This is a genomic window from Nocardia nepalensis (assembly GCF_048910785.1).
GTDB lineage: Bacteria > Actinomycetota > Actinomycetes > Mycobacteriales > Mycobacteriaceae > Nocardia > Nocardia nepalensis.
The window spans coordinates 1-200,762 of the sequence record NZ_JBKBET010000017.1; the positions used below are offsets into that span (position 1 = coordinate 1).

A 200,762-nucleotide genomic window follows, 5' to 3' on the forward strand; every position below is an offset into this window, starting at 1 on the left:
ACCCACACCCACCCCAGGGGGTTTGTGTGGTGCATCTGTATCTGTGTGTTGTTTCAGATACCGCACAGTGGACGCGTAGCTTCTTTGTTGGTAAGTCCTCGGCCGATTAGTACCAGTCACCTACACCCGTTACCGGGCTTCCAGTTCTGGCCTATCAACCCCATGGTCTGTGGGGGGCCTTAACCACTCGAAGGTGGTGAGAAACCTCATCTTGGAACAGGCTTCCCGCTTAGATGCTTTCAGCGGTTATCCCTTCCGAACGTAGCTAACCAGCAGTGCCCTTGGCAGGACAACTGGCACACCAGAGGTTCGTCCGTCCCGGTCCTCTCGTACTAGGGACAGCCTTCCTCAAGTTTCTGACGCGCGCGGCGGATAGAGACCGAACTGTCTCACGACGTTCTAAACCCAGCTCGCGTGCCGCTTTAATGGGCGAACAGCCCAACCCTTGGGACCTACTCCAGCCCCAGGATGCGACGAGCCGACATCGAGGTGCCAAACCATCCCGTCGATATGGACTCTTGGGGAAGATCAGCCTGTTATCCCCGGGGTACCTTTTATCCGTTGAGCGACACCGCTTCCACTTGCCGGTGCCGGATCACTAGTCCCGACTTTCGTCCCTGCTCGAGCTGTCACTCTCACAGTCAAGCTCCCTTGTGCACTTGCACTCGACACCTGATTGCCAACCAGGCTGAGGGAACCTTTGGGCGCCTCCGTTACATTTTAGGAGGCAACCGCCCCAGTTAAACTACCCACCAGGCACTGTCCCTGAACCAGATCATGGTCCGAGGTTAGAAGTCCAATACGATCAGAGTGGTATTTCAACGATGACTCCACCAACACTGGCGTGCCAGCTTCACAGTCTCCCACCTATCCTACACAAACCGTACCGAACACCAATACCAAGCTATAGTGAAGGTCCCGGGGTCTTTTCGTCCTGCCGCGCGTAACGAGCATCTTTACTCGTAATGCAATTTCGCCGAGTCTGTGGTTGAGACAGCAGAGAAGTCGTTACGCCATTCGTGCAGGTCGGAACTTACCCGACAAGGAATTTCGCTACCTTAGGATGGTTATAGTTACCACCGCCGTTTACCGGGGCTTAAATTCTCAGCTTCGCACCCCGAAGGGCGCTAACCGGTCCTCTTAACCTTCCGGCACCGGGCAGGCGTCAGTCCGTATACATCGTCTTACGACTTCGCACGGACCTGTGTTTTTAGTAAACAGTCGCTTCTCTCTGGTCTCTGCGACCACACCCAGCTCAGACCGCAAGGGCCATCACCAGACGTGGTCCCCCTTCTCCCGAAGTTACGGGGGCATTTTGCCGAGTTCCTTAACCACAGTTCTCTCGATCGCCTCAGTATTCTCTACCTGACCACCTGTGTCGGTTTGGGGTACGGGCCGTGTACCAACTCACTAGAGGCTTTTCTCGGCAGCATAGGATCACTGAATTCACCTCAATCGGCTACGCATCACCTCTCAGGCTCAATGTTGTGCGGATTTGCCTACACAACGCCCTACAGGCTTACACCAGTACAACCACTGACTGGCCCAGCTACCTTCCTGCGTCACCCCATCGCTTGACTACTACAGCAGGGGTCGTGCGCAGCCCCATCCAGCTTCCCGAAGGAAGTCTTTCAGGTTTTGGGCACTTAGCACCACTGATTCGCCATTGGGCGCGGATACACGGGTACGGGAATATCAACCCGTTGTCCATCGACTACGCCTGTCGGCCTCGCCTTAGGTCCCGACTCACCCTGGGCGGATTAACCTGGCCCAGGAACCCTTGGTCATTCGGCGGACGAGTTTCTCACTCGTCTTTCGCTACTCATGCCTGCATTCTCACTCGCATAGCCTCCACGGCTGGATCACTCCGCCGCTTCCATGGCTACACGACGCTCCCCTACCCATCCACACCACTGGAAGAAGATCCGTAGACCAACCTCGGTGTTATGTGTGAATGCCGCGGCTTCGGCGGTGTACTTGAGCCCCGCTACATTGTCGGCGCAGAATCACTTGACCAGTGAGCTATTACGCACTCTTTCAAGGGTGGCTGCTTCTAAGCCAACCTCCTGGTTGTCTTCGCGACTCCACATCCTTTTCCACTTAGTACACGCTTAGGGGCCTTAGCCGGCGATCTGGGCTGTTTCCCTCTCGACTACGAAGCTTATCCCCCGCAGTCTCACTGCCACGCTCTCACACACCGGCATTCGGAGTTTGGCTGATTTCGGTAAGCTTGTAGGCCCCCTAGACCATCCAGTAGCTCTACCTCCGGTGTGAAACACGTGACGCTGCACCTAAATGCATTTCGGGGAGAACCAGCTATCACGGAGTTTGATTGGCCTTTCACCCCTACCCACAGCTCATCCCCTCAGTTTTCAACCTAAGTGGGTTCGGGCCTCCACGACGTCTTACCGTCGCTTCACCCTGGCCATGGGTAGATCACTCCGCTTCGGGTCTAGAACATGCGACTGGAAACGCCCTATTCGGACTCGCTTTCGCTACGGCTACCCCACACGGGTTAACCTCGCCACATGCCACTAACTCGCAGGCTCATTCTTCAAAAGGCACGCCATCACCCACCCACCCGAAGGTGGCGCAGGCCCTGACGGATTGTAAGCGCACGGTTTCAGGTACTATTTCACTCCCCTCCCGGGGTACTTTTCACCTTTCCCTCACGGTACTAGTCCGCTATCGGTCACCAGGGAGTATTCAGGCTTACCGGGTGGTCCCGGCAGATTCACAGCAGATTTCACGGGCCCGCTGCTACTCGGGCACTTTTCACGAGAGCCAAGAAGTTTTCGTTTACCGGACTATCACCGTCTATGGCAGGCCGTTCCAGACCACTTCAACTAACAACTTGGTTTCTAACTCTCGCTCATCACGGCAGTGATGAGAAGAAAAGCCCCACTACCCCACACGGACAACGACTGCCGTCTATCACATCCGCATGGTTTAGCCTCATCCGCTTTCGCTCGCCACTACTCACGGAATCACTATTGTTTTCTCTTCCTGTGGGTACTGAGATGTTTCACTTCCCCACGTTCCCTCCACACACCCTATATATTCAGATGCGGGTAACACGACATCACTCGTGCTGGGTTTCCCCATTCGGAAATCCTCGGATCTCAGCTCGGTTGACAGCTCCCCGAGGCTTATCGCAGCCTCCTACGTCCTTCATCGGCTCCTGGTGCCAAGGCATCCACCGTACGCTCTTAAACACTTACTAACAAAGATGCTCGCGTCCACTGTGCAGTTCTCAAACAACACACCCACTCAAACCCCAACCCCGCACCAGCAGAAGACCTTTCAGCCTTCCCGGTATGACAGGAGATCCGAGCGGATCGTTATCTTGCCTGGAAAGAACGCCTGTTCTTTCAGGACCCAACAGTGTGTCGATATATTCACCGCGACCAACCACACAGGATTGATCGAATGCGATAAAGCTTGTCAGCGTTCCACCCATGAGCGTCCGCAGTTCTACATGTGAGAACTAAACGGTCTCTGACGCGGTCGAGGACGACTGTTCGAACCGACCAGCGTAGAAGTGCTCCTTAGAAAGGAGGTGATCCAGCCGCACCTTCCGGTACGGCTACCTTGTTACGACTTCGTCCCAATCGCCAATCCCACCTTCGACGGCTCCCTCCACAAGGGTTAGGCCACCGGCTTCGGGTGTTACCGACTTTCATGACGTGACGGGCGGTGTGTACAAGGCCCGGGAACGTATTCACCGCAGCGTTGCTGATCTGCGATTACTAGCGACTCCAACTTCACGGGGTCGAGTTGCAGACCCCGATCCGAACTGAGACCGGCTTTAAGGGATTCGCTCCACCTCACGGTATCGCAGCCCTCTGTACCGGCCATTGTAGCATGTGTGAAGCCCTGGACATAAGGGGCATGATGACTTGACGTCGTCCCCACCTTCCTCCGAGTTGACCCCGGCAGTCTCTCACGAGTCCCCGCCATTACGCGCTGGCAACATAAGATAAGGGTTGCGCTCGTTGCGGGACTTAACCCAACATCTCACGACACGAGCTGACGACAGCCATGCACCACCTGTACACCGACCACAAGGGGGCCTACATCTCTGCAGGTTTCCGGTGTATGTCAAACCCAGGTAAGGTTCTTCGCGTTGCATCGAATTAATCCACATGCTCCGCCGCTTGTGCGGGCCCCCGTCAATTCCTTTGAGTTTTAGCCTTGCGGCCGTACTCCCCAGGCGGGGTACTTAATGCGTTAGCTACGGCACGGATCCCGTGGAAGGAAACCCACACCTAGTACCCACCGTTTACGGCGTGGACTACCAGGGTATCTAATCCTGTTCGCTACCCACGCTTTCGCTTCTCAGCGTCAGTTACTTCCCAGAGACCCGCCTTCGCCACCGGTGTTCCTCCTGATATCTGCGCATTTCACCGCTACACCAGGAATTCCAGTCTCCCCTGAAGTACTCTAGTCCGCCCGTATCGACCGCAAGCCCACCGTTGAGCGGTAGGTTTTCACGATCGACGCGACGAACCGCCTACAAGCTCTTTACGCCCAGTAATTCCGGACAACGCTCGCACCCTACGTATTACCGCGGCTGCTGGCACGTAGTTGGCCGGTGCTTCTTCTACAGGTACCGTCACTTACGCTTCGTCCCTGTCGAAAGAGGTTTACAACCCGAAGGCCGTCATCCCTCACGCGGCGTCGCTGCATCAGGCTTCCGCCCATTGTGCAATATTCCCCACTGCTGCCTCCCGTAGGAGTCTGGGCCGTGTCTCAGTCCCAGTGTGGCCGGTCACCCTCTCAGGTCGGCTACCCGTCGTCGCCTTGGTAGGCCATTACCCCACCAACAAGCTGATAGGCCGCGGGCCCATCCTGCACCGATAAATCTTTCCACCACAAAACATGCATCCCGTGGTCATATCCGGTATTAGACCCAGTTTCCCAGGCTTATCCCGAAGTGCAGGGCAGATCACCCACGTGTTACTCACCCGTTCGCCGCTCGTGTACCCCGAAGGGCCTTACCGCTCGACTTGCATGTGTTAAGCACGCCGCCAGCGTTCGTCCTGAGCCAGGATCAAACTCTCCGTTGAAGACTCTCAATCACACCCCAAAGGATGCAATCAGAAGAATTAACCAGAGTCCGAAAACCTTGGCAAAATCAAACGCCAGCAAAAGTATTTGCTGACTAAAATGTCCAGCCCCACCACACGGGGGTATGAGGAGCCGGAACCAATAAATAATTGGCACTGACATTCATCGACACACTATTGAGTTCTCAAAGAACACGCGCACGCAGTTGGACCCCAGATTCTCTCTGGGGGCTTCCTGAGGCAACTTTCCCAGCCTAGCCAATCGACCGCGCAGAGTCAAGTCTGCTCGTTCGATCCAGCTTGCTGATCGTCAGGCGCTCCTCGTCCTACCTCGTTTCCCAGGCCGTTTGGCTCCGGGTCGGTGTCCGTGTCGCTCTGACTTGGACTAAGTTACGCGGCGGGGAACGCCGAGTCAAATCCGCACTACACGCATGTAATTTCGCAGGTCAGGCATCATGCGACCGCCCCAAATGCGGGCTCGGGCCACCCGAATGTGACCCGAGCCACGTGATCTTTATGCGCCCGCCCGCAGTACGCCGGCGAAGTTGCGCTTGCCGCGGCGCAGCACCAGCCATCGACCGTGCAGGTAGTCGGCATCGGCGGGGGTCCAATCGAGGTCGGAGATCCGCTCGTTGTTCACCGACGCCCCGCCCTCGTTCACAGCGCGACGTGCCGCGCCACGACTTTCCGACAGACCGGCCGCCACCAGCAGATCGACGATTGTGCTCGGCGCTCCCGCCTCCACCTCGGCGACCGTGCCCTCGACCGCGGCTTCCCGCAGGGCCGCCGCCAGCGTCGCCTCATCCAGTTCACGCAGATCCGCGCGACCGAACAAGGCCTGGCTCGCCAACTGCACGGCGCGGGTATTCGCCTCCCCGTGCACCAGATTGGTCATCTCCTCGGCCAGCTTGCGCTGCGCCTCCCGCGCGTGCGGGCGCTCGGCGGTGGCCAGCTCCAGTTCGGCAAGCTCCTCGCGGGACAGGAAGGTGAACCAGCGCAGGTAGCGCACCACATCGGCGTCGGCCGTATTCACGAAGTACTGGTACCAGGCGTAGGGGCTGGTCATCTCCGGGTCGAGCCACAGACTGCCGCCGCCGGTCGACTTCCCGAACTTCTTGCCGTCGGCCGAGGTAACCAGCGGAACGGTCAGCGCATGGACCGACGCACTGTCGACGCGGCGGTTCAGCTCGACGCCCGCGATGATGTTGCCCCACTGATCCGAGCCGCCGACCTGCAGCGTGCAGCCGTAGTTGCGGTGTAGCTGCAGGTAGTCGTTGGCCTGCAACAGCATGTAGCTGAACTCGGTGTAGGAGATGCCCTCGCCGTCGAGGCGGCGCTTGATCGTGTCGCGGGCCAGCATGACATTGACCGAGAAGTGCTTGCCGACATCGCGCAGGAAATCGACGGTCGACAGCTGTCCGGTCCAGTCCATGTTGTTGACGATGATCGCGCCGGTGGGGGAATCGTCGAGGTCGACGAAGCGCTCCAGCTGGGAGCGGATCCGGCCCGCCCATTCCGCCACGGTGTCGGTCGAGTTCATGGTGCGTTCGCCGACATCGCGTGGGTCACCGATCAGGCCGGTGGCGCCACCGGCCAGCACGATCGGGCGATGGCCCGCGCGCTGGAAACGCCGCAGTGCGAGCAGCGGGACCAGGTGTCCGGCGTGCAAACTCGCCGCGGTGGGGTCGAAACCGGCATAGAGGGTCAGCGGGCCCGCGGCCGCCGCCGCGCGCAGGGCGTCCAGGTCGGTGGACTGTGCGATCAGTCCGCGCCAGGTCAGTTCATCGATGATGTCGCCGCTCACGCCCGCGCCTCGCTGACGCTCGGCTCCGGCGTGCGCGATGCGCGCTGGCACATGGTTCGCTCACTTCGTTCGCTCACGCTGTCCCATCTTTCCGCACCGGTCCCCGCGACCGGCATGGCCCTCAGTGTCGCCGCACGCCGCAGTGCAGGTCGAACGATTTTCCGGGGGTGGCGCCCGCCTCCGCGAGGGCCCCGCCTACTCCGGGAATGGGAACACGGCAACGATCGACAGACCGAAGGTCTGCCGATCGTGTGCGCTATTCGGATATTCAGCGAGCCAGCAGGTCGCGCACCGCGATGATGCTGTCGCGACGCTGCCACGCGATCCAGACGAAGGCCACGGCCAGCACCAGCGGGAAGGGCGCCAGGGCGGGCGCGCCGAGCAGGAACACCTGAGTCAGGGCGGCGCACACCATGGTGATGGTCAGGCCGACGGCCGCCGGGCCGGTCAGGCGGGGCACCAGCAGGCCGATGCCGCCGGAGAGTTCGACCACGCCGGTGAAGTAGCGGAACCACTGGCCCCAACCGATGGTGTCGAAGGCTTCCACCGCCGCGTGCGCGCCGAACAGCTTCGGGGCGGCGGAGGCGGCGACGAGGAACAGCGCGAGCAGGATCTGCACGGTCCAGAGCGCGATATTCATCTTCTTGCCGGGGCGGTGGGCGACGGTGGCGGTGATCGGGGCGGCGGAGGCGATGGCGGTCATGGTGTCTTTCCTTCGGGTCGGTCGCGCCGGGTGAAGCGCGTTCAACAGATAGGACGGACACCGCCGCGAAAACTCATCGCACGCGCCGAAATCGCTGCCACCAGGCGCTACATCGCCTCTATCGGTGCGCGCGGGCTGCGGCGGTAGACCGAGACGGCGGGCGATGCGAGCCAGAATCGCCACGGTAGGTCCGCCGCACTGCTGACCCCGACACGCGGCCCGCTGGCGATCTCGGCGGCGTCGATCGCGCCGTTCAATTCCAACCGGATCGGTGACGCCGGATCGAACAGCGGAGTTCCGTAGTCGCTCAGCGTGATTCCCAGGGCGCTGCCGAGATTGCCTGGCCCCCTTGCCAAATCGGCGTCGGTGCGGGCCGCGGGCCGTCGCGCCCGCGCCGTCTCCAACCCCGCGACGACCTCGCCCGACCGGATGAGCACCGCACTCGCCGTGCCGTCTGGCCCACTGGTCACGTTCACGCACATGTGCATGCCATAGCTGAGATAGACGTACAGCACCCCGGCCGGCCCGAACATCACCGCATTGCGCTTGGTCCGCCCGCGACCGGAATGCGATGCCGGATCCGGCCACGGTCCGGCCGGATCGCCGCCGTACGCCTCGGCCTCGACGATCCGCACGCCTACCGGTCCGGCCCACAGCGTCGAGCCGAGCAGTCGCTGGGCCGCGGCGGGGGGTTCGACCGCGAGTTCCTCACTACGCACGACTCACCATTGTTCCCGACCTCAAACGTAGCGGCTGTGCTGGCCGGAGCGCAGCGTGATGAGGTCGTCGATGATCACCGCGGCGTAACCGACCGTGACCAGCACCGCGAGCTGCGCCCAGGCCACCCACGCGATGCCGATCGGGATGGTCGCGGCCACCGCGGCGGCGGCGAGCAGTCGCGACCACGGGCGCGGCAAGCCGAGGGCGAGCCGGAAGCAGAATTGGCCGAAGAAATACAGGGCGACGCCACCGGAGAGCGCGGACGCGGCGGCGACGGAGGCGGGTTCGTTGCCGTGCGCGATGGTCATATTGATGCCCGCCGCGGCGACGGTGACGCCGATCAACAGCGGGTAGAGCGAATAGCCATAGGCGAGCACCGCCGGACGTGAGCGTTCCCGGTCCGGGACCGCGGCCAGCACGTGCTCGCCGCGTTCGTCATCGATCCCGAAGTAGGCCCACCACAGCACATAGACCAGGCCGAGTCCGAGCGCGACGGTGGCGGTCAGTGCCACGGTCAGCTTCTCCCCCGCCAGACCCAGGCCGATCGCCACCACCGATTCGCCGATGGCGACGATGATCACCAGCCCGTGCCGCTCGCAGAAGTGGCTGGCCCGCACCACGAAATCGCGAGTGTCGACAAGGTAGGGACTGAGCACCTGCACCGCGAGCGCCGCGCCCCAGCACAGGTATTGCCCCCATCCGTGCACGAAACCGCCCGCGAGCACGAGCGCCGCCGCGAGCGCGTTCAGCGGCGCGATGCGTTTGATCGCCTGTGTCGCCGAGGAACCGCCGCTGACCCAGAACAGCGCCGTGTGCACGGTATTGACCAGGACGTAGCCGAGACCGAATGCGAGCCCGGTGCCGTGGAAGGCGTCCGGGATGGCCAGCGCCAGCACGAAGAATCCGAACATGCCGATCAGCAGCAGGGTGCGGCGCTGCGAATTGTTCGGCGCCACTTCGTTGGTGAGCCAGACGTAGCCGCTGTACATCCACCAGATGACCCCGAACAACACCACCACCTGCATCAGCGCCTCCCAGCCCGGATGGTGGGTGAAGACGTGGGTCAACTGGGTGATGGTAAAGACGAAGACGAGGTCGAAGAACAGTTCCAGGGTGGAGACCCGGACCTGTCCGCCGTCCACGTTGGTTTGCATGGTCTGGCTGGTCACGGCACGAGCGTAGAACGGTGTGCGGATCAGCCGAGCACGTCGGTCCCCATGTACAGCCCTTTGAGCTTGGTCGGATTCACCTGGAAACGCAGGTTGTGGATGTGGCCGTCGAGGATGTCATAGGTGAACGTCGCCACCGGGTTTCCGTCGATGAGCGCCAGCGCACCGAGTTCGCCGTTGATGTGCGCGGGTTCGAGCACGATGCCCGCGACCGATGGTTTGGCGAGGACGCCGAGGACCCAGCGGGCCACATGGTCCGGGCCGTACAGCGGACGCCGAGCCGCGGTGACCACACCGCCGCCGTCGGACCACGAGGTGACATCGGGGGCGAGCAGATCCATCAGCGCATTGAGATCGCCACCGGCGCAGGCGGCCATGAACTGTTCGGTGATGTGCGTGCGCTCGGCCTTATCGGTGTCGAAGCGCGGGCGGCGGGACTGCACATGTGAGCGGGCCCGGTGCGCGATCTGCCGGACGGTGGCCTCGGGCTTGTCGAGGGCGTCGGCGATTTCGGCGTGGCTGTATCCGAAGACCTCGCGCAGCAGGAAGACCGCGCGCTCCACCGGATTCAGGGTTTCCAGCACCACGAGCATCGCGGTGGAGACCGTGTCGGCCAACTCGGTCTCCTCGGCGATATTCGGTGAGGTCAGCAAGGGCTCGGGAAGCCAAGGGCCGACATAGGTTTCGCGCTTGGCCTTGGCGGAGGTGAGCCGGTTCAGTGAGAGGTTGGTGACCGTGCGGACCAGATAGGACTTGGGATGCTGGACGGTTGACTGATCGGTTTCATTCCACTTCAGCCAGGCGTCCTGGAGGATGTCCTCGGCATCGGTGACGGTGCCCAGCATCCGGTAGGCGGTGGAGAACAGCAGCCGCCGATGTTCGATGAACGGATCGTGCGCAGGCGTTGCGTCATCCATGCAGCTCATGCTCCTAGTCCAGGTCCGGATCAGGGAATCGGGATATCCGGACGAGCGCGGAACAGACGGTACCGGGGGCAGCCGTCAGCCGGTGTAGCCCGCGCCGAGTACGACGATCCGACGCGTCGTGGGCGCACCGGTCACCCGGCCGCTACCAGCTGAGATCCGAACGGATCAGTGCTTTCCGAGCGCCTCCGTTCGGATCAGCTGGAACAGACTCGGATTATCGGTCGTGGTGACCACACTGACGATCTTGCGCGCGAACCGGTCCTCCTCGGCCAGTCGCAACAGCGCCGCCGCCAGGTCGACGCGCGCGGTGTACCGATGATCGGCATGCCCCTCGACCATCGTGTAATCGGTCACGGTGGGCAGCTCGTACAACCCGCCCGGACGCACCACCGTCCAGTCCAGATCGCTTGCCACCAGCAGTGCTTCCATCCGCCGCATATCGTCGTAGAGCGTCTTTCCCATGACGCGCACGATGTAGGGCTGCAGCACCCGATTGAACAGGAACCCGGCCTCCGAGTAGTGCTTCGGATCGACCGCACTCGACGAGACGGCCGCGATCCGGCGCACGCCGTGCCGCCGCATCGCGGCGATGATGTGGCGAATTCCCTCGGAGTAGGTGGTGATCGGTTCCTTGCTGTACGGAACCCCCAACGCGGACAACACCGCGTCGGCACCGGCGACGGCCGTATCGACCGAATCCGGTTGGTGGACATCGCCACCGAAGACCGTGAGCCGATCGTGTCCGATCGGGAATTCGTCCGGACGCCGGGTGACCGCGACGACGTCGTGTCCCGCGGCGAGCGCCTGCCCGGTCAGCAGCCGACCGGTGGGTCCATTGGCTCCGAAAACGATGATGCGCATGGCTTGCTCCTGATGTTCGGTATGCCTTCGACGCCGATTCATCCGAGCGTCGTATCATATGGAAACCATAACAACTAATATGAGAGTCATACAATATGACAGACGTAACAAAGGCGGAGGCCCGGCGACATCGACAATCAGCCAATGCGGTCAAGGAGTCGCTGCGCGATCTGAACATCCAGTTGTCGCTGCTCAACCGGCAGTTCGGCACGAAGATGGCACTCAAGGACGCCGACTGGAACTGCCTGGACCTGATCAACCGGCACGGGCCGCTCAGCCCGGGCGCCCTGGCCCGGCTGGCCGGAATGCATCCGGCGACCATGACCGGAGTCCTCGATCGGCTGCAGCGCGGCGGCTTCATCACCCGGGAACGCGATCCGGAGGCCACCGACCGCCGCGCCGTCACCGTGCGCGCCACCCGGGACCGCAACCCGGAGCTCTACCGCATGCTCGCGGGCATGAACAACCGCATGGACGATCTGTGCGATCGCTATTCCGAGGCCGAACTGGATCTGATCGCGGATTTCCTGCGCCGCACGGCCGCCGCCGGACAGGACGCGACCGCCGAACTCGCCGACGACTGACCCGCCGGAATCAGGGGCGAAATGGGGACGCTCCCGGATGTGGCCGGGTACCGGCGGTCCATACCGTCGTCGCATGTCTTCGGTTTCCCGGCCGCGCTGGTTGCGGCGGTTGCTCCTGATTGTCGCGGCGTTCGCGACGGTATTGCTGCTCTCTGTCGGCGGCTGCGTCACCTGGGTGTATCGCGGCGCGGCCGTATCCACTGTCGGCAGTGTCGATTTCAGCAATGAGCTCGCGATTCCGCCGCTGGCCCAGTCCCGCGTACGCGCGGATGGCACCCGCGTTTTCGAACTCGATATGCGCTCGGGGCAAAGGGAATTCCGGCCGGGCCAGGCCACGCAGACCTGGGGGTTCAACGGCGACTATCTCGGGCCGACGCTGCGGGCCCGGCGTGGTGAACGAGTGGAAGTCGAAGTCCGGAACAATCTTTCGGAACCATCGACCGTGCACTGGCACGGGATGCATCTCCCGGCGGCGATGGATGGCGGACCGCATCAGATGGTGCCGGCCGCAGGCACGTGGACACCGCGGTGGACCGTGGACCAGCCTGCCGCGACGCTCTGGTACCACCCGCATCCGCACGGTGCGACCGAACAGCACGTCCGGCGTGGGCTTGCCGGGATGTTCCTGCTCGATGACGAAGTGTCCGAAGGACTTTCACTGCCGAAGAACTACGGCGTCGACGATCTCCCCGTCATCGTCCAGGACGTGAAATTCCGCGGGAACCAACTCGATTCGTCCCGTGGCATCTTCCGCGACGTCGGCTTCCTCGGTGACCAGACCATGGTGAACGGCACCCTGACGCCGTATCGGAATGTCGGCGACGAGTTGGTGCGGTTGCGGCTGCTGAATGCGTCGACCGCGCGGGTCTACACCTTCGGCTTCGCCGACGATCGCCGGTTCTCCCTGGTCGCCACCGACGGCGGCCTGCTGGAACGCCCGGTCGCACTGGACCGGATACAGCTGTCTCCTGGCGAGCGCGCCGAGATCGTGGTCCGGGTGCGCCCCGGCGAGCGGACGGTGCTGCGCAGCACGAAACTCGATGCGGGGCTGAACTTCTGGACGCAGCGATTCGCTGGCGGTGACGACAGCTTCGACATTCTCGAGTTGCGCGCGGCATCGACGCTGCGGCCATCACCCGAACTGCCTGCCGCACTGGCACATCCGTCGACCCCGGACGGATCCGATTCGGTGACCGAACGCGACTTCGAGCTGCAACTGAGCGGAATCAACGGCACTCCGATGGCAATGGATCGCATCGATCTCACAGTCACCCGGGGCACCGCCGAAACCTGGGTGGTACACAACAGCGACGGGATGCCGCACAACTTCCACATCCACGACGTGCAGTTCCGCGTCCTCGAGCTGAACGGCGCGCCGCCGCCGGATGCGCTGCGCGGACCGAAGGACACCCTCTTCCTGCCGCCCGATGCCAGGGCGAAGATCGCCATGCGGTTCGACGGACCCGCCGATCCGAACTCGCCGTACATGTATCACTGCCATCTGCTGTGGCATGAGGACCAGGGCATGATGGGCCAGTTTGTCGTGGTCGAGCCGGGACAGTCGGCGGGAACTCCGGCTCACCACGGGCACTGACCAGGCCGCCACCGAATTCCAGCCGTCGACTCTTGCCGTTCCGGACGTATCGCGCTAAATTCATCACACAGTGAATTCAACAGTCGATGAATTGAGGCGTCCCATGACGGATCAGCACTCATCTCCCGCCGTCGAGGTCCGCAACCTCTGCGTACGCCGCGGCGGCCGCGAAGTTCTGCACGATATTTCGCTGACCATCCCGCGCGGCTCCATCACCGGACTGCTCGGACCGTCGGGGTGCGGCAAGACCACGCTCATGCGCAGCATTGTCGGCACCCAGATCGTGGCGTCCGGCGAGATCTCCGCGCTCGGACTGCCGGCAGGTTCGGCGGAACTGCGGCACCGGATCGGTTACGTAACCCAGGCGCCGAGCATCTACCGCGATATCAGCGTGCGCGAGAACGTCGCCTACTACGCCGCGCTCTACGGCCGCGATCGCGACGACGTCGACACCGCCATCACCGCGGTCGGACTGCTCGCCCACGCCCGCCAGCGCGGCGACGAACTCTCCGGCGGCCAGGAGACCCGGGCGTCGCTGGCCTGCGCACTGGTCGCGCGACCCGAGGTGCTGATCCTGGACGAGCCGACGGTCGGCCTGGATCCGGTACTGCGCGTGGATCTGTGGAAGCAGTTCCACGAGTTGGCCGCGAATGGGACGACGCTGCTGGTCTCCAGCCATGTGATGGACGAGGCCGAGCACTGCGACAAACTCCTGCTCTTGCGCGAGGGCGACCTACTCGCACAGCTGAGCCCCGATGAACTGCGCACCGAAACCGGTGAGCAGAACCTCGAACAAGCCTTCCTGACCCTGATCACGATGGGACGTGCGGCATGACTACCACCCTCGTACCCCGCCGCCGGACGCCGAGCCTGCGCCCGTACGCCGCGACGACCGGACGTATCCTGCGCCAGCTGCGCAACGACCACCGCACTGTCGCAATGATTCTCGTGGTCCCCGCGGTGCTGATGGCGCTGCTGTACTTCATCTACAAGGACACCCCGGCCAACCCGCTCAATCCCGTGCCCATTTTCGACCGCGTCGGCATGAGCATGCTCGGCATCCTGCCGTTCATCGTCATGTTCCTGATCACCGCGATCGCCATGCAGCGCGAACGCACCTCGGGCACGCTGGAGCGGCTGCTGACCACGCCGCTGTCGAAGCTCGACCTGCTCGCCGGGTACGGCACCGCCTTCTCGGTGGCCGCGGCGGCGCAGGCGGCGGTGGCCTGCCTGATCTCCTTCGGTCTGCTCGGCCTGAATTCGGCGGGCAGTCCGGCCTGGGTGGTGGTGATCGCGATGGTCGACGCGATCTGCGGTGTGGCGCTCGGGCTATTGGCAAGTGCCTTCGCGCGCACCGAATTCCAGGCCGTGCAGTTCATGCCGGTGGTGGTCGCACCGCAGATCTTCCTGTGCGGCTTGCTCGTTCCGCGTGGGCAGCTGCCGGGCTGGCTGGAGGCGATCAGCAATGTGATGCCGCTGAGTTATGCGGTCGATGCGCTGCAACAGGTTTCGACGCATTCGGATGTCACCGGGCAGATGCTCCGGGACCTGGTGGTCGTCGCCGGATTCGCCATCGTCGCCCTGTGCCTCGGCGCGGCCACGCTACGGCGGCGGACCGCGTGACGGCCGAAGCGACGAACGGCGATCGCGGTACCCGCTCCGGGCGTCGGCCGGGTCGATCCGGCGCCCGCGAGGCGATCCTGTCCGCCGCCCGCGCCCGCTTCGCCGAGGGTGGTTTCGACAAGACCTCGATCCGCGCCGTCGCCGCCGACGCCGGGGTCGATCCGGCATTGGTCCACCACTACTTCGGGACCAAACAGCAGTTGTTCGCCGCGGTGGTGGATCTGCCGATCGATCCCGAGGCCACACTGCGCCGGATCGAGGCCGCGCCGCTGGATCGGCTCGGTGAGACCATCCTCGGCGCGGTGGTCGGGGTGTGGGATTCGCCGGCGGGCCCCGGCGTCGTCGCGGCGGTGCGCAGCATCCTCGCGGGAGGCGATATGGCGCTGGCGCGGACGTTCGTGCTGGATGTCGTGCTCGAACGGGTTCGGCTGCGGATCGCGACACCGGAGGACGACGGCCGAGCCCGCGTCGCTTTGGTCGCCACGCAGATGATCGGCGTGCTGGTCGCACGCAAGATCCTCGAGGTCGAGCCGTTGGCGTCCATGCCGGTGCCCGATCTGGTCGCCGCGGTCGGCCCCACCCTCCAGCGCTATCTCACCGGTGAAATCGACACCGCCGCAACGTAGTTGGCGACTCGACGCAGGACAGCCGGGCGCGGATCGGATGGAGTTCGACGCCGATCCCGCTCGGCAGGTTCATCGCATCGACAAATGGCACATTGGCGCGCCAACGCCTGGTGGCACCCACTGGTGTGCCACCGGGCGAATGCCTACTCAGGCGTCGGCGTGCTGACTGGTGAACGCGGCGTGCTCCGCGTCGGTGACATCGCGGGCCTCATCGATCAACAGCACCGGGATGCCGTTCTCGATCGGGTAGGCGCGGCGCAGGCGCGGGTTGTAGAGCGCGGTGGCGCCCTTGTCATCGCGGACCAACAGCAGCGGACCCTTGTCCTGCGGGCACGCGAGCAGGCTCAACAGGGTGGCGTCCAAGGCGGTTTCCTCCGGCATGATCGATAACTTACCCGGCGACTAGAACTGCTCCGCACCGGAACCGGCGGATGGCGGCGGCACCGGCTCCCGCCGGAACGAGATGTAGCGATGGCCGAAGTAGCTGGCGACCGCGACCACCCCCATCACCACGACCGCCGAGGGCTTACTCGGCAGGTGCAGCACCGATACGGCCAGCGACAGCAGCGCCATATTCATCAGCAGGCCACCGGAATTCACGCCGACGAACCGGAGGAAATCGCGCAGCACGTGGCCCCGCACCCGAAAGACCAAGGTCCGATGCAATACGAACGCGATCACGATGCTGATGGCATACGCCAGCACCACCGCGACGGCGGGCGGAACGCTCGCGCCGAGGATGGCCAACCACATGACGGTCAGCCCCATCCCCAGCGCGGTATTCACGGCGCCGACGGCCGCGAATGCGATCTCCTGCCGCTTGACGATGCGCAGCAGCGGTCCCGGGTTCTCGGACTCGGCAACCGATTCTTCCGCGCCCGCATTCACCCGACCCGCCGCACCCGTGTTCACCGGATCGCGTCTGCCAGATCGGGTTCGGGCGTGGCCGATTCCTGTGTCGCCGCATCCCCGGTCGCGACCTCGGCGGGCTCGTCATCACGCCGCCGATTCCGCAGATACAGCCACTGCAACACACCCAGCCCGGCCAGACCGAGCACCGCGGTCGCGCCGCCGATCTTCCAGCCCGGCGGACGCCAGCTCAACACCAGGTCGCCGTTCTTCGTCCCGGCCGGAACATCCACGGTCACAAAGATTTTTGCGACCACCTTGATCGGAAGGTCCTTGCCGTCCAGCGTCACCCGGTAGCCCGGCCAGCCGAGCCGCGCGAAGACGATCTGCCCGCCGTTCTCCGAGTTCACCCGCACCCGGCTGGTCATATCGGATTCCGAGACCGAGGTGGCGGTCACCGACTTCGCGTCGGCGACCCGACCGTTCTGCGTGGAGAGCAGCCCGTTCTCGCGCTCGAGCACCCAGATGTAGCGCTCGTGGCCCGGATAGTCGACCCACTTCCAGCCGGGCGGCGCGGGTTGGTTGCCCGCGTCCGGATACAGCGCGCGCTGCAGCACAACCCGGTCGACCTTCATCAGATCGACAATGGTCCGGCCGGTGGTCGGCTCGGTCGCGAACGCCCGGCGATAGGCGTCCGGGCAGACACTGGTATCCCAGCGCATGCAGAGCATGTCGCCGAACCAGTAGTGCCCGTTCGGGGTGTAGCCGCTGACGTAGGTCAGCTCGAGATCCTTGGCGTAGTTACCGAATACGAGCGATCCGTACGCGCCCTGCAGGGTGCGCTCGTTGGGCTGGATCAACCCGCGATCGGCGAGTTGCAGTGTGGTGCCGGGGAATTTGGGGAAGGCAGCCTTCATCTCCGGGCGGTTCTCCGGCAGGTTCCAGCTCATCGGCGTCGGCTGCACCATATTCACCTGGAGGAACGCGATCGGGAACACCGCGACGATGGCCAGCGCACAGGCCGCGGCGGTACCTCTGTTGCGGCCGAGCCACACCACGGCGGCACCGAGCGCCGCGACGGCGGCCGCCGAGACCAGATGCCAGCCGATCCGGTGCGGATCCGCGGAGAAGGTCCGCGCGAGCAGCAGTCCGATCAGCAGCGCACCGGCGATGCCGCGCCGACGCCAGTCCGCGAACGTGGCATAGCGCCCGAGCAGCACACACACCAGCACCAGCAGTCCCAGCGCCACCATCGGCAGCACCCGGGCCGGCCAGCGCAATGGGCCGATCGTCCCTGGTCCGGCCGTCCACATCAGCGCCATGATCGCGAAGAGCGCGGGCGTGGTCAGCTCGCGGACACCATCGCGTGCCTTACCCCAGTCGACGAACGCCAGCGCCGGAATCAGGAACCAGGCGATGTACACCACCGGCAGCGGCTGGATGTAGCCCCACCAGGAACTGTAGGCGGGCATGGTGGTCGGCAGGCTGGCGTTCAGCGACTCAGACCACGGCACGGTCAGGAACTGGTCGTTATTGATCTGGGAGGTGCCGCGCCAGGTCACCTTCGCCGAGAGCATGCTCGGCAGGTAGGTCGCGAGTCCGGCGAGCGCGGCGAAACCGGCCACCGTCAGCAGCCGCACCGCGGGCTGCCACTTCTTCTGGTAGACGAGCTCGCCGACGACCACCGCGCCGATCATCAGCCCCGCCTCGACGGCCGGGAAGATGTACTGCACCGAAATGGCCAGGTACAGAAAGATAAACGTCGGAATCGGACCGCTGCGGCCACGCGCGTACCGAACACCGGAGGCCCAGGCATGCACCATCCACGCGGTACCGGTGAACGCGGTGAACCAACTGGCCTCATCGAAGAACAGCAGCCACCCGGTGAACGGAATCGAGACGCCCGCGACCGCCGCCCAGGCCGGTCTCGCGCCGTACACCACGCAGATCCGGTACACACCGAGGCCGAGGATGATCGCGAAGATCACCTTGACCACGGTGGCGTACAACGCGAGGTTATCGACCGAAGGCGCGATCAGATCGATCAGCAGCTGCGGCGGATTGAGCAGACCCGCCTCTTCGATCGTGTAATTGCCCGCCATCCAATGCTCGGGGACCAGCGCGGGGAACCGCCCGTCGCGCAGCTGCCGCCCGAGCATCACCCACAGCGGTGCGTACTGCGATTCCGTGTCGTCGGTGTAGAAATGCCGGACGTTGGCCAGCAGTACCGCAACATATCCCGCGATCACCCCGAGCGCGGTAATGATGCCCCATTTGTACACGTCCCGCGGGGCAGGGACGCTGCTTTCCACCACGAGTTCCAGACCCTACAGGGCAACACCGTTCGCTCGCATCGCCCGTTGCCAGGTGGCCCGAATCCGGTCGCCCCCGAACATGATCAACGGGCCCGACGGCGGGTCCCGGACACCGTGTTAGAGTTCACGACGGCTCGGGCTCAGCCACCAGCGACGAGTACCGGCACGCACCGTCATCGAAAGTCGATCTCGCCAATGCCGTTGTCTTCATCGTCTCCCGCACGGATGCCCCGACCGATTCCGGGGACATCCGGTGAGCGTCCGTATGCCCGGTCCCAGCGCGGCCAGCGGCATTCGGTCTCCGTCGTCGTGCCCGTCTACCGGGGTGCGGACACCATCTCCGCGCTCGTGGCCGAACTCGACAAGTTCGCCGAGCCGACCACGACACCGGGCGGGACCACCTTCATCGTCGACGAGATCATCCTGGTCCACGACAATGGCCCGGACCTCTCCGATGTCGTGATGCAGCAGCTCGAAGATGCGTACGGCCAGGTCAGGGCGGTGTGGCTGAGTCGGAACTTCGGCCAGGACGCCGCGACCATCGCCGGGATGGCGGCCGCGCGCGGCGAGTGGATCGTCACGATGGACGAGGACGGTCAGCACGATCCCGCGTTCATCGCGGCCTTCCTGGACGCGGCGCTGGCCGAACGCGCCGATCTGGTCTACTCCAAGCCGACCAATACCCGCCCGCACGGCTTCCTGCGCAATCTCACCTCGCGCGGCGCGAAGATCGTGCTCGCCACCGTCTTCGCCTTCCCGGATTCGACGCGTTTCGAGAGCTTCCGCCTGATCCGCGGCGATATCGGCCGTCAGCTCGCCGAGGTCGCGGCCAATGGCGCCTATCTCGATGTGGCCCTGACCTGGGTGGTCGGCAATGCCATCTCGGTGCCGGTGGTGCTGCGCGCCGAGGGGCGCGAGGAGTCCGGTTACAACTACCGGCGGCTGTTCTCGCTGTTCTGGAAAATGGTGCTGTGCAGCGGAACTCGCGGCCTGCGGCTGGTGAGCCTGCTCGGCGGCACGCTGGCGCTGGCGGGCGGGATCATGGCGGCGGTGATCATCTTCCAGAAGCTGGCGGGCCATAACAACGATCCCGAGGGCTGGACCTCGATGATCGTCGTGATGCTGCTGTGCTCGGGCGCGATCCTGTTCTCGCTCGGCCTCATCGCCGAGTATCTCGGTGTGGCGCTGCATATTCTCGTCGGTAAGCCGCTCTATCTGACCGTGGACTCCCCCACTCCGCGCCCGGATACCATCGAGGCGCCGGACACGACCCATCGAGTCAGCGCCGCGGTACCGGCAGCCGCGGGTGAGAAGGGCATCGGGGAGTGACAAGAGAGCGGATCATTTTCAGCAGACCGTTTCGCGCGAGTCGCGAGCTGGCGAACGTCGAGGCCGTCCTCGGCTCCGACCACAGCCACGGCGACGGCGACTTCACCGCGTCCGCGACCGCCAAGCTCAAGGACATCACCGGGGCGCCGCACGCCCTGCTGACCACCTCGTGCACCCACGCCCTGGAATTGGCCGCACTGCTGCTCGAACTCGGACCCGACGACGAAGTGATCGTGCCGAGCTTCGCGTTCACCTCGGCGGCGACCTCGATGGCGCTGCGCGGTGCGACGTGCGTCTTCGTCGATATCGATGAGGCGAGCGGCAATATCGACCCGGATTCGGTCGCCGCGGCGATCACCGACCGAACCAAGGCAGTCGTCGTCATGCACTACGGCGGCGTCGCCGCCGATATGGACCGGCTGCTGGCGCTCACCGAGCGGCACGGCATCGCGCTCATCGAAGACAATGCGCACGGCCTCGGCGGCACCTGGCGCGGTCGCAAACTCGGCACCATCGGCACCCTCGGCACGCAGAGCTTCCACGACACCAAGAATGTGCACTGCGGTGAGGGCGGCGCGCTGCTGCTATCCGACGAAATCCTGATGGGCCGCGCGGAGATCGTGCGGGAGAAGGGCACCAACCGGGCCCGCTTCCTGCGCGGTCAGGTCGACAAGTACTCCTGGCAGGACATCGGCTCCAGCTACCTGCCCAGCGAGCTGAACGCGGCCGTGCTCGACGCGCAGCTCGACGAATTCGACGCGATCCAGGCACAGCGCCACCGGGTGTGGGACACCTATGCCGCGCAGCTGCCGGACTGGGCCGAACGCACCGGCGCGCGGCTGATGACGGTGCCAGAGGATCGGGAACACACCGCGCATATGTTCTTCCTGCAGATGCCGAGCGAGGAGTCTCGCGACGGGCTCATCCGGCATCTCGCGGCGCAGGGCATCGTGGCCCCGTTCCACTACATTCCGCTGGATTCCAGCCCGGCCGGGTTGAAGTACGGGCGCACGCCGGTGCCGTGCACGCGCAGCGCGCGGTTCTCCTCGACGATTCTGCGGCTGCCGCTGTGGCCGATGCTGACCGAGGCTCAGCTCGGTCGCGTGGTCGAGGCCGTTACCGCGTACTCGTAACCCGTCTACTGTTGCTGGCTCTGTTGGCGGGCGGCTTCCTCGCGGATCTCGCGGAGCCTGGTCGCCGCATCCTTCGTCGGCCGGGTCGCAATCGCGGGTGGCGTGCTGGTCGGCAGCTGCGGGGCCTCGGCGGATCTACCCTCGACGGCCTTGCCTCGGCTGCCGACATAGAGCCGGTACACGCCGTAACCGGCCAACAGCAGGATCGCCAGGGGCACCAGCGACAGCACGAGACTCTTCACGAACCCGATCACCATCAGCGCGCCCAAGAGCGCCAGGATGCCGACGCCGAGCTTGACCTTCCACGACATCTCGAAACCTCCGTTGTCGCCGCGGACTTGGCATCCACGCTACCCCGCCGTTCCGGCGGAGACCGGAACGACGGGGCGCGGGCTCAAACGGTGCCGAAGATGGTTGCGGCCTCGGCTTCGGTGAGGATCTCGTACGCGTCGGATTCCCGGTTGTACCACCAGGTATCGGGTCCCGGCTGCGGACGGCCCGCCGCCTGCACGGCCCGCGTGGACGGACGGTAGGAGGAGCTGCGCGGGATCTCGGCCACCACGTACACGATGTCGGGCCGCTGCGCCGGATCGAGTGCGCGCGCCGCCTCGGTCACGTCCTTGGGTTCGAGCCGGAAGCCCTTGCGGACGCTGACCGCCGCCACCGCCAGCGCGTGCTCGCCGACGGGCAGACCGTAGGCGACCTCCATATCGACCGCGGTGATGTCGTTGAGGGTATCGACGATGGGCTGGGTGAAGACCGGTCCGCGTTCGGTGTGGATCACCGTGTCCATGCGATCGACCAGCCAGTAGTCGCCGTCGCTATCGCGGCGGAACAGGTTCTCCGTCGGCATCCAGGCGTCCCCCGCCGTGAACACCCCGCGCAGGCCGCCGTCGGAGAGGTCGATGCCCTCGGTCGCCTTGCCGATCAACAGACCGACCTCGTTATCCGCGCAGCGGCGCACGAAGCCGGATCCGTCGGTCAGGATCTGCTCGGTGACCGGGTCGTAGGCGACGAGTTCCACCTTGGCTGTGCCCGGTACCGGACGGCCCTTGCAGCCCGCCTTCACACCGGTCACATTGGCCAGCACCACATCGCCCTCGATGGAGGCGTAGAACTCCAGCACCCGGGCTGGCGCGAACTGTTCGGTGGTACGCCGCCACAGTCCCGCGGGCATACCGGAACCGATGAACAGCCGGATCGGATGCTGGTGTCCGGCCGGGAAGACCTCGGCGTCGAGGATGTCGCGCAGCATGGTCCAGGTGTAGGTGACCACCGTGACGCCGTAGCGGTGCACCTCCTCGCCGAACCGCGTCGGATCCAGCGACCGCGCCAGTGCGATCCGGCTGCCGCCCGCGACCGCGCCGCCCAGACTCACCAGCAGACCGGACGAATGGTGCAGCGGCGCAAGGCAGTAGACGGTGTCCTTGCGGTCCAGATCGGCCGAGGTGGCGGTGCCGAATGCGGACAGGGCCCAGCGGTGGTTGGTGATGTACTTGGTCTCCAGCCGGTCGCCGGTGCCGGTGACCAGCACGAAGGCCAATTCGCGGGCCAGACCCGGATCCGGGCGGTACCACGCGGGCAACCGCACCTGCGTCGGATCGATCTGCTCGAGGTCGATGACGTTCTCGCCCAAGGGAATATCGAGGCTGCGCGTATCGCCGCCGCCGAGGACCAGCACCCGAGTGCCGGTGGCCGCCGCGGTCCGCAGATTCTCCGGATCGGAGACCAGGGATTTGATGCCGGTAAGCTCGATGGCCCGGTCCAGCTCGCTGCCGGGTGCGAGCAGGACGGCCACCGCGCCCAGGCGCGAGAGCGCGGCGACGGTGGCCAGCGCGCTCGGCCGGGTTTCCATCACCACGCCGACGCGCATGGCCGGGCGGATGCCGACGGAGATGAGCCCGCGCACGACATTATCGATGCGTGCGTTGACGGCCGCGTTGGTGTGCACGCGATCGTCGAAGAGGAATAGGTCGCGCAGCGGAGCGCGGCGCGTCTGCTCGGCGAGCAAGCGGCCCAGCGAGATTCGGGTGTGCGGCTGGATCATGCCGAGCCGGGTCAGCCGCGGCAGCGCCCGTGCGGCCTCACCGGCCAGTTCGATCGAACCGCGCACGGTATTGCTGGCGATCCCCTCGAGTGCCTTGCCGACACCGGCGCCCGCCTCGGCCAGGGTGGCCGCGGTGTGCACGACGCGGGTGGCCGCCGAATTCGGCCGGTTGGTCGCGACATGTTCGGCCATCGGCGCGATCTCCGGCGGCAGCGGCTGATCGCCGTCCATCCAATCGATCCACTGACGCACCAGCGGCCAGGTGTGCTTGGTCGCCATGCTGCCCGCGACGAGACCGAAATGCCCTGCGACCAAACTGGCTTCGTAGACCTCGGCGTTGGGTGCGGCCCGGACGATGCCGCGCACCGCGGCGGGCTGGCCGATATCGTCGACCTCGCCGACGAAGGCGAGGATCGGGCACTTCAGTTCGGCCAGCGAAATCGGCTGGTCCCGGATGACGAAGCCACCCAGCATCATTCGGTTGTGCGCCACGAACTGCTTGAGCAGATCGGCGGCCGCGGGACCGGCGTAGCCGACCCAACCGTCGCTGTTGAGGAATCGGCGCTGACGTTCCTTGGGCAGCAACGCTTCCCGGTCGTGCAGCTGGCGCAGGAAGTCGATGCGCGATTTGGCTGTCTTCACCGGATCGAGCATCTGGAAGCCGAGCCGGACCATGGAATCGGTGATCGGCAGCCGGGTCACCACATGGTCTGCCAGGAACTCCGCGACATCGGAGACCATGCCGTATGGCAGTCCGAACGGCATCCCCGCGACGACGTCCACCGGACTGCCGAAGGTGACGATGCTCTCCACGCCCTTACCGAACCGGTAGGCGGTGGTCTGATAGGCGAACATGCCGCCCTGCGAATACCCCATCAGGTGCACACTGCTGCCGGTCGCTTCGCAGACCGTATCGATGGCACTGTTGACCGCGAGGACGTGATCGGCCAGATCCCGCTCCCAGCCGCCCTCCTCACTGGCGGGCGAGCCGAAATCCACCACCCAGCAGTCGATTCCGCCGCGATGCAAGATACCGACCGCGCCGTCCTCGGCATTCACATCCCAGATGTCGGCGTTCACCATCAGCGGCGGCACCAAAACCGCGACCGGACGCCCCGGCGTCGTATCGTCGGGGAAGTAATGGCGCAGCCGATACATTCTGCGTCGTTCCACAATCTCGAACGGCGACGACTCGACATCGTGGGTCAACCCGCCGAAGCGGATGACCTCGAGGCCGTTCTGGGCCGTTGCCATCAACCGCTGCACCGACCCGATCACACTCTTCCCATTGAACTTCACGATCGCTCCTGGCCCTACCCTGCAAAGTGACCCGCATCACACACCCCGATGTGCTCAGACGAGCTTCCCACACCGTGTGTCCATTATGTGTCGGCTGTGACCGGTTCCATGTCAGGTGGGGCCGATCTGGAGGATGCTCGTCCGTGCGACCCGGCGGCGGCGCGCGGAAAAATACCGACCGTTCAGCGGCGCCGCCGCACAGCCCGATTCATCCCATGACGTTATCCGCAGTTATCCGCATCGAGTTCATGTCGTAACCATCCAGAAAACATACCGCGATTCTCATGGACTATTCTCCGGAATTCCTGTGCGCACAGCGTCTTTAGCGGCTTAGGATCGATCCCGTTCGGAACGCAATGTCGCGTAAGCCAATTCGCACTGAGGGCGTCGGTTCCCGTTGCCATGTCTCGGTCCGCCCTACCTCTCGGCAACCAAGTCGTCTCAGCCCAGCAGGCATGCCGCCTGTCGAATTGTCGTGACCGCCACCGAATCTGAAGAGCCGTCGACTACCAGTACAGCACATTCGACCGTATCGATGACCAACTCAGGTGAGGACCACGCATGACCATTGAAATGCCAGTCCAAACAGAAAACAACGTCCGCAAGAGCCTCAGCACCGGTGCCGCCCACCAGCTCGCGCACACCACCAAGTCCGAGCCGCAGATGCAGGGCATCACCTCGCGCTGGCTCACCCGCATGCTGCCGTGGACGCAGGTCAACGGCGGTGTCTACCGAGTGAACCGGCGCCTGACCCACACCGTCGGCAACGGTGAGGTCGAGTTCGTCATCGACGGATCGCAGGCCAAGGTGATTCCGATGGAACTCACCGAACTGCCGCAATTGCGAGACTTCGACGACGAGGAGACATTGCGCGCGCTCGCCCAGCGATTCGAACAGCGCGACCTCGCACCCGGAACCGTGGTTGCCGAATTCGGCAATCCGATGAATCAGGTCATGCTGATCGTGCACGGCAAACTCAGCAAGATCGGCACCGGGGAATACGGCGAGCAAACCAAGTTGGGCATGTTGTCCGGAGGTGATTTCTTCGGCGACGAAACACTCGTCGACCCGTCCGGTATTTGGCCGGTGACCGTCAAAACCGTTACCCAGACCACCATGCTGGTGCTGCCCCGGCAAACGCTCGACGAAGTACTCGAATCCAACCCGGCACTTCGCGAGCAATTATCCCGTGTCGCCTCCGCACCCGCGCGACCGCAAAATCACAAGGGCGAGGCGAATATCGAGATCTCCTCGGGCCACTCGGGCGAGCCGCTGCTCGAAGGCACCTTCGTCGACCTCGACGGCGCTCCGCGCGAGTACGAACTCAGCCTGGCCCAGAGCGTGCTGCGCGTGCACACCCGGGTCGCCGACCTGTTCAACGACCCGATGAACCAGGTCGAGCAGCAATTGCGGCTCACCATCGAGGCGCTCTACGAGCGTCGCGAGAACGACCTGGTCAACAATGCCGACTTCGGGCTGCTGCACAACTGCGACCTGAAGCAACGCATCTACAGCGAATCCGGCGCGCCGACACCCGACGATATGGATGAGCTGCTCAGCATGCGGCGCAGCACGAAACTGTTTCTGGCACATCCGAAGGCGATCGCCGCCTTCGGTCGCGAATGCAGCAAGCGCGGCCTGTATCCGGATCCGGTCGAGGTGGACGGACACCGGGTCTTCGCCTGGCGCGGCGTCCCGATCTACCCATGTAGCAAGATTCCGGTCAGCGAGAACCAGACCACCTCGATCCTGGCCATGCGCACCGGCGAAAAGGATCAGGGCGTCATCGGGCTGCACCAGACCGGCATTCCCGACGAATACGAGCCCAGCCTGAACGTCCGTTTCAAGGGCATCGACGACCAGTCGATCATCTCCTACCTGGTCAGCTGCTACTACTCGGCGGCCGTGCTGGTGCCGGACGCGCTGGGCGTGCTCGACAACGTCCTGGTCGCCCGGCAGGCGGACTGACCGGGGTGATGACCGATGTCGGTGCTCTCGCGCGCCTCGGCACCGGCGGCCGCCAACGATCTGGCCGCCGCGGTCGCCGCGCTGTTGTCGAACCTCGATGCCACCGCCCCGCCGACGCTGTCGCTGGCGGCTCCGGAACCACCGGACGCCTCGAGTACACCCGAAGACACGGAAACATCTGAATGCACACCAACCAGCGAATCATCCGAAACCCAGGTGGTGGCAGCTGATTCAACCGAACTGGACCGGCCCACCGAACCTACGACGCCTGCTCCGCGCAGCCTCCTCGGACCCAGCGGACTCGGCGCGGCTGCGCTCCTACTGCCGCCGTCCGCGTCTGCCGAAACGGGACTACCTGCTACTGAGGTACCCGACTCCGCACGCACACCTACTACCCGGGCGGCTGGTTTCCAGCCGCTACCAGTGGCGTTCGATGCCGGATCGATCACTGTCGGCGCGGCGCAGGGGGTCGCGCCGACGGGATCGGCCCCGACCGAACAGAGCCTCGGCAAGGGTCGGATTCCCTTCGGCCCCACCGGATTAGGTACCGCGTCGGCCTACCTGCACGGCACGGCGGCACCGATTCCACCGCTGTACTGTCCACCGCCACTGCGCGATGACCCGGCGCTGGCCCAACTGGTCAACGACGGACTCATCGACTGGGCGCGGGATATCGGCCTCTACGCCGGGCGACTCGATGAACTGCGCGATGCCGATTTCGGCCGCCTGATCATGCTCGCCCATCCGGACAGCAACGATCCCGACCGGCTGCTCGCCGCCGCCAAATGCGCGGTCTCCGAATGGTCGGTCGACGATTACTACTGCGAGGAAGGAGCCGATGACACCGCACCCGACGGCACGCCGTCCAGCGCCGAGACCGAACTCGGTCCCCGGCTCGAATTGGCCGCCGCAGCAATGGATCCCGTCCATCTGCCAGCTCGCTACGCGCCACAGCTGGAACGTGCCCTGCAGGCCGATCCGATCCTGCGGGCGTTCCGTACGTCCTTCGAGCATCTGTCCCGGTATGCGACCCCGGCTCAGCTCGCTCGATTGCGCACGGAGATCGCCGGATGGTTCATCGCGCTGGGCGCGGAGGCCGGTTGGCGGGCCTCGCACCGGATGCCACCGGTGTGGGAGTACCTGACCAACCGGCAACCGCACAGTTTCCTGCCGTGTATGGCGCCGATCGATGTGGTCGGCGACTATGAGCTCCAAGCCGCCGAGTACACCGATCCGCGGGTGCGCCGGGTGGTCACCACGGCCGCGCTCGCGAGTCAGATGGTGAACGACCTTTATTCGATGGCGCGCGAAGACCTTTCCGACGGTAGGGAATTCAACCTGCCGACGGTCTTGGCAGCGGAGGAGCGGTGTTCACGGCGCGAGGCGGTGATACGCACGGCCGCCGTCCACGACGAGCTGGTGCACCGTTTCGAGCAGGAGGCGGGGCCGTTGGCCGCCGTGGGGTCGGCCGAACTGCGTCGATTCCTCGGCGGGCTGTGGGCCTGGATGGGCGGCAACCGCGCCTGGCATGCCCGGAGTAAGCGCTACAACGACGCGAATTAGCCAGTACCGCAACGAAATCAGTAGTAACGCAACACGAGAGGATGATCAGGCATGACCATACTCAATTCGGACACCGGGTCCGTCCTGCGCACCAACTACCAGAAGGCCGTTGCCGAGTACTGGAATAACAACCCCAACGACGACCGCGTCAACACCAGACTCGGTGAGGTCGACGGACTCTTCCACCACCACTACGGCATCGGCGAACCCGATCAGGCGGCACTGTCCGGGCCGGAGGACTCCCGCGAGGAGCGGATTGTCGAGGAACTGCACCGGCTCGAGACCGCGCAGGCCACACTGCTGCTGGACCACCTCGGCGATATCCGGCCGGGCGATCGGCTGCTGGACGGCGGATCGGGCCGCGGCGGCACCAGCTTCATGGCCAATCAGCGATTCGGCTGCCAGGTCGACGGCGTCACCATCTCCGAATATCAGGTCGGCTTCGCCAATGACCAGGCCGCGAACCGCGGAGTCGCGGACCGGGTGCGCTTCCACTTCCGGAATATGCTCGATACCGGCTTCGACACCGGATCCATGCGCGGCATCTGGACCAACGAAACCACCATGTACGTCGACCTCGGCGACCTGTTCGGCGAGTTCTCCCGGCTGCTCGAACCGGGTGGTCGCTACGTATGCATCACCGGCTGCTCCAACGATGTCACCGGCGGGCGCTCGTCCTCGGTCAGCTGGATCGACGCCCACTACGGCTGCATGATCCATCCGCGCAGCGAGTACTTCCGGGCCATGGCCGACCACAATCTGGTGCCGATCGATGTCATCGATCTGACCGCCGCGACGATCCCCTACTGGGAGCTGCGCACCGAATCCGAACTGGCGACCGGTGTGGAGAAACCGTTCCTGACCGCCTACAAGGAGGGCAGCTTCCAATACCTGCTGATCGCCGCCGATAAGGTGGGCCGGTGAGCGAAACCCTGGCCGAGCCGATCACCGACCGCGAGACCCTGCCCGTCGAACTCGTCGACGAGGCCGGGCACGCGGTCGGCGCGTGCCCCGTGGCGCAGGCTCATACCGCGCCGGGGTTGTTGCACCGCGCGTTCTCGGTGTTGCTGTACGACGAGGCGGGGCGGGTGCTGTTGCAGCAGCGTGCCGCGGTGAAGACGCGGTTCCCGCTGCTGTGGGCCAATACCTGCTGTGGTCATCCGGCGCCGAATGAGCCGGTTGCGGCGGCCGCGGCGGTCCGGCTGGCCGAGGAGTTGGGGTTGGCCACCGCGCTGACCGAGGTCGGGATCTTCCGGTATCACGCCCAGGATCGCGCGACCGGTCGCGTGGAGCACGAATGGGATCACGTGCTGGTCGGGCGGTTGGATGCGGCGTTCTTGCGCACCGCGGGGCCGCGGCCCGATCCGGCCGAGGTCGCCGACTATGCGTGGATCCAGCCGGATGCGCTACGCGATGCGATCGCCGATGATCCCGGGAGCTACACGCCGTGGTTGCTGGGTGTGCTCGACATCGCGGACGAGGCGGTCCGGGTTATTTAAGGGCCGTGGGCCGAGGCAGTCACGGAGCATCTCCGGCGTCATCACCGGTGATCCGCGTGTGGCGGCCTCGGCCGAGTTTCCGTCGATGGCCTCCTTGCTGCTTTTCGGTTCGGACCTACCTACGTGAGCGATCTCATGCTTTGATGCGCATATCTACGTTTCGGCAAGTATTCGCGTCGGCCGAACCGCGTCGCCGTGGTGCGGTGTTTGTCACACCGCACAAACCCTTCGGGAAATCACAGGAATGGCACAGGGTGTGAACAGGAGCGACTCGGATTCTGGATCGAGAACGAGTTCTTGAAATCAGCGAGGTGCACGATGGTCGAGGTCGAAGTCACGGACGACAAGGTGACGATTCACGTACTCGGCGGGCACCGTCTGCTGGCCCTGCGCGAGCACGTGACCTTCGATCTGGCCGATATCAAAGAGGTCACCACCGCACCGGTCGACCTGCGCCCGCCGTGGGTCCGCGCTCCCGGCACCTTCTTTCCCGGCGTGATCGCGGCGGGCACCTACCGGGGCAAGGGCCGCAAAGAGTTCTGGGACACCAGATTCCACGGCCAGGCCATCCTCATCGACCTCGCCGGCCCCGGCTTCACCCGCCTCGTCGTCGATGTCGACGATCCCGACGCCGCCATGGCAGCCATTACCACGGCCGCAGCCTGACCGAAATCCGCTCCCCCGCTCAGGGATTCGAGCCGAAGGCCCGCAGTAGCCCGGTGTACGGCTTGGGCGGTGGGGCGGCGAACTCTCCCCTACCCGATTTGCGCAGGCCGAGGGTGATCAGCGACTGGACGGTGAGCGTGGCGGCGGCGACGCCGTCGATCACCGGAACGCCGATCTCGTCGCGAATGTGTTCGCACAGGTCGGCCATGCCCGCGCAGCCGAGGACGATCGCGTCGGAGCCGTCGGCGTCCACGGCATCACGGCAGGCCTCGGTGACGACTTTGCGGGCGTCCGGGTCGGATTCCAGTGCGAGCACCGGGATTTCGCAGGCGTGGATGCCCCGGCAGAACCGTTGCATGCCATAGCGCTGCACCAGCTCATCGGCGCGGCCCATGGTGCGGCTCAATGTGGTGACGACGCTGAAGCCACCGCCGAGATGGCTGGCCGTACGCATCGCCGCCTCCGCGATGCCGAGTACCGGGCCGCAGGCCAGTTCCCGAGCCGCGTCCAGGCCCGGATCACCGAAGCAGGCGATGACGTAGCCGTCGACACCCTCCCGCTCACCGCGCGCAATGGCGGCGAGAATGCCCGGGACGCTGAGGGCCTCGTCGTAGTGGCTCTCGATCGAGGCGGGGCCCATCTCGGCGGTGACCGCATCGAGCAGTGTGCCCTGACCCGTTACGGCCTTGGCACACTGCTCGATCGTGTCGGTCATCGACCGCGTGGTGTTCGGGTTGACGACCCGGATGCGCATCAGGCGGCAACCCCCTTGACGGCCAGCCGAGTGCGCGTGGCCAGCAGGTAGTAGGTGACGAAGCCGAGGCCGCAGCCGATGAACCAGCTGTACTGCGCGGCGGTGTACATGCCGGTGACATCCTTGGCGAGCACCGGGATCACCGCGACGATCGCGCCGACGGCGGTGGCGATGATCGCCGCCGGGTTGTAACCCTTTCTGTACCAATAGGTTCCGGCGTCCGACAGGGTGAACAGATCGTCGACGAGCACTTGCTGCTTGCGCACCAGATAGAAGTCGGCGATGAGCACGCCGAACAGCGGACCGATGAACGCGCCGAGCACCTCGAGGGTGTAGTGGATGACCTCCGGATTGTTGTAGAGGTTCCACGGCGTGATCAGGATCGAGCCGACCGCGGCGATCATGCCGCCCGCGCGCCAGCTGATCTTCTGCGGGCTGACATGGGAGAAATCGAAGGCCGGGGCGATGAAGTTGGCGACGATATTGATGCCGATGGTGGCGATGGTGAAGGTCAACGCGCCCAAGACGATCGCGAAGGTGTTGTCGATGCGTGCCACCGTCGCAACGGGATCGGTGATCAGCTCGCCGTAGACCGGGACGGTCAGCGATGCGGTGATCACGACCAGCAGCGAGAACAGCAGGAAATTCACCGGCAGCCCGAGCAGATTGCCGCGCCGCACCGCGGCGAAACTCCTTCCGTAGCGGGAGAAGTCGCCGAAGTTCAGCATCGGGCCGGAGAAGTAGGAGACCACCAGCGCGATGGCGCCGAGCATGACCGGCACCGAGGCCCAACCGGTGTACTTCACCGCACCAAGTTTCAGATCGATGGCACTCCAGCCCGCCTTGGCGATCAGATAGCCGCAGAGCAGGAACATCACGACATACACAGCGGGACCGCAGAAGTCGATGAACTTGCGAATTGATTCCATACCGCGCCAGAACACACCGGCCTGCACCACCCACAGCAGCAGATAGCTACCCCACCCGAGCAGCGAAAGTCCGAGGAATCCATAGTCATCCACGACCGCATATGGGGCCAAGCTCGGAAACAGCTTCACCAGTACGACATCCAGCGCCGCCGAGGCGAGGAAGGTCTGAATCCCGTACCAGGCCACGGCGATCGAACCGCGGATGATGGCCGGGATATTCGCGCCGAGCACCCCGAACGCGCTGCGGCACATGACCGGATACGGCACACCGGTGACCTGGCTCGGTTTGGCGACCAGATTGCAGAAGAAATAGACGATCGTGATCCCGATCAGCAGCGCCGCGAGCACCTGCCAGCTGGCCAGTCCGAGCGCGAACAGGCTGCCCGCGGTGACGTAGCCGCCGACGCTATGCACATCCGACATCCAGAACGCGAAGATGTTGTAGGAACCCCAGGTCTGCTTGCGCAGCGGCGCCAGGTCCGCGTTCGTCAATCGTGGGTCGTACGCGGGCGCGGCGGGTGGCGCGGTCACGGGCTGGGCCGCGGTGGTGAGCGTTTCGGTCATGGTGTTTCCCATCCGAGGGCGAAACTGTGATCGAAACGACGGTAGGAACCACGCATTGCCCAGCCATTGCGCAGTTATTGCCCGGCTATTGCGCGACAGATATATCTTCCGGCGCGAGCAGTCCGGTATCGGTGGGCAGCGTCGCGATTACCGACTCCAACCTGCGGTGATGCCGTTCGGCCACCAGCAGCAGGCGATCCACGTCCCGCGCCATGAACGCATCGAGCATCAGCGCGTGATCGGTGTGCAGGCGCACCCGGTCGGCACGGCCGATATGCACCATGGACTGCACCGGCTCGGTGACATTCCACGCCGATTCGAGCATGTGCAGCAACCGGAACATGCGTGACGGCTTGGTCAACGCCACGTGGAAATGGCGCGACTGACGATGATAGGCGACCGGGTCGTCGTCGCGAATCGCCTGTTCCAGTAGCGAATTCACCTCTAACAGCTGCGCGCGGTCGGCATCGGTGGCATTCAGGGCGGCCGCCACCAGTGAGGCGGTTTCCAGGGTTTCCCGCACGATGTACATCTCGCGCAGCTCATTGGAGGTCAGCTGGGCGACCGCGTACCCGCCGTGCGGCCGATGCGTGACCAGCCCCTCCCCGATCAGCGTCTTGAGCGCCTCGCGCACCGGGATATGGCTGACGCCGAATAGTTCGGCGACTTCGCGCAGCGGGATGACGGTGCACGGCGGCACGGCACCGTCCAGAATCACCCGGCGCAGTTCGCCGAGGATCACTTGCGGTCGGCCTGGTTCGTCGACAACCAGCCTCGCGAGCAGCGCCGAACGTCGTCTCGGGGGCATGCGGATACGCTATGCGACCCGTATTGCGATCTCGGTTACGGATGTGACGGTCAGGAAACGTTCACCGAACCGACCGGTCGCAAGGTTGGTAGTTTCGGCACCGTGGAGGGCCGGGGCGCCGCCGTGCCATGCTGTTGGTTGGTCGAACGACAGAGGTATTCCGATGACACTTACGGCAACGCAGTCAGTGGATCGTCGCTATGTGCGCCTGGTCGCCGAATTCGACAGGCTGTTCCGGCGTCCGAGCGACGGCGGCGGCGCGCTCGTGGTCTACCAGCACGGCGAACCGGTGGTGGATGTCTGGGCCGGATTCGCCCATCCGGGCGTGCCGTGGGCCGCCGATACCGTGGCCATGGCCTACTCCACCGGCAAGGGTGTGGTCTCGACGCTGGCGCACCGACTGGCCGAGCGCGGACTGTTCGATTACGACGAGCCGGTCGCCACCTACTGGCCCGAATTCGCGGCGGCGGGCAAGGAGCGCATAACCGTGCGGGAAATGCTCACCCACCGTGCGGGTCTGCATCGGCTGCGCGAACTGCTGCCCGGCCCGGTGGAGCGTTTCTTCGACGATGTCGAGGTCACCGCCGCCCTCGCGGCCTGCTCCCCCGATCCGCGCCACGCGTACACCAGCGGCTATCACGGAATCTCCTTCGGGCACTTGGTCGCCGAGCTGATCCGCCGGGTCACCGGTGCGGATTTCACCGAAGTCCTGCGTACCGAAATCGCGGAACCGCTTGCCGCGGAGGAACTCTGGTTCCGTGTACCGAAATCCGAGCGCGGTCGCATCGCCACCAACTTTCCCCGGCTCACCGTCGCAGGAATGAGTTGGGAGAACAGCGCCCGGCTCATGGGCCGGACCCGTTTCGCGGCCGCCGCCGAAACCACGCCGCGCGGGTTCGCCGATATGGTTTCCGATCCGCGCCTGCACGATTCGGTCATGCCGGGCGTCAACGGCGTCTTCTCCGCGCGTGCACTGGCCAGGATGTACAGCGCGCTCGCCACCGATGGTCGACTCGGCGACTTCCAGCTGCTGCGTCCGGAAACCATCGAGCAGATCACCCGACGTCAGGTCTTCACGCCCGATTACGTTCTTGCCTTCCGCATTCCGTGGGCGCTGGGCTATCACGGCGTGCCGATGAAACCGTCGAGGGACGAACCCGTCTCCGCCTTCGGTCATTTCGGCCTCGGCGGCTCGGGTGCGTTCGCCGATCCGGCCACGGGTATGTCGCTGGCGTTCGTCACCAACCGACTCGGCGGGAAGCTCACGCCATTGGGCGATGCACGCCTGGCGCGTCTCGGCGCCATTGCACACAACCTCGCGAAGGCTGGATAAGCGGGATCGTTGGCATTCCCGCATCGAATCAGGAGGCTCGGCGCAGATTCGACTCGGGTATCCGCGCGGAGCCCAACCGACTCCGGCGAATCATCGGACGAATTCCGAGATGTTGCCCCGAGTTCGGGGCGGAGGCTGGCAGCATGGGCGCATGGAGTTGCTTGGACTCGAGCGGATCGAGGCGGCCGCGGCGGCATTGGCGCCGGTGATTCGGCGGACGCCGGTGGTGGCGTCGCGGGTATTGTCCGAGCGGGCCGGGACGGAAGTGCGGCTGAAGTGCGAGAACTTGCAGCGGACCGGGTCGTTCAAGCCGCGCGGGGCGTATTTCCGGATCGCGAATCTGCCGGCGGAGGATCGGGCGCGGGGTGTGGTGGCCGCCAGTGCCGGAAATCATGCGCAGGGGGTGGCGTGGGCCGCGGCTTCGCTGGGGATTCGGTCGACGGTGTTCATGCCGGTCGGTGCGTCGCTGCCGAAGTTGGTGGCCACCAGGGCCTATGGGGCCCAGGTGCGCCAGGTCGGCGAGACCGTCGACGACTCGCTCGACGCCGCAATGGATTTCGCCGAGCGGACCGGTGCGACGCTGATCCATCCGTTCGATCACCCCGATATCGTGGCCGGACAGACGACGGTGGCATTGGAGATCATCGAGCAGATGCCGGAGGTCGGGACGGTGATCGTGCCGACCGGCGGTGGCGGGCTGTTGGCCGGGGTCGCCATCGCACTGCATCATGTGGCGCCGCAGGTTCGGGTGGTGGGAGTACAGGCGGCGGAGGCCGCCGCGTGGCCGGATTCGCTGGCGGCCGGTAAGCCGCTGCGGTTGACGCGGATGTCCACCATGGCCGACGGTATCGCGGTCGGACTGCCGGGTGAGGTGCCGTTCGCGCATGTCGCCGCGCATGTGCCCGCGGTGGTGACGGTGGAGGAGGACGCGCTGTCCAAGGCGCTGCTGCTGTGTCTGGAACGCGCGAAGCTGATCGTCGAGCCCGCTGGCGCCGCGGCGGTGGCGGCGCTGATGAGTTATGAGCCCGAGGAACTCGGGCTTCGGGGGCCGGTGTGCGCGATCCTGTCGGGCGGCAATATCGATCCGATGATGCTGACTCGGATCATCGGTCACGGTCTGGGTGCCGCTGGTCGCTACCTTGCTGTGCGCGTGACGATTTCGGATCGGCCGGGTGCGTTGAGCGGGCTGCTCGCAGTGGTGGGGAAGACCGGTGCGAGCGTTGTCGATGTGGTGCATTCGCGGACCGGTGGGTGGCTCGCCGTTGACGAGGTCGAGGTTTCGCTGACGTTGGAGACGCGTGGTCCGGCGCATCGCGACGATGTGCTCGCCGCGCTGGAGAATTCGGGATACACCGTGCGGGTGGAGGACTAGCTCGCCAGCTGAGCCGGCCGCAATACGCCGAGCGTGCACTTTTCGCGCGAACCCGGCGCGATTGCCTGATCCGATGGAAAAGCGCACGCTGAGCGCAGTTTCGACCGGGTTACTGCGTCAGCACTTCCGCTTGTAGAAGTACTTCGAATTCGCATCCATATCGGCCTGGGTGATCGCCACCATATCGGTCTGGATATTCCGGGTGACCGGCTTGCCCTCCAGTGCGGCCGCGGCCTGGTCGACGCCCTTCGCACCGATCCCGCCCGGATCCTGGGCGATAAGCGCCTGCACCGTACCGGCTTTCAGATCCTCTACCTGTTTCGGACTCGCGTCGAAGCCGACCAGCTTGACCTGGCCGAGCTTATTCGCATTGCGCAGTCCGGTGGCCGCGCCCTCGGCCGAGCTCAAGTTGGTGGCGAAGATGCCCGCGAGGTCGGGATGGGCGGCCAGGGTCGCGGTGACGATCGAAGCCGCCTGTGCCGCTTCGTTATTGTTGTACTGCACCCCGAGCGAGGTAATGCCCGGATAGGCCTTCACCGCATCCTCGAAACCCTGCGCACGCGCGTCGGTGGTGGAGGTTCCGGCCTTGGTGTTGATCACCAGCACCGGTCCTTTGTCGCCGATCAGCTTCGCAAGCGTCTGCGCCGCGAGTTCGCCGCCCTTCTTGTTATCGGATGCGATCGACGACAATGCGATCGAGGTGTCATCCAGTGCGGTATCGACCTCGATGATTTTGATCCCGGCATCCTTGGCCTGTTTGATCGGATTCGCCATCGCCTGCGCGTGCGTCGGGGCGATCAGGATGCCACCCGGCTTGTTGGCCAACACACCGGTCAGCACCGGAGTCTGTGCGCCCGCGTCGAATTTCGTCGGCGCCTGCGTCTCCAGCTTGTAGCCGAGTTTGCTCGCCTCGTCCTGCGCGCCGCACTGCATGGAGATGTAGAACGGTTCGTCGGCGACGCCGGGAATCAGCACCAATTTCTTGGCATCCGTTCCGCCGGAATTGTTCACCGAGCCACCACATCCCACCACCAGCGCGCCGGCCGCCGCCAGCGCGCCGATCACCACCGCGGTCCGCTTCGCCACCCTCATCTGGCTACCTCCGCCTTATTTTCTTATCGCGCAGCGTTGTAACTGCTTACCTCTCTACTTGCGGTCCCGCGCCCGGCGGCGCAGTTGGTCGAACCACACCGCCCCGACCAGAACCGCGCTCACCGCGATCGGCTGCCAGAACACCGGCACTCCCGCGATGACGAAACCCTTGCGCAGCACCGACGGAATGAAGACGCCGATGACCGTGCCGACGATCGTGCCGATACCACCGAAAAGACTTGTGCCGCCGATGACTACACCGGCGATGGCATCCAGATTGTCGGTGCCGTGTCCACCGATGGTGGTGGTACCGAAGTAGGCCAGATTCATGAATCCGGCCAGCCCGGCGAGCAATCCGGTCATCAGGTAGACCATTACGAGATGGCGGGTGACCGCGATGCCAGAGCGCCGCGCGGCCTCTTCATTGGAACCGATCGCGTAGGTGTAGCGGCCGAATCGCGTGGTGTGCAGCACCCACGCGGCGAGCAGCGTCACCGCGGTGGCCACCAGCACCAGATTGGGCACCCCACCCAGCGACGTCCCGAAACCCAGGGAATCGCGCAGTTTGTCGGGCACGGTTCTGGTGTCGACGCCACCGGTGATCAGTTGTGCCGCACCGAGTGCCGCGCCGAAGGAACCGAGTGTGACGATCAGCGGCGGGATCTTGGCCTTGGCCACCAGAATTCCGTTGAGCAGTCCCCAGATACCGCCGCCCACAACGGACATGAGGAAGCCGAGGCCGATGATCCCCCAGCCCGCCGCGGTGGCGTTCTCGTCGGGGCTCAGCCATTCCATGGTCTTCGCGCCGAGAACTCCGGCGAAGATCAGCACCATGCCGACCGAGAGGTCGATGCCGGAGGTGATGATCACGAAGGTCATCCCGACCGAAAGCACCAGCAGCACCGAGGTTTCGATGAGCAGGGTCTGCAGGGTGAAGCGGGTCGGGAAGGCGTCGGGGCGGATGACGCTGAAGGTCACGCACAGCACCACGAGTACGACACCGATCCACAGCGTGCTCGCGCCGAGAAGACGTTGCGCGACAGTGCGTTGCGGCAGATCCGTACCGCCATCGACGGCAGTTGCTCTTGTCATGCGGCGTCCTCGTGTGACAGTGCTCCGGTCATCGCGGCGACCAACTGCTCCAGCGTCGCGTCGGCGGCCACGAATCGAGCCACCCGCTTGCCGAGGCGCAGCACCTCGATCCGGTCCGCCACGGCCAGCACCTCGGGCATATTGTGGCTGATCAGCACGACGGCGATGCCCTGGTCGCGCACCTTGCGGATCACCTCGAGCACCCGCTCGCGCTGCACAACGCCCAGGGCCGCGGTCGGCTCGTCCATGAAGACGACCTTGCTCGCCCACATCACCGCACGGGCCACGGCCACGCTCTGACGCTGGCCGCCCGACAGCGCTCCGATCGGCACATCGGTGCGCTGCAAGGTGACACCGAGGCGCCGGAAGTGTTCGACGGCCTGGGTTCGCATCGCGCTCTTGTCGAGCATGCCGAGCTTGCCCGCCAGGCCGGCGCGAACCAGTTCCCGGCCGAGAAACAGGTTCGCGGCCGGGTCGAGATCGGGCGCGACGGCGAGGTCCTGGTACACCGTTTCGACGCCGAGTTTGCGGGCGGCGGTCGGCGTGCCGAGCACCGTTTCCGAGCCGTCGAGCAGGATCGTGCCGGAATCCGGTTGTTCGGCCCCGGATAGGCATTTCACCAGTGTGGACTTACCCGCGCCATTGTCGCCGATCAGCGCGACGACCTCGCCGGCGCGGACCTGAAAGTTGGCTCCCCGCAACGCCTCGACGCTGCCGTAGCGCTTCACCAGCGCTTGGGCCTCGAGTACCACTTCGCCCGCATCCGATGCCATGCCGTCACCCACGTCGACTCAGCTGAGCAAACGTCCAATCCATCGGCCGATGCTACGTTCACCGCCGCCTCTCATGGGACGAATTCGGCAAAATGCAGAGGACGCAACGAGACCGATCAGTCCCACCAGAAACGCCAGAGCTGCCGCATCATGGATTCGGCGAGTTCGTCGAGCGAATCGCGATCCTGTTCGGCCGCGTCCGAGCAGTACAGGTACCCCTCGAGAGCCTGTGCCAGCGCAGCGCCTTCGTTCAGTTCCGGCTCGTTTTCGACGCCGAGCCACAGCGTGTCCGATTCCAGCGCGACGAGCTCGCACCGGCGATCCGAGGCCGCCCACCGCCGCAGGATCACTGCGTGGTCGGCGCCATCGAGGCCGGGGTTGACCGTGCCCGACCATCGAAGTTCGTACGGAACAAGCCAGGAATTCGCGGCGGGCACCAGGGCGAGCTGATCGAACTCCTCGCAATCCTCGCGGATATTCCAGACATCGGCCCAGTCGAATCCTTCGTAGTCGTAGAGCTCGAGATCCAGATCGGCCCAGTCCGGTCCGCCGCGTGGAATCGGATCCTCGTCCGCCGACAGCTCGCGATATTTCGCCCGCAGCCAGTCCGCGCCGTCGGTCTTGGCGACAAATTCCGGAACCGACAGCTCGCGCGTGCGCTCCCAGCCGTGCTCGGATCCGGTCCGATACCACGTATCGGTCTTGGTCAGCACCGGCCACAGTCCGGTTTTCGGATGCACCGCCCGCACGTCTTGCCACAGCCCGGTCGCCGCATACCCGGGTTCGGTCGACACGACCCACACCGGCGCCCCGGACACCGTTCGCTCGACCACCGACGCCGCAGGAAGCTCGATCCCGTACGCCGCCAACGCTTCCACCGGATCATTGCCCGCGAAGGGCAACGCCGCGGGCTCTGCTTGCCGATCCACGGTAAAGGTCCCCGCCCCGAAATGTCTTCTCATGGATCGGCATTCAATAACGGCCCACCGACAAGTTGGTGCACGGGTGTTATTGCGCGCCACCTAGTTCCAGCGCCAAGACGCCGAGGATCACCAAGGCAATGCCGCCGACCTGGATCAACGTGAGCCGCTCGTCGAGGAACAGTACGCCGATCAGGGCGATGGCCGCGACGCCGACCGCCGACCAGATGCCGTAGGCGACGCCGATCGGCATGCCGCGCTTCAGCGCCTGGGCGAGGAAGAAGAAGGCCGCGCCGTAGCCGATGACCACGATTGTCGACGGGACCAGTTTGGTGAAACCCTCGGAGACCTTCAGGGATACGGTCGCGGTGATCTCGGAGGCGATGGCCAGCGCCAGCAATAGCAGGGTCATCGGCGCAGCGTAAACCGCCGGGGCTCCGGCGTCCGGTCGTGGCCGCAAGGTTTTTGGTGCCTCGATTACAAGGTCGATAGCGCAGGCTGCGGTCGTCGGATACCTGGCGATACAGTCGCGGATCCGGCACAGGGTACGGACGGTAGTCGGGCGAGGAGGAGCCATGGCCGAAGCGTCGATCGTGATCACGCTGATCGCGGGTGTGCCGATTGCGCTGATCATCACGCTGCTGGTCGTGCTGATTCCGTTGTCGATTCGCGCCGAGCGCGCCCGCAGGGCGGCGCTGTGGCAGTGGGCGACCGAGCACGGGTGGACGTTCGCGGAAAACGTACGGCCCCACTGGATATCACGCCTGCCCGGCGGCCGAAGAGAGCGCATCGGCGTGATGATGACCGGCAAAATCGGCGGCCGCTGGGTGACCGTAGCGGACTACTCCTACCAAACGACGTCGTCGAGTGGAGATACGACGACGACGCATACGCACCACTTCATCGCGGTGGTGGTGCTGCTGGATCGCCCGCTCCCCCCGACCGCCGTGCACACCCGTGGCGCGATATCCAAACTCGGTCGATCGATGTTCGGCGACAGCCCGAACGCAACGGGCGATGAGTGGTTCGACGCTCAATTCCGCATCGCCACCGCAGATCCCGACTACGGCCGCTGGCTGGTCGGCAAACCACTACGAGACGCACACGTCGCCGGAGCCGTCCCCACCTGGAGCATCGCCGGCCAAGAACTCCTAACCTACACCCCCGGCCAACTACACCACCCCGACACAATCCCCACCCTCGCCGCCCCCCTGAACCACGTGGCCGACCTCTTGGGTCGCTGAGGATCAAGATCAGGTGGAACTGGTGGCGGGGGCTTCTCGGGCGATGCCGCCACAGATTCCACCTGATCTTGATCTAGGGCGTGGTTAGGTGAAGTGGGGGCGGAGGGTGGTTAGGGTGGTGCGGATTTCGGACAGTTGGGTTGCGACCTGGGCGCCTGCGGTGCCGCCGCGGGCGTTGCGGGAGGCGATGGAGCCCTGGACGGTGAGTACGTCGCGGACCTGGGGGGTCAGCGCCGGGTCTATCGCGGCGAACTCGGCGTCGGTTAGCTCGTCCAGGCCGACGCGGCGGGCCTCGGCAGTTCGTACGCACGCGCCTGCGGCCTCATGCGCTACGCGGAAGGGAACGCCCTGCCGGACAAGCCATTCGGCGATATCTGTAGCGAGAGTGAAACCGGCGGGGGCGAGTTCGGCCATGCGGTCGGTGTGGAAGGTGAGGGTCGAGACGAGGCCCGCGATCGCCGGGAGGAGGAGTTCCAGTTGGGCGACCGAGTCGAACAGGGGCTCCTTGTCCTCCTGCAGGTCCCGGTTGTATGCCAGTGGTTGGGCCTTCAGGGTCGCGAGTAGTCCGGTCAGGTTGCCGATCAGGCGACCGGCCTTGCCGCGGGTGAGCTCGGAGACGTCCGGATTCTTCTTCTGCGGCATGATCGACGATCCCGTGGACCAGGCGTCGGCGAGGGTGATGTAGCCGAATTCCGGTGTGCTCCAGATGATCACCTCTTCGGCCATCCGGCTGAGATCGACACCGATCATCGCGAGCACGAATGCCGCCTCGGCCGCGAAATCACGCGAGGAGGTGGCATCGATCGAATTGGCCGCCGAAGCGTCGAAATCCAGTTCGGCCGCGATGGCTTCCGGATCCAGTCCGAGCGAGGAACCGGCCAAAGCGCCGGAACCGTAGGGCGAGACCGCCGCCCGCTTGTCGAAGTCACGGAGCCGATCGATATCGCGCAACAACGGATGCGCGTGCGCGAGCAGGTGGTGGGCGAGCAGCACCGGCTGAGCGGCCTGAAGGTGCGTCTTGCCCGGCATCACGGCGTCCGGATGTGCGGCGGCCTGGGCGAGCAATGCGTCGACGATATCGAGGAGTCCGGCCGCGACCCGGCGGGCCGCATCGCGCAGCCACATCCGAAACAGCGTGGCCACCTGGTCATTACGCGAACGCCCGGCCCGCAGTCGCCCGCCGAGTTCGGCGCCGACCCGATCGATCAGTCCGCGTTCCAGGGCGCCGTGTACATCCTCATCGGCCTCGGCCGGGACGAACGCGCCCGAATCCACGTCCGCCGCGAGCTGATCCAGTCCCGTCAGCATGGCGGCGAGGTCGGTCTCCGACAGGAGTCCGGCCTTGTGCAGCACGCGCGCGTGCGCCTTCGACGCGCGAATATCGTAGGGAGCCAGCGCCCAGTCGAAATGGGTCGACTTGCTCAGCGCGGCCATTGCCGCGGCCGGTCCGGACGCGAAACGTCCGCCCCAGAGCGCCCCTTCGTTGGTGCTGCCGCTCTGCGTCATCGTGTGCTGTCTCCTCCGGGTCGTCGGGCGGTGAACAAAATGTCGGTGTTCAGTTTGGCGGCGGCCGCTTCGGATACATCGCGGCCGCGGCTGCGCAGCACTTCGGCCGGGGCAGCGCGGGATACGGTCCAGCCGTGTGCGGTGAACCAGTCGATCGGATCGCTGCGGCCCTCGTCGGAGTACCACAGTGCGCCGACATCGACCGTGACGTCGACCCCGGCGGATCGTGCCTCCTGCCACGCCTTCGAGTCGGGTGCGGAACCGGTCGAGCGGTAGATCGCGACGCGACTGCCCGGTGCGCTCAATGCCACGATGTTGTCGAACAGCCGGTCCTGAGCGTCCGCAGGAAGGTAACGCAACAGTCCTTCGACCAGCCATGCGGTCGGCACGGCCGGATCGAATCCATTGTCCCGCAACGCCGCTGGCCAATCCTGGCGCAGATCCACCGCGATCGCGCGGCGCTGTGCCGCGGGCAGGAAGTCCGCGAGCGCGCTCTCCTTGAACTCCAGAACCTTCGGCAGATCCAGCTCGAAAACCGTTGTGCCGACCGGGCATTCGAGCCGATACGCCCTGGCGTCCAGGCCGGCGGCGGGGATGACGATCTGTCGGATGCCGTCGGCGGCCGCCTCCTGGAAGTAGGCATCGAGATAGCAGGTACGTGCGATCAGGGCCGAGATAATGGGTCCCATCGCCGCTATCGCGGCCTCCTCGAGATCCGGGATCTCGCCGCGCACGATGCGCGTCCACGATTCCGAACCGACGGCGGTCACCAGCACCTCGGCATACGGGTCATGGAACAGTGCGTCCGGGCGGCGGCTCTCGGCTGCTCGCATTGCCGCGACGCCGAGGGCCGTCGCGCCCACGCTCGATTCGATATCCCAGCTGTCGTCGTCGGTCCGCATAGCGCTCCCTTCGGGTCGGCCCTCGCTGCCGACCCGTTCGAGCCTAATTGTCACAGCCGGACGCAGTCCGCCTCCGGCCCGCGCGCCGAGCGCAGACGAGGCGCTCGGCTACTTCTGGTTGAGGTCGCGCCGCGCCGCGACCTTGGAGGACAGGCCGTGGATCTGCACGAAACCCTTCGCGAGGGACTGGTCGAAGGTGTCGCCCTCGTCGTAGGTGGCCAGGTTGAAGTCGTAGAGCGACTGCTCGGAGCGGCGGCCGTTGACCACGACGGAACCGCCGTGCAGCACCATTCGGATCTCGCCGGTGACGTGCTCCTGGGTTTCGGCGACGAAGGCGTCCAGCGCGCGCTTGAGCGGGGAGAACCACAGGCCGTCGTAGGCCAGCTCGCCCCAGCGCTGCTCGACCTGCCGCTTGTAGCGGCCCAGTTCGCGCTCGATGGTGACATTCTCGAGGGCCTGGTGCGCGGTGATCAGCGCGATGGCGCCGGGAGCCTCGTAGATCTCGCGGCTCTTGATGCCGACGAGCCGGTCCTCGACCATATCGAGGCGGCCGACGCCCTGGCGGCCGGCGCGGTGGTTCAGTTCGACGATGGCCTCGAGCACGCTGACCGGGCGGCCGTCGATGGCGACCGGCACACCCTTGTCGAAGGTGACGATGAGTTCGTCGGGAGCTTCGAAGTTGACCGTCGGGTCCGAGGTGTAGTCGTAGACGTCCTTGGTCGGCGCGTTCCAGAGGTCCTCGAGGAAGCCGGTCTCCACCGCGCGACCCCACACGTTCTGGTCGATCGAGAACGGCGACTTCTTGGTGACGTTGATCGGGAGCTGGTTCTCCTCGGCGAAGGCGATGGCCTTCTCCCGGGTCCAGGCGTAGTCGCGGACCGGCGCGATCACATTCAGATCGGGGGCGAGCGCGCCGATGCCGACCTCGAAACGGACCTGATCGTTGCCCTTACCGGTGCAGCCGTGTGCGACGGTGCTCGCGCCGTGGAACTTGGCGGCCTCGACCAGATGCTTGACGATGAGCGGGCGGCTGATCGCCGACACCAGCGGGTACTGGCCCATGTACATCGCGTTGGCCTGGATGGTCGGCAGGCAGTACTCGTTGGCGAATTCGTCCCGAGCGTCGACCACGATCGCCTCGACCGCACCGCAGTCCAGCGCGCGCTGGCGCACCACGTTCATGTCCTCGCCGCCCTGGCCCAGATCGATGGCGACCGCCACGACCTCGGCGCCGGTCTCCTTGCCGATCCAGCTGATCGCAACGGAGGTATCGAGCCCACCGGAGTAGGCGAGTACGACGCGCTCGGACATGTCTATGTGCTCCTCGGTTTCGTGCTTGTCTGCAGGTCGTGCCCGCAGCCGCGGGCGGTGGGCGCGGCGCGCACCGAACGCGCCCATTTCGCACGTCAGGCGGCCCACACCGTGTTGCAAATGATTATGCACGACGATGCAAGCCCATTCACCACCGGGTCCCGGTTGACTCTCCGGCCGATCCGGGACGCGGCGAGCCGCGCCTCGCTACCAGCTTGCTCCACAAATCCGAGATCAGCACTCCGACAAGCGGGTCACCATCGCAAGAGCCGCAAGTCGTGGATCCAGCCCGGGCGCGTCCGCTCGGCCCGCCGGATCCGCGCCGCGGCTGGTCATATGGCGGCTCGCGGAGCATGTACGTGCCACCGTATGACTGGCTTCGGCGGTCCGACCCGCGCGAACAGTCAACCGGGAACCATTGCTCGCCAGGCGAATTCCCAGGTCTTGGCACCCGGTTGCACCTATGTCACGCTGGAATGGGTAACTATCGGAGCGGGCGAAGGACGGACCCCATGCTGCACCTCATCGCAGGAGAATTCAGCACTCTCGGCAACGACGTCCTCGATGTAGGCCGCGCCATAGTCGACCTGATCCAAGACATCATCAATGTCGGCACGCCCGGCAACAACATGCCCCACGGCGGCGGCCAATACCCCTTCGGGTGAGGCTCGGCGGCAACCGCAGATCGCGCTCCCGAGATGGCATCGCATCCCGGTGGTTACCGCACATCCGTTGTGCCACATGTGAGGTGACCGAATACGCCGGACGACGCTTCGCGACAACCTCGGTCTCCCGATCCGACGGCATCGGCCAACGCCTGAGCGCCGTTGCTCGATTCAGGCGAGGGCCTCGATCTTGGCGGCTAGTTCCGCGCCGGTGAGGGGTTCGCGGGCGATGACGGCGATGGTGTCGTCGCCGGCGATGGTGCCGACGACGAAGGGCAATGCGGCTCGGTCCAGGGCGCTGGCCAGATAGTGGGCGGCGCCTGGCGGGGTGCGCAGGACGGCGATATTGCCGCTGGCGTCGGTGGAGACGAGCAGATCGCCGAGGAGTTTGGAGAGGCGGTCGGTGCCGCCGGTGACGCCGCGGACGGGGCTGCCGTCTTCGGGCACCACGTAGACGCCCGCACCGCCGTCGGCGGCGCGCAATTTCACCGCGCCGAGTTCATCGAGGTCGCGGGAGAGGGTGGCCTGGGTGGTTTCGATGCCTTCGGCGGCGAGCAGTGCGGCCAGTTCGGTTTGGCTGCGGACCGCGTGCGCTGTCAGCAGTTCGATGATTCGGGACTGGCGACCAGCGCGGGTGCGGGCAATAGCGGGGGCGGATTTGCCCGCGTCGGGTTGGACGGTCATGACCACGCCTCGCCGAAACGTATCGCAGCTACCAAAAGTGCTGCGCTACAGCGTCTGCCGCTCACCGCACATCACCTCGCCTGGCCAACAGCCACACCAGCAGCGCCTTCTGCGCATGCAGCCGGTTCTCCGCCTCGTCCCACACCACACTATGCGGTCCGTCGAGCACGTCGTCGGTGATCTCTTCGCCACGATGGGCCGGAAGGCAATGCAGCACAACGACATCCGGCTGCGCCTTGGCGAGCAGATCGTCATTGAGCTGGAACGGACGGAATGGGCCGACGCGGTCGAGGCCGTCGTTCTCCTGCCCCATCGAGGTCCAGGTGTCGGTCACCAGAGCGTCCGCACCCGCCGCCGCGGCGACCGGATCGCCGGTGAGCGTGATGGTCGCACCCGTCTCGGCGGCCCGCTTGCGTGCGGCCTCCAGAATCCACGGCAGCGGCTCGAAACCCGTTGGCGCGGCGATGGTTACATTCAAGCCCGCGGTCACGCCGCCGAGCAGCAGCGAGTGCGCCATATTGTTCGCGCCGTCACCGAAGTAGGTGAGATTGCGGCCGGTCAGGTTGCCCTTGCGCTCGATAAGGGTCTGCAGGTCGGCGAGCACCTGGCAGGGGTGGAACTCGTTGGACAGCGCATTCACGACCGGAACCGTCGCGGTGGCGGCCATTTCGTCCAGACGCACCTGTTCGAAGGTCCGCCAGACGATCGCGTCGACGTAGCGCGAGAGCACCTTGCCGGTGTCGCCGAGGGTTTCCTCGCGGCCGAGCTGGGTGTCGCGGCCGTCGACCACCACGGCGTGTCCGCCGAGCTGAGCGATGCCCATTTCGAAGGAGAACCGCGTGCGGGTGGAGTTCTTCTCGAAGATCACCCCGACCCCGCGCGGCCCGGCCAGCGGCCGGTGCGCGAACGGATCCTTCTTCAATTCGGCTGCGAGCGCGAGGATTTCGGCCTGCTCGGCGGGCGTGACATCGTCGTCGCGCAGGAAGTGGCGGACCTGCCCACCCGTCTCCCGGCCGTCACCCTTCATCGAATCGCTGCGCAATGCTGTACTCATTTCGCCCCCTTGGCGTCCGCGATCGCACCTTCGAGGATCTCGGGCAGATCACTGACGAAATTATCGGACTGGGTCTCGGTGAGCACCAATGGCGGCGCGAGCCTGATGATATTGGGCTTGGGCGCATTCACCAGATAGCCCGCCTCCCGGGCGCGACTCTCCACCTCGGCCGAAAGGTCATCGGTGAGCACGATGCCGAGCAGCAGACCGGCGCCGCGCACGTGATCGATCAGCGGATGCTCGAGCAGTTCGATGCCATCGCTGAGCCGCTTGCCGACGGATTCGACGTGGGCGAGCAGACCGGTCTCATCAATCGTCCGCAGCACGGCCAAAGCCGCCGCGGCACAAACGGCATTGCCACCGAATGTGGTGCCGTGCAGGCCGGGGGTCAGCAGGTCGGCGGCCGGTCCGGTGGCCAGCACCGCACCGATCGGCAGCCCGCCGCCGAGCCCCTTCGCCAGGGTGATCACATCCGGCACAATGCCGAATGCCTGGTGCGCGTAGAACTTTCCGCACCGGCCGATACCGGTCTGTACCTCGTCGAGCACCAGCAGCGCACCATGGCGCGCGGTGATCTCGCGCGCCTTCACCAGATAGTCGATGGGCGGCACGACAACGCCGCTCTCCCCCATGATGGGTTCGAGGAATACCGCCGCGGTGTCCTCATCCACAACCGCCTCGAGCGCCGCGGCGTCGCCGTAGGGCACGTGCACGACACCGGGCGGCATCGGCTCGAACGGCGTGCGCTTGGCGGGCTGGCCGGTGAGCGCGAGCGCGCCCATGGTCCGGCCATGGAAGGCCTCGTCGGTCGCGATGATCTTGCGCCGCCCGGTCAGCCGCGCCATCTTGAACGCCGCCTCATTGGCCTCGGTGCCGGAGTTGCAGAAGAACGCGCGGCCGTGCCCGTCCCCGAATTCACCGTCGCCGAAGTGCGCGAGCAAGCGCTCGGCCAGTTCGATGACCGGCTGGTTGGCGTAGATATTCGAGGTGTGCCCCAGCGTGCCGAGCTGCTGGGTGACCGCCTCCAGAATCGCCGGATGGGCGTGGCCGAGGCTATTGACCGCGATGCCGCCGAGAAAGTCGAGGTAGCGCTTGCCGTCCGCGTCGTAGACCACCGCGCCCGCGCCGCGCACCAGCGCGACCTTGGGCGTCCCGTAGTTCTTCATCATCGCGGCGGACCACCGCTGTTGCAATTCTGCTGTCTCGCTCATCATTTCGTTCCGTTCAGTGTGTCCGCCGCGCTCGTGGGGAGCGGGGCGGGCGTCACCATCGTTCCGATTCCTTCTCCGGTGAACAGTTCCAACAGCACCGAATGCGGGACCCGACCGTCGATGACATGCGCGGTCGGCACCCCGCCCTGCACGGCGCGCAGGCAGGCTTCCATCTTGGGCACCATGCCCGCATCCAGACGCGGGAGCAACTCGGCCAACTCGGCCGCGTCGATGCGTGAGGTGAGCGATGAGCGGTCCGGCCAGTTGGTGTACAGGCCCTCGACGTCGGTCAAAATCACCAGTTTCTCCGCGCCGATGCCCTCGGCGAGTGCGGCTGCGGCGGTGTCGGCATTGATGTTGTGCACCACACCGTCGGCGTCCGGGGCGATGGTCGAGACCACCGGAATGCGTCCGGCGTCGATGAGGTCGAGCACCGCGTCGGCGTTCACCTCGGTGACATCGCCGACCAGACCGATATCGGTCGCCTCGCCGTCGACATCGACGGTGCGCCGGGTCGCGGTGAACAGCCGCGCGTCCTCACCGGAGATGCCGACCGCGTACGGACCGTGCGCGTTGATCAGCCCGACCAACTCCCGGCCGACCTGACCGAAAAGCACCATCCGCACCACATCCATCACCTCGGGTGTGGTGACGCGGAAGCCGCCGCGGAATTCACCTTGCAGACCGAGCTTTTTCAGCATCGCGCTGATCTGCGGTCCGCCGCCGTGCACCACCACCGGATGCACGCCGACGGTGCGCAGGAATGCCATATCGGCCGCGAAGGCCTGTTTGAGGTCCGCGTCGATCATCGCGTTGCCGCCGTACTTGACGACCACGATCTTGTCGCGGAACTTCTGCAGCCAGGGCAGCGCGTCGGCCAGGACGTGCGCCTTGTCCAATGCCGAAAGTTCCTGCACCGCATCGCTTGTCATGAGCTGTAGGCCGAATTCTCTTCGACATAGCCGTGCGACAGATCGGTGGTGCGCACGGTGGCCGTGCCGGCACCGATATTCAGTTCGATCCGCACCTCGATATCGGCGCCGGACAGATCGACCTCGCGCGCGCCCGGTGCCCCGACACCGTCGACGCAGACCGGATTTCCGTTGAATGACACCGAGATCCGATTCGGGTCCAGGGTGATCGGGGCGATGCCGACGGCGGCGAGCACCCGGCCCCAGTTCGGGTCGGAACCGAAGAGCGCGGTCTTGACCAGGCTGTCGCGGGCGACGGCGCGCGCCGCGATCAGCGCCTCGTCCTCGGATACCGCACCGGCGACGGTGATCAGCACCCGCTTGGTCACACCCTCGGCATCGGCCATCAACTGTGCGGCCAGATCGTCGCAGACCGCGAGCACGGCCGCGTCCAGTTCCTCCTGCGACGGTGTGACCTCGCTGGCGCCGTTGGCGAGCAACAGCACGGTGTCGTTGGTGGAGCAGGAGCCGTCGACGTCGAGCCGGTCGAAGGTGAGCCGGGTCGCGTTGCGCAGCGCGCGATCCAACTGTTCGGCGCTGGCGACCGCGTCGGTGGTGAGCACCACCAGCATGGTCGCCAGCGAGGGCGCGAGCATGCCAGCTCCCTTGGCCATGCCCCCGACATTCCATTTGTCGCGGTGATGGAAGGCCGATTCCTTGGGCACGGTGTCGGTGGTCATGATCGCGTGTGCCGCATCGAGACCGCCGGACAGGCCGCCGCCCATCTCGTGCACGATCTCGGTGACGGCCGGGATCACCTTGTCCATCGGCAGCCGGTCGCCGATCAAACCGGTTGAGCAGACCGCGATTTCGCCCGCACCGGTCTCGGTGCCCCAATTGCTCAGCGCCTTGGCCAATTCCTCGGCGGTCTGGTGAGTGTCCTGGAAGCCGCCGGGACCCGTACAGGCATTGGCCCCACCGGAATTCAGAATCACCGCGCGCAGGCGGCCGCCGGTCAGCACCTGCTGCGACCACAGCACCGGTGCGGCCTTCACCTGGTTGCGGGTGAAGACGCCCGCGGCCGCGTACTCCGGACCCTCGTTGAATACCAGTGCCAGATCGGGTTTTCCACTGGCCTTGATGCCCGCGGCGATACCCGCCGCCCGGAAACCGAGCGGTGCGGTCACGCCCTGGGTCCGGACCAGCTTGCCAGCCGTGGTGTCGATGGTCGTCACGGTGCCACTCCTACGGTGGAAAGTCCTGCGGTCTCGTCGAATCCGACGGCCAGATTCATGGATTGCACCGCGGCGCCCGCGGTGCCCTTGGTCAGGTTGTCGATCGCGCCGATCACCACGAGCAGTCCGGCGTCGGTATCCACCGCGACCTGCAGAGTGACGGCGTTGGAGCCGAGCACCGAACCCGTCTGCGGCAGTGTGCCTTCCGGCAGCAGGTGCACGAATGGTTCTTCGGCGTAGGCCTTTTCATAGACGGCGCGCGCCTGCTCGGCATCGACTCGGGTCGGGGCGGTGCACGTCGCGAGAATGCCCCGCGGCATCGGCGCCAAAACCGGGGTGAACGATACGGCGACCTCGGTGCCACCGGCGGCCTTCAGGTTCTGCGCGATCTCCGGGGTGTGCCGGTGCGCGCCCGCGATGCCGTAGGCCCGGGCCGAACCCATCACCTCCGAGCCGAGCAGGCCGATATCGAGTTTGCGGCCCGCGCCCGAAGTACCGCTCACCGCGACCACATTCACGTTCGGCTCGATGATTCCGGCCGCGATCGCCGGTGCCAGCGCGAGGCTGGCGACCGTGGGATAGCAGCCGGGCACGGCGATCCGGCGGGCGCCACGCAGTTGATCCCGCCCGCCGGGCAGTTCCGGCAGCCCGTACGGCCAGCTGCCCGCGTGGGCGCTGCCGTAGTACTTCTCCCAGGCCGACGCGTCGGTCAGCCGGAAATCGGCGCCGCAGTCGATGATCACCGTGGATTCCGGCAGCTGCTCGGCGATGGCGGCGGACTGCCCGTGCGGCAGGCCGAGGAAGACGATGTCGTGACCCGCCAGCTCCTCGACCGTGGTCGGCGCGAGCACACGATCGGCGAGCGGCAGCAGATGCGGCTGGAGCTCCCCCAGCGCGGTGCCCGCATTCGACCCCGCGGTGAGCGCCCCGATGACGAGGCGTCCGTCGCGGTAGGCCGGATGGCCCAGCAATAGGCGCAGCACCTCACCGCCGGCGTATCCACTCGCACCGGCCACCGCAACCCGCAAGACAGGGTTGCCCGACGAATCAACCATGTGATGATTATGCACGATTATGCAAGCCCATTCATGAACGGGGTACCGCATCGCCCGCCGGACCTCGGTCTCCAGGCTACGTGCGGCGAAGCCTTCGCTCAGCGTCAGGCGACCGTTGCGGGATCTATACCCAGCGCCTCACACAGGCCGGCTTCACCCGTCGGGGTGAGGCGGACAGCACGGCCGGATCCGACGCGCCGCACCCAATCCAGTGCCTGCAACCTGCGGCACAGCTGCGCTCCGGCCGCTCCGCCGAGATGGGTGCGGCGTTCGGTCCAGTCCAGACACGGGCGCGCGACAGGACGACGCGTCGCGTGCAGTGCCGCCACCTCGATGCCCATCGGCCCGGTGAGCCACGCCGAACCCGCCTCGGTCAGGGCGAAGCCGCCCTCGTCGTCGAGCAGGTCGCGTTCGATCATCGCGTCGGTGATCGCGACGCCGAGTCGGCCCGCGAGGTGGTCGTAGCAGGTTCGGCCGCGAGCCAGGGCCGCGGCGGCGGTGGATGTGCGCAGGTTGGTCACCTCGGGATGCCTCGGCTCCAGGTGGGTGACCATGGTCTCCAGCAGTTCGGCCACCTGTGGGCTCGCCAACTGCACATAGCGGTGCCTGCCCTGACGGCGTTCGACGAGCAGGCCGCCGTCGAGCAGCCGGTTCAGATGCTCGGTCGCGGTGGACGGCGCGACTCCGGCATGGCGCGCCAGCTCCCCGGCCGTCCAGGCACGGCCGTCGACCAGGGCCAGGCACATATCGGCGCGGGTGCGGTCGGCCAGCAGGGTGGCCAGTCCGGCCAGTTCGGCTCCTCGGGTGTGCACCACCCCATGATCGCGCCGGGTTGTTTCGGCGACCACCGAAACGTCGGCGGGATAGCGTCGCGACATGAACAGTCCTGTGAACAAGACGAAGGCTTTTCACGACCTGCACCACGGGGCGGGGCCGCTGGTGCTGCCCAATGCCTGGGACTTCGGGTCGGCCGCCGTGCTGGCCGCGGAGGGGTTCGCGGCGATCGGCACGACCAGTCTGGGTGTCGCGGTGGCGGCCGGTCTCACCGATGGCGCCGGTGTCACGCGCGATGAAACACTTGCGCTGGCAACGAGACTCGCACGGCTGCCGGTGCCGGTCACCGTCGATATCGAGGGTGGGTTCAGCGAGGATCCTGGCAAGGTTGCCGAATATGTAGCGCAGCTGGCCCGTTTGGGCATCGCCGGGGTGAATCTCGAGGATGGGCGGGCGGATACGGCGCTGGCCGAGCCCGGGCAGCAGGCGGAATTGATCGCCGCGATCAAGTCGCGCGCGCCCGAGTTGTTCGTCAATGCCAGGGTCGATACATATTGGCTACGGCTGCAACAGGATTCGACTCTGTCCCGCGCCGAGGAATATGTGCAGGCCGGTGCCGATGGGGTTTTCGTGCCCGGCGTGACCGATCCGGATCAGATCGGCCGGATCGTCGCGGCGGTGCCGCTGCCGGTCAACATGCTGTACTCGGTCGCCGGGCCGTCGATCGCGGAACTCGCGGCCTTGGGTGTGCGGCGCATCAGCACGGGATCGCTGCTGTATCGCGCGGCATTGGCCGGGATCGTGGATGTAGCGCGGGCGGTGCGCGACGGCGGGGCCGTTCGTTCCGGCATTCCCAGCTATCGCGAAATCCAGGCGATCACCGGGTCGTAATAAACCGCCGAAAAATTTCTGACCGCGATGTCGATTCAGCGGGTAGCCGCTCGTGTAGGAGGTGAAGCCGGTAGCGGACCGGCCAGCAACAGGAAGGACTGCCTCATGAGCAAGATCATCGCGGTCGAGCACGTCACGCTGGACGGCGTCATGCAGGCCCCCGGCCGGACCGACGAGGACGTCAGGGACGGTTTCCGGCACGGCGGCTGGGCGCATCGCCATGACGATCCCGTGCAGGCCAGGGTGATGGGCGAACATATGGCGACCCACCACGGAGCGCTGCTGTTGGGGCGGCGCACCTATGCGGACTTCTACGGCTTCTGGCCGCATCAGACCGACAACCCGTACACCGAGGTGCTGAACAAGACCGAGAAGTTCGTCGCGTCCCGGACGCTGACCGAGCCGCTGCCCTGGCAGAACTCCACGCTGCTTGCCGACGCCGTCCCCGCGGTGGCCGAGCTGGGCCAGGATCTCGTGGTGCTCGGCAGCGGCGACCTGCTGCGATCGCTGATGCGCCATGATCTGGTCGACGAGTTTCTGCTGCTGATCCACCCGATCGTGGTCGGCGGCGGCCAGCGGCTGTTCGACGGGGTCGACCTCGGCGAATTGCGACTCGTCGACAGCGTCACGACCACCACCGGCGTGGTGATCGCCACCTATCAGCGGGATGAGGAGAAGCGATGAAGCAGTACCTGCTCAGCATCTACCAGCCCGACGACGTCGCGCCGCCGGACAATCTCGACGAGATCATGCGCGACCTGGAAGCCGTCAACGACGAGATGCGGGCCGCGGGCGCATGGGTTTTCGCCGCTGGACTGCATCCGCCGAGCACCGCCACCGTGCTGCGTGCCAGCGCCGACGACGTGCTCATCACCGATGGGCCGTACGTCGAAAGCAAGGAGCACATCGGCGGATTCACCGTCATCCGGGCGGCGGATCTCGATGAAGCACTCGAATGGGGTCGCAAGGTGGCGGCGGTGGTGACCCTTCCGATCGAGATCCGCCCCCTCGTCGATGGCTGAGGTCACCCCGGCCGAGATCGAGCACGTCTTCACCGAACATTACGGTCGCGCGGTCGCCAGCCTGATCCGCGTCTTCGGCGATATCACCGTCGCCGAAGACGCGGTGCAGGATGCCTTTACCGCCGCGGTGCAGCGCTGGCCGTCGGATGGACTGCCGCCGAGCCCACCGGGCTGGATCATCACCACGGCCCGCAATCGCGCCATCGATCGACTGCGCCGGGAGGCGACGCGGCAGGATCGGCATGCCGAGGCCGCCCTCCTGCACGCCGACGACGAATCACCCGATTGCGGTGCGGTGCAGGATGATCGGCTCCGACTGATCTTCACCTGCTGTCATCCCGCCCTGTCGCTCAACGCACAGGTCGCGCTCACCTTGCGACTGCTCGGCGGGCTGACCACCCCCGAAATCGCCCACGCCTTCCTCACTTCCGAGTCGACGATGGCTCAGCGCCTCGTCCGAGCCAAGGGCAAGATCCGCGACGCGCGCATTCCGTACCGGGTCCCCCGCGATGCGGACCTACCCGCCCGGCTCCGCGCGGTCCTCGCCGTCCTCTACCTCATCTTCACCGAAGGTCACACGGCCACTTCGGGCGATCGCCTCGTGCGGGCCGACCTGTGTAGCGAGGCAATCCGCTTGGGGCGCTTACTCATCGAGCTGATGCCCGATGAGCCGGAGGCGCGCGGGCTGCTCGCGCTGATGTTGCTCACCGAATCGCGTCGGACTGCCCGCACCGCGCCGGATGGATCGCTCGTACCACTGCCGGACCAAGATCGTCACCGCTGGGATCGCGCCCTCATCGCAGAGGGCCATGCACTCGTCCGAGAGTGCCTGCGCCGCAACCAACCCGGCCCGTATCAGATCCAAGCGGCGATCAACGCGGTACACGCGGACGCCCCGGACGCGAAATCCACTGACTGGCAACAGATCCTACGTCTCTACGACCAATTGACCACCGTGGCATCGAGTCCGGTGGTGGCCCTGAACCGAACAGTGGCGGTCGCCGAGGTGGCGGGACCGGATGCAGCACTCGCGCTACTCGACGACATCGACCTCCCGAATCACCATCTGTACCACGCGATCCGCGCCGATCTGCTACGCCGACTCGGTCGCAACACCGAGGCGATCCGCGCCTACGACACCGCCATCGCCCATACCGACAACACGGCCGAACAGACCTTCCTGCGACGGCGACGCGACGACCTCGCCTCGGCCAACTAGGGGTGGGAGGGGTCAACTCCCACCGATGACGCCGTAGTTCTTCCACCAGTCGAACAGTGGGACCGCGCCGGTGGAGTCGCCGGCGAAGGCGGCGGCCAAGACGAGGTCGCGTTCGTCCGTCCAGTCCAGCGTCGGTACCGGTAGTGCGCTGCCGGTACTGCGAACGCAGGCGAGATTGCCGGTGTAGATGAGCTGACCGTTGTGGGTCGCCTTGGTCGGGCGATCGAGGTCGCCGTCGGGGCAGGGGACGACCGCGCCTCGGGTGGCGCTGCGGTACGCGTCGTTGAGAGCGGCAAGGTTCGGATACAGGTAGAAGTGGGCTGCCGGCGTTCCGCCGACGTTCGGTGTGCCGGTGGGATTCGCATCGCAGTACAGGGCGGCCACGCTGCCGGCCTCGCCTTTGCCCGACCGGCAATTGCTGGTGCTATAGCCCTGCGGCAGCAGTTGAAGGAGCTTATTTTCGGCGGAGGTGAACTGCGCGGACGAAGGCGCTGGTGACGAAGGCACTGATGATGATGTGGTGGCCGGTATCGACACCGGGGGCGCTGCGGGGATCGTGGAAGTCGGAGTTGGCCGGTTGATGGCAGAGTAGAGCCCCCATCCGCCCAATGCGAGTGCTGCGATGCCGGCCACCGAGCCGAGCGCGATCAGCGCTCGCACCTTCCATCGAGGGCCGGCAGGCTGGGGGCCCGCGAACGTCTGCGGTCCGGGTGGGCCGAGCCACGGAACGGGCGGAGACGGCGCCTGATAGGGCTGGGGCCAGACCGATCCTGCCGCGGCCTGACTTGCGGCCGAGGGCAGCCATGGCGTGCCGCCCTGCGGAGACGCGCCGCCCAGATTCGGCGGCCCGGTCGGGACGCCCGGCACGGGATATCGGATTGTGGGGGGAGCTACGGGCGATTGACCAACTGGGTGCTGCACGCCGGGGTCGCTGCGATGTTCTTCCGGCGCCTTGGTCGGCATTGCCTCGTGATGCTCGGACGGAACCTCCTGAGCCATTGTGGCCAGGTGGGCGCGCTCGGGCTCGGTCAACACGGCGGCCGCGGCCAAGGCCAGGTCGCCGGCGCTCGGGTAGCGGTCGGCTGGATCGCGGGCCATCCCGCGCGCGACGACCGCATCGAATCCAGGCGATAGCCCGGGACGAACCGCGGAGGGCTTCGGCGGGGGCTCCAACATCAGGGCCCGGATCAGCCCGGCGAACGAATCGGCGTGGTACGGCCGCCCGCCGGTCAAGCATTCATGCAACACGCAGCCCAGCGAGTACACGTCGGCGCGGTTGGTCACCTCGACATTCTCGAACCGTTCGGGCGCCATGTAGGTGAACGTGCCGATGGCGTGACCCGTGTCGGTCAGCCGGGGATCGGTAGGGGTCGTCGCCAGACCGAAGTCGACGAGGTAGGCGAAATCGTCGCCGGTCATATTGTCACGAGTGATCAGGATGTTTTCGGGTTTGACGTCGCGATGCACCCGATGATCGGCGTGGGCGGCATCCAGCGCGGACGCCACCTGCTGCACGATGGAAACCGCTCGCGCCGGCGACATCGGCCCGTAACTGGTCAGCAACTTCCGCAGATCCGGACCGTCGATGAGCCGCATATCTATGTAGAGGCGGCCATCGACCTCACCCCAGTCGTGGATCGGCACCACATGCGGATTGCTGAGCCGGGCCGCGCCGTGGGACTCGCGCCGGAACCGCTCTCGATACGCGGGGTCGGCGCCCAGCGCCTCCGGCAACAGTTTCAGCGCGACGTTGCGGTCTTTGACGGTGTCGTAGGCTTCATACACCTCACCCATTCCGCCCCGACCGATCAGCCGCAACACCTGATACCGCCCGAACCGCGTTCCCAGTCGGGATTCGCTCTCGGCGCTCATCGTGAGGGCCCGTCAATTCTCATGCGCCGCCCGCACAAGAAGTCGGTGTCAGCGAGCCCGGCGGTAGGGGAATCTTCGAGCCCAACGATGACCGCCAAACCAGCCGAAACTCGACTGGTGCCGTTGATATCGTCGCTATTCACGGCAGCCCTCCACAAAAAACGGAAGCCCCGATGAACTCGGCCTAAATATCTACGGTAGCACCGTGGCACGACCTCGACGATGGGTGAATCCGGCTGGAGCAGCTCCATCCGGCCAGGTCAGGGTTGGTGCGGAGCTGGTGCCTTCGATACGTCGGATCGTTGTCGGTATCGGCAATTCCGGGCTCCGGGGCTTGCCTTTCACGAACCTGTAGTGGGCATTCGCCACCCCACCGATCAGCGGCATTCATTGCGAGCTGGTCGGTGACCGGCCGGCCATCCGATACCCCTGACTCCCAGCCAGGTCGGCTCTCGTCGGCCGAATCGGCGTCGAGCCCCTGACTCGTGCGCGGCTCAACCGGGAGGTCGAGGATTCTTCCAGGATTCGTCCAGGATTCGTCCAGGCTGCGGCTCGACTCTGGTCTCGCCAAACCGGCATACCGACCAGCACAAGGAGACACAGCCATGTTCGGACACCGCCTGTCCCGTACGATCGCCGGCGCCCTGATCGCCGCCACCGCCGGCATCGGCGGCGTCGCCGTCGCCGCGACCGCCACTGCCGCTCCCAGCGCCCCCAGCAGCACCGGTGACACCCGATTCCTGAACCTGATCCAGCAAGAGGGCATCGGATTCACCTCGCCCGCGGCCGCGATCGGCGACGCCCATCAAGTCTGCCGCGCCATTGCAGGCGGCCAAACCCCGGTCGCCGTCAGCAACGACATCCTTCAAAAGACCGACCTCACCACCCGCCAAGCCGCGGTCTTCGTCGTCGCCTCGGTCGACACCTACTGCCCGCAATACCAGAAACTCCTGACCGCCTGACCCACCCGTAAGCGCGGGGCCGGCCCGGTACCGGCCCCGCAACCCGGGCGAGCCACGGGTGACCGGACCTGCGGCTGCGGCACCAGCCAGTGCGCGACCGTACAGATCCCGCCCGCGAAAGCGGACTGAACCAGCCGCGGTTAACACCCAGGGCCAGCCGTCACGCAGTTTCGGGCGGGACGCTGGGAAAGCGCGTGCCCGGCTCGCATAATCAAGTGAGGTGGGCACATCGATACACCTGAAGGAGTCGAACGCGATGGCCGACGCCGGTGTGAGCTTTCGCGTGTTGGGGCCCTTGCAGTTGAGTATCGGCGACAGCACGGTGGAGCTGGGCACCCCGAAACTGCGCGCGGTGGTCGCGATGTTGGTGCTCAACCGGAACCGGCCGGTCGCAATCGACGCCCTCACCAACGCCGCGTGGGAAGACTGTCCGCCGCCCAAGGCGCGTGCCAGCATCCATTCCTACATTTCCGACCTCCGGAAGATTTTTGCCGACCATGGTGTCGACCCACGGGCCGCACTCGCGACCGCTGCGCCCGGCTACCGGCTCGCCGTCGCCGACGCCGACTACGACCTGGCCCGGTTCACCGCCGCGAAGACCGCTGGCGTCAAGGCTGCGGCCGTCGGGCAGTTCGAGCAGGCCAGCCGACACCTGACCGCGGCCCTGAACGAATGGCACGGTCCGGTGCTGGCCGACCTGCACGAGTTCCAGTTCGTGACGACGTTCGCTACGGCGTTGGACGAAGACAAGCTGCTCACCCACACCGCGCACGCCGAAGCCGAAATCGCGTGCGGACGCCCCCACGAGGTCATCGCGGAACTGCAGACGCTCACCGCCGAGTACCCCTATCGGGAACCGCTGTGGGCGCAGCTCATCACCGCGCTGTATCTGACCCACCGGCAGGCCGACGCCCTCGACGCCTGCCGACGTCTACGCGCCGTTCTCGAGCACGATCTCGGCATCGATCCTGGACCCAACATCCGTGATCTGGAGACGCGGATCCTGCGTCAACAACCGCTCGATGTCATACAGGCCGCGATGACCACCGCCTCGCTCCATATGAAGACGTTGGAGAACCGGAGCGCCGGCCATGGCGGCTCGACCACCGCACACCTGCGTGATATCACCACCGGCAGCGACTATCCGCTCCGATCCGCCGCCACCAAGATAGGTCGTCTGCCCGACAACGACATCGTGCTCGACGATGCCGCCATCAGCCGCCACCACGCCGTCATAGTCGACACCGGTACCAGCTACATAGTCTGCGACCTGCGCTCCGCCAACGGCGTGCACCTACACAACCAACGCATCCGCGGCAGCGCGGCCCTCGCCGACGGCGACCGAATCCGCATCGGCGACCACCAGCTCATGTTCGAAGCATCACCAAATTGACACCGCCCCAACGGGATCATCAATAGAACAGATACCGCTTCCGATGCGCGAGGGTGGTCTTCGAAGTGCCGGTCTTCGATGGTTCTGGCGTTGGGGTTCGTGGGTTGGATGTCGAGGGAGATGCGGTTCATGCGAGGCGACCTCCGCCGTCGATGTGCAGGGTGGTGCCGGTCAGGAAGGGGTTGGTCAGGGCTAGGAGGGCGGCGGCGGAGATGTCGGATGGGTGGCCGACTCGGCGGGCGGGGTTGGTGGCGGCGATATTCGCGAGGAATTGGTTCTTGTCGGGGCCCAGTCCGTCCCATGCGCCGGAGTCGACGATGCCCGGGGAGAGGGCGTTGACGCGAATGGGTGCCAGTTCGACTGCGAGGGCTTCGGCGAGGAAGCTGACGGCGCCGTTGGTGGTGGCCATGACCGCGCGGCCAGGTGCGGGTCGCCAGGCTGCGACTCCGGAGAACAGGAGGATCGCTCCTCCGGTTCGGATGGTGGGTGCGAAGTGTTTGGCGAGGAGGATCGGACCGATCACCTTGGCGTCGAAGGCGCGGGTGACGGCTGATCGATCCAGTTGTGCGACTGGGCCATTGGCGTGGGCCGCCGCGACCGAAACCAGGTAGTCCAGTGCGCCGACGTCTTCGGCCAGATCGCGAATGGAACCTTCGTCGGCGAGGTCGACACGTGCGGTTCGGACTCGCCCGCCGAGTCGAGCGGCGTCGATCGCCTGCGGATCGCGACCCGCGAGCACCACCGTCGCTCCCCCGGCGGCAGCGTCCGCGGCGATCTGTCGGCCGATGCCCGAACTGCCGCCGATCACGAGCAGTTTCTTGCCGTTCATCGCATCTGACATGAGGTGTCTCCTCGGTAGTTGGTGTGTCCTGCACCGAGATCGAACGTGCTGCGACGCCGAGGCAATCCCTTCGCGATATGAATCTTTCCCATAATTCCGATAGAATCTGTGAATGGCAACGTTGCGCGCACTGGAATGCCTGGTAGCCGTGCTGGATTACGGTTCGGTGACCGAAGCCGCGACGCGCCTGCACATGTCACAGCCCGCCTTGTCACATCAGATCGCGGCCTTGGAGCGCGAGATCGGGACGCCCGTGGTGGAACGACTCCCACGCGGCGTACGACCGACCGCGGCCGGTCGCGCGATCGTCGCGGACGCACGTGCCGCGCTCGCCGCAGCCGAGCGTGTCGTCGCGACCGGCCGTGCCGTCGCCGCGGGCACCGAGGGACAACTGCGCATCGGCTGCGCGGAGAGTATGACCGCCGCACTGCTGGCACCGGTCCTGCGCGCCTGGCATCGGCGGTACCCAGGCATTCAGCTCATACTGACGGAGCTGTCGAGCGCCGACGCTCTCGCCGAACTGGCGGCATCGGGCCGAGCGGATATCGCGATCGGTCCCCGGCCGACGCACTGGGACGGACATCTCGACATCATCGGCGAGGAAGAGATCGTCGCCGCCATGCGATCGACCGAACAACCAAGCACCACATGGACATTCGCGAAGATCGCCGAACAGCCGATGGTGCACTATCACCCCGACAACGGCCTCGGCAGCTGGCTCGACGAGATCGCCGCCCAGCAGGGCATCACCCTGACCGCCGCGACCCGCACCCGCCATGCCAGCACCGCGGCACAGCTGGCGGCCGCCGGACTCGGCATCGCACTGGTCCCGACCACCGCGCTGACCGCCACGTTCACCGGAGCGGTAGCCAGCCTGGAACCACGACTCACCCGGGCGGTCGTGGCACTGACGGCTACCCCGAATGACCCACTCGTGCAACGCTTCACGGCCGACCTGATCCGCCGTGGCATCCCGGTACCGACCTCGATCGCAACCCAGCTCACCCCGCACTGATCGAGGACGCCCCGGCCGCTCGGATCATTCCGTTTCACCATCGAGGCGAAGCACACGTTCCAAGCGACAACCCTGTCGGCGACCGCAAGATCACCACCGACGACCACTGACCGGCGCGGCTCAATGCTTGCGCACCACGCGCTCCCCCTGCCCCGGCTTCCAAATGGTGATGTCCAGATGGTCATCGACGACCTCGACGGTGGAGGCGCTGGTCAGATCCGCGACGTAGAAGTGGTCGAACTCCTGGTCGCGGATATCGAATCCGCTTTCGTCGAATAGCTGCTGGGCGAAGCGCGCGTGCACCTGCTTGTCCGGGAGGTCGACGACGGTGCCGAACACCTTCGCGTCACCGTCGCCGACCTGGGTGTCGACGGTGGCGGTGTGCAGGCAGAAGCGCGGATCGCGAGCGAGGTCCTTGAACTTGGTGGTGTTCGGCATGCCCGCGATCACCAGCATCCCCTCGAAAATCCGCGGTTCGACGGGGCTGATGCGCGGAAAGCCGTCGGAGCGCAGAGTCCCGAGCATGCAGAGATTGCCGGTGGCCCGGTGCCGACGAGTGAATACGGAGGCGATGCGTGGCGCTTCTTCGGTGAACTTGCTCCATGTGGTCATGCGGCCGACGGTACGGCTTAAACGTGACATCTTCTGTCAGGTTTAACGACTAATCTCGAATCATGCGAGCGAGTCGACTGGTCCAGCTGCTATTGCTGCTGCAGACCCGCGGCCGGACCACCGGACCCGAGCTGGCGCGCGAGCTGGAGGTGTCGGTGCGCACGGTCTATCGCGATATCGAGGCGCTATCCGCGGCGGGTGTGCCGATCTACAGCGAACCGGGACGCGCGGGCGGCGTGCAGTTGGTCGACGGGTACCGGACGCGGTTGACCGGCCTCACCACCGAGGAGGCCGATGCGGTCCTGCTCGCGGGACAGCCCGCCGCAGCAGCCGATCTCGGCCTCGGCACGGTATTGGCGACAGCGCAGCTCAAGGTGCTCGCCGCACTGCCGCCCGAATTGCGCGGTCGGGCAACGCGAATCGCGGAACGCGTTCATGTGGACGCGGCGGGCTGGTTCCATCGCCCCGACGAAACACCCACGCTGGCAACGGTTGCCGATGCGCTGTGGCACGACCGTCGACTCGATATCCGTTACCGGCGCAAGGACCGCGCCGTCGAACGCCGACTGGATCCGCTCGGCCTCGTATTGAAGGCCGGGACTTGGTATCTCGTCGCGCGCGACGGCTCGGCCGTGCGTTCGTATCGCGTCGGCCGGATCGCGTCCGCCGAGCAGACCGGCGAAACATTCACGCGCCCAGAAGGTTTCGATCTCGGCGCGCACTGGTCGGAGTCGGCCGACGATTTCGCGCGCTCCATGCTGCGGGTGCGGGCGCGCTGCCGGATCGCGGCCTCGCAACTGCGGCTGCTGCGGTTGATGAACGAGCCCGCCGCGGTCGCCGAGGCAATGGCTTCGGCGACCGCACCCGACGCCGATGGTTGGGTCGAAGTGACCATCCCGTCGGAGTCCTACGAGGTCCTGGCCAGCGCCATCCTCCCGCTGGGCGAATTGTGCGAGGTACTCGATCCGCCCGAACTCCGCGACCGGCTCGCCGCGACCGCCTTCGCGATGGCCGAGCGTTACCGACACTCACGCTGAGTGCAGCGGATCGTCGCTACGAAAGGTGTGAGACGTCAGCGCAGCGCGCGGAAGAAAGCGCGCACATCGTCGGTCAGCAGGTCCGGTGCTTCCATGGCCGCGAAGTGACCGCCCCGGTCGTATTCGGTCCAGCGCACAATATTGTGCTGCTGCTGGGCGATCGCGCGAATGGAGTTGTCACCGGCGAATACCGCCGCCGCCGTCGGCACGCCGGAATTTCGCAATGGCATCCCCCACGAGTCGCCCTCCCCGTACAGCCTGATCGAGGTGACGAAGGTCCGGGTGAACCAATACAGGCTGACATTGGTCAGCAGCGCGTCCCGATCCACCGCCTGATCGGGCAGTTCGAGCGAGGGATTGGTCCAGCGCTGGAAGATATCCACGATCCAGGACAGCAGCCCGGCGGGCGAATCGTGCATACCGATCGCCAGGGTTTGCGGGCGACCCGCCTGCACCATCGCATAGCCGTACCGGGTGTGGCTCTCGCGGCCGGTGAGTCTGTCCAGCCTCGCCTGATCCTGCGGGCTGTACTCCGGTTCCGTTGCGGCCGAGGACTCGCCATCGCCCCAGGATGGCAGTGTGATCGGCCCGTTCACATGGATGCCGAACACCTGGTCGGTGGCGATCCGTCCCAGTTCGGTCGAGACGAAGAAGCCCGCGTCGCCGCCCTGCGCCCCGTATCGGTCGTAGCCGAGCCGCGCCATCAGCTTCGCGACCACCTGGGCGAATCGCTCGGTCGAACCGTCCCCGTTCTTCGGCCCGACCTCCGAGAACGCGAATCCGGGCAGCGACGGGATCACCAGATGGAACGCATCGGCGGGATCACCGCCGTGCGCCCGCGGATCGCTCAAAGGTCCGATCACATCGAGGAATTCGATGAATGTGCCGGGCCAGCCATGACTCAATACCAGCGGCACGGCGTCGGGTTCGGGCGAGCGGACGTGCAGGAAATGCACCTGCTGCCCGTCGATATCGGTGACAAAATGCGGCAGTTCATTCAGCCGCGCTTCGACCGCACGCCAGTCGAATCCGCAGCGCCAGTATTCGGCGAGGCCCTGCATATACCGGATCGATGCGCCCTTATCCCAACCGGCGCCGAGGATTTCGTCCGGCCACCAGGTATTCGCCAGCCGAGCGTGCAGATCGTCGATCTGCGCCTGCGGGATCTCGATGCGGAAAGGGCGAATGTCCTGTTCATTGCTCATGAAAACGACGTTATGACGGACTTAGGACAGGATCGTTCCTAAGTTTGTGCCATTCTGATTTTCGTGTTGGAGACCTCCGCGCGGCTGCTCAGACTGCTCGCGCTGCTGCAGACCCGGCGCGACTGGACCGGGACCGAACTCGCCGAACGGCTCGGCGTCACCGGGCGCACGGTCCGCCGCGATGTGGATCGGCTGCGTGAACTCGGCTATCCCGTGCACGCCACGCAGGGCGCCGCGGGCTATCGGCTCGGCGCCGGGGCCGCGCTGCCGCCGCTGCTGCTCGATGACGAGGAGGCGGTCGCGGTGGCGGTCGGATTGCGCAGCGCATCCGACGGCACCGTGGCCGGCATCGAGGAGGCATCGGTGCGCGCGCTGACCAAACTCGAACAGGTGCTGCCGCCGCGGCTGCGCCATCGGGTGCGCACGCTGCGCGCTGCGACCGTCCGCGTCGCAACGCCGGGTGCGACGGTCGAACCGGATACGCTGCTGGCCATCGCGGAGGCCTGCCAACGACATGAGCGATTGCGCTTCGACTACCGCGCACACAGCGGCGCGACCACTCGCCGCTCGGTGGAGCCGCACAGTCTCGTGCACTTCAGCAGGCGCTGGTATCTCGTCGCCTGGGATGTCGACCGCGGCGATTGGCGCACGTTCCGAGCGGACCGCGTGCGACCCCGCACCCCCACCGGCCCGCGATTCACTCCGCGCGAACTCCCGGAAGGCGATGTCGCGGCCCATCTTTCGCTGCGACTGTCCTCCCGAGCCTGGCCATATCAAGCAATTGCGCTGCTGCACAAGTCCGCCGAGGATGCCGCGGCGAATGTCTGGCCCGGCATGGGCGTCCTCGCGGCCGTCGACGAACACAGCTGCCAACTACATGTGGGCGCGGACAGTCCGGAGGCACTGGTCTGGATGATCACCTCGGCCGATATCGACTTCACGCTGCTCAGCGGTCCGCCCGAACTCGTCGCGGCCATCCGTGCCCAAGCCGACCGCTGCACAGCCGCACTGCGCGACTTCGACATGTAGCGACGGATCGGCGGGCTCAGCCGACGATCGCGAACAGCACGGCGGCGACCGCGAAACTCACCACGGAGAGCACGGTCTCGAGCACCGTCCAGGTCTGCAGGGTCTGCTTGACCGTCAGGTTGAAGTACTTCGAGATGATCCAGAAGCCGCCGTCGTTCACGTGGCTGAGGATGATCGAGCCCGCCGCGATGGCCATGGCGATGAGCGCGATGGCCATCTGTGAGTAACCGTGCCCGGCGACCAGCGGTGCGACGATGCCACCGGTGGTGACGATGGCGACGGTGGCCGAGCCCTGCGCGATGCGCAGACCGCAGCTGATGAGGTAGGCGAGCACGATCACCGGCAGCCCGGCGGCCGACATGGTGTCGGCGAGCGCGGTGCCGATTCCGGTGGCGGAGATGACCTTTCCGAAGAACGCGCCCGCGCCTACCACCAGCAGCAGCATGCCGACCGGCTTGAGCGATTCCGCCGTCAACGCGCTCAGTTCCTGCACGCTGGAACCGCGCCGCACGCCGAGCAGATAGAAGGCGACGAGCACGGCGATCAGCAGCGCCACGGCGGGCGTGCCGAGGAAGGTGAGCACCTGCAGCAGCCGCGAATCCTTGGCCAGCCATTGGGTGCCGAAGGTGGCGCCGAGGATGAGCACCAAAGGAATCGCGATAATGGCGCCGATGAGACCGACCGACGGCGGGCGGGTCTCGGTCCGGGTCGAAGCGGGATCCGTTGCGGTACCGGGACCTTCGCCCTTCGCCGCCGTCTGCGGCCGTATCAGGAATTCGGCGGGCACCTCCACCTGCACCCGCTTACCGATATAGCTGCCCCACACGATGCCCGCGGCGATGAATCCCGGTATGCCGCAGACGAATCCCATGATGATCAGCCAGCCCAGGCTCACCCCGAGCAGGCCACCGAGCGCCACCGGCCCGGGATGCGGCGGCAGGAATGCGTGCGTCATGGACAGACCGGCCAGCATCGGCATCGCGTACAGCACCAGTGACCGTCCACCGCGCTCGGCGGCCACGTAGATCAGCGGTGCGAGCACGAAGATGCCGATATCGAAGAAGACCGGGATGCCGAAGATGAGCCCGAGCAGACCCATGGCGACCGGTGCGCCCTTCTCACCGAAGATGCTCAGCAGTTTGCCGGTCAGCACATCCGCGCCACCGGAGCGTTCGAGGATCGCGCCGAGCACCGTGCCGAGGCCGATGATGACCGCGATATGCCCGAGAATGCCGCCGAAACCGGTCTCCAGCAGCGAATCACCGGGCTTGATCGCGGTACCGACGATCTTCGACACCGGTAGTCCGGCGGCCAGCGCCAGACCGAGTCCGGTGAGCAGCAGCGCGATGAACGGCTCCAGCTTGACCTTGATAATGGCGAACAGCAGTACAGCAATCGCGAGACCGCACAGCACCAGCAAACCGGGGGTGGTGGTGCGCAGCCAATCGACAGTGGCGCCCATGGGGTACCTCTCAATTCATGGATCGAACGAATGACGCCGCGCGCGAGGCGATTTCGGACCATCGGCCCGCGGCGACATCGGATGGGGCCACGACATCGGTGCCCGCGGTCACGGCCACGGCTCCGTTGGCGAGGAATTCGGCGGCATTGCCCGCGTTGACGCCCCCGGAGGGGATGAGCGCCACATCGGGGAACGGACCGCGCAGGTCTTTCAAATAGCCGGGACCGAGTGCCCTGGCGGGGAAGATCTTCACCGCGGCGGCACCGAGGTCGAGTGCGGTGAGTACCTCTGTGGGCGTGAAAGCGCCCATGACGACCGGGATGTCACGCTCGGCCGCGACCGCCGCGACCTCGGCACGCACGCCGGGGGTGACCAGGAACCGCGCCCCGTTGTCGATCGCGGCCTTGGCCTGATCGGCGTGCAGCACGGTTCCGACACCGACGACAGCGCCCTCGGCCGCGGCGGCCGTGCGCAGGTGGTCGAGCACACCCGGGGTCGTGAAGGTGAGCTCCAACGTACGAATTCCGGAGCGCGCCAAAGCATCCGCCAGCGCCGACGGATCCGGAATCTCCGGCGCACGCACGACGCTCAGCACCCGGTCGGCGCGAATGACTTCCATGGCGTTGCGAGAGCCGTTCAATATGTCTCCTTCCGCGAGGCATGCATCCGCAGCGCACGTCCGGCGAGTTTCCCGGTGGGCATGCCGTTTTCGATGGCGAATTCACCGTTGACCAGTACGTGCTGAATCCCGCGGGCCTGCTGCTCGGGGTTGTCGAAGGTCGCGGTATCGGTGATCGTCGCCGGATCGAACAGCACGAGATCGGCGGCGTAGCCGGTGAATACATGCCCACGGTCGCTCAGCCGCAGCCGTTCGGCGGGCCGCCCCGTGAGGTGGTGCACACACTCCTCGAGCCCGAGCACCCCGAGTTCGCGCACGTAATGGCCCAGATAGCGCGGAAAGGTCCCCCATGCGCGCGGATGCGGCCGAGCGCCGACCAGCAACGCGTCACTGCCGCCCATATGCCCCGGATGCACCATGATCGCGCGCACGTTCTCCTCGTGCCCGACGTGCTGCAGGATGGTGGTGGCCAACTGATCTCGGCGCAGCAGTTCGAAGAACACCTCGACCGGTGCGCGATCACGCTCGACCGCGATCTCGGCGATGGTCTTGCCGACGCACTCCCCCAACTCCGGGTCGGCGACGCCGCTGATCTGAATGGTCTCCCATTCGACGGTGACACCGTGGCAGCCGTCGGAACCATTCACATTGACGTCCAACGCTATTCGCGCACGCATCGTGGGATCGTCGATGCGGGTCAGCGCAGCGTCCGGGCCGCCGGACATGGCCCAGCTCGGCAGCAGCGCCGAAAGTGTCGTCGAGCCGGGCAGATACGGATAGGTGTCGAGGGTGATATCGCACCCCTCGGCCCTGGCGGTATCGATCAAGGCGAGGAATTCCGGTGCGCGCCCGCGGTTCACGCCGAAGTTCATGGTCGCGTGGGTGAGATGCAATGCGCACCCGGTGCTGCGAGCCAGGTCGATCATCTCGGCGTACGCCGCCAAGGCCCCCTTGCCGTAGGAGCGGGTGTGCGGCGCATAGAATCCGCCGTACTCGGCTACCACCTCACATAATGCCGCCAATTCGGCTGTGTCGGCATACATTCCGGGCGTGTACGTGAGCCCGCTCGACATTCCGACCGCACCCTCGCGCAGTCCCTGAGCGAGCAGTTCCCGCATGCGACGGATCTCGGCGACGGTCGCCGGGCGCTGTTCGCTGCCGACGACGAGCAGCCGCAGCGTGCCCTGCGGCACAAGGTAGGCGGCATTGGGTGTGATGCCCTGATCCAGACGGTCCAAGTACTCCGCGACCGTGCGCCAGGAGAAGTCGAGTTCGGTGGGATTGCCATTCCACCCGGCGATCTGACGGCGCAGCACCGACAGGGTGGCGTCATCGATCGGGGCATAGGAGAGCCCGTCCTGTCCGATGACCTCCGTGGTGACGCCCTGGCTGATCTTCGGGAAATGACCGGGATCGGTGAGCAGATGCAGATCGGAGTGCGCATGCATATCGATGAAGCCCGGAGCGAGCACCGCACCGGGCCCGGCATCGATGAACCGCGCCGCCGCGGTGATCGTGTGGGGTTCGGCGATCGATGCGATCCGTCCCCTATCGATGGCGACATCGGCTCGAAAGCGCGGCGCTCCCGTGCCGTCGATGACCTCGATATCGCGAAACACCAAGTCCGTCATGGCCGCTCGTCAGAAGAAGGTGTGCACCAGGTCGACGACGCGCGGCCGTTCGGCGTCGGCATCATCGATGACCGGTATCAACCGCCACTTGTCGAAGGCGGTACACGGATGCGAGAGACCGAGCCGCACCACGCTGCCGACTGGCACGTCGGTGGGCGCGCCGCCGGGCAGCCGCAGGAAGGTGTGCTGATCATTGAGCGCGCTGACATGCGCCTCCGGAATCGGCGAACCTTCCTGTCCCGCAACGAATTGCGGGACCGGAAGCCCCTCATCGAAGGGAAGGTCGCGCTTGCCCGCATCGAGCAGCGCGAGCTCCGCCTCCGGTCGTGAGACGGTGCGCGCCCACCCGTGCATCGCCGAACGCAGCGGCCGCTCGCTGCGGGGCGCGGCCAGCGGCGAGATGCCCGCGTAGAAGCCGTCGTCGTGGATGATGTACGCCCCCGAGCGCAGCACCACGGTTGTCGGAACGCCCTGTGCGCCTTGCTCATCGGCGAGTCCGGACAGACATTCGACGACCAGGTCCGGGTAGGCGCTGCCGCCCGCGGTGACGATCGCGCGCTCCGGATAACATCCGGCCGCGGCGAGTTCGCGGTGCAGGCGGGCGATTTCATCCAGGTAGTTCCGGACGGCGGCGATACCGTCCGGTGCGCGGTCGTGGGCGAGCGCGCCCTCGTAACCGCCGACTCCGGCCAGCATCAGCCGCTGCGCCTTGCCGACCGCGTCGGCAATGGCATGCGCCTGCTCGACCGTGCGCACACCCGTACGTCCTTGCGGCCCACCGAGTTCGATGATCACCCGAATGCGCACATCACCCGACAGATGCTGGTCCATCAGCGTGACCGTCTCGACGCTGTCGACCCAGCAGACGAACTCGAACTCCGGATCGCGCGCCAATTCCTCTGCGACCCAGCGTAATCCGACGGGATCGACGAGCGGATTGGCGAGCACGATCCGGCCGACGCCGAACGAACGGGCCACCTGCACCTGCCACACGGTGGCGAAGGTGATGCCCCAGCTGCCGGCGGCCAACTGCTGGGCCCACAGCTGCGGCGCCATGGTGGTCTTGCCATGCGGCGCCAAGCGCACGCCCGCGGCCGCCGCCCAATCGGCCATAACCGCGACATTCGCCGCGACGGCGGCGCGATCGACGGTCAATACCGGTGTCTCGAACTCGTCGAGGTGCGGCGCGGCGTCCAGGAACTCCCGAACCGTGCGCCCCCACGCCGCGGGCGGCAGACCCTTGTGCTCGGGGCCGAGCCTCCGATCCGCCAGTGCGGCAACGGCTTTCTCGTCGATCGCCATGTCGCTCCTTCCCGCGGAATCGCGTCCGCCGAGTCATATCCCCCATGCATTGCATATTTTGCAACGCTTATTGCACACTGTGTTTTGTGTGGTTATTCTGCATTGGATGGCCGGTGGCCGCAAGGGCAGAAGGGAGATCGATGTGACGTGGCCTACTACGTCGCCCCGCCCACGGGCGGTGACCATCGGTGAGGGGCTCGCCGTTCTGGTTGCGCGACCCGGTCCGCTGGAGGACTCGGAGAACTTCGAGCGAACCGCCGGCGGCGCCGAGGCGAATGTGGCCACCGTGCTCACCCAACTCGAGGTGGACGCCGCATGGGTCTCCAGAGTCGGCGACGACGGATTCGGCCGGTATCTGACCGGACATCTCGCGGCCCGCGGCGTGGACGTGTCCGCGGTCGTGACCGATCCGGAGCGCCCCACCGCCGTCTACGTGAAGGAGCGCGGCAGCGGCTCGGGCAAGGCGACCGATCTGGCCGAGCGGGCCAGCCGAATGCTCTACTACCGCACCGGTTCCGCCGCCAGCGCACTGTCCACCGTCGATCTCGCGGCGACCGCGGCGGCCGGGCTGCTCGCGCACTGCGACCTCGTGCACTTCACCGGAATCACCACCGCGCTCTCGGAATCCGCGACCGGACTCACCGAAACCCTTGTCGCACTGCCGCGCCGAGGCAGGCTGGCAAGTTTCGACCTGAATTACCGGCCCGCACTGTGGGCCGGACGCGTCGAGCAGGCCGCCGAGGTGCTGGCCCGCCATGTGCGCGGCTGCGATGTGGTCTTTCTGGGCGCCGATGAGGCCGGCGCGGTCTTCGGCACCGACGACGCCGACCGATTGCGCGCGCTGTTCCCGGAGCCGGAACATCTGGTGGTCAAGAACAATGAGCACTCGGTCACCGGATTCTCCGGCACGCAACGCGCCGAGGTGCCCGCGCTCGAACTCGAGATCACCGAGCGGATCGGTGCCGGTGATGCCTTCGCGGGCGGCTATCTCGCCGCCCTGCTGCACGGCCGTCCGCTGGTACAGCGCCTGCGATTCGGCCATCTGTGCGCCGCCGCCGCACTGACCGGGACCGGCGATTTTGCCGAGTTGCCCTCGCCGAGGGCCTTGGCAGACATGGCCGACCTGGATGAGTCCGCCTGGGGGCGTGTGCATTACCGCAGAGACATGCTGGCCGAGAATGTGACGTCATGAGCGAGCGAACAATGGGCACGGCCGAGCGATTCGAGAACACACCGTCGGCGACGATCGAGGCGCGGTCATGAGTCAGAGTCTGTTACGTGCGTTGACCATCCTGCTCTCGCTCGGTGAGGACGCCCGGTCGTTGGATCAGCTCGCGGCCGAACTCGGCGTGCACAAGTCGACCGTGCTGCGGCTGCTGCAGACCATGGAGTCACAGCGCTTCGTCACCCACGACAGCCAGCACCAATACGTGCTCGGCTCACGGCTTTTCGAACTCGCCAACCGCGCACTGGAACAGCGTGACGTCCGCACGCTCGCGCGTCCGCATCTGAGCGCGCTGAATTCCGCGACCGGCCAGACGATTCACCTCGCCACCTACGAGTCGGGCGAGGCGATCTATATCGACAAATTCGACGCGACACAGAGCGTGCGAATGTACTCACGGATCGGGCGGCCCGCCCCGTTGCACTGCACCGCGGTCGGCAAGGTGCTCGTCGCCGCGCAGCCGCGCGCGCAGTGGCGGGCGGTCGCGGAGCGCATCGACTACCGCGAGTTCACCGACCGCACCATCCGCACCCCGGAGCGCTATCTGACCGAGCTGGAACTCGTTGCCGCACAGGGCTATGCGGAAGACCACGAGGAGCATGAGAGCTTCGTCAACTGCATCGGCGTCCCAGTGCGCGACGGCACCGGGACGGTGGTCGCGGCGGTCTCGATGTCGGTGCCGGACATGCTGCTCGACCACGACCAGGTGCTGGCCGAACTGCCGCGGGTCCGCGCGGCGGCCGATGCCATCTCCACCGAACTCGGCTGGGCTCCCGGCCGCACCGCCTACCCGACCGCGATGAAAGGTCAGCCATGAGTGAGAAGATCGCCGTCCGCACCACCGACGCCCCCGCACCCGCCCACACCTTCTCGCAGGGCGTGCGCAAGGGCCCATTCGTCCAGGTCTCGGGCCAGGGCCCGGTCGACCCGGCGACCAACGCGTACTTGTTCCCGGATGACGTTGCCGCCCAGACGATTCGGACCCTGCAGAACGTCAAGGCCATCGTCGAGGCGAGCGGCGCCACCTTCGACGACGTCGTGATGCTGCGCGTCTACCTGACCGACCGCGAAGACTTCGCCACCATGAACGACGCCTACGGCGAATTCGTCACCGCCAACACCACCGGCGACGTATTACCCAGCCGCACCACCGTTTTCACCGGCCTCCCCCGCACCGAAATGCGGGTCGAAATCGACGCGCTAGCCATCCTCTCGCAGTAGCGCACTGCTCGCCGAGCGCAGTCATATGGCGGTCGGATGCGGCGTATCCGACCACCATTCGACTACGTTCGGCGGAATGCCTCGCAGGCGCGGCGCTAGCCGGAGTTGCGCAGGGCAGTGGCGAGTCCGTTCATGGTGAGCAGGATGCCGCGTTTGACGAGTTCGGAGTCGTCGCCCGCACGCAGGCGGCGCAGCAATTCCACCTGCATCTGGTTCAACGGTTCCAGGTACGGGAAGCGGTTGTGGATCGACTCGGCCAGCGACGGGTTGTCGGCGAGCAGGTGATCATTTCCGGTGATGGCGGCGTGCATGCGGATCGTGCGGGCATGCTCGTCGCGAATCATTCCGAAGATCTGCTCGCGCAAGGACACATCGTCGACGAGTTCGGCGTATCGGGCGGCGATGTCCAGATCGCTCTTGGCCATGACCTGGGCCAGGTTCGATAGCACGGTGCGGAAGAACGGCCACCGCTGGTAGAGGTCCGACAACGTGGCCAGCCGCTCGGGATCACCGCCGACCCACTCCTCCAGCGCCGCCCCGGTCCCGTACCAGCCGGGCAGCATGACCCGGGCCTGACTCCACGACATCACCCACGGGATGGCCCGCAGATCGCTCACCGAATTCGTCGGTTTACGGGAGGCGGGCCTGCTGCCGATATTGAGATCGCCGACCTCCGCGACCGGCGTCGATTGCCGGAAATACTCGACGAATCCCGGTGTTTCGTGCACCAGACGCGCATACGCCGCCCTCGCCCGCGCCGCCAGATCGTCCATGAGTTCATATGATGGTTCGGCGTCGGGACCGAGCCCCTCGACATCGAGCAGCGTCGATTCCAATGTGCCCGCGATCAACGACTCCAGATTGCGATGTGCCGCACGATGTTCCGCGTACTTGGCGGCGATCACCTCGCCCTGCTCGGTCAACCGCAGTGAACCCTGCACGGCACCGGCGGGCTGAGCGAGAATGGCGTCATAGCTGCGCCCGCCACCACGGCCCACGGTTCCGCCGCGACCGTGGAAGAGCCGCAATCGAATTCCGGTCTTGCGCGCCACCTCGACCAGATCCAATTCCGCCCGGTACAACGCCCAGTTGGCGGCCAGATATCCACCGTCCTTATTGGAATCGGAGTATCCGAGCATCACCTCCTGCCGCATTCCCTTGGCGGACACCAACTCTCGATACACCGGAACATCCAGTGCGGCGGACAGCGTGTCGGCCCCGGCGCCCAGGTCCTCGATGGTCTCGAATAGCGGCACGATATTCACCGGGCAGCTCGGTGGCCCGTCGGGCTCGCCGGGATCGAGCAGCCCGCCCTCCTTCAGCAGCAGTGCCGCCTCCAGCATGTCGCTCACCGAAGTGCACATGCTGATGATGTAGTTCGGCACCGCCTCCGTTCCCAGGGTGTCCACGACATCCCGTGCGGCGCGGACGATATCGAGCTCCTTGGCGGCGAGTTCGCTCAATCGCGCGTGCGGGCCGAGCAGCGGCCGACGGGTACGCAGCTCGGCGGCGAGCAATTCGACCCGTTCCGGTTCGGACAAGCTCGGATAGTCCGAATGCACACCTGCCCACGCCAATAGCTCGGCGACGACCTGCTCGTGCACCTCGGAGTTCTGCCGCATATCCAGACTCTGGAGATGGAATCCGAAGGTTTCGATGGCATATCGCAACGAGGCCAGCCGGTCATCGGCGAGCAGACCGTCACCGCTGGCTCGCATCGAGGCATCGATCGCGTCCAGATCGTCGAGCACCGCCTGCGGCGACGAATACGGTTGCGCCGCAACACCCACCGGCCGCACCGTATCCGGAACCGACTCGTCCAACGGTGCCTGCGATCGTGCCCCCTGCTCGCCCGGTCTGCCCGGCACCGTGCCGATCGCGCGCTCGGCGGTCGCCGCCAGACGCGACCAGATGCCGTGCAGCGCACGCCGATACGGTTCATCGGCATGCGTGGCGGGATCGGGATATCCGACCTCGGCGAGCGCCGCCACCTCGGGTGTGACCCGCACCAGCCGAGCCGACAGCGCCAGCGACTTCTCCAACTCCACCAGCTCGTGCAGATACCGGCCGAAGGCGACCGCCGCCGCCTGCTGTGTGGCGGTGCGCACGACATCGGCTGTCACGTAGGGATTTCCGTCCCGGTCGCCGCCGATCCAGGACCCGGGTCGCAGAATCGGGCGCGGCAACAACTCCACCCCCGGCCAACGCGATCGCAGCGCCGCGCGCACCTCCGCGTTGATCGCGGGAATCACATCGAACAGAGTGATCTCGTAGTAGCGCAAGCCGACCGCGATCTCATCCTGAATCCGCAAGCGCTGCAACCGGATCAGCGCGGTGCGCCACAGCGAGAGCACCTGAAGGCGGATCCGCAGCTCGAAATCGGCCCGCTCACGCTCGGTTTCGGTGAAGCGTTGCCGCAACCGCATCAATTCGGTGATCCGGGTCTGCACATCGAAGACGGTCCGCCGCCGGGTTTCGGTCGGATGCGCGGTGATCACCGGCGATACCAATGCGTCGGTCAGCAGATCCGCGACCTCCGCGCCATCCAGTGCCGCCGCGTCGAGCTTGCGATATGTCGCCGCGAGCGACGATTCCTGTGGCGGCTCCCCCGCCGACTCGTGCGCCGCACGCCGCCGATCGCGCTGGATATCCTCGGCCAGATTCGCCAGCAGCACGAAATAGCTGAACGCCCTGATCAACGGCAATGCCACAGCGATATCGACACCGTCAAGCATCTCCGCCACCGCACTGCGCTCGACCTCTTCGCGCCGCACCCGGAACGCCTCGATCCGCACCCGCTCGATCAGGTCGAACACCTCGGGGCCTTCGTGATCACGGATGGTGTCGCCGAGGACACCGCCGAGGAACCGAATATCGTCCCGCAGCGCCCGGGTCGCGTCCGGCGCGGAGATCTCCAACGGTCGCTCGCCGGAGTCCGGCTGTATCACGCCCGAGGACGCCCTCTCGATTTCGCTGCGCTCGGCCGTGCCCATCGTTCGCTCGCTGCGCTCGCTCATAACTCGACAGTACTGCGCCAGATCAGACCTTCGCGGCGACGCCGAGGCGAGCCGCCGCACATCACTGCGACCTCGGTATGCCCTGGTCATACACCCCGGGTCGGAAGACGACGCCGCACCCGAAAGGTAGCGTTGCCGACATCCCACCGGACGAGCAGCAAGGACGACGATGGCCGCGAGCGAGCCCACCCAACTCACCCTGACCGGCCGGTTCGCCCACTTCGGCAGCACCCGGCTCAACGGCATCAGCAAGATCCAGGGCCGCGTGCACAGCAAGCTGTACGCCCGCTTTGGCGGCACTGTCTTCGGAAAGTGGTTGGGGCGGCCGGTATTTCAGCTGACCGTCGCCGGCCGCAAATCCGGTGAGCCGCGTCCGGTGATGCTGATGCTCGTGCGCGACGGTGTGGACCTGCTGGTGTGCGGCTCCTTCGGCGGCAATCACACCGCACCGAACTGGTGGCACAACCTGGTGGCCGCGCAGGGCGGTACGGTCCGGGTCGGCCGAGAGACCTGGCCGGTCCACGCCCGGGTGGTAACCGATCCGGACGAATATGCCGCACGCTGGCAGAGGCTCGTCGCGAACTATCCGGACTTCCCGACCTATCAGGCGCTCACGACACGCAAGTTGCCCATCGCGGTGCTGACGCGGGTCGACTGAGTTCGGTGCCCGCCGATGTCGACCGGCATCGGCATCGGCGAGGGCGGCGGAATCAGCCGAGGATCTGGGAGAAGCGGAGGTGGTTGCCCCACGGGTCACGGAACCCGCAGTCGCGCACGCCGTAGGGCTGAGTGATCGGCTCCTGGTCTACGTCGACGCCCGCGTCGCGCAGGCGGGCGAAGGTGTCGTCGACGGTCTCGGTGGTGAAGATCAGGGTGCCCTGCGCACCACTGGCCAGCCGACCCTTGGCGGCCTCGCGCGCGGACTCGGTCGGGTTCATTTCCGGGTTCTCCAGGATGAACTCGATGCCGGGCTGCGACGCCGGGCCGACGGTCAGCCAGCGGCCGCCCGGAAACGGCATATCCTGGCGGACCTCGAAGCCGATGACGTCTCGGTAGAACTCCAGTGCCTTGTCCTGGTCACCGACCAGGATGGCGACGTGGGTCAGTGCGAAATCCTTGCCGTTGCTCATTGCTATCTCCCTTGGTTCGAGCGGTACACAGGAATGACGTCGAGCGCATCACGAATTCATCGGTGATCTCGAAAAGATTCTTTATCGCTTCCCCCCGACCATCGCAGCACCCCGGTAGTTCTCGGCATCCGGGCCAACGGCGGGCTGTGCCACCGCGGGCGCTCACAACTCGCGCAGCACCCGCGCCGGATTGCCGGCCGCGAACACCCGCGACGGCAGATCCCGGGTGACGACACTGCCCGCGCCCACCACCGTGTCATCCCCGATCGTCACACCGGGGCAGACGATGACCCCGCCGCCGAACCACACGTTGTTCCCGATCCGAATCGGGGCCGCCGACTCCCAGCGCTGCCTGCGCGCCTGGTGATCTTCCATCGGATGCAGCGCCGTCAGCAGCTGGCAGCGCGGCCCGATCGACACATCGTCACCGATCACGATGGGCGCGCAGTCGAGCAGGATGGCGTCGTAGTTGAGGAAGCTATTGGCTCCGATTTCGATGAGAGATCCGTAGTCGCACTGGAATCGGGGCATGATCCACGACCCCTCGCCCAGTTTGCCGAGCAACTGCCGCAGCACCGTATCGCGCCGCTCGGTCTCCTCGGGCCCGGTGCGGTTGAACTCGTCGCACAACCGCTGTGCCCGAATACGCTCGGCCATCAGCTCCGGATCGCTGTCGCGATACAGCTCCCCGCGCAGCATCCGCTCCTTCTGCTCACCCATGAGCGCCAGGCTACGTACTCAGCCGACCTCGCGGGCCTGTGGCTGCGGTGCGGACATGCGCTGCACGAGGACCTGTTCCAGCAATGCGACGAGCACCTCCTTCACCGATTCCCGGTCTCGCGCATCGCATTCCAGGATCGGAATCCACTCGTCGAGTTCGAGTGCCTCGCGGACCTCGTCGAGTTCGAACTGCTCGCCCTGTTCGAAACGATTGACCACCACCACGAATGGCGTGTTGTGCTCTTCGAAGTAGTCCAGCACCGGATAGCAATCCTCGACGCGGCCGGTATCCACCACGATCACCGCGCCGAGCGCGCCGTCGACCAGGTCGTCCCACAGAAAGACGAAGCGGTCTTGGCCGGGAGTGCCGAACAGGTAGAGAATCAGCGAGCTGTCGAGCGTGATGCGACCGAAATCGAGGGCGACGGTGGTCCGGTTCTTATCTTCGCGCCGACCCGCGTCGTCGACGCCGATGGCGACCTCGGTCATCGCCGCCTCGGTCTCCAGCGGTTCGATTTCGGAGATCGCGCCGATGAATGTTGTTTTGCCGACACCGAATCCGCCGCTGATCACGATCTTGGCCGAGGCGGGCATGGGCCGCTCGGCCGCTGGGGTCCGATATTCAGAGTGCCCGTACAAGGTCCCTGATCCTCTCGATGGCTGCGGTGGAAAGTTCGGGGGCGTCCCGGACCGAAACATGCCCGGCGGCCGCGAGATCACTGACGATCACCTTCGCGACGCCCACCGGAACGTGCAGCGCCGTCCCGATTTCGGCAATGGAATACGGCTGCTGACACAGCCTAACGACGGTGCGCTGCTCGAAGTGCAGCGGTGCGGACAGTGCGGCAGGCGTTGCCCGCACCAGGGTTTCGATGCGCAGACCGTCGATCAGCGGGGTGGTGCGTCCCGCCGTGACGACGAAGGGGCGCACGAATCGATCATCGGGGATCTGCACTTCCGGACTATCCAGCGGCGGCCGGTTGGCTCCGAATCCGCCGAGAGATTGGTTGACCGGGATCATCCGCGGGTCCGGCAGCCGCGGCCGGTATGGATCTCTCATCTGCGCAACGACTCTCGCAATTCCGAGATGAGCGCCGGATCGAGCAGCGCACCGGCGCGGTCGGCCAGCACCGCCATCTCGTAGCCGACCAGACCGACATCGCAGCCGCCGTCGGCGATGACGCCGAGGCAGCTGCCGTCACCGAGCGCGGAGACCAGCAGGAAGCCGCGTTTCATCTCGATCATGATCAGCTTCAGACCGTCGAATGCGTAACTGCGCGAGGCACTTCGGGCCAGACTGGACAGGCCGGAGACCATGGCGGCCAGTCGATCCGCGCCGGTGCGGTCCAGTCCCTCGGACATGGCGATGAGCAGGCCGTCGGAGGAGACTGCGACGGTATCGCGGACACCGTCGGTATCGCGGACGAAGTTGGCCAGCATCCAGTTGAAGGTATGCGGATCCGCGGTCGGTATGTGCGTGGTCACCGAATCTCCTCTGCGGTAGTGGATGAAACCGAGGTTTGCGCCAAATCCGTGGCGCGCGGGATGTTTTCGGATGTCTCCGCTCGCGGCGGGGTGGGCGCGCCGCGCTCGTGTCCGGCCCGGAACGACGAAAGCATGCTGCGGATTTCCGAGGGCGAGCGATCCACTGCGGGAGCGCTGGGCGGCTTCGGGGCGAGAACCCTTGGTGCGGTGTCACTTCCGTCGCCAGCGGTGCGTGCGCGCTTGTTGCGCTTGACCAATCCGTTCTTGGTTCGCTGCACACCGGCGGGCGCGCTAGCGGATTCCCTTGCCGCTGCGGTTGTTTCAGTCATCCGCCGCGACGAATCGCCTGCCGAAGACGGAACGGCGCGCAGCGGCCCCTCGGTCCCGGGTACGACATCGACGGGGCGATCGGTCCCGGATTTGGTGATCGCGGACGAGCCGGTCGCGGATCCGTTGACCGCGGACAAACCGGTCGCGGATCCGTTGACCGCGGGCAAGTCGGTCAGGGATCCGTTGATGCCATGGCTCCCAGTGTCATTCACCTTGGGCATGCCCGTCGGTGATCCACTGAACCCGGACATGGGCCTGTCACGCCATGGATCGCCCCCGGACACGGCCCCGTCACGCCATGGGTCGCCCCCGGAAAGGGCCCTGTCGCCCCTTGGTACGGCTCCATCGACGCCGTTCCGGGTGGATCCGGAATCGTCGCCGGAATCGACCGGCGTGGGATGGAAATAGGCGAACGGCGCAGGTGCCGAGGTCGACGATGCGAATCCCGGTTTTGCATGCGCGGGACCGCCGGCCCTCGGTTGCCGAGACCCGACGCCGTCTGGGGCGAATCCGCCGGTCATTCGCACGTCGTGGGTGGGCAGGCCAGGTATCGTTGCGCCACCGATCCCGACGCCGCCAACTCCAGCGCCATCAGCCCCGACACCGTCGATTCCGGCACTGTTGACCTCGGCACGGTCGAGCCCAGCACGGTCGACTCCGGCACTGGTCCGGGCACTCTTGGTTCCGGCCCGGTCGACCCCGACACCGTCGACCCCGACACCGTCGACCCCGACACCGTCGACCCCGACACCGTCGGTTCCGGCACTGCTGACCCCGACATGGTCGACCCCAACACCGTTGATCGCAATACCGTTGACCCCAACGCCGTCGACCCCAGCACCGTCGACCCCGGCACCGTTGACCGGAGAACCATTGACCGGCGCACCGACCGGCCTCGCCGAAACAACCTCGCCCGCAAGCGATCCCCCAACAGTGCCCACAGAACCGGCCGACGACTCGGCATGCCCTTGCGCACCGGACACCGCACCAGCAGCCACCGAAGCGGCCCCGCCCCCGGGTGCGCGCCGATCCTTCTCTCCCGCAACGATTCCCACGGGCAACAGCAGCCGCGCGACGATTCCGCTCACCGGCGACACATTCAAATCGACATCGATGCCGAGCCGCCGCGCCAATCGGCCGACCACGTAATGGCCGAGATATCGGGTCGGCGCGATAACGAAATCGGTTTCGCCGCGCAGCCGGGCATTCGCCTCGTCCAGCTGTTCCACCGGCATGCCGACGCCGTGATCGACCACCGCGAGCAGATATCCGGTCGGCAGCTTGCGGCCGTAGATCTCCACCTCCAGATCCGGTGGGGAGAAGGCCAATCCGTTCTCGATCAGCTCGGCCAGTATGTGCGCGAGATCGCTGACCACCGCGCCGGTGATCGCGATATCGTCCACCCGCCGCAGCACCACCCGGCGATAGTCGTCGACCTCGGACAATCCGGCGCGAATCACATCGGTGAGCGCGATCGGCTCCGCCCAGCGCCGCGGGCTCGCCGCACCCACCAGCACCAGCAGACTTTCGGCATTGCGCCGCATGCGGGTGGCGAGGTGATCGAGCTCGAACAAATTCGACAGCGCCTTGGGATCGAGTTCCTCGCGTTCGAATTCACTGATCAGGCCGAGCTGGCGGCGAACCAGATTCTGGTTGCGCCGCGCCAGATTCGCCATCGATTCGGTGGTATTGCGGCGGACCAGCGCCTGCTGCGAAGCCAATTCGAAGGCGGTGGTCTGCACACCGTCCAATGCCCCGGCCACGGCCGCGATTTCGGCACTCGCGCCGCGCGGTGTGCGCACCGGCGCTGGCGGATCCGGATGGGTGTCATCTGATGCCTGCCAGGCCGCGATCACCTCGGGCAGCCGGTGATTGGCGACATCGTCGGCCTCCGCCGCGAGCGCGGCGAGCGGACGCACGATGGCGCGCACGCTGGCGACGACCAGCGCCACCTCCGCGGCGATGGCGATCAGCGCGGCGAGCAGGAAACCGCCGAGGGTCAGGAACGCATCCCTGCGCAGCGCATCCGCGCGCCGCTGCACATCATCACCGACCGCCTGCTGCACCGCGCGCTGCTCATCGATGACCGCCGTCATCTGCGCCCACCAGGTGCTCGGATCCACCGAACGCACCAGCGGACCGGTACTCGACGCGATGGCGATCTGCTCCGATTCACCTGCCCTGACGGCATTCTCACTGCGCAGCACCGCATCGAGCCGGGCCTGCTGTGCTGCGGTCGCATCGCGCGCGAAGGCGGTCAGTCCGGCCATCTTGGCGGCGCGGATATCGAGGAACTCGACGTACTCGCCATTGCGGAACTCGTCGGCGGCGAAAACGCCATTGAGGAAGCCGCGCTCCTTGGCCGTCTGCTCCTTGGCCTCCCCGAGCGCGTACAGCGCCTCCAGGCCGTGCCGAACCTCGGCGTCGCGCGCCTGATCGAGCCCGAGCGTCAGACGATTCAGCGCGGAGATGCCGTCGGTATAGAACTGAAAGGCGGCCTGCCTGCTGGTGCGGCGGGCATCGATCTGCGTGCGGGTCGCATCGAGCGCGTCGAATTGACCGATCGCCGAACGCACTTGGGCCGAGCCCGGCGCATTCCCGGCAGCCGCATCCTCGAGCGCGCGCATCGCTCGATCCGTATCGCCCCGCTGGTCCGCCACGGCCCGCACCAGTCGGATATCGCCGCCGAGCAGACCATTGCTGAGCCCGCGTTCGCGCTGGGCCTGCTGCACCAGATCCTGTACCGCCAGCGCGAGCGAGACCGCCTGCACGGTCTCACCGCTCTCGCGGAATGCCTTGACCTCCCGGGCGACCGTCACACCGAGCAGCGCCAACACCAAAACCAATGAGAGGACAAGGATTCGGGCCAATTGCCCCCGAATCGTGCGCGGCCGCACTATTCTGTTCCCGGCAACCTGGCGTTCACCTCCGGGGTCGGCAGTTACATCCGGTGTGCCACCGGATTTTTCCGACCGTTGACGTAAACGCACCACCCTGCTCCTCCGATTGCCAAACCGTGGCTGCTCCACGGCGGGCGCACGGAAAGTCACGCAGCAGCCTGCTCCTGGGGTATGGCACTGTCAACGCGAAAACCGGACAAAACGGACATCGAACGCATTTGTATACACGCTGGTAATCCAGCGTTTCCGCGGTATCGATCCGCTCACATCATGCCCCCGCACGGTGTGACGTGACGGCCGTCGCAAACGGCTGTGCCGAGGGTTTCAGCGTGCACGATTCTGCACCGAATCCTCGGCCCGCGCCTCCCCTCGCGACCACCAATGGCCCGCATACCGTTTGATAGGGTCAAGATCTCCAGATAGTCGCAGCTAGAGAGGGCGGGGATGGCGCACCGATGGAAGTTGATGCTGCTCGCGGCGGCTGTCCTCCCGGGGTTGGTCGCGTGTGGGGGTTCGAAGAGCGGTAGCCCGACCGCGAGCAGTGAGACGAGTTCGGTGCCGGTCAAGCTGTTCGATCCGTGTACGCAGATCCCCGATGACGCGGTAGTAGCCGCGGGGCTCAGGCCGTCGACCAAAGAGAGCGGGATCGCCGGAGTACATCAGTCGGGGTGGGAAATCTGCGCTTGGAACGGACGGACGTACTCGCTCACTGTCTATTCAACGGGACGAACCGTCGACGAGTTCGAACACAAAGCTGGAAACGTCGATTTCCAGAATGTCGTGATCGCTGGCCGTCAGGGTCGGCAGTTCCGAGTCGAAGGCGCGTCCAAGGATCTGGGCTGCGATGTGGTGTTCCCCGCGTCTCAGGGCGTCCTGCAGCTGGGACTGTTGAACTATGCGGGCATCGACAACCTCGAGAACCCTTGCGCACTTCTGACTCGCATCGGCGCATCGATCGTTCCCGTTCTGCCGAAATGACAAGGGGGGCCTCATGAGTCAGTCCGAGTTGGCACAGTGGCAGCGGTTTGCTGATCAAGCACGTAGCGGCGAGTTGTATCTGGACAGCGAAGCGGCAGCGCGCGAATGCCTCGAGGCATGTGATCAGCGAATGCAAGACCTCCAGGATATGGCGCGGTACACGCGCCAGGCGCAAAATGTTTCCGGCTTTGGCGACTTCCACATGGCCGATGCTCTGGCCACGATGTTCAAATCCCAAGCAACCGGCGAAGCCAACTCGATCGATGCGATCATCCGTGAGCACATCGAAGTCGTCAAAGATATGGGCGAGATAATGGCCCTATCAATCAAACGCATCACCGGCCAAGATGTCACCAACTCCGTCTACTTCAACACCAATACCCAATAGATGGGCAGATACGCGATAGCGCTCTGGTTCCATCAATCAAATAGTCCCCTCTGAATGCTCCTGGGGCGTAATCACTTCCGCCCAGAACTCGTGCCGCACCGCATCCCACAACCGGGACAGGTTCGGATATTTCTCACGCATATCGGCCAGATCGGGCGCAGCCACCCCCACATCGGCGTTCAGCAATGGTCGCGCACCATCGATAACACTGCGCACGAGCATAATTCGAATGTGCCAGTGGTCGATCTCCCATATGACCACCCACCCGTCGACCTCGGTGCGACGTTCGCGCATATTCGGCCCCCATCGGAGTTAATTCCTGTGATCAGCAGTACCGTTCGAATCGGGCTCCGGCAGCGCCAGTTCCGACAACCTCTCCAATACCTCCCGCAGGGTTCGTAGCGGCGGGCCGCCGTGCACCGGTGGTTGCGCGTCGAGCGGCGGAAAGGCGATATCGCGGGCCGCGGCTCGCTCGCGCGGCGTCAGCGTCTGCGGCGCGAGATGACCCGCGGCCACCAGCGTGTAGTAGGCCGCCGATTTCCAGACACACAGATCGACCCGGCAGACCCGATGCTGCCGCATCAGCTCATGCGCCAGTCGCACATCGGCATGGCCGCAGACCCGCGGCGGGGTGAGTATCGCGTCCTCGCTCACGCCGCACCCGTCCGCACCGGTGCCGGACCTGCCACGCGCGCCCAAGTTGTTGCGGGACAGACGGTTTCGAGATCGAAGTCCTCACATACGCGCGCGGGCTGGTCGTCAACCTGATCCAGGCCGTAGACCACGATCGCGGCCACATCCAAACCCGCCGCGATGCCGAGCGCGTAGCCGATCGGATCATCGATATCCTGCGGCGGCCGGATGGTGTACACGTAGTTATAGCCGAGTGCGCGGGCGTGCCGCTGCACGGCGATCGCATGCCGAGGCGCTTGCAGTCCCGACACATCACCGCGCACCAATCCGATTGCCTTCGGCCGCTCCCGTTCGACATCGGCCCCGTCCGCTTCGGCCCGTGCGATCCGAATCGCGGTCGTCTTCGAATCGGGCGGCACCATGTTGTGCTCAATTGTCGTCGGACCGGACACAGGGATACCTCCGAAAGATATTGTGACGGTAGTGATTTTGGAACGTCAGACGGTCGGGCGCGGCATCGCGAATTCGTCACCGCGCGGGGTGGTCGAGCGGCGGCGAATGGGCGACCCGACCGTCTGGCGCATAGTCAGTAAATCACCGAACAGGTACCGTGGGAGCACTCCAATTCGATTCGGCCCGAATCGAATTCGCTCCAAACAGGCTGACTATTCCATCTAGCTTGACATGACCGTGAGTAACGCTAACGAAAAGGGCGGGTGGCATTACTTTGACAACCGAATCGAACAACACGACTCTGCCGCGTCGCGTGCTCGGGCGACGCCTGCGCGAGCTGCGTGAGGAGCGCAACCTGAGTCGAGCACGCGCGGCACAACAGTGCGAGATAGGCTCGCAAACACTGTGGCGCTTGGAATCTGGGCGCAGCAGCGAAGTCAAGAAGATGATGATCAATGCACTGTGCGACGTCTATCGAGCCAGTGACGCCGACCGGCGGGTGCTGTTATGGCTCGCCCAGGAGTCCCGGAAAGATGGCTGGTGGCAGTGTTACGTCGACGCCATACACCCGGATCGCGCAATGTTCGTCGGGCTCGAGCAATCCGCCAGCCGAATCATATCGTCGCAGTCAACTTTGGTGCCCGGTCTGCTGCAGACGTCGGATTACCGGCGCGCCATATGGGAGGCGGAGGGGCGGCCTGTCGATATCGAGCGCGACGTCGATATGGTCACGAAGCGTCAGGAACGCCTTCATGATTCAGCGAATTTCGCACTAGAAGTGCTGCTGAGCGAGTCGGTGTTGCGACATCGCATCGGGGGCAGCGCGGTCATGGCAGGTCAGCTGAGCCAACTTATCGAGATCGGCAAGCTGCCGAACGTAACGATTCGGGTCGTCCAGTTCAATGCACCCAATCACTTGGGACTGTTCGCAAAGGATTTCGTGTACCTAGAGTTCCCCAACCACGCAAATCCTGCCCTCACGGAGCCACCCGTTGTCTACGTGGAGGGCTTCACCGGCATGCTGTACCTGGACAAACCCGGCGAGGCAGCGCGATATCGAGCAGCGTGCTCCGCTATCCAGCGCGTAGCGTTGAACGAACCCGATACTCGGCAACTTGTCGAGGCGATCTCGAAGGAGTATTCAGAGTGAATATCGACCTGTCCGAAGCTAAGTGGTTCAAGAGCAGCCGGAGCACGACCGGCTCGGATTGCGTCGAGGTTGCCCACCTCGATGGGGGCATGGTTGGAGTGCGTGACTCCAAGAACCCGACCGGCCCAGCGTTGACCTTCACACCGACCGAATGGAACGCCTTCACCACTGGCATCCAAGACGGCGACTTCAATCGGCCCCACTAACAACCAACCTCTGATGTAGGTCTCGAAACTCCTGGCGGTATCTCAGAATTCTTGGCGGTGACGTGGCGGATCCCCCATGATTCTGAGATACCGCTCTCGACGTAAAGTAGCGCCACCCGGTCTGCCATTCCGCAGCCGGCGGCACGATGTTTCGCCAGGCCGGGTATGGGCGCGCCGCCGAGCTGATCGATTTCCTCAACCACTCATGAGACATCACGGCTAGGCTCGTTGGTGGAAATCCCACAGCACGACGGTATTTCGGTGCGTGGAGTGGCGGAGGGGAACTATGGCGGCATCTGACGGCGTGATCCGGGGCGATATGCGGATAGGGGGTCGGCGCCGAACCTTCGCGCTGCGCCTTCCGAGCCGCGCCACCAGCGCGGGGGAGATTCCATTAGTGCTCGCATTGCACGGTCGCGGCGGCACCGGGCAGATGATGCGGCAGATGACCGGCTTCGACACCAAGGCCGATCAATGGGACATCGCCGTTGCCTATCCGGACGGATATCGCCGCAATTGGGCCGACAGTCGAAACGGCGACGACGTGGGAACCGACGCCGAAGCGGACGTCGATTTCCTGCGTGCCGTGATCGACTGGTCGGCGCAGCGCCACGGAACACTGCCGGATCGGACGATCGTGGTCGGTATGTCGGCTGGCGGGTTCATGGGACACCGCATGGCCGTGCAGGCGAGTGAGCACGTGGCGGTGCTCGCGACGATCGCCGGTGCCATGCCGGGCGGAGTCCGTGAGCTGAAGCCCGATCACGCCGTGTCGGTGCTGCTGATCAACGGCACCGCCGATCCCATCGTGCCGATCGGCGGTGTCCATCGTTCCCGTCGCGGGCTCGGTGGTCGACATCGGACGTTTCGGCTTCTGCCACAGCAGGACGCGGTGGACTATTGGTGTGCCGTCGATGGGTGTCGCGACAGCGAATCAACCACCCTCCCGGCCCCGCCGGACCGTCCTGGGTTCTTCCCGGTGACTCAGCGCGCGTTCACCGGCGGCACCGCCGGGACCGCGGTGCACGCATGGGCGGTAGACGGTGCGGGCCACACCTGGCCTGGCAGCATCCCACCCAAATTCCACCTCATCCCCATCGGTCCCACGGCGCAGAACATCGACGCCACGGAAGAGATCTGCCGATTTGCGCTCCCCAGACTCACCCCCGCGGTGAAACGCCAACTATGACCCCAGGCCCAGCCAGTGGCTTTTACGAGTGGACGAGTATCACCAACTGGCGGCCGGAAAACATCGCGGAGCACGTCCTGTACTGCCGTTGGGCGGGCGATCTGAGCAGTGAGATCCACTGCGGTGCAGACGTTTCGCTACAATGGTGCACCCGGATGCATGGTCGGGGAGGGGAAATGTCATGGGATTCAGTGTTTTACAAGTTGAGCGCTGATGGCCCCGCCTGGAGGGTCTGCGCTCGTCGTGGACCCGAACGTGTACTACGAGGCGGCCAAGAAGCTCACCACGCTGACCGACGACATCAACACCGCTGTCACACGTGACCTCCTTCCCGGTCTGACCACCAGCTCGAAAATGGGCGGAAACTATCCAGCGGTAACGGGTTGGAACACCGCCTACCACAAGCACGCCGGTGAGGTGCGGACAGCGGTCCTGGCCTACGCCGCCGCACTGCGGCACTTCGGCGACGTCGTCAACATCGCCGGTTACAACTGGGACGCCGCCGAATACAACGCAAACACCAGTACGGACAAGGGTGCGCCGCCGCCGCATCCCGTACCTAGCGCAACGAATCCCTTGGCCGCCAACGGATTCCCCGAAATCCCCGATCCGAACGGCGACAACGGTGCCGGCGTGGTGATCACTCCGAACGGCCAGAGCCCAAGTTCGTGGACAGGAGCGCCGAACGGCCGCGCCGACGCACTCGCCACCGCTGCCACCGCCTGGGACACGTTCGCTTACAGCCACGAGTTGGTGACATCGCCGACGACACTGAAAGCGGTGCACGATACCTTCAGCGCGGTGCAGGCACCCGAGGTCCCCGACATTCTGGAGGCGTTGGACGCGCTCCGCGGCGGAGCGGAGCAGATCGGCACTGTCGCAAAGACTCTCGCTTCCGAGACTCAGTCACTCCACGACAACCTCATCGACGCGAGAAAGGAGTTGTCCGCAGCGGCCGCAGGGGCGTTCCCAAGCCATCCGGGTGCCCAGGTAACGACAACGACCGACAACACCTCGGTCCGGGTTTCGGTAGACACGACCCTCAGCGCGGTCGACGTCTACAACGCCGAGAACATCTTCAACACGACGGCTCAGAACACCACGCTGTTCACCGTTCTCTCGACGATCGACTACGCGTCCCACGACTTCGTAGCCCCGAATGCGCTGAGCAACCTACCGAAGCTGAAGGCTCTGAAAGAGCTACCGCTTATCGTCGAATCCGGAAATCAGGACGATAACCGGACTCTCGTCGGCGAATTGGACAGGATCGCCACGTGGGAGACCCCTGCGCCAACCCTGACGGCCGCAGATCTCAGAGCGCTAGACCAATATGGACCGCAGATGAAATCCTGGGCCACACTGGCGGTGAAGTACGGCAACGAGGCCGGAGTCGATCCACGTATGGCGCTCGCCATGGTGCTGCAGGAGGGTGCGCCCCTTCGCACCGGCCTCGAGGGAAACCTCTACTCGGCCCTACAGGATCCGTCGACCTATCACCCCAATCCAAACGGTCCCGAAGCCGGAATATTGTGGGACAAGGCACGTCTCGATGCTTCCGGGCTCGGTATCGACAAGCATGACGCAGGGAACTCAATCGGCCTGACTAACCAGAAGAAAGGCCCGTTCGACGAGGTCAAAGCGAAGTATCCGGACCAGTTCAAGGGACAGGAATGGTCCGATTTGGTCGGGAACGACGATCTGGCAATCAAGGCGGCTGCCTACAATCTGAAGATGCTCAACGATGACGCGGCGTCCCAGGCCACGGCCGCGGTGAAGGCGAGTCAGCCGCTGGATCAGTTCCTCGGCTCCGGCTACAACGCCGGTGGAATGGTGGACCGTTCCCTGGGTGTTGCGGCTAGAGGAGACACATTTCAGCCGAGCGAGGTGGAGCATGGTCAAAGCACACTGAGTATAACCTCGCGAACCAGATCCTGTGTGGCAGTGGGGCATACCGATGAGAATTTTTGCGCGCGGCAGAAGTCGCTGGTATCGGCGGAGCCAATTTGCCCTCGTGGTGGTGATCGTCGGAGGTCTGCTGGCCTTTGGTTATCATCGATTCGAGGTCTGGCGTGACCGCCCGAGTGAAGCCAGACGTATTGCCGAAGCCGCGACCGTTGCAGGGTTTGTTCGCACGGCGGTTGTCGACGCGTCCGACGGTGACAATCCGCCCTATGCCAACGCCTACTTCATCCGTCCTGCACCGAAGCCGGATCCATTAGAGGTCGTGGTGCCGACTATCCAGCTGAGTGCGGTCGCCCCACTGCCTGCCCCCGAGCCGTGGGAGAAGCCGAGAATTTACGATGTTGTCGCGAAAGGCAAACGCCCGGATGGATGCGAAGCATCGGTGACAGTCGTTTCGGATCCTAAACCGACCGTCCGTGATATCAGGGGTGAGCATTCGATCTCTATTCTCACACCAGAGCAGCTCGATGAGGTGCGCAAAGGAACCAAGGTTTTCATCCAACTGACAGTTGTCAACTGCGGATGGTGACGGAGTCCCTGTGCTGCTGGATGTCGCGATCGACCGCTGACGTGAATCCAACGCCTGACGCGCGGTAGCCCGAGTTCATCTTCCAGGACGACAACTCGATCCTGATCTACAGCGCGGTACCGCGATATCGGTGTCGGCGGCCGAGGCGTGTAAGCGCGGACATTCACGCAACTGAGACTGATCCAGGGTGTTACTGGACTCGACATCAGATATCGCGAATTCCCCGATCGCGCAATCGGTCCGGCAGGCTGCCGCTGCGTATCCGATGTGTCGATGAGGGCGGCGGTGGGACGAGTAGCACTGCGGCAAGTATCTGCCGAGGTGTCGGTACGACGCTGGCGATCGGGTGGATCAGATCTCGTTGGTTCGCTCGACCGGAGGGCTCGATCCGGCGACGCGTTATGGGTGAATGACCGAGGCGGGCGGGTGGGGCTAACGTCGGGGAATGGAGTTGCGTCAGTTGCGGTACTTCTTGGCGGTCGCCGAGGAGCGGAATCTGACGCGCGCCGCGCAGGCGCTGGGGATCCGGCCGACCTCGTTGAGTCAGCAGATCATCGCCCTGGAGCGGCATCTCGATACGCGGCTGTTCGTGCGGACCTCGGCGGGGATGACGCCGACCCCGGCCGGTGAACGGCTGTTCGATCGGGCGCGCGCGGTCGTCGCGGAGGCTCGGCGGGCGGAGGAGTCGGTGCGTGGCGGGCGGCCGCTGCGCCTGGCAGTGACGCCTGGGGTATCGCCGGAGGTCGTGGCGATGCTGTGGCGGGCGGCCGGGCCGCACGCGCCCGATATCGCTGATATGCAGACGGCGGAGCAGGTGCAGGGGCTTCGCGGCGGCGTGCTGGATGCGGGGTTGCTGTTGTTGCCGATCGACTCGCCGGACCTGGATTACGTAACGGTCGCGGATGCCGAACTCGGCGTGGTGGCGGCCGTCGATCATCGTCTGGCCGGACAGGATTCGGTGCGATGGCCGGATCTGGAAGGCAGTGCGCTGCTGTGGTTCGCGCGCGCGTCGGCGCCGGGCTATCACGACGCGGTTCGCGACGCGTGGACCCGCGCAGGCTGGCGTCCGGCGGCGGTGCGGGAAGGCGCGCCCCGGCGGGTGCTGTTCGAGGCCGAACTACGGCACGGCGGTGATGTGATCGGGCTGCGGCCCGCCTGGGATGTGCCCAGCGGGCAGGGGCTGGTTTGGTTGCCGTTCGCGGAGAGTGCGCCGCGAATCCGGCACGCACTGGCCTGGAACGCCGGTGATTTTCGGGCCGCACGATTCCGAGAATGGGCCGCTGACCTGGCGTGTGCGCCTGCGCCGCACATGCGTCCGGAGTTGCCTCGTGGACAGCGTGCCGCCGCGTCCGCTGTGCTGGATACCGGACGGGCCGCGTCGAGATGAGGCGCCGCCGCACAGGACAGGAGACCGCACATGGCACTTACCGCATGGGGCTTCGTATACACCGCGCCCGGCAGTGATCCGAGCCGCGAGACCGTCGTGGAAACAGCAAGCTGCCGAACGGTTTTCGTGGGCGTGGACCAACCGGAGCAGGCGCCCGATGTGGCCCGCCGGTTGGTGGCATCCGGTGTGCAGTTGATCGAACTGTGCGGCGGTTTCGGCCCACTTTGGACGGCCCGGGTGATCGAGGCGATCGGCGGAGCTGTTCCGGTGGGTGCGGTGGCCTACGGTGCCGAAGCCGTCGACCAGGTGCACGCGATCTTCGCCTAGCGTGGCTCGCACCTGCACTGTTCGGCACCGGAAGTGCCCTAGAGTCGGCGCATGAGACGAAGGACAGCATTCGCGGTAGCCGGGGCAACTGCTCTGGTCTGGGGAGAATGGTTGAACTGGCGCTGGTCTCGCGCTCTCGTGGGAAACGGTGGGGGCGTTTCCGAGGCTGTGCTCGTGCTGGGATTCCGGAACCCGCAAGCGACGGTGAACGTCATCAACCGCTGGCGAGTCCGTGCTGGCCTTCGCTCCATCGCTTCCGACGACAATCGCGTGATTTTCAGCGGCGGTGCGACCAGCGACGGCGCGACGGAGGCTCAGTTGATGGCCGACTACGCGAAGTCGGTGCTCGAGTTCCACGGAACCGTGCTTCTAGAGGACAAAAGTATGAGCACCTGGGAGAACATCTCGAACGTGATCCCAATGCTCGAGGATGTCGACCGCATCAAGATTGCCTCCCAACCAGCTCACGCGCTCAAGGCCCGTGCGTACTTGCGACGGCAGCGTCCCGATCTTGCCGAGAGGCTCGTCCTCGCGGATGACTACCGTCCCGGCGAGTGGTTGATTTTCAAACCGCTGCTGGCCCTGTATGGATTGTGGATGCTCCGCAGTCTCGAAGCCGACGAGCGGAAGGGCACCCTCTAGACATACGGTTCAGCAGCCCCGGTCCGAAACCCGAACCGGGGCTCCCTCGTTGGCGCGCGTCGCGGCGATGGGCGAATCCAATTGAATCGCAGCCTGTTTGCGTTGCCGACGGGTTGCGGAATACGACAATGCCCGAATGGGTACCCCATTCATCTCGCAATCTGAAACCCAACTCCTTCACCGACGGTGGGAATCCAACGGCGCCAGTTCCATGGCATCGTCGACGCGAAATGTCACGGCCTCCAACGGGGGCCAACCGTCGATGAGGGTTTGCGAGCATGGATTTGCGCATATCGATATTGCGAGGACGCCGGAGGTACCGACGGATGACATCTGTCGCCGCGGCCGTGGTGGTCGCGGTCGCGCCGCTGTTCGTCGTCGCTCCGCAGGCGAGCGCGAACGCGGACGCCGTCGTCGAGCGAATCGAGCGCAGTTCCGCACAGCAATGGCAGATGTACGTTCGCTCCCCCGCGATGCAACGGACCATCCACCTCGACGTGCTGGTGCCCGCGAACCAGTCCGCGCCCCGGCCGACGTTGCTGTTGCTGGACGGAAACGGGGCGTCGGAATCCCAGTCGGCGAGCACCTGGACGCTGCGCGGCGGCGCCAAGGAGTTCTTCGCCGACAAGCCGGTCAATGTGGTGATGCCGGTCGGCGGCGGCGGAACCTACTACACCGACTGGTTGCACGATGATCCCAAAATCGGACACCAGAAGTGGGAAACCTTCCTCACCTCGGAGCTGCCGCCGCTGATCGACCGTGAGTTGAAGGGCAACGGGGTCTACGCCATCGGCGGACTCTCGATGGGCGCGGGAGCCGCGGCCATTCTGGCGGTGCGGCATCCGGATATGTTCCGAGCCCTGGCGGCCTTCAGCGGTTGCTACTCCACCGACGGCGTCGGGCAGCTCTCGGTGCGCCCGGTGGTCGAATCAAAGGGCGGGAACCCGGACAATATGTGGGGCACCGCGGGCAACCCGGAGTGGGCGGCGCACGATCCGAGCAAACACCTCGACGCACTGCGCGGCAAACCGGTCCACCTCTACGTGGGCACCGGCGTGCCCGGCCCCGACGACGCCCCGTTCGACGATCGATGGTCGTGGCCCAATGACCCGCTCCGGGCGAACGAGATCGAACAGGTCTCGCATGACTGCACCCTCGCCCTCTCCCCCGCCATGAAACTCTTCGGCGCCGACGTTTCCCTCGACTACGCCGCCATCGGCGTCCACTCTTGGCCGTACTGGAAGGCCGCACTGCCCAAATCCTGGCCGACCCTCAAATCAGGACTCGGCGTATAAGAGCACATCCAAGAGCCTAGAACTGCGAGGCACCGAGTGACAGGGAATACGGCGGGTGTGGGTTGGGTTACACACGTATGCCGTGGTTTGTGTGCGGCGGAATCCAATGCGACGGTGGGAGATTCGATGAGCATGCGAGCAGTGTGGAACGGCATTGTCCTGGCCGAGAGCGATGACACCGTGGTGGTCGAGGGCAACCACTACTTTCCGGCGGAGTCGCTGAATACCGACTACTTCCGCGACAGCGATACCCATACCGTCTGCGGCTGGAAGGGGCTCGCGTCCTACTACACGGTGGAGGTCGAGGGCGCGAAGAATCCGGATGCCGCGTGGTACTACCCCGATCCGAAGCCGGAGGCCGAGCAGGTGCGCGATCGCGTCGCCTTCTGGAAGGGCGTCGACGTCGTCGAGGCCTGACGCGTCCGGGGAGTCGGCGCGCGGCGCTGGCGGGCACCGAGTAAGAACGATGGCATGCGACACCCCGCCAGCCCGATCCTCAACGCGCTGACCTTCATGCCCGGTCGGCAGATCGCGCAGACGCCGGCGATCCTCGATTTGGACTACACCGAGCTGTCCATCCCGACAACCGACGGCGAGACGCTGCACGGCTGGTGGGTACCCGCCGAACGCTCGTTCGGGCACGTCCTGTTCGCACACGGCAATGCGGGCAATATCGGCGACCGGGTGCCGCTCTACGCGATACTCACTCAAATCGGTTTGGACGTACTGACTTTCGACTATCGCGGCTTCGGCCGCAGCACCGGGCGGCCCACCGAGCACGGCACGTATCTCGACGCCCACGCGGCCAGGCAGGCGCTGCTCGAACAGCCGGGAGTCGACCCGGAACGGGTGCTCTACCTGGGGAAATCGCTCGGCGGCGGGGTACTGCTGGAGCTGGCCATTGAACATCCGCCCGCCGGACTGGTGCTGATGTCCACCTTCACCGGCCTGCGCGACGCGGCCCGATCGGTGTATCCGTTCCTGCCCGGCCCGCTCGTCCCCGATGCCTACCCGAGCCTGCGCCGCATCCGCAAACTGCGCGCCCCCGTCCTGATCATGCACGGCGACCACGACGAACTATTGCCGATTCGCCATGCCGAGCGCCTGTACGAGGCCGCGCCCGAACCGAAACAGCTGGTGATCTTCCCCGGCGCAGGTCACAACGACCTGATCATGTCGCTGGAAGTGTCCTGGATCGATCTGATCCGCACCTGGACCGGCGATCTGCTCACGACCTGATCGCAGTCGTGCGTAGCCTGGCGATATGAGTGATTTGGGTGAGATCACCGCACGGCTCGCGGCGCTGTCCGATGACGAACTCCTGGCGGTGCTCGGCACGGCCACCGCCGGACGGCCACAACTCGCCTGGGTGCACACCGCGGTCGTCGAGGCCGCTGGCCTTGGTCATGCGAGCTCCGCCGGGACTGTGAGTCCCGCCACTCCAGCGCCGCAAGCGCATGACCCGGAATCCGATGCCGCCACATCCGGCCAGGTCGGAGGCGTTTTTCCGGTACCGGCGGTACCGGTACCGCCGGCCGGTATTCCGTCCGGACCCGAGCTGGGCGGATATTCCTCCGGCGGAGTCCCTACTTTCGAGTCAGTTCGCGATAAGGTCGAGCAGCGCTTCGGCACCGCGCAGGGGATGGGCGAACTCGACCGGCAGACCCCGGCGGGCCGCAGCGCCGACGAACAATGGGAGGCGCGCGAGAAGGCCGCGCGTGAGCGTCTGGCACAGATACGGAAATCGTTGCGCGGCAACGACGTCGAGTCGAACGATCCGTAATCTGGCCGAGCGCGACGGATTACGAATGTGATGGTGGTATTCGATGAGCGAGCCGCGTGAGATCGCCGAACGGCTACTCGATGCCCAGGTGGAATTCCTGCTGGCCGAGGTGAGCGGCGACCGCTTCGCCGAGGTCGTCGCTCGTGACGTGGAATCGGTGATCGGGGTGGCCGACACCCTCATCTTCCGCGACATCGTGGCGATCGACCAGGCCAAGGAGACGGTCCGCACCGTCATCGACCTGATCGGCGGCAGCCCGGTCATCGCGGATATGGTCGGCGTATTCGCCGATTCGATCTACGACAATATCGCCGCGAACAATGACTACACCCTCGGCCAGGTGGTCGACCGCGAACCGGTCGAGGCGCTGCTCGAGAAGATCTTCGGCATGCATCAGGCGCAGGAGCGCATCCTGGAGCGGCTCACCGAGAGCCCGCTGGTCGCCACCGTCGCCTCGAAGTTCGTGGACAAGCTCATCTCCGATTTCATGGAGGCGAACAAGCAGATCGCGGGCAAGATTCCGGGCGTCTCCTCACTGATCTCCATGGGACAGTCGGCGGCCAAGACGGCCAAGAAGGCCACCGAGAGCACCTTCATCGGCGATATGGCGGGCAAGGGCGCGGTCTTCGCGCTCAAGCGCACCAATAACGCCATTCGGGAGATGTTGCGCGACGCTCCGGTACACGATGCCGCGATGGAGTTCTGGGATCTGCACGCCGATGAGCCGGTGAGCGGTCTGCGGGACTACCTGACCCAGAAAGATCTGAACGAACTGGCGCTGCTCTGCTATGAGATCGCCGTAACCACCAGGGAGAAGGAGTACTTCGGGCTGCTCGTCGACGAGTGCGTGGATGTCTTCTTCACCAAGTACGGCGATTACACGCTGGCCGCGATGCTGCCGGAACTCGGGCTGTCCGGCGACGATATCGCCAAGGAGATCCTGCGCTACGGTCCCGCGGTGATCGAGGGCGCGAAGCGAAATGGCGTGCTGGGCAAGTTGATTCGCGAGCGGCTGGAGCCGTTCTACACCTCGGACGTGGTGCTCGGGATTCTGGGCGAGGTCAAGGCCTGAGCCCGGTGTTCCCCGCGTCCGGTGGGCGCGGGGAACCCTCAGGGGGCCAGGTGATCGCCGTTGCGAACCTCTTCGACAGTGCGGGCGATCATTTCACGCAGTGTGGTCGTGATGCGCTGGCGATCGGTCGGCTTCACGATCACGCTACGACTGCCGAAACTGACGTAGCGACCGTCATTTTCGAAATCGGTGATCTGAAAATCCTTGCGGCCCTTGGTATGCCGATTGTCAACACTGCCGAAGGGGTACACCCCGAAGTGCACGGTGGCGGTCGTCGGCCGACGGAAGAACTTCTCGAACTCCTCGCGCACCGTCGGACGCCACGCATCGCGCACCACCGGCGGCGGCTTCTCCAGCTCCTCGATCGGGATCTGCATCGGTTTGCCTTGTCCCGCAGGGCATTCCGGCAATACATCGACCACTGCGGGGACCAGATCATCGGCCGATAGGAACAGCAGGTCCACCGCCCCGCCGTGCTCGTGATCGAGTCCGGGCTGCTGGATCGCCAGCGCGGCGTGCTGGAAATGCACGCCGCCGTGCGCGCGGATCTTCCGCTCGTTGCGCGGGCCGTGGAATCCGGCCACCTCCACCCGCGCCTCCGGTGCCAGCAGCACCTCGACGGCCCGCACCAGATCCTCGTCCAGTTGCGGCATCACCACCTCGGCCGCGGCCCGGCGCAGCCGATCCGAATCCTCCTGGAAGACCTCGGTGGAACGATGTCGCAGCGGATACGGGAGCACATCCCGTCCGGTCGACTCCCAGAGCACTCGGAATTCGAGCGCGGTGAAACGCCACCGCCGCGCGGTTGTCATGCGGTTTTCCTGTCTCAATCGCCAATGACCGGCGGGACCGTCTTCGGCGCATTGGCGAGCCCAGTGAGCTCTTCGCCGTTCTGCTGGTTGATCAAGTAATCGGGGACGCCCTTGGTGGACTCGTTCTCGTCCTTGCCGCCGCGACTGCCGGGTGAGCCCATGCCGGACATACCGCTGCGGCCCGTGGTCGCGGCGGTGGTCGCGGCCGCCGTGGTGGCGGCGGCGGTGCCGGTGGGTGTGCCGGTGACGGTTCGGCCCGGGGACCCGCTGGTCGTACCGGAGGTGCCGCTCGGGCTGCCCGAGCGGGTCGGCGAACCCGTGGTGGTCGTTGACGACGGGTTGGTCGAGGTGGTGTCCGGCTTCGTCGTGGTCGGCTCGGTGCTGGTGGTCGACGAAGGTGTCGTCGAACCATCCGTCGACTGGGTACTCGACGGATTCGTGGACGGGCTCTGTTCGGTGCTCTTGGGCTCCTGCTTTTCCGTCGGCTGCGTGCCCGGGGTGGTACCGGGGCCACCGCCGGTGCTGGTCCCCGGCCCGCCGGTGGGAGTTCCGCCCGGCTTCGCGGTGGGATTATCGGGTTTGGGGATCACCGGGACATTGGTGTCGGTCTCCTCGATGACCGGCGCGTAGACGGTACGCAGCACCCGCACCGCCTCGGCATGTGCGGTGCTCTCGGCCTCATCGTTATCGCGCCAGCCACGACCCGCGATCCAGTGCCTGGCATTCTCGACATTCGAGCGCAGGTCGGGAGCGTGCGGCACCAGGGCCTTGGTCGGCTCCAGACCGGTCTTCAGTTCGGCGACCTTGCTGCCGGTCAGTTTGGCGGCATTGGCGAGTTGCACCGCCTGGGTGCTGTAATCCCCGACGGCCTTGGCGACGGCATTGCGCGAGGCGCCCTTCCAGATGCCTTCATCGGTAGCGCGTTCCATCACCTTGGTAAAGGTATTCAACGAGGTCTCGGCACGTTTGCCGATCTCATTCCATGCGGTCGCGAGGTTGTCGACCGCAGTGATATCGATCTTGTCGACCTTCTCGCGCAGCTGCGCGGTCGTCGGCGAATCGAAGTCGTCACGGCTTTTCACCGACCGCGGTCGGTAATCGCCGTGGAAGCCAATGCCATTGGCGGCGCTGCGGACACCATCGCGTTGCTGGTTGTATTTACTCTGCACGGCGGCCGGATCGACACCCGGCTGACGTTCCTCGCCCGCGATCCAGTCGGTGAGACTTTCCAGCATCGCGGAGCCGAGATCGCCTGCGCTCCAGTTGAACATGCCGAATCCCATGGATCAACCGCCCATCGATCGCAGCATCAACGTCACTCGGTGCGCCATCCCCACCCTCTCGACCCGTCCGGAGGTCCTTACCGTATCAAACGGTATCCCAATTGCCGGACGTCCAACTGTTCTCAGCGCTGGCGCTAGACGCACATGCCCTGAGCCACAATGCAAATCGGCCCCGGGACGGCCATACCGCCCGGGGCCGATGTCAACCGATCAGCCGCGCAACACCGCGCCGACGGCGTCGGCGGCCGCCGCGACCGCCGAGTCACGGGCCGCGCTCGCCTCGTCCTCGGTCAGCGTGCGGTCGGTGGCGCGGAACCGCAGTGCGTAGGTGAGCGACTTGCGGCCCTCGCCCGCCTGCGCACCCTCGTACTCGTCGAACAGCGCGATATCTTCGAGCAACGCACCGCCGCCTTTGCGCAGCGCCGATTCCACCGAGGCGGCGGGCACGGCCTTCGCCACGCTCACCGAAACGTCCTGCAGCACCGCAGGGAACGGGGAAACCACTGGGACAGGCCGAGATTCGCGCAGCGGCAGTGCGTCGAGATCGAGTTCGACGGCGCAGGTGCGCGGCGGCAGTCCGGCACGCTCCAAGACCGCCGGATGCAATTCACCCGCGTGCCCGACGACCTCGCCATCGACCACAAGCTCGGCGCACCGTCCCGGATGCCACGGCAGGTACGCCGCCGCGCGACGCTCGATCGTCACACCTGCCGCGTCACCAATGGCATCGGCGAGTGCGAAGGCGTCGGCGGCCTCGGCCAGACGTCCCGCACCCCACGGACCGCGCGGTTCCCGGCGACCGGTGAGGACGGCGCCGATATGCACCGGCTGCGCGGGCAGCGAATCGAGCAGTTCTTCGATCTGCTCGTCGGTCGGGCGACGATCCACGGGCAGCGCATCGACCGCGCGCACATTCGGGCCGGGCAGCACCACCTGCGCGATGCCGAAGATCGCGATATCACGCGCGCCGCGAGAGATATTGCGCGCGGCCACTTCCAACAGACCGGGCAGCAGCGTGGTCGCCAGCTCCGGGCGCTCGGTATCGAGCGGGTTCAGCACCCGAGTCGTGTTGCGTCGCGAGTCGTCGGCGTCGAGACCCCAGGTGTCGAACACCCCGCTCGGCAGGAACACCGGCGGCGGCACCTCGACACATCCGGCGAATGCCAGCGCCCGGCTCACCGCGCGAAGGCGCCGCTGCCCGGCGGTCAGACCACGCCCGGCCGGTGCGGTCGGAATGATCGACGGGATCTGTTCGAGCCCTTCCAGCCGCAGCACCTCCTCGACGAGGTCCGCGGGCTGCGCCAGGTCGGGCCGCCAACTCGGCGGCGTGACCACCAGCTGACCATGTCCGGTGGCCTCGTTGACGCCGACCTCGACCGTGCAACCGATCTGCGCGAGGCGACGCGCCGAGGTGCCGGTCGGGTAGGTCACGCCCGCCACCCGATCGGCGAGATCGATATCGATGCGGATCGGCGGCGCGGCAGGCACCGGCACCCGCTCATCGGTGAGCGCGGATTCCACAGTGCCACCGGCGATTTCGGCCAACAGCGTGGCCGCGCGATCGAGCGCGGCGACATTGATCTCCGGGTCGACGACCCGCTCGTAGCGCTTACCGGCCTCGGAGACCAGCTTGTGCCTGCGCGCGGTCCGATAGACCAGCAGCGGGTTCCAGGTGGCGGCCTCGAGCACGATATCGGTCGACCCGGCCCCGACTTCCGTTGTCGCGCCGCCCATTACACCCGCGAGCGAGATGACGCCGGAGTCGTCGGCGATCACCACGTCCTCGGTGTCCAGCACCCGCTCGACCTCGTCGAGGGTGCGCAGCTTCTCCCCCTTCTCGGCGGTGCGCACGACGAGCCCGCCGGTGAGCTTGTCCGCGTCGAAGGCGTGCAGTGGCTGGCCGAGCTCGAGCATGACGTAGTTGGTGACGTCGACCGCGGGCGAGATCGGGCGCACACCCGACAGCAGCAGCCTGCGCTGCAACCACCACGGGCTCACCGCATTCGGATCGATGCCGGTAACCCGGCGAACCGCGAACCGGGTGCACTTGGACTCCGGTTCGACGCGAACCGGCCACGCGTCGGCATCGTCATCGGGCAGCGTCCGCACCGCGGGATCGGCGTATTCCAAATCGAATCCGCACGCCAGCTCGCGCGCCAGACCGCGGGCCGAGAAGCAGTAACCGCGGTCCGGCGTGATGTTCAGCTCGATGACCGTATCGTCCAGTCCGAGCAGCTCATTGGCGTCGGTGCCCGGTTCGGCGGTGCCCGGCTCGAGCACCAGAATGCCCGAATGATCCTTGCCGATACCGAGTTCGGCGACCGAGCAGATCATGCCGTTAGAGGTGTGTCCGTAGGTCTTGCGCGAGGAGATCTGGAAACCGCCGGGCAGCACACCACCGGGCAGCACCACGACCACCAGGTCACCGACCGCGAAGTTCGTTGCCCCGCAGACGATCTCCTGCAACTCCGGGTTGCCGACATCCACCTTGCAGAACCGGATCGGCTTCTTGAACTCGGTCAGCTCGGTGATCTCGGCGACGCGGCCCACCACCAGCGGCTTATCGATATCACCGGTCACCCGCTGGAGCTTGTCGACCTCTTCGACCTCCAACCCGACACGGACGAACCCGGCGTCGAGCTCCTCCGGCGTCACCGACCACTCGGGGGTGGTCCGGCGGATGATGTCCGTCAGCCAGGACTGCGCTACTCGCACTTGACGTTTCGCTCTCTCGATCGAAGGAAGGTCAGGACCGGATTCCGAAGGGCAGCGTGAAACGCACGTCGCCCTCGACGATGTCCCGCATGTCCGGGATGCCGTTGCGGAACTGCAGTGTCCGCTCCAGCCCCATGCCGAACGCGAACCCGCTGTACACCTCGGGATCGATCCCGCTGGCGATCAGCACCTTCGGGTTCACCATGCCGCAGCCGCCCCATTCGACCCAGCCAGCGCCGCCCTTCTTGTCCGGGAACCACACGTCGACCTCGGCCGACGGCTCGGTGAACGGAAAGTAGTTGGGGCGCATACGAGTCCGCGTATCCGGCCCGAACAGGGCGCGCGCGAACGCGTCCAGGGTGCCGCGCAGATGCGCCATGGTCAGGCCCTTGTCCACCGCCAGCCCCTCCACCTGGGAGAAGACCGGGGTGTGGGTCGCGTCGAGCTCATCGGTGCGGAACGTGCGACCGGGGCACACCACATAGATGGGCAGCTCACGCTCGAGCAGTGAACGCACCTGCACCGGGGAGGTGTGCGTGCGCAGCACCTGCCGCGAACCCTCCGGCGCGATGTGGAACGTGTCCTGCATGGTGCGGGCCGGATGGTCGGGCAGGAAGTTCAGCGCGTCGAAGTTGAAGTGCTCGGTCTCGACCTCGGGCCCCTCGGCGACCTCCCAGCCCATCGCGACGAAGACATCGGCGATCTGCTCGGAGATAACCGTGATCGGATGCCGTGCTCCGGTGGCGTTCCGGCGTGCGGGCAGCGTCACATCGATCGTCTCGGCGACCAGCACGGCGGCATCGCGCTCGGCGAGCAGCACCGTGCGGCGCGATTCGAAGGCCTCCGACACCCGGCCCCGCGCCACATTCACGCGCTTGCCCGCATCCGCCTTCTCCGACTTCGGCAGGCTGCCGAGCGCACGCTGCGCCAAGGCCAGCGGCGCCTTACCACCGAGATGCTCGGTCTTCGCGACCGCGAGCGCATCCAGATCGGCGGCCGCCGCAAATGCCTTCTCGGCCTCCGCCGCGGCAGCGGCCAATGCCTCCTCGGTCAGCGCTGCGTTCTCGACTCCATCGTTGTCGTCCGCCACGATCGTTCGTCTCTCCCCTGGGGATCGGTTCGCGGGTCCGCGTAATTGCCTACCCACATTGCTGCTGGTCGAATCGTATTCGATGCGCGGTGGCCGATTCATCCGGATTACCGCTGTGGCGCTTGCCGGTGGTGTGCTAGCTCACGTTCGCGCAGTTCTGCCAGGCCACACCATGGGCAGCGCCCGGTCGGATGGACATACGAAAACGCGCCCGCCCCGGGGCGATTGCCTCCGGGGCGGGCGCATCCGCGCGATCAGTCGGCGACGACGATCCGGCTGGGCAGCAACCGCGACACCAGCGCACCGACCGCGACGATCGCCGCGCCGACCCACACCGCGGGAACCAAGCCGTCGACATAGCTCTGCGGGTTCATGTAGGACCCGTGCGAGGCGAACACCGAGGCCAGCACCGCGACACCCATCGCGACACCGACTTCCCGGATCGTGCTGTTGGTGCCCGAGGCCATCGCCCGATCCTCCGGACTCGCACTGGCCATCACCACGGTCGCGCCGGGCGCGAAGGTCAGCCCCATCCCGATGCCGCCGAGCAGGAACGGCCCGACGAAGGCGAGGTAGCTCGCGTCGACCGATGACACCGCCGCCATCCAGGCCAGGGCCAGCGCCAGCAGCGTCTGCCCCGCCGTCAGCAGATTCCGCGCACCGACCCGGTCCACGATCAGTCCGGCAAGCGGCGCGACGACCATCGGCGCCATCGTCCACGGCATGGTCCGGATTCCGGATTGCAGTGGGCCGTAGCCCTGCACGACCTGGAAGTACTGCGCAAGCAGGAAGATCGAGCCGAAGACGCCGACCGAGAAGGTGAACACGGTCGTATTGCTCACCCGGAACGCCCGGGAGCGGAACAACCGCAGCGGCAGCATCGGATCCGGCGTGCGCAACTCCCAGGCGATCAGCAGGCCGAGCAGCACCGCACCGCCGAGCAGCGCCGTGAGCACGCCGGTCGAGGTCCAGCCGTCGTCGGCGCCGTGGATTACGCCCCACACCACCGCGAGCACGCCGCCCGCGGACAACACCAGCCCGAGCGGATCCAGCCGCTTGGCACGCCCATGCGATTCGTCGAGCACCCGCGCCGCGAACGGCAGCGCCAGCAGGCCGATCGGCACATTCACCCAGAAGATCCACTGCCAGCTCAGCCCCTCGACCACCGCGCCGCCGATCAGCGGGCCGAGTGCGACGCCGAGTCCGGAGATGCCACCCCAGATGCCGATGGCGGCGCTGCGCATCCGCTCGGGCACGGCCGATGACAGCAGGGTCAGCGACAGCGGCATTACCGCGGCCGCGCCGAATCCCTGGATCGCCCTTGCGGCGATCAGCATCCACGGCTCGGTGGCCAGCGCACACGCCGCGGACGCCGCGGTGAACAGCGCGATGCCGACGAGGAAGACCCGGCGGCGGCCGAGCCGGTCACCGATGGAGGTGGCGGTGAGCAGCAATGACGCGAAGGACAGCGTGTACGCGTTGACGAACCACTGCAGGTCGGCCAGCGATGCGCCGAGTTCGGTGCGGATCACCGGCAGTGCATTGGTCACCACCAGGTTGTCCAGCGTGACCATGAACATCGGGATGCCGACGGCGGCCAGTACGGCGGCCAGCGAGCGCCCGCCCACGCGCTGTTCGACGGACGCCGTGGGGTCGGCGGTTACGAGTGTCTCGGACATGTCCAGCCTTTGTTGTAATCGACTGATAACTAACTGCTCGAAGAGTATGCATCGACTGATAACATGTCAAGGCAAGCGGCCGACCGACGAAGTGGAGCCACCATGGCGAGTTCAACCCGGACCCGAATGACCGCCACCGAACGCAGCGAGGAAGTACTGCGCGCGGCCATCGCCGCCTTCGCCGAATCCGGTTACGCCGCAACCAAAACCGATGAGATCGCGCGCCGCGCCGGCGTCTCGCAGCCGTATGTCATCCGACTGTTCGGCACCAAACAGCAGCTGTTCCTGGCCGCCACACATCGAGTCTGTGACCGCATCGAGGAGACCTTCCGTGCGGCCGCCGCCGAAGGCACTACCCCCGACGCGACGCCCGAGGAGAAAATGCGCGCCCTCGGCCGTGGCTTCCAGATGTTCCTGACCGAACATGAACTGCTGCTCGTGCTGCTACACGGCTTCGCCGCCGCCTCCGACCCTGCCATCGGCCCGGACGTCCGCGACCGCTTCGGCCGCATCTACGCCGTAGTCGAGGAACTCACCGGCGCCTCCGTCCAAGAGATGCGCGGCTTCCTCGCCAACGGCATGCTCCTGACCGTCATGACCGCGATGGGCGTTGCGGGCCCCGACTCGGTCGAGGCCTGCTGGGCCGTCGACATGCTGGAAAACCTCCGCACACAAGGCGATTGACCCCCGCCCTACAGCCAGTTGCCGCCGCGCCCCGTCGCCACCCGCGTGACACCCGACGTCACCGGGATGAAGATCGCGCACCGTGGGATGATCGCCGATACCCAGCGGTTCGCGCAGATCACCGCGCAGATCGCGGCCGGGTCCCCAGGCCCGCCCCGGCGCGCCGCGGCCATCACGGAGTACTCGACCCATTCCGCCGCTCGAACGGAGGGCTCGACTGGTCCGATGTCGCCCCTCTCATATGGCAGGCACCAGACCCTGTGGCCGACACCGTCGATATCCGTATTTATCCTCCCGAGGGCGCCCCACCTGCATCCGAAATGATCGACCGCACATCTGTGCCGCGTATGACGCCGGCCCGCGCAGCCGTGGTCCGCCTGCTCCACGCGTACGAGGAATACTCATTTCACGAAGCCAGCCTTATCGAGATCCAGAAGTTGGCGTACTTCCTCCTTCCTCCAGCAGGCCGGTCAGCACCTGCGTCTCAACTTCACCAAAGGACAGTACGGACCATGCATGGACAATCTTCGAAAAGCGTTGCGGGAAATGGAAGGGCACTTTATTTCAGGGTTCGGCGACGGCAGCGCAAAGGTCTCGGAGGCCGAGCCGATATGTGTTGTGGCCACCGCTCACGCACGCGCGGACCGCGTTCTCTCGGAAGACCCCGAGACCGCGGCTCGGGTCGATCGTGTGATCGCATTGACCGATGGTTTCACCAGCATGTACGGCCTCGAGTTGCTGGCAACGGTGCACTGGACAGTTACGCATGAGCAAACCACCCGACTCGACGGTGTCATCGCCAGCATTCGGCATTGGACACCCCGCAAGGCAGCCTTGTTCACCAACGATCACATCGACGCCACGCTGGCGCATCTGTCGAGCCAGAACTGGCTACCGTCGACAGACGCCTGCAGTGCATGACAAACAAACTCTTATTCGCACCATACCCGCGCCACGCCTCGTAAGCCTTGATTCTGTGAATGGCTTCTCTGACATCTTCGCTCTGACGAAAAGCCTACGCAAAATCGTATTTCGGGCTGTTCGCTAACCAAACCGTGGCAGGTGATCGCTATGGGAACCCGCGCTGGCCGCGAAGGTACCTTCACAAAGGCAACCATGCTGGGAACCCGGATGCGCAATTCGCTGCCGCGCGCTGTGTGCAGGACCGGCTCCAGCAATGACGGAAAACGTTTCACGACTTCAGTCCCCACTGAACCAGAGATACCCATGCCTGCGGATAGCAATCTCAGCAGCGTTGCGCAAGGCCGAGAGTAGCTCCCGCTCTTCGTCATTGTTCGGGGACAGGTCCGCGAGTTCATCCAGAAACAGAGCGAGCTGGGCCATATTGTACATCGTGTCAGCATGCTCGTGAATTTGCCACAGCATCGAACCGACCGGAGCACGATCGACAAGCTTGGCGAATGTGCCCCAGGCGTCCCCGTAAATCAGCTCGATCCGTTCATGGATTTGATTTTGAAGAATTATGTCGATTCCCAATTCAACTCCTGCTAACTATGGGATTGGATACATCGTAATAATGCCACCGAAGCGGTCGGTAATGATCTTGTATCGAGTAGTTGCGCGGCCGCCTAACTGCTCCGACACGCTACCGATTACTTTACCTGCGTCAACTTCGCGCTCGAAATTACCCTTTGAGTTCGGCCCCCGGGCAGGCGCATCCGAAGCCGCCTCAGCTAGCTCATCGAGCTCCTCGCCGGTAATCGTGTCAGGCCAGGTGCCCTTTGAAGGATTATAGTTGGGAGCGTCTTTGACATGCTTCCCAAGGATATACTTTTCAACTTCATCAGTCATACCCGGAGCTGGGTTGCCCGGCGCCAGCGGCAAGTTCTCGAATTTGTCTTCGTCATCGACGTAAACCTTCATGGCGATGATGGCACCGAGTTTGAGCGCGATATCGGTGAGGCTGGGGACCTTGTCGAACGCGGTGACCGTGAAGGCTGCGGCACCCGCGACCGCTGCCCCCGTGCCGATTATTTTGATGAGTTTGCTTGCGTCGTAGGTGCTTTTGAGCACTCTGGCGGTGTTGCCGGCGATCGCTACGACGCCGACGCCGGCGGCGACGTCACTGAGGGCGGCGGTGATCCAGGAGGCGGCGACACCGATGACGACAGTTGTGCCCGCTGCTATCAAGGCGTTCGTGACCGCGTCCCGGAATTTGTCGCGGGTTTCGGAGGTGGCGGTGCTGTATTCGGTGACGGGTGCGGAGAGGTTGAGGGATGCGGAGGCAAGTTGGGTGGCGCCACCATTGAGGGTGGTGAGGTGGCCGAGGAGGGGTTCGAGGCCCTTCTTGTCCTGGATGTCGCTGAATAGGTTGGTGATCTCGGTGATCCGGGATGCGGCATCGGTGATGGTTTTGTGTTCGGCGAACGTTTTCCATGTCGATGCAGCCTTGGCGAGCTTGTCTTTGTTGCCGTTAGGCAGCTTGCTTCCGAATTCGTCCTGGATTTTTCCGACCAGGGCGTCGTAGAAGCCGGGGATACTGCCGTGTCCCTCGGTGACGCCGTCGCCGTTGTTGCCTACCGAAGTCGGGATGGTGACCTTGTACTCCGACATCGCCGTCACGGTGGGCCGGTCGGGCATCGGGTTGGAGTTGTTGGAGAGTGCCCAGTTGTGCCCGGCGGCGTAGAGCATGTTGCCGAAGTTGGTGAGGGCATCGGCCAGGTTCGTACAGGTCTGCATCGTTTCCTGGGCGAGGCGGTCGTAGGTTTTGCCCCATTGTTCGCAGCCCGCGGTGTTACCGGCCATGCCAGCACATTCACCTTTGACCGCGTCGTGGACCGGTTTGTCGGCAGTACGGAGGTCGGTGGCCAGAGCGTGGCATTTCTTGCCGGCGTCGTAGTAGGTCTGCCAGTCGATAACCAGTACACCCATGTGTCTTATCCCTGGGAAAACATTTTGTAATTGGTGTCGTGGGCGGTGGTGTAGCGCGCGTGGGCCACCTTGGCCGCGTCGCTCACGTCCTTCACACCCTCGACGAATTCCCTTGCCCCAATGACCCATTGAGCGTGGGCATCGGCATATGCCTGGGCGGCAACGCCTTCCCACCCGGTGCCGGTCAGGGTGGCGACCCGGTCGTCGATCTCGTCGAGATGCTCGCCGATGAACCCGGCCAGACCCGACAGACGGACCACGATCTCATCGAGATGGTCCAGGTCGACCGAAAACTGAGAGCTCACGGCAGATCCAAACTCGAAGTGTTCAATGTGGCGGCGTTGCTTTCATCTCGCGCCTGATAGGTATCGGAGGTGACGCCTAGCTTCTCCGCCATGCCGGTCAGAGCGGTCATGATCTGGACACCGCCGTCACGCACTTCAGTCCAGCCCGCAGAGAATTCGTTGGCCGCGTCCCCGGTCCAGCTACCATCGGTCAGCGAAGCGACGTCTTTAGCCGCGGAGTCCAGTGCCGATCGCAGTGCTTCGGCCAACTCGTAGACGTACTTGCCGACCTCGCGCACCTTCTCGGGCACCACCGAGAGGTTGTGGCCAGAGGCCGGTATCCCCCCATCACTCATGATGCGGATCCTAACCGATTCCCGTTGGGGCAGCGATAGTGCGAGCTGGGAGACCTCAGTCGGTTGCGTTCCGTTGGCACCCGTGGGGACTTCGGCGGCGATATTGATTGAGCCTCGATCCGTAGATGGGTTTGCTTTCAACACATTTCCAGCCGCCGATTCCATCCGTGGATCGAGGCTCAGCTCAGCCGTATGTGGAGTCGTTCTTGGGGCGATAGCGTAGTAGCCCAACGTCACCGATTTGTGTGACGTCGACGAGGTGCATCCGTCGTCGGGAACCTCCGGGAAACGCGGCCGGATTCACGAAGCGTGGTGCATCGGCTTGTCCGACCAGCAGCGGAGCGACAGCGAGGCGGAGCTCGTCGGCGATGAAGCTACGGCGAGGCAACGACACCAGAACGACCTCTCCTGTGCCGGTGCGTGCCGGCACAAGGACATAGTCGGTGTCGGCACCTGATTCGAGCAATGCTCCGAGCTTGTGCCCGGCTTCGACGCTCACGGTAGCCGGGTCTTCGAGAATCGACCAGAAGCGTTCTACGACAGCGGCATCGGCGCGTTGCAGTTCACGATCCATCCGTGCGGCGTATGGGGCAGAGAGCTGGATGGATTTCTTGCGTCGCTCCCACTTCTTAACCGCCTCTACCGACACTCCGACGGTGGCTGCGAACTCTTCCTGTTTTTGTCGCAGTGCCTCCCTGAAGGCTGCGGCTTCGCGCCCGGTCCACCGTCCACACCACTTCATCCGTCCCCCTCATACCCGGTCGAGTGCCCAGAGAGTACCTCTCCAGTGCACGCTCCGTACCTGGTCTGACCAGCAATGTTGCGAAATGGTGAAGACAGCCCCGCCGCCGAGTTCGATGCCGGGCACCGCATCGGCACAGCGACCCATCTAGTCGGTGGCGACTGCTCCTCGGCGGCGGGTGCTTACCAATACGCGATCAGGAGGGACAGCACGAAATGAATCCGGACACGGACGTCTGCCAGCAGCACACGCCTCGGCGATCCACACCCGCCGATGCTGACGACAGAAGGCCGAAAGCCATCCGCTTCGTACAGACCAATGAGCTTGGGCTGGACACACCGCCGCGCGTGATCGAGACTCGTTGCCACGCTTCGCGGCTGGATTGTCGCTTCCTTGATCCCAAGCCACCGGCGGCGCCCAGCCCCGACATACAGACCTTGCTGGATGTACTGGATGGGCTGACCGACCCCGGCGCGGATGCCGCGGCCCTCGCCGCACGGCTCACACCGACAGCCGCACCCCCCGATGCAAGGCAGCGATGAGGCCGCGTCCGACCGCGCTGGGCTGGATAGACCCGGTGGTCACCGAAATGCCGGAATGGGATGCCGCGCAGGTGCGGCGGCTGGCGCGGCGACTCGGCTACGCCCTGGTATGGCCGCCGGAGATCACGCTGGTGCCGCTGGTCGACCAGGTTCGGGGCGCGGATGTGGATGCGGTGATCACGCCGTCGCCGCTGCATATGGATGTGCTGATGTTGCATGCGGTGATGTGTGTCGCCGACGTCGAAACTGCCACTCCACGAATGTCTTTCGCTCGTTAGACCGTATTCTCGAGTGAGAGGCAGGGATGACGAGTTGGAGCACAGCCGGGCTGGCGCTGCCGTCGGTGCGCCGTTGGCGGTGTTGGTCTGGGCACTGTGCTGACCCGTCCGGGTGTCGCAGCGTAAACCCAAGCGCAAGTGGCGCGGAAGTGAATAGCAAAGACCCACGGGAGGATGTGCCCATTGCTGTTGCCTAATAACTAAGCGCTGTGAACAAATTGATCGTTTAGTGCTCCGGTGGGCAGAGCTGCGAAAAGGCTTGGGCCCTATTGTGGTGGGCTCCAGTGGGCGTTCAGCGATTCCCCGCCCGATTGTGCTCGACCGCGGCCAGGAAATCCGGGTGTGCGGAAACGATCAGCTGGTCGGCTGTTTCGTTCATCCAGACATCGGCGAAATAGCGGGAACGACTCCAGGACAGCATCGCCACCAGCAACGCGATCGGCATGCATCCGGGCACGCTCACGAAAGCCAAAGGCACATAGAGCGGTTCGAGTTCGAGCGCCCGTGCGATGAGGACGGCCGCGATTGTCAGCGGTATCGCCAGCAGTGCCAGCAGCGCGATTCGACGAAAGCGCCGGACCTCGAGGAGACAGAACTCGCAGGCCGGGCAGTCGAAGCGAACGCGCGCCAGGACGGGGTCCCGCCGCCCGGGTTTCATGGAGCGCAACATGGCTCGCAGTGTCGGCAACTCCGATAAGGGGCCACTGGAATTGACTGCGAAGGAACGGGTCTCACTGGCGGTGCGACCGTGCTCGCTGCACAGCCCCGGCATTGGCTCAGTGAGAACGAGCTCCGTCGGTGCCGTCGCGAGGGTCGGCGTCCAATCCGGATTGATCTCAGTGTCGAAGACCACCCGCGCCCTGGTCACTGCAGCCATCCGCGCTGCTGGCGGTCCCGGAAGTATTCGTCGTCCTCGTCGTCGTCATCAGTCGGGGTTACGATGCGATCGCGGTTGGGCTTGCGGGTGCCCGGGATGACGGCATTCCCGGCGGGCGCCGGCTGATCCGCGGGAGTGGGCATCGGCCGGTCCGGCGGCCGCTGGTCCGCTAATGGTTCAGACCGGAGTCGCACCAACTCGGCTTCGCCCTGGGCGGCCAGCCGTTGCCGTTCCTCATCCGGCATGTCCGCGAACTGCTGCATGGCGGCGGGCAACGTGCGATCGAGCACCCGATTGAATGCCTCGCTGTGCATCAATTCGCGTGCGCTGCCCTTGCCTTCGAGGACACCGCGCAGCTGCTCCTTCAATTGCGGATCGGTGGCGGTATCCATCAGGACCCGAATCGCCCGGGACAGTTGGCGTGAGGCCCCGAGATCGCCGTGGGCCAGATCATGAATCGGCTCGGGCGCGTTCATTCAGGCTCCAGGGTGGTCGTAGGTGGCGGTGGGCAGGCTCGGCAAATCGGCGGACTCGACCACCGCGACCACGCCGAAACCGACCCCGGCGATGGCCTCGAGTGCGACATACGCGGCGTTGAACTTCTCGACCAGCAGGCCCCATTGCGCGATCACCTTCGCCGTGGTCGCGGTGGCGGCGGCGACCAGGGCCGCCGTTGCGAAAATTCCGACGCCGGTGAGCGCGGAGGCCTCGGCCGCGGCCCACTCGATCACCGCCATGGCGCCCCAATCCAGCAAGGTCTGCACGGCATTACTCATGGCGGTGGAGAGGTGGTACGCCGTCGACGCGAAGCGGTTGATCTCGGTCGCCATCTCCTTCAATGGCTCGACCTGAGCGGAAATGGCTGTCGAGAGCTCCGTGAAATACGCTTGGGCGCTGGTGGCCGCGTTACCGTCCCACGTCACGTCGACAGTCGTCGCGGCGGACTTGACCGATTCGGAGAAGCTCGCGCTGTAGGAAGCCAGGTTTTCTACCGCCTTGCCCGCCTTCTGCAAGGCCTCCCAATCACCGGAGATCTTGGTGGTGAGCCACTTCAGCGGGTCTGTCCCGAGGACGTTTTCGCACCACTTACAAGCCCAGTACGTCGGCGAAATGGCGTTCGAGGTGATGAGGAACTCGAAGCTGTCGTTGAGCGGGTCCTCGAGCGAGGGTTCCGCCAGGTGTTCGGACGGCGTCTGGGTCATCAGTTGCTGCCCGTGGGGTACGTGCGGTCCAACTCGTCGGCGCGTGCGTGGTCGGTGGTCCGGTAAACCTGTGCGACCTTGGTCAATTCGGTCGCCGCAGCCTCGGAGAGGGTGCCGAGGGTGGCGTAATTGGGCTTCAGCTTGTTGTGCGCCTCGGCAACGGCGCTCAGCCCGACCCGGATGAGCCCGCCATCGCCCCACACGGTGTTGTCCAAGACCAGCCACTTGTCCAAATAGGTTGCGACATTCGCATTGGCCTCGGCCAGCGTCTTCAAAGCCGCGGCGAACGCGTCCACTGCGGCTGGATCGACTTTGAAAGTCTCCGACATCGAACCTCCCCTATCGGCCGTGCGTCGGCCGCTCTACACCGAAGCACCTTCACACAAAATGCCTGCTCAGCGCAACGTCGCCGATATCGCGTGCGGCGGCGCGTGGCAACCGTCCCGACTACGGACGATCTGCGGCACCCCCTGTGCGTGTCTTGGTGCCTGTGAGCCGAACTGATCGTTTAGCGACCCAGGTCGGCTGACCTGCGAAAACGCTTGGGCTCCTGTTGTGGTGGTCGCCAAGAGTTTTATCGTCGATGCGGAGTGGGCGATGATGTCGTGGCGTGAGGAGCTGGACCGGCGTGAGGCGGCCGCTGCTGAACGGGTCGAGCAGCTGCGTCGTCAGATCGCGGAGCTGACCAAACAGCGGAATAGCACCGCTTGCCGCGACTGGCGGTCACACGGGAAACGATGAGCGAGATCTGCGCCGAGACCGCCGGACCGAACCCGCCTGCGGTGGGCGAAGTTTCGGCCGGTAGAGCGGGAATGATTGCGTCGCAGCCGATTCCGGATGGATCGCCGATCGGATTGGTGCTGGTGCCGCAGCGGGCAGCGGGGATGAAAGTGTCGGCGCTGCAGGAGGATTACGCCGAGATCCTGGCGGTGCTCGCCGAGTCCGGTGGCGGGTTGCGGGCCGGGCAGGTCGCCGCCGAGCCGGGTATCGATCGATCGAAGGTCGAGTCGTTGCGGGGAAGCTGAAACGCCTGGTGGCGCGTGGCTGGCTGGAACAGGAGCCTTCTGGGTTGTTCACGATCGTCGAATAATGCTGGTGCGGTGGGTGATTCAATGCTTGATGCGGTCCAGACGCCGCGAAATCAGCATGATCGTCGACCAGATCATGAGGGCTTCGTGGTGTTCGGGTAGTCGTTCGTAGTCGCGGACCAGGTGGCGGCGCCGAGACTCGACGACTTCAGCATCGAGCAGCATGCTGTCGCGAGCAAGTTGCTCGGCCACAGTGGCCGCAGACATATCCGCCAGTAGTGACGCCGTGAATCGCGTCATGATCGCGACGTATTCGATTCGCTCATCCGCGGCGAGGTAGCGGAAGAGATCGAGGTGCGCAGATGTGGAGCTCGGCATGGCGAACCCAGTTCAAGTGGGGCGCTGACGGCGTCACGATAGATGGGACCACCGACAGGCAACGGAAATTCAATTGTCGTTCAGCTCCGCCCGGCACTGCTCGGCAGTCTTGACAGCGATGCACTGTGCCCAGTCTCCTTGGATGTCACCGGATGTCGGCGGTTCTCCGCAGCGGTGGCCGCACCGGTCGGCGCCGATCACCGGTGAGCCGTCCGGCCACACACATCCGTTCGCGTGACATCGGTATCCGCGTCCGTAAGGATCTGCGCCGGACTGGGATTCGGCTTCGCCGTTCTCCAGCCCGCCTCGGGTGTCGTAACACCATTGGGAGTAGCGGGTGGTGCCGTCGCTCCAGACAGCCGGCCCGGGAGTTCCCTCCAGGCACTCGACCGGGTACGGCTCGGGTTGTGCGGTCGGTTCTGTCGTTGCTGCGGCATGCAGGCCGGGTGCGGTGTCGTCAGCGCGCAGCTTGTCGAAGAAGTCGCAGACTTTGTCCTTGATCGCGTGAAGACCGGCAAGGTCGACCGTTAGTCGAACCGACAAGAATCGGGGAGTTCGGGCAACTCTTGACGTAGTTGAGGGCGCCCCAACCGCCCAGCGATACCGCCAAAACGACACCGAGATGACATTTCAGGTGATCGACAGCCGCGTCCAACCACCGTATATACCCGATCCGAGTAGAGCGGACGGACGTACAGGCACACTGAGTACGGGCTCACCCGGACCGGGTGTTCCGCTGAGCGTTCGCCCGGCCTATTTCGCGTGCTGTACGCGAGCGCTGGCGTAGAGGCAGATGGCAGCCGCCGCAGCCAGATTCAGACTTTCGGCGCGGCCGTGGATGGGAATGCGCACCCGATGATCGGCGCGCGCGGCGACGGCGGGATCGAGGCCGTGCGCCTCATTGCCGAACAGCCAGGCCACCGGACCGGCGAGCAGTTCGTCGGCATCGTCCAGATCGACTTCACCCTTGGCGGCCGTGGCCAGCACGGTAATGCCCACTGCCGCAACGGCATCGAGCACTTCACCGATATCGCGATGCCGCGCGATCGGCACATGGAACAGACTGCCAGCGCTGGCTCGCACGCACTTACCGTTGTGTGGATCGACCGTATCCCCCGCCAGCACAACGCCGTTCGCGCCGACCGCGTCCGCGACCCGGATGAGCGTGCCCGCATTGCCCGGTTCGGCGATCTCCACGGGGACGGCGAGCAGCGTCGGCCGCTCGGCCAGTACGGCGTCCAACGGCACGTCGATCTGATCGCATACCGCGACAAGCCCCGGCGCGGTGACGGTTTCACCGAGGTGGTCGGCGGCGCGGTCGCTCACCAGCGTGGTGCGCACGCCAGCGGCGGCGGCTCCGGCGATCAGCTGGTGGTCCCGCGTGGCCGCATGCATCGAATAGAACAGCTCGCGCACCCGGCCGGTTTCCAGCGCCGCCGCAACGGAATTCGCGCCCTCGGCCAGGAACTGCCCGGTCTTGCGGCGCTGCGCGGCGCGCTGGAGCTTGACAGCGGAAACGACCCGCGGATTATGCTCGGAGAGCGCATCCACGGGTCGTTCCGAATGCTGTGTCGTCACGCAGGCGCGGATCAGGCAGCCGGGGCGTTGACGTCCTGCGGGAGGGCGGCCTTGGCGACGGCGACCAGACCGGCGAACGCCTCGGCGTCGGAGACGGCAAGCTCGGCGAGGATCTTGCGGTCCACCTCGACACCGGCGGCCTTCAGGCCCTGGATGAAGCGGTTGTAAGTGATGTCATTGAGGCGCGCCGCGGCGTTGATGCGAGCGATCCACAGCTTGCGGAAGTCACCCTTGCGCGCCCGGCGGTCCCGGTAGGCGTAGGTGAGCGAGTGCAGCTGCTGTTCCTTGGCCTTGCGGTACAGCCGCGAGCGCTGGCCGCGGTAGCCCTTGGAGGCCTCGAGAACGGAACGGCGCTTCTTCTGCGCGTTGACGGCCCTTTTGACGCGTGCCATGGGTCAGTCCTTTGTCGATCTAGGGGGCGCATGCGTGACGCCCTGGAATTGGTCGGTGGTCGGCGTCCGGAATCCCGGTCGCGCGGGTGCTGGCCTAGGTCTCAGAGACCCAGGAGGCGCTTGACGCGAGGGACGTCAACGGACGCGACGGCCTCCGTGCCGTCCAGACGACGAGTCCGGCGAGTGGACTTGTGCTCGAGCAGGTGGCGACGGTTCGCCTGCTGACGCAGCAGCTTGCCACGGCCCGAAACCTTGAATCGCTTCGAGGCGCCGCTGTGGCTCTTCATCTTCGGCATGGATTCCTCTATCTGTCTCGTGCCGGTGGTCCTCGCGGACCACCGGTTTCTGATCGGTATTACTGCGGGTCGACCGACGCGGCCTGCTCGGCGGCCGGTGCTTCCGCACCCGGTGCGGGAGCGGCCGGAGTTTCGGTGGCGGCGGGACGCGGGGCCCGCGAATCCTCCTGCGCCTTCACCCGCGTCTTCGCACCCTTGTGTGGCGCGAGGACCATGGTCATATTGCGACCGTCCTGCTTGGCGGAGGTCTCGACGAAACCCAACTCGGCGACGTCGGAGGCCAGACGCTGCAGCAGCCGGAAGCCCAATTCGGGGCGCGACTGCTCACGACCGCGGAACATGATCGTCACCTTGACCTTCGAGCCCGCCTCGAGGAAGCGAACAACGTTGCGCTTCTTGGTCTCGTAGTCGTGGTCGTCGATCTTGGGACGGAGCTTCTGCTCCTTGATCACGGTCTGCACCTGGTTCTTGCGAGACTCGCGCGCCTTCTGCGCCGTCTCGTACTTGAACTTGCCGTAGTCCATGATCTTGCAGACCGGTGGACGGGCATCCGGCGCGACCTCGACCAGGTCGAGATCCGCCTCGAGGGCGACGCGTAGTGCATCTTCAACACGCACGATCCCAACCTGTTCACCACCCGGTCCGATAAGTCGGACCTCGGGAACGCGGATGCGATCGTTGATGCGGGTCTCAGTGCTGATGGGGCCTCCTAGGTCAAGCGGTGTCGTCTGACGACCGCGCGCAATAACGGCAACCCCTTTTCAACACAAAGGCCCCGGTGCGGTATTCCGCCACGGGGCCCGAGTCGACCGGCCTTCGACCACGAATATGCTCGCGTCGACCTTGTCCGTGATGATCCCAACGAGGACCTTCCGCACAAGAAACCCGCCCCCGGAAGGGCGGGTGACCGGACCGTTTGACCAGTACGATTGCTCGTCGGCAACGGTGGGAGTCGGGCTCCACTTATCAGCCCCGAGCAAGCCCGGGGCGGTCGTCAGCGGAAAGTCTAACATTGCCGCTCGCTATCGCCGAATCGCCCCGCCCCGCCGAGCGCGTCCGCCCACCACGATGCCATCCTCGTGCACATGAGTGACGAGGCAGTATCCGACGACGCGACCGACGTCCGCGAACTGGCCGATATCCCCGCGGTCGAGATCATCAGCCGCGCCGCGATGATGTTGATGAGCGCGGCGGCGGAGAAGCTCGGACTCGCCGACGAGGATCCGGACAACAGCCCACGCCGCGATCTGGACGAAGCCCGGCGCCTGATCACCGCGCTCGCTGGCCTGATCACCTCGTCCATCGAGTACTTCGGCCCGCACGCCGGCCCCTACCGTGACGGCCTCAAGTCGCTGCAACTGGCCTTCCGCGAATCCTCGGCGCATCCCGATGAGCCGGGCAAGGGGCCGGGCGAGAAGTACACCGGCCCGGTGTACTGAGCCGAAAGACCCACAGAAAATTGCCCGGCGGGAAATATTGCCCGCCGGGCACTTTTGTCGGTACGCTAGAGCCATGCCGGAAGAACAGGTGTTGGGTCTGCGGGAACGCAAGAAGCTCGATACCCGCAAGGCGCTGAGCGACGCGGCGCTCGAATTGGCGCTCGAACGGGGCCTGAGCAACATCACGCGTGACGACATCGCCACCCGCGCGGGTGTGTCGGTGCGGACCTTCAACAACTACTTCACCGGTAAATACGAGGCGCTGGCCTACCGCCAGACCGAGCGGATCCAGCGCAGCCTCGACGCACTGCGGAATCGGCCCGCGGCCGAACCGCTCTGGACCGCCATCACGGCGGCCGTCCTCGACCCCCTGGAGGCCGACGGCGTGCAGCACGCGCTGCCGACCGACCCGCAGCGGTCGATGGTCCGCGAACTGCTCGCGGCGCCGGAGACTCGAATCGCGGTGTCCAAGGGCATCTTCGACGATTGGGTCGAGGTGATCGCGAAACGCACCGGAACCGATCCGGAGCGCGATATCTATCCACATCTGGTGGCCGGGGTGCTCGGAGCCGTCTACCAGTCCGCCACGGAGGCCTACGTCCGGGCTGACCCACCGGTGCTGCTCACCACACTCATCCGGGAGGCGATCGATCAGGTGGCCGCTGGGCTACCCGACCCATCCGCCGACTGAACGGCACAGCTGTCGGCAGCACGTGAATACTGGCCCTGCCACACATTCGTGATCGTCGGCCGCTGCGGTCCGCCCGAGATGCACTACTGGACAAGTGATCACGTGGAACTGACGGCGGCACTCTCTCGGCCGATGCCGCCACCAGTTCCACCTGATCGGCCGACCAACAGCGCGGAGGGTGATGTGGTGCAGAGGGGAATCCTGTTGAGTGAGTGAGGGATCCCGCGGAGTCACGGCATGTGTGCCAGATCCACGATTCGCATGCCGTTGACAACAGCTCCATCAGCCGACTGAGCGACACAGTTCTATCCATTCGACACCACGTAACAAGGGGTCTATTCGTCATGCCCGAAATATCTGCCATGCCCGAAACATCTGCCGACGTTGTCATTTCCGGTGCCGGACCGAACGGTCTGCTGCTCGCCTGCGAGCTCGCAATGGCCGGTGTGCGCCCGATCGTGCTGGAGACACTCGCCGAACCCAGTGCCGAACCGAAGGCGAACGGCCTTGTCGGCCAGGTCATTCGGTTACTCGACATGCGCGGGCTCTATCACGAGTTCGGGGGCGCGCCGGCCGCGCCGCAACCGATCCCGTTCTACATGTTCAGCGGTATGCCGTTGTCTTTCGCTGCGCTGCAAGACAATCCGATGCACGCCCTACCGATACCCCAGCCCGAGCTCGTGCGCGGGCTGGACAAGCACGCCAGCGGACTCGACGTGGACGTTCGCTGGGGCCACACACTCACCGAACTCGAGCAGCACGACGGAGCTGTCACGGTCACCGTGTCAGGTCCCGACGGGAACTACCGGATCGCGACGAAATACCTGGTCGCCGCCGACGGCGGCAAGAGCTTCGTTCGCAAACGCACCGGAATCGACTTCCCCGGAATCACTTCCGAGCGCATGGTCACCCGGATGGCGCATGTGGGCCTGCCCGAGGAACTGCGCACCGCCGACGGCGGATTCGACATTCCCGGTTTCGGGCGACTGCCGTTCGGGCACAACCGCCTCGAAAACGGCGTATTCGTCTTCGCCGAACTCGAACGCGGCCGACCGCTGGTCGCGACCATCGAATTCGACGCCGATCCGGTGCCGGAAGACATCCCGATGACACTGCGTGAGTTGAGCGACAGCGTGCTCCGGGTGCTCGGCGTCAACCTGCCTTTCGCGCCACCGCCCGGCCCGGGCCCACACGCCTTGCGCCGCATGGGCGCTCAGAACACGCGCCTGGCCGTGCGCTATCGGGACGGAAACGTCTTCCTGCTCGGGGATGCCGCGCATGTGCACTCCGCAATGGGCGGCCCCGGCCTCAATCTGGGCCTGCAAGATGCCGCCAACCTCGGTTGGAAGCTCGCCGCGGCGGTAAATGGTTGGGCGCCTGCGGGATTGCTCGATACCTTCCAGTCGGAGCGCTATCCGGTCGCCGAACGGGTCATGATGCAGTCGCTGTCGCAGCTGGCGTTGATGGCGCCCGGCCCGGAGGTCAGCGCACTGCGCAGTTTGTTCGGCGAGTTGCTCGAAAAGCCTGACAACGCAGCACATATGGCGCATCTGCTTGCCGGATCCGATGTGCGTTACGACATGGGTGACCCGCATCCGCTCGTGGGGCGGATGTTCCAGGATTTCCCAGTGGCGACCGCGGACGGACCTCGGCGCGTCGCCGAACTGCTGGACAAAGCCCGATCGGTGCTACTCGTACTGAGCGATGAGACGGCATTCGCCGACCTCGCGGCTGGCTGGCGCGACCGGGTCGACACGATCGTCGCGACCAGTCCGGACGCCCCGGTCGACGCCTTGCTCATTCGCCCGGACGGTTATGTCGCCTGGGCCGCGGGCGGTCCCGAACAGACCGACGCCGAACACTCCGACCTGGACCGGCTCCGCAACGCGCTGACGCGCTGGTTCGGTCACAGCGCCTGATCCCTTGCCACGCAACTTATCCCCCGACCTCGAGAATGCACTGATGTCGTTTTCCCGACGTGAGAGCATTCTCGAGGGTGCGCACGCCGACCGCGGCGCGGGCAAGTCTCGAAGTTCCGGGGCGCGCCCGCGCCTCGATCCGCGCTGGAACCCGCCATGCTCTCACCACCCGAGGAACTCGCGGGGCTGGTTCATACCGCCGCTCGCCGATATCACGGGACAATCTCGACTCGGTCGGCATAGTTCACCTTATGAACAATGAAAGGCTTTGTGCGCATGGATATCTCGGTGACCGGCCAGACTGCTGGGAATTTGGGTTTCTCCGGGTTCGGCATGCGATGCTCACCGAATGGCACGGATACTTCTGATTCCCGGATTCTGGCTCGGCGCGTGGGCATGGGACGACGTCGCGGATGATCTGCGCGCCCGGGGAGACGAGGTGCTGGCGCTGACCCTGCCCGGACTCGATCCATGCGATGACGACCGATTGGACGCGACCCTGGAAATGCAGGCGCAGGCCATTCTCGACGCCATCGCCCCGGACGAGTCCGTGGTGGTCGTCGCGCATTCCGGCGGCGCCGGGGCCGCCTACCTCGCCACCGATATCGCTCCGAAACGCTTCAGCCGCGGCATCTACGTCGACGCCGCCCCGCTCCCCAACGGCTTCATCCTCAACTCCGCCTTGGATGCGACGATTCGCGAACTCGCGCTGCCGGATTGGGGTCAGTTGGAGGCCGATGGCAACAGCCTCACCGGACTGGACGAGGCGTCCCTCGCCCGCTTCCGCGAACGCGCCGTCTCCGAACCCGCCGGAGTAGCCTCCGCTGCACTGCGATTGAGCGATTCACCCGCCCGTCGCGCCATCCCGACCACGGTGATCTGCAACAGCATCACCGCCGACCTGGTCAAACAACTCCGCGACGCGGGCCAGGAACCCATGTTCGCCGAACTGGCCCAGATCGACGCCGAATACCTCGACCTTCCCACCGGCCACTGGCCAATGTGGTCCAGACACAAAGAACTCTCCGAACTGATCCACACCATCGCAAACCGCTGAGCCATTCAAGATCAGGTGGCACTGGTGGCGGGGGGTTCTCGGGCGATGCCGCCATGGTTTCCACGTGATCATATGTCCAACTGGGAGGGGTGGGTGGTGGCGTTCGGGTTGGGTGGGCTGCGGTAGGTCCTGTTGTTCTGCACCGACTTCTAGGGGGTGCTGGACTCGGATGGTTTGGCGTTCTGTGGTTTTGCCGGTGCAGTGCTGGGCGCGTCGTGTGCCGTACCCGGCTTACCTTCCGCAGTCGGGTGGGCAGGCAGGCGGCTTCCAGCTCGGTCGACTGGCTGTGGTTGCGTTCTCGAGCGGTTCGAGGGGAGTCAAATGGTGGTTGGGCTGCGGTGGGGAGCCACCATTTGACTCGCCTCGGCGGGGTGGAGAGGTCAGCGTAGGGCGGCGGCCTTTCGGGACGCGCGCTTTGCCGCGGCGGCGTTGGGTGCGGGGATCTTGGTTGCTGTTGCCTTTGCGGGCGCGGCGTTGGTTGCTGCTGCTTTGGTCGCGGTCTTCTTGGCGGGGGCCTTCTTCGCCGCCTTCTTGGCGGGGGTTTTGGGCTCGGTTGCGGCGGGGAGTGCCAGGACTTCCTTCAGGAACTGGCCGGTGTAGCTGTGGGTCACTGCCGCAACGTCTTCGGGGGCGCCTTCGGCCACGACCGTGCCGCCGCCGGAGCCGCCCTCGGGACCCATATCGACCACCCAGTCGGATGTCTTGATGACATCCAGGTTGTGCTCGATGACGATGACCGTATTGCCCTTGTCCACCAGTCCGTTGATGACTAGTAGCAGCTTTCGGATGTCCTCGAAGTGCAGGCCGGTGGTCGGCTCGTCGAGGATGTAGACGGTTCGGCCGGTGGAACGCTTCTGCAGTTCCGCCGCCAATTTCACGCGCTGCGCCTCACCGCCGGAGAGGGTCGGCGCGCTCTGGCCGAGCCGGACGTAGCCCAGGCCCACATCGACCAGCGTCTTCAAATACCGGTGGATCGAGGTGACCGGCTCGAAGAATTCCGCCGCTTCCTCGATCGACATGTCCAGCACTTCGGCGATGGTCTTGCCCTTGTAGTGCACTTCGAGGGTTTCCCGGTTGTACCGGGCCCCGTGGCACACCTCGCAGGGCACATACACATCCGGCAGGAAGTTCATCTCGATCTTCAATGTGCCATCGCCCGAGCAGGCTTCGCAGCGGCCGCCCTTGACATTGAACGAGAAACGCCCGGGCTGATAGCCGCGCACCTTCGCCTCGGTGGTGGCCGCGAACAGGGTCCGGATCTTGTCGAACACACCGGTGTAGGTGGCCGGATTCGAGCGCGGCGTGCGGCCGATCGGGGACTGATCCACCTGCACCAGCTTGTCCAGATGATCGAGCCCATTGATCCGCATATGCCGACCCGGCACCTGCCGCGCACCGTTGAGCTTGTTCGCAAGCACGGTCGCCAAAATGTCGTTGACCAGCGTGGACTTACCCGAACCCGAAACACCGGTGACCGCGGTGAGCACCCCGAGCGGGAAGTTGACGTCGATATTGCGCAGGTTGTGCTCGTTCGCACCGACCACCGTGAGCTGACGCTTCTTGCTGACCGGCCGCCGCACCATCGGCACCTCGATCCGCTCGCGGCCCGAGAGATAGGCGCCGGTCAGGGATTTCGGGTCGGTCAGCAGTTCCTGATACGGACCACTGTGCACGACCTCACCGCCGTGCTCACCGGCCAGCGGACCGATATCGACCACCCAGTCCGAGGCTCGGATGGTGTCCTCGTCGTGCTCGACCACGATCAGCGTATTGCCGAGATTGCGCAGCCGGGTAAGGGTTTCGATGAGCCGCCGGTTGTCCCGCTGATGCAGCCCGATCGACGGTTCGTCCAGCACATACAGCACCCCGACCAGTCCGGAACCGATCTGGGTCGCCAGCCGGATGCGCTGCGCCTCACCACCGGACAGCGTGGCCGCGGCCCGCGACAGACTCAAATACTCCAGCCCGACATCCAGCAGGAATCCGAGCCGCGCCTGCACTTCCTTGAGCACCTGCCCGGCGATGGCGGTCTCCCGCTCGCCCAGGGTCAGCGCGTTCAGGAACGCCGAGCAATCACCGATCGACAACTCGCTCACATCGGCGATGGACTTCTTCTCACCGCCCGAGGCGATGGTGACGGCCAGAATCTCGGGCCGCAGCCGAGCCCCGTTGCAGACCGGGCACGGCACGTCGCGCATGTACCCGTCGTAGTGCTCTTTCATCTGCTCGGATTCGGTGTTCTCCATGCGCCGCTGCAGGAACGGCATCACACCCTCGAAATCGGCGTAATACGAACGCTTCCGGCCGTACCGGTTGGTGTAGGAGACGTGCACCTGATCGGAGCTGCCCTCCAGCACCGCCTTGCGCGCCTTCAGCGGCAGGTCCTGCCACGGCGTATCCATGGAGAAGCCAACGGCTTCGGCCAGACCCGACAGCAGGCGGGTGAAGTATTCCGCGGTCTGCCCGCGCGACCACGGCGCGATCGCGCCCTCGGCCAGGCTCAACTCGGGATCGGGCACCACCAGATCCGGGTCGACCTCCTTGCGGATGCCAAGGCCGGTGCAGTCGGGGCATGCGCCGTAGGGCGAGTTGAACGAGAACGAGCGCGGCTCGAGATCCTCGATATCGAGCGGGTGCCCGTTCGGGCAGGCCAGTCGTTCGGAGAAGCGACGCTCGCGATCGTGCGCGTGCTCGTCGCGGTCGACGAAGTCCAGCACCACGATGCCATCGGCCAGCCGCAGCGCGGTCTCGATCGAATCGGTCAGGCGCTGTTTGGAACTCGGCTTCACCTGGAGCCGGTCCACCACGACCTCGACGTCGTGCTTCTCCTGCTTCTTCAGCTTCGGCGGATCGGTCAGCGGATACACCACGCCGTCGACCCGGACACGCGAATAACCCTGGGTGTTCAACTGGTCGAAGAGATCGACGAATTCACCCTTGCGGGTGCGCACCACCGGCGCGAGCACCTGGAATTTGATGCCCTCCTCCATGGCGAGCACCTGGTCCACGATCTGCTGCGGGCTCTGCTTGGCGATCAGCTCACCGCAGACCGGGCAGTGCGGGGTACCGGCGCGCGCATAGAGCAGACGCAGATAGTCGTAGACCTCGGTGATGGTGCCGACGGTGGAGCGGGGGTTGCGGTTGGTCGACTTCTGATCGATCGAGACCGCGGGCGAAAGGCCCTCGATGAAGTCGACGTCGGGCTTGTCCATCTGCCCGAGGAACTGGCGGGCGTAGGCCGACAGCGACTCGACATAGCGACGCTGCCCCTCGGCGAAGATCGTGTCGAAGGCAAGGCTGGACTTGCCCGAACCGGATAGACCGGTGAACACGATGAGACTGTCGCGGGGCAGATCGAGGTCGATCCCCTTGAGATTGTGCTCCCGAGCTCCGCGCACAGTGAGGCGTTCCGCCACCAGGTGGTCCCTTCTCGATCGTGTCGGTCCAACAGACGTGATACCCCCAGCGCCATGCTAGGCCGACCCACCGACAAGTTTCCCCACGCGCCGTGCACACCGGACATCCGCCCAGGTCAAGTATCCGATCGACGCAACTTTCCGGACAACCCGCTGAGCTGCCACCCCTCATTGTCCACTGTGACCGTGAGCACATCCGATCCCACCCGCACCCCGCTCACCCGCAGCGGCAGATACCGGTCCGGCACCGCGGGCGCGACCGAGGCCGAACCGCTGCCCGGCTCCAGCCGCAGCATGCTCCGCATGAACAGCAGCGGCGCGGCGGAGGCCCACGCTTGCGGCGAGCACGAGGTCGGGTACGGCACCGGCGCGTCGAATTCGGCGCGGTCGAAACCGCTGAACAGCTCGGGCAGCCGATATCCGAATCGGGTCGACGCGTCGAGCACGCCATCGATCACGCGGTTGGCGTGTTCGGTGTAGCCGTAACGCATGAGCCCGGCGGCGCAGATCGCGTTGTCGTGCGGCCACACCGAACCGTTGTGATAACTGACCGGGTTGTACGCGCCCATGTTCGTGGCCAGCGTGCGGATCCCCCACCCGCTGAACATCTCCGGCGAGAGCAGATGGTCCGCGACCCGGCCCGCCTTGTCCTCATCGATGATGCCGGTCCACAGGCAGTGCCCGATATTCGAGGTCAGCGCGTCGATCGGCCGCTTGTCCCGATCCAAACCCATGGCGTACCAACCGTGCTCGGGCAGCCAGAACGCCGCATTGAACGCCGCCTTCAATGCCGCCGCCTTGGTACGGAACCGATCCGCGGTCTCGTGATCGCCCATATCGATGGCCAGCGTCGCCCGCGCCAGATACGCCGCGTACACGTACGCCTGCACCTCGGCCAGCGCGATCGGCGCCTCCGGCAATCGGCCGTCGGCGAAGGTCACCCCGTCCCAGGAGTCCTTCCACCCCTGATTCGCCAACCCGTGTTCGGCCGCGCGCTGATACTCGACGAATCCGTCGCCGTCCGCGTCACCGAAGCGCTCGATCCAGTCCAGCGCCCGGTCCGCATGCGGCAGCAGCTCGTCCCGGGTCTGCGCGTCCAGTCCCCACCGGTGCAGCTCGCCGAGCAACATCACGAACAGCGGTGTGGCATCGGCGGTTCCGTAGTACACGGTGTCACCACCGAGCAGCAGCGTCGCCGCCCGCCCGAACCGCACCTCGTGCGGGATCCGTCCCGGCTGCTCCTCGGTCACCGCGCGGACCTCACTGCCCTGCAAGCCCGCCAGGCTCTGCAGCGTTCCGAGGGCCAGCCGCCGATCCAGCGGCAACACCATCCAGGAGGTGAGCAACGAGTCCCGCCCGAACAGCGCCATGAACCACGGCGCACCGGCGGCGACCACCGCCCGCTCCGGATGCCTGGGATCGAAGATGCGCAGCGCACCGAGATCGACCACGGCGCGTCGCAATACCGCGGCGAGTGTCTCGTCCCCGGTGCGGACGAGCGGCGAGTTCTCGTACCAATCGCGCAACCGCTGCGCCGGTGCGCTGTGCGATACCGGCTTCCCGCACAGATGCCGCGGCTTGATGACCGATCCGAGCGTCGGCTGGTACTGGATGCACACCGACCATTCACCGCGCCCGGGCAGGTCCACCTGCCAGCGCAATTCGCGATCGGTCGCGGCCGCCCCCGCGGCGGTCACCGTCACCGCCAACGCCAGATCGGTCCGGCTGATCTCGACCGCACCAGCCCTCACCTTGCTCTTGGTGACCACGACGCCGCCGACCCGCCCCTCCTTCACCTCGAACAGGTCCGCGAAATCGGCGTCGATCTCCAGCGCGACCACGCAGCTGATCGCCGCACCGGACAGATTGCGGACCGACAGGTCCTCACGCATCCCGTCGCCGACATGCCGCGCGACGGTCACCAGTGCGGTGCTGTCGGCGCGGCCCGGTCGCGGCGGTGTTCTGGCCACCAGCGTCGCACTGTAGGGCTCGGCGTGCTGGACGGTCAGCGGCTGCGGCGGCAATCCGTCGACGGTCAGCCGCCACCGCGACAGCACCCTGGTATCACGAACGAACAGTCCCTCGGCGCGATTCGGGTTGATGACGCCGCCGTCCTCGCTGATGCAGAACGTCGATCCCTCGACCAGCGTCAGCCCGGCGACCGCCCGAGCGCCCGGGTCGGCGCCCTCACCCCACGGGCTCGTCAAGCGACCGGCGTGGGCGGCATCGCCCGGCTCGTCCGCACCAGCTCCAGCCGAGGCTCCAGCGGTTCCTCGCGCGGTTCGGGATCTTCGGGGCGCATCAGTGGACGCACGCGCTCAGTGTAGTAGCGCCACTGCCCTGGGTCGCGAATCTCGGTGATAATCACCAGTTTCCGGCGCGCCGAATTGGCGACCTAGACCGCCCGGCGCACATCCTTCTCCGCGTTGTGGTGGATGACCGCCGAGATCGGGATGCCACCTGCCGCTGGGATTGCGAGATCGCGACAATGTGCGCGGTCTGCGCCACGGTGCGGTACCGGCACTCACGGTGGCACGATCAGCCGATCTTCAGGGACATGTCCATTCTTCGGTCTCCGTTTCGAAAGCGGGGGCCTCCAGAATGGTGCGACCGTGCGCGAGCCGCCATTGCACGCCGCACGCGCGGCAGTGGAACAGGGTATCCCGATGGTGGTCGAAGATGCCGATGTCATGTGAGCCACAATCGGGACAGCTCTGCGGCGGACCGAAAATATTCCCGAAATCGAGTGTCGCCGAATACGTCATTGTTCGAGATAACCATGCATGGGGCCCTCCAAGGCCACGCTGCCAAGCCCTCTTTGAATGACTTTCGGCCTCAGCATACCCGTAACCAGGATTCGCACGCCGCCATTCGAGCGGTCGGTTTCCGTCGGCGTTTCGATAGCGCACGCAGGTAAATTCGAGTCGGAATTACTCGAAATTGTCGTTTCCGACATACGGTGTGCCCCGCGAGGAGATACCTTGTCGGGGTGGGACAATCGGTACCGTGGGGGCGCGAGATCCCCTGCACCGCATGGGAGGTCGCGTGATCACAGTCTTCCTCGTCGACGACCACGAGATCGTCCGACGCGGCCTCATCGACTTGCTGGAAAGCGATCCGGAACTCACGGTGATCGGCGAGGCGGGCGATGTCGCCACCGCCATGACCGGCATTCGCGCGCTACAGCCCGATGTCGCCGTACTGGACGTCCGACTACCCGACGGCAACGGCATCGAACTGTGCCGCGATCTGCTCGCCGAAATCGACGGTTTGCATTGCCTCATTCTGACGTCCTACACCGATGAGCACGCCATGCTGGACGCGATCCTGGCGGGCGCCAGCGGCTATGTCGTGAAGAACATCAAGGGCATGGAATTGGCCGCGGCCGTCAAACAGGTCGGTGCGGGTCGTTCGCTCTTGGATAACCGCGCGGCAATCGCGCTCAAAGCGCGACTGCGCAGCAGCACCGAAAACAACGGACCACTCGCCGGACTCACCGAACAAGAACGCAGACTGCTCGCACTGCTCGGCGAGGGATTGACCAATCGGCAGATCGCGGCGCGAATGTTCCTGGCCGAGAAGACCGTAAAGAATTACGTCTCCCGTTTGCTGGCCAAGCTCGGGATGGAACGGCGCACCCAGGCCGCGGTGCTGGCCTCCAAACTGCGCGAGGGTTAACCGACCGGCACGACGATGGTGAGGTCCCCGTCGTAGCGGCGGTATAGCAGCCTACCCCGACCGGTGTCCGCGTCGGTGAAGAACAGGAACGGCAGACCCTTGCGACACAACCGGGTCACCGCGGCCTCTTCGATCAGCGTCGGCGCGGGCTCCGAATCCATAACCACCGTTAGTGAATTCACCGTGAGCGGCCTGTCCGACGCAGTCTGCGGCGCGGCGATGGTGCGCTGCCTGGCCATCCGAACGCCGAGCGCATCCGCCCAGCACACCACGGCGTCTTCACCGGTCTCGGCGTCGATGAACAGGTATGCGTCGTAATCCATCGCATCCAGCACCTCCGTCGCCTCGACGGGCGAACCGGTCAGCAACGCGCAGTGCTTCCTCCGCACGATCGGGCGCGGCTCGGTGACCCTGGCCAGGGGCGGGCGCGCCGGATCGGGCCACTCGCGTGACTGCTTGGTCGCCAACCGGGCGATCTGACGGTCCAGTCGTTCCACGGCGAAGGTCACCGCGAAGCCGCGCGGACCCGTGACCTGCACCCGAGTCGGGGTGTCGTGAATGCGAATGTTGGCCTGTACCAACGTCGGTTCGTTCGCATCCACCGGTGCGGTGACCCGCACCCGTGCCGCCGCGTCGAGGTGATACCGACGCAAGACGCGGCCGATCCCCCGCACGGCCCTGGTCACATCCGCGGGCGGCACCGCGCCCCGGGTAGTCACGGCCAATTCGGGGTCGGCCGCGGTTGCCCACAGCTCCGACGTACGCAACGGTGAATTCATAGGACATCCCTACTTTCTATTCCCGGTGCGACCATGCCATCACCGCAACGGCCTGGCGAACAGGGCCGAAAGTCCTCGATCGGCCAACTAGACTGGCGTAGGCGCTGTTACGCGCCCACCAGAACAGGATGCCGATATGACCGAAGAGCTGGGCAGCGGCCCCTATTCGGTACGCGACACGCTGTCGCAACTGCGGCTCAGGGAGCTCCTATCCGAGGTCGAGGAACGCGTCGAGCTGATCATCGATTCACGCGACCGGATGGACGGCCTGGTCGAGGCGATGCTGACCGTCACCTCCGGCCTCGACCTCGACGAAACCCTGCGCGCCATCGTGCACACCGCGACCAGCCTGGTCGACGCCCGCTACGGCGCGCTGGCGGTGCGCGGCCACGATCAGCAGGTCACCCAGTTCCTCGACGAGGGCATGGACGATAAGACCAGGGAGGATATCGGCCGACTGCCCGCCGGACACGGCGTACTCGGTGAGGTGTTCTCCCAACCCAAACCACTGCGCCTGGACGAGCTGTCGAAACATCCCGCGTCCGTTGGCTTTCCGCCGCACCACCCGCCGATGCACACCTTCCTCGGGGTACCCGTGCGCATCCGCGACGAGGTCTTCGGCAGCCTCTACCTGACCGAGAAGGCCAACGGCCAGCCCTTCACCGAGGACGACGATGTGCTCGTCCAGGCGCTCGCGGCCGCCGCCGGTATCGCCGTCGACAACGCCAGGCTCTACGAATCGGCGCGCACCAGACAGGCCTGGATCGAGGCCACCCGCGATATCGCCACCGAATTCCTCGCGGGCACCGAACCCGATCTGGTGCTCGCACATGTGGTCGACCACGCGCGCGCCCTCACCGGATCGCACCAATCGTTCCTCGCCAGCAGCGCCGCACCGCAGCTCGCCGCGGTATCCGAACTGGTCATCACGCAGTGGTCCGGTCCGGGCATCGGATTCGACGGACTGACGGTGGAGGCCGAAGGCACCGCGCTCGGCGAGGCCTTCACCCGCCGCACACCGCTGCGCTTCGACGATGCCGCGCTGATCGATCTCGGCGTGCCGCTCGACGATGTCGGCCCCGCGCTGATCCTGCCGCTGTGCACCCCCGATGCCACCCTGGGAACGCTGGTCACCGTGCGGCCGATCGGCTCGCCGCCCTATGCCGACGAACTGGTCGAGCTGACCAACGCTTTCACCGATCAGGCCGCGCTCGCCATGCAGTTGGCCGAGACTCAGCGCAGGATGCGCGAACTGGATATCCTCGCCGACCGCGACCGCATCGCCCGCGATCTGCACGACCACGTGATCCAGCGACTGTTCGCCATCGGACTGACTATGCAAAACGTGGTACCGCGTGCCGAGGTTCCCGAAGTGCGCCAGCATCTTTCGACGGTCATCAATGATCTGCAGGAGGTGGTCCAGGAGATCCGCACCTCCATCTTCGATCTGCACGGCGGCAACGGCAGTAGCATCCGGCTGCAGCAGCGGATCGAGGACGCGGTGCGCCAGCAGACCACCGACGCCCCGCTGCGCGCCTCCGTGCAGGTGACCGGTCCGCTCTCGGTGCTCGAGGCCGAATTGGCCGATCACGCGGAGGCGGTGGTGCGCGAGGCGGTCAGCAATGCGGTGCGGCATTCCGGCGCGGCGAGCGTCACGGTGGAGATCAGCGTGGCCGACGATCTGACCATCGTGGTCACCGATGACGGCTGGGGCATCCCGAATCACGTGATCCGCAGCGGATTGCGGAATCTGGAGCAGCGGGCCGAGAAGTCGGAAGGGCATTTCACCATCGGACCGGCGGTGCCGGGCATGCACGAACTGGAGGGCATGCCGGGAACGAAGTTGTGCTGGTCGGTGCCACTGCCGTGAGCGGCACGGCCTCAGCCGGCGGGACCGAGCACCACCATCGAATTATTTCCGCCCATCCCGAGCGAGAGCTTGACCGTGATTCCACCCTCGAACCGCGTCGGGCCATCCAGTAGCCGCTCGTACGCGGGCGCGACGATCGGTGCGGCGGGCACGATGCCGCGCTCGTAACCCATTGCCGCGACAGCCACCTCGACGCCCGCGGCCGCGCCCTGGCAGTGCCCCGCCAGCGGCTTGACCGAATAGACCTGCGGCCGATCGTCGAACAGCCGCCGGAGCAGATCCCGCTCGGCCACATCGCACTGCCGGGTGCCGGTGCCGTGCGCGTTGAAATACCGCACGTCCTCGGGGGTTATGGCGGCGTCGGCGAGGGCCCGCCGCGCGCAGTCGAAGATCTGGGTGTGCCCGGGATCGACCGACACCACGTGATAGGCGTCGTTGGTCATACCGCCGCCCAGCACCGCGGCATACGGCCGCTCGACCGAGCGGCTGAGGACGAAGGCGACCGACGCCTCCCCCATGCTGAAACCGCGGGTGCCCTCTTGGAAGGGGCGGCAGGCGGCCAGCGGTTCGGCGTCGCCGACCGCGGCGCCGAGCTGAACGAAGTGCTCGACCATCTCCGGTGTGGCCGACATATCGGTGGCCACGCAGATCACGTCATCGGCGATACCGCAGTCCAGCCATAGTTTGGCGGTGATCAGCCCGACATTCGCCGAACTGCACGCCGCCGAGACGCTCATCGTCGGACCGTGGAAGCCGAACTCCTGCTGCAACACCGAGATCGGTGTGGAGGGCAATAGTCGCATGTAGTCGCGGGAGCGCCGGTGTCCGTGATCGACCAGGTAGAAGTCGCGCCAATCGGCGACATCGCCGAGCACGATGGCGTGCAGCATGCCCACGGTGCGCCCCGGCCGCCAACCGCGCGCGGACGCGTCGGCGATCGCCTCACGACCCGACTCGTGCATAGCGCGCCCGTAGATGCTGTCGCTCACCATCGGATCGCCGCCGTCCGGAATCAGCGATACCCAGGCCTGCTCATCGCGGCCCGGGCCGTAACCGGGCTGCAGCGTGGCCGCGGACTTTCCGCTCAGCAGCCCCTGCCACAGCATCTCGCGGCCCCAGCCGTACCCGGTGACCGCACCGATCCCGGCGATCGTCATATGATCTTGATGGTGCGCTTCGCGCTTGGGGTTGGTACCCGGCATTGCATCGCTCCTCCAGCGGCTCCCCGGGCCGACCGACGTTCGGCTCGAGAATGTTCGCGGCTCCGGGTTTCGTAAAGGTCATCAGATAGCGCCCGATGGAGTGCCCGAACTGTGATCGAAGCAATAGCGTGGATGATGTGATCTTGTACACGTCGATACCAGAATAATCCCATGTTCCAATGGCCATGATTGGGTCGACGATCGGGGGTTCGAGTGGATCAGGACAGGGAAGCCGACGTCGGGGTCGACGCCGAGCAGCTGGCGCAGCGCTATCGGTCCCTGGTCGAACACACCCCGGACGGGATCGTGGTGCACGAGCGCGGCACCGTCGTCTACGCCAACCAGGCCACCGTGCGCATGCTCGCGGCCGAGAGCGCCGACCAGATCATCGGAGCGCCGCTCACCCGTTTCGTCCATCCCGATTCGGTGCCCGGCATGCTCGACCGCATCAGCCAGCTGACCATCGCCGGCGCCGCCTCCGCACCCACCGAAATGCAGCTGATCCGCGTCGACGGCGAGACCGTCCCGGTCGAGACGGTGTCGGTGCTCACCGCATGGCACGACCATCTGGCCTATCAGGTGGTCATCCACGATCTCACCGCCCAGCGCGCCGCCGAGGCCGCGCAGCGCCGGGCCGAACAGCACTTCACTACCGTCGTCTCGCAGCTGGAGGAGGGGGTGGTGGTGATCGACCGGGACGGCCGCATCGAATCGGCCAATCCCGCGGCCGTGCGCATCTTCGGCACCGACGACCGCCGCGAACTCATCGGCGCCACCATCGACGAACTGCCGCTGGTGCTGCTCGACGCCAATGCCCAGCCGCTGCCGCCGAGCAGGCATCCGGTCGCGCGGACCCTGGCGACCGGCGAGACGATCACCGGTTACATCTTCGGCGTCGACCGCCACGATGGGCAGCGCCGCTGGCTCTCGGGCAGCTCGCGCCTGCTCAATCCGGGCGATCCGGATTCGCCCGCGGTGTCGTCCTTCGCCGATATCACCGAATTCCGGGCCAGCCGAAGGCAATTGGAGTACCAGGCCACCCACGACTCGCTGACCGGACTGGCCAACCGCGCGTTGATCCTGTCCCAGCTCGCCAGCGCCCTGGCCACCAGCGAGGATCTGCCGGTCTCGACGGTGCTGTTCATCGACCTGGACGGCTTCAAGGCGATCAACGACACCCTCGGCCACGCGATCGGCGACACCGTTCTACAGATCGTGGCGCAGCGGCTGCAGCGCGCGCTGCGCGGCACCGATCTGGTCGGACGGCTCGGCGGCGACGAATTCCTGGTGCTGCTGTCCGGACGGACCCGGCGCGTCGATATCGACTCCCTGGTGCGCCGCCTGCGTTCGACCATGGCCGAACCGATCATCGCCCGTGGACACCGGATCGAGGTGAACGCCTCGATCGGCGTCACCGAACTCGAGGAGGGCGACAACCGCACACCCGAGGCGGTGCTGCACGACGCCGATCTGGCGATGTACCGGGCCAAGCCGACCGGACACCGGGAAGGCGACCCACTGGGCCGCAGGCCGAATAACACCCACGCTTCCTGAAGGTTTTTCATGATCATCGAACACGCCCTGCTGCCCGTGCGCCCCGAACAGTCGGCGGCCTTCGAGGCGGCGTTCGCCGAGGCCAGACCGATTATCGAGAGCATGCCGGGCTTCCGGTCGCTGTCGCTGTCGCGTTGCGTCGAGGCGCCCGACACGTATCTGCTGCTGGTGGGATGGGAACGGCTGGCCGATCATGTCGAGGGTTTCCGCGGGTCCCCGGGATACCAGCGCTGGAAGCAGCTGCTGCACCACTTCTACGACCCGTTCCCTGTCGTCCAGCACTTCGCCCCGGTGCTAGCCACAGACCCTCTACCTGCGGTTACAGCGATCGCGCCGAACCAGCAGTAGACTCGATAACTCCGTTTTCTATGGCGTTCGAGTGCACCGTATCCTGCGTGTGCACCGGCTCATCGCGGTGACAAGGAGTTCAGTTTGCCCGACCGCCTCACGCAGGACCGTGCCACCGATGACGGCGCGCCCGAGCGGAACCGCGAGATCGACCAGGAGCAGGTCTATCTGTCCGTGCTCTATGAACGACTCGACGGTATGCGCGAATACGCCACGAATCGGCTGCGCACCGTCCTGCTGGAAACCGGTGGCACCCCGCAGGCCCGCACCGAACGCGAATCGTTCAGCCAGCTCTACTCCGAGGATCTGGCCAAATACGATGCCGCCGAACACGGCCTGTGTTTCGGCCGCATCGACCTCGACGGTGACTCCTCGGATGGCGAGTACCGCTACATCGGCCGCCTCGGCATACTCGACGAGAAGGACGATTACGAGACGCTGCTGCTGGATTGGCGTGCGCCCCTTGCCCGTCCGTTCTATCTCGCGACCACCGCCGCCCCGGACGGGGTGATCCGACGTCGACATATCCGGTCCCGCAATCGGCGGGTCACGGCCATCAACGACGAATACCTGAACCTCGACGCCGCCCGCATCGCGGGCGTGACCGATAGCGCTGGCGGGGTCGGCAGCGAGAGCGCGCTGCTCTCGGCGCTCAACGCCGCCCGCACCGGCCATATGAACGACATCGTCGAGACCATCCAGAGCGAGCAGGACGCGATCATCCGCTCCGAGCACAAGAGCGTGCTGGTGGTGCAGGGCGGTCCCGGCACCGGCAAGACCGCTGTCGCACTGCATCGCGCGGCCTACCTGCTCTACACCTATCGCCAGCAGCTGGCCAAGAGCGGCGTGCTGATCATCGGTCCGAACGCCACCTTCCTCGATTACATCGGACAGGTGCTGCCCTCGCTCGGTGAGACCGGTGTGCTGCTGTCCACCATCGGCGATCTGTATCCGGGTGTGAAGGCAACCCGCGAGGATTCGCTGCGCGCCGGTGAGATCAAGGGCTCGCTGGCCATGTTGGAGGTGCTCAAGCAGGCGGTGCGCGACCGCCAGGAAGTGCCGTCCGAACCGATCCGGCTCGCTTTCGACGGCTACCCGGTCACCCTCGACCGCAAGATCGCCACCAAGGCGCGCGGCCGCGCCCGCTCATCGCGGCGCCCGCACAACCTGGCCCGGCCGATCTTCGCCTCCTCGGTCATCGACGCTCTCACCGAACAGCTGGCCCAGACCATGGGCGCGGATCTGTCCGGTGGCCACCGGGGGATGGCAGGAGGCGCAGCCGACGGGGCGGGTAAGGAAAGTCTGCTCAGCCGAACCGATCTCGCCGAGATCCGGGACGAAATGCGGGCCGATCCGGAGATCCAGGCGGCCATCGGCAAGCTGTGGCCGATCTTGTCACCGCAGGAGGTGCTCGCGGATCTGCTGGCCGATCCGAAGCGACTCGACCGGGTCGCCAGCACTTTGGCCCCGGATGATCGGGCCGAGTTGGTGCGTTCGGACGATGGTGAATTCAGCGCACCCGACGCGCCGCTGCTAGACGAGCTCGCCGAACTGCTCGGCATCGATGACACCGAGGAACGCGAACGCGCCCGCCGCCGCTGGCGGGCCCAGCTGGCCGAGGCCCAGGATGCGCTCGACATCCTGACCGGTTCCGCGCCACAGGATCTCGAGGACGAACTCGATCCGGAGATCCTGATGGCCTACGACCTGATCGACGCCAGCCAGCTGGCCGAACGTCAGGATGTGCGCAACCGGCAGACCACCGCGGAACGCGCGGCGGGCGACCGCAATTGGACCTACGGGCACGTGATCGTCGATGAGGCGCAGGAACTTTCGGAGATGGCCTGGCGGATGGTGATGCGCCGCATTCCGAACCGGTGGGTCACGGTGGTCGGCGATGTCGCCCAGACCGGCGATCCGGCGGGTGCGTCATCCTGGCAGCGGATGCTGGAACCCTATGTGGCGAAACGGTGGAAGCTCACCGAGTTGACCGTGAACTACCGGACCCCGGCGGAGATCATGGCGATCGCGGCCGATGTGCTCGCCGAGATCGATCCGGGCGCGGCGGTGCCGCGATCGGTGCGGGAGACGGGGGTGAAACCACGCGCGCACGCCGTCGAGGCGGGCGAATTGCGCGGTGCGGTCGCACAATTGGTCGCGGCGGAGACGGGTCCGGGCACCACCGCGGTCATCACACCGCACGCGCTGGTCGCGGATTTCGCCGAGCTGGCGGGCGAATCCGTGCGAGTGCTGACGGTGCATGATGTGAAGGGTCTGGAATTCGACGCGGTCTATCTGGTCGAACCCCAGGACATCCTCGACGAATCACCGCGCGGACTCAACGACCTCTACGTGGCACTGACCCGAGCGACCCAACGACTCGGCGTGGTGCACACCGCGGAACTACCACCGGTGCTCGGCGCATTGCACTGACTCGGCCCGACCGTGAACACGACAGCCGCACATTCCCCGACTGCTGGGGGGATGTGCGGCTGTCGTCGCGGTCTGGCTACCTGACGGTGTGCACGATCAGCACATCCGAACGCGACTTGCGCGCCACATCCGAAGGCACCGATCCCAGCAGCCGCCCGGCCAGGGTGTTCAGCCCCCGGTTACCGACGACGAGCAGATCGGCCTGTACCTCCTTGACGAGCGCGAGCAGCGACTCGACGGGCTCACCGACGATCGCCCGCTCGACGATCTCCTTGGCCCCCTCCGCGGTCGCCCGGTCTCGGGCGGTGCGCAGGATCTCGTTGGTGGGCGCGGAGCCGCGGACCTGGTAGGCCTCGTCCTTGAGCACATCGGCGGCGGCGGCGACGTCGCGATCGTCGGTCGGGTAGTACGCGCAGGCAACGACCAGGGTCGCACCCGCGGCCCCGGCCAGCGATGCGGCCTTGTCGACGGCGACGTACGACGAGTCCGAGCCATCGGTACCGACGACAATGGTCCGGTAGGCGGTCATTTCTCCTCCAACTGTGGTGTCGGGTGCCTACACCGGTGCCACTCTGGAGTCGTGGCACCAGCGCGGCGACTGGGGTCGACCATAGCGGCAAATCGGCCGGAAATAGCAGAAATCGCAACACATCACACTCCGGGGTCTCCCGGCTTTACCGACACAGCTTCGTCTGACGAATGCCGGAAGGGCCGTTGCGACCTGGGCGGATCTAATTTTCGGGTCCGCTACTTGTGATCCATCACAACCGACTCCGAACGTTCTTGCGCGCCTGGGATATTCATCACATATCCCGAAACATGGCCGCTATCCGAGGAACGCATAGCCCGTCATCGGCTCGCTCCGGGTGAAATGCCCTAACGCCGAACTGCGGCTACATTCTGGTCGGAATGACCTTCGCGGTCACCTCGTTGCGGGAGCGCAGGGAATTCTTGGCATATTCCAGCGGCGCCATTCCGACTTCCGCGGTGAACTCTCGCGAGAAATGTGCTTGATCGAAATAGCCCAACTCGGCGGCCAGCGCGGCCAGATCTTCGGTGCGTCCGCGCGCCAGCAGATCGGCGCCGTCCTGGAGCCGGTATCGGCGCAATACCCATTTCGGCCCCGCCCCGACATAGCGCCGAAACATCCGCTGCAATGTGCGGATCGGGATATCGAACCGGTCGGTGACCTGATCGACTCGGGTCAGTTCTTGGTCCTGTTCCATGGCGGCGACGATGCGCAGCACCAGCCGATAGTTGGGGTCCGCCGCGGCCCGGCGGCCGATCAGAAAATCCTCGATGATGGTGCGGCGCTTGGTATCCGATGCGTCGGCGAGCACGCGCTCGGTCAGACCCTCGGCCTCCGGCAGCACCTCGGTGAGCGGCACCGCGCTATCCCGGAACGCACCCACATGCAGACCGGTGAATGCGCCGAAACCGCCCGCCCGGAACCGTACGCCGAAGGTCTCCCCCGCACCGCTGAGCTCCCGTACGAACTTCGTCGTGCACACGCCGTTGACGAAACCGCCGGTGCGGGCTTCGGTGCGCTCGAAGGTGACGTTCACGCACGGGAACGGCAGCACCTCGGCGTGATACGGCGGTCTGCCGGTCAGATCCCAGCGCACCGACCAATACCACTCGACGAACCGGCCGACCTCGGGTCCGGCGGATAACCGCGCCAGCGACCGATGCCTGGCCTGCTCGTCCGGATGCAGGATGCCCTTCACGTCGTCGGGCGCTGGCACCGGCACCGGCGCATCGTCCACCTCGGTCACCGCTGTCGCTTTCTTACAAGACCATTCAGTCGCGATCGACCAGGCTTATCCGCATGACCGAAACCGCGAATACCGACACCGTGAACCCCATTGCCGACGGCTATCACTCCATCACCTGCTTCCTGGCCGTCCCCGACGGCAACAAGGCAATCGAGTTCTATTCCAACGTCTTCGAGGCAGAGGTGATCAGCCGCAACGATCTCCCCGACGGCCAGCCCGCGCACGCCGAACTGAAGATCGGCGACTCGACACTGCAGCTGGGCATGCCCATTCCGGACAACAACGTCCTGGCCCCCAACGGCGAATGGGTGCACACCTCGATCGTGCACTACTGCCCCGACGTCGACGCGGTCATCAAGCGCGCCGTCGAAAACGGCGCCCGCAGCGCGGAGGAGCCGCAGACCTTCGTCACCGGCGACCGCTTCGGCGTGGTCATCGACCCCTTCGGCCACCGCTGGGCGGTGCTGACCAAGGTCGAGAACGTCTCCCGTGAAGAGGCCGAGCGCCGCGTCAACGAATGGCTGGCCACCCAGAGCTGAACCACACCGAGTTCGGCGGCGTCGAGAGACGCCGCCGCTCAACTCAACCCCGCGGCATCCATCCCGCGCAGTTCCTTCTTCAGATCCGCGATCTCGTCCCGTAGCCGTCCGGCCAGCTCGAACTGCAGTTCCCGCGCCGCATTCATCATCTGCGCGGTGAGTTCCTTGACCAGATCCGCCAATTCGGCCCGCGGCATGGATTTGACGTCGCGGCCTTCGAACACCCCCGCGCTCACCGCCCGACCCGGCTCGCCCTGGGCGCGGCGGCCGCGGCTGACATTGCGGCCCGATCCACCGACGGCCACCTCGCTGTCGTCGGCCTCCTGATACACCTGGTCCAGGATGTCGGCGATCTTCTTGCGCAGCGGTTGCGGGTCGATGCCCATCGACTCGTTGTAGGCGACCTGCTTGGCCCGGCGGCGCTCGGTCTCATCGATGGCGTGCCGCATCGAATCGGTGATCTTGTCCGCGTACATGTGCACTTCACCGGAGACGTTGCGCGCCGCGCGGCCGATGGTCTGGATGAGGCTGGTGCTGCTGCGCAGGAAGCCCTCCTTGTCCGCGTCCAGGATCGCGACCAGCGACACCTCGGGCAGGTCCAGGCCCTCGCGGAGCAGGTTGATGCCGACCAGCACGTCGTACTCGCCGAGCCGCAGCTGCCGCAGCAGCTCGACCCGGCGCAGCGTGTCGATCTCTGAATGCAGGTACCGCACCCGCACACCGAGTCCCAGCAGGTAATCGGTGAGGTCCTCGGCCATCTTCTTGGTCAACGTGGTGACGAGCACCCGCTCGTCGCGCTCGGTCCGCAGCCGGATCTCGTGCAGCAGATCATCGATCTGCCCCTTGGTCGGCTTGACCACCACATGCGGATCGACCAGACCCGTCGGACGGATCACCTGTTCGACGACCTCACCACCGGCCTGGCCGAGTTCGTACGGACCCGGGGTCGCCGACAGATAGACCGCCTGCCCGATCCGCTCGGCGAACTCCTCCCAGGTGAGCGGTCGGTTATCGATGGCCGACGGCAGCCGGAACCCGTACTCGACCAGATTGCGCTTGCGCGACATATCGCCCTCGTACATGCCGCCGATCTGCGGGACGGTGACATGTGACTCGTCGATGACGAGCAGGAAGTCCTCCGGGAAGTAGTCCAGCAGCGTCGCGGGCGCGGAACCAGCTGCGCGCCCGTCGATATGGCGTGAGTAGTTCTCGATGCCCGAGCAGAATCCGACCTGCCGGATCATCTCCAAGTCGTACTGGGTGCGCATCCGCAGCCGCTGCGCCTCCAACAGCTTGCCCTGGCGTTCCAGTTCGGCGAGGCGTTCCTCGAGTTCCTGCTCGATATCGCGGACCGCGCGTTCCATCCGCTCCGGACCCGCCACATAGTGCGTGGCCGGGAAGATCCGGACGGTATCGACCTGTCGCACCACATCGCCGGTGAGCGGATGCAGGTAGTAGAGCGCCTCGATCTCGTCGCCGAAGAATTCGATCCGGACCGCGAGTTCCTCATAGGACGGGATGATCTCGACGGTGTCGCCGCGCACTCGGAACGAACCGCGGGTGAAGGACATGTCGTTGCGGGTGTACTGCACGTCGACCAGCAGCCGCAGGAATGCGTCGCGATCGATCTCGGTGCCCACCTCCAGTTGCACCGACCGATCCAGATACGACTGTGGCGTGCCGAGACCGTAGATGCACGACACCGACGCGACCACCACGACATCGCGGCGCGACAACAGACTCGAGGTGGCCGAATGCCGCAGCCGCTCGACGTCGTCGTTGATCGAGCTGTCCTTCTCGATATAGGTATCGGTCTGCGCGATGTACGCCTCGGGTTGGTAGTAGTCGTAGTACGAGACGAAGTACTCGACGGCGTTGTTGGGCAACATCTCTCGCAGCTCATTGGCCAGCTGCGCGGCGAGGGTCTTGTTCGGGGCCATCACCAGGGTCGGCCGCTGTAGCCGCTCGATGAGCCACGCGGTGGTCGCCGACTTACCGGTACCGGTCGCGCCGAGCAGCACTACATCGCGCTCGCCCGCCTTGATGCGGCGCTCGAGCTCCTCGATGGCCGCGGGCTGATCGCCCGCGGGGCGATGTTCGCTGACGACCTGGAAATGCCCATCGGCCCGCTCGATCTCCCCGACCGGACGGAACTGCGAATGCGCCAGTGGGGTGCCCCGGTCCTCGTAGCCTTCCGCCGGGATTTCGGTTGCGAATGCCATGGTCCCCAGCCTAGGCCCAGGCACCGACAGATTCGCGGCCCCGGCGGACGCCCCATTCCCATCGGTGGCCGGTCGAGGTCGCGCCGGCATCCGGATCACGATCGAATCGCCGTTGCGCGATCTAGCGCACCGCCCCGGAGCAGCGCCGATGCGCAATCTGTTACCTGTCCTGAATGTCGGTGCCGCAATGAAATTCGCCGGGCGCGCACCGCTCGTTCCGGGTGTAGCCTAGTTTGGTTGTCGGACTGAGGATGAGGCCATGAGCGCTCTGATTCCATTGCTTGCCGCCGCGCCCGCTGTTACCGGTATTGCCGGTTATGTCGCGCGAGACTTCCGCGGGATTACCCCCCTACACCAGCCATCCCCTACCACCGCCGCACCGGGATCACCGATGACAACCCAGCTGAGACCCCAGGTAGAGCACTTCAATATCGCCGAACTGACCATGACCGACCCCAAGGGGTACGTGCGGCCGATCGACCGTGTGCACGTCGAGCCGTGGGGTCTGTACGTGGCACGCACCGTCAACGGTCCGCGGATCCAATACCTGGAGACCTGGCTGCTGCCCGAGCTCTGGTTGCGCGTGACGATCGCGCACTACCAGCCCGGTCATCACCGCGACCTGGACTACTGCCTGCATATCGGCGAGTACACCCGGATCGAGCCGAAGCGCTGGAAGTCCATGGACCAGTACCTCGAGATCGCGGTGCGCCACGGCCGCTCGGCCGAACTGCGTGGCGTCGACGAGTTGCTGGCCGCGCATGCGGCGGGTCTGATCGATATGACACATGCGCACCGCGCCCTGGACCGTGCGACCAAGGCGATAGCGGGCGTTGCCGCACACGACCACGAGGTGGAGCCCTGGCTCGCCACCCAGGACATCACGCTGACCTGGATGTAGCCCGGCAGTCGAGCAGACCGCCGCCATACCGCTCGACGCGGCCGCAACGGCGGTAGATTCTGTTTGCATGACACAGGCACCATCAGTGGACGTGCACAGGCCCAAGGTCGAGTACTTCAACCTCGCGGATCTGACCAACACGGACCCGAAGGGCTTCATCCGGCCGGTCGAGCGCTACCGCGCCGAACCGTGGGGCCTGTACATGGCGCGCACCTCGGATCATCCGCAGTTCCACTACATCGAATCGTGGCTGCTGCCCGCGCTTTCCATTCGGGTGACGGTCTTCCACTATCACCCGACGCACCGCCGCGATCAGGACTACTACCTCGATCTCGGCGAATTCACCCAGGTCGGGCCGAAGAAGTGGAGGGCGGTGGACCACTACCTCGATATCGTGGTGCGCTCGGAGCGCGAGACCGAGCTGCTCGACGTGGACGAACTACTCGCCGCGCACTCCGCGGGATTGATCACCCTCGCCGAGGCCACCGCCGCCGTCGAACACGCGTCCGTCGCCATCGACGGCATCGCCGCCAACGGATATTCGCTCGAGCGCTGGCTTGCCACGCTCGACATCACCCTGACCTGGCAATAGCACCACCGCCGACCTGGCGGTAGCCGGAATTTTCGCTCGCCCCTTGACAGACCGACATCGGTCGCCGCACCATTTAACCGATCAGTTAATTAGCCAGATGGTTTAATACAGCCATGACGGACGACCGGACCATGACGGACAACCCCAAGACGGACGACCTCAGCCGAACCTTCGCCGCACTCGCGGACCCGACCAGGCGGGCCATCCTCGCCCGGCTCGCCGAGGGGGAAGCGAGCGTCACCGAACTCGCGGAACCGTTCGCCATGAGCCTGCCCGCGATCTCGAAACACCTGAAGGTGCTCGAACGCGCCGGGCTCATCACCCGCGGCCAGCACGCGCAATGGCGCCCGTGCCGACTGGAGGCGGCGCCGCTCGGCGAGGCCACCGACTGGCTGGACCGGTACCGGAAATTCTGGGACGACCGTTTCGATCGGCTCGAAGAACACCTGCGACGAATACAGCAAAAGGACGCTCGATGACCTCGAACCCACCCGATCTCGCAGCCCTGCCCCAGGGCGATGTGCGCCTGCTCGACACCGAATTGGCCCAGCGCCTGCTGGCGGCGAATATTCCGGCGCGCCTGGCCTTCACGGCGGCCGATGGTACGCCGCGCGTGCTGCCGATCAATTTCTGGTGGAACGGAACCGAGGTGGTTATGACCGGATTCGCAACCTCCAAGAAAGCGAAAATGATCCGCGCCAGACCCGATGTCGCCATCACCATCGACACCAATTCCGCACCGCCCGAGACGCTGCTGATCCGGGGCCGCGCCGAGGTATCCGAAATGGACGGGCTCGCACCGGAATACGCGGCGGCCATGGGCAAGGGCGGCGCGGATGCGGTCGCCGACTACCTCGGCTTCCTGACCGAGCTGGCGCCGCGAATGGAGCGAATCGTGGTGCGGCCCAACTGGGTCGGCCTGATGGACTTCCGCACCCGATTCCCCGAGGGCGCCCCCGATTGGATGACCGGTGCCGACAGCCGCGCACCCCAACCCGAACACGAGGAGACGACACACTCATGAGCGACCGCGAATTCACCATCGTCCGCGCCTTCGACGCACCGCGCGAGCTGGTCTTCCGTGCCTGGCTCGATCCCGACCAACTCGTCGAATGGGCTGGGCCGGAGGGCTTTTCGATAGCACGCGAGAGCATCGTGGTGCAGCCGCGGGTCGGCGGCCGCTACGCGTCGGCGATGGTCGCCGACGCGGACGGCACCAGCTTCCCGAGCGCGGGCGTCTTCCGGGAGATCACCGAACCCGAACGTCTGGTCTTCACCTGGGGCGATCCGACCGGCGACGGCAGCGCCGGGCGCGAATCGGTGATCACGGTGACCTTCGACGAAACCGACGACGCCAAGACCACCATGACCTTCCACCTGCTCGCCCCCGGACCACTGAGTCCCGAGGACGGTGCGGAGCAGGGCTGGGGGCAGAGCCTGGACCGACTGGCCGCGCTGTTCTGAATGCCCGAAAAGCCTTCGCGCAGATCAGTGTTCGACGCTGTCGCGCCAGGCCAGGGCCCGGTCGTAGACAGCGTCGAACCAAGGTTCCTTGACATCGAGGTAGGCCAGGGTCGCCGCCTCCCCTGTCAACCCGGCTGCCTTGGCCTCACCCTCGCGCTTGACCTCCAGGTACTCCGCGCGCGCCGCCTCGTCGGCGCGCAGCCAGTCGCGGAACAGCAGCGCGAACTCCTGGCCCGGCGAGCCCGCGACGCGTATATGCACATTGGCCAGCCGCCCGGGATCGGCGCTCTGGTGGAACCGCTTGGCCCACAACGCCGTATCGGAGCCCGCGGGATCGGTCGCCGTCGGCTTCGGATTGTCGCCGGTGATATCCGGCCGTACCGGAAAACCCGCCGCCCCCAACGCATCCCGCAATCTGTCGGCGGCCATGAGATCCGCGACGGTGATCTGCAGATCGATCACATCCTTGGCGGGTAATCCGGGCACCGCGGTCGAACCGATGTGATCGATCCGCGACGCCGCCGAACCGCAGGCCACCCACAGCCGAGCGATGAGCCGCTGCGCCTGCACCGCCCACTCCGGATTCGCGGGGACCACGCGCACTTCCTTGCGCCGCGCGGGTGTCCCGGTGCGCAGATTGGCTTCGAATGGCACCAGCCGCTGCGCCCACAATTGCCGGACCACCGGATCGATCTCCCCCGATGCGCCGCTATTGTCCAACAGCACATCCGCCACAGCGCGCCGCTGTTCATCGGTGGCCTGCGCCGAAATACGCGCCCGCGCATCCGCTTCGGAAACGCCGCGGAATTCCGCCAGTCGCCGAATCCGAATTTCCGCGGGCACGTCGACAATCAATACGAGATTCATCAGCGGCGCGAGACCGTTCTCGACCAAGAGCGGAATATCCTGTACGAGAATCGCATCCGACGGCGCGGCGGCAATTAATTCCGCGGTGCGTTTACCGACCAGCGGATGGACAATGGAATTCAGCGTCGCGCGCGCGTCATCGTTCCCGAATGCCCGCGCCGCAAGTGCGGGCCGGTCCAGACTGCCGTCGGCGGCGAGGATATCCGGCCCGAACGCGTCGACCAACGCCGCAAGGCCCTCGGTACCCGGTTCGACGACCTCCCTGGCGATCACGTCGGAGTCGACGATCACCGCGCCGAGATCGGCGAGAATCCGCGCCACCGTCGACTTACCCGCTCCCATGCCTCCGGTGAGGCCGATCCGCAACATTCGACCAGTCTCGCATCCGCGATCTCGTGCCGACCGAACCCCCTGGCACGCACACTGCACCCAATCGGCCTGAATACCCACTCGCGCCGCGCATTCCACCATCTGAAACGCCATTTGCCCGATCCGTGACTCCGCCGAGACCATCTCGCAACATTTCCGGTCGAATCGGACGCGCGGGCGACAACTTTCCGACACGCCGAGGCCATTACTTGGGCAAAATACTCTGCCGAGTACTTTCGTTCGACTAATCTTCGCCGTGGCGATCAAGGCCAGCACCAGCAAGCAAAGGAACAACCATTGGGCACCAAAATCAACCAGACGGGTCGCCACCGCCTGGGTAGAGCGGGGGGCATGCACTGCATCAAGCACCCCGCCGTTGCGGCCGCGCTCGCCGAGCACCGCCGTTCATGGTTCACCGCCTTGATCAGCCCCGCTCGCCACAGCTTCGCCGCCATGCGAAAACGCTCCGCCGCGGCGACGGCGTACTGGGCACCCGCGACCGCCAGCTGAGTCCGGCCTCCTATCCGGCCACAAACTTCCAGTTGACCCAGCCCTACCAGGGCTGGGTCGCTTTTTGCTGCCCACACCGGGCGCAGATTCCTGACAGTCACTTGCACTTTTGACGCGCCCATCCTTACGATGGCGAAAAATACCTGAGAGTGACTCCCAGGTTGCTTTCCTCCGGAGGGGCGATGACTCAGCTGACCGCGACCAGGCCGGACCCAGCGGAGTTCGAGAGGCGCCCCGGGAAATTGGGCATGGTCGGCCGCTGGGGTGTGCTGATGGCCCGCCATCGCCGAATAGTGCTCGGCGCTTGGCTGCTGTTCGCCATCGCCTGTGGATCGGCCTATCCGGCCCTGCACGACCGCCTCAGCACGCCCGACTACTCGGTCCCCGGCTCCGAATCGGTTGCCGTCGATCATCTTGTGGCCGAACACTTCGCGCGCTTCGGCACCGAACAGGACCTCATCGTCTTCCACTCGGACCGAAGCACCGTCGACGCACCGGAATTCCGTGCGGTGACCGATCGGGCACTGGACACGACCCGGGCCACCTCGGGTGTGGCGGGGGCGATCGGCCCGTTCGAAGGCAATGCGGCAGCTCAGATCTCGGCCGACCGCCACACCGCCTTCGGCATCGTCGGCGTCAATGGCGAGACACCCGAACGCGTCGAGATCGCCAGAGGACTACAGACCGGCTTGGCGGCCGCATCGGATTCCGGCGTCGAGGCCATGATCACCGGATTCGCGCCAGCACAGGCCGATCTCATCGAGATCGAGACCGCCGATATGCAACGCGCCGAGGCCATCGGCCTACCGGTGGCGACGGGGGTGTTGGTGCTGGCCCTCGGCGCGATCGTCGCGGCCACCCTGCCCATCACGGTCACCGCGGCGGGTATCGCGGTCGCCGTCGGCGCACTCTTCGGCCTGACCACCTTCCTCACCTTCGACTCGCTGGTGCTCTCGGTGGCCACCATGATCGCCACCGGCACCGCGATCGACTACGCGATGTTCGTCGTGAGCCGGTTCAACGAGGAACTGACCCGGCGCGGCGCGCGCGACCGAAGATCGACCGCGGATACCTCGGCAGCGGTCGGCACCGCCATGGATACGACCGGCCGCACCATCCTGGCCTCGGGATTCATCGTGATGATCTCGCTGTGCGCGCTGTCGGTGGTCGGGCTGCCGATGCTGAACGGCGTCGCGACCGGCGTGGTCGTGGCGGTCATCGCCACCCTGATCGCCGCATTCACCCTGCTGCCCGCTCTGTTGGCAACGCTGGGTCCGGCGGTGAATCGCGGTGCACTGCCGCTGCGGCTGCGTCCCGCCGAGGTGCGGTCCGCCGCGGCGTCGAGTGCGTGGGCACGGTGGGCGCATACCGTGATGGGACGCCCGGTGCTCTTCGGCGCGATCGGTGTCGGCCTGCTGCTGGCCGCGGCGGCTCCGATCACCGGCATCCGCTATGGCGTCGATATGGGTCTCACCTCGCTCGCGGCACGACCGACCGGGCAGGCGACCGAACTCGTGCGACAGAATTTCGGACCCGGTCTGCTCGCGCCGATCGAGGTGGTCGCAACCGGCCCGGACAGCGGGCCGCTGAGCGACGAAACCCGTTCCGACATGAACCGATTCGTCTCCGAGCTGTCCCGTGATCCGCGCATCGCCACGGTGCTGCCGCAGCAGGCTGATGGCAGAGCGCTCGCCATCGTGGTACCCAAGGCAGCATTCGATTCGACCACAGCCACCGATCTGGTCTCCGATATCCGTTCCCGCGCAACGGCTCTCGATGGCGTCGAGGTCCGGGTCGGCGGTACTTCCGCATCGTTCGCCGATGTGTCGCACCGGATCACCGCCCGCTTCCCCTGGGTGATCGCGCTCGTGCTGACGGTGTCGCTGGCATTCCTGATCATCGCGTTCCGCAGTATCGTGTTGGCGCTCGAGGCGATTCTGCTGAATCTGCTGGCCACCGGCGCGGCGCTCGGTCTCACCGTCGCGGTATTCCAGCACGGGGTCGGCGAAGCCGCACTTGGATTCCACAGCACCGGATTCCTGCAGGTATATCTGCCGATGCTGGTGTTCGCCGTATTGTTCGGCCTGTCCATGGATTACGAGGTGTTCCTGATCCGGCGGATGAAGGAACGCTGGGACGAAACCGGCGACAATACCGCCGCGGTCGCCGATGGGCTGCAGCGCACCGCGCGGCCGATCACCGCGGCGGCTGCCATCATGGTCGCGGTGTTCGCGAGCTTCCTGACCGCGAATGTGCTGGAACTGAAGCAGATCGGGTTCGCGCTGGCCGTGGCCGTCACGATCGACGCATTGCTGGTCCGGCTGGTGTTGGTGCCCGCCTTTATGCAGTTGTTCGGCCGGTGGAACTGGTGGCTGCCGCGGATCGGCAGGGCTCCGGTCTCCCGCACGGTAACCGTGGCTACCGGAACATGACCTCGATCGAATCGACGATCGATCCGATCGCCTTGGTGTAGACGTCCTTGAGACGTTCGGTGAAACCCGTTGCGGCCCAATGGTCCAGGGCCGCGGCGCCGCCCCATACCCCGGCCGCCGCCGCGATGCCGATGGCCAGGTCGTTGGGGTCACGGCCGGTGCGTTGGGCGAACAGCAGCCGGAATTGGTCTGCCATATCCCGCATCTGGCGGGTCTGGCCGTCCCTGATCTCCGGAATCGATGCCACGTATTGCAAGCGTCTGCGAATCCGGAGTTCGGATTCCGGCGTCAGCAACGACTCGATCAGCACAGGGACGATCAGCCGCGCGATGCGCACCAATTCGGCGGGCTCGACGGCATCGCCGCCGCCCGCGGTCCGCATGACATCGAGCACCCGCGGATCGGCCTCGTCGTAGAGGACGAGCATCTCCTTGGTGCCGAAGTACCGGTAGACCGAACTCGGCGACACACCGGCCGCCGCCGCGACCCGCTCCACCGTCACATTGCGGTACCCGTGTTCGTCGAACAGATCCAGCGCCACCTGCTGGATGCGGCTCATCGCCTCGATCTTCCTGCGTTCCCAGGCGGTCGAGGGAAACTCCACGGCGGAATCGGACATCAGGGCAAGAATACCCGCGGCCTAACCCCGGACGATGCCGCTCGGCTCGCGTCGCGTGCCCGGGCGCTGGGTCGGCATCTGGTTGGGCGGTACCGGATACGGGACGCCCCTGTTCGCCGTGCCCAGCGCGATATTCGGCCCGCATTGGGCAACCGCGCCATCGATCTTCGGCTTCGGATCGCTCAGCACCGGCTTGGCGGCATTCGGGGTCGATCCGAAATCGAAGGCCGAGGTCATATCGCCGGTGACGCCGCGCCGCCACTGCGTCAGATTCGGCACCTCGACGCCGAACCGGGTTTCCAGCAGTCGCAGCTGGGAGGTGTGGTCGAAGGTCTGCGAGGCGACGAGCCCGCCGCGGCTGTACGGCGAAATCACCAGGCCGGGAACGCGATATCCCAAACCGATCGGACCCGCGATACCGCTCGACGACTTCACTCGATCCAGTGGCACGGTGACGAACTCCCCCGGCGTGCCCGCCGGTGCGGTCGGCGGGGTGACGTGGTCGAAAAAGCCGCCGTTCTCGTCGTAGCTGATGATCAGCGCGGTCTTCTCCCAGACCTTCGGGTTGGAGGTGAGGATATCGAGCAGTTGCACGATGCCGTACGCGCCGAAGGCCGCGGGCAGGGCGGGATGTTCGCAATTGATCAGCGAGGGGATCACCCAGGAGACGGCGGGCAAGGTGTCGTTGGCGACGTCCGCCTGAAAATCGTTGGGGTACACCGGCGCAAGTCCGCGCCGGGCCAGTTCGGAATTCGGATCAGACGATTGGGTGAAGCAGCCGAGCATGCCGTCCAGGAGCACCGAGGACAGCGGGCCGACGTCGCGGTTGTTGTAGATCTTCCAGCTGACGCCCGCCTCGGACAGGTTCTCCGGATAGGTGCGCCAGCTGTACACGTGCTGCGGGAGCAGGGTGGGCGTTTCCAGCAGCGGTCCGCCCGCTACGCCGTCGGGGTCGATGGTGGCGCTGATCCAGTACAGCCGGTTCGGATCGGTGGGGCCGAGGACCGAACAGTGGTAGTTGTCGCAGATGGTGAACGCGTCCGCGAGCTCATGGTGGATCGGAATGTCCTCGGGCAGGTAGTAGCCCATGGCCGCAGGGGCATTGGCCGGGCCGACGCTGGCGATGGACATCGGCATCCACTGGTCGTTGGCGCCGCCGTTCCACGCCCGGTGCATGCCGCCCCAGCTGTGGTCCGGATCGTTGATGCACTCGCCATCGAGGGTCGCACCGCGGGTGGTGTCGAGGCGGAACGGGTTAACGAAACCGTCCGCACTCGGGCCGACACCGGGCGTCCAGCCGTACTGCTGCCAGGCCTTCGAGGCCTCGCCGAAGCCGCGGACGCCGGACATGGTGCCGAAATAATGGTCGAAGGAACGGTTTTCCTGCATGAGCAGAACGAAGTGTTCGATATCGCCGAGCCCGCCGGTGCCCGCCGGATCGGCGGCGTAGGCGCGTTCGATGATCGGATTGGCCCAGGACGCCAGTGCGCCCACCGCTCCGGCCGCGGCGGCCTTCGCCAGGAACTGCCTACGATTGAGACCGCTGAACGGACTCGCTGCGCACATGCGTACTGTCCCTTCCCTTGTCGCCAGGTCCGACGGGCTCGATCGAGCCGGGCGCCGCCCATTCGACTGCACCCTACCCGAAGTCGATCATGCTTCCCGGCGAAGTTGGTCAATTGTCCGACTTATCGCTATAACGCCGTTCACGTGCGCCGAAGCCTACGCGAGCCGATATGGCACGAAGCGATTCCAGCTGGCGTGGCGCACACCGCCGACACATGGACCGCGCGGGCAATCGAGACTATGTGCGGCGCAGCCTTACTCGTCGAGCCGGGGCCGGCTGGACTCGGGGGCGGACCGTCCCGTCGACCACGCTTCGACCACACCCGTCAACTGGCCGATCAGCGCGGACAGCCCGGACAAGTCACCGCCTAGCTGGTACGTCTTCAGCTCAGCGGGCGTCGGCAACTGCGCGACGATCTGCGGAAGCGAATCGACCAGTTGCGCTTGGGTGGCCGAGGCGGAGCGCTGATTGGTGTTCTCGATCCGAATCCGATCCCGTTCCAGATCCAGCAGCGCGTCATCGTGCGCTGCTTGGGAACGCCTTGCCGCGACGGCGATCTCACCGTCGAGCTCGAGCTGCCGCAATTCCAGCGTCCTGCGCAGATTTTCGGCACGCTCGGCGTGCTGCTCGCGCTCCAACCGCAGCGCGTGCAGCGCGGTCTCCTGGGCGAGATCGGCGACCGCGCGCTCGTCGTCGTGCTCACGGGTGGTGCGCCGCAACCGTTCCGCGGTCTCCCGGTCGAATCGCGCGGCCTCATTGCGGGCCCGCAGTTCGGCCAACTCTCGCTCGTTCTCGATTCGCCGCTCCTCGGCGATCCGGTTCGCCTCGGTTTCGCGAGCCGAAAGCACCTCTTGCGCAGCGAGTTCCGCGAGACGGGCGATCTGGTTCTGTTCACTGCGGTAGGGCTTCTGCAGATTCTCCCACAGCGTCGAGGAACTGACCACCGCCTCCTTGATCTGCACCGTGACGATGCGCAATCCGAGCCCACGATCGCTGTCCGCCTCGGTATTTCGGTCGGCGCTGCCCTCCGCCACCGCGCGCAGCCGCGCGGTCAACTCCTCGATGATCGGCTGCTTATCGCTGAGCACATCGCGCACGCCCATCGTGGATACTTTGTCCTTGATGGCGGCCTCGGCCTGCTCGCGCAGCTGAATGTTGACCAGCCGCATGGGATCTTCGGCATCGGAGAAGTCCAGCTTGCGGTAGGCGGTGGCGAAATCCTCGATGATCCACTGCACATAGCCCTGCACCAACACGCCCTGCAGTTCGCTGCAGATGCAGTAGGCGTTGATGAGGATCGTCTGCATCGCGCCTGGCACAACGAGATACGAGTCGGTCGCTGGGTTGAAGCGGAATGACACCCCGAGACCGATATGCAGCGGTTCGGCGCGGCCCCGGCGCGTGTGCACGACAAAGGCATTGGGCGGCACCAAAACCGTTTGCCAGCGCCAGAATCCGGTGACCCGGACCTCCACCGGGCCGGGGCCGCTGCCCTGCGGCGTTGGCGCGACCCGATCGGCCCGTTTCGCCATCGCACCGCGTCGCACCGGACCACCCGGCGCGGGCGGTGCCCCCGGGGCGGCCAGCGGCGCCGGTGCGGCCGCGGGCTTGCGCGTACGCAGATCTCCCTCGAGCGCCGCCTGCTGCGCCACCACTTGGTCGAGATAATCGTTCTTGCCCGGATTGCTCCCCATGCCTGGGCACACTACCGGCGAATCCGGTCGGCTACCCGGCGAATTCAGTTGGCGCACAACCAACACGCTCGACCAGGAACGACCGCACCCCAACCGGCTATCGGTTGGAGTGCGGTCGCCCTTAGGTCACCATCTGCGCGACGACCGAGGCCGAGAGGCTGCTGCCACAGTAGGACGGTTCGCCGGGCATGATGTCGACTGACCGATATTCCCGGTACATGATGGACCCACCAGCGGCCGTGGCCCAGCGGTTGATCTCATACACCTGGATCGAGCCAGCGGGCAGCCGCGTTTCCGGGGCAGAAGGCTGTTCCCACAACACGGCTCCGTTCGCGTCCGTCAACCGCGCCGCGCCGCGCCAACCGCCACGGTCGCCGTTGTTGTGCACCTCGATCGACCTGATGAACACCTCACCTAAATTGATATCGCCGGTATTGGCGGCGATAAACGCGTCCATTGGGGCGTCGAAGCAGTCCGCTTCATTCTTCACCCAGCTGTTCACCCCAATCCATTGCCAGGTATTGGGCCGCACCGTCGTGGGTCCGGGTGGTGGCAGGTAATACGCGAGCGCGGTCCCACTCATGCCCATCGAAATGACCGCCCCGAGCGCGACCGCGATCAACCCTCGCGAAGCGACAGACTTACCTTTGGCCAGATACCCCGCCCGACTCGACTCCCCCTTGTTGATGTTCCAACCCATCGTGTTCCCCTCCCAGGTGTCGCGGTTGTTCTCGACACCGAGACTCGCGCAACGACATTGGCGAATCCTTAACAGCCGCTGAAAGCTCCTGCGGCAACACGAAGGCCCCGGTCCGATCGGACCGGGGCCTTCGTGTTAATGCTCTACCCGAATCAGGCGTTGCCGGAGAGCTTCTCCCGCAGAGCCGCGAGCTGGGCGTCGCTGGCCAGCGAACCGCCGGCGGGCTCGGCCTGGCCGGAGGACGCCTGCGAACCACTCTCGGAGGAGTAGTTGCCCGACGCGCCGCCGCCGTTCGCGGCCTCGGCCGCGGCGTCGGCCGCCATCTTCTCCATCTGCGCGGTGTGCATCTTGTGGCGACGCTCCGCCTCGGCGTAGCGGCCTTCCCACTCTTCGCGCTGCTTGTCGAAGCCCTCGAGCCACTCGTTGGTGTCGGGGTCGAAGCCCTCGGGGAAGATGTAGTTGCCCTGGTCGTCGTAGCTGTCGGCCATGCCGTACTTCGACGGGTCGAACTCGGCGTGGTAGTCCTCGTTCGCCTGCTTCAGCGACAGCGAGATCCGGCGACGCTCCAGGTCGATGTCGATGACCTTGACCATCGCGTCGTCGCCGACCGCGACAACCTGGTCCGGGACCTCCACGTGGCGCTCGGCCAGCTCGGAGATGTGCACCAGGCCCTCGATGCCCTCTTCGACGCGCACGAACGCACCGAACGGAACCAGCTTGGTGACCTTGCCCGGCACGATCTGGCCGATCGCGTGGGTGCGGGCGAACTGACGCCACGGGTCTTCCTGGGTCGCCTTGAGCGACAGCGAAACCCGCTCGCGGTCCAGGTCGACGTCGAGAACCTCGACGGTGACCTCGTTGCCGACCTCGACAACCTCGGACGGGTGGTCGATGTGCTTCCAGGACAGCTCGGAGACGTGCACCAGACCGTCGACGCCGCCCAGGTCCACGAAGGCACCGAAGTTGACGATCGAGGAGACCACACCCTTGCGGACCTGGCCCTTCTGCAGCTGGTGCAGGAACTCGCTGCGGACCTCGGACTGGGTCTGCTCGAGCCAGGCGCGGCGGGACAGGACCACGTTGTTGCGGTTCTTGTCCAGCTCGATGATCTTGGCCTCGATCTCCTTGCCGACGTAGGGCTGGAGGTCGCGGACGCGACGCATCTCGACGAGCGAGGCGGGCAGGAAGCCGCGCAGGCCGATGTCGAGGATCAGGCCGCCCTTGACGACCTCGATGACGGTGCCCTTGACGGCCTCGTCCTTCTCCTTGAGCTCCTCGATGGTGCCCCACGCACGCTCGTACTGCGCCCGCTTCTTCGACAGGATCAGGCGGCCTTCCTTGTCCTCCTTGGTGAGAACAAGAGCCTCGACCTCATCGCCCACGGAAACGACCTCGTTGGGGTCGACATCGTGCTTGATGGAGAGTTCGCGAGAGGGGATGACGCCTTCGGTCTTGTAACCGATGTCGAGCAGGACCTCGTCGCGGTCGACCTTGACGATGGTTCCTTCGACGATGTCGCCGTCGTTGAAGTACTTGATCGTGGCGTCGATGGCGGCGAGGAAGTCCTCGGCGGAGCCGATGTCGTTGACGGCTACCTGCGGCGAGGTGACGGTGGTGGGCATATGTCGGTTTGCTCCGGACGGATTGTGGTCGGTTGCGGACATTGGAACTTTCGGTACGCTGCGAACTCACCGCGATGACGCGACGTGACGGACATAATGAACGTACCGCACGCAAACGCTTGTGAAACTCAGCACGGGCGTTGGTGTTACTTCAGTGCAGTTGCCGTCGCAGACTGTTACTGCAACGACACCGGTACGGCAGTACCCAAGACACTCGCGCGTTCAGCGTACGCGACCTTGGTCCAGCCGGGCAAACCGGTCCGGACGCCACGCCGGGATAGTCTGACGGCGTGTCGGAAGATCGCCATGCGCAAGCAAATGCACTGCTCGGGACCACCGGTACCGCGCGGACCCGGATCGGCTCGGCGGCCAGCCAGCAGGCCAGCCGCCGCTGGTGGGATGCCGACGCCACCGAGTATCACGAAACCCACGCCGAATTCCTCGGCGTCGACTCCCCCGACGGCGAATTCATCTGGTGCCCGGAGGGCCTGCACGAGGGCGATATGCACTTCCTCGGCGAGGTCGCGGGCAAGCGGATCCTGGAGATCGGGTGCGGGTCGGCGCCGTGTTCACGCTGGTTGGCCGGGCAGGGGGCGCATCCGGTCGGGCTGGACCTATCTATGGGGATGCTCGGGCGAGGGCTGGCGGCGATGCGGCGCGGCGGACCGCAGGTGCCGTTGGTGCAGGCGGGGGCGGAGGCCTTGCCCTTTGCCGATGCATCGTTCGATATCGCCTGTTCGGCGTTCGGCGCGGTTCCGTTCGTCGCGGATTCCGAGTTGGTGATGCGTGAGGTCGCGCGGGTGCTGCGGCCCGGTGGCCGATGGGTGTTCTCGGTGAACCATCCGATGCGGTGGATTTTTCCGGACGATCCCGGCCCCGCGGGGCTGACCGCCTCGATTCCGTACTTCGACCGCACTCCGTATGTAGAGGTCGACAGCGAGGGCGCGCCGACCTACGTCGAGCACCACCGCACGATCGGCGATCGGGTGCGCGAGATCGTCGCCGCGGGTCTGGTGCTCGATGACATCGTGGAACCGGACTGGCCGGAATGGCTCGAGCGCGAGTGGGGGCAGTGGAGTCCGCTGCGCGGCGAGCTGTTCCCGGGGACCGCGATCTTCGTCACCCACAAACCGGCTCGCGGCTGAGGCTTTGTAGGCCCCGGATCAGGTACTGGCCGAACGGAATTCGGCGAGGAGGGCGGCGCGCGCATCGGCTATGTGCGATCCCAGGTCGCCGCCGGTGCGCAGCCAGATCTCGTAGCCCGCGAAGAAACAGGCCATGCCGACCTTGGCCCAGAGCAGTGGCCGCACATCCGCGCCCACCTCGACGCCCATCCGGCGCGCAAGATGTTCTGCGACAAGGGATTCCACCGCGCTTCGCTTGGCGAGCTCGCGGGCTTGCAGGGCCGGGGTGGCCGCGATCAGCGTATCGCGCGCCCGCGCGTCGGCGAGGCGGTCGGCGAAGCGCTCGACCAGCGGGCCGATGACCGCGGCCATGGTTTCCTCCGGGGATTCCTCGGCCGGGCGGTCGGCGAGCAGCCGGGCCAGCTCCGCGCGATGGTCATCGTCCTCGGCGAAGAGCAGTTCGTCCTTGCTCGGGTAGTAGCGGTGCAGGGTGCGCGTCCCCACGTCGGCCTCGGCGGCGATATCCGCCACGGTCACCGAGTCGTAGCCGTGTTCGACGAATAGCCGCAGCGCGGCATCGGCGATCGCCCGCCTGGTCCGCTCCTTCTTCCTGTCCCGCAATGACATCGGGATATTGTCGCACAGTGCGTCATATGGCAGACTCTGCCATATGACAACAAGTGACAGAACTGTTGTGATCACCGGTGGCACCAGCGGACTCGGCCGCGAATGCGCCAGGGCACTGGCCGCCGATCCACGGTGGACAGTCGTCGTCACCGGTCGCGACGCCGACCGAGCCCGAGTGGAGGCCGCCGCCATCGGGGCGCACGCGGCAGCGCTCGACCTCGGCGCACTCGCCTCCGTCGCCCACTTCGCCGACGAATTGCGCGGGCGCGGACTGCCCCCGTTGCACGCCCTGGTGTGCAACGCCGGACTGCAGTTCACCCGGCGCAGCTACACCGAGGACGGCGTGGAGGCCACCTTCGGCGTCAACCATCTCGGACACCTCGCGCTGGTCCAAGCGCTGCGGGACGACCTGATCGCGCCAGCCCGGATCGTCTTCGTCACCTCGGGCACGCATGATCCGGATCAATTCACCGGCATGCCGCATCCGCTGGACACCAACGTCCGCGAACTCGCCTACCCGCCCGAGCCGACCGAATCCGCGCAGCGCGACGGCCGCCGTCGCTACAGCACGTCGAAGCTGGCCAACCTCCAGACCACCTACGAATTGGCCCGCCGGCTCGCGGCGCGCGGTATCACGGTGAATGCCTTCGATCCGGGACTGATGCCGGGCACCGGACTCGCCAGGGATGCCGGATCGGCGGCACAACTGTTGTGGCGCACGGTCGCTCGGGGTCTGGTGCTGCTGCCAGGGGTGAATACGCCGCGCCGATCGGGCGCTGATCTGGCTCGGCTCGTCACCGATCCGTCGCTCGCCGAGGTGACCGGCCAGTATTTCGTGGGCCGCACCGCGAAGCCGTCGTCGAAGGCGTCCTATGACCGCGAAGCACAACGCGCGCTGTACGCCGATAGCCTCGCACTCCTCGGCGAACTCGCACGCTGACGACGATGCCGAACACTCTCCGGTGTTCGGCATCGTTGCGGCAGAGCATATTTCGCGGCCCGGCTACTCCTCGACGGGTTTGGCCTTCGGGCCGCGCCCGGTCTGCTTCAGCGCGAGGCGCAATGCGTACTCGATCTGGGCGTTGATGCTGCGCAGGTCGTCGGCGGCCCACTGGGCAATGGCCTCGTGGATCGCCGGGTCCAGGCGTAGCAGGATCTTCTTGCGCTCGGCCATGAGAACGACTCAGGAGTAGAGCGAGCCGGTATTGACGACGGGTTGGGTGGCTCGGTCACCGCAGAGAACGACCAGCAGGTTGGACACCATGGCGGCCTTACGCTCCTCGTCGAGTTCGACCACACCCTGTTCGGCGAGCCGGTCCAGCGCGAGGCCGACCATGCCCACCGCACCCTCGACGATCCGGGTGCGTGCGGCGACGACCTGCGCCGCCTGCTGACGCACCAGCATGGCCTGGGCGATCTCCGGCGCGTAGGCGAGGTGGGTGATCCTGGCCTCGATGACCTCGATGCCCGCCAGATCGGTGCGCTCGCGCAGTTCGATGGTCAATTCCTCGGCCACTTCGGTGCCGTCACGCAGGCTGGTGGTGTTCTTGTCGTGCGCGTCGTAGGGGTGGGTGGTCGCCAGATGCCGCACCGCCGCCTCGGACTGGGTCGCCACGTACTCCTCGTAGTCATCAACCGAGAACGCGGCCTTGAAGCTGTCGACCACCCGGTAGACCACGACGGCGGCGATCTCCACCGGATTGCCGTCGGCATCGTTGACCTTGAGCTTCTGGGTCTCGAAATTGCGCACCTTCAGCGAGATGCTGCGGCGGTCCGCAAGGGGCACCACCGAGAAGAAGCCGGGTTCGCTCAGCGAGCCGACATAGCGGCCGAAGAACTGGACGACCTTGGCCTCATTGGGGTTGACCACGGTGAGCCCGGTAGCCAGTAGCAGGAGCACGACCACCAGCACGGTCGCGACGATCGCGCCGATCAGGGCGGGCACGTTGTCGTTGTGCGCCGCGGCGGCATAGCCGGCGATGGCGCCGCCACCGATCAGGAGCGTGAGCACAAACCACGACACCAGCACGAGAAAGCCGTTGACGTGGAACGCCGGCCGAAGCTTCATGACATCCTCCGAATATCAAAGTGATATCACTAAGATAGCACTCGACCGCCCCGGGCGACAGGAGCTCCGGGACGGTCGCCGCGATCAGTTCGCGGGCTCGATATTGCGGTTGAAGCGGAACATATTGCGCGGGTCGTACTTCGCCTTCAATGCCGACAGCCGTGCGTAGGTATCCGGCGCATATCCGCCTCGGGTCTGCGCTTCGTCGGCGGCGGCACCCGCGCCGTAGAGGAAGTTCAGGCTGTGGCCGACGGTCCACGGCGCGAGCGCCGCACGGACCACCGCGTGCTCCTCGGGAGCCGCGTCACCCGCATCGGCTCCGGGCATGGTGATGACGCGAACGATGTACTCGGCGTCGCGGTTGTCGACGGCGATGGCCGCAGGTCCGGGCCGGCGCAGCGCGCCACCGAGGTGCCGGATATCAACCACCGCCTGGATCTGCGATTCCGGTCCGGTGGCGGCGAGCAAGGCCGACAACGTTTCTCCGGTCAACTCGGCTAGCAGCGCATTGGTGGCGGCATAGGCATGCGGGTGATCGGGATCGCTGTGAATGGTGTGCGATTCGGTGTACGGCATGACCCGCAGGTCGTCCTTCAGGCGATTCCCGACCGCACGCAGCGGGGCCACCAGACGCTCGCCCTCCTCCGCGGATCCGTTGTAGGCGATCCGAATCGACGCCACATAGCGGCCGCGCAGCGGCTCCGGAATCTGCGGAATAGGCGGGAAGGTCATGACGGTGACCGTCGAGGTCAGCTCGTCGGGAAGTGTTGCGGTCCAGTCCTTCCAGGCTTCCAGGGCCTGTTCGACCAGAGGGGTGTCGAAGACCAGCTGGCCGCCGTAGACGGTGGCAACCGGCACCAGCTCCAGTTCCAGCGCGGTCACCACGCCGAAGTTTCCGCCGCTGCCGAGCACCGCGCCGAAGAGCTCGTCGCCACGGCTGAGCGTGCGCACCCGGCCGTCCGCGGTGACCAGTTCGATGACGCGCACATGTTCAGCGGCATAGCCGAATTGCCTTGCCAGCAGGCCCAATCCGCCGCCCAGGCTGTAGCCGACGACGCCGACCGACGGCGAGGACCCGTTCAGCGGCGCCAGCCCGTACTGCGCGGCGGCCTCGACCAGCGCGCCCGCGCGCACTCCGGCGCCGACGCGGGCGGTCCGGGTCTGCGGGTCGATTCGGATATCGGTCATCCGGCGGGTACTGATCAGCACGCCGCCGTCGGCCGCGACCGAGAGCCCGTGCCCAGTGGCCTGGACCGCCACCGGAAGTCCGTGGCGCGCCGCGTATTCCACCGCGCTGCGCACATCCTCGGCGTGCACCGCACCGACGACCAGTGCGGGGCGATGGGTGTACGCGGCCTGGAAGCCGGCGATTTCCGCGTCGTATCCGGCATCGCTGGGGCGGAAGACCGGGCCGGTGAAGGTGTCGACGATCTGCTCTGCGGTATTTCCCATGACTTAGACAATGCCCGCGCGCCAATCAGAAGTACAACAGATAGTTCTGCTCACTCCTATAATCATCATTTATGGAACTGCGTCAGCTCCGCTACTTTGTGACCGTGGTCGAGGAGGCCAACTTCACCCGTGCCGCCGCCCGACTGCATCTGGCCCAGCCCGGGCTCAGCGCGCAGATCCGCCAGCTCGAACGTGAACTGGGACAACAGCTTCTCGATCGAGGCAGCCGTTCGGTGACGCCGACCGAGGTGGGCGCGGCGGTGCTGGCGCATGCCAGGGCCGCGCTCGCCGCGACCGAGCGGATCACCGCGACGGTCGACGAATTCACCGGACTGCTGCGCGGACACGTCCGCGTCGGCTGCATCTCCGGCACCGCGAACGAGGACTTCGATATCTCCGCGGTCCTGGCGGACTTTCACGACGACCACCCACAGGTCGGCATCAGCCTGACCGAGGACACCTCCGAACGCATGCTGGCGGCGGTGCGCAGTGGTGCGCTGGATATCGCGCTGATCGGGTTGACAGGTGCGGAGATCGACGCCGATATCGGCATCGATGTGGTGCTCGATACACCGGTGGTCGCGGCGGTCGGACTCGACCGGAAGGACCGTGCCGCGATCGCACTCACCGAACTCCGCGATCAACCGCTGATCTGCCTGCCGCGCGGCACCGGAATCCGGGGTGTCTTCGACCGTGCTTGTGCCGCAGCCGGATTCGAGCCCGACGTCGCCTTCGAGGCCGCCGCTCCCCCGCTGCTATTGCGCCTCGCCGCCCGCGGCCTCGGCATCGCGGTGGTGCCCGCCCTGACCGCGACGGAGGCCGCGGCATTCGGCGTGCGGGTGCGGCCGATCATCGAGCCGGAGCTACGCGGACAACTCGCCCTCGCCTGGCGGCGCGATCGCCCGAGCAGCCCGGCCGCGAAGGTCCTGCTCGGACAACTCCGTATCGGATTGGGCCGCCGCTGATTCAGAGCAGCCGCGACAGGAACGCTTTGGTGCGTTCCTGTTTCGGCTCGGCGAGGACCTCACTCGGATTGCCGGCCTCGACGACCACACCGCCGTCCATGAACACCAGTTGGTCGGCGACCTCACGGGCGAAACCCATTTCGTGGGTGACGACCACCATGGTCATACCGTCGGCGGCGAGTTCGCGCATGACCTCGAGCACCTCACCGACCAACTCCGGATCCAGCGCCGAGGTCGGCTCGTCGAACAGCATCAACTTGGGATCCATGGCCAGCGCACGGGCAATGGCGACACGCTGCTGCTGACCGCCGGAGAGCTGGGCCGGATAGGCATTCGCCTTCTCCCCCATGCCGACTCGCTCCAGCAGCTCATGTGCGCGCGCCACCGCGTCGGCCTTGCGGATGCCCTTCACCTGGGTCGGCGCCTCGACGATATTCTCCAGCGCCGTCCGGTGCGGGAACAGGTTGAAGTGCTGGAACACCATGCCGATATCGCGGCGCTGCCTGGCCGCATCGCGCGGGTGCAGTTCGTAGAGCTTGCCGCCCTTTTCGCGATAGCCGATGAGATCGCCGTCGACGTAGAGCCGACCCGCGTTCACCTGCTCGAGGTGGTTGATGCAGCGCAGAAACGTCGATTTGCCCGAACCCGACGGCCCGATCAGACACAGCACATCACCGCGCCCGACCTCGAGTGATATGCCCTTGAGCACCTGCAGCGCACCGAAGTTCTTGCACACCCGATCCGCGAGGATCATCGGCTGCGGGTCGGTCGGCTCGATCTTGTCCGCTTTCGCGCTCATTTCGCCTTCACAATCGTCTGAGCGTCGGCCAGTTCCCGCAACTGCTTGGCGGTCAGCTGCCGCGAGGCGCCCCGCGAGTAGTAGCGCTCCAGGTAGAACTGTCCGACCATCAGCACACTGGTGACCGCGAGATACCAAGTGGCGGTGACCAGTAGCAATGGAATCGGCTGGAAGTTCACGCCGTAGATATCGCGGGCCCGCCCGTACAGGTCGGTGCTCAATGGGATCGCGGTGACCAGCGCGGTGGTCTTCAACATGCCGATGAGCTCATTGCCGGTCGGCGGGATGATCACCCGCATGGCCTGCGGCAGCACGGTCCTGCGCATGGTCTGCGACCACGACATGCCGAGCGCCGTCGAGGCCTCACGCTGCCCCTCGCCGACGGAATTGATTCCGGCGCGAACGATTTCGGCCATATACGCCGCCTCGTTCAGCGCCAGACCGATCACCGCGAAGGCGAACGCGGCCTGCAATCCCTGCACATCGATCCGCACGAACTCGGGCCCGAACGGCACACCGAGCTGGATCGACTTGTACAGCGACGGGAAAAGCCCCCAGAACACCAACTGCACGAAAACCGGTGTGCCACGGAAGATCCAGAGATACACCCAGGCGGTCGAGCGCAGCACCGGATTCGGCGACAGGCGCATCACCGCCAGCACCGTGCCGAGCACGATGGCGATCGCCATCGCGAGCACGGTCAGCTCGAGGGTGACCAGCGCGCCGGCGGCGATCCGGCTGTCGAACAAGTACTTTCGATAGGTGCCCCATCCGTACGCGGGGTTGGTGGCCGCGCCGTAGAGGAAGAGCCCGAGCAGGGCGAGGACGATCGCCGCGGCGATCCAGCGGCCCGGCCTGCGTAGTGGAACGGCCTTGATCGGCTCCGGTTCTGCCGTGTCGATCGGCCCGCCGGGCCCGGTGTTGTCACCGGGCGCCGACGTGGTATCAGGTGAAGACATCGATCAGCTCTCGGCGCCGTTGATGACCGACTTGGTGATCGCGCCCTCCTGCACACCCCAGTTCTTGGTGATCTCCAGGTACTTACCGTTGTCCATCAGGTGCTGGACGGCGGCCTGCAGCGCCTTGCCGAGCGCCGAACCCTTGGGGATGGCCCAGCCGTAGGGTGCGGAGTCGAAGACCTTACCGGCCGCCTCGATCTTGCCGCCGCTCATCTTGATCGCGTACGCGGTCACCGGCGAATCCGCCGACATCGCGTCGACTTGGCCGAGCACCAGGGCATTGGTCGCCGCGCTCTGCTCGTCGAACGGCTTCTTGTCGATGGCGGGCTTGCCCGCTGCCTCGCACTTCTTGCTGCGGGACGGGATATCGTCGGTGTCCTGGACCGTGGTGGCCTGCACCGCGACCCGCTTACCGCAGGCGTTGTCCGGGTCGATCGGCTTACCCGTCTGCTGCGCCCACTGGGTTCCCGCGTTGAAGTAGGTGGTGAAATCGACGCTCTGCTCGCGTTCCTTCGAGTCGGTGATGGAGGACATGCCGACGTCGTAGGTGCCCGCCTGAATCGCGGGAATGATCTTCTCGAAGGAGGATTCGACATATTCGGCCTTCAGGCCGAGGGTCGCGGCGACCGCGTCCATCAGGTCGACATCGAAGCCGACGATCTTGCCGCTCGCATCCTTGGACTCATTGGGCTGGTAGGGGATGTTGACTCCGACGACGAGCTTGCCCGACTGTTTGATCTTGTCCGGGAGCAACGCGGCGGCTGTATCGAACTTGTCGATACCCTGCACCTTGGCGACCGTGGGCGCGTTGTCCTCGGTGTTACTACAGCCCGACATCACCAGCACCCCACCGGCGAGTACGCACACCGCTTGCAGGGCGCGCCTGCCAAGAACCGATCGAACAGACACAGCAGCCCTCCACATTTCGGATTCGAGAAACCCGGGCGTCACCACCCGTTTGGCAATCTAAGCGATCGAGCCGTCTCGTGCTGGACAGTAACGGAAGATTATCCGTTCTGTGCGGAACACTCCGAGCACAGCAAACACTCAGGCACCGGCGGTGGACCCTACCGGATGGCTCGATGTTCGAACGAGTTGGGTTCCCGGGTCGCGCGCAGGGTCCGCGTCAGCGCCGATGTACCCGCGCGCGGACCTGCTCGGTGAATTCGCCGGTCGAGGCGAGACCGCCCAGGTCGGCGGTGGCGACTCCGGCGGCGAAGGTGGCCGCGATGGCGCGTTCGATGCGCTCGCCGGCGCTCACCAACGCGCGGTTGTTATCGCGAATTCCAAGCCAGTGCAACAACATTGCCGCCGAGAGCTGCAGCGCCGCGGGGTTTGCGCGGTTGTGTCCGGCCAGGGTCGGTGCGGCACCGTGCACCGCCTGGGCCATCGCCTTGGTCGCCGAGCAGTTCAGCGACGCGGCGATGCCGAGCGATCCGCTCAACTCCCCCGCGAGATCGGAAAGGATATCGCCGAAGAGATTCTCGGTCACCAGCACGTCGTAATCGCGGGCGGCGCGGACCAGATGGGCGGCGGTCGCGTCGACGTGTTCGTCGTCGACCTCGACGCCCGGGTAGGCGCGTGCCACGTCGTAGCAGACGTCGCGGAACAGGCCCATGGTCATGGGCAGCACATTGGCCTTGTGCACGATGGTCACCCGCTTGCGGCGCGCGGCCGCGAGCCGGAAGGCCTCGTGCGCGATTCGCTCGCAGGCCTGCCGAGTGATCACGCCGACCGCCATGGCGACGTCGGGGGTCGGCCGGAATTCGCCGGATCCGGCGAACATATTGCGGTCGGCGTAGAAGCCCTCGCTGTTCTCCCGGACGATCACCAGGTCGATATCGGGTGCGGTCGCCTTGATTCCGGCGAAGGCGCGGGCGGGGCGGATGTTGGCGTAGAGGCCGAAGCGTTTGCGGATCGCGCCGCCGGGGGCGATGCGGTGCTGGGGTGGATAGGACGCGTTGTCGTGCGGGCCGAGGATCCAGGCGTCGAGTTCGTCGAGGGCCGCGAGGGTTTGTTCGGGCAGCGGATCGCCGAATTCCTCGATGGCGCGGTGTCCCATCAGCAGGGGAACCCATTCGACCGCCGTCGCGCCCGCCGCGGCCAGCGCTTCGTCGACCGCGGCGCGGGTGGCGGCAACCACCTCGGGTCCGATGCCGTCACCGTCGATCAGGCCGAGTCGCACAGGCGACGCGACACGTTCCCTCGCAGCGTTCACCGGGTCATCCTCCCGCGAGGTGATCGGTGTACCGACACTCGGGCTCCATTACGGCTACGCGTGTTCGCCGCCCATCGTGCCGCAAGGACGGCTAACCTCTCGTGAACATGGTGCAATCGGTCGAATTGCTGTTGGACGACGCGGCCGATGCCGAGATCCGGCGGCAGTGGCAGTTGCTCGCGGATGCCGGCATCCCGAGTTTGGCGGGGAAGAAGATCGAGGCCAACCGTCCGCATATCACCGTCGCGGTGGCCAGGCAGATCTGGCCGCGCATCGACCAAGCCCTGGAGCAGCTGACCTTCCGGCCGCTTCCGGTGCGACTCGGCGGGCTGCTGGTCTTCGGCGCGCGCCATCCGATCCTCGTCCGGAGTGTGGTGCCCTCGGAGCAGCTGCTCGCACTGCAGCGGCGCATCTTCGCCGCGGTATCGCAGTGTCCCGGGATTCCGGCGAATGTGCACCCCGATGAGTGGACGCCGCATATCACCCTGGCCAGGCGGGTGCCGACACACCATCTCGGTGAGGCGATCCACGCGATCGCCAGGGACCGTGATTTCCCGGCCACCGTGGTGGGTATCCGGCGTTGGGACGGCGATCAGCGGCGCGAGTGGCCGGTCGCCCGGGGAAGATAGAGACAGCGCCGGAAGATAAAGACAGCGCCGGGCGTTATAGCTGGCGAAATACGATACGAGAGGACGTCATGGCCACCCAGACGCTGAACCAGCAGAATTTCGATGAGGTAGTCACCGGGAACGACGTGGTACTCGTCGATTTCTGGGCCGACTGGTGCGGTCCGTGCAAGAGCTTCGCGCCGACCTTCGAGGCCTCCTCGGCCAAGCATCCGGATGTTGTGCACGGCAAGGTGGACACCGAGGCCGAACAGGGTCTGGCCGCCGCCGCCAATATCCGCTCCATCCCGACCATCATGGCGTTCCGTGAGGGCGTGCTGGTCTTCGCGCAGCCGGGCGCACTGCCGCCCGCCGCGTTGGAGGATCTGGTCACCCAGGTGAAGGCGCTGGATATGGACGAGGTGCGCAAGCAGCTCGCGGAGCAGCAGGCCGGAGAGTAATTCGGCGCACTGAAACCGACGGGCCGTTCACATTCTTTCGGAATGTGAACGGCCCATTGCGTTTTCGGTCTCAGGCACCCAGCTGGTTGACGCCCGCGATCATGGCGCGGACCGTCGATTCGGCGCCGTCGTCGGCCAGGGCCGCACCCCAGCCGCGCCTGCCGTTGCATTCGCATTGCACGAAGGTCGCCGTGCCCGCATCAGTGCGGCGCTGGTGGAATTGCAGGATTTCGACCGGATAGCCCTCGTCGTAGAGGGCCGAGGTCATCGCTGCCACCGGACTCCCGGTGGCGATCACCGTGCGCAGGTGGTCGGTGAACTCGAGCGTCGCGGTGAACTCCGCGCTCCGGTTGCCCGCAGGCGACCAGTCACCGACCCGGATCGGGCCGGTGAGCTCGCAATAGCGGTGGTGGAATTGCGCCGGTGTCAGGTCGACGCATTCGGCGCGTAGCGCCTTGGGGGCGGCTGCGATGAACGTGAGTGGGTCAAGAGTCAGCATGGTCATGGTGCGTAGGTCTTCCCGAGGATTGTCTTCTCAATTGACAGAGGGGACCAGCAGTAAGTTTTCAGTAGCCCGCAGCGAGGGGGCCGGTCCGAATCAGACCCCGCTACGGCGGGTTACTACGAGAAGTCGCCGGGTTGCCACCATCGCGGTAAGCGGAATTAGCACTGCGCTGTCGCGGTCTGCGACATTCAGCGCGGCGCTGTGGCGGTCGACGGGATTCGGCACGCGGACCAGAATATGTCGACCTTGACGCAATAGCAACCACATTTACTGCCCCGTCGCGCCTACTCGCGAGTATCATCCGCGCAGCTCAGAGGTGTCACCCTGACGGAGGATGGCAGGCCGCCGACGCGACGGTACTTTCGGTCACATGGGTGCCCTCGTCGCCATGACCATCCCCGGGTTGGCAATACTGCTGATCGGTCTCGCGTTCATCGAGGTGCTGTGGAATCGACTCACCGGAAGCCGGATCCCGCCTTGGTTCCGCCACCGCAAGCACACGCCGGTGGCCGCGACCGGATTCGAGCAGGTGGCAGCGGCTTTCCAGGGTTCCAAGCACCACGAGTTCGAGCAGCGGCAGACGGCTTTGATGCACAAAGAGGACAAGTCCGACGGTGCGCCGCCGCGCGACGAGATCGATCTGAATGCGGGCTCGGCGAAGCTGGTTCGGCGCGAGCGGTAATCGCTCGATCCTGAAACGCGGTGCGGCACACCGGATATCCGATGTGCCGCAGGACCGGACTCAGTGCGCGGCGGCGTCCCAGCTGCGGCCGGTGCCGACGGATACGTCCAACGGCACCGACAGGGTGATCGCCGAGGACATCTGCTCGCGGGCCAGTGCCTCCAGGGTCTCCTTCTCCCCCTCGGCGACCTCGAAGACCAACTCGTCGTGGATCTGCAGCAGCATGCGCGAGCGCAGGCCCGCCTCCCGAATCGCCTTGTGCACGTTGATCATCGCCACCTTGATGATGTCGGCCGCGGTGCCCTGGATGGGCGCGTTGAGGGCCATGCGCTCGGCGGCCTCGCGGCGCTGGCGGTTGCTGGAGTCCAGGTCGGGCAGGTAGCGGCGGCGGCCGAAGAGGGTTTCGGTGTAGCCGACCTTGCGGGCCTGCTCGACGACCTCGTAGAGGTAGTCGCGGATGCCGCCGAAGCGATCGAAGTAGACGTCCATATGCTCCTTGGCCTCTTGCGTGCTGATCCTCAGCTGCGTGGAAAGGCCGTAGGAGCTCAGGCCGTAGGCCAGGCCATAGGACATCGCCTTGATGCGGCGGCGCATCTCCGGGGTCACCTCCGAAAGCGGGATGTCGAAGGCCTTGGACGCGACGAAGGTGTGCAGGTCCTCGCCGGAGTTGAAGGCCTCGATCAGGCCCTCGTCACCGGAGAGGTGGGCCATGATGCGCATTTCGATCTGGCTGTAGTCCGCGGTCATCAGCGACTGGTAGCCGGGGCCGACGACGAAGGTGTCGCGGATCTGGCGGCCGGTGTCGGTGCGGATCGGGATGTTCTGCAGATTCGGCTCGGTCGAGGACAGTCGCCCCGTCGCGGCGATGGTCTGGTTGAAGGTGGTGTGGATGCGACCGTCGTCGGCGACGGATTTGAGCAGACCGTCGACGGTGACCTTGAGCCGGGTGGCGTCGCGGTGTTCGAGCAGATGCTGCAGGAACGGGTGTTCGGTCTTCTCGAACAGCGATTCCAGCGCGTCGGCATCGGTGGTGTAGCCGGTCTTGGTGCGCTTGGTCTTCGGCATATCGAGCTCGTCGAAGAGCACCACCTGCAGCTGCTTGGGCGAGCCGAGGTTGATCTGCTTGCCGATCACGTCGTAGGCGGCGTTGGCCGCATCGCTGACCTTATCGGCGAATTGGCGCTGCAGGGTCTCGAGCTGGTCGATATCGACCGCGATGCCCGCGTTTTCCAATTCGGCGAGCACGCTGAGCAGAGGCAGTTCCATATCGTCGAGCAGTGCGCTGGATTCGATCTGGCGCAGTTCGCCGTCGAGGGCCTCGGCCAGGTCGAGGACGGCCCTGGCGCGCAGCATTTCGGTCTGCGCCATCTCGGCGTCCACGGTGTCGGCATCGTCGAGCAGGGACAGCTGCGGGGTTTCGTCGGTCTCGGCGCGCAGCTCGCGGTGCAGATAGCGCAGTGACAGATCGTCGAGGTTGAAGCTGCGCTGGCCGGGGCGGACCAGGTAGGCGGCCAGGGCGGTGTCGCTGGTGAGACCGGCGAGGGTCCAGCCGCGCCCGCGCAACGCGTGCATCGCGGCCTTGGCCTCGTGCAGCGCCTTCGGTACGGCGGCATCGGCGAGCCAGGCGCCCAATGCGGCTTCGTCTTGCGGGGTCAGCACGGCGACATCGATATAGCCGCTCTCGCCGTCCGCGGCGGCAATGGCGAGCGCGCGCGCGTCGCCGCTGCCGGGCGTGCTATTGCCGACCACCGAAATGCCGTGGCGAACACCGGTTTTCGCATGCTCGGCGAGCCAGCCGGCGACCGCGCCGACCTCGAGCGCGCCGCCGCTGATCTCGAAGCCGGATTCGGCCTCGGGCTCCGGCGGGGCGAGGGTTTCGAAGAGCCGGTCGCGCAGCACCCGGAACTCCAGGTCATCGAAGAGCTGGTGGATCTTATTGCGATCCCACGGCTGCTGGGCCAGTTGCTCAGGGGTGTAGGGCAGCGCGACGTCGCGGACCATCTCGGTGAGCTGACGGTTGAGCACGACGCTGCTGAGGTTGGCGCGCAGTGCGTCGCCGACCTTGCCCTTCACCTCGTCCACCTTCTCGACCAAGGTGGTCAGGTCGCCGAATTCGCGAATCCACTTGGCGGCGGTCTTCTCCCCGACGCCCGGAATGCCCGGCAGGTTATCGCTGGGGTCGCCGCGCAGCGCCGCGTAATCCGGGTACTGGGCCGGGGTCAGCTGATATTTGGCCATCACCTCGTCGGGGGTGAAGCGCGTGAGATCGGAGACGCCCTTGCGCGGGTAGAGCAGGGTGACGTCATCGCTGACCAATTGGATGGCGTCGCGGTCACCGGACACGATGAGCACCCGGAACCCCTGGGACACCGCCTGGGTGGCGATGGTGGCGATCAAGTCATCGGCCTCGTAACCCTCGATGGCCATGACCGGAATGCCCATCGCGCCGAGCACGTCCTTGGTGAGCTCGACCTGGCCGCGGAATTCATCGGGCGTGGCGCTGCGCCCCGCCTTGTACTCCGGGTAGGCCTCGGTCCGGAACGTCTTGCGGTTGACATCGAACGCCGCGGCGATATGCGTCGGCTTCTCATCGCGCAGCAGATTGATCAGCATCGCGGTGAATCCGTAGACCGCGTTCGTGGTCTGCCCCGTGACCGTTTTGAAGTTCTCCGCGGGCAGCGCGAAGAACGCCCGATAGGCAATCGAATGCCCATCCAGCAGCAGCAACGTCGGCCGCTCACCACCCGCATCGCTGGCTGCTGCGGACACGGCGCTGGAACGCTGATCAGTAGTCGCTGGGGTCACGTGCAAGAGTCTAGAGAGCAGGTCCGACATGTCATCGGCAACCTCCGGATCGCTCATGCCACGTGGGCCGGGGAGCTGTACCAGGTGTTGCACTCCCAGGTGTCGCCCTTGTCGGAGCCCCATTTCCACCAGCCCCACACATTTTCCTCGGTGCCCTGCATGCGCTGGCTGCCGGTGTCACCGATGCCGCGGACGGTGCGGGAGGCCTCGGTCCAGGTTTGCTGGTCGATATCGCCGCGGCCGAAGTTGGTGCCGAGGAACATCCCGGAGAAGCAGCGCGCCTGCAGTTCCATGCGGCGGCTCTGTTCTTGGCCCGCGGCGGTGTCCTTGCCGAGGTTCGAGCGCTTCTCGGTGTAGGCCTGCGTGACGCCGATCAAGTTCTGCACGTGGTGGCCGTACTCGGTGGTGAGCACGGCCAGTTGGGCACCGCGGCGGGAGCCGCCGGTCTGCGGCCGGATGGCGTCGTAGGGCAGGACCAGTGTTTCGTCGAGGGCGCAGTAGAAGGTCGCCGGGCCGTTGCGCAACCGCTGCACACATTGGCTGACCACGTCACGGGATTCCGCGGGAGCGAGCAGCCGCGGCGGGTGGAACGGCAGTCCGGCGCCGCGCAGCGTCGGTTCCCAGGATGCGTCGAGGCAGGCGATCGCCGCCCGATAGAACGCCCGCGCCGTCTCCGGATCATCGCGCCAGGCGGGCAATCTGCAGTCGACCCTGCCGAGGCCCGCGTGCTGGGCGAAGAGCGGATGGTCGGCCAGCGCCTGCACCGGGCGGCTCGACGCCATCGGCATTCCGGCCTGCGCCGCTCCGGCCAAGGGCGCCGCGGCAACCGGCGGCGCGGCGTCACCGACCGGATTCGCCGATTCTGGCAGCGCACCGGCGAAGCCGGGCATCGACGAATTGTCGGAAATCACACGCGCCGTACGCATTTCACCCGCGCCGGCGGACTGCCCGTTCACCACGAGCAGAGTCGCCACCGCCAGCGCACCGACCACGCCGAGCACCGCCCAGGTGAGCACCAGCCGCCTGCCGCGCAACGGACCGAGCCGAGAGCTGAACGTGCTGTTCATGATCCCCCTGTGGAGCTCGATCACCGCACATTCATTGGACCCCCGCCCGGGCCGCCCCGCAACTCGAGGACCCGGTCAGCGGGTCACAGTGTGGCCACGAGTTCACGCAGCACCGGCAGGCTGACCGACCCCGCGCCGAGCACCACATCGTGAAATGCCTTGATATCGAAGCCGGCACCGAGCCGCTCGGCGGCCAGGCGGCGCTGACGTCGGATCTCGAGCTGGCCGACCTTGTACGCGACGGCCTGACCCGGCATGGCGATATAGCGGTCGACCTCGACCTCGATCTCGGCCAGCCCGACCGGCGCATTGGCGACCATGAAGTCGATGGCCTGCTGACGGCTCCAGCCCTTGGCGTGGATGCCGGTGTCGACGACGAGTCGGCACGAGCGCCACGAGTCGGCGGCCAGCATCCCGACGCGGTCCAAATCGTCTGCGTACAAGCCCATTTCGTCGGCCAGGCGTTCGGTGTAGAGCGCCCAGCCCTCGACGAAGGCGGTATTCGCGAAGGACTGCCGCTGGAACCGCGGCAGCTGATCGAGCTCGTTGGCGATGGTGAGCTGCAGATGGTGCCCCGGAATCGCCTCGTGATAGGCCACCGCCGCCGTCTCGTAGCGGCTGCGGCCGGTGGGTTCGTGCTGGTTGACGAAGTAGGTGCCCGGCCGGGAGCCGTCCGCGGCGGGCGGAAAGTAATACGCCGCAGGCGCATCCGCGGCCAGGAAGTCCGGCACCGGGACGATATCGCAGGATTCCTTGGGCAGGCGGCCGAACCAGTTACCCATCTCCGCGACCGCCGCACCGAGGGCGCGTTCGGCATCGGCCATGATCTCCTCGCCGCTGACGTAACGCAGTTCGGGATCCTGGCGCAGCCGGGTGAAGATCTCGGCGGTGTCGGTGGTGCCGAACAGCCGGGTGCCCACCGCGGCGTATTCATCACGCAGCAGCGCCAATTCGGATAAGCCGAGTTCGTGGATCTCGTCCGCGCCGAGGTCGGGCAGGGTGGTGTGGCGGCGCAACTGCCGCCGGTAGATATCCTCGCCGTCGGCGCCGAGCCAGCACAGCCCGCACTTGTCGTCTGGGCGCGCGGCGGGCCGGAGTTCGTCGGCCAGCACGTCCCGATAGCGTTGGAAGGCAGGGCGAATCACGTCACGCGCGACCTCGGTGAGTTCGGCGCGCCAGGCGGTCTCCCCGTCCCAGTCCGCCGGTCCGGCGAAGGTGGTGAACGGGTCGGTGGCGATATCGGAGGCCAGGTAGCCGTCGAGTTGGTTGAGCGCGCGTTCGATGGTGATGCGCGCGGGCGCGCGGCCCACGACCAGGCCGTTGCGGAACTGCTGGACCGCCTGGTCGAGCAGTGTGTCGAACTGGCGATAGCGCCGCACCAGGGCGAGCGCGTGTTCGGGCTGCGACGCCTTGATCTGGGGCGCCATCATGAGCATTCCGGCGTGCACACCGTCCATCTGGTCCGAGGCCAGTTCGGTCGGCCGCCACGCCAGATGGTCGATGGCCGTATCCAATTCGGTGCGCAGCAGGCTGCGGGTGACCGGGTCGTCGCCGCTGAGCCGTTCGGCGTCGAGCCCGTCGACCTGAGCACGCAACTCCCGCAAGGTCGCCAGCAGCCGCTGCTCGGCCTCCGGCGAGAGGTCCTCGACGCGGTCGTCGAAGCGGTGGTCGCCGAGCAGGGTGGCCGTGCTCGGCGCGGCGGCCAGCACGCTATCCCAGTAGCGGTCGGCCAGATTCGTCAGTTCGTCATGCCCGTCCATGGCCGCAATCATGCCTCGAGGCGCCCATGGACGGGCACGACTTATCGCCGACTCTTATCCCACGCCCAGATAGGCCGACTTCACCGCGGGATCGGTGAGCAGATCCCCGCCGATACCGCTCTTGGTGACCCCGCCGGTCTCCAGGATGTAGGCGCGATCGCTGCGGGTCAGCGCCTGCTGGGCGTTCTGCTCCACCAGCAGCACCGTGGTGCCCTGCTGGTTGATCTCGCTGATGATTCGGAAGATCTGCTGAATCACCATGGGCGCCAAGCCCATCGACGGTTCGTCGAGCAACAGCAGGCGCGGGCGGGCCATGAGCGAGCGGCCGATGGCCAGCATCTGCTGCTCACCGCCGGAGAGCGTGCCGCCGACCTGCTTGCGCCGCTCCGAAAGCCGCGGGAACAGGTCGAAGACCCAGTCCAGCGTTTGGCCGTACTCCGCCTTCTGCTTGAAAGCCCTTCCGTAGCAACCCATATCGAGGTTTTCCTGGACGGTCATACCGGGGAAGACACCCCGACCCTCCGGCGCCTGGATCAACCCGTGCGTGACCCGCTCATGCGCCTTCATATGGGTGATGTCGCGGCCCTCGAACTTGATCTTGCCGCGGGTGAGCGGCAGCAGACCCGAGAGCGCGCGCATCGTGGTGGTCTTGCCGGCACCGTTGGCACCGAGCAACGTGACCAGCTCACCCTCGGCGACCCGGAGCGAAACCCCGTGCAGCGCTTGGATTCTGCCGTAGTTGACGACCATATCGTCGACCTCGAGCAGCGGCTGCGCTGCGCTGAAGTCGCGCCCCTCGGGCTTGCGGCCCTCGCCCGGAGTCGGTTCGGCACCTGGCCGTTCCGGTTCGACCACTTCGGTTACGGCGGTGGCCTTTTCGGCCGCCGCGGCCTCCGCATCCGGCACACCCAGATACGCCGCGATCACATCCGGGTTGTCGCGGATCTCCCCGGGCAGCCCATCGGCGATCTTTCGGCCGAACTCCAGCACCACGATTCGATCCGTGACACCCATGACCAGGCGCATATCGTGCTCGATCAGCAGCACGGTGAACCCGTCGTCACGGATCTTGCGGATCAGATCCATCAGCGCCGACTTCTCGCTCGGATTGAACCCGGCGGCGGGTTCGTCCAGGCAGAGCAGCTTCGGCTCGGTGGCCAGCGCGCGGGCGATCTCCAATCGGCGCTGATCGCCGTAGGAGAGATTGCGCGCCTTCTCCACCGCACGCGGTGCGATGCCGACGAATTCGAGCAGGGCCATGCCGCGCTCGATCGCATCCTTCTCCTCGCTGCGGTGCCGCGGGGTGCGGAAGATGGCGCCGGGCACCGAGGTCTTATGCCTGGCGTCGGTGCCGACCACCACATTCTCCAGCGCGGTCATCTCACCGAAGAGTCGCACGTTCTGGAAGGTGCGGGCGATGCCGAGCCGGGTGATCTCGTTGCGCTTGGTCTTCGTCAGCGGTTTGCCGTCGAAATACACCAGACCCGAGGCCGGTTTGTAGACACCGGTGATGGCGTTGAAGCAGGTCGTCTTGCCCGCGCCATTGGGTCCGATCAGTCCGAGGATTTCGCCGCGGCGGATCTCGAAGCTGACCTTGTCCAATGCGGTCAGACCGCCGAACTGCACCGTGAGCTCATCGGTTCGCAGCAGCGGCGCACCCACCGCCGTCTCGATTTCGCGGTGCGGCGCAACCACATCCGCGACGACCTCGGCATCGGCGAGCACCGGGATCACGGCGGTGACATCGACCTCGCCCGCGCTCTCGACCTCGGGCGGAGCCGCATAACCGGCCGCCATATCCTCGTTGTCGAACAGGGCGTCACCCGCGCCGGGCCCGGTCATCGTCGCGCTCCGATCAATTCACGCTCGGCCGGTTTGCGCACGGCCTGGTACACCTGCCTACCGAAGGTCAGCAGTTTCTGCCGCACCGGGAACAGGCCCTGTGGCCGCAGAATCATCATGACCACCAAGGTAATTCCGAAGTACATGTACTTGAGGTCACCGAGGGACTGCGCACCACCGACGCGGAACAGCAGCACGCTGCCGAGCAGCAGTGCACCCATGACGCCGGTGACCACCATGCCGGTAATGCAGGCGCGCCGCGGCCACGGGCTCAGGTCCTCACCCTTGTACTTCCAGATGACGACCAACCCGGCGAAGACCAGCACGTCGATCGCCAACAGGATGTACCCGGTGGACTCGTTGCTCACCAATTTCACCGACTGCAGCCGCGCGGGCAGATAGGCAATGATGAACGCGCCGAAGATGACTCCGAGCTTATTGCCCTGTCCGCCGATGACGACCGCGCACAGGAACAGCATCGAGTTGATGATGTTGAACCCGGTCGGATTGATGAACTGCACCTGTCCGGCGTAGATCGCACCGGACATGCCGCCGACCGCGGCGCCGATCAGGAAGGCCCACAGCTTGAACTTGAAGGTCGGCACGCCCATGATCTCGGCGGCGTCCTCGTCCTCGCGAATGGCCACCCAGGCGCGGCCGACCCGGCTGCGTTCCAGATTCCCGACGATCAGCAGCACGATGATCACCAGCACCATCGCGAACCAGTACCACCAGGTGCCGTAGCTGGCCCGGTCGAGCAGATTCGCGCTATCGGCATTGCCGCTGTTACCGCCGGAGAACACGCCCTCCGGCTTGCTGGCGGATTCGCCGACGTGCGGGAAGGCGACACCGGAGAGACCGAGGCTGCCGTTGGTGATGTCGGAGAGATTGTCGGCGAGCAGCCGGACGATCTCACCGAAGCCGAGGGTGACGATCGCCAGGTAGTCACCGCGCAGCCGCAGTGTCGGGGTGCCGAGGATGATGCCGGAGATGGCCGTCACCGCGACCGCGATCGGCAGACATGCCATCCAGGCCCAGGTTGGATTCAGCCAGCCGCCGTCGGTCTGATTCCACGGGCTATTGGGGCTGGTGAGCAGGCCGACCGTGTAGGCGCCGATCGCGTAGAAGCCGACATAGCCGAGGTCGAGCAGACCCGCCTGTCCGACAACGACATTCAGGCCGATGGCGATCAGCGCGTACATCGCGACCTGCGCCATGACCAGGCCGAAGTTGTAGCCGGGGGTATCCAGCAGCGGCGGCGGGAACAGCGGAAGCAGTGCGAGCAGAATGAGGATCGGCACACCGACACCCCATTGCGCGGGGCGACTCAGGCCGTCCCACCAGGTCCGAATCGCGTCTCCGACACCGTGTTTGGACGGCGCGGCCGCCGTGGGCGCCTCGGGCGCGGAGTCCGGAGTCTTGGTCGAGTCGGTCATGCGCGGGCCCTCCCGAGACTCTCACCGAGGATGCCGGTCGGGCGCACCATCAGCACCAGCACCAGCACGACGAAGGCGACGACATCGCGCCATTCCGAACCGAGCAGCGACTGGCCGTACTGTTCCACCACGCCCAGCAGGATGCCGCCGAGCAGCGCACCGCGCAGATTGCCGATGCCGCCGAGCACCGCGGCGCTGAATGCCTTGATGCCCAGGATGAATCCGCCGGAGTAGATGATGCCCTGCGGAATCTTGATCGCGTACAGCAGCGCGGCCGCACCGGCGAGCACACCGCCGATGAAGAACGTCAGCATGATGACCCGCTCCCGCGAGACGCCCATCAGCGTCGCGGTGTCGGGGTCCTGGGCGACGGCGCGGATGCCGCGTCCGAATTTGGTCCGGTTGATCAGCACCTCGGTCACGATCGCCAGCGCGATCGCCGCCAGCACGATGAGCACCTTGATGTTGTCGACGTCGGCGCCGAAGAAGCTGAACTGCACGCTGGGCTCGACCAGTTTGATCGGCTGCTGCGCGTTGGTGCCGCCGAGCTTGGGATTGATCTTCGGCAGGATGAAGTGCACGAATTCCTGGATCACGAACGACATGCCGATCGCCGTGATGAGAAAGCTGAGCGGTTTTGCGCCGCGTTTACGCAGCGGCCGATAGGCCACGCGCTCCAATCCGACCGCAGCGCCACCGGATACCAGCATGCCGATGATCATCGCGAGCGCCAGATAGGTGACGGTCAGGACGATGCCCTGGGTGTACACATCGGGATTCGCCACGAATCCGAACAGCATGAGCCCGATCAATTGACCGAACATGCCGAGCATGAATATTTCCGAATGGGCGAAATTGATCAGCCGCAATACGCCGTAGACCAGGGTATAGCCCACGGCGACCAAGGCGTAGATAGAGCCGTAGGTCACCCCGTCGACGGTCAGTCGCCAGAAGTTGTCGATCACCCCGTGGTAGTTGAAGTCGATCGATCCGCTGGCGAGTTGTACAGCGCCAGCCAATGCCGTTGATTTCATTCGTCTTGTGCCCTCACTTCATTCGCCCACCGGACAGCGGCACGTGCCGGGGCCCACGACCCCCGCACGTGCCGCTGTCCAGGTTGTGGGGCTACTTGACCTCGTAGATCCAGATCAGTGCGTTGGACAATTCGCCGGTCGCGTTCCATTTGTACTGACGCGCCAGACCGCTGCCGTCATAGGACCGCACGTATTCCAGCAGGTCGGGACGGGTCAGCTTACCGCTGTCGATGCCCTTGGCCAGGATCGTGGTCAGGTCGTAGCCCTCGACCGAGTACACACCCGGCTCCGCGCCGTTGAGGGCCTTGTAGTCGGCCGTGAACTTATCCGGCGCCGGGCCACACGGGCAGGACAGCACCGCGCCCTTGGACGAGCTGCCCGCCTGGGCGACGAACTGCGGATCGTTGGTGCCGTCGGCGGAGACGAAGACCGCCTTGACGCCGCCGGACTTCAGCTGCTGGGCCAGCGGGGCGCCCTCGGAGTAGTAGCCGGAGTAGAAGACGGCGTCGGGCGCGGCGCTCGCGATCTTGGTGACCGTGGCGGAGAAGTCCTTGTCACCCTTCTTGATGGCGGCGTTGCAGGACGCGTCGTTCGCGGAGCCGAGGCCCTCGATGATCGACTTGGCCAGGCCGGTGCCGTAGTCGGTGTTGTCCTGGATGACGCAGACCTTCTTGTAGCCCGCGGTGTTGACCAGGTACTTACCGACCGACGGACCCTGCACGCCGTCATTGGCCAGACCGCGGAAGAAGCTGGTCCAGCCGTTCTGGGTGAGCGTCTCGTTGGTGGCGGAGGCGGTCGTCGAGACCAGGCCGGCGTCGCTGAGGATCTTGCCGGTCGCCTTGGTCTCACCGGAGAACGCCGGACCGACCAGGCCGATGACCGACTTGTCGTTGACGATCTGCGGGATGACCTGGGTGGCCTTCTGCGGGTCACCTTCGGTGTCGAACTGCTTGAGCTCGATCTTGCAGCCCGGGTTGGCCTTGTTGTGCTTGTCCAGCGCGAGCTTCACGCCATCGACGATGTTGATGCCGAGGGCCGCGTCCGGACCGGTCAGCGCACCCGCCATGGCGATGGAGGTGCCCGCCGGGCAGGTGGCCTTGCCGTCGCCCGCCGGGTCGGTGGCGGCGGAGCTGTCCGACTTGGGCACCTGCTTGCCGTTGGCGTCGATCTGCATGACCGGCTGGATCTTCAGACCACCCGCGCCACCGGCACCGGAGGTGCTGCCCGAGCCGCCGTCGGTCGATTTACTGCTACACCCCGTCAGCACGAGCGCGGCGGCGGCACCGATGGCCAATGCACCCCGCATCGAACGACTGCGCCATGTCGAACTAAGCACGTTTCACCTCTACGTCCTGTGCTCCCCCGGGCTCTCTCCGAGGAGGCCAACCACGTCAGCCCGGTCAGAACATAGCGTTGGTACGTTAGCTGCGCATCACATTCGGATCATCCGATCGACATCGTTTCGAATTTTTCATCGCGATCAGGTTTCCGAAAAGTAAAATCTCCGGCCTTGAACGGCCGGGGCGCAAGTATGGGCCTACTTCGGGGCCAGATTTTCCAGCACCACCTCGGCTACCGCCTTCATGGTAGTGCGGCGGTCCATCGCCGTCCGTTGAATCCACTTGAATGCCTGCGGCTCCGACAATCCCTGGGTCTGCATGAGCACGCCCTTGGCCCGCTCGACGAGCTTGCGCGTCTCGAGGCGGTCGGCCAGATTGGCGACTTCACTCTCCAGCGCGGTGATCTCGTGGAAGCGGCTGGCCGCCAACTCGATGGCCGGCACCAGATCCGACTTCGTGAACGGCTTGACCAGGTAGGCCATAGCGCCGGCGTCGCGTGCCCGCTCGACCAGGTCGCGCTGACTGAACGCGGTCAGAATCACCACCGGCGCAACACGTTTCGACGCGATCTCGGCGGCCGCGTCGATACCGTCGCGGCGCGGCATCTTCACATCCATGATGACCAGATCCGGCCGATGCTCCACCGCCAGATCGACCGCCTGCTGGCCGTCGCCCGCCTCACCGACGACCTGATAGCCCTCTTCGGTCAGCATCTCCACCAGATCCATCCGGATGAGCGCCTCGTCCTCAGCGACGACGACCCGCTTCGCCCCGGCGTCCCGCTTCGTGCCGGCGCCCCCTGCTGTGTTGCTCATAGGTAGACCCCTCTGGTTCCGATGCCCTGTCCCCGACACACGAAAAGGTGGCCGTGGTCCATGTACCGGTCCATCGACCCACCGTCGCTATCGAGTGATGTAAAGAGTACCTTTCACTTCCGCATACAACCCATATACCCTGCGCAAACCGGACGACGATCACTCTCGAGCCAGCCCATTCGTGATTTTCGACAGTGACCCGCTATGCTTTCCCACCGGTGCGCCGATTTGGCGGAACTGGCAGACGCGACGGTCTCAAAAACCGTTGTCCGAAAGGACGTGTGGGTTCGAGTCCCACAATCGGCACCAACTCGTAGGCGGCCCATGCTCGTGGAGAGCATGGGCCGTTCTCTCTGGTCGGTTTTCTGGGGGTGCGAACCCCCAGACCCCGCCCTGCGGGCTTCGCCCCCGGCCCCCTCCGGTGGTTGCCATCGACGAATGTTGAGCTTGGTGTTATCGGCACACGCCGACGGCGTGCGGCAGTCGAACTCGGTGACCGGCTGTGTCGTGATTCCGGCGTAGGGTTGCAGTGGCGGCCCAATGCGGAGGTGCCTCGATGCGGGTGAACAGGACCACTGTCGACCTGTCCGGATATCCGGATCTGGTCGTCATCTATCTCGGGATGCGCGTGCGCAAGCCTCGCGGATTCCTGCGATTGCTCGGTCTCGGCCCGAAACTGTATCGGTCGCACAAGGATCGCCCGGATGGGCTGTTGTCGCACGAGGACGTGATCTGGTCGCTGTTCCCGCCGCATTGGGGAGCGCGGCAGTATTGGCGGGATCTGGATTCGCTGGAGCGATGGACACGCTCTGCGCCGCACCGGGATTGGTGGCAGAAGTTCCTGCGCGACTCCGGCGGCACGGGTTTCTGGCACGAGGCCTACTTCATGCGCGGCGGTATCGATGCGATGTACGACGATATGGAAACCGCTTCGGGGCTGCCGCGGTTCGCGCCGGTCATCGCCTCGCGCGGCCGGATGTTCTCGACCAGGGGGCGGGTCAACGACGAGGACGCCAAGGAAGCACCCGTGATCGCCGAATCCACTTACTACCGTGGCGAGTCCGACTGAGTCCGATCGAATCGGTTCCCAAACGTGGCGATACCGTGATGATTGAAATCGCTTGCGCCGGGGTAACTTCAGCAGGACGCCCAGACCTCGATTACGGATCGGCCGCCTACCGGCAACGCCCATCGAGCGTCTCTCTGAATACGGGGGCGTACTTCGTGTACGGCACTTGACCAGCAGATGAATATGTGCTCCCGCGGCTGTGATTCGATGTCCACGGCCTTCTGGTCGGCCCGCGTGCGGCCTACCGTATCCACATGCACGTCCTGTTCGTCTGCAACGGCAATGTCTGCCGTTCGGTAATCGCCGAGCGGCTCACCCGCGCCGTAGCGGTCGAATACAACCTGCCCGGACTCACCGCGGAAAGCGCGGGAACCCGTGCGCTGGTGGGCTTTCCGGTGGAGCCGCTCGCGGCCCGCGCCATCGAGGGACTCGGTGCGAACGCCGATCATTTCCGGGCGCGCAAGCTGAAGCCGGAGCTGATCGACCGTGCGGATCTGGTGCTCGCCATGACCGAACAGATCCGGGACCAGGCAGCGGGGATGGGATTCGGCGCGGGGTCGCGCACCTTCACGCTGCTGGAGGCGCATCGCATCGCCAAGGTCACCGGCGCCGAGACGATCGCCGATCTGCACGCCGCCCGGCACGACCTCTCACTGGTCGGCCGGGAGAATATTCCCGATCCGGTCGGGCTGTCCGAGGCCGCGTTCTGCCAGGTGAGCGACCAGATCGCCGAGGCCTTGGTACCGCTGCTGCTGGCGTTGGCTCCGCACGAGCAGGATCGGCCCGCCGAAGACGAGCGCGCGGGTCTTGTCGTGCAACCCGGAGCCGCTCCCGCCCCGCTCGCGGCCTTCCTTGCCGCCCACCGGATCAGGTGACACGCAGGGCGCAGTGTCCAATTGGTACAGAGAGGGACTACACTCCCTCTGCGCACGCGCTTTTCACGGATAACTTCCGCCGTTGATGGTTCGACACACGACAGGAATCAGACATGCCGAAACGAATTTCGGATGTTTCGCTCCATGTTTATGTGACACCGGAAACCCTCGATCGCGTCGTCGATTCTGTGCGCGAGGTGGTGGACGACCACCTCCAGGACCGCGATGTATTCGCATGGCGCTTCACACTGCCCGTCGAGGCCGATGCGCCCGAGCACATCCTGCTCGAAACCCAGTGGCGGGTGGACCATCCCGGCCAGGAGCCGGGTGCGCGCCGCACCTATGAGATCGCGCTCAGCCTGGTCGGTGCGCCGCGCGACCTGACCGCGCCGAGCCTGGGCGCGCTGGAAAAGCGACTGATGCTGGAAACCGCAAGCGACCCAAAGGATCTGGAGATCCCACGCACCATCCGGATGCAGCGCCGCGACAGCTTCGATTTCGAAACCGAGCGCGAATCCCTATGATTCGCGCTCGGTTTCGCCGAACTCACGCGCGGGATGGGAAGTGGCGGATGATGCCTTCCTGGACCGTGGTGGCGAGCAACTCGCCGCTGCGGGAGAAGAATCTGCCGGTGGCCAGGCCACGGGAACCGGCGGCCACCGGGGATTCGGTGGCGTAGAGTGCCCAGTCGTCGAAGCGGAACGGGCGGTGGAACCAGATCGAGTGATTGATCGTCGCGGCCACGATGCGGTCCAGGCCCCAGGAGAGGCCGTGTGTGGTGATGATCGAATCCAGCACCGTGGTATCGGATGAATAACCTAGCGCCGCAACGTGAATCAGCGGATCGTCGGGCAGCCTGCCGTCGGTGCGCATCCATACGCGATTGTGGTTGAGCCGCTCGCCCGTGCCCTTCAGGATCCAGGCCGGGTCGTTGGTGTAGCGCATATCGATCGGATGCGGCGCCTTGATGAACATCTCCAGCTTGTCCTCCAAGCCTTCGAAGCTCTCCTCGACGCGCGGCAGCGTCTCCGGATCCGGCACCTCCGGCTGGGCGTGCGCGTGCTCGAGCCCCTTGCCCCAATCCTGGAACGCGGCGAGCATGACGAACAGCTCCTGACCGTCCTGGGACGCGGTGACCGTCCGGTTGGCCAATGAGCGCCCGTCGCGGTGGCGGTCGACCCGGTATTCGATCGACTTCTTCACATCGCCGCCGCGCACGAAATGCGCGTTGACGGCGTGCAACGGCCGGTCGCCGTCGACCGTCCGGCCGGCCGCCATGATCGCCTGCGATACGAGCTGACCGCCGAACGTGCGGCTCCAGACCTTCTCCGGATGCTGGCCGACGAAGACATCCTCGTCGACCTGTTCCAGATCGAGCAGTCCGAGCAGCACGTCCAGGTCGGAACCCGCCGCGGCACCAAGGCCGACAGCGCCACCTAGCGAAGCACTCACCTAATGGTCCTCCTCACCGATACGGTGCACATGGATCAGATTGGTGGAGCCGACAGTACCGGGCGGGGAGCCTGCCACGATTACCACCAGATCACCTTTTTGATATCGCTCCATGGACAGCAGTGCTACATCCACCTGGTGGATCATCGCGTCGGTGGTGTTCACCGTCGGGACGATGAAGGTTTCGGTGCCCCAGGTGAGCGACAGCTGGCTGCGCACCTCCGGAAGGGGGGTGAACGCCAGCAACGGCAGCGGGGTGTGCAGACGGGCCAGGCGGCGAACCGTATCGCCGGACTGGGTGAAGGCGACCAGCGCCTTGGCATTGAGCCGCTCGCCGATATCGCGGGCGGCGTAGGAGATGACACCGCGCTTGGTGCGTGGCACGTGGGTCAGCGGTGGCACCCGGGTGGATTCGGTCTCCACCGCGTACACGATCCTGGCCATGGTGCGCACCGTCTCGATCGGGTAGGCGCCGACCGAGGTCTCACCCGACAGCATCACCGCATCGGCGCCGTCGAGCACCGCATTGGCCACATCGGAGGCCTCGGCACGGGTCGGGCGCGAGTTCTCGATCATCGACTCCAGCATCTGGGTCGCGACGATGACCGGCTTGGCGTTCTCGCGAGCCATCTGGATCGCGCGCTTCTGCACGAGCGGCACCTGCTCGAGCGGCAGCTCGACGCCGAGGTCACCGCGCGCGACCATGACCGCGTCGAAGGCGAGCACGATGGCCTCGAGGTTGTCGATGGCCTCGGGCTTCTCCAACTTGCCGATCACCGGGACGCGGCGACCGACGCGATCCATCACGTCGTGCACCAGCTCGACATCCGACGGCGAACGCACAAAGGACAGCGCGATGAAGTCGACACCGAGCTTGAGCGCGAATTCGAGGTCTTCGATGTCCTTTTCGGAGAGCGCGGGCACGGAAACATCCATGCCGGGCAGCGAGACGCCCTTGTTATTGCTGACCGGACCGCCCTCGGTCACCCGGCAGACGACATCGTTGCCCTCGACTCGGATGACGGTGACGCCGACCTTGCCGTCATCGATGAGCAGGCGGTCGCCCGGTTTGGCGTCCTTGGCCAGCTCCTTGTAGGTAGTGGAGACGCGATCGTGGGTGCCATCGATCTCGTCGACGGTAATGCGGACCTCTTCACCGTTGGCCCAAACGGTCTTGCCCTCTGTGAAGCGGCCCAGCCGGATCTTCGGCCCCTGCAGATCGGCGAGAATGCCGACCGCCCGGCCGAGATGGTCGGAGGCCTGCCGCACCTTCTTGTAGTTCTCGGCATGGTCGGAGTGTTCGCCATGGCTGAAATTCAGCCGCGCCACATCCATGCCGCTCTCGACGAGTTCCCGAATACGTTCCTCGGTAGCGGTCGCTGGGCCGAGAGTGCACACAATCTTCGTCCGTCGCATCACGAGTAGAGCCTAGTCCCGTGTGGTACCCCCGGCCTGCTGTGGCCTCGGTGAAAGCTAGGTGAAAAATATGTACGAAGGCTTAGCGAAAAGTACAAACCGGTCATATCAGCGTGCGACGTGGCGGGACAGGCGGGTCTCCAGGCGGGTCTGTCCGAAGCCGAGAACGAGACAGATCGCCCAGTAGTAGAGGGCGGCGACGCCGTACAGGGCGAAGAAGTCGAAGGTCGGGGCCGCGGCCAGCTGGGCGGTGCGCAGGAGTTCGGTCACCAGAATGGTCGAGGCCAGCGAGGTGTCCTTCACCAGGGAGATGAGGGTGTTGGACAGCGGTGGGACCGCGATCCGTGCGGCCTGCGGCAGGATGATCAGCCGCAGCTCCTGGGCATATGACATACCGAGTGCCTTGGCCGCCTCCCACTGCCCTTGCGCGACGCTCAGAATCGCGGCGCGCACGACCTCGGCGGCGTAACCACCGACATTGAGGCTGAATGCGATCACCGCCGCGGGAAACGGATCGATGACGATATCGAACTGCGGCAGCGCGTAGAACACGATGAACAGCTGCACCAGCAGCGGGGTGCCGCGAATGATCGAAATGTAGAACCGGGCGGGCGCGGAGAGGAACCACAGCGGTGACATCCGGGCCAGTGCCACGAACAACGCGATGGCCAGACCGATGACGAAGCTGATGGCGGTCAGCGGGATGGTCTTATTGATCGTGGCCTGCAGCATCGGCCACAGGTTGTGCCAGATCAGTTCCCTGGTTGCGGGATCCACGGACGGTTATTTGCTGACGTCGGTGCCGAAGTACTTTTCCGAGATCTTGGCCAGCGTGCCGTCCGCGCGCAGCTGATCCAGCGCGGTGTTCACCTGGCCGATCAGCGCGTCGTCCTTGCGCGCGGCGAAGGCCTGGTGGCTGACCTCACCGGCCTTGGCGGCGATCTTGACCCCGGTGTCGCCGTTCTTCTTGATGTAGTCGAGCGCGACGAGGCTGTCGTTGACGGTCGCGTCGACGCGGCCGGTCTTCAGCAACTGGACCGCCTGCACGAAGCCCTCCACGGCCTCGACCTTCGCACCCGCGCCCTGGGCGACCTTGGCCCAGTTGCTGGTCGCCGACTGCGCGCTGGTCTTGCCGTTCAGATCCGCGAGTGCGGTGATGTTGTTGCTGTCCGCGCGGGTGAGGACCACGCCCTCGGAGGTGGTGTAGGCCTGTGACAGGGCATATTTGACCTTGCGCTCGTCGGTGATCGACACCTGGTTGGCGACCAGGTCGAAGCGCTTGGACTCGAGACCTGCGAAGATCGCGTCCCACGGCGTCTGCACGAATTCGATCTTCTTGCCGAGCTTGTCGCCGACCGCCTGGATCACCTCGATGTCGTAGCCGGTGAGCTTGCCGTCCGAGCCCTGGTAGCTGAAGGGCGAGTAGGTGCCTTCGGTGCCGACCTTCAACACATTCGGATCGTTGCTGCTGCCGCAGGCGGTGAGCCCGGTGGCAGCGACGATGGCGAGCATGGCGGCGGCGAACAGCTTGCGGCGCACTGAAGTCCCTCTCTCGACACAAAAACCCGGCTCAGGCTACGCCAGGAAGATACCGACCGACAGTATTGCGATCATGGTGCGCCGAATCCTCGCACAGCTCACGCGCGATCGCGACGGGCCCCTGTCGCATCGTCATCCGATGTGACAGGGGCCCGTCGTCAATTGTTCGCGCCGATCAGTCGCGCAATGGCCGCCCGAGGCTGTCGGGCACCTTGCCGGTCAGCATCATGATGCCGTCGATCAGCGGCCAGAGACCGCCGAAACCACAGGTCAACCAGGTGACCGCGATCTGAGCCACCGCGATACCGGCGTGACCGGTGTAGAAACGGCCGACGCCGAAGCCGCCGAGGAAGATCTGTAGCAGACCCGCGGTCAGCTTCTGCTTGTCCGAGAACGGAACGCCGAACGGGTCACGGCCGTAGGGCGCTTCCGGATCATTCGGGTTGTAGCCGCCGCCGGGGTACGGAGCGGGCGGGTAGCCGCCCGGCTGCTGGCCGTAGGGATCGGGCTGACCGTACTGCGGCTGACCGTACTGCGGCTGCTGGCCGTACTGCGGCTGCTGGTTGTACGGATCCGAAGGGTACTGCTGGCCAGGCATTTCGGGCTGCTTGTTCAGGTCCGGCCCTGTACCGGGCGGACCGTACTGCGGGCCGCCGAAGCCTGGCTGATTCTGGTAAGGGTCGGTCACGAAATGTCCTCCATCATTTGTGTATCTCGACGGGTGCTCACCCGCCTCCCCGCGTCTTTTGCCGGGCAATTGGGCACCCGAAGGTATCGTCGCGGACGTACGGTCGCGTGTCTACTCCGTACGCCCCCAACGAGTTACCCAACTGATTATGGGATCAGTCGTCCTTTTTCGCGGTTTCGACTTTGGCCCGTTCGGTGTCCGAAGTCTCGGACTCCACTGAGCTATCGCCGGTGATATCCGGTTCGTTGCCGGAGTTCGCGGATTTTGTCAGATTCGGCTCGTCGGCGCTTTTCGCGTCGGCCACATCGGATTTCGCGGATCCGTCTTCGTCCTGCTCGGCCTCGTCCCGCTCTGACTCGGTGACCTCGGCCTCGCCCTGCGCCGATTCGGTTGCCGCGACCGATGTCTCGTCCTTCGTACCCGCGCTGTGCTTCGGAGTCGCAGCGGCGGCAGCCTTCGATGCGGCCTCGGATTCCGCCCCTGCCGCGCGCAGCGCACCGATCTGCCACGGCCATGGCCGCGAGACCGTCGAAGGTTGCAGCTGATCGGCGGTCTCCCTGCCCTTCGTCGCGAAGACGAGATAGGCGACGGCGGCAAGGAATACCAGCGCGGAGGTGAACGAGTTGATCCGGATCCCCGCGATCTTGGTCGCCTCGTCGTCGCGCAGCAGCTCGACGAAGAACCGGCCGAGGCAGTACCCGGCGACGTAGAGCGCGAACAGGCGGCCGTGGCCGATGCGGAAGCGCTTATCGATCTGCACCAGCAGCACGACAATCAGCAGGTTCCAGATCATCTCGTACAGGAACGTCGGCTGCACGATCTTCTCGACGACGCCATTGGAGACGCCGTTCATCGGATCCGGCTGATTATTGGACGGATTGAAGCGGTAGTAGATCTCCAGCCCCCACGGCAGATCGGTCTTGCGGCCGTAGAGCTCCTGGTTGAAGTAATTGCCGAGGCGGCCGATGGCCTGCGCGAGCAGAATCGGCGGCGCGATCGCATCACCCAACGCGGGCAGCGGGATTCGGTATACCCGGCAGCCGATCCAGGCGCCGACACCGCCGAGGAAGACCGCGCCCCAAATGCCGAGGCCGCCCTGGTAGATCTTCAGCGCGTCGATCGGATGCCCGTCGGCGCCGAAGTACTTCTGCCAGTCGGTGGCAACGTGATAGAGCCGCCCGCCGACCAGTCCGAACGGCACCGCGAACATCGCGACGTCGAGGATCGTGCCCTGCTGCCCACCGCGCTGCTGCCAGCGCCGCTCACCCCACCAGATGGCGACGACGATGCCGATGATGATGCACAGGGCGTAGGCCCGTAGCGGGAATGGGCCTATGTGCCAGACGCCCTGGGGCGGACTGGGGATGTAGGCCAGCACATCAGCGGTGACGGCACCATTGCTCAGGACGCTGTCGGCGAGGACTCGTAAGGTCACGGCCCCAACCGTAGCGGAGCGGTACTAGCGCCGCTGCCACGACCACACCGCGGCGCCCGCTGCCACACTGAGCAGCACGACGACGACCGCCCACAGGGCGACCCAGCCGATCGAATCGTCACGGGTCCATCCCGCGACCAACGGCGCGAGACCGAAGAATACGACGATGCCCGTCAGTCGAGCCTCGTACGACAGCGGCGGTTTCGGTGCGCTCATGGATATTGATAGAAAGACCGGCGCTGAATGTTTCAGCGCCGGTCTGTCGAGCAGATGTCGATGCGGAAGCCGCAGGAGTACGGGCTAGGTCGATACGGTCGCCGAGCGGACACCCTCGGCCAGTTCCGCCGTCAGCGTGCGCACCGCGTCGAGTCCATCGGCCGCCGCGGTCACCAGTGCCGAGCCCACGATGACACCGTCCGCGTACGAGGCGATTTCGGCCGCCTGCGCACCCGAGCGCACACCGAGGCCGACGCCGATCGGGATATCGGAGTGGGCGCGCACGCGCGCGCACAGCGCGGGGGCCGCGGAGGAGACCGCGTCGCGGGCGCCGGTGACACCCATGGTCGAGGCCGCGTAGACGAAGCCGCGGCTGGCCTCCAAGGTCTTGACCAGGCGTTCCTCGGTCGACGACGGCGCGACCAGGAAGATGCGGTCCAGATCGTGTGCGGCCGAGGCGACGAACCAGTCGTCGGCCTCTTCCGGGATCAGGTTCGGGGTGATGATGCCGGACCCGCCCGCGGCGGCCAGATCCCGCGCGAAACGGTCGACGCCATACTGCAGCACCGGATTCCAGTAGCTCATCACGACGGCCTTACCGCCCGCCTCGGTGATCGCCTGGACCACCGAGAACACATCGCGCACTCGCACGCCGCCGCGCAGCGCCTGGTCGGCCGCGGCCTGGATGGTCGGTCCGTCCATGACCGGATCGGAGTAGGCGACGCCGACTTCGACGATGTCGCAACCGGATTCGACCATGGTGCGGCACACCTCGATCGAACCGGCGAGGTCCGGATAGCCCGCGGGCAAGTAGCCGATCAGCGCGGCCCTGCCCTCCGCGCGACAGGCGGCGAAGGTATTCGCAAGGCGGGATTGCTGACTCACGACTGCGCCTCGCTGACGCTCGACCCCGTCGTCGTCATGGACGCTGTGTTGATGGTTCGCTCGCTGCGCTCGCTCACTTCTCGGTCTCCTCGTCGGCGGCGTGGTCATCGAACAGCCCGAACCATCGTGCCGCCGTGTCCATATCCTTATCGCCGCGCCCGGACAGGTTCACCAGGATGATCGCGCCCTTGCCCAATTCCTTGCCGAGCTTCAAGGCACCGGCCACCGCGTGCGCGGATTCGATCGCCGGGATGATGCCCTCGGCGCGGCTCAGCAGCAGCAGCGCGTCCATCGCCTCGGTGTCGGTGATCGGGTGGTACTCGGCGCGGCCGATGTCCTTGAGGTAGGCGTGTTCGGGCCCGACGCCCGGATAGTCCAGACCGGCCGAGATCGAATGCGATTCGATGGTCTGGCCGTCCTCGTCCTGGAGCAGATACGAGTAGGCGCCCTGGAACGCGCCGGGCGTGCCGCCGGTGAAAGTGGCCGCGTGCCTTCCGGTTTCGACGCCGTCACCAGCCGCCTCGTAACCGACCAGGCGCACGCCCGCATCATCGAGGAAGGGATGGAAGATGCCGATCGCGTTGGAGCCGCCGCCGACACAGGCGGTGACCGCGTCGGGCAGCCGACCGGTGAGCGCCTGTACCTGGGCGCGGGCCTCGAGGCCGACGACGCGCTGCAGATCGCGCACCATCATCGGGAACGGGTGCGGGCCCGCCGCGGTGCCGAAGCAGTAGTAGGTGACGTCGGCATTGGTGACCCAGTCGCGCAGCGCCTCGTTGATCGCATCCTTGAGAGTCTGCGATCCGGTGGTCACCGAGATCACCTCTGCGCCGAGCAGCCGCATGCGGGCCACGTTCAGCGCCTGCCTGGCGGTGTCGACCGCGCCCATGTAGATGACACAGTCGAGGCCGAGCAGTGCGCACGCGGTCGCGGTCGCGACGCCGTGCTGGCCCGCGCCGGTCTCCGCGATCACCCGGGTCTTGCCCATCCGCTTGGCGAGCAGCGCCTGGCCGAGCACATTGTTGATCTTGTGCGAGCCGGTGTGGTTCAGGTCCTCGCGCTTGAGGATGATCCGGGCGCCACCGGCATGCTCGGCGAGCCGCCGGCATTCGAAGATCGGCGACGGGCGGCCGGTGTAGTCACGCTGCAGCCGGTCCAGCTCGTCGAGGAAGGTGGGATCGAGGCGACACTTCTCGTATTCGGCAGTGACCTCCTCGATCACCGCCATCAGCGCCTCGGGAACATGCCTGCCGCCGTAGACGCCGAAGTGGCCGCCCGCGTCCGGCTCATGGCCGCTGCGCTCGTGGACACCGTCAGAAGCCTTGGGTAGTGCGGTCACCGGCGTCACCGGCCCCGCCGCGCGGGCTTCGGGCAGGACGGGTGGGTACCCGCCGTCACCAGCTCGGAGACGGCGGCGCGTGGGTCACCACTGGTGACCAGACCTTCGCCGACGAGCACGGCATCCGCACCCGCGCCGGCGTAGGCCAGCAGGTCGGCGGTGCCGCGGATGCCGGATTCGGCGATGCGGATGACCTCGGTGGGCAGGCCGGGCGCGATGCGCGCGAACACGTCGCGGTCGACCTCCAGGGTCTTGAGATTGCGGGCGTTCACACCGATCACGGAGGCGCCCGCCTCGAGCGCGCGATCCGCCTCTTCCTCGGTGTGCACCTCGACCAATGCGGTCATGCCGAGCGATTCGGTGCGGTCGATCAGTGCGCTCAGCACGTCCTGTTCCAGGGCGGCCACGATGAGCAGGATGACGTCGGCGCCGTGTGCGCGGGCCTCGTGGATCTGGTAGGGCCCGACGACGAAATCCTTGCGCAGGATCGGAATGCTCACGGTGGCGCGGACCGCGTCCAGATCATCGAGCGATCCGTGGAAGCGGCGGCCCTCGGTGAGCACGCTGATGATGCGGGCTCCGCCGTCCTCGTAGGACTTGGCCAGGTTCGCCGGGTCCGGGATGTCCGCGAGCTCTCCCTTGGACGGGCTGGCCCGCTTGACCTCGGCGATGACGCCGATGCCGTCTTCGAGGAGCGCGGCGCGGGCGTCCAGCGGCGAGGGCGCCGCGGCAGCGGCCGCCTTGATCGCCTGGAAGTCCAAGAGGGCTTCCCGAGCGGCCACATCCGCGCGGACCCCGTCGAGAATCGAGTCGAGTACCGTCATCTGGCTCGAATCCTTTCTGGGGAGACGGACTTGCTGCCTGAGAATCCCCCCAGGCGCTGTCTCACCGATGCTGACAAAGAATAAATGGCTGCTTGCGGCGCTGTTGCGCCGGGGTTTGTAGTCACCTGCTCAGACATCTTGGCCCCCATGTTTGCCCTGATCATGATCGGACCCGTCGGCGGGGGTGTCGGTGGGCCGCGTCGCTTCCTCGGTCGGGTCGGTGCCCGCGTCCAGCGCGTCCCAGAGCACTCGCTCGGAGAGCGGTCCCGATTCCGCGTTCGTCTCATCGGTGCGCTGCCGCGTCACCTGCTCGGTGGCGGCGGCGCGGCGGAAGACCGGGTTGTCGTACTTGCCGGACAGCCGGGCCGCGTCCTGCGGCATGCGAGCCAGCAGGACACCGGCCGCAAAGGCCGCCAGCGCTCCCACCAGCGAGAGCACGGCCGGGAATTGGGACGTGACCACCTCGGTGACGGTCGCGCGTCCAGGGAGCTGCGCCAGGGTGGCGGCACGGGTCGCGGTCGCGCCGGATCTGGTCAATAGGGCGAAGGCGGGAACCGCGGCCACTGCGGCGACCAAGCTGATCAGGACGCCGACGAAGCGCCGCAGCCAGCCGCGGGTGGCCAGCACCGCGGCGATGGCGGCGAGGAGTACCAGGGCCAGCGGAGTGAGCGCGCCGAACCAGACACCGCCGTTGAGTTTGTCGGTGCGCGGTTCGGTCAGGCCGTCAGTGGAGGAGACGGTTACCCAGGTCATCCGGGAGGAGCCCCACAGCGCGGCCGCGGCGACAGCAAGCAGGACGATCGCGCCGACCGGATACTTACGCTTCGGCGGTTCGGCGGTCACCGGGGCCGCCGGACCGGTATCGCCGGATTCGGAACCGGTCATTCCGCGCTGCCGTCCGCGGAGATCGGCGCACCGTACGCCCGAACGGTTTTCGCGGCCGCCACCGCACGCAGCACCGCCATCGCCTTGTTGCGGGATTCGACATCTTCGTAGTCCGGATCCGAATCCGCGACAATGCCCGCACCCGCCTGTATGTAGGCCGTGCCGTCCTTGAGCAGTGCGGTGCGGATGGCGATCGCGGTATCCGCGTCACCCGCGAAGTCGAGGTAGCCGACGACGCCGCCGTAGACGCCGCGGCGGGTGGGCTCGAGTTCCTCGATGAGTTCCATCGCGCGCACCTTCGGCGCGCCCGACAGTGTGCCCGCGGGGAAGCACGCATTGACCGCGTCCAGCGCGATCTTGCCCGGTGCGAGGCGACCCGAGACCGTCGAGACCAGATGCATGACATGGCTGTAGCGCTCGATGTGCCGGTATTCGGTGACGCGCACCGTGCCGGGCTGGCAGACCCGCCCCAGATCGTTGCGGCCCAGATCGACGAGCATCAGATGCTCGGCGTTCTCCTTCTCGTCGGCCAGCAGCCCCTTCTCCAGCAGCAGATCGTCCTCCTCGGTGGCACCGCGCCACCGGGTGCCCGCGATCGGATGTGTCGTCGCCACCCCCTCTTTCACCGTGACCAGCGATTCCGGGCTGGAGCCGACGATGGAGAACGCGGTGCCGCCGTCGCCGTTCGGAATGTGGATCAGGTACATGTACGGGCTCGGGTTGGAGGCGCGCAGCATCCGATAGAGGTCCAAAGGCGCGCCTTCGTAGTCCATTTCGAAGCGCTGCGAGAGCACCACCTGGAATGCCTCGCCCGCCTCGATCTCCTTGACCAGGCGGCGCACCCCGGCGCCGAATTCATCGCTGGTGCGGCGGCGGATGTACTCCGGCTCGGGCTGGTCGAAGACCGACACGGTGGATTCCGAGGGCGCGGCCAGCGCGGCGGTCATCCGGTCCAGCCGGGCCACCGCGTCGTCATAGGCCTCGTCGACCCGTTCGGAGGTGCCGTTCCAGTTGACCGCGTTGGCGATGAGCGTGATCGCGCCCTCGTGGTGGTCGAACGCCGCGAGGTCGGTGGCCAGCATCAGCACCATCTCCGGCAGCCGCAGATCGTCGATGGCGAGGGTGGGCAGCCGTTCGATCCGACGCACGGCGTCGTAGCCGAGGTAGCCGACCATGCCCCCGGTCAGTGGGGGCAGGCCGGGCAGCCGCTCGGTCTGCAGCAACTGCAGGGTTTCGCGCAGCGCGGCCAGCGGATCGCCGCCGGACGGCGCGTCCACCGGTGTATTGCCCAGCCAGGCCGCTTCGCCGTCCACCACGGTCAGCGCGGACGGGCTGCCAGCGCCGATGAACGACCAGCGCGACCAGGACCGCCCGGTCTCCGCGGACTCGAACAGGAAGGTGCCGGCTCTGTCTCCGGCCAGCTTGCGGTAGGCCGACAGCGGAGTTTCGGAGTCCGCCAGCACCTTTCGGGTCACCGGGACCACCCGATGCTCCGCGGCCAGTACGTGGAACTGTTCGCGGGTCGTGGTGGTGGGAGTGGACGCGCCAGGCATGCGTCCATCATCCCAGGCGGCACCGACACGGTTGTCGGCGCGTCCCGACCCTCCCGAACCGACCGCCCGGTTCGAAACAACTCCGCCATCCCGGCCTTCGGCATGACGGGGACATAAGGGGGAAGCAAGCCGACCGCCCGCCCGGTACTGTCCCCGGTATGCAGACAGGTCAGCTCGCTCCCGAGTTCGAGCTTCCCGATCAATCCGGCACACCGCGTTCGCTCGAGGCCCTGCTCACGAACGGTCCGCTGGTGCTGTTCTTCTATCCCGCCGCGAATACGCCGATATGCACGGCCGAGGCCTGTCACTTCCGCGATCTGTCCGCCGAATTCGCCGCGCTCGGTGCGTCGTGTGTCGGCATCAGCACCGACGGCGTCGACACCCAGGCCGGATTCGCCGCCAAGCAAAACCTCGGGTACCCACTGCTTTCCGATGCCGACGGCAAGGTCGCCGCCGAGTTCGGCGTCAAGCGCGGATTGCTCGGCAAGCTCACACCGGTCAAACGCCAGACGTTCGTGATCGACCGGGATCGCAAGGTCGCCAAGGTGATCACTGGAGAGTTGCGCGCCAATGTGCACGCGGACGAGGCGCTGAAATTCCTGCGCGAGCGCGCACTGCAGTAGCCGATAACCGCGGATTCGCGTTGGCCGCCATGAAAATGCCAGGTCCATAGGCATCGATCTGCAGGTTGCCCGACATACGCTGGATTCATGACTTCGAGCGAGGTTCGGCCGGACGGGCAGAAATCCACGCTGGCCACGTGGCGCACTCGGATCATCGGCGCACTGGCGGTCGTCGCCGTACTGGTCATCGCCTATCTCATCCTCGCCGCCTTCATCCCCCGCTGGTGGGCGCAGCGCATCGCGGAGATGGTCGACGGCAGTTTCAGCAAGGGCATCGGCTGGGGTCTGGCGTACGGCTTGTTCGGTACCGCCATACCGCTGGTCCTGTTGCTGTTCGCCGCGCTGATCTGGAAGCGGCGGGCCGGGAAGTTCATCGCGGGCGCCGCGGCGTTGCTTGCGGTGATCGTGGCGATTCCGAATCTGATGACCCTGTCGATCGTGCTCGGCGACGGCAGTGCCGCACATGCCGGTCAGCGGATCCTGGATGTCGACGCACCCGCCTTCCGTGGCGCCTCGCTGGTCGGCGCCATCGTGGCGACGGCGGTTTTCCTCGCCGCGATATGCCTGATCGCCTGGCGTCGGTGGCGGCGCAGGCATCCCGGAAAGCCGGCGACTCCGAGCGCGCCGACAACGCCGCCCGCTGTCGCTCCGCAAACGCCGACAGTTACGCAGGACACGTAGCCGACAGGCCTACCAGCGTTTGTGAGTGACCTCACGTAGCGCACCAAGTTCATGACGGTCGAGCGAAGTCGTGGCAAACTCATTCACGCGAGTGGCCGTGAACATGCTTTTCATTAATCTCTAGGTTCGCTAACAAGAACACGTCACTTGGCTCGAAAGAAGGCATCCAGTGACGAAGTGGCTCGACCCGGACGAACAACGAGCTTGGCGCGCGATCGTGGCGTTGATGACACGTCTACCAGGCGCTTTGGATACCCAACTGCAGCGCGAATCCGGGGTGACGCATTTCGAATACTGGGTGCTCACGCTGCTGTCGGAAGAACCGGGCCATCGGCTGCAAATGAGTGAGCTTGCCCACAAGGCAAATGCATCGCTATCACGACTGTCCCATGTGGTGTCGAAGCTGGAGCGAATGGGCTGGGCGCAACGATCAGCAACCACAGGTCGCCGCGGCGTGCAGGCGGTGCTCACCGACGACGGCTACTCGAAGGTCGTCGAGGCGGCGCCCGGTTATCTGGATGCCGTGCGCCAGTTGGTATTCGACGGTCTCGATACCGGACAAACAGCACAACTCGCCGACCTCGCCGAGCTACTCGCCAGGCAAGTAGTCGACACGCTGAACCAAACCGGACGGTCGGCGGCGGTCGAGGAGCCCGGCGATCAGCCGAATTCATAGGAGCCGCGCGAGATTCGATACCTCGGCTCAGCTGTCGGCGAGCAGCAGGTTGTCGGCCAGTAGTAGGTCGGAATCGAAGCAGGTGTGGGTGCCGGTGTGGCAGGCCGCGCCCTGCTGGTCCACGACCAACAGGATGGTGTCGCCGTCGCAGTCGAGGCGGACCTCGTGCACGTACTGGGTGTGGCCGGAGGTCTCACCTTTGACCCAGTACTGCTGGCGCGATCGCGAATAGTAGGTCGCCTTACGGGTTTCCAGCGTGCGGGCCAGCGCCTCGTCGTCCATCCAGGCAACCATCAGCACATCGCCGGTGCCGCGCTCCTGCGCGACCGCGGCGACGAGTCCGGCGTCATTGCGCTTGAGCCGGGCGGCGATGGCGGGGTCGAGAGTCATATCACCGTTATACAGGGCAGCGCCCGCCGTTCCGCACGCGCCCGGCACCCGGCGAATTCGGGCAAATATTAATCGCCTGCGAGATTTCCTGTCTGATTCTCCGACGTTCACTACCTGGTTTCGGCGGCAATTGTCGCGCTCATGACCATTGCACATTTCCGCGTACGCGAATTATGTCGAGTTGATTCCGCCGGGCAGTGGGTGGCGACCCGTTCTTCACTGCTCGGGCAGCGGAATCAGCTCGAGGTGTTCAGCCGCAGTCTTTTTGGTGCAGGTGGACCGGCCGGACACCAGGTTCACCCCGCCGCGGTGGGCGACCAACCACTTACCGCAAACACAGCGCAGATAGCGAACCGAGCCATGCGTCGACACCAGCATCGGCGCGGGCCAAGAACATGAGGGACACATGGCGGACATGGACGCTAAGCCTGGGTAACCAACGGGCAGATAGCAATCACCGCTGCGGCGTGGCGGCCGAACTGGTGTGATTCAGATCGCCGAGCACCTGCCAGGTGCGCTGACGGTCGGCCTCGGTGCTCAAATCGGTTTGGGCGACAACGACGTCGGTCGCGCCCGCTTCGAAATAGGCGGTGATCTGGTCGGCGAGGGTTTGCTCGTCGCCGATGACGGCCAGTTCTGCGGCGTGCGATGCGCCCGAGAGCTCGATCATTCGCTTGTAGGACGGGATTTCGTTGTAGAAGGCCATTTGTTCGGTCGCCGCGGCGCGTGCGGTGTCGATATCGGCCGTGACCACGCCGGGCACCATGGCGACAATCCGGGGGGCGAGGGCGGCCGGCTTCTTCGGCGGCGGCGGTGATGGGCGTGACGATGTGCTCGGCGAGCGCCTTGGGGCCGACCAGGAAAGGCATTGCGCCGTCGGCCAATTCGGCGGTGACCTGGAGTGCCTCACCTGGCGTCCGACGATGCCCGCGAGGCCGATGGTGTCGTGGGTGAACAACTGGCCGAACCACAGTGAGCTCAGGCCGACGTCGACGGCCTCCCGTCCCAGCGCGACGGCGGCGTCCGCCGCATTGTCGGTGGCGTCGATGGCGAAGGGGGACAATGCGATTCCGATGCTCATCCCTCGTGCGACGGCGAGCAGCACGTCACGCATTCCGCCTGCGGGGTTAACGCACCACGATCTGTTCGGCGCGCATGGCGGCCTTCACCTGCGGGATGGTCAGGTCGCCGAAGTGGAAGACGCTGGCCGCGAGTACCGCATCGGCACCGGCGTGGACGGCGGGGGCGAAGTGTTCGATGGCACCCGCTCCCCCGCTGGCGATCACCGGCACCGAGACCGCCTCGCGCACGGCCCTGATCATGGGCAGATCGAAACCCGCCTTCGTGCCGTCCGCGTCCATCGAGTTGAGCAGGATCTCGCCGACGCCCAGTTCGGCTCCGCGCACGGCCCATTCGATGGCGTCGATGCCGGTGCCGCGCTTACCGCCGTGCGTGGTGACCTCCCAGCCGGAGGGGGTGTCGGGCTGCCCCTCGGGGACGGTGCGGGCGTCCACGGACAGCACGATGCACTGGGAACCGAAACGCTCGGACATTTCACGCAACACCTCGGGGCGCGCGATGGCGGCGGTGTTCACCGACACCTTGTCCGCACCCGCACGCAGCAGCCGGTCCACATCGTCCACCGTGCGCACGCCGCCGCCGACGGTGAGCGGGATGAAAATCTGCTCGGCCGTGCGGGTTACGACATCGATCATGGTGCCGCGGTCACCGGTGGAGGCGGTGACGTCGAGGAAGGTCAGCTCGTCGGCGCCTTGCAGGTCGTAGGCAGCGGCGAGTTCGACGGGATCGCCCGCATCGCGCAGGTTTTCGAAGTTGACGCCCTTGACCACCCGGCCCGCATCGACATCCAGGCACGGAATCACGCGTACGGCCAATGTCATCGGCTAATCCTCCTCGAATCATGCCGTGTCCCCTCGTGCGCGACCTCACGCATCGTCGGCGACCGTGCAAATCATTTCCAGCAGTTCCTCATGTACGCCGGGCGCGGCGGCCAGCACCGAACCCGAGGTGATGGTCCACGGCTCGCCCGCCAGATCGGTGACGACACCGCCCGCCGCACGCACCAGCGCCACGCCCGCGGCGTTGTCCCACGGATGGTGGCCGAAAACAATCGCGCCGCCGAGCACACCCGATGCGGTGAACGCCAGGTCGATGCCGGTGGAGCCGTGCATGCGCACCCGCGAGGACAACCGGCTCAGCGGACCCAGCAGGTTGAAACGGAACCGGCCCGGAATGCGCCCCGCGGAATCCACATTGAACGCGCCGAAGCCGATCATCGCCTCGCTCAGCTTCCCGCGCGGCAGCGGGGGCAGCGGTTCGCCGTTGAGCAGCACCGGACCAGTGGAGGCCGCCGCGTAGCGCTGGCCGAGCAACGGCAGCCAGGTCAGCCCGAGCAACGGCTCCCCGTCGTGCACCAGCGCCAGCAGCATGCCCGAAAGGGGATGTCCCGACGAGTAGTTGAAGGTGCCGTCGATCGGATCGAGCACCCACGCCGTGCCGGAGGTGAGCTGCGGTCCGCCGAATTCCTCACCGTGCACCTCGATTCCGGTGCGCTCTTCGAGCTGCGCGGAGATGGTGCGCTCCAGCTCCAGATCGAGTTCGGTCGCGAAATCGTTGCGGCCCTTGGCCACCGCGCTCGGCGCGCCGACCCCCTCGACGAAACGGGGGCTGGCCGCGTCGAGGATGTCGCTGGCGACATCGAGCAGTGCCGTTAGTTCGGTGTCGAGGCGGTTGGCGGTCATCGAATCGGTCAGCGCACCGCGGCCAGTGCCTCGGGCAGCGTGAAACGGCCCGCGTACAGCGCCTTGCCGACGATCGAACCCTCGACGCCCTCGGGGACCAGTTCGGCGATGGCGATCAGATCCTCGATGGTGGACACGCCGCCCGAGGCGATGACCGGTGCGTCGGTAGCGGCGCACACATCACGCAGCAGATCCAAGTTGGGGCCGGTGAGGGTGCCGTCCTTGGTCACATCGGTGACCACGTAGCGCGAGCAGCCGTCGCGCTCGAGGCGTTCGAGCACCTCCCACAGATCGCCGCCGTCACTGACCCAGCCGCGGCCGCGCAGCCGGTGCTCACCGTCGATGATCCGCACGTCCAGACCGACGGCGATGCGCTCGCCGTACTTGGCGATGGCGCGGGCGCACCACTGCGGATCCTCCAGCGCGGCGGTGCCGAGGTTGACCCGGGCACAACCGGTACCCAGCGCGGCCTCCAGTGACTCATCGTCGCGGATGCCGCCGGACAGCTCCACCTGGACATCGAGTTCGCCGACGACCTTGGCCAGCAGCTCCCGGTTGGAGCCACGCCCGAATGCCGCGTCGAGATCGACCAGATGCACCCACTCCGCACCGGCTTCCTGCCAGGCGAGCGCCGCGTCGCGCGGGGAGCCGTAGTTGGTTTCGCTGCCCGCCTCCCCCTGAACAAGGCGCACGGCCTCTCCATTGGCGACATCGACAGCAGGTAGCAGCACAAGACTCACGGATGCAGTTTAGTTGCTCGCTCCGCGCGCCCTATCCCCGGCCTGCGGAAATACCGGCGCGGTCACCCGTGGGCATGATCATCGAGGATGCGGGTGAGCAGCCGGACGAGTTCGCGGCGCTCGTCGGTCGAGAGGGCGGCCAGCAACTCGTCTTGGGCGCCTTCGATGCGGTGATCCAGTTCGGCCAGGTGGCGGGTGCCCGCCTTGGTGATGGTGACGATATTGCGGCGGCGGTCGCCCGGATCCGGATTGCGTTCGATGAGACCGCGCTCGGCCAGATCGTTCAGCGCGGCGACGATATCGCTGCGATCAATGCGAGTGCGTCGGCCCAGGTCGGCCTGGCTGGCCGGCCCGAATTCGCCGAGCGTGGTGAGCAGGGCGTAGTGGTAGCGGCGTGATCCGGTCGCGTCGAAGGCGCGCTCGGTCGCCCGATTGGCCAGGATGGCCACCTGGTTCACCAGTCGGGTGGGCAGGGCGCGCAGCCTGCCCGGTGTGTCCTCGTGCGCGATCTCCATGGGTCAAATGTAGCAACACTTGTTGGTGATACCCACGATCTGTTAGGTTGGCTTCACCAACGTTGGACCGACCAACGTTTAGTGCGAAAGGTTCGACCGATGAACAAGATCCGCCGCATCCTCCCCCTGGCTGCCCTGCCGCTGGCACTGCTCGCCGCGTGCACGACCGCCACCGCCAAGGACGACACGACCCAGCGCCAACTTCGAGAGCTGGTGGACCGCAACGAGATCACCGCATTGGTCGACCGGTTGGGCCGCGCCTTGGACGAGGGACGCTTCGAGGACTTCCGTGCGATCTACACCGCCGACGCGACCGCGAAAACCCCTGGTGGCCGGGCCGAGGGCGTCGATGCGCTGATCGCCCAGGCCAGCCGGAATCACTCCGACGATAAGCGCGTTCAGCACTTCATCAGCAACGTGATGATCGATCTGCGCGGCGATACCGCCACGGTGCGGGCGAATCTCATCGCCACCTTCACTCCGGCCGCGACCGCCGAACCGCGAACCGCGCCCGAGCCGCAGTTCACCCTCGGCGAGGTCTACCGCTTCGACGCCGTCCGAACCACCGCGGGGTGGCGACTGTCGCGAGTAGAGACGACTCCGGTGTGGTCCACCGGCACCCGGCCTTAGGCCAGTTGCCGGAACCGCTCGTCGGCCTTGGCGAGAACCCGTGTGCGATAACAGCTCAGTGTCGCGGCGACCGCGAACACCGCGGTCGCCAGGGCCGCCGCTATCCGAACCCACTCGCCCACCTGGAATTCGGTTGCCGCGCTCTCGATTTCGGCGAGACTGTGCCGGGAACGTTCGTCGAACAGGATCGTCGCGCGCGGCCACAGATAAAGGATCGACAGCAGGAACTGCCCGCTGATGAGCGAAATCACTGATGCGGCGATCCATCCCCGCGCGAGGCGGTACCGGACCGCCGCCGCACAGGCGATCAATGCGCACACTGTCAGCGCCCCGCCGAGCGGGCGCATGACATCGCCGACCGCGACCTCGCTCATGAACTGCTGAGTCTGTGCCAGTGACTCGGGCACATCGCGAAAGATATTGGGGTACAGCATGATCGTCTCGGTGAGGGCGGCCGCGAACGCGAAACTCGCGACCGTGGCGTAGACACCGATGACGCTCAGCGGAACCGTTGCGGACCTCATGACGACCTCCTCGTCACGACCGTAAGCCGAGGCCGCGGCGCGGCGGATCCGGAAGCAGCCCCCATATCCACGACATCCGGGGTCAGGGTCTACCCTGAGAAGCACTGCGTAGCCGACATCGGCCAGCTCAGGCTCGGCCCCGAAAACCGTTGTGGGGCACGCTGATACGCAAAAAGGCCCCCAACTGTTGTTGGGGGCCTTTCGCAAGGATGTTCCGGCGGTGTCCTACTCTCCCACACCCTGTCGAGTGCAGTACCATCGGCGCTGGTGGCCTTAGCTTCCGGGTTCGGAATGGGACCGGGCGTTTCCCCACCGCTATAGCCGCCGTAACTCTATGAAACTGTCACAGAGAGCAACCCACACCCACCCCAGGGGGTTTGTGTGGTGCATCTGTATCTGTGTGTTGTTTCAGATACCGCACAGTGGACGCGTAGCTTCTTTGTT

The 200,762-nt window shown here is 65.8% G+C and carries 195 protein-coding genes, 1 tRNA gene, 3 rRNA genes and 1 pseudogene; 80 read left to right on the forward strand and 120 right to left on the reverse strand.

Features of this window, described 5'->3' with window-relative positions; translation table 11 throughout:
• Positions 1–86 precede the first annotated feature (86 nt).
• The 8 genes from ACHQ4I_RS09505 to ACHQ4I_RS09540 form a co-directional block, all read right to left on the reverse strand.
• A 23S ribosomal RNA gene (locus tag ACHQ4I_RS09505) occupies positions 87–3,223 on the reverse strand.
• A gap of 329 nt (positions 3,224–3,552) precedes the next feature.
• Positions 3,553–5,069 (reverse strand): 16S ribosomal RNA (locus tag ACHQ4I_RS09510).
• The 16S and 23S rRNA genes sit together here, the layout of an rRNA operon.
• Positions 5,070–5,583: 514 nt before the next feature.
• The gene (tyrS, locus tag ACHQ4I_RS09515) at positions 5,584–6,873 is read right to left on the reverse strand and encodes a tyrosine--tRNA ligase (protein ID WP_420771313.1); all 1,290 of its coding nucleotides are present in this window, start codon (positions 6,871–6,873) and stop codon (positions 5,584–5,586) included.
• Between the two features lie 268 nt (positions 6,874–7,141).
• Positions 7,142–7,576 carry a DoxX family protein gene (locus tag ACHQ4I_RS09520; protein ID WP_420771314.1) on the reverse strand — a complete coding sequence of 145 codons (435 nt, stop codon included), beginning with the start codon at positions 7,574–7,576 and terminating at the stop codon, positions 7,142–7,144.
• A 107-nt stretch (positions 7,577–7,683) separates the two neighbouring features.
• Positions 7,684–8,295 (reverse strand): DNA-3-methyladenine glycosylase, encoded by a 612-nt coding sequence (locus ACHQ4I_RS09525; RefSeq protein WP_420771315.1) that lies wholly within the window; start codon positions 8,293–8,295, stop codon positions 7,684–7,686.
• A 21-nt stretch (positions 8,296–8,316) separates the two neighbouring features.
• Complete coding sequence (locus ACHQ4I_RS09530; protein WP_420771316.1) at positions 8,317–9,465, reverse strand: low temperature requirement protein A; 1,149 nt, start codon at positions 9,463–9,465, stop codon at positions 8,317–8,319.
• A 26-nt stretch (positions 9,466–9,491) separates the two neighbouring features.
• The gene (locus tag ACHQ4I_RS09535; RefSeq protein ID WP_420771317.1) at positions 9,492–10,382 is read right to left on the reverse strand and encodes an RNA polymerase sigma-70 factor; all 891 of its coding nucleotides are present in this window, start codon (positions 10,380–10,382) and stop codon (positions 9,492–9,494) included.
• A 174-nt stretch (positions 10,383–10,556) separates the two neighbouring features.
• A complete protein-coding gene (locus ACHQ4I_RS09540) occupies positions 10,557–11,252 on the reverse strand; it encodes an NAD(P)-dependent oxidoreductase (RefSeq protein WP_420771318.1) in 696 nt (231 codons plus the stop codon).
• Positions 11,253–11,347: 95 nt separating this feature from the next.
• On the opposite strand from ACHQ4I_RS09540, the gene ACHQ4I_RS09545 reads away from it, so the two are divergent.
• The 5 genes from ACHQ4I_RS09545 (at position 11,348) to ACHQ4I_RS09565 (ending at position 15,679) form a co-directional block, all read left to right on the forward strand.
• Positions 11,348–11,836 (forward strand): MarR family transcriptional regulator, encoded by a 489-nt coding sequence (locus tag ACHQ4I_RS09545; RefSeq protein WP_420771319.1) that lies wholly within the window; start codon positions 11,348–11,350, stop codon positions 11,834–11,836.
• Positions 11,837–11,909: 73 nt separating this feature from the next.
• Entirely contained in the window at positions 11,910–13,430 is a 1,521-nt protein-coding gene (locus ACHQ4I_RS09550) for a multicopper oxidase family protein (protein ID WP_420771320.1), read from the forward strand.
• Positions 13,431–13,533: 103 nt separating this feature from the next.
• Positions 13,534–14,265 carry an ABC transporter ATP-binding protein gene (locus ACHQ4I_RS09555; protein ID WP_420771321.1) on the forward strand — a complete coding sequence of 244 codons (732 nt, stop codon included), beginning with the start codon at positions 13,534–13,536 and terminating at the stop codon, positions 14,263–14,265.
• Complete coding sequence (locus ACHQ4I_RS09560) at positions 14,262–15,053, forward strand: ABC transporter permease (RefSeq protein WP_420771322.1); 792 nt, start codon at positions 14,262–14,264, stop codon at positions 15,051–15,053. The genes ACHQ4I_RS09555 and ACHQ4I_RS09560 overlap by 4 nt, the downstream gene beginning before the upstream one ends.
• Positions 15,050–15,679, forward strand: coding sequence for a TetR/AcrR family transcriptional regulator (locus ACHQ4I_RS09565; RefSeq protein WP_420771323.1), 630 nt, complete (start codon positions 15,050–15,052; stop codon positions 15,677–15,679). The genes ACHQ4I_RS09560 and ACHQ4I_RS09565 overlap by 4 nt, the downstream gene beginning before the upstream one ends.
• Before the next feature lie 147 nt (positions 15,680–15,826).
• Here ACHQ4I_RS09565 and ACHQ4I_RS09570 read toward each other — a convergent pair whose 3' ends face one another.
• Genes ACHQ4I_RS09570 through ACHQ4I_RS09580 form a run of 3 tightly spaced genes read right to left on the reverse strand, consistent with a single transcriptional unit; the run spans position 15,827 to position 18,810 of the window.
• Complete coding sequence (locus ACHQ4I_RS09570) at positions 15,827–16,060, reverse strand: Trm112 family protein (RefSeq protein WP_040689305.1); 234 nt, start codon at positions 16,058–16,060, stop codon at positions 15,827–15,829.
• Positions 16,061–16,081: 21 nt separating this feature from the next.
• A complete protein-coding gene (locus ACHQ4I_RS09575; protein WP_420771491.1) occupies positions 16,082–16,567 on the reverse strand; it encodes a GtrA family protein in 486 nt (161 codons plus the stop codon).
• A 20-nt stretch (positions 16,568–16,587) separates the two neighbouring features.
• The gene (locus ACHQ4I_RS09580) at positions 16,588–18,810 is read right to left on the reverse strand and encodes a hypothetical protein (protein ID WP_420771492.1); all 2,223 of its coding nucleotides are present in this window, start codon (positions 18,808–18,810) and stop codon (positions 16,588–16,590) included.
• A 258-nt stretch (positions 18,811–19,068) separates the two neighbouring features.
• On the opposite strand from ACHQ4I_RS09580, the gene ACHQ4I_RS09585 reads away from it, so the two are divergent.
• Both ACHQ4I_RS09585 and rffA read left to right on the forward strand, forming a co-directional pair.
• Positions 19,069–20,172 (forward strand): glycosyltransferase, encoded by a 1,104-nt coding sequence (locus ACHQ4I_RS09585; RefSeq protein ID WP_420771324.1) that lies wholly within the window; start codon positions 19,069–19,071, stop codon positions 20,170–20,172.
• On the forward strand, positions 20,169–21,305 hold the full coding sequence (gene rffA / locus ACHQ4I_RS09590) for a dTDP-4-amino-4,6-dideoxygalactose transaminase (RefSeq protein WP_420771325.1): 1,137 nt from the start codon (positions 20,169–20,171) through the stop codon (positions 21,303–21,305). The genes ACHQ4I_RS09585 and rffA overlap by 4 nt, the downstream gene beginning before the upstream one ends.
• Positions 21,306–21,310: 5 nt before the next feature.
• Here the strand turns inward: rffA and ACHQ4I_RS09595 are convergent, their stop codons facing one another.
• Positions 21,311–21,616, reverse strand: a complete 306-nt coding sequence (locus ACHQ4I_RS09595; protein WP_420771326.1) for a hypothetical protein — start codon at positions 21,614–21,616, stop codon at positions 21,311–21,313.
• Between the two features lie 83 nt (positions 21,617–21,699).
• On the reverse strand, positions 21,700–24,651 hold the full coding sequence (locus tag ACHQ4I_RS09600) for an acyl-CoA synthetase (protein WP_420771327.1): 2,952 nt from the start codon (positions 24,649–24,651) through the stop codon (positions 21,700–21,702).
• 561 nt (positions 24,652–25,212) lie between these two features.
• Between ACHQ4I_RS09600 and ACHQ4I_RS09605 the strand changes: the two genes are divergently transcribed.
• The 5 genes from ACHQ4I_RS09605 (at position 25,213) to ACHQ4I_RS09625 (ending at position 30,347) form a co-directional block, all read left to right on the forward strand.
• On the forward strand, positions 25,213–26,619 hold the full coding sequence (locus tag ACHQ4I_RS09605; protein ID WP_420771328.1) for a family 2B encapsulin nanocompartment shell protein: 1,407 nt from the start codon (positions 25,213–25,215) through the stop codon (positions 26,617–26,619).
• A gap of 15 nt (positions 26,620–26,634) precedes the next feature.
• Complete coding sequence (locus tag ACHQ4I_RS09610; RefSeq protein ID WP_420771329.1) at positions 26,635–28,182, forward strand: family 2 encapsulin nanocompartment cargo protein terpene cyclase; 1,548 nt, start codon at positions 26,635–26,637, stop codon at positions 28,180–28,182.
• A 51-nt stretch (positions 28,183–28,233) separates the two neighbouring features.
• Positions 28,234–29,106: a geranyl diphosphate 2-C-methyltransferase gene (locus ACHQ4I_RS09615; RefSeq protein ID WP_420771330.1), complete on the forward strand. Its 873-nt coding sequence runs from the start codon at positions 28,234–28,236 to the stop codon at positions 29,104–29,106.
• Positions 29,103–29,681 (forward strand): isopentenyl-diphosphate Delta-isomerase, encoded by a 579-nt coding sequence (gene idi / locus ACHQ4I_RS09620; RefSeq protein ID WP_420771331.1) that lies wholly within the window; start codon positions 29,103–29,105, stop codon positions 29,679–29,681. The genes ACHQ4I_RS09615 and idi overlap by 4 nt, the downstream gene beginning before the upstream one ends.
• 318 nt (positions 29,682–29,999) lie before the next feature.
• The gene (locus tag ACHQ4I_RS09625; protein ID WP_420771332.1) at positions 30,000–30,347 is read left to right on the forward strand and encodes a hypothetical protein; all 348 of its coding nucleotides are present in this window, start codon (positions 30,000–30,002) and stop codon (positions 30,345–30,347) included.
• Positions 30,348–30,366: 19 nt separating this feature from the next.
• Here the strand turns inward: ACHQ4I_RS09625 and ACHQ4I_RS09630 are convergent, their stop codons facing one another.
• The 3 genes from ACHQ4I_RS09630 to ACHQ4I_RS09640 all read right to left on the reverse strand — a co-directional run bounded on the left by ACHQ4I_RS09630 (position 30,367) and on the right by ACHQ4I_RS09640 (position 33,402).
• Positions 30,367–31,101, reverse strand: a complete 735-nt coding sequence (locus ACHQ4I_RS09630; protein ID WP_420771333.1) for an aspartate/glutamate racemase family protein — start codon at positions 31,099–31,101, stop codon at positions 30,367–30,369.
• On the reverse strand, positions 31,101–32,594 hold the full coding sequence (locus tag ACHQ4I_RS09635) for an NCS1 family nucleobase:cation symporter-1 (protein ID WP_420771334.1): 1,494 nt from the start codon (positions 32,592–32,594) through the stop codon (positions 31,101–31,103). Before ACHQ4I_RS09635 ends, ACHQ4I_RS09630 begins: the two co-directional genes overlap by 1 nt.
• An 85-nt stretch (positions 32,595–32,679) precedes the next feature.
• Entirely contained in the window at positions 32,680–33,402 is a 723-nt protein-coding gene (locus ACHQ4I_RS09640) for a GntR family transcriptional regulator (RefSeq protein WP_420771335.1), read from the reverse strand.
• A 163-nt stretch (positions 33,403–33,565) separates the two neighbouring features.
• On the opposite strand from ACHQ4I_RS09640, the gene ACHQ4I_RS09645 reads away from it, so the two are divergent.
• Positions 33,566–34,735, forward strand: a complete 1,170-nt coding sequence (locus ACHQ4I_RS09645) for a serine hydrolase domain-containing protein (RefSeq protein WP_420771336.1) — start codon at positions 33,566–33,568, stop codon at positions 34,733–34,735.
• 151 nt (positions 34,736–34,886) lie between these two features.
• Positions 34,887–36,107 (forward strand): threonine ammonia-lyase, encoded by a 1,221-nt coding sequence (gene ilvA / locus ACHQ4I_RS09650; protein ID WP_420771337.1) that lies wholly within the window; start codon positions 34,887–34,889, stop codon positions 36,105–36,107.
• Between the two features lie 117 nt (positions 36,108–36,224).
• Here ilvA and ACHQ4I_RS09655 read toward each other — a convergent pair whose 3' ends face one another.
• The 5 genes from ACHQ4I_RS09655 to ACHQ4I_RS09675 form a co-directional block, all read right to left on the reverse strand.
• Positions 36,225–37,199, reverse strand: a complete 975-nt coding sequence (locus tag ACHQ4I_RS09655) for an ABC transporter substrate-binding protein (protein ID WP_420771338.1) — start codon at positions 37,197–37,199, stop codon at positions 36,225–36,227.
• 54 nt (positions 37,200–37,253) lie between these two features.
• Positions 37,254–38,291, reverse strand: coding sequence for an ABC transporter permease (locus ACHQ4I_RS09660; RefSeq protein WP_420771339.1), 1,038 nt, complete (start codon positions 38,289–38,291; stop codon positions 37,254–37,256).
• Positions 38,288–39,064: an ATP-binding cassette domain-containing protein gene (locus ACHQ4I_RS09665; RefSeq protein ID WP_420771340.1), complete on the reverse strand. Its 777-nt coding sequence runs from the start codon at positions 39,062–39,064 to the stop codon at positions 38,288–38,290. Before ACHQ4I_RS09665 ends, ACHQ4I_RS09660 begins: the two co-directional genes overlap by 4 nt.
• A gap of 116 nt (positions 39,065–39,180) precedes the next feature.
• The gene (locus tag ACHQ4I_RS09670) at positions 39,181–40,026 is read right to left on the reverse strand and encodes a DUF4253 domain-containing protein (RefSeq protein WP_420771341.1); all 846 of its coding nucleotides are present in this window, start codon (positions 40,024–40,026) and stop codon (positions 39,181–39,183) included.
• Between the two features lie 46 nt (positions 40,027–40,072).
• Positions 40,073–40,396, reverse strand: a complete 324-nt coding sequence (locus ACHQ4I_RS09675) for a DMT family transporter (protein ID WP_420771342.1) — start codon at positions 40,394–40,396, stop codon at positions 40,073–40,075.
• Positions 40,397–40,559: 163 nt separating this feature from the next.
• Between ACHQ4I_RS09675 and ACHQ4I_RS09680 the strand changes: the two genes are divergently transcribed.
• Complete coding sequence (locus ACHQ4I_RS09680) at positions 40,560–41,228, forward strand: hypothetical protein (protein ID WP_420771343.1); 669 nt, start codon at positions 40,560–40,562, stop codon at positions 41,226–41,228.
• Positions 41,229–41,312: 84 nt separating this feature from the next.
• On the opposite strand, the gene argH is transcribed toward ACHQ4I_RS09680, so the two are convergent.
• The 3 genes from argH to ACHQ4I_RS09695 all read right to left on the reverse strand — a co-directional run bounded on the left by argH (position 41,313) and on the right by ACHQ4I_RS09695 (position 44,947).
• Entirely contained in the window at positions 41,313–42,734 is a 1,422-nt protein-coding gene (gene argH, locus ACHQ4I_RS09685) for an argininosuccinate lyase (RefSeq protein WP_420771344.1), read from the reverse strand.
• On the reverse strand, positions 42,731–43,636 hold the full coding sequence (locus ACHQ4I_RS09690) for an SAM-dependent methyltransferase (RefSeq protein ID WP_420771345.1): 906 nt from the start codon (positions 43,634–43,636) through the stop codon (positions 42,731–42,733). The genes argH and ACHQ4I_RS09690 overlap by 4 nt, the downstream gene beginning before the upstream one ends.
• A 108-nt stretch (positions 43,637–43,744) precedes the next feature.
• Complete coding sequence (locus ACHQ4I_RS09695) at positions 43,745–44,947, reverse strand: argininosuccinate synthase (protein WP_420771346.1); 1,203 nt, start codon at positions 44,945–44,947, stop codon at positions 43,745–43,747.
• 512 nt (positions 44,948–45,459) lie between these two features.
• Between ACHQ4I_RS09695 and ACHQ4I_RS09700 the strand changes: the two genes are divergently transcribed.
• The gene (locus ACHQ4I_RS09700; protein WP_420771347.1) at positions 45,460–45,612 is read left to right on the forward strand and encodes a hypothetical protein; all 153 of its coding nucleotides are present in this window, start codon (positions 45,460–45,462) and stop codon (positions 45,610–45,612) included.
• Between the two features lie 171 nt (positions 45,613–45,783).
• Here the strand turns inward: ACHQ4I_RS09700 and ACHQ4I_RS09705 are convergent, their stop codons facing one another.
• The 7 genes from ACHQ4I_RS09705 to ACHQ4I_RS09735 form a co-directional block, all read right to left on the reverse strand.
• On the reverse strand, positions 45,784–46,296 hold the full coding sequence (locus ACHQ4I_RS09705; RefSeq protein ID WP_420771348.1) for an arginine repressor: 513 nt from the start codon (positions 46,294–46,296) through the stop codon (positions 45,784–45,786).
• A 61-nt stretch (positions 46,297–46,357) separates the two neighbouring features.
• Positions 46,358–47,350: an ornithine carbamoyltransferase gene (gene argF, locus ACHQ4I_RS09710; RefSeq protein WP_420771349.1), complete on the reverse strand. Its 993-nt coding sequence runs from the start codon at positions 47,348–47,350 to the stop codon at positions 46,358–46,360.
• The gene (locus ACHQ4I_RS09715; RefSeq protein ID WP_420771350.1) at positions 47,347–48,561 is read right to left on the reverse strand and encodes an acetylornithine transaminase; all 1,215 of its coding nucleotides are present in this window, start codon (positions 48,559–48,561) and stop codon (positions 47,347–47,349) included. The genes argF and ACHQ4I_RS09715 overlap by 4 nt, the downstream gene beginning before the upstream one ends.
• Positions 48,561–49,493, reverse strand: a complete 933-nt coding sequence (gene argB, locus ACHQ4I_RS09720; protein WP_420771351.1) for an acetylglutamate kinase — start codon at positions 49,491–49,493, stop codon at positions 48,561–48,563. The genes ACHQ4I_RS09715 and argB overlap by 1 nt, the downstream gene beginning before the upstream one ends.
• Positions 49,490–50,707, reverse strand: a complete 1,218-nt coding sequence (gene argJ, locus ACHQ4I_RS09725) for a bifunctional glutamate N-acetyltransferase/amino-acid acetyltransferase ArgJ (RefSeq protein WP_420771352.1) — start codon at positions 50,705–50,707, stop codon at positions 49,490–49,492. Before argJ ends, argB begins: the two co-directional genes overlap by 4 nt.
• Complete coding sequence (argC, locus tag ACHQ4I_RS09730; RefSeq protein WP_420771353.1) at positions 50,704–51,762, reverse strand: N-acetyl-gamma-glutamyl-phosphate reductase; 1,059 nt, start codon at positions 51,760–51,762, stop codon at positions 50,704–50,706. The genes argJ and argC overlap by 4 nt, the downstream gene beginning before the upstream one ends.
• 104 nt (positions 51,763–51,866) lie before the next feature.
• Positions 51,867–52,640: an ArsR/SmtB family transcription factor gene (locus ACHQ4I_RS09735; RefSeq protein ID WP_420771354.1), complete on the reverse strand. Its 774-nt coding sequence runs from the start codon at positions 52,638–52,640 to the stop codon at positions 51,867–51,869.
• Between ACHQ4I_RS09735 and ACHQ4I_RS09740 the strand changes: the two genes are divergently transcribed.
• The 4 genes from ACHQ4I_RS09740 (at position 52,639) to ACHQ4I_RS09755 (ending at position 55,668) form a co-directional block, all read left to right on the forward strand.
• Entirely contained in the window at positions 52,639–53,427 is a 789-nt protein-coding gene (locus ACHQ4I_RS09740) for an isocitrate lyase/PEP mutase family protein (protein WP_420771355.1), read from the forward strand. The genes ACHQ4I_RS09735 and ACHQ4I_RS09740 overlap by 2 nt on opposite strands.
• Before the next feature lie 105 nt (positions 53,428–53,532).
• Positions 53,533–54,111, forward strand: a complete 579-nt coding sequence (locus ACHQ4I_RS09745) for a dihydrofolate reductase family protein (protein ID WP_420771356.1) — start codon at positions 53,533–53,535, stop codon at positions 54,109–54,111.
• Complete coding sequence (locus ACHQ4I_RS09750; protein ID WP_420771357.1) at positions 54,108–54,449, forward strand: YciI family protein; 342 nt, start codon at positions 54,108–54,110, stop codon at positions 54,447–54,449. Before ACHQ4I_RS09745 ends, ACHQ4I_RS09750 begins: the two co-directional genes overlap by 4 nt.
• Complete coding sequence (locus ACHQ4I_RS09755) at positions 54,442–55,668, forward strand: RNA polymerase sigma factor (protein ID WP_420771358.1); 1,227 nt, start codon at positions 54,442–54,444, stop codon at positions 55,666–55,668. Before ACHQ4I_RS09750 ends, ACHQ4I_RS09755 begins: the two co-directional genes overlap by 8 nt.
• Positions 55,669–55,680: 12 nt before the next feature.
• On the opposite strand, the gene ACHQ4I_RS09760 is transcribed toward ACHQ4I_RS09755, so the two are convergent.
• Positions 55,681–57,540 carry a serine/threonine-protein kinase gene (locus ACHQ4I_RS09760; RefSeq protein WP_420771359.1) on the reverse strand — a complete coding sequence of 620 codons (1,860 nt, stop codon included), beginning with the start codon at positions 57,538–57,540 and terminating at the stop codon, positions 55,681–55,683.
• A gap of 605 nt (positions 57,541–58,145) precedes the next feature.
• Between ACHQ4I_RS09760 and ACHQ4I_RS09765 the strand changes: the two genes are divergently transcribed.
• Together ACHQ4I_RS09765 and ACHQ4I_RS09770 are read left to right on the forward strand one after the other, a co-directional pair.
• Positions 58,146–58,502 (forward strand): DUF732 domain-containing protein, encoded by a 357-nt coding sequence (locus ACHQ4I_RS09765; protein ID WP_420771360.1) that lies wholly within the window; start codon positions 58,146–58,148, stop codon positions 58,500–58,502.
• Positions 58,503–58,758: 256 nt separating this feature from the next.
• The gene (locus ACHQ4I_RS09770; protein WP_420771361.1) at positions 58,759–59,895 is read left to right on the forward strand and encodes a BTAD domain-containing putative transcriptional regulator; all 1,137 of its coding nucleotides are present in this window, start codon (positions 58,759–58,761) and stop codon (positions 59,893–59,895) included.
• A gap of 127 nt (positions 59,896–60,022) precedes the next feature.
• Here ACHQ4I_RS09770 and ACHQ4I_RS09775 read toward each other — a convergent pair whose 3' ends face one another.
• Positions 60,023–60,736 (reverse strand): SDR family oxidoreductase, encoded by a 714-nt coding sequence (locus tag ACHQ4I_RS09775; RefSeq protein WP_420771362.1) that lies wholly within the window; start codon positions 60,734–60,736, stop codon positions 60,023–60,025.
• A 112-nt stretch (positions 60,737–60,848) separates the two neighbouring features.
• Here ACHQ4I_RS09775 and ACHQ4I_RS09780 point away from each other — a divergent pair, with 112 nt between their 5' ends.
• Positions 60,849–61,751, forward strand: coding sequence for a LysR family transcriptional regulator (locus ACHQ4I_RS09780; protein WP_420771363.1), 903 nt, complete (start codon positions 60,849–60,851; stop codon positions 61,749–61,751).
• A gap of 120 nt (positions 61,752–61,871) precedes the next feature.
• Here the strand turns inward: ACHQ4I_RS09780 and ACHQ4I_RS09785 are convergent, their stop codons facing one another.
• Positions 61,872–62,363, reverse strand: coding sequence for a pyridoxamine 5'-phosphate oxidase family protein (locus tag ACHQ4I_RS09785; RefSeq protein ID WP_420771364.1), 492 nt, complete (start codon positions 62,361–62,363; stop codon positions 61,872–61,874).
• 62 nt (positions 62,364–62,425) lie between these two features.
• Here ACHQ4I_RS09785 and ACHQ4I_RS09790 point away from each other — a divergent pair, with 62 nt between their 5' ends.
• Positions 62,426–63,400 carry a helix-turn-helix transcriptional regulator gene (locus ACHQ4I_RS09790; protein WP_420771365.1) on the forward strand — a complete coding sequence of 325 codons (975 nt, stop codon included), beginning with the start codon at positions 62,426–62,428 and terminating at the stop codon, positions 63,398–63,400.
• Positions 63,401–63,435: 35 nt separating this feature from the next.
• Here ACHQ4I_RS09790 and ACHQ4I_RS09795 read toward each other — a convergent pair whose 3' ends face one another.
• Positions 63,436–64,605 (reverse strand): epoxide hydrolase family protein, encoded by a 1,170-nt coding sequence (locus ACHQ4I_RS09795; RefSeq protein ID WP_420771366.1) that lies wholly within the window; start codon positions 64,603–64,605, stop codon positions 63,436–63,438.
• 63 nt (positions 64,606–64,668) lie between these two features.
• On the opposite strand from ACHQ4I_RS09795, the gene ACHQ4I_RS09800 reads away from it, so the two are divergent.
• Positions 64,669–65,634 carry a helix-turn-helix transcriptional regulator gene (locus ACHQ4I_RS09800; RefSeq protein WP_420771367.1) on the forward strand — a complete coding sequence of 322 codons (966 nt, stop codon included), beginning with the start codon at positions 64,669–64,671 and terminating at the stop codon, positions 65,632–65,634.
• A 16-nt stretch (positions 65,635–65,650) separates the two neighbouring features.
• Here ACHQ4I_RS09800 and ACHQ4I_RS09805 read toward each other — a convergent pair whose 3' ends face one another.
• Genes ACHQ4I_RS09805 through ACHQ4I_RS09820 form a run of 4 tightly spaced genes read right to left on the reverse strand, consistent with a single transcriptional unit; the run spans position 65,651 to position 70,648 of the window.
• Positions 65,651–67,096, reverse strand: coding sequence for a GntP family permease (locus tag ACHQ4I_RS09805; RefSeq protein ID WP_420771368.1), 1,446 nt, complete (start codon positions 67,094–67,096; stop codon positions 65,651–65,653).
• A 10-nt stretch (positions 67,097–67,106) separates the two neighbouring features.
• Entirely contained in the window at positions 67,107–67,715 is a 609-nt protein-coding gene (locus tag ACHQ4I_RS09810) for a bifunctional 4-hydroxy-2-oxoglutarate aldolase/2-dehydro-3-deoxy-phosphogluconate aldolase (RefSeq protein ID WP_420771493.1), read from the reverse strand.
• Positions 67,716–67,732: 17 nt separating this feature from the next.
• Positions 67,733–69,346 (reverse strand): N-acyl-D-amino-acid deacylase family protein, encoded by a 1,614-nt coding sequence (locus tag ACHQ4I_RS09815; RefSeq protein ID WP_420771369.1) that lies wholly within the window; start codon positions 69,344–69,346, stop codon positions 67,733–67,735.
• 9 nt (positions 69,347–69,355) lie between these two features.
• On the reverse strand, positions 69,356–70,648 hold the full coding sequence (locus tag ACHQ4I_RS09820) for a type III PLP-dependent enzyme domain-containing protein (protein ID WP_420771370.1): 1,293 nt from the start codon (positions 70,646–70,648) through the stop codon (positions 69,356–69,358).
• 88 nt (positions 70,649–70,736) lie between these two features.
• Here ACHQ4I_RS09820 and ACHQ4I_RS09825 point away from each other — a divergent pair, with 88 nt between their 5' ends.
• The 3 genes from ACHQ4I_RS09825 to ACHQ4I_RS09835 all read left to right on the forward strand — a co-directional run bounded on the left by ACHQ4I_RS09825 (position 70,737) and on the right by ACHQ4I_RS09835 (position 73,094).
• Positions 70,737–71,840, forward strand: coding sequence for a sugar kinase (locus ACHQ4I_RS09825; protein ID WP_420771371.1), 1,104 nt, complete (start codon positions 70,737–70,739; stop codon positions 71,838–71,840).
• 67 nt (positions 71,841–71,907) lie between these two features.
• Positions 71,908–72,690, forward strand: coding sequence for an IclR family transcriptional regulator (locus ACHQ4I_RS09830; RefSeq protein ID WP_420771372.1), 783 nt, complete (start codon positions 71,908–71,910; stop codon positions 72,688–72,690).
• Entirely contained in the window at positions 72,687–73,094 is a 408-nt protein-coding gene (locus tag ACHQ4I_RS09835; RefSeq protein ID WP_420771373.1) for a RidA family protein, read from the forward strand. The genes ACHQ4I_RS09830 and ACHQ4I_RS09835 overlap by 4 nt, the downstream gene beginning before the upstream one ends.
• Before the next feature lie 95 nt (positions 73,095–73,189).
• On the opposite strand, the gene ppc is transcribed toward ACHQ4I_RS09835, so the two are convergent.
• Positions 73,190–76,063 carry a phosphoenolpyruvate carboxylase gene (gene ppc, locus ACHQ4I_RS09840; RefSeq protein WP_420771494.1) on the reverse strand — a complete coding sequence of 958 codons (2,874 nt, stop codon included), beginning with the start codon at positions 76,061–76,063 and terminating at the stop codon, positions 73,190–73,192.
• Positions 76,064–76,280: 217 nt separating this feature from the next.
• Between ppc and ACHQ4I_RS09845 the strand changes: the two genes are divergently transcribed.
• On the forward strand, positions 76,281–76,769 hold the full coding sequence (locus ACHQ4I_RS09845) for a nitroreductase/quinone reductase family protein (RefSeq protein WP_420771374.1): 489 nt from the start codon (positions 76,281–76,283) through the stop codon (positions 76,767–76,769).
• A 52-nt stretch (positions 76,770–76,821) separates the two neighbouring features.
• On the opposite strand, the gene ACHQ4I_RS09850 is transcribed toward ACHQ4I_RS09845, so the two are convergent.
• The 6 genes from ACHQ4I_RS09850 to ACHQ4I_RS09875 all read right to left on the reverse strand — a co-directional run bounded on the left by ACHQ4I_RS09850 (position 76,822) and on the right by ACHQ4I_RS09875 (position 82,613).
• The gene (locus ACHQ4I_RS09850) at positions 76,822–77,241 is read right to left on the reverse strand and encodes a VOC family protein (RefSeq protein ID WP_420771375.1); all 420 of its coding nucleotides are present in this window, start codon (positions 77,239–77,241) and stop codon (positions 76,822–76,824) included.
• A 162-nt stretch (positions 77,242–77,403) separates the two neighbouring features.
• A complete protein-coding gene (locus ACHQ4I_RS09855; RefSeq protein ID WP_420771376.1) occupies positions 77,404–77,961 on the reverse strand; it encodes a sugar O-acetyltransferase in 558 nt (185 codons plus the stop codon).
• Between the two features lie 18 nt (positions 77,962–77,979).
• Positions 77,980–78,555, reverse strand: a complete 576-nt coding sequence (locus ACHQ4I_RS09860; protein ID WP_476445389.1) for an ATP/GTP-binding protein — start codon at positions 78,553–78,555, stop codon at positions 77,980–77,982.
• Positions 78,556–78,583: 28 nt separating this feature from the next.
• A complete protein-coding gene (locus tag ACHQ4I_RS09865; RefSeq protein WP_420771377.1) occupies positions 78,584–79,021 on the reverse strand; it encodes a DUF742 domain-containing protein in 438 nt (145 codons plus the stop codon).
• On the reverse strand, positions 79,018–79,446 hold the full coding sequence (locus ACHQ4I_RS09870) for a roadblock/LC7 domain-containing protein (RefSeq protein WP_476445388.1): 429 nt from the start codon (positions 79,444–79,446) through the stop codon (positions 79,018–79,020). The genes ACHQ4I_RS09865 and ACHQ4I_RS09870 overlap by 4 nt, the downstream gene beginning before the upstream one ends.
• Positions 79,443–82,613: a sensor histidine kinase gene (locus ACHQ4I_RS09875; RefSeq protein ID WP_420771497.1), complete on the reverse strand. Its 3,171-nt coding sequence runs from the start codon at positions 82,611–82,613 to the stop codon at positions 79,443–79,445. Before ACHQ4I_RS09875 ends, ACHQ4I_RS09870 begins: the two co-directional genes overlap by 4 nt.
• Positions 82,614–83,120: 507 nt before the next feature.
• Here ACHQ4I_RS09875 and ACHQ4I_RS09880 point away from each other — a divergent pair.
• On the forward strand, positions 83,121–83,654 hold the full coding sequence (locus tag ACHQ4I_RS09880; protein WP_420771378.1) for a DUF3558 domain-containing protein: 534 nt from the start codon (positions 83,121–83,123) through the stop codon (positions 83,652–83,654).
• A gap of 13 nt (positions 83,655–83,667) precedes the next feature.
• Positions 83,668–84,042, forward strand: a complete 375-nt coding sequence (locus ACHQ4I_RS09885; RefSeq protein WP_420771379.1) for a hypothetical protein — start codon at positions 83,668–83,670, stop codon at positions 84,040–84,042.
• A 36-nt stretch (positions 84,043–84,078) separates the two neighbouring features.
• Here ACHQ4I_RS09885 and ACHQ4I_RS09890 read toward each other — a convergent pair whose 3' ends face one another.
• The 3 genes from ACHQ4I_RS09890 to ACHQ4I_RS09900 are packed head-to-tail and all read right to left on the reverse strand — an operon-like array spanning position 84,079 to position 85,127.
• Positions 84,079–84,336 carry a hypothetical protein gene (locus tag ACHQ4I_RS09890; RefSeq protein WP_420771380.1) on the reverse strand — a complete coding sequence of 86 codons (258 nt, stop codon included), beginning with the start codon at positions 84,334–84,336 and terminating at the stop codon, positions 84,079–84,081.
• Positions 84,337–84,354: 18 nt separating this feature from the next.
• Positions 84,355–84,696, reverse strand: a complete 342-nt coding sequence (locus tag ACHQ4I_RS09895; RefSeq protein ID WP_420771381.1) for a hypothetical protein — start codon at positions 84,694–84,696, stop codon at positions 84,355–84,357.
• Positions 84,693–85,127 (reverse strand): hypothetical protein, encoded by a 435-nt coding sequence (locus tag ACHQ4I_RS09900; RefSeq protein WP_420771382.1) that lies wholly within the window; start codon positions 85,125–85,127, stop codon positions 84,693–84,695. The genes ACHQ4I_RS09895 and ACHQ4I_RS09900 overlap by 4 nt, the downstream gene beginning before the upstream one ends.
• Positions 85,128–85,402: 275 nt before the next feature.
• On the opposite strand from ACHQ4I_RS09900, the gene ACHQ4I_RS09905 reads away from it, so the two are divergent.
• From ACHQ4I_RS09905 to ACHQ4I_RS09965, 13 genes are all read left to right on the forward strand, one after another.
• Positions 85,403–86,278: a helix-turn-helix domain-containing protein gene (locus ACHQ4I_RS09905; RefSeq protein WP_420771383.1), complete on the forward strand. Its 876-nt coding sequence runs from the start codon at positions 85,403–85,405 to the stop codon at positions 86,276–86,278.
• On the forward strand, positions 86,275–86,484 hold the full coding sequence (locus ACHQ4I_RS09910) for a DUF397 domain-containing protein (RefSeq protein WP_420771384.1): 210 nt from the start codon (positions 86,275–86,277) through the stop codon (positions 86,482–86,484). The genes ACHQ4I_RS09905 and ACHQ4I_RS09910 overlap by 4 nt, the downstream gene beginning before the upstream one ends.
• A 286-nt stretch (positions 86,485–86,770) precedes the next feature.
• Positions 86,771–87,673: a CE1 family esterase gene (locus ACHQ4I_RS09915; RefSeq protein WP_420771385.1), complete on the forward strand. Its 903-nt coding sequence runs from the start codon at positions 86,771–86,773 to the stop codon at positions 87,671–87,673.
• 213 nt (positions 87,674–87,886) lie between these two features.
• Positions 87,887–89,746: a hypothetical protein gene (locus tag ACHQ4I_RS09920; protein WP_420771386.1), complete on the forward strand. Its 1,860-nt coding sequence runs from the start codon at positions 87,887–87,889 to the stop codon at positions 89,744–89,746.
• Positions 89,685–90,164, forward strand: coding sequence for a hypothetical protein (locus tag ACHQ4I_RS09925; RefSeq protein WP_420771387.1), 480 nt, complete (start codon positions 89,685–89,687; stop codon positions 90,162–90,164). Before ACHQ4I_RS09920 ends, ACHQ4I_RS09925 begins: the two co-directional genes overlap by 62 nt.
• 445 nt (positions 90,165–90,609) lie before the next feature.
• On the forward strand, positions 90,610–91,551 hold the full coding sequence (locus ACHQ4I_RS09930) for a LysR family transcriptional regulator (RefSeq protein ID WP_420771388.1): 942 nt from the start codon (positions 90,610–90,612) through the stop codon (positions 91,549–91,551).
• Between the two features lie 30 nt (positions 91,552–91,581).
• The gene (locus tag ACHQ4I_RS09935; RefSeq protein WP_420771389.1) at positions 91,582–91,878 is read left to right on the forward strand and encodes a DUF6506 family protein; all 297 of its coding nucleotides are present in this window, start codon (positions 91,582–91,584) and stop codon (positions 91,876–91,878) included.
• Positions 91,879–91,929: 51 nt separating this feature from the next.
• Complete coding sequence (locus tag ACHQ4I_RS09940; RefSeq protein ID WP_420771390.1) at positions 91,930–92,520, forward strand: YdcF family protein; 591 nt, start codon at positions 91,930–91,932, stop codon at positions 92,518–92,520.
• Between the two features lie 326 nt (positions 92,521–92,846).
• Positions 92,847–93,815, forward strand: a complete 969-nt coding sequence (locus ACHQ4I_RS09945) for an alpha/beta hydrolase (RefSeq protein WP_420771391.1) — start codon at positions 92,847–92,849, stop codon at positions 93,813–93,815.
• A gap of 126 nt (positions 93,816–93,941) precedes the next feature.
• Complete coding sequence (locus ACHQ4I_RS09950; RefSeq protein ID WP_420771392.1) at positions 93,942–94,232, forward strand: DUF427 domain-containing protein; 291 nt, start codon at positions 93,942–93,944, stop codon at positions 94,230–94,232.
• Positions 94,233–94,286: 54 nt separating this feature from the next.
• Positions 94,287–95,054, forward strand: coding sequence for an alpha/beta hydrolase (locus ACHQ4I_RS09955; RefSeq protein WP_420771393.1), 768 nt, complete (start codon positions 94,287–94,289; stop codon positions 95,052–95,054).
• Positions 95,055–95,079: 25 nt separating this feature from the next.
• Positions 95,080–95,598, forward strand: a complete 519-nt coding sequence (locus ACHQ4I_RS09960; RefSeq protein ID WP_420771394.1) for a PspA/IM30 family protein — start codon at positions 95,080–95,082, stop codon at positions 95,596–95,598.
• Positions 95,599–95,641: 43 nt separating this feature from the next.
• Entirely contained in the window at positions 95,642–96,670 is a 1,029-nt protein-coding gene (locus ACHQ4I_RS09965) for a hypothetical protein (protein ID WP_420771395.1), read from the forward strand.
• A 38-nt stretch (positions 96,671–96,708) separates the two neighbouring features.
• On the opposite strand, the gene ACHQ4I_RS09970 is transcribed toward ACHQ4I_RS09965, so the two are convergent.
• From ACHQ4I_RS09970 to ACHQ4I_RS09990, 5 genes are all read right to left on the reverse strand, one after another.
• A complete protein-coding gene (locus ACHQ4I_RS09970; protein WP_420771396.1) occupies positions 96,709–97,482 on the reverse strand; it encodes an ESX secretion-associated protein EspG in 774 nt (257 codons plus the stop codon).
• Positions 97,483–97,496: 14 nt separating this feature from the next.
• Positions 97,497–98,753, reverse strand: coding sequence for a hypothetical protein (locus tag ACHQ4I_RS09975; RefSeq protein WP_420771397.1), 1,257 nt, complete (start codon positions 98,751–98,753; stop codon positions 97,497–97,499).
• Positions 98,754–98,975: 222 nt separating this feature from the next.
• The gene (gene pheT / locus ACHQ4I_RS09980) at positions 98,976–101,480 is read right to left on the reverse strand and encodes a phenylalanine--tRNA ligase subunit beta (RefSeq protein WP_420771398.1); all 2,505 of its coding nucleotides are present in this window, start codon (positions 101,478–101,480) and stop codon (positions 98,976–98,978) included.
• A gap of 31 nt (positions 101,481–101,511) precedes the next feature.
• A complete protein-coding gene (pheS, locus tag ACHQ4I_RS09985; protein ID WP_420771399.1) occupies positions 101,512–102,570 on the reverse strand; it encodes a phenylalanine--tRNA ligase subunit alpha in 1,059 nt (352 codons plus the stop codon).
• A 254-nt stretch (positions 102,571–102,824) separates the two neighbouring features.
• Complete coding sequence (locus tag ACHQ4I_RS09990) at positions 102,825–104,249, reverse strand: MFS transporter (RefSeq protein WP_420771400.1); 1,425 nt, start codon at positions 104,247–104,249, stop codon at positions 102,825–102,827.
• 102 nt (positions 104,250–104,351) lie between these two features.
• Here ACHQ4I_RS09990 and ACHQ4I_RS09995 point away from each other — a divergent pair, with 102 nt between their 5' ends.
• Together ACHQ4I_RS09995 and ACHQ4I_RS10000 are read left to right on the forward strand one after the other, a co-directional pair.
• A complete protein-coding gene (locus tag ACHQ4I_RS09995) occupies positions 104,352–104,933 on the forward strand; it encodes a TetR/AcrR family transcriptional regulator (RefSeq protein ID WP_420771401.1) in 582 nt (193 codons plus the stop codon).
• Positions 104,934–105,449: 516 nt separating this feature from the next.
• The gene (locus ACHQ4I_RS10000; RefSeq protein ID WP_420771402.1) at positions 105,450–105,854 is read left to right on the forward strand and encodes a hypothetical protein; all 405 of its coding nucleotides are present in this window, start codon (positions 105,450–105,452) and stop codon (positions 105,852–105,854) included.
• A 279-nt stretch (positions 105,855–106,133) separates the two neighbouring features.
• On the opposite strand, the gene ACHQ4I_RS10005 is transcribed toward ACHQ4I_RS10000, so the two are convergent.
• From ACHQ4I_RS10005 to ACHQ4I_RS10025, 5 genes are all read right to left on the reverse strand, one after another.
• Complete coding sequence (locus ACHQ4I_RS10005) at positions 106,134–106,430, reverse strand: hypothetical protein (protein WP_420771403.1); 297 nt, start codon at positions 106,428–106,430, stop codon at positions 106,134–106,136.
• Between the two features lie 15 nt (positions 106,431–106,445).
• The gene (locus ACHQ4I_RS10010) at positions 106,446–107,825 is read right to left on the reverse strand and encodes a hypothetical protein (protein WP_420771404.1); all 1,380 of its coding nucleotides are present in this window, start codon (positions 107,823–107,825) and stop codon (positions 106,446–106,448) included.
• Between the two features lie 5 nt (positions 107,826–107,830).
• Entirely contained in the window at positions 107,831–108,130 is a 300-nt protein-coding gene (locus ACHQ4I_RS10015) for a WXG100 family type VII secretion target (RefSeq protein WP_420771405.1), read from the reverse strand.
• The gene (locus tag ACHQ4I_RS10020; RefSeq protein WP_420771406.1) at positions 108,127–108,465 is read right to left on the reverse strand and encodes an ESX-1 secretion-associated protein; all 339 of its coding nucleotides are present in this window, start codon (positions 108,463–108,465) and stop codon (positions 108,127–108,129) included. Before ACHQ4I_RS10020 ends, ACHQ4I_RS10015 begins: the two co-directional genes overlap by 4 nt.
• 184 nt (positions 108,466–108,649) lie before the next feature.
• On the reverse strand, positions 108,650–109,207 hold the full coding sequence (locus tag ACHQ4I_RS10025; RefSeq protein WP_420771407.1) for a hypothetical protein: 558 nt from the start codon (positions 109,205–109,207) through the stop codon (positions 108,650–108,652).
• A 538-nt stretch (positions 109,208–109,745) separates the two neighbouring features.
• Here ACHQ4I_RS10025 and ACHQ4I_RS10030 point away from each other — a divergent pair.
• Positions 109,746–110,027, forward strand: a complete 282-nt coding sequence (locus ACHQ4I_RS10030) for a hypothetical protein (RefSeq protein WP_420771408.1) — start codon at positions 109,746–109,748, stop codon at positions 110,025–110,027.
• 292 nt (positions 110,028–110,319) lie between these two features.
• On the opposite strand, the gene ACHQ4I_RS10035 is transcribed toward ACHQ4I_RS10030, so the two are convergent.
• The 4 genes from ACHQ4I_RS10035 to ACHQ4I_RS10050 all read right to left on the reverse strand — a co-directional run bounded on the left by ACHQ4I_RS10035 (position 110,320) and on the right by ACHQ4I_RS10050 (position 112,435).
• A complete protein-coding gene (locus ACHQ4I_RS10035; protein WP_420771409.1) occupies positions 110,320–110,697 on the reverse strand; it encodes a hypothetical protein in 378 nt (125 codons plus the stop codon).
• Between the two features lie 194 nt (positions 110,698–110,891).
• Positions 110,892–111,380 carry a hypothetical protein gene (locus ACHQ4I_RS10040; protein ID WP_420771410.1) on the reverse strand — a complete coding sequence of 163 codons (489 nt, stop codon included), beginning with the start codon at positions 111,378–111,380 and terminating at the stop codon, positions 110,892–110,894.
• The gene (locus tag ACHQ4I_RS10045) at positions 111,381–112,106 is read right to left on the reverse strand and encodes a WXG100 family type VII secretion target (protein WP_420771411.1); all 726 of its coding nucleotides are present in this window, start codon (positions 112,104–112,106) and stop codon (positions 111,381–111,383) included.
• On the reverse strand, positions 112,106–112,435 hold the full coding sequence (locus ACHQ4I_RS10050) for a type VII secretion target (protein WP_420771412.1): 330 nt from the start codon (positions 112,433–112,435) through the stop codon (positions 112,106–112,108). Before ACHQ4I_RS10050 ends, ACHQ4I_RS10045 begins: the two co-directional genes overlap by 1 nt.
• 226 nt (positions 112,436–112,661) lie before the next feature.
• Between ACHQ4I_RS10050 and ACHQ4I_RS10055 the strand changes: the two genes are divergently transcribed.
• Both ACHQ4I_RS10055 and ACHQ4I_RS10060 read left to right on the forward strand, forming a co-directional pair.
• Entirely contained in the window at positions 112,662–112,847 is a 186-nt protein-coding gene (locus tag ACHQ4I_RS10055) for a hypothetical protein (protein WP_420771413.1), read from the forward strand.
• Positions 112,848–112,918: 71 nt separating this feature from the next.
• On the forward strand, positions 112,919–113,131 hold the full coding sequence (locus ACHQ4I_RS10060; RefSeq protein ID WP_420771414.1) for a hypothetical protein: 213 nt from the start codon (positions 112,919–112,921) through the stop codon (positions 113,129–113,131).
• An 84-nt stretch (positions 113,132–113,215) separates the two neighbouring features.
• On the opposite strand, the gene ACHQ4I_RS10065 is transcribed toward ACHQ4I_RS10060, so the two are convergent.
• The 6 genes from ACHQ4I_RS10065 to infC form a co-directional block, all read right to left on the reverse strand.
• Positions 113,216–113,512: a hypothetical protein gene (locus ACHQ4I_RS10065; protein ID WP_420771415.1), complete on the reverse strand. Its 297-nt coding sequence runs from the start codon at positions 113,510–113,512 to the stop codon at positions 113,216–113,218.
• A gap of 69 nt (positions 113,513–113,581) precedes the next feature.
• Positions 113,582–114,055, reverse strand: coding sequence for a hypothetical protein (locus ACHQ4I_RS10070; RefSeq protein WP_420771416.1), 474 nt, complete (start codon positions 114,053–114,055; stop codon positions 113,582–113,584).
• A gap of 210 nt (positions 114,056–114,265) precedes the next feature.
• On the reverse strand, positions 114,266–115,063 hold the full coding sequence (locus ACHQ4I_RS10075) for a TrmH family RNA methyltransferase (RefSeq protein WP_420771417.1): 798 nt from the start codon (positions 115,061–115,063) through the stop codon (positions 114,266–114,268).
• 38 nt (positions 115,064–115,101) lie between these two features.
• Positions 115,102–115,482 carry a 50S ribosomal protein L20 gene (rplT, locus tag ACHQ4I_RS10080; RefSeq protein WP_040689024.1) on the reverse strand — a complete coding sequence of 127 codons (381 nt, stop codon included), beginning with the start codon at positions 115,480–115,482 and terminating at the stop codon, positions 115,102–115,104.
• A 101-nt stretch (positions 115,483–115,583) separates the two neighbouring features.
• Positions 115,584–115,778, reverse strand: coding sequence for a 50S ribosomal protein L35 (gene rpmI / locus ACHQ4I_RS10085; protein WP_040689021.1), 195 nt, complete (start codon positions 115,776–115,778; stop codon positions 115,584–115,586).
• Between the two features lie 59 nt (positions 115,779–115,837).
• The gene (gene infC, locus ACHQ4I_RS10090) at positions 115,838–116,524 is read right to left on the reverse strand and encodes a translation initiation factor IF-3 (protein ID WP_420771498.1); all 687 of its coding nucleotides are present in this window, start codon (positions 116,522–116,524) and stop codon (positions 115,838–115,840) included.
• A 339-nt stretch (positions 116,525–116,863) separates the two neighbouring features.
• Between infC and ACHQ4I_RS10095 the strand changes: the two genes are divergently transcribed.
• The 4 genes from ACHQ4I_RS10095 to ACHQ4I_RS10110 all read left to right on the forward strand — a co-directional run bounded on the left by ACHQ4I_RS10095 (position 116,864) and on the right by ACHQ4I_RS10110 (position 120,884).
• Positions 116,864–117,217, forward strand: coding sequence for a DUF1844 domain-containing protein (locus tag ACHQ4I_RS10095; protein WP_420771418.1), 354 nt, complete (start codon positions 116,864–116,866; stop codon positions 117,215–117,217).
• Positions 117,218–117,290: 73 nt separating this feature from the next.
• Entirely contained in the window at positions 117,291–117,908 is a 618-nt protein-coding gene (locus ACHQ4I_RS10100) for a TetR/AcrR family transcriptional regulator (RefSeq protein ID WP_420771419.1), read from the forward strand.
• A 362-nt stretch (positions 117,909–118,270) separates the two neighbouring features.
• The gene (locus ACHQ4I_RS10105) at positions 118,271–119,827 is read left to right on the forward strand and encodes an FAD-dependent monooxygenase (protein WP_420771420.1); all 1,557 of its coding nucleotides are present in this window, start codon (positions 118,271–118,273) and stop codon (positions 119,825–119,827) included.
• Positions 119,828–120,176: 349 nt separating this feature from the next.
• Positions 120,177–120,884: an alpha/beta fold hydrolase gene (locus ACHQ4I_RS10110; protein WP_420771421.1), complete on the forward strand. Its 708-nt coding sequence runs from the start codon at positions 120,177–120,179 to the stop codon at positions 120,882–120,884.
• A 380-nt stretch (positions 120,885–121,264) separates the two neighbouring features.
• Here the strand turns inward: ACHQ4I_RS10110 and uvrA are convergent, their stop codons facing one another.
• A complete protein-coding gene (gene uvrA / locus ACHQ4I_RS10115; RefSeq protein ID WP_420771422.1) occupies positions 121,265–124,300 on the reverse strand; it encodes an excinuclease ABC subunit UvrA in 3,036 nt (1,011 codons plus the stop codon).
• Positions 124,301–124,416: 116 nt separating this feature from the next.
• The gene (locus tag ACHQ4I_RS10120) at positions 124,417–126,507 is read right to left on the reverse strand and encodes an amylo-alpha-1,6-glucosidase (protein ID WP_420771423.1); all 2,091 of its coding nucleotides are present in this window, start codon (positions 126,505–126,507) and stop codon (positions 124,417–124,419) included.
• A gap of 838 nt (positions 126,508–127,345) precedes the next feature.
• Between ACHQ4I_RS10120 and ACHQ4I_RS10125 the strand changes: the two genes are divergently transcribed.
• On the forward strand, positions 127,346–127,978 hold the full coding sequence (locus ACHQ4I_RS10125) for a response regulator (RefSeq protein ID WP_420771424.1): 633 nt from the start codon (positions 127,346–127,348) through the stop codon (positions 127,976–127,978).
• On the opposite strand, the gene ACHQ4I_RS10130 is transcribed toward ACHQ4I_RS10125, so the two are convergent.
• Positions 127,975–128,757 (reverse strand): sigma 54 modulation/S30EA ribosomal C-terminal domain-containing protein, encoded by a 783-nt coding sequence (locus ACHQ4I_RS10130; protein ID WP_420771425.1) that lies wholly within the window; start codon positions 128,755–128,757, stop codon positions 127,975–127,977. The two genes, ACHQ4I_RS10125 and ACHQ4I_RS10130, sit on opposite strands and share 4 nt — an antisense overlap.
• A 136-nt stretch (positions 128,758–128,893) precedes the next feature.
• Between ACHQ4I_RS10130 and ACHQ4I_RS10135 the strand changes: the two genes are divergently transcribed.
• Positions 128,894–130,627: a sensor histidine kinase gene (locus ACHQ4I_RS10135; protein ID WP_420771426.1), complete on the forward strand. Its 1,734-nt coding sequence runs from the start codon at positions 128,894–128,896 to the stop codon at positions 130,625–130,627.
• Between the two features lie 11 nt (positions 130,628–130,638).
• On the opposite strand, the gene ACHQ4I_RS10140 is transcribed toward ACHQ4I_RS10135, so the two are convergent.
• Entirely contained in the window at positions 130,639–131,829 is a 1,191-nt protein-coding gene (locus ACHQ4I_RS10140) for a beta-ketoacyl synthase N-terminal-like domain-containing protein (RefSeq protein ID WP_420771427.1), read from the reverse strand.
• A gap of 213 nt (positions 131,830–132,042) precedes the next feature.
• Between ACHQ4I_RS10140 and ACHQ4I_RS10145 the strand changes: the two genes are divergently transcribed.
• From ACHQ4I_RS10145 to ACHQ4I_RS10155, 3 genes are all read left to right on the forward strand, one after another.
• Complete coding sequence (locus tag ACHQ4I_RS10145) at positions 132,043–133,383, forward strand: diguanylate cyclase domain-containing protein (protein ID WP_420771428.1); 1,341 nt, start codon at positions 132,043–132,045, stop codon at positions 133,381–133,383.
• A gap of 9 nt (positions 133,384–133,392) precedes the next feature.
• A complete protein-coding gene (locus ACHQ4I_RS10150) occupies positions 133,393–133,731 on the forward strand; it encodes an antibiotic biosynthesis monooxygenase family protein (protein ID WP_420771429.1) in 339 nt (112 codons plus the stop codon).
• An 84-nt stretch (positions 133,732–133,815) separates the two neighbouring features.
• Positions 133,816–136,164 (forward strand): HelD family protein, encoded by a 2,349-nt coding sequence (locus ACHQ4I_RS10155; protein WP_420771430.1) that lies wholly within the window; start codon positions 133,816–133,818, stop codon positions 136,162–136,164.
• Positions 136,165–136,240: 76 nt separating this feature from the next.
• Here ACHQ4I_RS10155 and ACHQ4I_RS10160 read toward each other — a convergent pair whose 3' ends face one another.
• Together ACHQ4I_RS10160 and ACHQ4I_RS10165 are read right to left on the reverse strand one after the other, a co-directional pair.
• Positions 136,241–136,693: a universal stress protein gene (locus tag ACHQ4I_RS10160; RefSeq protein ID WP_420771431.1), complete on the reverse strand. Its 453-nt coding sequence runs from the start codon at positions 136,691–136,693 to the stop codon at positions 136,241–136,243.
• A 364-nt stretch (positions 136,694–137,057) separates the two neighbouring features.
• Positions 137,058–137,939, reverse strand: a complete 882-nt coding sequence (locus ACHQ4I_RS10165; protein ID WP_420771432.1) for an AraC family transcriptional regulator — start codon at positions 137,937–137,939, stop codon at positions 137,058–137,060.
• Positions 137,940–137,992: 53 nt separating this feature from the next.
• On the opposite strand from ACHQ4I_RS10165, the gene ACHQ4I_RS10170 reads away from it, so the two are divergent.
• A complete protein-coding gene (locus ACHQ4I_RS10170) occupies positions 137,993–138,478 on the forward strand; it encodes a VOC family protein (protein ID WP_420771433.1) in 486 nt (161 codons plus the stop codon).
• A 38-nt stretch (positions 138,479–138,516) separates the two neighbouring features.
• On the opposite strand, the gene uvrB is transcribed toward ACHQ4I_RS10170, so the two are convergent.
• On the reverse strand, positions 138,517–140,700 hold the full coding sequence (uvrB, locus tag ACHQ4I_RS10175; RefSeq protein WP_420771434.1) for an excinuclease ABC subunit UvrB: 2,184 nt from the start codon (positions 140,698–140,700) through the stop codon (positions 138,517–138,519).
• Between the two features lie 259 nt (positions 140,701–140,959).
• Here uvrB and ACHQ4I_RS10180 point away from each other — a divergent pair, with 259 nt between their 5' ends.
• The 5 genes from ACHQ4I_RS10180 to ACHQ4I_RS10200 all read left to right on the forward strand — a co-directional run bounded on the left by ACHQ4I_RS10180 (position 140,960) and on the right by ACHQ4I_RS10200 (position 143,657).
• On the forward strand, positions 140,960–141,601 hold the full coding sequence (locus tag ACHQ4I_RS10180) for a ribonuclease FAU-1 family protein (protein WP_420771435.1): 642 nt from the start codon (positions 140,960–140,962) through the stop codon (positions 141,599–141,601).
• A 67-nt stretch (positions 141,602–141,668) separates the two neighbouring features.
• Positions 141,669–142,193, forward strand: a complete 525-nt coding sequence (locus tag ACHQ4I_RS10185; protein ID WP_420771436.1) for a ribonuclease FAU-1 family protein — start codon at positions 141,669–141,671, stop codon at positions 142,191–142,193.
• Positions 142,194–142,306: 113 nt separating this feature from the next.
• Complete coding sequence (locus ACHQ4I_RS10190) at positions 142,307–142,672, forward strand: ArsR/SmtB family transcription factor (RefSeq protein ID WP_420771437.1); 366 nt, start codon at positions 142,307–142,309, stop codon at positions 142,670–142,672.
• Positions 142,669–143,217, forward strand: coding sequence for a pyridoxamine 5'-phosphate oxidase family protein (locus ACHQ4I_RS10195; protein ID WP_420771438.1), 549 nt, complete (start codon positions 142,669–142,671; stop codon positions 143,215–143,217). Before ACHQ4I_RS10190 ends, ACHQ4I_RS10195 begins: the two co-directional genes overlap by 4 nt.
• Positions 143,214–143,657: an SRPBCC family protein gene (locus ACHQ4I_RS10200; protein ID WP_420771439.1), complete on the forward strand. Its 444-nt coding sequence runs from the start codon at positions 143,214–143,216 to the stop codon at positions 143,655–143,657. Before ACHQ4I_RS10195 ends, ACHQ4I_RS10200 begins: the two co-directional genes overlap by 4 nt.
• Before the next feature lie 24 nt (positions 143,658–143,681).
• Here ACHQ4I_RS10200 and coaE read toward each other — a convergent pair whose 3' ends face one another.
• Positions 143,682–144,893: a dephospho-CoA kinase gene (gene coaE / locus ACHQ4I_RS10205; RefSeq protein WP_420771440.1), complete on the reverse strand. Its 1,212-nt coding sequence runs from the start codon at positions 144,891–144,893 to the stop codon at positions 143,682–143,684.
• A 351-nt stretch (positions 144,894–145,244) separates the two neighbouring features.
• Here coaE and ACHQ4I_RS10210 point away from each other — a divergent pair, with 351 nt between their 5' ends.
• Together ACHQ4I_RS10210 and ACHQ4I_RS10215 are read left to right on the forward strand one after the other, a co-directional pair.
• Entirely contained in the window at positions 145,245–145,403 is a 159-nt protein-coding gene (locus ACHQ4I_RS10210; RefSeq protein ID WP_420771441.1) for a hypothetical protein, read from the forward strand.
• 182 nt (positions 145,404–145,585) lie between these two features.
• Positions 145,586–147,835: an MMPL family transporter gene (locus ACHQ4I_RS10215; RefSeq protein ID WP_420771442.1), complete on the forward strand. Its 2,250-nt coding sequence runs from the start codon at positions 145,586–145,588 to the stop codon at positions 147,833–147,835.
• Here the strand turns inward: ACHQ4I_RS10215 and ACHQ4I_RS10220 are convergent.
• The 5 genes from ACHQ4I_RS10220 to rpsA all read right to left on the reverse strand — a co-directional run bounded on the left by ACHQ4I_RS10220 (position 147,822) and on the right by rpsA (position 154,037).
• Positions 147,822–148,454, reverse strand: a complete 633-nt coding sequence (locus ACHQ4I_RS10220; protein WP_420771443.1) for a TetR/AcrR family transcriptional regulator — start codon at positions 148,452–148,454, stop codon at positions 147,822–147,824. The two genes, ACHQ4I_RS10215 and ACHQ4I_RS10220, sit on opposite strands and share 14 nt — an antisense overlap.
• Before the next feature lie 21 nt (positions 148,455–148,475).
• Positions 148,476–150,020: a phospholipase C gene (locus ACHQ4I_RS10225; RefSeq protein ID WP_420771444.1), complete on the reverse strand. Its 1,545-nt coding sequence runs from the start codon at positions 150,018–150,020 to the stop codon at positions 148,476–148,478.
• A gap of 255 nt (positions 150,021–150,275) precedes the next feature.
• Positions 150,276–151,715, reverse strand: coding sequence for an SPFH domain-containing protein (locus ACHQ4I_RS10230; RefSeq protein ID WP_420771445.1), 1,440 nt, complete (start codon positions 151,713–151,715; stop codon positions 150,276–150,278).
• A 121-nt stretch (positions 151,716–151,836) separates the two neighbouring features.
• The gene (locus tag ACHQ4I_RS10235) at positions 151,837–152,337 is read right to left on the reverse strand and encodes a hypothetical protein (protein ID WP_420771446.1); all 501 of its coding nucleotides are present in this window, start codon (positions 152,335–152,337) and stop codon (positions 151,837–151,839) included.
• A gap of 230 nt (positions 152,338–152,567) precedes the next feature.
• The gene (gene rpsA, locus ACHQ4I_RS10240) at positions 152,568–154,037 is read right to left on the reverse strand and encodes a 30S ribosomal protein S1 (RefSeq protein ID WP_040689126.1); all 1,470 of its coding nucleotides are present in this window, start codon (positions 154,035–154,037) and stop codon (positions 152,568–152,570) included.
• A gap of 290 nt (positions 154,038–154,327) precedes the next feature.
• Between rpsA and ACHQ4I_RS10245 the strand changes: the two genes are divergently transcribed.
• Entirely contained in the window at positions 154,328–155,182 is an 855-nt protein-coding gene (locus tag ACHQ4I_RS10245; protein ID WP_420771447.1) for a class I SAM-dependent methyltransferase, read from the forward strand.
• Between the two features lie 18 nt (positions 155,183–155,200).
• Here ACHQ4I_RS10245 and ACHQ4I_RS10250 read toward each other — a convergent pair whose 3' ends face one another.
• Positions 155,201–155,788, reverse strand: coding sequence for a TetR/AcrR family transcriptional regulator (locus tag ACHQ4I_RS10250; RefSeq protein ID WP_420771448.1), 588 nt, complete (start codon positions 155,786–155,788; stop codon positions 155,201–155,203).
• A 43-nt stretch (positions 155,789–155,831) separates the two neighbouring features.
• Between ACHQ4I_RS10250 and ACHQ4I_RS10255 the strand changes: the two genes are divergently transcribed.
• Positions 155,832–156,728 (forward strand): SDR family NAD(P)-dependent oxidoreductase, encoded by an 897-nt coding sequence (locus ACHQ4I_RS10255; protein WP_420771449.1) that lies wholly within the window; start codon positions 155,832–155,834, stop codon positions 156,726–156,728.
• A gap of 63 nt (positions 156,729–156,791) precedes the next feature.
• Here ACHQ4I_RS10255 and ACHQ4I_RS10260 read toward each other — a convergent pair whose 3' ends face one another.
• The 3 genes from ACHQ4I_RS10260 to ACHQ4I_RS10270 form a co-directional block, all read right to left on the reverse strand.
• On the reverse strand, positions 156,792–156,962 hold the full coding sequence (locus ACHQ4I_RS10260) for a type II toxin-antitoxin system antitoxin (RefSeq protein ID WP_420771450.1): 171 nt from the start codon (positions 156,960–156,962) through the stop codon (positions 156,792–156,794).
• A 9-nt stretch (positions 156,963–156,971) separates the two neighbouring features.
• Positions 156,972–157,856, reverse strand: a complete 885-nt coding sequence (locus ACHQ4I_RS10265; protein WP_420771451.1) for an SPFH domain-containing protein — start codon at positions 157,854–157,856, stop codon at positions 156,972–156,974.
• An 84-nt stretch (positions 157,857–157,940) separates the two neighbouring features.
• Positions 157,941–159,308: an FAD-binding oxidoreductase gene (locus tag ACHQ4I_RS10270; RefSeq protein WP_420771452.1), complete on the reverse strand. Its 1,368-nt coding sequence runs from the start codon at positions 159,306–159,308 to the stop codon at positions 157,941–157,943.
• Positions 159,309–159,379: 71 nt separating this feature from the next.
• Between ACHQ4I_RS10270 and ACHQ4I_RS10275 the strand changes: the two genes are divergently transcribed.
• Complete coding sequence (locus tag ACHQ4I_RS10275) at positions 159,380–160,273, forward strand: LysR family transcriptional regulator (protein ID WP_420771453.1); 894 nt, start codon at positions 159,380–159,382, stop codon at positions 160,271–160,273.
• Between the two features lies 1 nt (position 160,274).
• Here ACHQ4I_RS10275 and ACHQ4I_RS10280 read toward each other — a convergent pair whose 3' ends face one another.
• The 4 genes from ACHQ4I_RS10280 to ACHQ4I_RS10295 all read right to left on the reverse strand — a co-directional run bounded on the left by ACHQ4I_RS10280 (position 160,275) and on the right by ACHQ4I_RS10295 (position 164,249).
• Entirely contained in the window at positions 160,275–161,027 is a 753-nt protein-coding gene (locus ACHQ4I_RS10280) for an amino acid ABC transporter ATP-binding protein (protein ID WP_420771499.1), read from the reverse strand.
• Between the two features lie 41 nt (positions 161,028–161,068).
• Complete coding sequence (locus ACHQ4I_RS10285) at positions 161,069–162,031, reverse strand: amino acid ABC transporter permease (RefSeq protein ID WP_420771454.1); 963 nt, start codon at positions 162,029–162,031, stop codon at positions 161,069–161,071.
• Between the two features lie 3 nt (positions 162,032–162,034).
• Positions 162,035–162,955 carry an ABC transporter substrate-binding protein gene (locus ACHQ4I_RS10290; RefSeq protein ID WP_420771455.1) on the reverse strand — a complete coding sequence of 307 codons (921 nt, stop codon included), beginning with the start codon at positions 162,953–162,955 and terminating at the stop codon, positions 162,035–162,037.
• Positions 162,956–163,157: 202 nt separating this feature from the next.
• Entirely contained in the window at positions 163,158–164,249 is a 1,092-nt protein-coding gene (locus ACHQ4I_RS10295; RefSeq protein ID WP_420771456.1) for an isocitrate/isopropylmalate dehydrogenase family protein, read from the reverse strand.
• A 107-nt stretch (positions 164,250–164,356) separates the two neighbouring features.
• Here ACHQ4I_RS10295 and ACHQ4I_RS10300 point away from each other — a divergent pair, with 107 nt between their 5' ends.
• Both ACHQ4I_RS10300 and trxA read left to right on the forward strand, forming a co-directional pair.
• Positions 164,357–164,878 (forward strand): 2'-5' RNA ligase family protein, encoded by a 522-nt coding sequence (locus ACHQ4I_RS10300; RefSeq protein ID WP_420771500.1) that lies wholly within the window; start codon positions 164,357–164,359, stop codon positions 164,876–164,878.
• A 68-nt stretch (positions 164,879–164,946) separates the two neighbouring features.
• Entirely contained in the window at positions 164,947–165,315 is a 369-nt protein-coding gene (trxA, locus tag ACHQ4I_RS10305) for a thioredoxin (protein WP_420771457.1), read from the forward strand.
• A 70-nt stretch (positions 165,316–165,385) separates the two neighbouring features.
• Here trxA and ACHQ4I_RS10310 read toward each other — a convergent pair whose 3' ends face one another.
• The gene (locus tag ACHQ4I_RS10310; RefSeq protein ID WP_420771458.1) at positions 165,386–165,814 is read right to left on the reverse strand and encodes a 2-isopropylmalate synthase; all 429 of its coding nucleotides are present in this window, start codon (positions 165,812–165,814) and stop codon (positions 165,386–165,388) included.
• A gap of 376 nt (positions 165,815–166,190) precedes the next feature.
• Here ACHQ4I_RS10310 and ACHQ4I_RS10315 point away from each other — a divergent pair, with 376 nt between their 5' ends.
• Positions 166,191–166,502, forward strand: a complete 312-nt coding sequence (locus ACHQ4I_RS10315; protein WP_420771459.1) for a DUF6191 domain-containing protein — start codon at positions 166,191–166,193, stop codon at positions 166,500–166,502.
• A 60-nt stretch (positions 166,503–166,562) separates the two neighbouring features.
• On the opposite strand, the gene polA is transcribed toward ACHQ4I_RS10315, so the two are convergent.
• The 9 genes and pseudogenes from polA to ACHQ4I_RS10360 all read right to left on the reverse strand — a co-directional run bounded on the left by polA (position 166,563) and on the right by ACHQ4I_RS10360 (position 178,601).
• Entirely contained in the window at positions 166,563–169,307 is a 2,745-nt protein-coding gene (gene polA, locus ACHQ4I_RS10320) for a DNA polymerase I (RefSeq protein WP_420771460.1), read from the reverse strand.
• Between the two features lie 53 nt (positions 169,308–169,360).
• Positions 169,361–170,374, reverse strand: coding sequence for a neutral zinc metallopeptidase (locus ACHQ4I_RS10325; RefSeq protein WP_420771461.1), 1,014 nt, complete (start codon positions 170,372–170,374; stop codon positions 169,361–169,363).
• A gap of 83 nt (positions 170,375–170,457) precedes the next feature.
• Positions 170,458–172,134, reverse strand: a complete 1,677-nt coding sequence (locus tag ACHQ4I_RS10330; RefSeq protein WP_420771462.1) for a DUF885 domain-containing protein — start codon at positions 172,132–172,134, stop codon at positions 170,458–170,460.
• A 54-nt stretch (positions 172,135–172,188) separates the two neighbouring features.
• Positions 172,189–172,884: an ABC transporter ATP-binding protein gene (locus ACHQ4I_RS10335; RefSeq protein WP_420771501.1), complete on the reverse strand. Its 696-nt coding sequence runs from the start codon at positions 172,882–172,884 to the stop codon at positions 172,189–172,191.
• 141 nt (positions 172,885–173,025) lie between these two features.
• A pseudogene (locus ACHQ4I_RS10340) lies at positions 173,026–173,976 on the reverse strand (ABC transporter ATP-binding protein); the annotation flags it as partial.
• The gene (locus ACHQ4I_RS10345) at positions 173,973–175,412 is read right to left on the reverse strand and encodes a branched-chain amino acid ABC transporter permease (RefSeq protein WP_420771463.1); all 1,440 of its coding nucleotides are present in this window, start codon (positions 175,410–175,412) and stop codon (positions 173,973–173,975) included. The gene ACHQ4I_RS10345 and the pseudogene ACHQ4I_RS10340, both read right to left, overlap by 4 nt.
• Positions 175,409–176,446: a branched-chain amino acid ABC transporter permease gene (locus ACHQ4I_RS10350; RefSeq protein ID WP_420771464.1), complete on the reverse strand. Its 1,038-nt coding sequence runs from the start codon at positions 176,444–176,446 to the stop codon at positions 175,409–175,411. The genes ACHQ4I_RS10345 and ACHQ4I_RS10350 overlap by 4 nt, the downstream gene beginning before the upstream one ends.
• 91 nt (positions 176,447–176,537) lie before the next feature.
• Positions 176,538–177,752 carry a branched-chain amino acid ABC transporter substrate-binding protein gene (locus tag ACHQ4I_RS10355; RefSeq protein ID WP_420771465.1) on the reverse strand — a complete coding sequence of 405 codons (1,215 nt, stop codon included), beginning with the start codon at positions 177,750–177,752 and terminating at the stop codon, positions 176,538–176,540.
• A 231-nt stretch (positions 177,753–177,983) separates the two neighbouring features.
• Positions 177,984–178,601 carry an ANTAR domain-containing response regulator gene (locus ACHQ4I_RS10360; protein ID WP_040688928.1) on the reverse strand — a complete coding sequence of 206 codons (618 nt, stop codon included), beginning with the start codon at positions 178,599–178,601 and terminating at the stop codon, positions 177,984–177,986.
• Between the two features lie 222 nt (positions 178,602–178,823).
• Here ACHQ4I_RS10360 and ACHQ4I_RS10365 point away from each other — a divergent pair.
• The 4 genes from ACHQ4I_RS10365 (at position 178,824) to ACHQ4I_RS10380 (ending at position 181,069) form a co-directional block, all read left to right on the forward strand.
• Positions 178,824–178,910: transfer RNA gene (locus ACHQ4I_RS10365), tRNA-Leu, on the forward strand.
• A 247-nt stretch (positions 178,911–179,157) separates the two neighbouring features.
• Positions 179,158–179,670 carry a monooxygenase family protein gene (locus tag ACHQ4I_RS10370; RefSeq protein ID WP_420771466.1) on the forward strand — a complete coding sequence of 171 codons (513 nt, stop codon included), beginning with the start codon at positions 179,158–179,160 and terminating at the stop codon, positions 179,668–179,670.
• Between the two features lie 254 nt (positions 179,671–179,924).
• Positions 179,925–180,545: an arsenate reductase/protein-tyrosine-phosphatase family protein gene (locus tag ACHQ4I_RS10375; RefSeq protein ID WP_420771467.1), complete on the forward strand. Its 621-nt coding sequence runs from the start codon at positions 179,925–179,927 to the stop codon at positions 180,543–180,545.
• A gap of 113 nt (positions 180,546–180,658) precedes the next feature.
• On the forward strand, positions 180,659–181,069 hold the full coding sequence (locus ACHQ4I_RS10380) for a hypothetical protein (protein WP_420771468.1): 411 nt from the start codon (positions 180,659–180,661) through the stop codon (positions 181,067–181,069).
• Between the two features lie 22 nt (positions 181,070–181,091).
• On the opposite strand, the gene ACHQ4I_RS10385 is transcribed toward ACHQ4I_RS10380, so the two are convergent.
• The 12 genes from ACHQ4I_RS10385 to ACHQ4I_RS10440 form a co-directional block, all read right to left on the reverse strand.
• The gene (locus ACHQ4I_RS10385) at positions 181,092–181,997 is read right to left on the reverse strand and encodes an acyl-CoA thioesterase (protein WP_420771469.1); all 906 of its coding nucleotides are present in this window, start codon (positions 181,995–181,997) and stop codon (positions 181,092–181,094) included.
• On the reverse strand, positions 181,998–183,416 hold the full coding sequence (gene pyk / locus ACHQ4I_RS10390; protein ID WP_420771470.1) for a pyruvate kinase: 1,419 nt from the start codon (positions 183,414–183,416) through the stop codon (positions 181,998–182,000).
• Between the two features lie 105 nt (positions 183,417–183,521).
• Positions 183,522–184,190: an amino acid ABC transporter permease gene (locus ACHQ4I_RS10395; protein WP_420771471.1), complete on the reverse strand. Its 669-nt coding sequence runs from the start codon at positions 184,188–184,190 to the stop codon at positions 183,522–183,524.
• Between the two features lie 6 nt (positions 184,191–184,196).
• Entirely contained in the window at positions 184,197–184,952 is a 756-nt protein-coding gene (locus tag ACHQ4I_RS10400; protein WP_420771472.1) for an amino acid ABC transporter substrate-binding protein, read from the reverse strand.
• A gap of 175 nt (positions 184,953–185,127) precedes the next feature.
• On the reverse strand, positions 185,128–185,640 hold the full coding sequence (locus ACHQ4I_RS10405) for a TM2 domain-containing protein (protein WP_420771473.1): 513 nt from the start codon (positions 185,638–185,640) through the stop codon (positions 185,128–185,130).
• Between the two features lie 154 nt (positions 185,641–185,794).
• A complete protein-coding gene (lgt, locus tag ACHQ4I_RS10410; RefSeq protein WP_420771474.1) occupies positions 185,795–187,075 on the reverse strand; it encodes a prolipoprotein diacylglyceryl transferase in 1,281 nt (426 codons plus the stop codon).
• Positions 187,076–187,099: 24 nt separating this feature from the next.
• Positions 187,100–187,291 (reverse strand): hypothetical protein, encoded by a 192-nt coding sequence (locus ACHQ4I_RS10415; RefSeq protein WP_420771475.1) that lies wholly within the window; start codon positions 187,289–187,291, stop codon positions 187,100–187,102.
• An 84-nt stretch (positions 187,292–187,375) separates the two neighbouring features.
• Positions 187,376–188,176, reverse strand: coding sequence for a tryptophan synthase subunit alpha (gene trpA / locus ACHQ4I_RS10420; protein ID WP_420771476.1), 801 nt, complete (start codon positions 188,174–188,176; stop codon positions 187,376–187,378).
• A gap of 73 nt (positions 188,177–188,249) precedes the next feature.
• Positions 188,250–189,524, reverse strand: coding sequence for a tryptophan synthase subunit beta (trpB, locus tag ACHQ4I_RS10425; RefSeq protein ID WP_420771477.1), 1,275 nt, complete (start codon positions 189,522–189,524; stop codon positions 188,250–188,252).
• A complete protein-coding gene (gene trpC, locus ACHQ4I_RS10430; RefSeq protein WP_420771478.1) occupies positions 189,521–190,339 on the reverse strand; it encodes an indole-3-glycerol phosphate synthase TrpC in 819 nt (272 codons plus the stop codon). Before trpC ends, trpB begins: the two co-directional genes overlap by 4 nt.
• Before the next feature lie 129 nt (positions 190,340–190,468).
• Complete coding sequence (locus ACHQ4I_RS10435) at positions 190,469–191,224, reverse strand: TIGR02234 family membrane protein (protein WP_420771479.1); 756 nt, start codon at positions 191,222–191,224, stop codon at positions 190,469–190,471.
• Entirely contained in the window at positions 191,221–192,777 is a 1,557-nt protein-coding gene (locus ACHQ4I_RS10440; RefSeq protein ID WP_420771480.1) for an anthranilate synthase component I, read from the reverse strand. The genes ACHQ4I_RS10435 and ACHQ4I_RS10440 overlap by 4 nt, the downstream gene beginning before the upstream one ends.
• Positions 192,778–192,935: 158 nt before the next feature.
• Between ACHQ4I_RS10440 and ACHQ4I_RS10445 the strand changes: the two genes are divergently transcribed.
• The 3 genes from ACHQ4I_RS10445 to ACHQ4I_RS10455 all read left to right on the forward strand — a co-directional run bounded on the left by ACHQ4I_RS10445 (position 192,936) and on the right by ACHQ4I_RS10455 (position 194,757).
• Positions 192,936–193,400, forward strand: a complete 465-nt coding sequence (locus tag ACHQ4I_RS10445; protein WP_420771481.1) for a peroxiredoxin — start codon at positions 192,936–192,938, stop codon at positions 193,398–193,400.
• A gap of 87 nt (positions 193,401–193,487) precedes the next feature.
• Positions 193,488–194,081, forward strand: a complete 594-nt coding sequence (locus ACHQ4I_RS10450) for a permease (protein WP_420771482.1) — start codon at positions 193,488–193,490, stop codon at positions 194,079–194,081.
• Positions 194,082–194,307: 226 nt separating this feature from the next.
• Entirely contained in the window at positions 194,308–194,757 is a 450-nt protein-coding gene (locus ACHQ4I_RS10455) for a MarR family winged helix-turn-helix transcriptional regulator (protein WP_420771502.1), read from the forward strand.
• Positions 194,758–194,784: 27 nt separating this feature from the next.
• Here the strand turns inward: ACHQ4I_RS10455 and hisI are convergent, their stop codons facing one another.
• The 6 genes from hisI to ACHQ4I_RS10485 form a co-directional block, all read right to left on the reverse strand.
• Positions 194,785–195,147 (reverse strand): phosphoribosyl-AMP cyclohydrolase, encoded by a 363-nt coding sequence (gene hisI / locus ACHQ4I_RS10460; RefSeq protein ID WP_420771483.1) that lies wholly within the window; start codon positions 195,145–195,147, stop codon positions 194,785–194,787.
• Positions 195,148–195,601: 454 nt separating this feature from the next.
• Positions 195,602–196,228: an LLM class oxidoreductase gene (locus ACHQ4I_RS10465; protein ID WP_420771484.1), complete on the reverse strand. Its 627-nt coding sequence runs from the start codon at positions 196,226–196,228 to the stop codon at positions 195,602–195,604.
• Positions 196,229–196,274: 46 nt separating this feature from the next.
• Entirely contained in the window at positions 196,275–197,048 is a 774-nt protein-coding gene (gene hisF / locus ACHQ4I_RS10470; protein ID WP_420771485.1) for an imidazole glycerol phosphate synthase subunit HisF, read from the reverse strand.
• A 45-nt stretch (positions 197,049–197,093) separates the two neighbouring features.
• Complete coding sequence (locus tag ACHQ4I_RS10475) at positions 197,094–197,909, reverse strand: inositol monophosphatase family protein (protein ID WP_420771486.1); 816 nt, start codon at positions 197,907–197,909, stop codon at positions 197,094–197,096.
• A gap of 8 nt (positions 197,910–197,917) precedes the next feature.
• The gene (gene priA / locus ACHQ4I_RS10480) at positions 197,918–198,649 is read right to left on the reverse strand and encodes a bifunctional 1-(5-phosphoribosyl)-5-((5-phosphoribosylamino)methylideneamino)imidazole-4-carboxamide isomerase/phosphoribosylanthranilate isomerase PriA (RefSeq protein WP_420771487.1); all 732 of its coding nucleotides are present in this window, start codon (positions 198,647–198,649) and stop codon (positions 197,918–197,920) included.
• A 62-nt stretch (positions 198,650–198,711) separates the two neighbouring features.
• Positions 198,712–199,164 (reverse strand): MarR family winged helix-turn-helix transcriptional regulator, encoded by a 453-nt coding sequence (locus ACHQ4I_RS10485; RefSeq protein WP_420771488.1) that lies wholly within the window; start codon positions 199,162–199,164, stop codon positions 198,712–198,714.
• Positions 199,165–199,263: 99 nt separating this feature from the next.
• Here ACHQ4I_RS10485 and ACHQ4I_RS10490 point away from each other — a divergent pair, with 99 nt between their 5' ends.
• The gene (locus tag ACHQ4I_RS10490) at positions 199,264–199,794 is read left to right on the forward strand and encodes a nuclear transport factor 2 family protein (RefSeq protein WP_420771489.1); all 531 of its coding nucleotides are present in this window, start codon (positions 199,264–199,266) and stop codon (positions 199,792–199,794) included.
• Here ACHQ4I_RS10490 and ACHQ4I_RS10495 read toward each other — a convergent pair.
• Entirely contained in the window at positions 199,791–200,318 is a 528-nt protein-coding gene (locus ACHQ4I_RS10495; protein ID WP_420771490.1) for a hypothetical protein, read from the reverse strand. The two genes, ACHQ4I_RS10490 and ACHQ4I_RS10495, sit on opposite strands and share 4 nt — an antisense overlap.
• A 212-nt stretch (positions 200,319–200,530) precedes the next feature.
• Positions 200,531–200,647 (reverse strand): 5S ribosomal RNA (gene rrf, locus ACHQ4I_RS10500).
• Positions 200,648–200,762: the final 115 nt, after the last annotated feature.

Bases quoted from the DNA above. Each gene is read 5' to 3' on its own strand.
- ACHQ4I_RS09965 (WP_420771395.1), top strand. From the start codon at position 95,642: ATGAGCGAGCCGCGTGAGATCGCCGAACGGCTACTCGATGCCCAGGTG.
- ACHQ4I_RS09880 (WP_420771378.1), top strand. From the start codon at position 83,121: ATGGCGCACCGATGGAAGTTGATGCTGCTCGCGGCGGCTGTCCTCCCG.
- ACHQ4I_RS10455 (WP_420771502.1), top strand. From the start codon at position 194,308: ATGACACGTCTACCAGGCGCTTTGGATACCCAACTGCAGCGCGAATCC.
- ACHQ4I_RS09560 (WP_420771322.1), top strand. From the start codon at position 14,262: ATGACTACCACCCTCGTACCCCGCCGCCGGACGCCGAGCCTGCGCCCG.
- ACHQ4I_RS10445 (WP_420771481.1), top strand. From the start codon at position 192,936: ATGCAGACAGGTCAGCTCGCTCCCGAGTTCGAGCTTCCCGATCAATCC.
- ACHQ4I_RS09920 (WP_420771386.1), top strand. From the start codon at position 87,887: ATGGCCCCGCCTGGAGGGTCTGCGCTCGTCGTGGACCCGAACGTGTAC.
- ACHQ4I_RS10030 (WP_420771408.1), top strand. From the start codon at position 109,746: ATGAGGCCGCGTCCGACCGCGCTGGGCTGGATAGACCCGGTGGTCACC.
- rpsA (WP_040689126.1), bottom strand. From the start codon at position 154,037: ATGCCCACCACCGTCACCTCGCCGCAGGTAGCCGTCAACGACATCGGC.
- ACHQ4I_RS10370 (WP_420771466.1), top strand. From the start codon at position 179,158: ATGCGGGTGAACAGGACCACTGTCGACCTGTCCGGATATCCGGATCTG.
- ilvA (WP_420771337.1), top strand. From the start codon at position 34,887: ATGGAGTTGCTTGGACTCGAGCGGATCGAGGCGGCCGCGGCGGCATTG.
- ACHQ4I_RS10150 (WP_420771429.1), top strand. From the start codon at position 133,393: ATGATCATCGAACACGCCCTGCTGCCCGTGCGCCCCGAACAGTCGGCG.
- argC (WP_420771353.1), bottom strand. From the start codon at position 51,762: ATGGTTGATTCGTCGGGCAACCCTGTCTTGCGGGTTGCGGTGGCCGGT.
- argH (WP_420771344.1), bottom strand. From the start codon at position 42,734: ATGACGCAGAGCGGCAGCACCAACGAAGGGGCGCTCTGGGGCGGACGT.
- ACHQ4I_RS09595 (WP_420771326.1), bottom strand. From the start codon at position 21,616: ATGTCGTGGAAGGTCAAGCTCGGCGTCGGCATCCTGGCGCTCTTGGGC.
- ACHQ4I_RS09675 (WP_420771342.1), bottom strand. From the start codon at position 40,396: ATGACCCTGCTATTGCTGGCGCTGGCCATCGCCTCCGAGATCACCGCG.
- ACHQ4I_RS10330 (WP_420771462.1), bottom strand. From the start codon at position 172,134: ATGGACGGGCATGACGAACTGACGAATCTGGCCGACCGCTACTGGGAT.
- ACHQ4I_RS10110 (WP_420771421.1), top strand. From the start codon at position 120,177: ATGGCACGGATACTTCTGATTCCCGGATTCTGGCTCGGCGCGTGGGCA.
- rpmI (WP_040689021.1), bottom strand. From the start codon at position 115,778: ATGCCGAAGATGAAGAGCCACAGCGGCGCCTCGAAGCGATTCAAGGTT.
- ACHQ4I_RS09550 (WP_420771320.1), top strand. From the start codon at position 11,910: ATGTCTTCGGTTTCCCGGCCGCGCTGGTTGCGGCGGTTGCTCCTGATT.
- ACHQ4I_RS10300 (WP_420771500.1), top strand. From the start codon at position 164,357: ATGGTGCAATCGGTCGAATTGCTGTTGGACGACGCGGCCGATGCCGAG.
- ACHQ4I_RS10355 (WP_420771465.1), bottom strand. From the start codon at position 177,752: ATGCGGGGTGCATTGGCCATCGGTGCCGCCGCCGCGCTCGTGCTGACG.
- ACHQ4I_RS09690 (WP_420771345.1), bottom strand. From the start codon at position 43,636: ATGCGGACCGACGACGACAGCTGGGATATCGAATCGAGCGTGGGCGCG.
- ACHQ4I_RS10000 (WP_420771402.1), top strand. From the start codon at position 105,450: ATGGACAATCTTCGAAAAGCGTTGCGGGAAATGGAAGGGCACTTTATT.
- ACHQ4I_RS10275 (WP_420771453.1), top strand. From the start codon at position 159,380: ATGGAACTGCGTCAGCTCCGCTACTTTGTGACCGTGGTCGAGGAGGCC.
- ACHQ4I_RS09715 (WP_420771350.1), bottom strand. From the start codon at position 48,561: ATGAGCGAGACAGCAGAATTGCAACAGCGGTGGTCCGCCGCGATGATG.
- ACHQ4I_RS10260 (WP_420771450.1), bottom strand. From the start codon at position 156,962: ATGGCCGAGCGCAAGAAGATCCTGCTACGCCTGGACCCGGCGATCCAC.
- ACHQ4I_RS09805 (WP_420771368.1), bottom strand. From the start codon at position 67,096: ATGGGCGCCACTGTCGATTGGCTGCGCACCACCACCCCCGGTTTGCTG.
- ACHQ4I_RS09645 (WP_420771336.1), top strand. From the start codon at position 33,566: ATGACACTTACGGCAACGCAGTCAGTGGATCGTCGCTATGTGCGCCTG.
- ACHQ4I_RS09735 (WP_420771354.1), bottom strand. From the start codon at position 52,640: ATGTCGCGACGCTATCCCGCCGACGTTTCGGTGGTCGCCGAAACAACC.
- ACHQ4I_RS09960 (WP_420771394.1), top strand. From the start codon at position 95,080: ATGAGTGATTTGGGTGAGATCACCGCACGGCTCGCGGCGCTGTCCGAT.
- ACHQ4I_RS10130 (WP_420771425.1), bottom strand. From the start codon at position 128,757: ATGAATTCACCGTTGCGTACGTCGGAGCTGTGGGCAACCGCGGCCGAC.
- ACHQ4I_RS09970 (WP_420771396.1), bottom strand. From the start codon at position 97,482: ATGACAACCGCGCGGCGGTGGCGTTTCACCGCGCTCGAATTCCGAGTG.
- ACHQ4I_RS09855 (WP_420771376.1), bottom strand. From the start codon at position 77,961: ATGGGTGAGCAGAAGGAGCGGATGCTGCGCGGGGAGCTGTATCGCGAC.
- ACHQ4I_RS10415 (WP_420771475.1), bottom strand. From the start codon at position 187,291: ATGAGCGCACCGAAACCGCCGCTGTCGTACGAGGCTCGACTGACGGGC.
- ACHQ4I_RS09665 (WP_420771340.1), bottom strand. From the start codon at position 39,064: ATGGCATCGGATGCGGGCGAAGTGGTACTCGAGGCCCAAGCGCTGGTG.
- ACHQ4I_RS09765 (WP_420771360.1), top strand. From the start codon at position 58,146: ATGTTCGGACACCGCCTGTCCCGTACGATCGCCGGCGCCCTGATCGCC.
- ACHQ4I_RS10380 (WP_420771468.1), top strand. From the start codon at position 180,659: ATGCCGAAACGAATTTCGGATGTTTCGCTCCATGTTTATGTGACACCG.
- ACHQ4I_RS10185 (WP_420771436.1), top strand. From the start codon at position 141,669: ATGACACAGGCACCATCAGTGGACGTGCACAGGCCCAAGGTCGAGTAC.
- ACHQ4I_RS09640 (WP_420771335.1), bottom strand. From the start codon at position 33,402: ATGCCCCCGAGACGACGTTCGGCGCTGCTCGCGAGGCTGGTTGTCGAC.
- ACHQ4I_RS09975 (WP_420771397.1), bottom strand. From the start codon at position 98,753: ATGTTCAACTGGAGCGCAGGCGATCTCGGCTCCGCGATGCTGGAAAGT.
- ACHQ4I_RS10135 (WP_420771426.1), top strand. From the start codon at position 128,894: ATGACCGAAGAGCTGGGCAGCGGCCCCTATTCGGTACGCGACACGCTG.
- ACHQ4I_RS10360 (WP_040688928.1), bottom strand. From the start codon at position 178,601: ATGAGCAACACAGCAGGGGGCGCCGGCACGAAGCGGGACGCCGGGGCG.
- ACHQ4I_RS10215 (WP_420771442.1), top strand. From the start codon at position 145,586: ATGACTCAGCTGACCGCGACCAGGCCGGACCCAGCGGAGTTCGAGAGG.
- argB (WP_420771351.1), bottom strand. From the start codon at position 49,493: ATGACAAGCGATGCGGTGCAGGAACTTTCGGCATTGGACAAGGCGCAC.
- ACHQ4I_RS09890 (WP_420771380.1), bottom strand. From the start codon at position 84,336: ATGCGCGAACGTCGCACCGAGGTCGACGGGTGGGTGGTCATATGGGAG.
- ACHQ4I_RS10100 (WP_420771419.1), top strand. From the start codon at position 117,291: ATGCCGGAAGAACAGGTGTTGGGTCTGCGGGAACGCAAGAAGCTCGAT.
- ACHQ4I_RS09745 (WP_420771356.1), top strand. From the start codon at position 53,533: ATGAGCAAGATCATCGCGGTCGAGCACGTCACGCTGGACGGCGTCATG.
- hisI (WP_420771483.1), bottom strand. From the start codon at position 195,147: ATGACTCTCGACCCCGCCATCGCCGCCCGGCTCAAGCGCAATGACGCC.
- ACHQ4I_RS09630 (WP_420771333.1), bottom strand. From the start codon at position 31,101: ATGCGCATCCGGGTCGTCAACCCGAACACCACGCGGTCGATGACCGAC.
- ACHQ4I_RS10345 (WP_420771463.1), bottom strand. From the start codon at position 175,412: ATGACCGACTCGACCAAGACTCCGGACTCCGCGCCCGAGGCGCCCACG.
- ACHQ4I_RS10045 (WP_420771411.1), bottom strand. From the start codon at position 112,106: ATGACCCAGACGCCGTCCGAACACCTGGCGGAACCCTCGCTCGAGGAC.
- ACHQ4I_RS09760 (WP_420771359.1), bottom strand. From the start codon at position 57,540: ATGAGCGCCGAGAGCGAATCCCGACTGGGAACGCGGTTCGGGCGGTAT.
- ACHQ4I_RS09795 (WP_420771366.1), bottom strand. From the start codon at position 64,605: ATGAGCAATGAACAGGACATTCGCCCTTTCCGCATCGAGATCCCGCAG.
- ACHQ4I_RS10200 (WP_420771439.1), top strand. From the start codon at position 143,214: ATGAGCGACCGCGAATTCACCATCGTCCGCGCCTTCGACGCACCGCGC.
- ACHQ4I_RS09540 (WP_420771318.1), bottom strand. From the start codon at position 11,252: ATGCGCATCATCGTTTTCGGAGCCAATGGACCCACCGGTCGGCTGCTG.
- ACHQ4I_RS10265 (WP_420771451.1), bottom strand. From the start codon at position 157,856: ATGAAGCTTCGGCCGGCGTTCCACGTCAACGGCTTTCTCGTGCTGGTG.
- ACHQ4I_RS09545 (WP_420771319.1), top strand. From the start codon at position 11,348: ATGACAGACGTAACAAAGGCGGAGGCCCGGCGACATCGACAATCAGCC.
- ACHQ4I_RS10105 (WP_420771420.1), top strand. From the start codon at position 118,271: ATGCCCGAAACATCTGCCGACGTTGTCATTTCCGGTGCCGGACCGAAC.
- ACHQ4I_RS09945 (WP_420771391.1), top strand. From the start codon at position 92,847: ATGACATCTGTCGCCGCGGCCGTGGTGGTCGCGGTCGCGCCGCTGTTC.
- ACHQ4I_RS09635 (WP_420771334.1), bottom strand. From the start codon at position 32,594: ATGACCGAAACGCTCACCACCGCGGCCCAGCCCGTGACCGCGCCACCC.
- ACHQ4I_RS09930 (WP_420771388.1), top strand. From the start codon at position 90,610: ATGGAGTTGCGTCAGTTGCGGTACTTCTTGGCGGTCGCCGAGGAGCGG.
- ACHQ4I_RS09615 (WP_420771330.1), top strand. From the start codon at position 28,234: ATGACCATACTCAATTCGGACACCGGGTCCGTCCTGCGCACCAACTAC.
- ACHQ4I_RS09860 (WP_476445389.1), bottom strand. From the start codon at position 78,555: ATGCCCGCCTCGGCCAAGATCGTGATCAGCGGCGGATTCGGTGTCGGC.
- ACHQ4I_RS09555 (WP_420771321.1), top strand. From the start codon at position 13,534: ATGACGGATCAGCACTCATCTCCCGCCGTCGAGGTCCGCAACCTCTGC.
- ACHQ4I_RS09950 (WP_420771392.1), top strand. From the start codon at position 93,942: ATGAGCATGCGAGCAGTGTGGAACGGCATTGTCCTGGCCGAGAGCGAT.
- ACHQ4I_RS09815 (WP_420771369.1), bottom strand. From the start codon at position 69,346: ATGACGGACTTGGTGTTTCGCGATATCGAGGTCATCGACGGCACGGGA.
- ACHQ4I_RS10190 (WP_420771437.1), top strand. From the start codon at position 142,307: ATGACGGACGACCGGACCATGACGGACAACCCCAAGACGGACGACCTC.
- ACHQ4I_RS09520 (WP_420771314.1), bottom strand. From the start codon at position 7,576: ATGACCGCCATCGCCTCCGCCGCCCCGATCACCGCCACCGTCGCCCAC.
- ACHQ4I_RS10315 (WP_420771459.1), top strand. From the start codon at position 166,191: ATGGGTGCCCTCGTCGCCATGACCATCCCCGGGTTGGCAATACTGCTG.
- ACHQ4I_RS10225 (WP_420771444.1), bottom strand. From the start codon at position 150,020: ATGTGCGCAGCGAGTCCGTTCAGCGGTCTCAATCGTAGGCAGTTCCTG.
- ACHQ4I_RS09655 (WP_420771338.1), bottom strand. From the start codon at position 37,199: ATGAGGGTGGCGAAGCGGACCGCGGTGGTGATCGGCGCGCTGGCGGCG.
- ACHQ4I_RS09775 (WP_420771362.1), bottom strand. From the start codon at position 60,736: ATGTCAGATGCGATGAACGGCAAGAAACTGCTCGTGATCGGCGGCAGT.
- ACHQ4I_RS10095 (WP_420771418.1), top strand. From the start codon at position 116,864: ATGAGTGACGAGGCAGTATCCGACGACGCGACCGACGTCCGCGAACTG.
- argF (WP_420771349.1), bottom strand. From the start codon at position 47,350: ATGAGTACAGCATTGCGCAGCGATTCGATGAAGGGTGACGGCCGGGAG.
- ACHQ4I_RS10440 (WP_420771480.1), bottom strand. From the start codon at position 192,777: ATGCCTGGCGCGTCCACTCCCACCACCACGACCCGCGAACAGTTCCAC.
- ACHQ4I_RS10475 (WP_420771486.1), bottom strand. From the start codon at position 197,909: ATGACCGCCAACCGCCTCGACACCGAACTAACGGCACTGCTCGATGTC.
- ACHQ4I_RS10495 (WP_420771490.1), bottom strand. From the start codon at position 200,318: ATGAGGTCCGCAACGGTTCCGCTGAGCGTCATCGGTGTCTACGCCACG.
- ACHQ4I_RS09935 (WP_420771389.1), top strand. From the start codon at position 91,582: ATGGCACTTACCGCATGGGGCTTCGTATACACCGCGCCCGGCAGTGAT.
- ACHQ4I_RS09780 (WP_420771363.1), top strand. From the start codon at position 60,849: ATGGCAACGTTGCGCGCACTGGAATGCCTGGTAGCCGTGCTGGATTAC.
- ACHQ4I_RS10195 (WP_420771438.1), top strand. From the start codon at position 142,669: ATGACCTCGAACCCACCCGATCTCGCAGCCCTGCCCCAGGGCGATGTG.
- ACHQ4I_RS10325 (WP_420771461.1), bottom strand. From the start codon at position 170,374: ATGAACAGCACGTTCAGCTCTCGGCTCGGTCCGTTGCGCGGCAGGCGG.
- rplT (WP_040689024.1), bottom strand. From the start codon at position 115,482: ATGGCACGCGTCAAAAGGGCCGTCAACGCGCAGAAGAAGCGCCGTTCC.
- ACHQ4I_RS10065 (WP_420771415.1), bottom strand. From the start codon at position 113,512: ATGCCGAGCTCCACATCTGCGCACCTCGATCTCTTCCGCTACCTCGCC.
- ACHQ4I_RS09865 (WP_420771377.1), bottom strand. From the start codon at position 79,021: ATGAGAGATCCATACCGGCCGCGGCTGCCGGACCCGCGGATGATCCCG.
- ACHQ4I_RS10255 (WP_420771449.1), top strand. From the start codon at position 155,832: ATGACAACAAGTGACAGAACTGTTGTGATCACCGGTGGCACCAGCGGA.
- ACHQ4I_RS09995 (WP_420771401.1), top strand. From the start codon at position 104,352: ATGGCGAGTTCAACCCGGACCCGAATGACCGCCACCGAACGCAGCGAG.
- ACHQ4I_RS10375 (WP_420771467.1), top strand. From the start codon at position 179,925: ATGCACGTCCTGTTCGTCTGCAACGGCAATGTCTGCCGTTCGGTAATC.
- ACHQ4I_RS09740 (WP_420771355.1), top strand. From the start codon at position 52,639: ATGAACAGTCCTGTGAACAAGACGAAGGCTTTTCACGACCTGCACCAC.
- trxA (WP_420771457.1), top strand. From the start codon at position 164,947: ATGGCCACCCAGACGCTGAACCAGCAGAATTTCGATGAGGTAGTCACC.
- ACHQ4I_RS09700 (WP_420771347.1), top strand. From the start codon at position 45,460: ATGCTGCACCTCATCGCAGGAGAATTCAGCACTCTCGGCAACGACGTC.
- ACHQ4I_RS09750 (WP_420771357.1), top strand. From the start codon at position 54,108: ATGAAGCAGTACCTGCTCAGCATCTACCAGCCCGACGACGTCGCGCCG.
- ACHQ4I_RS10280 (WP_420771499.1), bottom strand. From the start codon at position 161,027: ATGATCCTCGCGGATCGGGTGTGCAAGAACTTCGGTGCGCTGCAGGTG.
- ACHQ4I_RS10020 (WP_420771406.1), bottom strand. From the start codon at position 108,465: ATGAGTGATGGGGGGATACCGGCCTCTGGCCACAACCTCTCGGTGGTG.
- uvrB (WP_420771434.1), bottom strand. From the start codon at position 140,700: ATGGCATTCGCAACCGAAATCCCGGCGGAAGGCTACGAGGACCGGGGC.
- ACHQ4I_RS10335 (WP_420771501.1), bottom strand. From the start codon at position 172,884: ATGGTCGTCAACTACGGCAGAATCCAAGCGCTGCACGGGGTTTCGCTC.
- ACHQ4I_RS10485 (WP_420771488.1), bottom strand. From the start codon at position 199,164: ATGGAGATCGCGCACGAGGACACACCGGGCAGGCTGCGCGCCCTGCCC.
- coaE (WP_420771440.1), bottom strand. From the start codon at position 144,893: ATGTTGCGGATCGGCCTCACCGGAGGCATGGGAGCGGGTAAGTCGACG.
- ACHQ4I_RS09885 (WP_420771379.1), top strand. From the start codon at position 83,668: ATGAGTCAGTCCGAGTTGGCACAGTGGCAGCGGTTTGCTGATCAAGCA.
- ACHQ4I_RS09660 (WP_420771339.1), bottom strand. From the start codon at position 38,291: ATGACAAGAGCAACTGCCGTCGATGGCGGTACGGATCTGCCGCAACGC.
- ACHQ4I_RS10465 (WP_420771484.1), bottom strand. From the start codon at position 196,228: ATGAGCATCGGAATCGCATTGTCCCCCTTCGCCATCGACGCCACCGAC.
- ACHQ4I_RS09670 (WP_420771341.1), bottom strand. From the start codon at position 40,026: ATGAGAAGACATTTCGGGGCGGGGACCTTTACCGTGGATCGGCAAGCA.
- ACHQ4I_RS09785 (WP_420771364.1), bottom strand. From the start codon at position 62,363: ATGACCACATGGAGCAAGTTCACCGAAGAAGCGCCACGCATCGCCTCC.
- ACHQ4I_RS10350 (WP_420771464.1), bottom strand. From the start codon at position 176,446: ATGAAATCAACGGCATTGGCTGGCGCTGTACAACTCGCCAGCGGATCG.
- trpC (WP_420771478.1), bottom strand. From the start codon at position 190,339: ATGACGGTACTCGACTCGATTCTCGACGGGGTCCGCGCGGATGTGGCC.
- ACHQ4I_RS09850 (WP_420771375.1), bottom strand. From the start codon at position 77,241: ATGAGCAACGGCAAGGATTTCGCACTGACCCACGTCGCCATCCTGGTC.
- ACHQ4I_RS09810 (WP_420771493.1), bottom strand. From the start codon at position 67,715: ATGGAAGTCATTCGCGCCGACCGGGTGCTGAGCGTCGTGCGTGCGCCG.
- ACHQ4I_RS10220 (WP_420771443.1), bottom strand. From the start codon at position 148,454: ATGTCCGATTCCGCCGTGGAGTTTCCCTCGACCGCCTGGGAACGCAGG.
- ACHQ4I_RS10250 (WP_420771448.1), bottom strand. From the start codon at position 155,788: ATGTCATTGCGGGACAGGAAGAAGGAGCGGACCAGGCGGGCGATCGCC.
- ACHQ4I_RS10490 (WP_420771489.1), top strand. From the start codon at position 199,264: ATGAACAAGATCCGCCGCATCCTCCCCCTGGCTGCCCTGCCGCTGGCA.
- ACHQ4I_RS09990 (WP_420771400.1), bottom strand. From the start codon at position 104,249: ATGTCCGAGACACTCGTAACCGCCGACCCCACGGCGTCCGTCGAACAG.
- ACHQ4I_RS09610 (WP_420771329.1), top strand. From the start codon at position 26,635: ATGTCGGTGCTCTCGCGCGCCTCGGCACCGGCGGCCGCCAACGATCTG.
- ACHQ4I_RS10435 (WP_420771479.1), bottom strand. From the start codon at position 191,224: ATGACCGGTTCCGAATCCGGCGATACCGGTCCGGCGGCCCCGGTGACC.
- ACHQ4I_RS09770 (WP_420771361.1), top strand. From the start codon at position 58,759: ATGGCCGACGCCGGTGTGAGCTTTCGCGTGTTGGGGCCCTTGCAGTTG.
- ACHQ4I_RS10210 (WP_420771441.1), top strand. From the start codon at position 145,245: ATGCACTGCATCAAGCACCCCGCCGTTGCGGCCGCGCTCGCCGAGCAC.
- ACHQ4I_RS09695 (WP_420771346.1), bottom strand. From the start codon at position 44,947: ATGTCCGAGCGCGTCGTACTCGCCTACTCCGGTGGGCTCGATACCTCC.
- ACHQ4I_RS09705 (WP_420771348.1), bottom strand. From the start codon at position 46,296: ATGACCGTCCAACCCGACGCGGGCAAATCCGCCCCCGCTATTGCCCGC.
- ACHQ4I_RS10230 (WP_420771445.1), bottom strand. From the start codon at position 151,715: ATGGGGAGCAATCCGGGCAAGAACGATTATCTCGACCAAGTGGTGGCG.
- ACHQ4I_RS10035 (WP_420771409.1), bottom strand. From the start codon at position 110,697: ATGTTGCGCTCCATGAAACCCGGGCGGCGGGACCCCGTCCTGGCGCGC.
- ACHQ4I_RS09625 (WP_420771332.1), top strand. From the start codon at position 30,000: ATGGTCGAGGTCGAAGTCACGGACGACAAGGTGACGATTCACGTACTC.
- ACHQ4I_RS10170 (WP_420771433.1), top strand. From the start codon at position 137,993: ATGACCGAAACCGCGAATACCGACACCGTGAACCCCATTGCCGACGGC.
- ACHQ4I_RS10050 (WP_420771412.1), bottom strand. From the start codon at position 112,435: ATGTCGGAGACTTTCAAAGTCGATCCAGCCGCAGTGGACGCGTTCGCC.
- ACHQ4I_RS09535 (WP_420771317.1), bottom strand. From the start codon at position 10,382: ATGGATGACGCAACGCCTGCGCACGATCCGTTCATCGAACATCGGCGG.
- ACHQ4I_RS09820 (WP_420771370.1), bottom strand. From the start codon at position 70,648: ATGGCGATCGACGAGAAAGCCGTTGCCGCACTGGCGGATCGGAGGCTC.
- ACHQ4I_RS09955 (WP_420771393.1), top strand. From the start codon at position 94,287: ATGCGACACCCCGCCAGCCCGATCCTCAACGCGCTGACCTTCATGCCC.
- ACHQ4I_RS09835 (WP_420771373.1), top strand. From the start codon at position 72,687: ATGAGTGAGAAGATCGCCGTCCGCACCACCGACGCCCCCGCACCCGCC.
- ACHQ4I_RS10285 (WP_420771454.1), bottom strand. From the start codon at position 162,031: ATGTCTTCACCTGATACCACGTCGGCGCCCGGTGACAACACCGGGCCC.
- ACHQ4I_RS10025 (WP_420771407.1), bottom strand. From the start codon at position 109,207: ATGAAGTGGTGTGGACGGTGGACCGGGCGCGAAGCCGCAGCCTTCAGG.
- ACHQ4I_RS10140 (WP_420771427.1), bottom strand. From the start codon at position 131,829: ATGCCGGGTACCAACCCCAAGCGCGAAGCGCACCATCAAGATCATATG.
- ACHQ4I_RS09570 (WP_040689305.1), bottom strand. From the start codon at position 16,060: ATGCCGGAGGAAACCGCCTTGGACGCCACCCTGTTGAGCCTGCTCGCG.
- ACHQ4I_RS09940 (WP_420771390.1), top strand. From the start codon at position 91,930: ATGAGACGAAGGACAGCATTCGCGGTAGCCGGGGCAACTGCTCTGGTC.
- ACHQ4I_RS09680 (WP_420771343.1), top strand. From the start codon at position 40,560: ATGGCCGAAGCGTCGATCGTGATCACGCTGATCGCGGGTGTGCCGATT.
- ACHQ4I_RS10060 (WP_420771414.1), top strand. From the start codon at position 112,919: ATGATTGCGTCGCAGCCGATTCCGGATGGATCGCCGATCGGATTGGTG.
- ACHQ4I_RS10270 (WP_420771452.1), bottom strand. From the start codon at position 159,308: ATGGGAAATACCGCAGAGCAGATCGTCGACACCTTCACCGGCCCGGTC.
- ACHQ4I_RS10290 (WP_420771455.1), bottom strand. From the start codon at position 162,955: ATGTGGAGGGCTGCTGTGTCTGTTCGATCGGTTCTTGGCAGGCGCGCC.
- ACHQ4I_RS09605 (WP_420771328.1), top strand. From the start codon at position 25,213: ATGACCATTGAAATGCCAGTCCAAACAGAAAACAACGTCCGCAAGAGC.
- ACHQ4I_RS10450 (WP_420771482.1), top strand. From the start codon at position 193,488: ATGACTTCGAGCGAGGTTCGGCCGGACGGGCAGAAATCCACGCTGGCC.
- ACHQ4I_RS09845 (WP_420771374.1), top strand. From the start codon at position 76,281: ATGGCCGCGAGCGAGCCCACCCAACTCACCCTGACCGGCCGGTTCGCC.
- ACHQ4I_RS10010 (WP_420771404.1), bottom strand. From the start codon at position 107,825: ATGGGTGTACTGGTTATCGACTGGCAGACCTACTACGACGCCGGCAAG.
- hisF (WP_420771485.1), bottom strand. From the start codon at position 197,048: ATGACATTGGCCGTACGCGTGATTCCGTGCCTGGATGTCGATGCGGGC.
- ACHQ4I_RS09790 (WP_420771365.1), top strand. From the start codon at position 62,426: ATGCGAGCGAGTCGACTGGTCCAGCTGCTATTGCTGCTGCAGACCCGC.
- ACHQ4I_RS09830 (WP_420771372.1), top strand. From the start codon at position 71,908: ATGAGTCAGAGTCTGTTACGTGCGTTGACCATCCTGCTCTCGCTCGGT.
- ACHQ4I_RS10160 (WP_420771431.1), bottom strand. From the start codon at position 136,693: ATGACCGCCTACCGGACCATTGTCGTCGGTACCGATGGCTCGGACTCG.
- ACHQ4I_RS09755 (WP_420771358.1), top strand. From the start codon at position 54,442: ATGGCTGAGGTCACCCCGGCCGAGATCGAGCACGTCTTCACCGAACAT.
- ACHQ4I_RS10310 (WP_420771458.1), bottom strand. From the start codon at position 165,814: ATGCTGACTCTTGACCCACTCACGTTCATCGCAGCCGCCCCCAAGGCG.
- ACHQ4I_RS10180 (WP_420771435.1), top strand. From the start codon at position 140,960: ATGAGCGCTCTGATTCCATTGCTTGCCGCCGCGCCCGCTGTTACCGGT.
- ACHQ4I_RS09915 (WP_420771385.1), top strand. From the start codon at position 86,771: ATGGCGGCATCTGACGGCGTGATCCGGGGCGATATGCGGATAGGGGGT.
- ACHQ4I_RS09585 (WP_420771324.1), top strand. From the start codon at position 19,069: ATGCCCCGACCGATTCCGGGGACATCCGGTGAGCGTCCGTATGCCCGG.
- ACHQ4I_RS10040 (WP_420771410.1), bottom strand. From the start codon at position 111,380: ATGAACGCGCCCGAGCCGATTCATGATCTGGCCCACGGCGATCTCGGG.